Here is a 228,871-nt window from a genome sequence, read left to right as displayed (position 1 = left end):
GCTGCCCGTCTCGGCGTCAGCCGCGCCTCGGTGAAGCAGGCCATCGTGGTCCTGGAGGTGCAGGGCCTGGTGGAGGTCCGCCACGGCGGCGGGACCTACCTGGTCCGCGACACCCTCGACGCCGAACCGGTGGAGCAACTCGTGGAGCGGCGCCGCCGGTTGCCCGATGTGCTCGACGCCCGCGAGGCCCTGGAGACCAAGCTCGCCGAGCTGGCCGCCGAGCGCCGCACCGACGAGGACGTCGCCGCCATGGACTCCGCCCTCGTCCACATGCGGGACGAGATCCAGGCGGGCGGACACGGAATCGAGGGCGACCGGCTGTTCCACGCGGCGGTCACGGCCGCCGCGCACAGCGGCATCCTCGCCGAGTTCATGCGTTCCATCGCCGACCAGATCACCGAGAGCCGCCACGAGTCGCTGCGCCAGCCGAGCCGCCCCACCCGTTCGCTCACCCAGCACCGCGCGATCTTCGACGCGATCGTCGCCCGGCAGCCGGGCCGGGCGGCCGCCGCGATGCGCCGGCACGTGCAGACGGTGGCGAGGGTACGACTGCTGGACTGGGACCCGGAGGAGAACGACGAACAGGGCCTGTGACGGCGGTGGCGACGAACAGGGCTTCTGACGGCGGTGGTGACGAACAGGCGCTCTGAGGGCCGTGGTTCGGGCCGTGGTTAGGATCCGGTGCCATGACCGCGTCCAGCACCATGCCCCATGTTCCCCCTGTGAACGGGCGAGAGCCCACCATCCTCGCCACCTCCGGCGGTCACCGGGCCGGGGGCGGCCGGACCATGGTGACGTTCAACTCCCTTGTGCATCACGCGGTCGAGCTGTCGGGCGCCCACGGCCGCCGCCCCCGCGTCCTCTACGTCGGCACGGCCATAGGCGACGCGGAGCACTTCACGGCCCGTATGACCGAGGCCGCACGCGTGGCGGGCTTCGAGCTCACGCCCCTCCAGCTCTTCCCGATGCCCAACCTCGACGACGTCGAGGGCACCGTCCTCGACCAGGACGTCGTCTGGGTCATGGGCGGCTCGGTGGCGAACCTCCTCGCGGTCTGGCGGGTGCACGGCCTCGACGGCATCCTCCGCCGGGCCTGGCGCTCGGGCGTCGTCCTCAGCGGTGTCAGCGCGGGTTCGATCTGCTGGTTCCGGGGCGGCACCACGGACTCCTTCGGCCCCGAACTCCGCCCGGTCACCGACGCGTTGGGCTTCCTCCCCTACGGCAACGGCGTCCACTACGACACCGACGCGGGCCGCCGCCCCCTGGTCCACGAACTCGTCGCCAACGGCACGCTCCCCACCACCCACTGCACCGACGACGGAGTGGGTTTGGTCTACCGCGGCACCGAACTGGTCGAAGCGGTCACCGAAGTCCCCGGCAAGGGCGCGTACATCGTGACCCGCGACGGCGACACGGCCGTCGAGGAACGCGTCGAACCGCGCCGACTGCCGGATGTCTCCTAGCGTTCCGCGCCCGCCTCGCCACTGATCCCGTTCCTGGTTCCGTTCCTGGTTCCGTCCCCAGTCCCGTCTCCGACCTTGCCACTGGTCCCGCTACTGATCGCCACGAAGATAGCGGGTGACCATGGCCACCAGTTCGCTCTCGAACGACTCGACCGGGATGGTCCGCGGGCCGGCCATGAGCATGTGCGTGTTCATCTCCACTGTGGTCACGATCAGTTCGGCCGCGGTGTCGAGATCCCGCACGTGGACATCCGGGTGCCGGGCGAGGAGATCGCGCACCTGACCGACGCGCTTCTCTCCGTGCCGTTCGATCGTGTCGAGCACTTCCTGCGAGAACGACGCCTCCTCGATCATGATCCGCAGCAGCTGCGGATCGTCGCGGTGGTTGTCGATCGCGTCGCGGACCAGTGCCCGCACCGTCGCCTCCAGGCTTCCGGCGGACAGGTCGAGTTGGTCGGCCTGCGTCCATGTGCCGCGGTCGATGTGCCGCACCAGCAGCTCGGCCAGGATGGCGTCCTTGTTCGGGAAGTACTGGTACAGCGAGCCGATGGAGACGCGGGCGCGCTCGGCGATGCGGTTGGTGGTGCCGGCCGCGTAACCGTGCTCGGCGAAAACGTGAGCAGCGGCGGTGAGGATGCGGTCGCGGGTGAGCTCCGCGCGCACCTGGCGGGGCTTGCGACGTGCCTGAAGACGGCGGTCGGCCGACGTCATCCGGGGTCCTCCTCAAGGCGCGAAAAGCGAGTAGCCAAAGAGCTGAGCTATTGCTCACAATAGTGCCATGACCTGCAAAAACAAGGCCACGCCCGATGTGCGGGAGAACCTGCCGAGCGCCCTGCGCCGGCTGACGACGGTGGACGAGGTCGAGTCGACCGTCGGCCTCCCGGCGTCGGCGGTCATGCTCAAGCAGATCAGCGCCCTCGACGAGGGCTGCCGGACCGTCCTCGCCCGGTGTCCGATCGCGGCCTTCGGATACCGGGACGCCGACGGGACCAGCAGAACGACCTTCATCGGCGGCACACCGGGGTTCGTACGCGTCCACTCGCCCACGCGGATCTCGTTCTCTCTGCCCGAACCCGGCGACCCGCACGGTCCGGTCTCGTTGTTCTTCCTCCTGCCGGGCGTCGGGGAGATCCTGCGCGTCAACGGTTCGGTGGCCGCGCGGAAGGGCGCGGAGATGACCGTCGACATCGCGGAGGCGTACGTGCACTGCGCACAGGCCGTCCTCCGGTCCCGTCTGTGGCAGCCGCCGGCCCCGGCCGAGCCGTTCGCTTCTGCCGCTTCTGCCGCTTCTGCCGCCTCGGCCGCCGAGTTCGCGGGTGACGGACCCCTGCGCCGGCCCGGCGTCGCCGAGTTCCTGGCCGCGGCGCCCTTCCTCGCCCTGTCCACCTGGGACGGCTCCGGCGGGAGCGACACGAGTCCGCGCGGGGACCGGCAGGAGGTGGCGCGGATCCTGGACGGCCGCACGCTCGTCGTCCCGGACCGGAAGGGCAACAAGCGCGCCGACACGCTCCACAACCTGCTGAAGGACGACCGGCTCTCGTTCGCCGCGCTCGTCCCGGGGCGCACCGGTGTGCTGCATGTCCGCGGCCGCGGCGCGATCACCGACGATTCCGCGCTGCTGGAGACGATGGCGCTGCGCGGGATGCCCCCGCACCTGGCGCTGCTCATCGACGTCGAGCACGCCGAGGTGACCGGCAACGACGCCGTGGCGCGCTCGCGCCTGTGGACCCCCGGCGCGCACGTGGACCACGGCACGGTGCCGGATCTGATGGCGCTGGCGGGAGAACACCTCGCCGCCGGTTCGGCCGCCGCCGAGGGCGGGCCACCCGCGTTCCTGCTGAAGGCCGTCGGGGCCATCCCGGGGATGGCCCGCCTGCTGCGGCTGGTGATGAACCGTGCCTACCGTTCCGGGCTGCGGAAGGAGGGCTACGAGGACGTCGAACCCGGCGCGGGCGGGCGGCGCCGTGGCTTCTTCCCGCGCCGACGCCCTGCCGACGACGACGGAGGAACCGGGGCCGGAGCGACGGAGAGGCCGCTGCGGGAGGTGCGCATCGCCGAGGTGCGCAAGGAGACACCGAGCGCGGTCACCCTCGTACTGGAGGACCTCGTACCGGATGGTGCCGGCGCAGAGCCGCGACCTTTCGACTTCCGGCCCGGCCAGTTCTTCACGCTCGTCGCCGACATCGACGGCCGCCCGGTGCGGCGGGCCTACTCGGCCTCGTCGGCGCCCGGTTCGTCCCGGCTGGAGGTCACCGTCAAGCACGTCGAGGGCGGCCGGTTCTCCACCCACGTCCACCGGAGTCTGCGCCCCGGGGACCGCCTCGCGGTGCGCGGCCCGTCGGGGTCCTTCCACGCCGGGCCGCAACTCCCGGACGCCTCCGACACCCCGGACGCCTCCGACGCCCCGGACGAGATCGTGCTCGTCGCGGCGGGCAGCGGTGTGACGCCGATGATGAGCATGATCCGGACGCGGCTCGCCGTTCGGCCGGGCCGCGACCGGATCGCGCTGCTCTACAGCAGCCGCAGCGCGGACGAGATCATCTTCGCCGACGAACTGACCCGGCTGGCGAAGGACAATCCCGGCCGGCTGTCGGTCACCCACGTCCTGACCGGCCGGGACGGCCGGCTCGACGCGGACGGCGTACACCGTTGGGTCACCGGCCTCTCCCCGGCCCCGGGCGCCCACTACTACACCTGCGGTCCCGGGCCGCTGATGGACGCCGTCCAGGGTGTACTTGCCGGGCTCGGAGTCCCGGACGAACTGGTGCACCAGGAGCACTACACCAGCGGCGCGGCCACCCAGGCCGTGGCGGCGACGGCGCCGCAGGAGATGACCGTCGAGGAGGACGGGCGCCCCGTCGGCACGGTCGTGGTCGAGCCCGGCCAGACGCTGCTCGACGCCGGACTGGCCGCGGGGCTGCCGATGCCGTACTCCTGCACGGTCGGGAACTGCGGCGACTGCATGGTGCGGCTTCGCGGCGGAGAGGTCACGCAGAACGAGCCGAACTGCCTCACGCCACAGCAGAAGGCCGACGGGTACGTACTGACCTGCGTTGGCTGTCCACTGTCGAAGGTCACCCTCGACATCGCGGAACAGTGATCGCGGACCGGTGACCGCCGGCCGAGACCTCGTGAGGAACCTACTGGGATCCAGCGTCCACGAGGTCCGCCACCACACAACTCACGTTGTCCGGGCCGCCGGAGTCGTTCGCCGCCCTGACGAGGGCCTGGGCGGCCTCGGTCGGTGTGGAGGCCGCCGCGAGCGTGTCCCTGATGGTGGCTTCCGGTACGACGGCCGACAGCCCGTCCGAGCACAGCAGATAGCGGTCGCCGGCGAGGGCGTCGTGCAGGCGGACGTCGGGGGCAGGGGCGGGTGCGGGCCCGCCGCCCGTCAGCGCCTTCAGGAGCAGGGCGCGCTGGGGATGAGCGGTGGCCTCCTCCGGGGTCAGTCGGCCCTCGTCGAGCATCGACTGGACCATCGTGTGGTCGTGGGTGATCCGGAAGAGGCCGCCGTCACGGAGGAGATAGGCGCGGGAGTCGCCGATGTGGACCAGGGCCAGTTGGGAGCCCGTCCACACCATGGCGGTGAGGGTGGTGCCGATCTCGTTCGTCGGGCCCGCCACCTCCTGGACGGCCTGGGTGGCGCCTTGGACCGCGTCCTCCAGGAGGTTGAGGACGCTCCCGGCGGGGAGCGGCTCGTCGTCGAGGAACTTCAGGGCCTCGACGGCCGCGCTGCTCGCGGGCGCGCCCCCGGACCCGAAACCGTCGGCGACGGCCAGGACACGGGTGCCCGCGTACGCGGTGTCCTGGTTGGCGGGGCGTACGAGGCCGGTGTCGGACAGGGCGGAGTAGCGGAGTTCCAGCATGGTGGTGTCCTTACTCGGGTTGCCCGGGAAACTCGGGTCTGTTGGGTCGCTCGGGTCTCTCGGGACGGTTCGCGACAGGTGGTCGACGAGGAAGGCGGCCAGGTCACGGCGGGTCGCCGTCTCCGACTCGGTCCGCGCCCAGAACGCGCGGATCTCCCGCGCCGCTGCCGGGGGTTCCAGCGCACAGACCTCGCGGATCCCGGCCAGCGGCATGCCCAGCCGCCGCAGCCACGCCACCAGGCGTGCCTGCTCCAACTGCTCGGGCGCGTAGTAGCGGTACCCCGTCTCCGGGTCCACCCGCGCGGGACGCAGCAACTCCAGCTCGTCGTACAGCCGAAGTGCCTTCGGCGACAGCCGTGACGCCCTCGCGAACGCCCCGATCGTCAGCATCTCCATACGCGCACCCCCATGAGCAGCCGACCGGCCAGTGGGGCAGCCGGTCCGTCGTTCCTCGTCTCGCCACCGATGCTGTGGCCTCCCCAAAGGTGAAGGTCAAGCGGCCCGATCCGGTTCCCGGGTCGGTTGTTAGTCTGCGATCGGGATCACCGGAGCCGACGTACCCATGAGGAGCCCGCCGTGGCACGCACCGCCGCCCGCATCGCACTCGTCACCTGCCGGGAGGTCGCGGAGTCCGGGTACGACCGTGACCTGCCCGTTCTCTCGGACGCGGTGGAGCGGGCCGGGGCGGACGCCGCCGTCGTGTGCTGGGACGACCCCGATGTCGAGTGGGGCGGCTTCGACCTCGCCGTCATCCGCTCCACCTGGGACTACAGCTGGCGGGCCGCCGAGTTCGTGGCGTGGGCCGAGCGGTGCGGGGCGCTGACGGCCCTGGCGAACCCCGCGGCCGTCGTCCGCTGGAACACCGACAAGCGGTATCTCGGCGACCTCGCCGCCGCCGGGGTGCCAGTCGTCGACACCCGGTACCTCGCCCCCGGCGACCCGGCCGACCTGCCCGCCGACCGCGAGTACGTCGTCAAGCCCACCTCGGGGGCGGGCGCCCGGAACGCCGCCCGCTATACGCCCGAGGACCACGAGAGGGCCGTACGCCACCTGGAGTGGATGCACGCGGAAGGGCTGACCGCGATGGTGCAGCCGTACATGCGGAGCATCGACACGGTGGGCGAACGTGCCCTGCTGTTCTACGGCGGGCGCTTCCTGCACGCCATCCGCAAGGGCGCCGTCCTGGAACCCGGCACCGCCTACGACGCGGACAAGGTCCCGCACCCGGACCTCCGCCCGTGGGAGCCGAGTCCCGCCGAACTCGCCGTCGCGGAACGGGCGTTGGCCGCCGTCCCGGACGCTCCCGAACTGCTCTACGCCCGCGTGGACCTGGTGGACGGCGACGACGGGGCGCCCCGCGTCATGGAGCTGGAACTCGTCGAGCCCAATCTCTTCCTGTTCCTGCACGAGGCCTCGGTGCCGGTGGTCGCCGAGGCGATCGTCAAGGCTGCCACCGCCGGCTGACGGCCTCGCCGCTGCCAGGCCCACGGCTGTTGGCCTGCGTCTGTTTGCCCACGGCTGTTGGCCTACGGTTGTTGGCCTGAGCCTGTTGGTCCACGGTTGTTGGCCTGCGCCTGTTGGCCCGCGGCTGTAGGCCAACGTCTGTGGGTCCACGTCTGTTGGCCCGCGCCTGTGGGTCCACACCTGTAGGCCAACGGTTGTTGGCCTACAGGCGTGGCCCCATGCCCGTTGGCCCACAGCTGCAGCCCGGCCCCGGACGTCAGCCGCGCGCCCCCGTGAACGCCACCCGCTGAAGCAGCCCCCACGTGAACTCCGCCACGCAGTCGTGCGGTACGCCCGACGCGTCCGGTGCCGTGAAGGCCAGCCCCCACCGCGTCGGCGCCGACCCCTCCAGAGGCCGGGCGGGCGCGAAGGCGCGGGCCGCCTCGTCGACCGCGCAGGACCACGGGGTCAGGTCCTCCAAGGTGCGCAGCTCGGGGGAGGGGGCGCCCGGCGCGCGGACCAGCCACTCGTTCCAGGCCGCGCCGTTCGGGGCCACCAGTACCTCGAAGCGGAGGTCGGGCCAGAGAGGGACCGGCCACAGGAGCGCCTCGCACGGCAGGTCGCCGATCTGCCGGGGCGTCACCGACTCCGGTTCGCCCAGGATCGAGCGGTAGCGGGAGACCGCCCCCCGGCCCCGCGGCACATGCCGCATCGCCTGCCAATGCCGGTTGGCCTCGCGCATGTCCGCGATCGAGACGCCCAGCGCGTGGCGGGCGTCCTCCACGAGGTCCGGGTTGTGGTCGGCCATGCGGCGCAGCAGGACCAGCTGGAAGTCGAGCGGGGTGAACGGGCCGGCGGGCCTATCGGGTCGCTTGGCGGGAGGCATGCGTCCCATCGTGGCGTACGTGTCCCGCGCGGTGCGCGTCGCCCGGGGTGCGGCCCGTCGGGAGGAAGAGCACCGAGTTCACGTACCGGACGTACCCCGGGCTCCGGAAGGCCAGCACCCGCCGCAGTAGGCCCTGGGAGACCACATGCGAGGCATGGGCCTGGTGGGACTCCAGGTCGAAGGAGGCGAGGGGGAGCCAGGTGTCGTCGGGCAGGACCCAGCCCTTGTATCCGCGCTCGGCGAGGAACGACACGACGGGCCTGATCGGCTGGATGCGGGCCTCCAGCTCGATGAACAGGGCAGGGCGGTCCCGGGTGAGCAGGGTGGTCGCGCCGCGCAGCACCGCCAGTTCGTTGCCGTCCACGTCGATCTTGACGAAGCCGACGTCGTGGAGGTTCAGGCTGTCGAGGGTGAGACAGGGGACGTCCAGGGCGCGGGCGTGGATGTCCCGGCGGACGAGTGAGGAGACACCCCGGTCGCCCTGGTCGCCGGACGGCAGCCAGAGACGGGCCGTGCCCCGGCGGTCGCTCGCGGCGGCCCGTACCACCCGGACGTTCCCGGGCGTCGCGGCGGTCAGCAGCCGGGCCAGATGCGGGACAGGCTCGACCGTCACCACGCGGTGTGCCCGCTGCGACAGCCGGCGCGTCCAGGGGCCGTACCAGCCGCCGACGTCCACCGCCGTGCCGCAGCCGGGCGGGCAGAGATCGCCGAGCCGGGCGAGTTCGGGCTCGAAGCGCGGATAGACGAACCGGGCGGCGGCGGCGACCAGCCGCACCGGCACGAAGGGGGCCAGACGGGCTGCCAGGGTCATGGGGTCAACATCCGTTTCAGAAGGTTCTCGTGTTCGTCGTCCGTCACCTGCTCGCCGGAGGACGGGAGGAGCTGCGGGATGCCGTCCACGATCGGATAGCGGCGGCGAAGACGCGGGTTGTAGAGAGCGTCCTCAGTGCTCTCCGGACCCTCAGTACTCTCCGGGCCCTCCGTCTCCCTTTCGAGGAGATGCAGCGGCCCCTTGTCCAGCGGGCACGCCAGTATCTTCAGCAACGGGTCGTCGGGGTTCATCAGTGGTCAACTCCCTTGTGGGGGGCGGGGGTTGGGGCTCTTCCGGTGAATCGGGCTGGGTCGGTGGACCGTGCTGTGCCGACGGACCGGGCTGTGCAGGTGGACCAGGCTGGGCCGGCGGGTCGTGCTTGGGCATCGCCAGGAGTACGGAGACCGCCAGCGCCGTGCCGCCGATGCGCAGCGCCAGCCGCAGCGGGTCCTCGGGCAGCGACTCGCCGAACGCGAGCGTGCCGAGCACCGCGGTGAACAGGCAGGTCACCGTCGTGCAGACCGGCACGATCAGCGAGGCCCGGCAGCGCTGCAGCGCCGCCTGCGACATCACCAGGCCGAACACGCCGGTGAAGAGCAGGAGATAGGGGTACGGGGAGCGGAGCAGATCGACCACCGCACCGCCGAGGCCACTTGATGTCAGGTAGCTGGACACGCCCTTGATGGCCAGCGAGCTGACCCCGTACAACAGGCCCACCGCCACGCCGTATTCGACGCCTGTGGTCGGCATGCGGTGCCGGTGGCGGGCGCGGCGCTCGGCGGACGCGTACAGCCAGACGCCCAGCGCGAGCGACGGTACGCAGACGAGCAGGATCAGCGGGGCGGGGGCGCTGCGGCTGACCGTGTCGGAGCCCTCCTTGAGGGAGAGGACGACCATGAGCAGCGCGACGAGGATCGCCCCGATCGCGTACCGCTCGCGACCCGAGGTCTCCTCGCCGAGCAGCACCGAGGAGAGCAGCACGAGGATCACCAGGCCGGAGACGAAGATGCCCTGCGCGGCGGCGATCGGCAGCGTGCGGTAGACGACGAGCTGTGCGCCGAAGCCGGACGCCAGGGCGAGGGAGCCGCCGATCCACAGCGGACTGCCGAGGACCAGCCGCAGCAGCCGGGCGGGCTGCCGGACGGTCACCTGGGGCATCGCCGCCAACGCCCGCTTCTCCAGCACGAATCCGGTGCTGTAGAGCACGTTCGCGAGCAGGGCCGCGGCCACCCCCCACCACATGGTCTACGTCCTTCGCGCGTGCAGGAGCAGGATCGAGGACATCGACGGCACGGCACACGCCAGCCGGTCCAGCGGGCGCATGGGCCGTGGCACGCCGTGGAAGGGCGCGCCCCTCAGCCGTACGACCTCGAAGCCCGACGCGGTCACGAACTCCCGCAGCGCGCGGGCCGTGTAGAGCCGCAGATGGCCCACGACCTCCTTGCCGGGGCGGCCGTGGATGGCGCGCAGGCTCACCTCGGAGAAGACGGGCTGGACACCGGCGAGCAGCAGGGCGCGGTTGTACCAGGCGGCCAAGTTCGGTGTGGAGAGCATGAGATGACCTCCCGGGCGGAGGATCCGGTGGATCTCGTCGAGCGCCGCGTCCGGGTCCACGAGGTGTTCGACGACCTCGCTGAACAGGACGGCGTCGGCGGAGGCGGACCTGAACGGCAGCCCGCCGTCGGTGAGTTCGCCGCGTACCGCGTACGGCAGGTGTGCGTGGGCGCGTCTGAGGGCGTCCTGGGACCAGTCGACGCCGACGATGCGATGGCCGGCCAGGAGCGGAGCCGCTGTGGCGGCCGCGGAGCCGTCGCCGCAGCCGATGTCGAGGACCGTCCGCGCACCGGACGTGGCCGGGCCGAGCGCGGCCGCCAGCATCCGGGCCTGGCGCAGACTGCGGGGCGCGCCGGAGGCGACCGGCACGGCCGGGTCCTCGTAGAAGTCCCGCAGCCCGTGCGCAGGTTGGCCGCCGGACGGGCTGCGGGGCGGAGCCGTGGTCATGGGGCACTCTCCGTGGCGTGTTCCGTCGCGTGCAGGTAGTGCTCGAAGAGGTCGCGGAGATGGGAGCCGTCGCCGTGACTGAGGAGCGTGCGGGACCAGCGGAACGCCACGTGCAGTCGGCCCGCCGTGGACGCCGTCGTGACCGTCAGCCCGCGCGGCATCCGGGCCGGCGCCGAGAACCACACCGCGTGCGCGCGCCCCGCCCCCTCACCGAAGTCGAGGGCGTAGGGAATGCGGCCGATGTTGCTCAGCAGCGTGGTCGACGTCCAGGGCCCGGCGGCCCTCCGCAGCCCCCGGGTGAAAGCGGCCCGCCAGGCCACCGGGACCACCGGGGCCGTCAACAGAGCTGCCCCGTGGCCGAGTTGGGGCCGTGGCAGCGCCTTGAGCGCACGGGTGCGGTCCGCCGTGCGCCGCAGCAGGGCCGCCATGTCTGAGGCGTCCAACTCCTCAGGCGCGAAGGGGACTTCGACGAGCCGCGTGCCGTTGCCGATCGGCATGTCCGTGTCGCGGGTCCGGTCGTCCACCGGCATAGTGATGCGCAACGGGCGCGGCCGGGCGCCGTGTTCCCGGTTCCAGTGGGTGATCATCAGGGCGGTGGCCACCATGAGCTGGTCGTTCACGGTGTACGGGGAGCCCTTGGGCCGGCGCGGGACGCCGAACTCGGCGACGAGCATGCCGTTGCCGGGCGAGGGCTCGGGAGCGCCGTGCGCCACCCGCGCGGGCGGTGCCCAGCTGGAGGGCGCGTCGATGACGCCCGGCGCCTCGGCCGTCGTACGGGTCGGGGGCGCGGCGGGGGAGTTGTCCTTGCCGCCGTACAGCTCGGCGGCGGTGGCGAGGACCCGCAGACAGGCCGGACCGTCGAGGGCGGTGTGGTTGATCGTGACGAAGAGGACCGTGGCCGTGTCATCGGACTCCGGATCGCGGACGACTTCGAGGCGGATCGGCGGTGAGGCGGACAGCGGCGGGGCGTCCTGGAGCGCCCGGTCGCGGGCGTGTTTCAGGGCGTCCCGGTCCGGCGGCGGGAACAGCACGACCTCCACGTCCGCGTCCGGGGTGAGCTCCCACTCGTACCGCCGCCCGTACCAGGGGCGCCGCGCCTCGCGCATCAGGATGCGGGGATGGCGGTGCAGGGCCCCGGTGAACGCCCTCCGCAGCCGGTCCGGGTCGAGACGGCCCGGCAGATGCACCTCGATGTGGACGGTCTCCGGCTCCTCCTCCTGGAGGCAGTGCCGGGCGACCTCGTCCACCACGGGGAACGGGATGCGGGCGGGCGGCTTCACGGGGCCGTCCGTGCCGTCGCGTGCCGGGTGGTCCAGCGTGGTCATGTGTGTTCGCCTTCCCCCGTCTCCTCGGGTCGTGCCGGCCGCGGGTCCTCGGGCCGGGCCGACCTGGCGTCCTCGGGTCGGGCCGGCCTGGCGTCCTCGGGGTCCGCGGGACTCGCCCCTCCGGGCCGTTCCGGCCTCGGCTCCTCCGGCGGTGTCGCCCTGAACTTCGGCTTCCGGAAGCCGAACCGGGTGGTGGGCGGGTCGGGCTCCGGCTGCGCGGACCCCGGCCCGCGGGCGGAGATCGTCGGACCGGACGCCACGGTGGGGGCGGGCGGGGGCCCGGCCTCTCCGGAGGTGGGCCCGGCTCCTTGCTCCGGAGAGGCCGGACCGGGGGTCGGTGACGTGCCTGGGACCGTCGGCGCTCCGGACGAACCGGCCGCTCCGGACGAACTGGCCGCTCCGGACGAACCGGCCGCCCCGGCCGAACCTTCCGTCCCGGACACTCCGGGCATCCCGTGCCGTGCCTCGGGCGCCGGGGACGACTCGGACGCACCCGGCGCCGCACTCTCACCCCGCCGCCGCTGAGGCAGCGGCTCGGTCGGCGCTTCGGTCCCCGGCGCCGGTGGTGGCAGCGCACTGGCCCTGGGGGCGCCGGGATACCCCGGAGCGGCGGGAGTGCTTGTGCCGGGAGGAGTACTGGGAGGAGAGCTGGGGGGAATGCCGGGAGCTCCGGGATACCCGTGAGCGCCGGAAGCCCCGAAGGCCTGAGCCCCGCCGGGACCCTGGCCCCCGCCGGGTCCCCGAGCCCCGTACGACGCCTCCCCGACCGACACCAACCCGGCGAACAGGCCGATCAGCGCCAGCAGTTGGGCCGTGGGCCCGAATGCTCCCGCGCCCTCGGAGACCGGCTCCCCGGCCCCGGTCGCGGCGGCGATCCCCGCCCCCGCGAGCGCGAGGAACGCGATGGGCACCAGCAGGGCGTGCCGCCGCCACGCGAGCAGCGCCAGCAGGGGCACCAGCAGCGCGAAGAACCCGGCGATCACGATCCCGACCAGCGTGAGCGCGACCGTGCCCAGGATCAGACCGGGCGGCGGCGGCACCGGCGAGGGCTCGTCCGTGTTGGGCGAGTTCCGCCGGTAGAGCACGAGCCCCGCGAGCAGGAGCACCGCGACACCGCCGCCGATCAGCCCGGCCTCGTACAGCGTGGACGGCTCGTACGACAGCTTGACCGTGCCGCCCGCGCCCGCCGGGACCCGCCAGCCCTGCTGCCAGCCGTCGAGCCGCACCGGGTCGAGCTTCTCGCCGTTGAGCGTGGCCTTCCAGCCGTCGTTGAAGTTCTCGTACGTCGTCAGGTACGAGGCCGCGCCCGAGCCGACGCTCACCTCGCGGCGGTCGCCGAGCCAGTCCCGTATGCCGAGTTCACGGTCGAGCGCGGTGGGTGTGGTGAGCGTGCCGCGCGTCAGCGTGACGTCGGTGACGGCGAGCGGTCCCGCGTCGCCCGCCTCGACCCGGTGCGAACCCGAGCCGAGGGACAACTCCGCGTCGGCGCGCCCCTCCTGGCAGAGCGTCAGCTCGATCGGCCGCCGCTCGACGAGGTCCCGTACCGTGCCCTTCGCGCTGGTCTCGTACAGCTCGTCGTCGACGGCGAGCGTCGGGCCCTCTCCGCAGGGGACGTCGAAGGTACGTGTGCCGCGGGGCTGCGGGGTGCGGTACTGGTCCAGGGCCGGGATGTACGCCTCGGTGAGGCCGACCGGCAGTTGCAGGTCCTCGTCGGCGAGCGGGTTGTGGACGGTCATCGGGGCCGTCTCGGTGATGGTGATGTCGAGCCGGTCCGTGGTGATCGGATCGAAGCGGACGACACCGTTCTCGTCGACACCCGCGATCGTCGAGCCGTCCGGCGAGCTGATGTTGACCTCCGTCGGCCGGGTGGAGAGCCCGCCCGCCGGAGCCAGCACGATCTCGCCCACGGCCTGCTTGTCCGGCCAGCGCAGATGGATGGTCGGGCTGTCCCCGGCGATCCAGGCCGTGGACAGACTGCCGTCGGTGAGGTTGCGCGGCGAGAGCCCGGTGCCGAGCAGGGCCGTCGAGTCGGCGGTCGCGGTGATCCGGTTCCGCTGCTCGGGCGCGACCTTGTACAGCAGCGCGTCGAGCTCGTCGCTCGGCACGGGGACCGCGCTCGCCTTCACCTCGTACGTGCCCGCCGACTCCGAGGTCCAGCGGCGGTGCAGCCCGGCCTCCGTGCCCGTCGGCGAGAAGCCGCCCGGGTCGGTGGCGCGGTGCAGCGAGACGACCTCGGCGGCCGCGTCGGTGCGCTCGGCGTCCGTCGGGAGCCGCAGCATGCGGGTCACCTGGACGTCGGGAATGGTGATCTCGGAGAAGCCCGCGCCGGACAGGTCGGAGCGCCGGGCAGCCGAGTCGACGATGGTGATCTTCAGCCAACTCGTCGCCCCTTCAGGGGCCTTGATGCGCTGGCGCATGCCGTTGGCCTGGAGGGTGCTCGTCTCGGAGCCGCGCTCCGTCTCCACGCGCACCCGGGTCGGCGCCGACCGCACACTGTCCTGCGGCAGCGGGGTGACCCGGATCGAGTCGGGGATCTCCGTCTCGTCCGTGAAGCCGATCCGCAGCCACTGCCCGTCCGCCGAACCCGCCGCGCCCTCGGCCCACGCGGTGTTCGGATTGCCGTCGAAGGCGTTCACCGGGTCGTACTGCGGCAGATAGAACATCCAGTTCCCGCTCGACGACGCCGAAACCGAGCGTGCGCCGCGCAGTTCGGCCACCGTCTGGTGCCCGATGCCCTCGGTCGGCAGGATCTGGTGCGGCTTCTCACCGGCGTTCTGGAAGCTGCCGGAGTGATTGCGTTCGTTGCGGGTGTACGTGTACGAGGTGTTGGCGTTGACCAGGCCGAACCGTGTGTCGGCGCGCCGCAGTCCGTCGCCCACCACCTGCAACTCGGGTGCGCCGAGGCCGGGATGGTTGTCGCCGGTCAGCACGGCGGCCCGGTCGCGCATGGTCGGGTCGGCGGACAGCGGCAGCAGCGCCTCGGGCCCGCCGGAGACGACGGCCGTGTCGGCGACCGCCTTCAGCCCGGCCTGCCCGGGCCGCGGCACGTCCGCGCTCGCCGGCTCGTAGATCTCGACGGCCCGCTGCCGCGGGTACAACCCCTCTATCTGTATGGGGGTGTTCTCCGCGATGCGCCCGCCCGTCATCACCGGACCGAGCCCGGTCACCCGCCGGTAGCCCGACTCCTCCAGGGTCCGCTTGACGGTCGTGGTCGGTACGTAGCCGAGCTGGTCGGGGTCGAGATCGTTGCGCACGACGACGTAGTAGAGGCCGGCCCGGCTCAAGTAGTCGGCCAGGCCCGGGACTTCGCCGCCCGTCAGCAGGGACTGCTCGACCGCGTCCATCGCGCGCCGGTTGCCCGCGGTGCCGAACGGCACGTAGTCCCGCTGGGCCCAGCGGGAGTCGGCGAGCACGTCGAGGGGCTGGTCGATGGGCGAGCCCCAGGTGTAGATGCCGTGCGCGGTGGCGGGCACGACGAGGGCGCGCGAGTCCGGCGAGTACTTCTCCAGCCAGTCGGCCGTGGACTGCCAGTACTTGGGAAGCTGCTGGAACGAACCCGGTTGCAGGATCGACCCGTTGAGGTAGGGCCAGGCGAGACCGGGGAGTACGAGGACCGCCGCGACCAGGGCCACGTATCGACGGCCGCGGATCGGGCGGGCGCCGCGCGACTGCGAGGCGACGCCGACCAGGTGCATCAGGCCGAAGACGAGGGCGAGGGCCAGTCCCGTCTGGAACTTGTAGATGTTCCGGAAGGGTACGAGCCCGCCGTCCAGCCAGTCCTGGACGACCCCGTGGAAGGGCGCGCCGAACGAACCGCCGTACCCGGCAAGGGTGATGAGCGCGACCGACAGCACGGTCAGGACCAGCCAGCGCCGCTCGGGCAGGTCACGGCGGGCCAGCCCGGCGAGACCGAGCCCCGCCGCGAGCGCCGACGAGACGATCACGACCACCGACGCCGCGACCGTCCAGCCGGCCGGCAGCCAGGCCTCGCCGAAGTGCAGATACGCGACCCAGTTCCCGGCGCCGCGCAGGGCCTCCGTCGCCGCCATGGTGTCCGTCGTGGTCTGCGAACTCTCCACGTACGGAAGGAAGTTCTCGCCGTAGATGCCCAGCATGAGGAGTGGGACCACCCACCAGGCGGTCGCCAGGATCACGCCCGGGATCCACCAGGCGATCAGCTTGCGCTGCCGGGGGCCGCGTGGGCGGGAGAGGAGGTAGAGGCCGACTGGTAGCAGAGAGGCGAGAGTTGAGGCCGCGTTGACGCTACCCATGAAGGGGATGATCAGCGCCGAGCGGAGTGCGGCGACCCGGGCGCTGTGGCGCTCGTTCGTCAGAGGGAGTAGCACCCATGGGAGGAAGGCGCCGGGTAGTGCGGCGGCGGAAGTTGAGCCGACGACGATCGTGAACACCGGCCAGAGCGCGTAGGCGACCGCGCCGAGGAGTCGGGACGCGTGGCTGCCGATGTCCAGCCGTTCGGCGAGCCGCAGCGCGCCCCAGAAGGCGACCGCCACGATGAGTGACATCCACAGCCGCTCGGCCAGCCACACCGGGAGGTTGATCAGCTCGCACAGGCCGTAGTACGGCAGCATCGGGAAGGCGTAGCCGACGTACTGGTCCGCGATGCCGCCGAAGCCGCCCCGGTCGTGCCACAACTGGCCCAGGTCGGACAGGAACTGCCACGGGTCGAGCGCGACGCCGAGCTTCGTGTCGAAGGTCTGGCGGCCCGGGTCCACCGCGAGGAACAGCACGAACACCACGGCCCAGAACCCCAGCAGCCACCGCCGCGACCTCGGGCCCCGGGCAGGGCCGGGGTCGGGGGCGAGCGGACGGGTGCGCGCCGGGGGAGGGGCCTGGACCGTGCTGGTCATGGATACCGCCGGAGAATGAGGAGGAGGTTCCAGGTGGCGAACTCGCGCAGCCCCGGCGCCTTCGCGACGGCCTGGGCGAGGAACGGCCAGTAGCGGGAGCGCGCCGAGACGACCGTGACGTCGTCCCGGGCGCGCACCTGCCGCAGGGTGGGTCCGATGTGTACGGCGAAGAGGTTCTCGCCGAGGGTGTGCTTGGCGGGCCTGCCGGTACGACGGCTGTAGCGGGCGCGGGCCCGCTCGGCGCCCAGGTAGTGCCAGGGCGCCCACTCGTGACCGCCCCACGGGGACAGCCAGTTGGTGAACGACACGTAGATCAGGCCGCCGGGTTTCGTCACCCGCACCATCTCGCTGAGGAAGGTCTGCGGATCCGCCACGTGCTCCAGGACGTTGGAGGAGAAACTGACGTCCGCCACCTCGTCGGCGAGCGGCAGGAGGTATCCGTCCGCGACCACCGCGCCCTGTGGTGGTTTCGGGCCGAGTTCCCGCATGTCCGGCTCGAAGAGATAGCCGTGTGCGCCGCGCCGCCTGAACTCGTCCGTGAAGTAGCCGCCTCCGCCGCCGATGTCCACGACTGTTCGGCCCCTCACGGGGCCGTCGTATGCCTCCACCTGGTTCGCCGCGTCGCGTGCGAGCAGTGAGTAGCAGGCCTCTGGGTCGGCCTGCTCTTGGCGGAAGGCTCTGAAGAGGGCGAGGGAGCGGCGTAGGGATGGGTCCTTGAAGCCTGTGTTTGGGCTTGGGCTCGCGTCTGGGTTTGGGCTTGGGTGTGTGTTTGGGGTTGCGTTTGTTTCTTTCCCCCGGGCGGACGTCATGGCCAGTTCCTCACCGCCTCTGTTGCCACCGCTCTGAACTGGCGGACCGTGCGGTGCCAGCGGAACTGGGTGGCGCGGTCGCCTGCCGCCTTGCCCATGAGCGTGCGACGGTGAGTGGACAGGGCGAGGGTGCACCAGGCCGCCGCGAACGAGGACTCGCCGCGGGCCAGCAGGCCCGTCTCGCCGTCCACGATCGAGTCGCGCAGGCCGGGTACGTCGAAGGCGATGGCCGGGGTCTCGCGGGCCGCCGCCTCCGTCACCACCAGGCCCCAGCCCTCGACCGCCGACGGGTGCAGCAGCAGCCAGGCCGCGCAGAGCAGGCGGTGCTTCTCCGTTTCGGAGACATGGCCCCTGAACTCGACGCCCGGGCCTGCTAGTTGTTCGAGCCTTGCCCGTTCGGGGCCGTCGCCGACTATGACCAGTCGGCCGCCTGTGACCGGGCGGACCCGTTCCCACAGGCGGAGGAGCAGATCTATCCGCTTGTACTCGACCAGCCTGCCCATCGCCAGGAACAGCGGTTCCGGTGAGCGTTCGGTGGGCGGGCCCGGCTCCTCGACGCCGTTGTGCACGACCCGGATGCGTTCGCGCTCGACCCCGATCGCGCGCAGCGCGTGTGCCGTCGACGGGGAGACGGCGACCAGCAGGTTGTGGCGCTGTGCGCCGGCGAGGGCCCAGTGCTCGAGTCTTCGGCCGAGCCGGGCGGCGGGCGCCAGCGGCCCGTTGAACCGCATCCGCCACAGGTCGGTGTGCACGTGGTTGACCAGGCAGAGGGTCGGTCCGTGGTGCCACAGCGGGGCCAGGTACGGCATGCCGTTGCAGACCTCGACGAGGAGGTCGCAGTCGCCGATCTGGCGCTGGAACGCCGATCTGGCGCGCAGGTAGTGGCCCAGATCGCCGCCCGCCGACACGACACGGTAGTCGCGGTAGGCGGCGGGGCCGCCGCAGAGCAGGGTGACCTGGTGGCCGAGGTGGGTCAGGCCCTCGGCGAGTCTGTCGACGAGGAGTTCGGAGCCGCCCGCGGCTTCGTTGCCGAAGTCACGACGGGCGAGGAAAACGATTCGGCGCGGCTGTGGGGGGAGCGCCGGGGGTCGCTGCGCGGAGCGGGGGAAGGCGGCGCGCAACGACGAAGGCACGTGCTGGGGCATGGGTGCTCCAACTCGTCTCGGGGTGCGGAACCAGCGTGAGGGTGGGGGTGGGGGGTGAGGTGGGGCTCGGGGTGGTGGGGTTCGGTGGGGTGGGGTGTGCTGGGCGTGGGGTTCGGTGGTGGGCTCCCGGTGCGGGTTGGTTGTGGCTCGTGGTGCGGATCCGTTTTTTCGCGGTGCGGTGTGGGGTACGCGGGCCGTGCCGGTACGTCGAGCCCGCCGCACTCCGGGTGTACGGCTGTGGGTTTCGGAGGTGCTCCTCTTTTGGAGGAGCCCTACGCGGCGGGCTCGACGTACCGACCCGTCCCGCTCCCGTTCGTACTGCGACTGCGGGGCCGATCTGTGATGGGGATGTGGGCGGGCTGTGTTCGGGTGGGGTGGACAGTTTTCGCCCGCTGGTTCGATGCGGCTACTCACCGAAGTGATAATTTCGGGGCTTTATCCAGCTGACGTCTCATCACATTGTGAGCGGTTGCTGGGAGCTCTCGGACGTTTCGGGATGTGGACGCCCTCGTACGACCAAAACGACCCCCGCGAGTGTGAGGAGGAAGCCCGCCACACCCGTCCCGAGGGGCAACGTCTGGCCCACCATGCGCAGTTGGCCGCTGTCCTTGTCGGCCAGGTCGACCTGTTCCTTCTGGGTCTCGGGGGTGAAGGCGATTCGCTCGCTGTCGAGCAGGACCACGGCGTCCTTGTCGCCGCCGGGGGCCCGGAGCGTCTTGCGGGGGCCGATCGCCGCGTAGATGATCCGGCCCGTGCGCTGGTCGGCCACCAGCTCGATGCCGTGGTTGGCGTACCACTCCTCGGCGAGCACCTGACCGGCGTCCTTCTCGCCGACGATCGTGCCCGGGACCAGTCGGGTTCCGGTCTTGGTGGCGGGGACGGTTCCGGTGAAGCGGAGGCCCTCGTAACCCTGGATTTTTTTTGTGCCCTTGTACGCCAGCGTGACGGTTGAGCCGAGCGTGCTGTCCCACCAGATGTAGGAGCGTTTCTGCACGTCGAAGGGGAACTTCAGGTACGCCTCGCCCTCGTAGTACGGCTCCTCGTCGCAGCAGTGGACGGGCTTGTTCGTCTTGCGGTCGGTGACCCAGCGCTCCATGGTCCACTGCAGCGAGTCGTGGGGGTCGGCGGCGGGCAGCGACTTGGCGGTGTCCACGGAGGTGGACACGTCCCAGACGGCCCGGCCGCTCTTCTCGCTGTCGGCCACATCGCCGCGGACCTGGCGGGTGATGGTGATCTTCTTGTCGCGGACGGTCTCGATCTCGTCCGTGTCGAAATAGCTGCCCGTACCGGTGAAGACCGTCTTCGAGTCGATGTCGACGGGCGTGCGTTGAGCACGTGGCTCGACGTACCAGGCGAGCAGGGGGGCCAGGACGAGCAGGAACACGCCCAGACCCAGGATGACCAGTGAGAAGGGTGAGGTTGTACGGCGCATCCGGGCACTCCAGGGGCTCTTGGTGACACGGCACGGGCTGTGCCGGCACGGTGGTGGAGGGTGCACGTGCGGTATGGGGCGGGAACCGTAGGCGCACCCTTGACGAAGTGTCAATGCGTTGTCGAGACTGGGGCTCGCCGGACGGGCCCGGTGAAGATGGGGATGTGCCGTGCTCCGGAAGGGGCGCGGGGAGCTGCACGATCGGCCGTGAACGGCCCGCAGATTTCGGATGGCGCTCCCGGTGGAGCGCTCGGGTGGGACGACCTCCGACAGAGAGGCTGACCCGCGATGCCCAGACTGCTCGCCGCCCTGCTGACCGTGGCGGCCGCCGCCGTACTCGCCGTGGGCGCCGCCCTCGGTATCGTCGCCCTGCTCGACGCCACTCCCGAACAGCCGAACACGCCGCTCATCACCTATGAGACGGCCGGCCAGGAGCGCTGACCATGGCCCTACGCCGGGGACCCGTCACCGTGCGCTCGGCCTGGCACGACGTGCCGCGCCTCCAGGTGCGCCAGTTCGCGGCGCTCGCCATGGCCGAGGCGCCCGTACTCGCCGAGGAGATCCTTCAGGAAATACGTCATGAGTACCCTCATTTGCCCGTCGTGCTCGACGACTCCGGGGAGCCGATGGCGCTGGTCGGGATCCGGCGGGCCATCGAGGTGTTCGTCCAGCATCTGGAGACCGCCGAGGGGCGCCCGCGGGTCCACCCCGAGGTGTTCCAGGAGTTCGGCCGCGGCGAGGGTCTGCACGGCCGCAGCCTCGATTCGCTCCAGGCGATCTACCGGCTCGGTGTGCGGCTCGCCTGGCGCCGTTTCGCCGAGATCGGGACGCGTGTGGAGATTCCGCCGCCCGCGATGTACGAGCTGGTCGACGCCGGTTACGAGTATCTGGACGGGCTGGTCGACCAGTCCGTACGCGGATACGCCGAGGCCGCCGCCCGGCAGGCCGGAGAGCGGTTGCGTCTGCAGCGGCGGTTGATGGAGTTGCTGCTTGCCGAGCACCACCGGGGCGATCCGGCCGAGGCGCTCTCGGAGCGGGCCGCCCGGATCGGCTGGCCGCTGCCGGACAAGGTCGCGGTGGGGGTGCTGTTGCGGCCCGCCCGTGAGGCCGTTGCTCCCGCTGTCGGACAGGGTGTGCTGTTGGATATGGAGTACGAGCAGCCCCGGATGGTCGTGCCCGAGCCTGATGCCGCCGGGCGCCCCGAACTGTTGCACCGGGCGCTGACGGGGTGGGCGGGTGCCATCGGGCCGCCTGTCCCGCTGGCCGACGCGGCGAAGTCGTTGCGCTGGGCCGAGGCGGCGGTGCGGCTGATGGAGCGCGGGCTGCTGCCGCCGGGCGAGGTGCTGTACTGCACCGAGCACACGGAGGCGCTGGTCCTGCTGCAGCCCGAGGAGCTGATCGACGACCTGGCGCTGCGGTGTCTGGAGCCGCTCGCCCACTGCGGGCCCACGCACGGGCGGCGGCTCGCGGAGACCCTGTTGGCGTGGCTGGAGACGCGGGGCGGGGCTCCCGAGGTGGCCGCGCGCCTTGGGGTCCATCCCCAGACCGTGCGGTATCGCCTTCGGCAGATTCGGGAGCTTTGGGGGGACGAGGTCGATGACCCGGATCGGCGATTCGAGCTGGAACTGGTGCTTCGGGCTCAGCGGCTTCGGGGGGAACTGGGAGACCCCCGCGCCCGGCGTTGACCGATTTTTTCCCGCCCACCCACCCGTTTACTGCGTGCCCTCAGGTGGCCGCCCAGCCGTAACCGCTCGCCCACCCATTGTCGCAAGGCCATTGCCCGGCTGTAACTGGTGTGAGTAGCCTGTGTTCGCTATGCCGATCGTCTGTTGAAATTTCGAACACAAGGGAGGGGGCCAGTTGTGGGACGCCTCGTACCTGCCGTAACCAGGGCTCTCGACATACTCGAGCTTTTCCTCGACGGAGACGGCACGCTCTCCGCCCCCGACATCGTGCGCAAGCTCCAGTTGCCGCGCACCACGGTGCATGAACTGGTGACGACACTTGCCGCCCGTTCGTACATCACGCCCGTACCGGGTCAGCCGGGACGTTACCGGCTCGGGGTGCGCCCGTACCAGCTCGGCAGCCGTTATTCCGAGCAGCTCGACCTCGCCGCCGAGGGGCAGCAGGTCGCCCGGTCCGTCGCGGAGACCTGCGACGAGACCGTGCACGTGGCGATCCTGGAGGGCACGGACGTCATCTACATCGCCAAGGTCGACTCCACGCACGCCGTGCGCATGGTGTCCGCCGCGGGCCGCCGGCTGCCCGCCCACTGCACCTCCGTGGGCAAGATGCTGCTCGCCTCGCTGTCCGAACCCGAGCTGACCTCGCGGATCCCCGACGACGCCGACCTGGTCCGGATGACGCCGAACAGCATCACCGAGCCGGCCGCCCTGCGCGAGGCCCTCACCGAGATCCGCGCCCGCGGTATCGCGGTGGAGAGCCGTGAGTCGAACCCCGACGTCAGCTGTGTCGCCGCGCCGGTGCGCGACCGCACGGGCCAGGTAGTGGCCGCGCTCTCCATCTCCGTGCCGATGATCCGCTGGAGCGACGAGCGCCGTGCCGAGCTGGAGCAGCTCGCCGCGAAGGGCGCCGCCGAGCTGTCGGAGCGGCTCGGATACCGGAGCGTGGGATGACGTACGCGTACGAGGTGGCCGTCCAGGCGGAGGCGGCCCTCGGTGAAGGTCCCACCTGGGACGCCGGTGCTCAGCGGCTGATCTGGATCGACATCCTCGGGTCTCGGGTCTACACGTACGACCCGGTCTCAGGCCGTCACACGGTCATGGCGACCGAGCAGCATGTGGGGGCGGCGAAGCCGCGCGTGGGGGGCGGGCTGGTCGTCAACCTCCGTGACGGCGTGGGGCTCTACGGGCCCGGCGGGGAGTCCTCCAGCGGGTTGGGTGACTTTCGGTGGCTCCACCGGGAGGTCGTTCCCGGCCGTCGCGCCAACGACGCGGCGGTCGCGCCCGACGGCGCCCTGTGGGCGGGCACCATGCGCTACGACGAGGCACCGGGCGGCGGCACCCTCTCCCGTGTCGCCCCGGACGGCACGGTCGAGACGGTCCTCGACGACGTGGCGGTGAGCAACGGCACGGGCTGGAGCCCCGACGGCCGCCTCATGTACTACATCGACTCGCCGACCCGCCGGATCGACGTCTTCGACTTCGATGGCCAACGTGTCGGCGGCAGGCGCCGGTTGGCTGCCGTCGAGGAGGGCGACGGTTTCCCCGACGGCCTCACCGTCGACGCCGACGGCTGTGTCTGGGTCGCCCTGTGGGACGGCGGCGCGGTCCGCCGCTACACCCCGGACGGCAAGCTGGACCGGGTGGTGGAGCTGCCCGTGCCGCGCCCCACCGCCTGCGCGTTCGGCGGCGCAGACCTGACCGATCTGTACATCACGACAGCCCGTACGGGGCTGGAGGCGCCGCATCCGCTCGCCGGGTCCGTGCTCGTCGTCCCAGGCGCGGGCAAGGGCCTGCCCCAGCCCGCGTTCGCCGGCTGACCGCGCGGCCGACATCCCGCGGCCGGCATCCCGCGGCCGGCATCCCGTAGAGCAGCCGGGAAAGTATCCGGGAAAGCAGCCGTAGCCCCCGTCCGATCGTCGGACGGGGGCCGCTGTTTTTGTGCGAACCATTGACTAGTAAGCGCTTCCTATCTACGGTCCCGTTCGAAGTTGCGAGCGTCCATCGAAATCTCGAACAGTTAGGCAAGGTATGGGACGACCTGGCCTGAATCGCAGGCAGATCCTGGCGGGACTGAGCGGGCTGACGGTCGCGGGGAGTTTCGGATTCGCCGCGCTCGGCACGGGGGCGGACGCGCTCGCCTCCGGCGCTGACACCCGCGTCCGCTACTGGAACCTCTTCAGCGGCGGCGACGGATCCAACATGATCGCGATGCTGGACGCCTTCCGCGCGGCGAACCCCGGCATCGACGTGAAGGACTCCACCCTCCAGTGGGGGAGCCCCTTCTACACCAAGCTGGCCATGGCGGCGGCGGGCAACCGCGCGCCCGACCTCGGCGTCATGCACCTGGGCCGCGTCACCGGCTTCTCGCCGGGCCGGCTCCTGGACCCCTGGGACGCCGGCCTGCTCGCCAAGTACGGCGTGCGGGAAGCCGACTTCAACCCCGAGCTGTGGAAGCGCGCCGTCATCGACGGCACGCTCTACGCCCTCCCCCTCGACATCCACGTACAGCTCTGCTTCTACCGCAAGGACGTGCTGAAGAAGGCGGGCCTGCTCGGCGACGACGGCCGCATCGTGCCGGTCACCTCGGTCGACGAGTGGTTCGACGTGCTCAAGGAGGCCAGGAAGGCCACCAAGAAGGGCCTGCAGACCATCGGCATGTGGTCCAGCGACCAGAACTTCCAGTGGTGGTTCTTCGTCGCCTTCTACACCCAGCTCGGCGGTACGTGGTTCGACGACGCCAACGCCGAGGTCACCTTTGACACCGACAAGGCCACCCAGGTACTGGAGTTCCTGCGCCGGCACATCACCGACGGGTACGTGAACCCGGGCTTCGCGGGCGGTGCGGGCGCCGAACAGTTCGTCAACGGCGGCCCGTTCGTCTGGGAGGGCAACTGGTCGGTGCCGGTCTTCGACGGCGCGAAGATCGAGTACGGCGCGACCCCGCTGCCGCCCGTCTTCGGCCGACAGGCGACGCACGCCGAGTCGCACTCCTTCGTCCTGCCGCACCGGTCCGACCGCGGCGGAGCCGCCAACGAGGCCGCGCACCGGCTCGCCGCCTACATCGTCCGGCACGCCCAGCAGTGGGCGGGCGGCGGCCACATCCCCGCCTACACGCCCACCCTGTCCACGGACGCCTACAAGAAGCTGAACCCGCAGAGCGAGTACGTCTCGGCGATGGACCACCAGGCCACCGAGCCGAAGGTGTGGTTCGCCGGGTCCACCGGCATCCTGGCCCAGCGCGTCGGCCCGATCGTCGTCTCCTCGACGGTGGGCTCGGCGAAGCCGGACGCCGCCGCCCGCCGGATGAGGAGCACGCTCACCGAACTGCTCGCCATGAAGAACCCGATGGACGGCAGGACCGCCGCGCAGGGAGGTGCGGTCGCATGACGGCGACCAGTGCACAGACCGTCATCGCTCCGGCTCGTGCGAGGACCGCCGCGGCCGGCGCCACCGTCCGCCGCAGGCAGGGCTTCCAGCACGGCGCCTGGTTCGTCGCCCCGTTCCTCGTGCTGTTCGCGCTGTTCGTGATCTGGCCGCTGCTGCGCGGCCTCTACCTCAGCTTCACGGACGCCAACATCTCCGGCGACGCCACGAGCTTCATCGGCCTCGACAACTACCGCGAGGCCCTGGACGACCCGCTGGTGTGGGAATCGCTCGGCCACAGCGCGTACTTCACGCTCCTGGTCGTACCCTGCATCACGGTCCTGGCCTTCCTCCTCGCGATGCTCGCCCACCACATCGAACGCGGCAAGTGGCTCTGGCGACTGTGCTTCTTCGCCCCGTTCCTGCTGCCGTCCACCGTCGCCGCCAACCTGTGGCAGTGGCTGTTCAACCCCGGCACCGGAATGATCAACCACGTCTTCGGCATCGAGACGGCGTGGTTGACCGACAAGTCGTACGCCATGCTCGCCGTCGTCGTCTGCACCCTGTGGTGGACGGTCGGCTTCAGCTTCCTGCTCTACCTCGCCGCCCTCCAGGGCATCCCCGCGCACCTCTACGAGGCCGCCAGGCTGGACGGCGCCAACGCCTGGCACCGCATGGTCCACATCACCCTGCCGTTGCTGCGGAACATCACCGGCCTCGTTGTCGCCCTGCAGATCCTCGCCTCGCTCCAGGTCTTCGACCAGGCCGTGGTGATGATGGACTTCCTGCCCGGACCCGAGGGATCCACCAGGACGTTCGTGCAGTACACCCTCGAAGAGGGCTTCACCAGCTACCGCGTCGGCTACGCCTCGGCGATCTCCATCATCTTCTTCGTGATCATCGCGGCCGTCGCCCTCGCGCGGATGTGGCTGCTGCGCAACCGTGAGGAGGGCGACCGATGAGCACCGCCACACAGCTGCACGCCGAGGCACGGGCAGGCGATGGGACAGGGGCAGGCGACGGGGCACGGATACGCGCCAAGGCCCGCAGGCCCTGGACGCCCAGCCAGATCGTGCTCACCCTCCTCGGCGCCGCCGTCTCCGCGGTGTTCCTCGCGCCGCTCGTCTGGGCGCTGTTCACCTCCCTCAAGTCGGAGACCGAGGCGGTCGAGGTACCCCCGCACTGGCTGCCGAAGGTGTGGACGACCCAGGCGTGGTCGGCGATCTTCGAGACCGGCAACATCACCAACTGGTTCGTGAACTCGCTGGTCGTCTCGGTGTGCGTGACGGCCGTGGTGCTGAGCGTCAGCGCCCTCGCCGGATACGGCTTCGCCCGGACGGAGTTCCGCGGCAAGAACGCCCTGCTGGGCCTGGTCATGACCGGCCTGATGGTCTCGCCCGCGGTCCTCGGTGTCCCCCTCTTCACCACGGTCCAGCAGATGGGGATGGTCGACACCTACTGGGGCATGATCCTGCCGCAGTGCGCACCCGCCGCGATGGTCTACATCCTCTACAAGTTCTTCCAGGGCATCCCGCGCGAACTGGAGGAGGCAGCCTTCATCGACGGCGCGGGCCGCTGGCGGGTCTTCTTCACCATCGTGCTCCCGCTCTCCCGTCCCTCCCTGGCCGCGGTCGGCATCTTCACCTTCATCGCGTCCTGGAACAACTTCCTGTGGCCCTACATGGTGACCAACAACCCCGACCTGATGACCATGCCGAACGGCATAGCGACCGTCATGAATTCCTACGGCATCCAGTGGGCCCAGCTCATGGCCGGCGGCCTCATGGCGGGCCTGCCCCTGATCATCGTCTTCGTCTTCTTCCAACGCCAGATAGTGACGGGCGTGGCCCACACGGGCCTCGCGGGCCAGTGAACTCCCTTACATATTCCTCCAGTTGAGGCGCCCGAGCTGGAACGTCCCGGTCGGCCCCTCGCTTTTAGGGGCGCGGGGAACTGCGCGACCAGCCCCCACCCACCCGCACCCGCCAACGAAACAGGACCCACCCACCCCGAAAGGCGAACAAAGCAACCATGCAGGACAAGGCCCGCTTCACCCTCGACCCCGCCTTCACCATCGGCGCAGTCAACCCCCGCCTCTTCGGCTCGTTCGTAGAACACCTGGGTCGCTGCGTCTACACCGGCATCTTCGAGCCGGGCCACCCCGAGGCCGACGAAGCGGGCCTGCGGACGGACGTACTGGAACTCGTCCGCGAACTCGGCGTCACCGCCATCCGCTACCCCGGCGGCAACTTCGTCTCCGGCTACAAGTGGGAGGACTCGGTCGGCCCGGCCGAGGAGCGGCCCCGGCGGCTCGACCTCGCCTGGCGGTCGACGGAGTCCAACCGCTTCGGGCTCTCCGAGTACATCGCCTTCCTGAAGAAGATCGGCCCGCAGGCCGAGCCGATGATGGCGGTCAACCTCGGGACCAGGGGAGTGGCGGAGGCCCTGGAACTCCAGGAGTACGCCAACCACCCGGCCGGGACCGCCCTGTCCGAGCAGCGGATCGCGCACGGAGACAAGGACCCGTTCGGCATCAGGATGTGGTGCCTGGGGAACGAGATGGACGGTCCGTGGCAGACCGGCCACAAGACCGCCGAGGAGTACGGACGGGTCGCGGCCGAGACCGCCCGCGCGATGCGGCAGCTCGACCCCTCCGTCGAACTGGTCGCCTGCGGCTCCTCCAGCCAGTCCATGCCGACATTCGCCGCGTGGGAGGCGACGGTCCTGGCGGAGACGTACGACCTCGTCGACTACGTCTCCCTGCACGCCTATTACGAGCCTCAGGACGGTGACGTCGACTCCTTCCTGGCCTCCGCCGTGGACATGGAGTCGTTCATCGAGAACGTGGTCGCCACCTGCGACCACATCGGTGCGAAGCTCAAGTCGAAGAAGAAGATCAACCTCTCCTTCGACGAGTGGAACGTCTGGTACATCTCGGGGTGGCACGCGATCGAGAACACCGCCGAGCGGGACTGGGCGGAGGCCCCGCGCCTCCTTGAGGACAACTACAGCGTCATGGACGCGGTCGTCTTCGGCTCGCTCCTCATCGCGCTGCTGCGGCACGCGGACCGGGTGACCGTCGCCTGTCTGGCCCAGCTCGTCAACGTCATCGCGCCGATCATGACCGAGCCGGGCGGCCCGGCCTGGCGGCAGACGACGTTCTTCCCGTTCGCGCAGGCCTCGCGGTACGGGCGCGGGGAGGTCCTCGACGTACGGGTCGACTCGCCCACGTACGAGACGAGGAAGTACGGGGAGACCGACCTGCTGCACGCCACCGCCGTGCGCGCGGCGGACGGCTCGGTCACCGTCTTCGCGGTCAACCGCAGCCGGACGGAGGCGCTGCCGCTCGAAGTCGCCCTGAACGGGCTGGAGTTGACGTCGGTCGTCGAGCACAGCGTGCTCGCGGACGCGGATCCGGACGCCCGCAACACGCTCGCCGAGCCGGACCGGGTCGCTCCGCGGGCCGTGCGGGGGACCACGCTCCAGGACGGCACCCTGACCGCTGCCCTGGAGCCGCTGTCCTGGAACGTGATCCGGCTGGTCTGAGGGTCGGTCCGCCTGAAGGCTGTCTGCCCGCCGGCCGCTCGTCCGACGGTTTGTGGTGCCCCGGTCCCCTCCGGCCGGGGCACCTGTCCGTGGCACCCGTGAGGGTGTCTGTGCGGGGTGCTCATCTCCCGCTCAGACAATCCTCACCTTCGGCACCTACCGTCCCGTGGGTCCCTTCCACCTTTCGAGGGGACAACGCGACAAGACGGGACGGACACGATGCGCACGCTGGTACTGCTCGCCCTGGCGGGCCTCGGTGCCCAGCTGGTGGACGGCAGCCTCGGCATGGCCTACGGCGTGACCTCGACCACCCTGCTGCTCTCCATGGGCACCAACCCGGCCGCCGCCTCGGCCACCGTCCACCTCGCCGAGATCGGTACGACGCTGATGTCCGGCGCCTCGCACTGGCGGTTCGGGAACGTGGACTGGAAGGTCGTCGCCAAGATCGGCGTACCGGGGGCGGTCGGGGCCTTCCTCGGAGCGACCGTGCTGTCCGGGCTGTCCACCGGGACCGCCGAGCCGGTGATGTCGCTGATCCTGCTGGGGCTCGGGCTGTACGTGCTGTCCCGGTTCACGTTCCGCGGCCTGCCCAAGGGGAACCTCGGCAAGCCGCTGCGCAAACGGTTCCTGTCGCCGCTCGGTCTGGTCGCCGGGTTCCTGGACGCGACCGGGGGAGGCGGCTGGGGGCCGGTCGGTACGCCCGCGTTGCTGGCCGGTGGCCGGATGGAGCCGCGCAAGGTGATCGGGTCCATCGACACGAGCGAGTTCCTTGTGGCCGTGGCCGCGAGCCTCGGGTTTCTCTTCTCGCTCGGCTCCCAGGGGCTCAACTGGGGGTGGGTCGCCGCGTTTCTGCTCGGCGGGATGGTCGCGGCGCCGGTGGCGGCCTGGCTGGTGAGGTTGCTGCCTCCGCGGGTGCTGGGGTCCGCGGTGGGCGGGGTCATCGTCGTCACCAACGTGCGTACGTTGCTGAGGAGCGACTGGATCGCTGCGTCGGGGGTGGTCAGTGGGGTCGTCCATGGCTTGGTCTATGTGGTGTGGGCCGCTGCGTTGACGTACTCGATCCGGGCGCATCGGAGGGAGAAGGTGCTGGAGGGGGATGCGGGGGAGCGGCGGGCCGTGGCCGTGTAGGGGGAGGGGCCGCGGGTTGTTCGTGGGTGCGGGCCGGTGGGGGCTTGGCGCGCAGTTCCCCGCGCCCCTACGGGGCGTTCTCTTCGGGCGCGGCGAATGGTCTCCCCCGTGGACCATTCGCCGCCGCACCGGATGGTTGGGGCGTCGGTGCCGACTGCCCCTCCAGTGAGCACGTTAGGAGGCGGCGTGCTTCGGCGACCACCGTGCACGGTGGCCAGATTCGTCCGTGGGGTGTGCACGGTGCGCAGTCGTGACGCGCAGGGCGTGGACGAGGTCGTGGATGCCCGAACCGGTGGTCAGCAGATCGCGGTTGAGCAGGCGTTCGGCGGCGCGCAGATGGGTGCGGACCGTGTTGCGGCTCAGACCCACCTGGGCGGCTGTCCGCTGGGCGTCGGTGTTGGCGTCGATCCAGGCTTCCACGGTGCGGTACAGACCGCTGTGCCGGGTGTCGTGGAGGGGGCGGAGGAAGGACTCCGCCCAGGCGGTGGCGGGAGCGGTGCGCAGGAGTTCGCCGAGCGGTGGCGCGACCGGCTGGACGGCGTCGGTGGGATCGGGCTGGAGCGGGCCGAGGGACAGGGCCAGATCGAGCGTGGCACGGGTGCGTACCTCGTTCAGGTCGATGCCCAGGGCCTCCTCCGCCCGGCGGCAGTGGGCCGTGACGGTGGTGCGGCTGAGGTGCAGCAGACGGGCCACGCCGGACCGGGTGAACGTAACGGCCAGGCGGACGACGTCCACGGTGGGCTTGGGGGCGTCGTGCAGCGGCTCCAGGTAGGCGCGCGCCCAGGCGAGGGCCGCCCGGCGGGGCAGCACGTGCACCAGCGAGGGCCGTCCCCGGTAGGCGGCCAGCCGGTCGGGGGAGTTGCGGGCGACGGCGAGGGCGTGCACGGCCTCGCCGTAGGCCTCGCCCGTGGCGGCCAGCGGATGCGGTCTGCTGACGCCCAGCGCGTACCCGGGGTTCTCCCTGACCAGCCGGCGCAGCATCTCGCCCTGCTGGAAACGGCCGCCGAGTTCCGGGTCCTCGGCGACGGGGCAGATCAACTGCTCCTTGAACACCGGGCAGTTCACCATCAGCCCCGGGCCGTGGTAGCCCGACGAGTCCAGATAGGTCCTGGCCAGCCGGTCGCGGTCGGCGGGCGGGCAGTGCAGGAGATGGACCCGTACGCGCTCCGCGTTCAGCAGCGGCGGTACGTCACCCGTGGTCATCCGCCGTGCCAGGGTGACGTCCCCGGCGAGCAGGGCGGTCAGGACCGCGAACCGCAGTTGCGCCGCCTTCGCCTCGTATCCGCGTGAGCCGGCGTCGCCCTCGGACGCCCGTCCCAGCAGTTCGACGAGGCCACCGGCCTGCGACGCCAGCAGTACGGCCTCCCGGGGCAGCGGCGAGGCGCTGGCCGTCACCAGCACCGGACGGGGCTCGCGCGCGCCGAAGGCCTCCAGGCGCACCTCCAGCTCGCCGGCCTGCGTGGTGGCCGCGGCCAGCCGTCCGTGGGTCAGGCGGGCCACCTGGTCACGCAGTTCGTCGGTGAGCCGCCGGGGGAACCCGGCCGTCGCCGCCTCGACCGCGCCCTGGTGTCCGATCCACGCGACGTCGGCCCCGATCCGACGGCCGAGCCACCGCAGCACTTCGCCGGGGCTCCCGTGCCGCCGTACGAGCCGTAGCAGCTCGTCGAGACTCTCCGCCTGCCCCAGCGCCTCCACCGCTCAACTCACCTTCCCGCGCCACCGCGACGAACCTCCAATTCGGAACCATAAAGGCTGTTCCTGTCTCCCCGCCTCCGTCACGCCACCGCCGTCGGCGCGAGGGACCGCAGCTCGCCCAACGCCGCCGCGACGGCCGGGCGCTCGTGGCCGCCGGCGCGGGTGCAGGTGAGGAGTTTGCGGTGCGGGTCGCCGGTGCACCGGACGCGGGTGATGGGCAGGTGCGGGGTCAGATGGGCGAGCCGGGGGATGAGGGCGATCCCCAGACCGTGGGCGACGAGGTGGGCCATCACGTTCCAGTCCAGCGCGTGGTGGACGACGTCGGGGGTGAAGCCGGCCGCACCGCACGCCGAGAGCACGTGCACCCGGCAGGGGCTGTCCTGGACGGGCGCGATCCAGTCCTCGCGCGCCGCCTCCGCGAGGTCGACCCGGCGCAGCCCCGCCAGCCGGTGACGGTCGGGCACGACCAGGTCGAACGGGTCGTCCAGGAGCGGCTGCTGGTCGAAGCGGGCGTCGCCGAGCGGCGGGTTGCGCGGGGTCGCCTCGACGACCGCGAGATCGGTCTCGCCTTCGAAGAGCAGGTCGAAGCTCGACGGGACCTCCGCCTCCTGTATCCGTACGGAGAGCCGGGGGTGGCGGTCCCGCAGCCGGGCCGCCATCGGGGCGAGCAGCACCGAGATCGCCATCGGGAAGCCGCTCACCCGCAGCAGCCCGGCCGGATCGCCGTGGTCGGCCCGCAGATCCAGTTCGGCCCGGTCCCAGCGGGCCTGGATGGCGTCGGCGTGTGTGATCAGACTCCGCGCGGCCTGAGTGAGCCGTACGCCGCGGCCCTGGGGCTCCAGCAGATCGACGCCCAGCTCACGCGCGAGCTGGCGGACCTGCTGCGAGGCGGCGGACGTCGTGAGGTGCAGGGCGCGGGCGGCGGCGGTCACCGTGCCGTAGTGCTCGACGGCCCGCAGTACGTGCAGTCGGCGCAGATCAATCATGAAGGCCACGCTTCAAGGTGAGGTCCAGAAAGTCAACCTGGACGTACACGAAGGTCCCGTTACACGCTGGAGGTGTCGCGACGGTCCACCACCCGACCACCCGCACAAGGAGTTGCAGACAGATGACCAGCACCGCCCACCCTCATGACCGGCCCGCCGGCGACGCGTGCCCGTACTGCGGCTGGCCCGACCGTGCGGAGCCCTTCCAGGTGGTGTCCCGGCACGGCACCGCGGCGGGCCACACGGTGTGGACCCGCTGCGGGTGCGGTTCGCTTCAGATGCGGGTCGTGGATGCGTGTGGCATGAGGGTCGCCTCGCGCAGCCGGCCCGCGGCCGAGGGGGCCACCGGTGTCCGTTCCGGCGTGGTGTGAGCTGCGGGCCGGTGGGGGCGGGCCGCGCAGTTCCCCGCGCCCCTTGGGGGCGCGCGAAGCGGCGCCTTTCAGGGGCGCGGGGAACTGCGCGATCAGCCCCCACCGGCCCGCAGACGACCGACCCCCCTCGGCGCTCAGCCCGTCTCGACGCCCAGCGTCAGCGTGCCCGCGTAGCCGGACGTGGCCGAGCCGCCCAGCGCGGTGAGCGTCAGCAGGCCGGACGCGGCGCCTCCGTCGTCGTAGATGGAATCCTGCGCGAGGGTCGTCCGGGGCACCGTGTTGGCGGCGTACGCGGCGACCTCCGCCACGTCCTCGGTGATCCCCTCGTCGAAGAACAGCTGCCCGGTGTGCAGTTCCTGACCGCCCTCGAAGGAACCGTCGGAGGTCAGCGTGACGTCGGTGTGCACCTTCACATGGATGTGGATGCACCGCCCCCGGTACCAGCCGGGATAGACGCTGGTGATCCGGGCGACGCCGTCGGAGCCGGTCAGTACCCCGCCCCGCAGGAACGTCCCGTTGTCCGGCTCGTCGTGCCCGTTGCCACCGACGAACCCGGAGTACTCGCCGAGCGCGTCGCAGTGCCAGATCTCCACGAGCGCGTTGCCGAGCGGGGCACAGGTGTCGTCGTCGACGACGGTGAGCGTGAGTTTCAGTGGGACACCGGTCTTGTCCTCGCTGACATCGGCGCGGACGAGCTGTCCGTCGAGGTAGTAGGGGCCTTCGGTCATCTCCTTGGTGAGGGTGCAGACGGCCGCGGCGGCCACCGGGACCGCGGCGGCCGGGTCGGTGACCGAGGGGGCCTCGGGGGCCGTGGCTCCCACGGTCAGCGTGGCCGCGGTGGCGCCACCGGCGATGAGTACGGTTCGACGTCGGATCGATGTTTCTGTCATGGACATGGCACCGTAGAAACGGAATCTGTCGGGGTGCTGTGCGTTCGGCAAAGTGACGAGGCGTCAAGTCGCTTGTGAGACACCTGGGATGCCTGGGGTGCCGAAACATTTTCGACGTTTCCCGTGGCCCGAGGTGCTGTGCGAACCGTTGACGCGCAAGATGTTCGATTCTACTTTCCGGTTCGAAGTGATGACCGTCGTTCGAGTACTCGAACGAACCCTGCCCCCTCCCCACGCGCAGGAGGACCCACTCGTGAGCCGCATCCCCCACAGCACGCGCCGCCGCGGGACCCGCAGAACGACCCTGCTCGCCGTCCCCGCGGCGGTCCTGCTCGCCCTCGTCCCGGGCACCGCGTCCGCATACCCGAACCCGGGCACCGTCACCGGCTCGACCGTCGTCCACGACCCGACGATGATCCGCACCTCGTCGGGCCAGTACCTGCTGTACGCCACCGGCGGCGGCCTCGCCCACAAGACCTCGGCCAACCGGATCGCCTTCAGCGCGGGCGGGAACGCCTTCGGCACCAAGCCGGGCTGGTGGTCGTCGTACGCCACCGAGGCGTGGGCGCCCGACATCTCGTACCGCGGCGGCAAGTACCTGATGTACTACGCGGTTTCGACGTTCGGCTCGAACAAGTCGGCCATCGGGCTGGCCACTTCGCCGACCGGACTGCCCGGCTCGTGGAGCGACCAGGGGACCGTCTACACCTCCACCACCTCCAGCGACTACAACGCCATCGACCCGAACCTCTTCGTGAACGACGACGGCAAGTGGTGGCTGTCCTTCGGCAGTTGGTGGACCGGGCTCAAGATGATCCAGATCAACCCGTCGACCGGCAAGCAGCTCTCGTCGAACACGACGCGTTATTCGATCGCCTCCCGCCCTACCGGCACGAAGGCCGTCGAGGCGCCGTCGATCGTCAAACGGGGCGGCTACTACTACCTGTTCGCCTCGTACGACACCTGCTGTGCCGGCACCGGTTCCACGTACAAGGTCAAAGTGGGGCGGGCGACCAGTGTCACCGGGCCGTACTACGACAAGAGCGGCGTCGCGATGACGAACAACGGAGGGACGCCCGTGCTGGAGTCGCACGGGCGGTACATCGGGCCCGGCGGGCAGTCGATCCTGGCGGACTCGGACGGGGACCTGATCGTCTACCACTACTACGACGGCCAGGACAACGGCACGCCCAAGCTCGGGATCAACCTGCTGAACTGGAGCGGTGGGTGGCCTGTGGCCTATTGATCGGGCTCCGGCCCGCTTCTAGGGGCGCGGGGAACGGGCGGCTTCCAGGGGCGCGGGGAACTGCGCAACCTGTTGGCTTCAGGGGCGCGGCGCAATCTTTTAGGGGCGCGGGGAACTGCGCGACCAGCCCCCACTCACCCGCACCCAACGAACCACCCCATGTACGGGTAAGAGGTGCAGGCCCGCGGCTCCCCTCCGGGCGCGGGCCCGCACCCCCTGTGCCGGGGCCGGGAGGGTCCTGGACCTCCCGGCCGGCGAGGGCCCCGTTGCGGGATGCGGGGCCCCCGGGCAACCGGTCCGGTGGTCAGCCGACCCGGTCGACAGCGGCGGCCGGCCAGCCGGCGCCGTTCGGCGGCGTGTTCGGCCAGCCGGTGGCCTGCTGCGGCACGGGTTGGGGCACCGGCTGCGGCATGGCCTGGGGCTGCGGTTGCGGGAACCCCTGCGGCTGACCCTGAGCGTTCACGGCGGTCAGCCCTCCCGGCATGCCCGTCGTGCCACGGGTCTGGGCGGCCGTGAGCGGCTGCGGCTGCCCGGGGATCCCGTTCGCGGCGGCGGGGAACTGCTGGGGCTGTCCCATCATCGCGTTGGCCGCGGCGGCGAACTGCTGCGGCTGGCCGGCCATTCCGTTGGCGGAGGCCGTGAGCGGCTGCGGCTGGCCGGCCATTCCGTTCGCGGCGGCCGTGAGCGGCTGGGGCTGCCCGGCCATTCCGTTGGCCGCCGCGGCGATCCCCTGGTAGCCCTGCCCGCTGGTCGAACTGACGAGCCGGTCCACCGCCGCCGTACCCGAGCTGTAGCTGGTCCCTGTGCCCAGCTCGGGCACGGCGGCTCCCCTCCTGGTCCCGTAGAGCACCGACTCCAGGCCGGACACCAGGCGGCGTACATCCTCCTGGGGGCGCACCACGAGCCGCAGGAAGCGACTGGACGAGCCGATCTTGTTGCCGCACTCGCGGACCAGGACCCGGTGCTCGGTGAGCAGGCGGTCCCGGACCACGGTGCCTTCGGCGCCCACGGGGAGGCGCACGAAGAGGAAGTTGCCCTGCGAGGGGTAGACCGTGAGGCCGGGCAGCGTGGAGAGCTGACGCGCCATGTCGAGGCGGTCTCGGCGCACCATGTGCAGGCTTTCCACGTACTCGGCCCCGTAGTCCTTGAGCATGAAGACCACGGTCTCCGCGAAGGCGTTCAGGTTCCACTTCGGCAACATCGAGCGGATGCGGCCCGCCAGGCCCGGGTTGGCCACCATGTAGCCGAACCGCACACCGTGCAGACCGAAGTTCTTGCCGAGGCTGCGCAGCACGATGACGTTGGGGCGCATCACCGCCTCCTCGACGATGCTCGGCTCGTTCTCCGCGTCGGCGAACTCCAGGAACGACTCGTCGATGACGATCAGGTCGAGGTCGGCGAGCGCGTCACAGAAGGCCAGGACCGTCTGCTTGGGCAGAAAGCCTCCGTCGGGGTTGTTCGGGTTGCAGATGACGGCGGCGCGGGTGCCACGGGAGCGGATGAACTGGATGTACTGCGCCGGGTCGAGAGCGAAGCCGTTGCTCTCCTGGAGCGGGAACATGTCCACGCGCTTGCCGGTCTCCAGCGGCTGGTCGGTCCAGCGGCCGAAGGTGGGGACGGGAATGGCGAGCGACTCCCGGACCAGCAGGTGGTCGATCCAGGTGATCAGTTCCGTCGACCCGTTGCCCATCGCCACGCACTGCGGGGGAAGTTGCAGCAGGTTGCACAGCTCGGCGGTGATGGTGTCCGCGCTGCTCGGGTAGTACGTGATGATGTCGCGCAGCCGGTGGGTCAGCTCGTCCATCATCCTGGGCGAGGGAAAGTACGGATTGCACGGGATGCAGAAGTCCAGCGGACCCGCCTCCCCGCTCTCGCGTGCCAGCGCGGCCATCGAGGGGCTGTGCGCGCCGGTGCGGAACAGCGAGGTGACATTGTCGGCCATGGACCCTCCGTCCTTGAGGGGCGGCCCGAGCGGGGATACGCGGACCGCCCCTTAGTACGGGCGGCTGTGTGTCTCTGTTCAACGACTGTGAATCGATGTGGAAATTGTGAACCACCTGTGAAGGATGGTCACAAGTTGAACGAGTGGACGGTCGTCGAGCGGTACGTCTCGCCAGGCCTGAGCACGGTCGACGGGAACTCCGGGCGGTTCGGCGAGTCCGGGAAGTGCTGGGTCTCCAGGCACAGCGCGCTGCCAGGACCGTATGCCCGGCCGCCGGGGCCCACCAGGTCGCCGTCCAGGAAGTTGCCCGAGTAGAACTGCACACCGGGCTCGGTCGTCGCGATCCTCAGGGTGCGGCCGGAGACCGGTTCGCGGAGGGTCGCGAAGTGCTCGGGCCGCTCCGTGAGCCCCTTGTCGAGGACCAGGTTGTGGTCGAACCCCTTCGTGTGCAGGAGTTGTCGGTCGGTTCGGCCGAGATCCTCGCCGACGGTCTTCGGCGTACGGAAGTCGAAGGCGGTGCCCGTGACCTCGGCGAGTTCGCCGGTGGGGACGAGGCTCGCGTCGACCGGTGTGAAGCGGGACGCGGCGATCGTCAGTTCATGGTCGTGGACCGGGCCGCCGCTCTCGCCCGCGAGGTTCCAGTACACGTGGTTGGTGAGGTTGACGACCGTGGCCCGGTCGGTGGTGGCCTCGTAGTCGATCCGCCAGTCGCCGTCCCCGGTGAGCGTGTACGTGACCTTCGCCGTCAGTGTGCCGGGGTAGCCCATCTCGCCGTCGGGGCTGGTGCGGCGCAGGACCAGACCCACGTCCGGGCCGGAGGTGAACTCCTCCACGGCCCACACGTGTTTGTCGAAGCCGTGGGGCCCGCCGTGCAGGTTGTTCCCGCCGTTGTTGACCGGGAGTTGGTGGGTCTCGCCGTCGAGGGTGAACCTGCCGCCGGCGATGCGGTTGCCGTACCGGCCGATGACGGCGCCGAAGTACGGGCTGGACGCCTCGTACTCCTCGATCGTCCCGAGACCGAGCGACACGTTCGCGTACCGGCCGTGGCGGTCCGGGAGTTCCAGCGACTGGACGACTCCGCCGTACGAGAGGACCTTCAGCCGGGTGCCGCCGTTCTCCAGCGACCAGCGGTGGACCTTCGTGCCGTCGGCGAGCGTTCCGAAAAGTTCCTTCACGGCCGTCCTGTCCTCCAACTGTCTTCCAGGGCTTGCCTGCTGCCGCGGTGCGTAAAGAAGCCGTACACAGAGAAATGGGGCCCCGCGGGCGTGCGCCCGCGAGGCCCCACCGGCAACGCTACGAACCGACCTTGCGCTTGTTCCACACGTCGAAGCCGACCGCCGCGAGGAGCACCAGGCCCTTGATGACCTGCTGCCAGTCGCTGCCGACGCCGACGAGGTTCATGCCGTTGTTCAGAACACCGAGGACGACACCACCGATGATCGCGCCGAGGACCGTGCCCACGCCGCCGCTCATCGACGCGCCGCCGATGAACGAGGCGGCGATCGCCTCCAGTTCGAAGTTCAGACCGGCCTTGGGCGAGGCCGCGTTGAAGCGGGCCGCGAAGACCAGACCGGCCAGCGCCGCCAGCATGCCCATGTTGAGGAAGACCAGGAAGGTGACCTTCTTGTCCCGCACACCGGACAGCTTCGCCGCGGGCAGGTTGCCGCCGATCGCGTACACGTGGCGGCCGATGACGGCGTTGCGCATCACATAGCCGAAGCCGACGACGAGGACGCCGAGGATGATCAGGACGACCGGGGCGCCCTTGTAGCTGGCGAGCATCATCGTCACCGTGAGGACGGCGGCGACCAGGGCCACGATCTTCAGCAGGAAGAGCTTGGCGGGCGGCACCTCCAGCGCGAACTCCTGCTGGCGCCTGCGGTCACGGACCTCCTGGAGCACCACGAAGGCGATCACGGCGAAGCCGAGGAGCAGCGTGAGGTTGTGGTAGTTGGTGTCCGGGCCGACCTCGGGAAGGAAGCCGTTGGAGACCTTCTGCAGACCCTCGGGGAACGGGCCGACCGTCTGGCCCTCCAGGAAGATCTCCGTCAGACCGCGGAAGGTCAGCATGCCGGCGAGGGTGACGATGAAGGACGGTATGCCGAGGTACGCGATGAAGAACCCCTGCATGGCTCCCGCGGCGGCGCCCATGAGCAGGCACAGCACCACGGCCAGCGGCCAGGCGACGTCATGGTTGACCATCAGCACGGCACCCACCGCGCCCACGAAGGCCGTGAGCGAACCGACCGACAGGTCGATGTGGCCCGCGATGATGACGAGCATCATGCCGATCGCGAGGATCAGGATGTAGCTGTTCTGCAGCACCAGGTTGGAGACGTTGCGCGGCAGCAGCAGGTCGCCGTCGGTCCACACCGCGAACAGCACCACGATCAGACCGAGAGCGATCAGCATGCCGTACTGCCGCATGTTGCGGCGCATACCGTCGATCATCAGCTGCAGCAGGCCGTCGCCCCCGGTCGAGTCGCCCTTGCCGGCGGGCGCCGGCGCGGGGGACTTGGCGGTCACGTTCGTGCTCATCGCTCTTACCTCTTGTCCTTCGTCATCTGACGCATCAGCACTTCCTGCGTGGCCTCGGCCCGCGGGACCTCACCGGTCAGCCGTCCGGCGGCCATCGTGTAGATGCGGTCGCACATTCCGAGCAGTTCGGGCAGCTCGGAGGAGATGAAGACGACCGCCTTGCCCTCGGCGGCCAGTTTGTCGATGACCGTGTAGATCTCGAACTTGGCGCCCACGTCGATTCCGCGGGTCGGCTCGTCCAGGATCAGCACGTCCGGACCCGCGAAGATCCACTTGCTGAGGACGACTTTCTGCTGGTTGCCGCCCGACAGCTTGCCGACCGGCTCGAAGACGGTCGGAGCCTTGATGTTCATCGACTTGCGGAAGCCCTCGGCGACCTGCCGCTCCTGGTGCTCGTCGACCACACCGCCCTTGGAGACCTTGCCCAGCGAGCTGAGTGAGATGTTCCGGTTGATCGTGTCGATGAGGTTGAGGCCGTAGTGCTTGCGGTCCTCCGTCACGTACGCGATCCCGTGCTTGACCGCCTCGGGCACGGTCTTCGTACGGATCTCCGTGCCGTCCTTGAGGACGGTGCCGCTCGCGTACCGGCCGTAGGTGCGCCCGAACACGCTCATCGCGAGCTCGGTGCGCCCGGCGCCCATGAGTCCCGCGATGCCGACTATCTCGCCGCGGCGCACCTGGATCGACACGTCGTCGACCACCTTGCGCTGCTGGTCGATCGGGTGGTGGACGGTCCAGTTGCGGATCTCCAGCGCCGGTGCCGAGCCCACCTCCGTGTCGTGCGGGGTGCGGTCCGGGAAGCGGTGGTCGAGGTCGCGTCCGACCATGCCGCTGATGATGCGGTCCTCGGTGGTCTCGGCGGCCTTCACGTCGAGAGTCTCGATGGACCGCCCGTCGCGCAGGATCGTCACCGAGTCCGCGACCCGCTCGATCTCGTTCAGCTTGTGCGAAATGATGATCGAGGTGATGCCCTGTTCCTTCAGACCAAGGATCAGGTCCAGGAGCTTGCCGCTGTCCTCGTCGTTCAGAGCCGCTGTCGGCTCGTCGAGGATCAGCAGCTTCACCTTCTTCGACAGCGCCTTCGCGATCTCGACGAGCTGCTGCTTGCCCACGCCGATGTCGGCGACGCGGGTGTCCGGGTGCTCGTTGAGCCCGACCCTGCGCAGCAGTTCCGTCGCGTGCTTGAGCGTCTCGGTCCAGCTGATGAACCCGCGCGTGGCGTGCTCGTTGCCGAGAAAGATGTTCTCCGCGATGGAGAGATAGGGCACCAGGGCGAGCTCCTGATGGATGATCACGATGCCGTGCTGCTCGCTCGCCCGGATGTCCTTGAAAGAGCAGGCCTCTCCCTCGAAGAGGATCTCGCCCTCGTAACTGCCGTGCGGATGGACGCCGGAGAGGACCTTCATGAGGGTCGACTTTCCGGCGCCGTTCTCACCGCAGATGGCGTGGACCTCGCCCGGCCGGACGCTCAGGGAGACGTCCGAGAGCGCCTTGACGCCCGGAAAGGTCTTGACTATCGAGCGCATTTCCAGGACGGGTCCCGCCATGGTCGTGCCTTCCAATCCCTAGGGGGTGGCGGTTAGTTGACTGCGTCGGCCTTGATGAAGCCGGAGTCGATGACGACCTTCTGGTAGTTGCTCTTGTCGACGCTCACCGGGGTCAGCAGGTACGCGGGCACGACCTTCGAGCCGTTGTCGTACGACTTGGTGTCGTTGATCTCGGGCTTCTTGTCGTTGAGCACCGAGTCGACCATGTTCGCGGCGACCTTCGCGAGCTCACGGAGGTCCTTGAAGACGGTCGCCGTCTGCTCGCCGGCCTTGATCGACTTCAGTGAGGCGACCTCGGCGTCCTGTCCGGTGACGATCGGCAGCGGCTTGGCCTTGGAGCCGTAGTCGTCCGACTTCAGCGCCGACAGGATGCCGATGGAGATGCCGTCGTACGGCGAGAGCACCGCGTCGACCCGGTCCTTCTTGTATGCCGCGGTGAGCACGTCGTCCATGCGCTTCTGGGCGGTGCCGCCGTCCCAGCGCAGCGTGGTGACCTGGGTCAGCTTCGTCTGGCCCGACTTGACCACCAGCTGCTTCTTGTCGATGTACGGCTGAAGGATCTTCATCGCGCCGTCGAAGAAGTACCGCGTGTTGTTGTCGTCGTTGGAGCCCGCGAAGAGTTCGATGTTGAACGGGCCCTTCTTCGAGCCGTCCTTCAGACCGAGCTTCTCGACGATCTGGGTTCCCTGCAGCTCGCCGACCTTCTCGTTGTCGAACGACGCGTAGTAGTCGACGTTCGGCGAGTTGAGGATCAGGCGGTCGTAGGAGATGACCGGGATGTCGGCTTCCTTGGCCTGCTGGAGAACGTTGTTCAGCGACTTGTTGTCGATCGCCGCGATGATCAGGGCGGAGACGCCCTGCGTGATCATGTTCTCGATCTGCGAGACCTGGGTGTCCGGGTCGTCCTCGCCGTAGGCCAGCTTGGTCTTGTAGCCGGCCGCCTTGAGGTTCTTCTCCACGTTGGCGCCGTCGGCGATCCACCGCTCGGAGGACTTCGTCGGCATCGCGATGCCGACGGTGGAGCCCTTCGCGTCTCCCTTCGTGTCCTCACTGCCGCCGTCGCTGTCCTGCCCGCAGGCGGAGAGGGTGAGGGCCAGGGAGGCGGCCGCGGCTATGGCGGAAAGCGCTGCTTTGCGATTGCGCATGATCATCTTCCTTGATGTTTCTGACGGGGCTCGGTCTGGAGCTGTGAGGAGCCGGAGCGAGGAACGGACCGAGAGCAAGTGTGTGGGATTGTGTTCGGCCGCGTCGTCTTTTGTGAAGGGGGTGTGTTCGGAACGTTATGAGGGAATGTCAAACCGTTGGAGTTCGCCCGGCAGCCGGGAGCCGAGCGGCGCCATGTCGCCGTCCGCCCCGTGCCGCGCGAGCAGGTCCAGGGCGAGCCGGCCGCGCCGCACCCTTTCCCGGGCCGTGGACAGCGTCACGTCCCGCATGTGATGGCCGTACGGGTAGATCCCGGGAGCCTTGGACAGGCCGAACTTCAGGTACAGCGGGGCGCCGCGGCGGATCAGCTCGGCGACCTCGTACATGCGCACGTACCCGCCGAGATCGTCGGGGGCCTCGATGTACATGTCCATGGGGGCTGCACTGACCCGGCGGATCTCCGTCAGGTGGTCGAGCGTGAGATCGCTCGGCACGTTGATGGAGTCGCCGCCGAGTTGCTCGTACACGGCGTACGCGGCCGGGTTGACCGGGCCTATCAGTGCCGAGACCTTGAGCGTCGTGTCCGCCGGGATGATCCCGGCGACGCGGGCCCTGTGCAAGGTCCACAGCACGCCCTCGTCAGCCACGAGGAGGCACTTTACGCCCAACTCTGTTGCACGTAGGGCGTCTTCAAGACATCCTGCGACCGCATCGTGACCACGGGCGCGCAGACCGCCGCCCCGCGAGTCGGTACGGGTCGAGCCGCCGATGTCCCACGTGCCGCGCGGGCCCGTGAAGAGGCACAGCTCGATGTCGCGCTCCTCGGTGGCCTCGACCATCTCGGTGATCTCGGCGTCGGTCAGCATCCAGACGCCGCTGCCCTGGCTGATCCGGTGGATCGGCACATCGAGCCGCGAGGACTCCTTGAGGACCACGGCGAGCGCCTCCGGCCCCTCGCACGAGGGGATCTCGGTGCGCCAGCGGCCGCCCTCCGGGAAGGCGTGCGGCGAGGCGTCGGCGGGGGAGAGGGCGGGCGCGCCCAGGCCGAGCGCGGCGAGCGCCTGCTCACCGGGTCGACGGGCCGCCTTGGGAGAAGCGTCGGTCACGAGCTGTCCTTAGCTGGAGCTGGCTTTGGCGGAATTTGTGTTCGATGTGCCGGACGTGGTTCGTGGCGGTGGATGTACGCCGGTACGGAGCGTCAGGTCTCCGTACCGGCGTACGGATCGGGGGCGGCCGGTACCGCGGGCCCGGGGTCGGTCACGGGAAACCCGGGACAGACCCTATGGCCGCAGCAGCACCTTGCCGACCTTCGGGTCGCCGGACCCCACCAGCTCGATGGCGTGAGCGAACTCGTCCAACGGCAGCTCGTGCGTGACCAGCGGAAGGGGATCGAGGAGACCGGCACCGAAGACCCGCACCGTGTGCGCCCAGGCCTCCGGCGGCGCCCCGAACACGGTGTGCACCTCCAGCTGACGTACGACGAGATCGGTGGGGTCGAGGCCCTCGGCACCCGGAGCCGGGATCCCGGTGAGGACGAGCCGTCCGCCGCGCCTCAGCAGCGAGGCGGCGGTGGTCGCGGCGGTCGCCGACCCGGCCGTCTCGATCACCACGTCGAAGTCGTCGGGCAACTCCTGGTCCCGGGTGCGGAAGTCGGTCGCGCCGAACGTCTTCGAGAGTTCCTCGCGGTCCGGGCGGGTGCCGACCACGAGCAGCTCCGAGGGCGAACCCGCCTTCAGGAACTGCACGGCGAACATGCCGAGCGTCCCGGTTCCGACGACGGCCACCCGCTCGCCGGGCCGCGCGTTCGCCTTGAGCGCCGCCGCCGCGATGCAGGCCGCGGGCTCCAGCAGTGCCGCCGCCGTCAGATCGGCGTCCTCCGGCAGGACGTGCAGCAGCCGGGCGGGCAGCGTGAGCGTGGTGGCCATGGCGCCGGGCCGGGTGAAGCCCGTCTCCTCGTAGCCGGCCGTGCACAACGTTGTCTCGCCCTCGTGGCAACGGTCGCAGACCTGGCAGTTGCGGAAGCCCTCACCGACCACCTTGCGGCCCACCAGGCCCTCCGGGACCCCGGGACCGACCGCCTCGACCGTGCCGGACCACTCGTGCCCCGGCGTCAGCGGATAACGCACGTACCCCTCGGGCCGGTTGCCCTGGTACACCTCGCGGTCACTGCCGCAGATACCGCTCGCGTGAACCCGTACGAGCGCCTCTCCGGCGGCGGGCGCCACGGGCTCGTGGGGGGCCAGCCGATGCTCGCCGGGGGCCTCGATCACGACGGCCTGCGCGGGGGTGCTCATGACTGCTCCGTGGCGGTGAGACGGGTCGAGTCCATGGCGGTGCCGTGTGCCGGGGTTTCGAAGGGGTGGCCGGCACCCCTCCGGTCCGCCGCGACGGTGCACGACCACAGCTGCGCGTTGCGGCGGTGCCCGAGCGCTTCGCGGGAAGCGTGACGGTGAAGCCGCGAGAGGCTGCCCCTCGCCGTCGGCGCCGCCGCGGTGGAGCCGCACAGGACACAGCCGCGCGCTCGCCCGGGCGCGCGGTGGCCCCCTGGACCCCGACGGGCCTGCTCGGCCGTCCGCGGCCCGTGGTCCACCCCGGTGCCGGGCGCCGTCACTTGCCGCCGCCCTTCGGCTTGCGCTGCTCCCAGCCGTCCGCCCACAGGTCGAAGCGGGCCTGCTGCTGCGGGAACTCGGCCGCCGCGTCCGTGTCCAGCTCGACGCCGAGACCCGGCTCGTGCGACAGCTCGAAGTAGCCGTCGACGACCTGCGGGGCCCCCTTCACGACCTTCTTGATCTCCGCGTCCGCGAAGTCGTTGAAGTGCTCCAGGATCTTGAAGTTCGGGGAGGTGAAGCCGACTTGGAGCGAGGCGGCGGTGAGGACCGGGCCGCCCACGTTGTGCGGCGCCACGAGTACGTAGTGGGCCTCGGCGGTCGCCGCCAGCTTCCGGGTCTCCCAGATGCCGCCGAGGTGGCCGACATCCGGCTGGATGATGTCCACGGCCTGGCTCTCGAAGAGCTCACGGAACTCGATGCGGTCGTGGATGCGCTCACCGGTCGCGACCGGGATGTCGACCTTCGCCGCCACCTTCTCCAGCGCCTTCAGGTTCTCCGGCGGGACCGGCTCCTCCAGCCAGGCCGGCTTGAAGGGCGCCAGCTCGCGCGCGAGACGGATCGCCGTGGCAGGAGAGAAGCGGCCGTGCATCTCCAGCATCAGCTCGGCCTCGGGGCCGATGGCGTCCCGGACCGCCTCGATCAGCGAGACCGCGTACAGCGACTGCTCGTGGTCGAGCTCGAAGTGACCCGTCCCGAACGGGTCGATCTTCAGCGCCTTGTACCCGCGCGCGACGACCTCCTGAGCGGCCTTGTGGTACGCCTCCGGAGTGCGCTCCGTGGTGTACCAGCCGTTCGCGTACGCCTTCACCCGGTCGGTGACCTTGCCGCCCAGCAGCTGCCACACCGGTACGCCCAGGGCCTTGCCCTTGATGTCCCAGCACGCCATCTCGATCACGGCGATGCCGGACATCACGATCTCGCCGGCCCGCCCGTAGTCGCCGTACTTCATGCGACGCACGAGGTCCTCGACAGCGAAGGGGTCGGAACCGAGAATGTGATTGGCCTGCGCCTCCCGCAGATAGCCGATCAGCGCGTCGGTGTGCCCCAGCATGCGGGTCTCGCCGACTCCGGTGATGCCCTCGTCGGTGTGCACCTGGACATAGGTCAGGTTGCGCCACGGCGTCCCGACCACGTGTGTGCTGATTCCGGTGATGCGCACGGAAATTGCCCCTTGTGGCTCTATGGCTCTGTTCGAAATTTCGTCACACGTTCGAAATGCTGGCCAGACAGTAAGGATTCGGCGGCGGCAGTGTCAATGGGTCGAACGCACAACGGTTTCGACGCGATGGCACTGGAAGGCGGCGAATGGTCCGGCCTGTCCTCAACTCGCCCAACCGGAACGGGCAGTTCAGCACAGAACTTTCACAGCTGTGACTGTGAACGTGACCTGCGCGGAGTTTAGTCTTCCGGCGTCATGGACTACTGCCACCCGTGCCAAAGGCACCTCAATGGCGCCCTCGCTTGCCCGGGGTGCGGTACATCGGCCGAAGCGTGCCGGGAGTACGCGGCTTCCCTGGAGGACCGCGAGGGCGACGTCGACGAGCTCGACGACGACCCCGAGGGCGACGAGCCGGCGGGTGGACGTGGACGCAGGTCCCGGCGCCGGGGCGGTCGAGGGGTCCGCGCGAGCCGGCGCGACCGGCGTGCGGCGCTGCACCGGCGGCGGCGCAAGCGGTTGCTGCTCGTGGGGGCGGGGCTGTTGCTCGCGGCGGGCGGGCTCAGTCTGGCCGAGCTGGGTATAGAGGCCCCCTCCTCCGAGCCGAAGGCGGCCGCGGCGGACGAGGCGTCGTCCGGTTCCTCGGCCTCCGCGGACGGTTCGTCGTCGTCCGACGGGGATGGCTCCTCCGGTGGGGCGGGTGGGGAGTCCCCGGCCCCTTCGGCCTCCCCGTCGGCGTCGGAGTCGAAGAAGTCCAAGAAGGACAAGGACGACGAGGACGAGAAAGAATCGGCCACCCCGTCCCGCTCGACCGGCCCCAGGACCTCGACCCCCGCCCCGAACGAGACCACCCCGGGCGACACGACCCCCTCGGACCCTGGCACCCAGGCCCCGGCCCCCACGGCGGAGGACCCCACCCCGGACCCGACCCCCACGGAAACGTGCACCCGTTTCCTGTGGTGGTGCTCATAGCCTGCGGCTCCCTGAGGGCGGGGCCCGAGGTCGATCCGCCGCCGGGTGTGGGCCGCCGGGTGCGGGCCGGTGGGGGCTGGTCGCGCAGTTCCCCGCGCCCCTAAAAGAACCGGTGCCTTGGCCCGTTTGTCGTGTGACGGCCCGGTCTGGGTTGCTCGCGCAGTTCCCCGCGCCCCTAGAGGGCGCGGCTCGACCTGGGGCGCCCCTTCAGGGGCGCGAGGAACTGCGCGAGCAACCGAAGCGGACGGTCACGCGACAAACGGACCTGGTCTTTTAGGGGCGCGGGGAACGGCGCGAGCAACCGAAGTCGACGGTCGCGTGACAAACGGGCTGGGCCACCGGTTTTTAGGGGCGCGGGGAACTGCGCGACCAGCCCCCACCGGCCCGCGGTCTACGAACCGCCCGGTCCACCCACCCCGGCGGAGCCGTCCAGCATCCGCAGGAGCAACCCCCGCAAAGACACCCGCTCCTCCCGGGAGAGCCCCGCAAGCGGCTCCCGAGCAAACCGCAGGGAATCCCGCAGACTCCGGGCAACCCCCAACCCCTCCACCGTCACAGCGGCCAGCTTCACCCGCCGGTCCGCCGGATCGGGCCGCCGCTCGACCAGCCCCCGCGCCTCCAGCCGATCCACGATCCCGGTCACATTGGACGGCTCGCACTTCAGCTTCTGGGCCAGCCGCCGCATCGGCAACGGCTCCAGCGAGAGCAGACTCAACAGCCGGGCCTGCGCCCCGGTCAGCGCATGCTCCGCCGCCGCCTCCTCGTACTCCTCGTGGTAACGCGCAACCACCGTGCCGATCAGGTCGACGACCTCGACTGTCAGAGGGTCGATCCGGGGAGTCTTCTGCGTGGACATGCGCTCCAGGCTACCCCCGTTACTTGACATCATGAAATATTCAGGCGCATCATTGTTTCACGTACTGAAATATTTGCGACGTCAGAACCACTCAGAACCGCTCAGAGCCGCTGTCCCACGGAAAGGCGCCCTCCCATGACCGACACCCCCGTGCTCCCCGCCACCAGCCGCGAATGGCACCTCGTCAGCCGCCCCGTCGGCTGGCCCAAGCCCGAGGACTTCGCCCTGGTCGAGACCGAGGTGAAGCAGCCCGGCCCGGGCCAGCTCCTGGTGCGCAACGAGTACCTGTCCGTGGACCCGTACATGCGCGGCCGCATGAGCGCCGCGAAGTCGTACACCGCCCCCTTCGAGCTGGGCAAGGTCATGCAGGGCGGCGCCGTCGGCGAGGTCATCGCCTCGAACGCCGAGGGCTTCGCGGTCGGCGACCGCGTCCTGCACTTCTTCGGCTGGCGCGACCACGCCACGTTCGACGCCAAGAGCGCCGTCAAGGTCGACCCCGAGGCGGCGCCCCTGAGCACGTACCTCGGCGTCCTCGGCATGACCGGCCTCACCGCGTACGCGGGTCTGCTGCGCACCGCCTCCTTCAAGGAGGGCGACACCGTCTTCGTGTCCGGCGCGGCGGGAGCCGTGGGCAGCCAGGTCGGCCAGATCGCCAAGCTCAAGGGCGCCTCGCGCGTCATCGGCTCCGCCGGCTCCGACGAGAAGGTCAAGCTCCTGGTGGAGGAGTACGGCTTCGACGCCGCCTTCAACTACAAGAACGGCTCCGTGAGCCAGCAGCTGAGGGAGGCCGCCCCGGACGGCATCGACGTCTACTTCGACAACGTCGGCGGTGACCACCTGGAGGCCGCGATCGGCTCCCTCAACCTCCACGGCCGGATCGCGATCTGCGGGATGATCTCCGTCTACAACAACACGGAGCCCGCCCCCGGCCCGAAGAACCTCGCCCGCCTCATCGCGACCCGCGGCCGCATCGAGGGCCTCCTCGTCGGCGACCACTACGACCTGCAGCCGCAGTTCGTCCAGGAGGTCGGCCCCTGGGTCGCCTCCGGCGAGCTCAAGTACCGCGAGACGGTCGTCGAGGGCATCGAGAACAACCTGGAGGCGTTCCTCGGCGTCCTGCGCGGCGAGAACACCGGAAAGATGATCGTCAAGCTCTGACTCTGCCTCCGGGCTTCTGCTGAACTTCCGACATGCGGTAACTTCTTTCCGAAACTGTCGCGGGTCGTGGGCGCGAGTCGTGGCGGACCAAGGAGGAAGCCACCGCATGTCCATCCAGCAGACCGACGTCCTCTACACCGCCGTCGCCACCGCCGAGAACGGTCGCGACGGCCGCGTCGCGACCGATGACGGCAGGCTCGACGTCGTCGTCAACCCGCCCAAGGAAATGGGCGGCAGCGGCACCGGCACCAATCCGGAGCAGCTCTTCGCCGCCGGGTACAGCGCCTGCTTCCAGGGCGCCCTCGCCGTCGTCGCCCGCCAGGAGAAGGCCGACATCACCGGCTCGACCGTCACCGCGAAGGTGGGCATCGGCAAGAACGCCGACGGCTTCGGCCTCATGGTCGAGATCTCCGCCAAGATCCCGAACACGGACCCCACCACTGCCCGAGCCCTCCTGGCCAAGGCCCACCAGGTATGCCCCTACTCCAAGGCAACCAAGGGCAACATCACAGTCACCCTGACCTGACCACCGACCCTTGCGGGCAGCCTCGGCACCGGAGTCTTCAGGGGCGCGGGGAACGGCGCGAGCAACCGAAGCGGACGGTCACGCGACAAACGGACCTGGTCTTTTAGGGGCGCGGGGAACGGCGCGAGCAACCGAGGTCGACGGTCACCGACAAACAGGCCTGGGCACCGGTGCTTCTAGGGGCGCGGGGAACTGCGCGAGCAACCCAATCGGACGGTCACCCGACAACCGGCCCCGGCCACCGGCTTATTAGGGGCGCGGGGAACTGCGCGACCAGCCCCCACCACCCCGCACCCTCGACACAACCCCCGGTTCATGAGGGGCCGCTCAAGAAAGCGCCCCCTCATGAACCACCCGAACCAACCGCTGATTCTCCGGCGCGGCCCCACCGGGAAACGCACAACGCCGCCGCGTATACCCATACGCAAGCCCACTCCGCGGATCAGCGAACCCCTGCGATCCCCCCGCCCCACTGTGCCCGAACGCCCCGGCCCCCAAAAACGGATGCCACATGTCGGCCGTGGCCTGAAACCCGAGCCCGTACGACTTATGGACGCGGGCAACCAGGTCGTACCCGACCGAATGGATCTGCCCCACCTCGGCGACCGCGTCCGGCTTCAGCAGCGGCCCCCGCCCGTCGACCTCACTGATCGCCGCCGCATACATCCCGGCGAGCCCCCGCGCGGAGGCGACCCCGCCCGCCGAGGCGGAGCCAAGGGCGCGCACGGTACGGGAGTTGGGGAAGTCCATCAGCGGCTCGGCCCCCGGCACGTGCTCGTTGAACGCGATGGACGACAAGGTGTGCGGCCCCTTGGGCGTGGCGTCCAGCAGTGCCTGCTCCGGCGGAGTGGGCGCCATCGGCAGGACCGGGAGATACCGGTGCTCCTCCGACTCGGGAAGCCCCAGATAGAACCCGAGCCCGTACGGCGCACGGACCCGCTCCTCGTACAGCTCCTGGAGCGTACGACCCGTCGCACGCCGTACGACCTCACCCGTGAGCGCACCGATCACCAGCGCGTGATAGCCGAACGCCGAGCCAGGCCGCCAGAACGGCCGCTGGGTGGCGAGGCGTTCGGCCACCACCCGGTCGTCGGCCAGCTCCTCGACCGTGAAGCCCGCGTCCGCCCCGACCACGCCCGCCCGGTGCGCGAGCAGCTCCCGCAGGGTCACCGCGCCCTTGCCCTCGGCGGCGAACTCCGGCCAGTAGTGGGCCACTTCACGGTCGAGGTCCAGCGTCCCGTCCTGCACGAGCAGGGCGACCACCAGATGGGCCGCCCCCTTCGTGGAGGAGAAGACACCGAACAGCGTGTCGCCGTCCGTGTCCGCGCCGGTCCAGAGATCGACGACCCGCCGCCCCCGAACGTACGCGCTCAACTGGCCCGCGTAGTCCGGGCGTTCGGCGGCGACGACGGACGCGAACTCCTCGCGCACCGCCTCGAAGCCTTCGGCGACGGTGCCGTGGATCTCCTGTGTCATCCGTACTCTCCTCGTGTCACGATGCCCTGGGAACGTCCCTCAGGACACGGTCAGCAAAGCACGCGCGACCTGTGGGAACTGCCCCTTCGGGTGATCACGGAACAGCGGCTCGGTGCCGAACAGGACGGCATGCGGCCCGCTGACCACCGAGGCCCGGCCCGCGGCCTGCGCCGGACCGCCGCTGCCGTCCTCCAGGGCACGCCAGTGCCCGGACACCAGCGGGTTGCCGGCCGCGTACGACTGCTCCACACGGACCCCGGGGCCGAGGTCCGTGAACCACAGCGGCGCGTAGACGAAGCTGTGGTCCGGGGCGCCGGAGGTCACTCCGCCGTCCGAATTGACCACGCGCACCACGCCGTTGGCGTCACCGTTGTCCTCGACCGGCTCGACCGCGAGAAGCCCGGTGGCGGCGTTGAGGGCCGCTCCGGTGGCTCCGCGGCCGACGAGGCCCCTACGGTCCAGGAAGGCGTCCAGGGCGGCGCGTGCGGCCGTGTTGAGGCCCGCGTGGTTCAGACCGGCGGAGGCGAACAGCACGTCCGCCTTCGACCAGTCGAAGCCCGCGTTGAGGATCGCCGTGGAGACGGGGACGACGTCGAAGTTCATCTCGCGGAGCGCGAACAGCTCGCCCGGCGTGACGGCCGCGGCGACCCGTACCCGGTGGAGCGGGGTGGTGCCGGTCGTCTTCGTCGCGTCGAAGGCCACGTCGTACTTCTTCGCCAGGGCCACCGCCTTCGCACGGGCCGAGGCAGGCACGATCGCGCTGCCGTCGGCCGCCCGGCGCACCGAAACCCCGTCCGCGAGAAGGGAGTTGAGGGCCGCGATCTCACGCGCGTCGTCGAGCCGCAGCCGGAGCGTGCCGCGAGGCGCCACATAACCGACGTTCGCGGCCTCGTGGACCGCACGGTCCGGGACGGAGAGCTTCGACGAGGACGTCCGTACGGTGTCGACCGTCGCGCCCCACAGCCGGCCGAGGCTCCAGCCCGAGATGTCGTACATGACGGACACCTTGTCGCTGATGTCCCGCCCGTCCGCCAGCATCACATTGGCCATACCGCGCTTGGGCTGGCGCAGATCGACGACGTACGAGCCCTTCGCGTACGTCTTCCCACCGAGCCTGAAGTCCTTTGTCGCGCGCCGGACTTGGACGTCGTTGGCGAGCAGGTGGTCGACGAGCCGGGCCGCGGCGGGGGCCGAGCGCTGTGCCTTCGTGCCTGCCGGGATCACGTACGCGCGCGGGAAGTCGGTCGTGTAGACGTCCTCCGGGCCGATGCCCGGCACGCCCGGAACGGTCTCCGGCGACACCGGGACCTGCGCGGCGCCGGTGACGCTCCGCCGGAAGACCTCGATCTGGTCGGCGATGAGCGAAGTGCGGTGGGTTTGGGTGTAGTCGAGGCTCGCGCGCATCGCCGCACCCGCGATGGCCACGTTGATCGCCGAGCGGCGGCGCAGTTCGGCGACGGGCAGTTCGTCGTACTCGTCGTTGTTCACCGCCATCGGGAACTCGACCGTGTGTGCGGCGACCGTGCCGTGGAACGGCATGTACTGCGGGGTGAAGATCGGCGGCCAGTCGTCCCAGCCCTCCTCCTGGTCCCGGAACGGGATCTGGGCGGGCTCCACACCGTCCTTGGCGGGCGTATAGCCGAGGCCGTTGACGGCGGCCTCCATGCCCAGGGCGTTGGCGTAGGTGTTCTTCAGGAAGAGGTCGTACTCGTAGTTCTCGCCGTGCGGGGGAGTGGTGGGCTCGATGAGCGTGCCGTTCACGTACCCGTGCAGGTCGACCATGACGGCCGGCTGCTTGTCGATCGCGATCTGGCGCATCGCGCGGACCTCGGGCTGCGAGGCGGTCACGAAGTCACGGTTCAGGTCGAAGCCGTTGGCGTTGGCACGGGTGCCGGCGATCCGGCCGTCCGGGTTCGCGGTGATGTTGAAGTACACGCGGTTGCGAGCGAGGAGATCGGTGGTGGACCGGTCCTGGGCCGTGGCGAGTTTCTCGATGAGACCGAGGGCCGCATCCGTGCCCTCCCACTCGTTGCCGTGGATGTTGTTGTTGAAGAAGACGGGCGTCTTGTACGTGCGCTTGACCGACGGGTCCTTGGCGGCGGCCGAGGGCGCGTTCTCGATCAGTTCGCGCATACGCTCCTGGGCGCGGGCCTGGCGCGTGGACTCCGGCGCGGTGACGGTGACCAGGTAGAGACGGTGGCCGCCGGCCGAACGCCCCGCGACCTCCACGCTCACCCGGTCGCCGAGCCGCTGGAGGGCGTTCAGCTTCGGGGCGATGGCGTGGTACGGGGTGAGGCCGAGCTTGATGGACTTGTCGGCCGGGTTCTCCGGGTCCGGGGTGAGCACCTGCTCGCGGGGGTAGCCGCGGGTGCCTCCGGCGGTTCCGGTGCCGTCGGTGAGTTCGGTGACCGGGGCGGTGAGGGCGCGGTCGGTGGTGCTCTCCGGGGCTTTGGCGGCGGCCCGGTCGGAGGGATCGGAGAGGCTTGAGCCCTCGCGGACCGGGGGTGCGGGCTGGGATGCGGGCCGGGGCGTGGGGTCGGCGACGGCGCCGTTCGGGGTGAGCAGGAGCGCGGCCGCCGCGGTGGCGGTGGCCGTGGCGATCAGGGCGGGTCTCGGTAGACGCACGCGTACCTCCGCTGGAGTTGCTGTGGACATGCCTGGACATCGGTACGCGGAGGTCTACCTGTTCGACTCACGTGCAACAAGAGGGCGTTGGCGTCACGGGGGCCACGGGTTGTCGTGGATTGCGGCGGATTGCCGCGGATGGTGGGTCCGGGTGTTGGTGGAGCGGGCATGCTGTGGGTGAGGCGAGGAGAGTCCATGGCAACGATTCCGTCGCTCCCCAGCAGGGATGACGTGGCACGTATCGCGCGCAACACGACCGACATCACCGGGCAACTGCTCGACACGGCGGGGAACATCACGCGTATCGCGATCAACACCTTTGATCCGAGGGACGGTTCGGGGGCGGAGGTGCTGCGGGTGCTGCGGCAGACGACTGCCGAGTTGGCCGAGGCCAGCGCCTCGCCTGAAGCCCAGGAGGCCTTCTACCGGATCGTGGACACGTTGACGCGGCTGGGGACGAGTGGGGCGCCGCTCGCCGTGCATCCGGTCAGCGAGCCCGCGCAGGCGTTGCTCACGGCGCTCGGGGACAGTCTGCTGCCTGTCCTCGACGCGGTGGAGCCCGCGGTGGAGGAGGCCGCGGAGGCGCTGGGCGAACTGGTGGACGCGTCGTCGCCGCTGCTGCCCGCGGGGGCGGGGGTGGTGGCCGCTGTGCTCCTCGCGCTCGCGCCGTTGATCCGGGCCGCGGCGGATGTGCTGCGGGACTCGTCCCCCGAACTGCGGCGGATCGCCGACGCGTTGACCGCGGCGCTGGCTCCGCTGGTGCCGTTGCAGGTCGCTTTGGCCGAGCGGGCCGCGGCGGCGGGGGCGGGGGTTGTGCGGGCGGCTCTGCCGCCGCTGGCGGACCTCACGGAGGCGGCTGCCGCCGGCCTGAAGGCCGGGCGTCCCCTGCTCGTCGCGGGGGAGGAGTTCGTGGTGTCCGGCCTTGAGCGCCTTCAGCCGTTGTTGCTGGTGTCCGCGTCGCGGGTGGGGAGGGTGGCTCGGGCGGGGGCGGTGCGGGTTTCCGCGGCGGTGTCGCCTGCGGCGGAGCGGGGGGTTGTGGTGGCGGTCCATCCCGTGTGACTTCGTCTGCGGGTTCGTTGTGGCTGGTCGCGCAGTTCCCCGCGCCCCTGGGGTGGTTGGGGGTTTCGGCTCGTCGTCCGGGTGCGGGGCCGCGTCGGAATGTCCGCCCGCAGCGGAGGCCGCAACCCCCACTTCCAAGCCGACCGCCTCCCCATGTCCCCGTAAGCTGCGGCCACACATCCCGCCACGTCCCCTCCGGCCGGTGCCCCTTCAGGGGCGCGGGGAACGGCGCGAGCAACCGCGGCGGACGCGCAGGTGTCGAACTGGCCTGGGCACAGGTGCTTTTAGGGGCGCGGGGAACGGCGCGAGTAACCACGACGGACCGGCACGTGTCGAACTGGCCTGGGCACGGGTGCTTTTAGGGGCGCGGGGAACGGCGCGAGCAACCACGACGGACCGGCACGTGTCGAACTGGCCTGGGCACGGGTGCTTTTAGGGGCGCGGGGAACGGCGCGAGCAACCACGATGGACCCGCACACGGCGAACCGGCCCAGGCACCGGTGTCTTTAGGGGCGCGGGGAACTGCGCGACAAGCCGCAGCGGGCCCGCAGGCACCCGGACCACCCGGCGGAGCCCCCGGTATGGTGCAGGTATGCATGATCTTGGCGTGGGGTTCGGCTACTTGGTGCGGGGACAGCGATGGGTGACCCGCCACGGAAAGCAGTTCGGCTTCGGACTGATCCCGGGCCTCATCACCCTCGTCCTGTACGCCGCCGCCCTCACCGCCCTGGCCCTCTGGGGCACGGACTTCACCGCCTGGGCCACCCCCTTCGCCGACGACTGGTCGAGCCCCTGGCTCGGCCTCTTCCGCGGATTCCTGACAGCCGTCCTCTTCGCCCTCGCCCTCCTCCTCTCCGTGATCACGTTCACCGCCGTGACGCTCCTCCTCGGCCAGCCCTTCTACGAGAACCTCTCGGAGAAGGTGGACCGGGACGTCTCCCCGGACGGCACGGCCCCCGAATCGGGCCTGCCCCTGTGGCGCGAGCTACTGATCTCCGCACGGGACAGCCTCCGGGTCGTGGCCAGGGCCCTGGTGTGGGGCGTGCTGCTGTTCGCGCTCGGATTCGTCCCCTTCGTCGGGCAGACGGTCGTCCCGGTGATCGGATTCTTCGTCACCGGCTTCTTCCTCACCGAGGAACTGACGGCGGTCGCCCTGCAACGCCGCGGCGTCGTACTCAGCGACCGCCTCACCATGCTCCGCTCCCGCAAGAGGCTGATCTGGGGCTTCGGCACCCCGCTGGCCCTCGCCTTCCTCGTCCCCTTCGTCGCCGTCTTCCTGATGCCCGGCGCGGTCGCGGGCGCCACCTTGATGGCCCGCGGTCTGAGGGGCGAGGAGACCCGCGAGGAAGGGGACGAGGGAGAGGACGAGGGCGAGCAGGTCGGGCGCCTCAGTCGGTGACGTCCGCCGCCACCTTCAGGATCGACCGGACCTGGGCGATGATGTCCAGCCGGTTCTGGATGAACTGCGGGTCGGTGACCGTCCCGCTCGCCGGATCCGTGTTGCCCGTCCCGAACTGCAGGACCGGCGTGTGGACATGACCGCCGGGGAGCGAGGCGGTGAGGCCCAGCCGGTCCCGCAGCAGCGTCGCGCGGTACGCGATCTCGTTGGAGAGGTAGTCGCCGCCGCCGCCCGCGCGGGCGGTCGAGCCGGGTGTCGGTCCTTGGGGGCGTACGACGGGAGTGGTGCCGCCCGCCGGGATCTCGGTCACCGACGTGTTGTCGTACACGGGGAAGCGGCCCGTGCTCGCGGCCACGATGTCCTTGTACGGCAAGGTCGTCGACGTCCACTGCGGCTGCGAGGCCGGGTCGGTCACCGGGATCGTCTCGGTGCGGGAGAGGTTCTCGTTGTCCCCGAAGCCGCCCCGCCAGGCCCCGTTGGTGCGTTCGACGTCGAACCGGCCCACCCGGCCCTGGCTGACCGTCGTGAACAGGTCGACGCGGGGGAGATGCGGGCGCAGGGTGCGTTCCACCGTGCCGTCGGCGAAGTCCTGCCAGCGGACCGGGAAGACTGCGGTCTCGACGCGGGCCGGGCCGTCCGCCGTCTCGATCACCGTGCCGTCGAGCGCGAGGGCCGTGGCTCCCGACGGGTTGGAGATCCGGATGTCCCGGTCCAGCGTGAACGGGTCGAAGCCGGTCACCAGGATGCGCTTGACGCCCTTGGAGTGTGGGTATCGGATGGTGTCCTGCCCGCGGGAGGTGCGCTCGAGTGAGGCGAGCAGGCGCGTCCGTTGGGCTTCGGTGAGGCCGAACTGCGGCTCCCACTGGCGTACTTCACGGGTCATGCCGAGCCGCGCCCAGTACAGCGGGCGGTCGTCGTCCCGGCTCAGGTCGCCGCCCGCCGGGCCCCGGCCCTGCGCGCGGTCCACCGCCCGCTGCCACAGCCGCGCGCCCTGCCGTTCGACCACACGCTCGGCCTGCGCGTACGAACGGGCCTTGCCCAGTGCTCGTACGAACTCCGGTGTCACCGTGGCGAATCCGGAGCGGGCCAGGATCTCCTGGGGTGCCGCCTTGTCGAGTCGCCGCTCCTCCACGGTGGGCGCGGCGGCGGGGTCCTCCGCCGCGTGGGCGGGCGGGGCCGCGAGGCCGGTCAGCAGGGCCAGGCCGAGGGCGCCGAGCTGAACACGTATGTGCGTCAAGGTAGTTCAGGTCCTTCCGTCGCGAGTGGGGGCCGTCGTCGGATGGCCGCAGTATGCGTGACGGACGGGGCGTGCGCCATGCCGCGTGACCGGAGGGGCGCGCGAGTCAGGTGCGAGGTCCGGGAATCTTCGCCGCCGCCTCGCGCAAGGCGGTCAGAAAAGCCCGCGTGGACGGCTCCTGGTGGCTGTCCCGGACCGTCGCCGCGTACACCGCCCGGGTCGGAGCCTCCTCGTCGCGGACCGGGAGGAGGACGATGTCGGGGCGTACGGACTCGGCGGCGAGCGCCGGGATCAGGGTCACCCCGAGGCCGGCGGCCACGTACCCCTGCTTGGCCGTCCACTCGGCGACGACATGTGCCACGCGCGGGCGGAAACCGTGCCGCAGAGCCATGTCGAGGAGGGTGCCCTCGGGGCGGGAGCTGCCGGATATCCAGTCTGCGTCGGCGAGTTGGGACAGCTCGACGGAGGGGAGGCCCGCCAGTGGGTGGGCGGCGGGGACGGCCACGTACAGGGACTCGTCGAGGAGGTGGTGCAGTTCGTGGGCTTCCAGCGGGGCGCGGCCCGTCGTGGAGACGACCGCGAGGTCGAGGTCGCCGGTGGTGAGGCGGTCGAGGAGGGCCGGTGTCAGTCCCTCCTCGCGGGTGAGCCGGACCCCCGGGTGCCGGGCACGGAAGGCGGCGATGGCGCGGGGCACGAGCGCCGCGTCGGCCGTCGCGAACGCGCCGACCCGCAGTCTTCCGCTCGATGCCTCGCGCAGTGACGCCAACTCCCGTCCGGCGTCCCGCAGTCGGGCGGTGACGGCCTCGGCGTGCGGTACCAGCGACCGCCCCGCCCCCGTCAGCCGCACCCCTCGCGGCAGCCGGTCGAAGAGCGGGGTCCCGCCAAGGGCCGCCTCCAGCGAGGCGACCTGCCGCGACACCGCCGACTGCGTCCAGCCGAGCACCCGCCCGGCCACCGTGAACGACCCGTGCCGGGCCACCTCCAGGAACACACGCAGCCATACGGTCGAGAGGTCGGGTATGTCGTCCGGGCCGCCGGTTCCCACCCCCACGGCTCCGCCGACCAGGGCGTCTGCATCACGTTCGGCATGCGGTATCTGCATGGCAGTCATGCTAGACATTCGCTTGTCGCATCGGCTGCCCCTGCCTAGCGTCGAGGGCACGTGCAAGAGGACACGTGAAAGAGGAGACGTGCACGAAGGACGCCGAAGGAACACGTGAAGATGCAGATATCGCTCGACAACCCGCCCTCCGCCCCACAGCCCGCCAACGCCTACTACTCCCAGGTCGCCCGGGTCGAACTCGACGGCGGGGGAGTGATGTTGTACCTCTCCGGACAGGTCGCCGACGGGGACACCCTGGCCGAACAGTCCCGCGGAGTCTTCGAGGCCATCGACGCCCTGCTCAAGGCGCACGGAGCCACCCTCGCCGACGTCATCAACATCCGTACGTATCTGACGGACATCGGCAGGCTCCACGAATACGGCGCCGTACGACGGGAGTTCCTCACCGGGACCGCCCCCACCAGCATGACCTTCGAGGCGTCCCGGCTGTTCAAGCCGGAGGCCCTCGTCGAGGTGGAGGTCGTCGCCGCCGTCAGCCCCCGCTGACCCCGGGGCCGGAGGGAGCGGAGCCGGGACCAGGACCCTCGCCCAGCAGCGTGAGGAAGTCCCGGAACGCCGCGGGCATGTCCACCGACTCCGGCGCGAGCAGCCACTGGTACTGCAGCCCGTCCATCACCGCGACGAGCAGGGGAGCGGCCCGCTCCGGCGTGAGCCCGCTGGGCAGCCGCTCCCCGTACTCGGCCCGCAGCACCTGCGCCATGTTCGCGCGCACCACCTCGTACCGCTCGGTGAAGAACTCGCGGGCCGGGTGCCCCTCCGTGACGCTCTCGCCGAGCAGCGCCGAGAAGGTCTGCACGATCCCGGGCCGCATCGCGTTGTACTCGACCAACTGGCCCAGCAGATCGAGCCGCAGCCCGGTGCCGGGCATCGCGTCCCACTGGTCGCGCTCCGCCATCACGGCGACGAGCAGCGCCTCCTTGGTGGGGAAGTGGTGCAGCAGCCCCTGCTGGGTGAGCCCCACCCGCTCCGCGACGGCGGCCAGGCTCGCGCCCCGGTAACCGCGCTCGGCGATCACCTCCAGCGTCGACCGGAGGATCTCCGCACGCCGCTCCACGCTCCTGGCCGACCGGGGGGCCTTGCTCGTCATGACGTCACCGTACGACATGGGCTCACCCCCAGGGTCGCCAAAAGTAACGTACAGGTAACTAAACCTACCGATCTACAGGTATCGCGTGCAGGATGAAGGGACGGTACGGACTTCGACGAGGAGGCACCGCCATGGCGGGAGCGCAGGGAACCCGGTCCACCCCGGCCGACCAGGCACGCGAGGCCGTGGTCGAGACCGCGCTCGCGAAACTCGACCTGGACGCGAAGGCGCGGCTGCTCGCCGGACAGGACATGTGGTCCCTGCCCGCCCTGCCGGAGATCGGCCTGAAATCGCTGGTCATGTCCGACGGGCCGATCGGTGTACGGGGCGTCCGCTGGACCGCCGACGACCCGTCCATCGCCCTGCCGTCCCCGACCGCGCTCGCCGCCACCTGGGACCCCGCCCTGGCCCGCCGCGCCGGCACCCTCCTCGCTCAGGAGGCCCGCCGCAAGGGCGTCCACGTCCTGCTCGCCCCCACGGTCAACCTGCACCGATCCCCGCTCGGCGGCCGCCACTTCGAGGCGTACAGCGAGGACCCGTACCTCACCGGGCGGATCGGCACCGGGTACGTGACCGGTGTGCAGGAGGGCGGCGTCGGCACCACCGTCAAGCACTTCGTCGCCAACGACGCCGAGACCGACCGCTTCACCGTGAACAACGTCGTCTCCGAACGCGCCCTGCGCGAGCTCTACCTGGCCCCCTTCGAGGCGATCGTCGAGAACGCCCACCCCTGGGGCATCATGACCGCCTACAACTCGGTCAACGGCACGACGATGACCGAACACCGTTACCTGGTGAATGAAGTCCTGCGCGGCGAGTGGGGCTTCGACGGCTTCAACGTCTCCGACTGGATGGCCGCCCGTTCCACCGTCGACGCCGTCGAGGGCGGCCTGGACGTCGCGATGCCGGGCCCGACCACCGTGTACGGCGAGAAGCTCGCCGCCGCCGTCCGCGCCGGAGAGGTGGCGGAGGCCAAGGTCGACGAGGCCGTGCGCAACGTCCTGCGCCTGGCCGCGCGCGTCGGCATCCTGGACGGCGCCGAGCCGGCGGTCACCGAACTCCCCGCGGACATCGACGGCGAGGCCCTGGCCCGCGAGATCGCCCGCCGCGGCTTCGTGCTCGTACGCAACGAAGGTGCTCTCCCGATCCCCGAGGGGCGGTCGGTCGCCCTCATCGGCGCCGCCGCCCGCGACGCCCGCGTCCTCGGCGGCGGCTCCGCCGTCGTCTTCCCGGCCCACGTCGTCTCCCCGCTCGACGGCCTCACCGCCGCCCTGCCCGAGGGAGCGCTGACATACGCGGTCGGCGCCGACCCGAACGAGGAACTGGCCGTCGCCGACAAGGGGTTCGAGCTGCGCGCGGTCTGCCGCGACTCCGCCGGCACCGTCGTCGGCACGGGCTCGGCGCCGAGCGGCCACCTCCAGTGGATGGGCGACGACCTGCCCGAAGGCGTCACCCACGACAACCTCCACACCGTCGAACTGACCGGCACCTTCACCCCGCGCGAGAGCGGCCGGCACACCTTCGGGATCAAGGGGCTCGGCGCCTTCACGCTCACGGTCGACGGCACGACGTACTTCGACGACGTCCAACGGACCGAGAAGGACGACCCGTTCGTGACGTTCTTCGGCGCCCCCGTCGAGCGTGCCACGGTGGACCTGACCGCCGGTGACACCTACGAGGTCTCACTGAGCCACGTGGTCTCCGTTCCCGAGCACGTGCCCATGAAGGTCGTCGCCTTCACGCTCACCCACCAGGAGCCGCAGCGCGATCCCGACGAACTGATCGCCGAGGCCGTCGAGGCCGCCCGCGCCGCCGACACGGCGGTCGTCGTGGTCGCCACGACGGAACGCGTCGAGTCCGAGGGCTTCGACCGCAAGGACCTCCGACTCCCCGGCCGCCAGGACGAGTTGGTCCACGCGGTGGCCGCCGCCAACCCCAACACCGTCGTGGTCGTCAACTCCGGCTCCCCGGTGGAACTCCCGTGGCGCGACGACGTGTCCGCCGTACTCCTCAGCTGGTTCCCGGGCCAGGAGGGCGGCGCCGCCCTCGCCGACGTCCTCACCGGCACCCACGAGCCCGGCGGCCGCCTCCCCACCACCTGGGGCACCCTGGAGGCCGCGCCGGTCACCCGGGTAACCCCCACCGACGGCGAACTCCCGTACACCGAGGACGTGTTCATCGGCTACCGGGCCTGGGAGAAGGAGGGCAGCACCCCGACGTACCCCTTCGGCCACGGCCTCGGCTACACGGACTGGACCTACGACGAGATCAAGGTGACGGGCAGGACGGTCACCGTCCGCATCACCAACGCCGGCACCCGCAAGGGCCGCGAGACCGTCCAGATCTACCTGGCCCCCACCGAGCCCGACACCACCCGCCCGCCCCGCCGACTGGCGGGCTTCGCGACGGCAGAGGCGCTCCCGGGCGAAACAGCCACCGTCACCATCGAACTCCCGGCCCGAGCCTTCGAGATCTGGGACGAGGAGACCGACGCCTGGACACCGGTGAAGGGTTCATACGAGATCGAGGCGTCGCACTCGTTCGCCGACCGCAGGCTGAGGGCGGCGGCCGAATACTGATGCCGGTGCCGGAGGGGCGGGGTCAGCCCGCCCCGCCGTCGAGCAGCCAGTTGTAGCGCAGCCGCAGCGCCCGCTCGGTGCTGGCCGCCACAGTCACGAGCCCGACCACCGCGTTGGCCGATGCCGGCAGATCAATGGGCGAGGTGAAGGTCCCGACGTACTGGGCGAGGCCCTGCGGGTCCCGGGTGAGCTGTTCGGCGAGTTGAAGGAGCAGGAGAGCCAGGCCGATGACCACCACGATCAGCGAGAGGAAACCGATACCGCGGCTCAGTGCGGGGTGCGATCGGTCAAGGCGCATGCGGCGTCCCTCGGCGGAGGCGGCGTCCGGGACGAGCTGGAACTCGGCCCCCTCGGAGGTGACGTAGTGGCAGCGCTTGAGCCCGAAGTTGCTCGCCCTTACTTCGACGTTGCCGCCCTGGACGGGGAAGACGGCAGGGACTCTGGACTCGGCGTGATGCCTGCCATCGAGGTACAGGTGTGCCTTGACGTAGCCGTCCGACTGCTTCTGATGCCTGACGTCGACGGCGTAGTCCAGCTGCCGGCCGGCGTCGTTCGTCAGCCGAAGATGGAACAGCGCACGGGAAAGCATCTGCCACCAGCGGAAACGCTTCAGCGCTCGCCCGTCCCCGGGCTTGACCCGCTGTACGGCCCGACGGTGCCGCCACTCCTTGAACATGTCGCCCGCTCCCGCTACTTGCCCGGCTCCGCCGCGCAGGCGAGGTCCTGCGAGGGGCGCTGCCCGGTGGTCAGGAAGGACGTCACCGCGTCGTTCGCGCACGTGTTGAGGCCGAACGGATAGACACCGTGCCCGCCCTGGTCGGCCGTCACCATCGTGGCCCGCTTCCCGAGCGCCTTCCGCAGCTTCTTGGCGTCGGCCAGCGGCGTCCCCGGGTCGCGCTCGTTCTGCACCATGAGCACGTTCGACGGGCCCCGGTCGCCGATGCGCACCGGCTTCTCGATCGGCTCCGGCCAGAACGCGCACGGTCCGATGTTCGCCGCGGACCCGCCCAGCATCGGGTACTTCTCCCGGTCGACCGCGACCATCCGCTGGTACTCCTCGACCGTCTCCGGCCAGTTCGAATCGCCGCAGATCACATTGAATCGGGCGGACATGAGGTTCTCCAGATTCGGTATCGCCGGCGGGGTGCCGGGCGGCAGCGGCAGATCCTTGTCGAGCGCCTGCCACATCTCGGCCACCGAGGGCATGGCCGCATCGGTGTAGAGGAGGTCGAAGGTGTACCCGCGGAACAGCGTCGCGTCGATGCCCCGGACCGGCTTCTCCTCCAACCGCTTCGCGAGCTCGAAGTACTTCGCTTTCACCTGCTCCGGTGTGGTGCCCAGACCGTACTCGGGGCGCGCTGCCGCGAACGCCGCGAAGTCCGGGAACCGGTCCTCCAGTCCACGGGCGAGCGACCGCGTGGCCGTGACGTCGTAGCCACCGGGGCCCAGGTTGCTGTCGAGCACGATCCGGTCGCTGCGCCCCGGGAACAGCGTCGTGTACACCGAACCGAGGTAGGTGCCGTAGGACCCACCGAGGTACGAGACCTTCGGCTCGCCCAGTGCCTCCCGGATGCGGTCCATGTCGCGGGCGGCGTTCGCGGTGGTGGTGTGCGGCAGCATCGAGGCCGTCTTCGAGGTGGCGCACTGCTTGGCGATGGTCCGCGCGCTCTTCGCCGCCCGCGTGACATCGGCCGCGGTGTGCGCGTACGGCGGCAGGTTGCCGCGGCTCTGCTGTTCCGGGGTCAGGTCACAGGTCACCGGCGTGCTGCGGCCGGTGCCGCGCGGGTCGAAGCCGATCAGGTCGTAGGAGTCCAGCACCTTCTGCGGCAGCTTTGAGGCGAGAGCGAACGGGTAGCCGAGTCCTGAGATGCCGGGGCCGCCTGGATTGGTCAGCAGCACGCCGCGGCGCTGCGAGGGCTTCTCGCTCGCCAGCCGGGAGATGGCGATCTCTATCTGCCTGCCGTCGGGATCGCGGTAGTCCAGCGGGACTTCGAGGATCGAGCACTCCAGACGGGATGAAGGGGCCGGTGAAGGGGCCTTTGACGGGGCCGGTGAAGCGGCCTTCTTCTCCGAGCACGAGCCCCATTCCACGGCGTCCGACGTCGTCGCCACCGACTCTTCCGGAAGCGCGGTCAACGTCACCGCGGTCGCCGCCACCGCGGTGCCGGCGAGTGCGAGGGACAAGGTTTTCTTACGCATCTGAATGTCCTCCTGAGGGGCGCACGGGGTGCACGGGGGCGCCGAAACGGGCGGGTTCGGGACAGCCCGGCTCCGCCGCCGGCCGTTCCTGCGGACCAGCACGTCGATCTGGGCGAGTTGTGTGTGGGAGGGAGAGAGGGAGCGGCCGGGCCGAGCGCGTGGACCGCTGGGGCTCAGTCGCGGATTCCCCCGGGTTTTCCGGCCCGCTCGGTGGTTGGTTCCTTGTGGGTGTGTGCCCAGGCACCGGACACCGTTGCGACAACCGCGATGAGTCCGAGGAGGATCATCTGGCCGGTGAGGCCGCCGGGAACCCCGTTGAGGATGCCCCACAGCGGCTCGGAGCCCTGGTTGAGCAAAGCGCGGATCATCGCTTGGGCGGACAGGGCTGTGATCACCATCCCGACCGCCTCAAGGGCCGTACAGCCGCCCTTGCGCAGCGCGTTTCCTCGTCTGGTTGTCGGTTGTCTCGGCACATGAACGACTCTGTCCGTGCGGAGCGGCAGACACATCGGCCCGGCGGCTCGCATCGCCTTCGACCGAAGGCGGGGCGGTGATTCGACTCAGGTCGGGGGCGCCTCGTCCCGCGGTCCGACTCACCGGCCGCACGGTGTCGCGACAATGGCCGGGTGAACACGGACGTAGCGCCACGGCTCGGGTGGTGGCAGCAGACATGGCGGCTGGGTGCGGCCGCGGCAGTGGGGGTACCGCTCTGGCTCTCCATCGGTGCGTTGCTGCGGGGGCAGACGGGCGAAACGGGCTCATGGTTCGTCATCGGTGATCCGCTGGTGGCAATCGGCTGCCTGACGGCGCTTCTGTGGCGGCGCCGGTTCCCGCTCGCCGTCGCCATGACCGTCGTGATCGCCTCGACCGCGTCGGCACTCGCTTCAGGTGCCGCGTTCCTTGCGCTGGTCTCGATCTCCACGCGTCGCCGTCCGGTGGAGATCGGGGTCGTCGCTCTAGCCCTGGTGACCGCGTCACAGTTCGCCGACGGGCTCTACCCGGTCCAGAGCTCGCCCGGCTTGTTTTGGTACCAGCTCGCGTTCCCGGCACTGATCGCGGGCATCGCGGTGGCCATGGGCATGGCCATCGGGGCGCGGCGCGTCGAAGTGCGGTCCTTGCTGGACCGGGCGGAGAGCGCGGAACGTGAACAGACCGCACGAGCGGCGCAGGCACGGGCCCTGGAACGGAACCGGATCGCCCGCGAGATGCACGACGTGCTCGCGCACCGGATCTCCCTGGTCGCCATGCAGGCCGGAGTGCTGGACCACCGCGGCGACCTCACCGCCGAGGAGAACCGCGTGCTGGTCCGCGGTATCGCCGACGGCTCCCATCAGGCCCTGGAGGAACTACGGGATGTCCTCGGTGTGCTCCGCGCCGACCCGGGCCGCCCGGAACCACCCCAGCCCTCCCTCGACCGCATCCCCGAACTGGTGGCCGACGCCCGCGCCTCCGGACTGGACGTCACCCTCACCACCACCGTGGCGGGAACACCGTCCGATGCCGTCGGACGCACCTGCTACCGGATCGTCCAGGAAGGACTGACCAACGCCGCCAAACACGCCCCAGGCGCACACGTACACATCACCCTCGAAGGAACGGCAGGCGACAACCTCGACGTCAGCGTCCACAACTCCCCGGCCACCACGGCAACCGCACAACCACCGACATCGGGATTCGGTCTGCTCGGCCTCACCGAACGCGTCACCATCGCCGGCGGAAGACTCGACCACCGCCCCACACCCGACAACGGATACGTCCTCACCGCGCGGCTACCCTGGCCGAACCCCACACACGAAAAGAGAGCTTGAGTGGATACCGAGCGGGAGGCGGTGCGCGTCGTCATCGTCGACGACGACCAGCTGGTGCGGATGGCACTGCGGCTCGTCATCGACGGCGAACCGGACCTGACCGTCGTCGCGGAAGCGGCCGACGGGGACGCCGCGATCACCGTGGTGGACGAGCAGCGGCCGGACGTCGTCCTGATGGACGTGCGGATGCCCGGCCGTGACGGTCTCAGCGCGACCCGGGAACTCCTCACCCGATCGCCGCCGCCGCGGGTGCTCATGCTGACCACCTTCGACTCCGACGATCTGGTACTCGGCGCGCTGCACGCCGGAGCACTCGGGTTCGTCCTCAAGGACACCCAACCGGCGCGGATTCTCGACGCGGTGCGGACCGTCGCGGACGGCGACTCCGTGCTGTCCCCGGCGGCCGCGGCACGGGTGATCGCCGCGGCCACCAGCCCGCAGTCCTCCTACGCTCGCGACTCATCCCGCGAAGCCGCACGGAAACGGCTGTCCACACTGACCGAACGAGAACTCGAGACCGCTCGGGCCGTCGCGGACGGACTGGGCAACCCGGAGATCGCCGAGCGGCTGTACATCAGCGTCGCGACCGTCAAGGCGCACGTGGGCAACCTGTTCACCAAGCTGGCGGTCGACAACCGAGTGCAGATCGCGCTCCTGGTCCGTGACGCTGAGGAATGACCGGCCCGGCGCGGAGGGCGGCCGACGCTGCTCCGAGGGGGCGGGCCGCGGAGCCGCTCAGAACCGCGGCGCCCCCACCCCTCACGCCGGAGGGGTACGTGACGTCACAGCCGCGTACGCCATCTCCGCGAGCCGGGCCTGCCCGTTCTTGCTGGGATGGAACCAGTCCCAGTGACTCAACTGCTTCGTACCGAACCGGTACTCGAACACCGCCCCACCGTCGAACCGGCACCGGTCGTCCTTCGCGCACACCTCCCGCAGCACCGAGTTGTACGCCTCCACCCGGTCCTGCACGGTGTCCCGCCGCAAGGTCGCAGCCGAGTCCAACGCGTCGGCGTCACCCAGCATCGACGGGCAGATACCGAGTTTCCAGATCTGCTTGCTCAGCTGGTTGGTCCGCCCCTCCGACCACAACCGCTTCAGATCGGGCACGCTGGACACGTACACCTGCGTCTTCGGCAGCGCCTCCCGCAGTGTGGTCAGCGCGTCCTGGAACTGGGTGCGGAAGTCCTCCACCGAGGTCATCGCGGAGACCGACGAGCGGCAGGCGTCGTTCGCGCCGGCCATGACCGTGACCAGCTCGGGCTTCTTCGTCGCGGCCTGGGCCATCTGGCCGGGCAGATCGGCCATGCGGGAGCCGGTCTGCGCGTAGTTCCAGCTGCGCTCGGCGGCACCGGCCGTGCCGAGGAGCCGTACCGCGAGGCTGTTCACCTTCGTGTCGGTGCCGGTCGCCCACGAGACCTCGGGGCAGTCGGTGAGCACCGAGCAGGCGTCGAAACCACGGGTGATGGAGTCGCCGACCGCGGCCAGCGAATCCGGGCTGCTGTCCCAGGCGGGAGTGGGTTTGGGGGACGGTTTCGCGGCCCGTGCGGAGGTGCCGGTGGGGCCTGGGGAGTTGCCGCCGCTCGCGTCGCATCCGGCCAGTCCCGCCACGCCCAGCAGAGCCGCCGCCGCGGCCGCGGCGACGCCTCGTGAACGGTGACCACGCTTCCGCATCCCCAGTTCCCCTCGTTCGTCGCGCAACTGCGGCCCGCCCAGGAGCGTCCACCAGAGTGGCTGTGTTTTCCCGGGGGACGTGTGGTCCATACGCGGCCGCGCCGCGGGCCGGACCCCCGGCCGGGTGCCCGCCACGCGTCCCGCCGGGTGAAACCTCCGTGTTTCCGGGCGCTGGGACCGACGGTACGTCACACTCCTTGCGCCGCCGCACGGTAGCCTCGCCACGTGGCTGCCCAGCCACTGACGTTCCGCCAAAGTACAAGATGCCCGCTCTGTCCGGAGGTCCCAGTGACGACACGTGGAGTTCTCTACGTGCACTCCGCGCCGCGTGCGCTGTGCCCGCACGTCGAATGGGCAGTCGCGGGTGTGCTCGGCACGCGAGTCAGCCTCGACTGGATCCGGCAGCCCGCGTCCCCCGGCACCTGGAGATCGGAGTTCTCCTGGAAGGGCGAGGTCGGCACGGCCTCCAAGCTCGCCTCGGCGCTGCGCGGCTGGCAGATGCTGCGCTTCGAGGTCACCGCCGAACCGTGCGCCACCGCCGAGGGGGAGCGCTACAGCTGCACCCCTGAGCTGGGCATCTTCCACGCGGTGACCGGCATCCACGGCGACATCCTGATCCCCGAGGACCGCCTGCGCGCCGCCCTGGTCCGCTCCCAGCAGGGCGAAACGCAACTGGAGTCCGAACTCACCAAGCTCCTCGGCAAGCCCTGGGACGACGAACTGGAGCCCTTCCGCTACGCAGGCGAGGGCGCTCCGGTCCGCTGGCTCCATCAGGTGGTCTGAGCCCCGTAAGGGGCGCGGGGCTGTGACATTTGCGGCTCCGCCGCGTGGGCGCGACAAGCCCCCACCGTCCCGCGGCCGACACTCAACGAACGACAAGTGGCCCGGGTTCCTCAAAGAGGAGCCCGGGCCACTCACCGTAAGCACAAATACGGCTGAAATCAGACCGTACGGAACGCCAGAACCACGTTGTGCCCGCCAAAGCCGAACGAGTCGTTCAGCGCGGCGATCCGCCCCTCGACGGGCAGCTTCCGCGCCTCACCACGAACGATGTCGGCGGTGGCCTCGGCCTCGGGGTCGAGGTTGTTGACGTTGATGGTCGGCGGCGCGACCCGGTGGTACAGCGCGAGCACCGTGGCGACGGACTCGACACCACCCGCACCACCCAGCAGATGCCCGGTCATGGACTTCGTACCGGAGACCGCGAAGTGGTCGGTGTCGTCGCCGAAGACCTTGCGCAGCGCCTTCAGCTCGGCCACGTCACCCGCCGGTGTGGAGGTCGCGTGCGCGTTGACGTGCACGATCTCCGCCGGGTTCAGGTCCGTGTTGTCCAGCAGGTTCTGCAGGGCGTGGGCGATGCCCCGCCCCTCGGGCTCCGGCTGCACGATGTCGTGGCCGTCGGCCGAGATGCCCTGGCCGACCGCCTCCGCGTACACGCGGGCGCCGCGCTTGGCGGCGTGCTCGGCCGACTCCAGGACGATGACGCCCGCGCCCTCGCCGAGGACGAAGCCGTCCCGGCCGAGGTCGTAGGGACGCGAGGCGCCCTGCGGGTCGTCGTTGTTCTTGGACATCGCCATCATGTTGCCGAAGGCGGCGATGGGCAGCGGGTGGATCGCCGCCTCCGTACCACCGGCGACGACGACGTCGGCGCGGCCGGTGCGGATCATCTCGATGGCGTAGCCGATGGCCTCGGCGCCCGACGCGCAGGCGGAGACCGGGGTGTGCACACCGGCGCGCGCGCCGACGAGCAGACCCACGTTGGCCGAGGGGCCGTTCGGCATCAGCATGGGGACGGTGTGCGGGGAGACGCGGCGTACGCCCTTCTCCTTGAGCACGTCGTACTGGTCGAGCAGGGTCGTGACACCACCGATGCCGGAGGCGATGACCGCGCCGAGACGGTCGGGGTCGACCGCTCCCGCCGCGGCAGCGGCTGATGTCTCGGTCTCGCCCGCCTTGCCGGCGAAGCCGGCGTCCGCCCAGGCCTCCTTGGCCGCGATCAGCGCGAACTGCGCCGAGCGGTCGAGGCGGCGGGCCTGCGGGCGCGGAATGACCTCGCCCGGCTCCACGGCGATCTGCGCCGCGATACGGACCGCCTGGTCGGCGGCCCAGTCCTGCTCCAGAGGGCGGACACCGGAACGTCCGGCGACCAGGCCCTCCCAGGTAGAGGCTGCGTCGCCACCCAGCGGTGTGGTTGCGCCGATACCGGTGACGACCACGGTGCGATTGGTCGGGCTCACGGGAATTCTTTCTCCAACGGATACGAGGATTCAGCGGCGCCACCGCCGGGTGGCGGGGCTAAGCGGGTCCGGTGCTGTCCGGTGTGGTTCGGCAGTGCCCCGAAGGGGCGCGGGGAACTGCGCGACCAGCCACAACGGACCCGCGGGCGAAGCAGTGCACTCTCAGCGGAGCGCTCAGCCCTGGTGCTTGAGGATGTACTCGGTCGCGTCGCCGACCGTCTTGAGGTTCTTGACGTCGTCGTCCGGGATCTTGACGTCGAAGCGCTCTTCGGCGGCGACGACGACCTCGACCATGGACAGCGAGTCGACGTCCAGGTCGTCGGTGAAGGACTTCTCCAGCTGGACGTCCTCGACCGGGATGCCGGCGATCTCGTTCACGATGTCGGCGAGACCGGCGACGATCTCTTCCTGAGTGGCGGCCATGTCAGGCGCTCCTTCTTGTGTATCCAGAGGGTGTGGCGGTACTCCCGCCCGGAAGGATCCGGGCGGTGTGCCTAGGGGAGGGTAACGACCGTCGCGGCGTACACGAGACCCGCCCCGAAGCCGATGACGAGCGCGGTGTCGCCGCTCTTCGCCTCGCCGGTCGCCAGGAGCCGCTCCATCGCGAGCGGGATCGAGGCGGCCGAGGTGTTACCGGTGGTGCGCACGTCACGGGCGACCGTGACGTGTTCCGGCAGCTTGAGAGTCTTCACCATCGAGTCGATGATCCGCTCGTTGGCCTGGTGGGGAATGAAGACGTCCAAGTCGTCCGCAGTGAGTCCGGCGGCGTCCAGCGCCTCCTTGGCGACCTTCGCCATCTCGAACACGGCCCAGCGGAACACCGCCTGGCCTTCCTGCGTGATCGCGGGGAACTTGACCTCGCCCTTGGAGTCCAGGGGCAGTTGGGACACGTCGCCGATCCGGAAACGGTCCCAGGGGATGGTCTGCTTGATCGTGTGGGACTTGTCGCCCTCGGAACCCCAGACCGTGGGGCCGATGTGCGGCTCCTGGGAGGGGCCGACGACGACCGCGCCCGCGCCGTCACCGAACAGGAAGGCCGTCGCGCGGTCCTCCAGGTCGGTCAGGTCGGAGAGCCGCTCGACGCCGATGACAAGTACGTACTCGGCGGAACCTTCGACGACCATGCCCTTGGCCAGGGTCAGTCCGTAGCCGAAGCCGGCGCAGCCCGCCGAGATGTCGAAGGCCGCGGCCTTCGCCGTGCCGAGCCTGTCGGCGATCTCCGTGGCGACGGCCGGGGTCTGGCTGAAGTGCGAGACGGTCGAGACGACGACGGCGCCGATCTGCTCGGCGCTGATCCCGGCGTCGGCGATGGCCTTGCCGGACGCCTCGATCGACATGGCGGCGACGGTCTCCTCGTCGTTCGCCCAGTGCCGGGTCTCGATGCCGGAGCGCGAGCGGATCCACTCGTCGGACGAGTCGATCGTTTCGAGGATCACCTCGTTCGGCACGACACGGACCGGGCGGTAGCCGCCGACCCCGAGGATGCGCGCGTACGGGGCGCCCTTGCTGGGCTTGATCTTCGACATGCTCTGTCGGCTCCTTACGCGCTCAGGCGGAGGCGTGCTCGGCGATGAGCTCGCGAGCCGCGTCGAGGTCGTCGGGTGTCTTCAGCGCCAGCGTCTTCACGCCGGGCAGCGCGCGCTTGGCGAGACCGGTCAGGGTGCCGCCGGGGCACACCTCCAGGAGCGCGGTCACGCCCAGTTCCTTGAAGGTCTCCATGCACAGGTCCCAGCGGACCGGGTTGGCGACCTGGCCGACCAGCCGGGCCAGGACCTCCGAGCCGGCGGTGACGGCCTGCCCGTCCTTGTTCGACACGTACGTGACCGTCGGGTCGGCGGGCGACAGCTCGGCCGCGGCGCGGGCGAGGGTGTCGACCGCCGGGGCCATGTGGTGCGTGTGGAACGCGCCCGCGACCTTGAGGGCCACCACGCGGCGTACGCCCTCGGGCTTGTCGGCCTCCAGGGCGGCCAGCTCCTCCAGCGTGCCGGCGGCCACGACCTGGCCCGCGCCGTTCACGTTCGCCGGGGTCAGGCCGAGCTTCTCCAGGTGCGGGATCGTCACTTCCGGGTCGCCGCCGAGCAGCGCCGACATTCCGGTGGCGGTGGCGGCGGTCGCCTCCGCCATGGCCAGTCCGCGGACGCGGACGAGGCGGACGGCCTCCTCGTCGGGGAGCACCCCGGCGAGCGCGGCGGCGGTCAGCTCGCCGACGCTGTGTCCGGCGACGGCGCCGACCTTGAGCGGCAGCTGGGCCGGGTCGTCGAAGAGGGTGTACGCGGAGGTCAGCCCGGCCGCGACCAGGAGCGGCTGCGCCACCGCGGTGTCACGGATCTCCTCCGCGTCCCCCTCGGTGCCGTAGCGGATCAGGTCGAGCTCCACGGCGTCGGACCACGCCTCAAGGGCACCGCGGACACCGGGGAGGTCGAGCCAGGGAGTCAGGAAGCCGGGCGTCTGGGCGCCCTGGCCGGGAGCGACGAGTACGAGCACTCTCACACTCTCTCTTGTGGACGGGCACGGCCGCCCGTGGGGACAGGGACGAAGAACAGGAGGGGGAATTGTAGGTCCCCGACAAAAGCCTAGAGCTGGGGATCTCCATCGGCCAGACGCCCCAGGATCAGCGCGATCCGCAGCGTGAACGCCGAACGTACATCCGAAGGCGACCAGCCGGTGACGTCAGTCACACGTCGAAGCCGGTAGCGCACGGTGTTGGGATGCACGAAGAGCATCCGGGCCGCCCCTTCGAGACTGCTCGCCTGTTCGAGATAGACGCTCAGCGTCTCCAGGAGAGCGGACCCGGCCTCCTCCAGTGGTCTGTAGATCTCCTCCACCAACTGTTCACGGGCAGAGGGATCCGAGGCGATCGCGCGCTCCGGCAGCAGATCGTCCGCCAGAACCGGCCGCGGGGCGTCCTGCCAGGCGAAACACGCCTTGAGGCCGGCGGCCGCCGCCTGCGCGGAGCGGGTCGCGGCGAGCAGGTCGGGCACGACGGGCCCGGCCACCACGGGGCCCGCGGCATACGGCCCGATCAGGGACTTGGCGACACCGAGCGGATTGTCGCTGCCACCCGCGATGACGACCAGCCGGTCCCCGAGCACCCCGGTCAGCACCTGCAGCTTGGCGTGCCGGGCGGCCCGCCGGATGGCCTCGACGGTCAGCTCGCTGTCACCGTCGGGCGCCGTGCCCAGCACCACGCACACATGCTCGGGAGAGTTCCAGCCGAGCGCCGCGGCCCGGGACACCGCGCCCTCGTCCGCCTCGCCGGAGAGGACGGCGTTCACGACCAGGGACTCCAGCCGGGCGTCCCAGGCTCCGCGCGCCTCGGCGGCCTGCGCGTACACCTGGGCGGTCGCGAAGGCGATCTCCCGCGCGTACACGAGCAGTGCCTCGCGGAGCACGGACTCGTCGCCGGGAGCGGCGACCTCGTCGATGGCGCTCTCCATGACCTCGATCGTCGTCCGCACCATCTCGACCGTCTGGCGCAGGGTGATCGCCCTGGTCAGCTCGCGCGGCGCGGTGCCGAAGACGTCCGTGGAGATCGCCTGGGGAGCGTCCGGATGCCGGAACCACTCCTTGAACGCGGCGATACCCGCCTGGGCGACGAGGCCGATCCACGACCGGTTCTCCGGGGACATCGCCCGGTACCACGGCAGCGTCTCGTCCATGCGCGCGATCGCCTGGGCCGCGAGACTGCCGGACGACTTCTCCAGCCGCTTCAGGGTCGCGGCGTGCGCATGGGCGGCGCGGGCAGCGCGTTCGGTGTTGCTGGATTCGGGTTCGGGCACGGGACAAGACTGCCTTATCAGGACGGGAGTATGCGGCGGAGGGTCTCGGACGGCTCGTCCGACGGGTCTACGGTGGGTCCGTGATGGACGTACGGCGCGCCGACGAGCGCTACCGCGGAGGCGACCCGGCGGCCGGGATCGAGTCCCTGCACGCCTTCTCCTTCGGCCCGCACTACGACCCGGACAACCTCCGCTTCGGCGCGGTCATCGCCTGCAACGAGGAGCGCCTGGCACCCGGCGCCGGCTTCGACGAGCACCCGCACAGCCACACCGAGATCGTCACCTGGGTCGTCGAGGGCGAGCTGACCCACCGCGACACGACCGGCCACGAGTCGGTCGTACGCCCCGGTGACGTGCAGCGCCTCAGCTCGGCGGGCGGCGTCCGCCACATCGAACGCAACGACGGCGACACACCACTGCTCTTCGTCCAGATGTGGCTCGCCCCGCTGGAGCCGGGCGGCGACCCCGCGTACGAGGTCGTCCACGGCATCGCCGACTCCACCCCGTACGCCGTCCCGGAGGCGGCCGCGATGCTCCACGTCCGCCGCCTCGCGCCGGGGGAGCGCACCGCCGTCCCCGACGCGCCGTTCGTGTACGCCCATGTCGTACGCGGCGAAGTCCTGCTGGACAGCTGGGTGTTGAGCCCCGGTGACGCGGCCCGCATCACGGACGCGAAGGACCTGGAGGCGGTCGCCCGGGACGGGGCGGAGCTGCTGTTCTGGGAGATGGCGTAGGGAGCCTTACGGGGCGCTGGAGAGTTCGGCGAGCACCGCGTCCGTGAAGGCGGGCCACACCTCGACGGCCCACGGCCCGAACGCCCGGTCCGTCAGCGCCACGCAGGCGGCTCCCGCGACGGGGTCGATCCACAGGAACGTACCGGACTGGCCGAAGTGCCCGAAGGTCCGGGGCGAGGACGAACCGCCCGTCCAGTGGGGCGACTTGGAGTCCCGGATCTCGAAGCCGAGGCCCCAGTCGTTGGGGTTCTGGTGCCCGTATCCCGGCAGGACACCCTTGGTCCCCGGGTACTGCACGGTCATCGCCTCGGCGACGGTCCGAGGGTCGAGCAGCCGCGGGGCCTGCACCTCGGCGGCGAACCGCACCAGATCGTCGACGGTCGAGACACCGTCCTTCGCGGGCGAGCCGTCGAGGGCCGTCGACGTCATCCCGAGCGGTTCGAGCACCGCCTGCTTCAGATACTCACCGAAGGGAATCTCCGTCGCCTTCGCGATGTGATCCCCCAGCTGCTCGAACCCGGCGTTGGAGTACAGCCGCCGCAGCCCCGGCGCCGCCGTCACCCGGTGCTCGTCGAAGGCCAGCCCACTGGTGTGCGCGAGCAGATGCCGCACGGTGGACCCCTCGGGTCCGGCGGGCTCATCCAGTTCGACGGCCCCTTCCTCGTACGCGACAAGGGCGGCGTACGCGGCGAGGGGCTTCGTCACAGAGGCGAGCGTGAACCGCTGAGTGACGGGCCCACGGCTGCCGAGCACTGTGCCATCCGCCCGTACGACGGCAGCGGCAACGGTAGGAACGGGCCACTTCTCGATGAGGGCGAGACTCTCCAAAGACATGCACAAGAGCCTACGACCAGGGTGATGAGCGGGGTTCGGGCAGCACCCCGTCTTTTAGGGGCGCGGGGAACTGCGCGACAAGCCCCCACCGGGCCCGCACTCAAAACCGAAGCCGCATCAAAGGATCAGGCGTCCGCACAAACCCCATCGACGCATACAGCGGCGCAGCCTCCGCCGAAGCGGTCAGATCGATCTGACCGACCCCCTCCTCCCGGAACCACACCACCAACGCCTCCATGCACGCCCGCGCATACCCCCGCCGCCGCACCTCGGGATCGGTCGCCACACTGAACACGTAACCGATCCGCCCGTGCGGATTCCCGGCCCGCCCGATCCGGTACTCCACCGTCCCCGCGACCAGCGCCCCCAGCGTCCCCACCCGCTCGGGGTGATCGACGACGAACGCGGCGAAACCCCCGTCGGGATCGGCCAGCCGCCCCCGTACGGTGGCCAGGGACTCGGCATGCCAGTCAGCGGACGTATCCGCACCTGGCTGGGAGTCGATCATCACCTGCCGCAGTCGGAGCAGTTCCTCGGCGTCCTCGGGCACGGCACGACGTACAAGGCTCATGATCGGCACGGTAGCCACGGGCCCCGGCCGATGTCGTCGGAATTTCACCGGAATCCGCTTGCTTGGAGTGCACTCCAAGGTTTTAGCGTTGAGGTCATGACGGTGATGGAGACCACGGACACCAGGAACAACACCTGTGCCGGCCTGCCGCACGCGGCCCGGCGTCCGGACGGCGAGGACCAGTACACGATCAGCGAGGTCGTCGCCTTCACCGGCCTGACGGCGCACACCCTCCGCTGGTACGAGCGGATCGGGCTGATGCCCCACATCGACCGCTCGCACACCGGCCAGCGCCGCTACAGCAACCGCGACCTCGACTGGCTCGACCTCGTGGGCAAGCTGCGGCTGACCGGGATGCCGGTCGCCGGGATGGTGCGGTACGCGGAGATGGTGCGTGAGGGCGACCACACGTACGCCGACCGCTTCGAGCTGCTCGAAGCCACCCGTCGGGACGTACAGGCGCGGATCGCCGAGCTCCAGGACACCCTCGCGGTGCTCGACCGGAAGATCAATTTCTATGCGGACGCCGGGCGGGCCCTGGCGTCGGAGAGGTCCCGATGACGGACAGCAGGATCGCGAAGGCGCAGCTCGGTACGGGCGGCCCCGAGGTCGGAGTGCAGGGCCTCGGCTGCATGGGCATGAGTTTCGCGTACGGCCCGACGGACGCCGAGGAGGCCCGGGCCACGCTGGAGCGCGCGCTGGAACTCGGCGTGACGCTCTACGACACGGCGGACGCGTACGGCCAGGGGGAGAACGAGGAGTTCCTGTCGCCGTTCTTCCGGGCGCACCGCGACGAGGTCGTCATAGCGACCAAGTTCGCCTTGGCGATTCCGCCGGACGAGCCGACGAAGCGGATCATCCGCAACGACCCGCCGTACATCCGGCAGGCCGTGGAGGCGAGCCTCAAGCGGCTGGGTGTCGATGTGATCGACCTCTACTACATGCACCGCCGTGACGTGAACGTCCCCATCGAGGAGACCGTCGGCGCCATGGCCGAGCTGGTCCGCGAGGGCAAGGTCAAGCAGCTCGGCCTCAGCGAGGTCACGGGCGGCGAACTCCGGGCCGCGCAGGCGGTGCACCCGATCGCGGCCGTCCAGTCGGAGTGGTCGCTGTTCAGCAGGGACATCGAGGCGGGTGTGGTCCCGGCGGCCCGGGAACTGGGCGTGACGCTGGTCCCGTACTCGCCGCTCGGCCGGGGCTTCCTCACCGGCTCCTTCACGAACGCCGACACGGAACTGACCGCCGACGACTTCCGCCGCCAGCAGCCCCGCTTCACCGGTGACAACGCGGCGGCGAACGCGGCCCTCCTGGAGCCGATCCGGGCGGTGGCGAAGGCCCACGACGCCTCCGTGGGCCAGATCGCCCTGGCCTGGGTCCACCAGCAGGCGTCCGTCCACGACCTCCCCGTGATCCCCATCCCGGGCACCCGCAGGCGCACCCGGATCGAGGAGAACACGGCGGCAACCCGCATCGTCCTGAGCGAGGACGACCTGGCCACCCTGAACGCCATCGCCGCCCAGGTATCAGGCACCCGCTACGCGGACATGACGTTCGTGTCGGCGGGCAGGGAGTAGCGAGCCCGTGAGGGGGTTCGCCCCTTCAGGGGCGCGGGGAACTGCGCGACCAGCCACAACGGCCCGCAGCCAACGAACGGCCCCGCAGCCCCTCCCCCCGCCCCCCCTCACACCTCAAAGCTCGGCCAACAACTCGGCCTTCTTCATCGAGAACTCCTCATCCGTGACGAGCCCAGCCTCATAAAGCTCGCCAAGATGCCGGATCCGGTCGGCGATGTCGGCCGGATCCCGCCGAGCCCCCGCCCCGCCCGCGGTCCCGGCCCCCGGACTCTCGGGCAGGGGGGCCGAAGCCCCACCGGTCCGAACCGCCGCAAGCACCGCCGCGGCGAACGGCAACGACTCGTGCACCGGCCCGTACCCCAGCCCGAAGACAACGGCGGCCGGATCCTGATCCGCCTGAGCCGGCTGCGAAATCCCCGAGTCACGGCGCAGCAGCCGCAGATGCCCCTCGAAGACCTCGGGCGAGCGCCACTCGACACCACACAGGTCGGACACGGCGAAACCCTGGTCGCCGGCCTTCCACTTGGCGGAGGACGCCCCCGTCCAGAACCACCGGAAGTGGACGGTCTTCCCGTCGAAGGACGCCTTTCCGTCGTACGCCTTGAACTGCAGCGGCGTCTCGGGCGGTTGCACCAGATAGCGCTCGGCGGGCCCCGGGTCGTTGGTCGCGAGCATCGCCCGCAGTTCGTCCGCGTAGTACTCGGCGAGCGTCTCCCGCTCGGCGGGCAGCACAAGCCGATAGGGGTCGGACCCCTCCTTGAGCTGTCCCGCCGCCGCCTCCATGAGCGGATCCGCTCCCGGTCTCGGCTCGGCGCGCAGGACGACCGTCCCGCGCTTGCCGGGCGTCAGCGTCACCGCCGCGATCGCGTCGAGCGGGATGCGGCGCTCACCGAGCGCCTGGAACAGCTTCGGCGTGCGAATCCCCCGTTCGAAGCGGATGAGCACGGAGTCGGACTCGAACTCCCAGGCGGCATGAAATCCGGCCAGTACGTCACCCATGCGGGCCATCGTATGCGGCATGCGCTTCGTAGTCCCCTCCCTGAGCAGACCGCACTTTCTTCGTTCTCTACGCGCGTCCGACTTCAGCCGTGTCGGACAAACCCTCCCGGCACACGTCATCCTCGTGGGCGCAGCGCACCGCGCGGTACGCGCCAATCCCGATCTCGGCGAAGTTCCGCAGGCTGTCGGTGCCGGGCACGAAGTACCCCGTGTGTCCCCGGGCGCCCCGGGCCGACAGCACGCGCGCGCCGAAGTCCGAGGACATCGGATCGGCCCCGTGACCGAGCCCGCCGACCTCCAGATGCGGTACGTCCTCGATCCAGTCGTCGGAGTCCCGTACGGCCCACACCCGGGCTGAGGTGCGCAGCTGCGCGGCCTTCTCGACCCGCATACCGGGGCTGCCCGCCACCGCTATGTCGGAGACCCGCGAGGGCAGCGAGTGCGCGGCGACACCGCAGACGACCGAGCCGTAGCTGTGGCAGTACAGGGCCACGCCGGAGCGTCCGGGCAGGGCACGGACCAGGGCGTTGAGCCGGACCGCGCCCTCCTCGGCGCGGATCCCGGTGGCCGCGTCCATGCCGAGTCCGCTGGGCGCCGTGTAGTCGGCCCAGGCGATGACGGCCGTACGTGTCTCCGGGCTCGCGGCCCGCTCGGCGCTGTGCAGGGACTTGGCCATGCCGACGGGCGCCGAGTACGTCTTGTTGGTGCGCTGGAAGGTCAGGAGGTTGGTGTCGACGCCGGGCACGACGACCGAGACCCGCTCGGCCCTGTCCAGGTCTCCGAAGACCTCCGCGACCCGGCCGGAGCCCATCGGGTCGAAGGCGAGGATGCGGCGCTCCCCGCTCATCAGGTCCTCGTACCGGTGCATCCGGCGGCCGGCCTCGTACTGTCCGGTCGGCGAGAGCCGGTCGTCGTCCATGCGTTTGAGCTCGACCTTGCGTGCCTGGCCGAGGGCGATCTGGTTGGCGCGGTACCGGAGCTGTACCGGCGCCCCGTTCATGTTGCCGACCGCCAGCGGATAGCGGGTGGCGAGCCGGGCCCGCTGCCGCGCGTCGAGCGAGGCGAAGAAGTGGGCCAGCCTGGCGGGCGTCGTGTCGTCCGGGTCGGGCAGCCGGTGCCCGCCTATGTGACCGCGTTCCCAGGCGGACAGCGACGCCGCGAGCGGGGTGGTCGCGCCCCGGTGGTTGCGCACAGCTGTCCAGCCGGTGGTCCCGAGCATCACGAACACCACGGCCAGCGCGAGCAACATGCGCCAGACGTTGAGTTGGGGGGTGGAGTCGAAGGAAGTCACTGAAAGGACACACTAGGAGAACGAGAGTGTCTCGCGTTAACCGAGTGAGGCGGATCACGTTTCATGAGGGGTAATTGGGTAAAACCGGGCATCGATTGAGTCGATCCGTCACCCTGCGTAGGTGCCCGACGGGCCTTGCCGTCAGCGGAGTCCGACCCTGCGTGCGACCGCCGTCACTCAGTGTCCGTACGGTCGTCCCCGCCGCCCGTACGCCAGTTCTCCGCCAACGCGGGCCCCACCTGGTCGAGATACGAGGCGGTCAGCTCACGCATCGCCGCCACGCTGAAGTCCTCACCCGCGCCCCAGAGCCGGCCCGTCAGCCGCATCACCCCGCCGAAAACGGCCATGACCAGGCGCGGCCGCGGGTCGGTGTCCACATCGAGGCCCTCACGCTCAGCGATCACTCGCGCGAGTTCCTCCTCCAGTCCCTCCTGGCGGCGCAGGTGGGCGGCGAGCAGCGCGGGCGTCGACTCGATCAACTGGAAGGCGCGCATGTGCAGTTCGAGCGGGATGACGGCCTCGATGGCCTCGCCGATGGTGTCCCAGCTGGCCATGACGGCCTGGCGCAGCGCGTCCAGCGGGGCCTCGTGGGCGGGACGCCCGCGCACCGCCGCGACGAAATGCGACTCGGCCATCTCCTGGACGGCGAAGGCGGCGTCCTCCTTGCCCGCGAAGTACCGGAAGAACGTGCGCTGCGAGACGTCGACGGCCTCGACGATCTCGTCGACGGTCGTCCGCTCGTACCCCTGGGTCGTGAACAGTTCCAGGGCGGCCCGCACCAGGGCGTCCCGGGTGCGCTGTTTCTTGAGCTCGCGCAGTCCCGGCCGTGACGCCGTGTCCATGGAACCTCTTCTCGTTTGCCGTGGCCGCGTCTGTTCCGTCCCTCCGGCGCGCCGCAGGTGTCCGTTCCGCCCAGCTCAGACTATCCGTGAGTGACGTGACAGTTACCGACTTGTGAATTGGTTTGTCAACTGTCAGTGGCTGTCATTAGCCTCGGTGCATGACTAGTCAGACCACCGTCGACACGACCGGCCCGGCCGACAAGGCTCCGCCCGCCGCCTCCGGTCCGACCCCGGGCAAGGGGCTGCGCGGCCACCCTTGGTACACCCTGTTCACCGTGGCCGTGGGCGTGATGATGGTGGCCCTGGACGGCACCATCGTGGCCATCGCCAACCCGGCCATCCAGAAGGACCTGAACGCCAGCTTCGCGGACGTTCAGTGGATCACCAACGGCTACTTCCTCGCGCTCGCCGTCACGCTGATCACGGCGGGCAAGCTCGGTGACCGGTTCGGCCACCGGCAGACGTTCCTGATAGGCGTGGTCGGCTTCGCGGCCGCCTCGGGTGCCATCGGCCTCTCCGACAGCATCGCCTTCGTGGTCGTCTTCCGAGTGCTCCAGGGCCTGTTCGGCGCACTGCTGATGCCGGCCGCGCTCGGTCTGCTGCGCGCCACCTTCCCGGCCGAGAAGCTGAACATGGCGATCGGCATCTGGGGCATGGTCATCGGCGCCTCCACCGCGGGCGGCCCGATCCTCGGCGGTGTCCTCGTCGAGCACGTCAGTTGGCAGTCCGTCTTCTTCATCAACGTGCCGGTCGGCATCATCGCGGTCGTCCTCGGCGTGGTGATCCTCACCGACCACCGCGCGGAGAACGCGCCGCGCTCGTTCGACCTCCCCGGTATCGGCCTGCTGTCCGGCGCCATGTTCTGCCTGGTCTGGGCGCTCATCAAGGCCCCGGAGTGGGGCTGGGGCGACGCCATGACGTGGTCGTTCCTGGCCATCTCCGTGCTCGGCTTCGCACTGTTCGCGTTCTGGGAGAACCGGGTCGCCGAGCCGCTCATCCCGCTCGGACTCTTCCGTTCCGTGGCACTGTCGGCCGGTGTGGTCCTGATGGTGCTCATGGCGATCGCCTTCATGGGCGGCCTGTTCTTCGTCACCTTCTACCTGCAGAACGTGCACGGGATGAGCCCGATCGACGCGGGCCTGCACCTGCTGCCGCTCACCGGCATGATGATCGTCGGCTCGCCCCTGGCCGGCGCGATGATCACCAAGACGGGACCGCGCATCCCGCTCGCGGGCGGCATGGCGCTCACGGCCATCGCCATGTTCGGTGTGTCGACGCTGGAGACGGACACGAGCAGCGGGCTCATGTCGATCTGGTTCGCGCTCCTCGGTCTCGGCCTCGCGCCGGTCATGGTCGGCGCCACGGAGGTCATCGTGGGCAACGCGCCGATGGAGCTCTCCGGTGTCGCCGGCGGTCTCCAGCAGGCCGCGATGCAGATCGGCGGCAGCCTCGGTACGGCGGTCCTGGGTGCCGTGATGGCCTCCAAGGTCGACGGCGACCTCGCGGGCAACTGGGCGGGCGCGGGCCTTCCGCAGCTCACCCCGGTCCAGCTCGACCAGGCCAAGGAGGCGGTCCAGGTCGGCGCCGCGCCGGTGGCACCGGGCACGCCGCCCGAGTTGGCCGAGAAGATCACGGGCGTCGCGCACGACACGTTCATCTCCGGCATGAGCCTGGCGAGCCTCGTCGCGGCCGGCGTCGCCTTCGTGGCCATCTTCGTCGCGTTCCTCACCAAGCGGGGTGCCAACGCGGAGGCGGGCGCGGGAGTCGGACACATCTAGTCCGCTCTTTGTCCGTCCCTGTCGGCCATCTCCGGCCCGGCCCCGCCGAGTTCACTCGGCGGGGCTTTCGCCTATCAGGGTGACGCCATTCCGTATGACTTTCATATCGGCCGTGCCGCAGGTCAGAGTGCTCTCAACTGATCCGTACGAAACGGGCAGTTCGGTGAGGCCGGGGCGCGCTGCCGGAGGGGGGCAGCGCGCCGCGGAACCGGTGGGAGAAAAAGTACGGGTCTGAACCGAACGGACCGGGGTACCCGACTTCCGAGCCCGAACCGGCCGGCATTCGGCCGGCTCAGAGGTCCAGGGAGTTGATGATGGCGGGCTTCGGTCACACCACGCGCAAACACCCTCGCTCACGTCGCCGTACGGGGTCACGGAGCGGGCCGGACCGCGCGACGCTCGGAATCATCGGAGTCATCTGCGCGGTCGCCGGGTTCTTCGTGCTGGGGATCATCCTCGGCCCACTGGCGATCGCCTGCGGATGGCTGGCCATGGGACGCCGCTGGAACGGCGCCCGCCCACTGCCGGCGCTGATCGCACTGGTACTGGGCGCGATCGACACGATCCTGGCGATCGTCTGGATGGCCGGTATGGCAGGCCCCGGCAACGGGATGTTCTAGCCGGCAGCATTGAAATGGTCCCCCGTGTCCCCTTTTCAGGGACGTGGGGGACCGTGCTGTGGATGGTCGTCGGGTGCGGGTCGTGTGTGGCTGGTCGCGCAGTTCCCCGCGCCCCTAAAAACATGCAGTTGCCGACAGCCGCATGCTTTTAGTCTTTAGGGGCGCGGGGAACTGCGCGACCAGCCCCCACCCACCCGCACCCGACGAACAACCGCAAACCGCAAACCGCACACCGCTCAGCGCAACTGCTCCTCCGCAACGGCAGAGCGCGTGTCGGACAACGCGGCAACCTGCGCCCGCAGGGCCCGTACCTCCTCCGCCAGCGCCTCGATCGCCGCCGTCTGCCGCCGCTCCTCCACATCGTCCGACTCGAACCGCGATATGAACCACGCGGCGATATTGGCGGTCACGACACCGAGAAGCGCGATCCCGGACAGCATCAGCCCGACCGCTATCATCCGCCCGAGCCCGGTGGTCGGAGCGTGATCGCCGTACCCCACGGTCGTCATCGTGGTGAACGACCACCACACCGCGTCACCCAGCGTCCTGATGTTGCCCTCGGGCGACTCGCGTTCGACGGACAGCACGGCGAGCGAGCCGAACATCAGCAACGCCACCACCGCACCCACCACATACGTGGTCAGCCGTATCTGTGGCGCCATCCGGGCCCGCTGCCCGACGAGCAGCAACGTGGAGACGAGCCGCAGCAGCCGGATCGGCTGGATGAGCGGCAACAGCACCGCGCACAGATCGAGCCAGTGCGTACGGACGAACTCCCGCCGTCGGTCGGTGAGAGCGAGCCGTACGAGATAGTCCAGGGCGAACAGCCCCCAGACCGCCCACTCCACCACGGTGCACCAGTCGGTCACCTCCCGACCGGCCTCGGGCCACACGATCGGCACGGCATAGGCAACGGCAAACGCCACCGCGAGCCCCAACAGGGGCCGCTGAGTGCGCTGCTCCCAACGGTCCTGTGCCGATTGCTGCTTCATGCCCGCATAGTAGAAAACGTGAAGGGGTGGTGTGACCCGTGGCCACACCACCCCTACCGGCGCTGTGCTGGACGCCCGGTCAGGAGCGCCCCTTCAGGGGTGCGGGGAACTGCGCGACAAGCCCCCACGCACCCGCAGACAACCACACAGCCTAGGCATCGCCACCCGCGGCACCAGGATCCGCAGAAGCCACATCCAGCAACTGATACCGATCGATCGCCTGCTTGAGCACGGACCGGTCAACCTTGCCCTCACGCGCAAGCTCCGTCAGCACCCCCACCACGATCGACTGCGCGTCGATGTGGAAGAACCGCCGAGCGGCCCCCCGGGTATCGGCGAAGCCGAACCCATCGGCACCGAGGGACTGGTAGGTCCCCGGCACCCAGCGAGCGATCTGGTCCGGAACCGACCGCATCCAGTCGGAGACAGCCACGAACGGACCCTCGGCCCCGCTCAACTTCCGCGTCACGTAAGGAACCCGCTGCTCCTCCTCGGGGTGCAGCAGATTGTGCCGCTCCACCTCGACGGCCTCGCGCCGCAGCTCGTTCCAGGAGGTCGCCGACCAGACGTCGGCCCGTACGTTCCAGTCCTCGGCGAGCATCCGCTGGGCCTCGACGGCCCACGGCACGGCGACACCGGACGCCATGATCTGCGCCGGGATGGAGCCCGAAGTGCCCTCCGCGAAGCGGTGGATGCCCTTCAGGATGCCGTCGACGTCCACGCCCTCCGGCTCGGCGGGGTGCTGGATCGGCTCGTTGTAGACGGTGAGGTAGTAGAAGACGTCCTCGCCGTGCGGGTGCTCGTCGGACGAGCCGTACATCCGCCGCAGCCCGTCCTGCACGATGTGCGCGATCTCGAACCCGTAGGCCGGGTCGTACGCGACACACCCCGGGTTCGTCGAGGCGAGCAACTGCGAGTGCCCGTCCGCGTGCTGCAGACCTTCACCGGTCAGAGTCGTGCGGCCCGCGGTCGCGCCCAGGACGAAACCGCGCGACAACTGGTCGGCCATCTGCCAGAACTGGTCGCCGGTGCGCTGGAAACCGAACATCGAGTAGAAGACGTACACCGGGATGAGCGGCTCGCCGTGCGTGGCGTACGCCGAGCCGGCCGCGATCAGCGAGGCCGTACAGCCCGCCTCGGAGATGCCGTCGTGCAGCATCTGCCCGGTCGGCGACTCCTTGTACGCGAGGAGCAGGTCGCGGTCCACGGCCTCGTACTGCTGGCCGAGCGGGTTGTAGATCTTCGCGCTCGGGAAGAACGAGTCCATGCCGAACGTGCGGTACTCGTCGGGTGCGATCAGCACGAACCGCTTGCCGATCTCCTTGTCCCGCATGAGGTCCTTGAGTAGCCGTACGAACGCCATGGTCGTGGCGATCGACTGCTGACCCGAACCCTTCTTCACACTCGCGTACGTCTTGTCCTCGGGCAGTGCGAGCGGCTTCGACCGCACGACGCGCGTCGGGACGTACCCGCCGAGCCCCTTGCGGCGGTCGTGCATGTACTGGATCTCCTCCGAGTTCCGGCCCGGGTGGTAGTACGGCGGCGCGCCGGACTCCAGCTCCTGGTCGGAGATCGGCAGGTGCAGCCGGTCGCGGAAGCCCTTGAGGTCGGCGACCGTCAGCTTCTTCATCTGGTGCGTGGCGTTGCGGCCCTCGAAGTTCGGGCCGAGCGTCCAGCCCTTGACCGTCTGCGCGAGGATCACGGTCGGCTGGCCGCTGTGCGCCTTGGCCGCCGCGTAGGCCGCGTAGACCTTCTTGTGGTCGTGACCGCCGCGGCCCAGGTGCAGGATCTGGTCGTCGGTCATGTTCTCGACCATCGCCCGCAGCCGGTGGTCGTGACCGAAGAAGTGCTCGCGGATGTACGAGCCGGTCTCGGTGGCGTACGTCTGGAACTGTCCGTCGGGGGTGGTGTTCAGCTGGTTGACGAGCACGCCGTCGCGGTCCTGCGCGAGCAGCGGGTCCCAACTGCGGTCCCAGACCAGCTTGATGACGTTCCAGCCGGCGCCGCGGAACTGCGACTCCAGCTCCTGGATGATCTTTCCGTTGCCGCGTACAGGACCGTCGAGCCGCTGGAGGTTGCAGTTGACGACGAAGGTGAGGTTGTCCAGGCCCTCGCGCGCCGCGATGGACAGCTGGCCGAGCGACTCGGGCTCGTCCATCTCGCCGTCACCGAGAAACGCCCAAACGTGGGACTTGGAGGTGTCCGCGATACCGCGCGCCTCCATGTAGCGGTTCATCCGCGCCTGGAAGATCGCGCCGAGCGGACCGAGGCCCATCGAGACCGTCGGGAACTCCCAGAAGTCCGGCATCGACCGCGGGTGCGGGTACGACGACAGGCCGTTGGGCGCCTTGGACTTCTCCTGGCGGAAGGCGTCGAGCTGCTGCTCGCTCAGCCGGTCCAGCATGAACGCGCGGGCGTAGATGCCGGGGGAGGCGTGCCCCTGGAAGAAGATCTGGTCGCCGCCGTCGCCCTCGTCCTTGCCGCGGAAGAAGTGGTTGAAGCCCACGTCGTAGAGGGAGGCGGAGGACGCGAAGGTGGCGATGTGACCGCCTACGCCGATACCGGGGCGCTGGGCCCTGGACACCATCACGGCCGCGTTCCAGCGGGTCGCGTTCAGGATCTTGCGCTCGATCTCCTCGTTGCCGGGGAAGAACGGCTCGTCCTTGGTGGCGATGGTGTTGACGTAGTCCGTGCTGCGCATCTCCGGCACGGCCACGCGCTTCTCGCGGGCCCGTTCGATCAGCCGCAGCATGAGATAGCGGGCCCGCTCCCGGCCCCGCTGGTCGACGGCGGCGTCGAGGGAGTCGAGCCACTCCTGGGTCTCTTCTGGATCGAAGTCAGGGACCTGACTCGGAAGGCCGCCAATGATGATCGGGTTGCGATCGGGTCCGGAAGCCACGCTGTTCCTTCGCTCTCAGGGGGCCGCTTTTTCTCGGTTTTTCTCGGTTTTTTCTTGGGGGGTCTCTCTGGTTACCTGGGTCTCTGCACCGTTCCCCATCGTGTACCTCGGGGGCGGAAACGTCATCTCTACCGAGAGGTAACCGAGACGTTCGCCCCGTCCCCCCAAGGGCGGGTACGGCAAATCGCAACGATACGCCCGACCCGTGACGCGTACCGCAAAGCCTTTCGAGTCCCGTACCCTCGTAGGGTTCGTAAATCCACAAATGGGGCAGATTGGTGTGGTGTGCGTCACCAATGGCCAGGATTCCCTGCCTGGAGTTGCGGCGACACGGTCGGGATCGTCACCGTTTCGGCGGTCCCGACGGCCGGGTACTTGCGCGATCCGCCCCGCCCGTGTGGACTACGGCCAATGCTTCGCGCACGCGCGTGGCTTGAACTTCCCCAAGCTCCAGGCTTCGCCCGAGCAGGGGGAGACCCCATTACCGAACATGATCAGGAGGCAACCCGTGAGCGCGACCGCGGACCACGCGGAGGAGCGGACGAGCCTGGCCACCAGGCTGGGATTCCAGCCCGAGCAGGTGGTCCAGGAGATCGGCTTCGACGACGACGTCGACCAGGAGCTCCGCGAGGCCATTGAAGAAGTCATCGGCAGCGAGCTCATGGACGAGGAGTACGACGACGTCGCCGACGCCGTAGTGCTCTGGTTCCGTGACGACGACGGCGACCTGACGGACGCGCTGGTGGATGCCACCACGTACGTCGAAGAGGGCGGCGCCGTCCTGCTGCTGACGCCGAAGACCGGCCGAGACGGGTATGTGGAGCCCAGCGACATCGCGGAAGCCGCGACGACCGCGGGTCTGTCCCAGACCAAGAGCATCAGCGTGGGGAAGGACTGGAGCGGGACCCGGCTGGCTACGCCGAAGGCGGCCAAGTCAAAGCGGTGACGCTCCGCTGAGTTGGGCGGGGGTTCAGGGGTTGGCACCCCTGGGCCCCCGTTTTTCGGCTTCCGGCCGGGGGTTTCGTCGTCGGCCTGCGGCTGCGGCTGCGGCTGCGGCTGCGGCTGCGGCTGTGAGGGTGCGGGTGCGCTGTGGCTGGTCGCGCAGTTCCCCGCGCCCCTTGGTATTTCAGCCTCTCCGGCGTTTGAGGAGCGGGGGTTCGGGGGCTGGCCCCCGAAAGGGACGGGAACGGGTAGGGGCGGCGGGGGCGAAAAGGGGTCTCTGCGTAGGGTGGGTGCCCCGAACGGCCCCATGGACCCCACGGAAGGGAAGCAGGACATGACCATCGAGGTCGGCGACAAGGCCCCGGACTTCGAGCTGAAGGACAACCACGGCGCCACCGTGAAGCTCTCCGACTTCCGCGGTGCGAAGAACGTCGTGCTGCTCTTCTACCCCTTCGCCTTCACCGGCGTCTGCACGGGCGAACTGTGCGCCCTGCGCGACAACCTGCCGCAGTTCTCCGACCGCGACACCCAGCTGCTCGCCGTCTCCAACGACTCCATCCACACCCTGCGCGTCTTCGCCGAGCAGGAGGGCCTGGAGTACCCGCTGCTGTCCGACTTCTGGCCGCACGGCGAGGTCTCGCGCGCGTACGGGGTCTTCGCCGAGGACAAGGGCTGCGCGGTGCGCGGCACCTTCGTCATCGACAAGGAGGGCATCGTCCGCTGGACCGTCGTCAACGCCCTGCCGGACGCCCGTGACCTGAACGAGTACGTGACGGCGCTCGACAGCCTGTGATCCCGAGGCGATTCCCACGCGATCCCGGCATGATCCCGGCTCCGTGACCGGCCTGTGATGCCGACACTCTGGGATTCTTCACGCCCAGGGCCTGCGGCGGTGGGGAACCCCTCACTAGGATCGACACGTTGATCCGATACCAACGCACTACGGGGCGCACCGCCCCTGGACACCAATGGGAGGACTCGTGGGAGTCAGCCTCAGCAAGGGCGGCAACGTATCGCTGTCGAAGGAGGCCCCGGGACTGACCGCGGTCATCATCGGTCTGGGGTGGGACATCCGCACCACCACCGGTACCGACTTCGACCTGGACGCCAGCGCCATCCTGACGAACGCGGAGGGCAAGGTCAGCAGTGACGCCAACTTCGTGTTCTTCAACAACCTGAAGAGCCCCGACGGCTCGGTCGAGCACACCGGTGACAACACCACCGGTGAGGGCGAGGGCGACGACGAGCAGATCAAGGTCAACCTCGCCGGCGTCCCGGCCGACATCGAGAAGATCGTCTTCCCGGTCTCGATCTACGACGCCGAGAACCGCCAGCAGTCGTTCGGCCAGGTGCGCAACGCGTTCATCCGCGTCGTGAACCAGGCGGGCGAGGCGGAGATCGCCCGGTACGACCTTTCCGAGGACGCCTCCACGGAGACCGCGATGGTCTTCGGCGAGCTGTACCGCCACGGCGCGGAGTGGAAGTTCCGTGCCATCGGTCAGGGGTATGCCTCAGGTCTGCGCGGCATCGCGCAGGACTTCGGCGTCAACGTCTGAGCCACCTCGGGGTCGTCGTCCGGCCCCGAACAGCTTCAATCCGCTTCACCCTTTTCCGTCCGGCGTCGCACACTCCTAGTGCGGCGCCGGACGTGCTCGACAACCCAATGGCTTGACCGGGGAGGACAAGGATCATGGGCGTCACGCTCGCCAAGGGGGGCAATGTCTCCCTCTCCAAGGCCGCACCGAACCTCACGCAGGTGATGATCGGGCTCGGCTGGGACGCGCGCTCGACCACCGGAGCAGACTTCGACCTCGATGCCAGCGCACTGCTGTGCAACTCGGGGCGGGTGCTCGGTGACGAGTGGTTCATCTTCTACAACCAGCTCAAGAGCCCGGACGGCTCGGTCGAGCACACCGGGGACAACCTCACGGGTGAGGGCGACGGCGACGACGAGTCCCTCCTGATCGACCTCTCCAAGGTGCCCGCCAACGTCGACAAGATCGTCTTCCCGGTCTCGATCCATGACGCCGACAACCGCGGCCAGACCTTCGGTCAGGTCAGCAACGCCTTCATCCGGGTCGTCAACCAGGCCGACGGCCAGGAGCTGGCCCGCTACGACCTCTCCGAGGACGCCTCCACGGAGACCGCGATGATCTTCGGCGAGGTCTACCGCTACGGCGCGGAGTGGAAGTTCCGCGCGGTGGGACAGGGGTACGCGTCCGGACTGCGGGGCATCGCCCTGGACTTCGGGGTCAACGTCTCGTAGGGCCGCCGGGTCCGGGGAAGGTGCCCCCGGTGGCCGAAGGAGAGGCCGTCGCCCGCCGGCACCGAAAGCAGTGTGGCGGGCGGGGCCGAAGGCGCGTCACTGGCGTCCGCACCCTCTGGACCTGCGACTCTCCTGGTGGGGTGGCCCGGCCCTCTCGTCCGAGGGGTCGTCCCTCTAGACTTTGTGGTCAATGTTTCGTAAAGCCGGGTACGGCGGGGGGAAACCCCCTCCGGACTTCGTCCGGGGGTAGCCCCCCATACTCACGATTGGGTAGCCAGTGGTTCTGAAAACCTTCGGCTGGTCGTTCGCGGTCACCGCGCTCGGCTTGGTCGCAGCGGTGCTGATCGACGGATGGACCGCGTTCGGGATCGTGCTGATCCTGTCCATCCTCGAGATCTCGCTGTCCTTCGACAACGCTGTGGTCAACGCCGGAATCCTGAAGAAGATGAGTGCCTTCTGGCAGAAGATCTTCCTCACCGTCGGCATCCTGATCGCCGTCTTCGGAATGCGGCTCGTCTTCCCGGTCGTGATCGTCGCGATCAGCGCCTCGCTCGGCCCCATCGAGGCGGTCGACCTGGCACTCAACGACGCCGACCGCTACCAGGAACTGGTCACCGACGCCCACCCGTCGATCGCCGCCTTCGGTGGCATGTTCCTGTTGATGATCTTCCTCGACTTCATCTTCGAGGACCGTGACATCAAGTGGCTCGGCTGGCTGGAGCGCCCGCTGGCCAAGCTCGGCAAGGTCGACATGCTGTCGGCCTGCATCGCCCTGATCGTCCTGCTGATCACCGCGCTGTACCTCGCCCCGAAGGCCCACCTGCACGCCGGGTCCGCCGACAAGGCGGAGACGGTCCTGCTCTCCGGCATCGCCGGCCTCATCACCTACCTCGTGGTCGGCGGGCTCTCCGGCTTCTTCGAGAACCGTCTCGAAGAGGCGGAGGAGCGCGAGCACGAGGAAGAGGAGGAGGCCAAGCGCAGCGGCAAGCAGGTCTCCGCGGGGGCACTCGTCGGCAAGGCCGCCTTCTTCATGTTCCTGTACCTGGAGGTCCTGGACGCGTCGTTCTCCTTCGACGGCGTCATCGGCGCCTTCGCCATCACGAACGACATCATCCTGATGGCCCTCGGCCTCGGCATCGGCGCCATGTACGTCCGGTCGCTCACGGTCTACCTGGTCCGCCAGGGCACCCTCGACGACTACGTCTACCTGGAGCACGGCGCGCACTACGCGATCGGCGCCCTCGCCGGCATCCTGCTCATCACGATCCGCTTCGAGGTCAACGAGATCGTCACCGGCCTCATCGGTGTCGTCCTCATCGCCTGGTCCTTCTGGTCCTCCGTGCGCCGCAACCGAGCGATCGCGGCCGCAGAGGGAAAAGCTGAGGCCTCGGACGACAAGGCTGAGATCTCGTCCGGGGTGTGACACCGCTCCGAGTGAGGAACGCTCTGTGAGGGGCGGCCGTCGAGGGAATCCTCGCGGCCGCCCCGGCGCATTCATCGAGGTGAACAGGGAAGCGTGGGGGCGGGAATGAGCTTCTGGGAAGGCTTGTGGCGCGGCCGGTCGACGGAGTTCGACTCGGGCAGCGCGGCGACCAACGCCATAGAACTGACCAAACGGAACCAGACCATCTCGCTCACCAAACAGGGCGCCGCCACCGGCAACCTCCGCATCAACCTGTCCTGGCGGATGCGCACCTCCGACATCGGCGGTTCCCAGCGGGACAGCCTGCTGCGCCACCCCTTCAAGGCCTTCAAGCCGGACGTGGTGCAGGCGCACACCCAGAGCATGGTCAACGTCGACCTGGACCTGGGCTGCATGTACGAGCTGGCGGACGGCACCAAGGGAGTCGTCCAGCCACTGGGCGGCTTCCTGGGCGAGCTCAACGGCGCGCCGTACGTGAAACTCAGCGGTGACGACCGCTTCGGCTCCGGCTCGGGCGAGACGATCTTCGTCAACCTCGACCACCGCGAGCAGATAAAGCGGCTCCTGGTCTTCGTCTACATCTACGACCAGACCCCCGCCTTCGACCGTACGCACGCCATCGTGACGCTCTACCCGAGCAACGGCCCCCGGATCGAGATCGGCCTCGACGAGCGGCACTCGCAGGCCAGGTCCTGCGCGGTGGTCATGATCGAGAACGTCAAGAACGAGCTGGTGGTGCGTCGCGAGGTGAAGTTCGTGTACGGGTTCCAGGCGGAGCTGGACCGGCTGTATGGGTGGGGGCTCCAGTGGGGTCGCGGCTACAAGACGAAAGCCGACCGCTGACCACGCGCTGCCGCTGGGCTTGGCGGGGGCGCCTCAGGGTTCGGGGGGTTCGGTTCGGTGGCGGCTGCGGGGCGTACGTGGCTTGTCGCGCAGTTCCCCGCGCCCCTTCGGGCGCCTCGGGGTGGCCCCTAGCGGCCGATGAACTGCGGGCCCTGCGGGGGCAGCCTGAAGTCCGGGTCGGGGAGGGGGGCCACCGGCTGGGGGTAGCCGTAGCCGGAGTGGGCGGTCGCCGGGGCCGGCTGGGACGGGGCCGTCTGCGGGTAGCCGTAGGCGGGCTGGCTGGTGGGCTGTGGGTAGCCGTACGCGGGCTGCGCGGCGGGCGGCTGCTGCCGGGTGGGCTCCGGGCCCGCCGCGGCCGGTGGATAGCCGTACGAAGGCTGCTGCGGCATCGGGGGCAGCTGCGTGGGCTGCTCCGGCGGGAGCGGCTGGGCGCCGGCGGGCGGGCCGGGCAGGGCGGACGCCGACTGGTCCGCGCCCTCGGACTCGTCCACCGAGATGCCGTAGTCCGAGGCCAGCCCCTGCAGCCCGTTCGTGTAGCCCTCGCCGAGCGCCCGGAACTTCCAGCCCTCGCCGCGCCGGTACAGCTCGCCGCAGACCAGCGCGGTCTCCTCGCCGGTCTGTGGCTTGATGTCGAAGTACGCCACCGGCTCGGCGTCCCCGAGAACGGCGTCGTACAGCAGGATCCGCAGGGCGCTGACCCGGTCGAAGGTGACGCCGTCGGCCGAAGCGACAAGGAGAATTCGGCCCACTCCATTGTCAACGCCGACGAGATCCGACTGAATCGTGTCGGTGAGTCCCTCGGCGAGACCCTCGTTGACCCGTTTCTTGCCGAGTCGCCAGACCTTGCCCGAGGGATGCCGGGGCTGGTTGTAGAAAACGAAGTCCTCGTCGGACCGCACACGACCGTCGAGGCCGAGGAGCAGCGCGGAGGCATCCACGTCCGGGACACCCCGTCCCGGCGTCCAGCGCAGCACGGCGCGCACCGCAGTGGCGTCCAGCGGGACGTTCGACCCCTTCAGCATCGCGTGCGTCATGCGGTCATCCTGCCTTCTCGGTCCTGGTCACGACAACGCGGGGGTTGACTTCCCGACCGGCCCGATCCGCGAACGGGAGACACAATGGTGTTTGCCTGCGTTACCTGAATTTCATGCCCGGTGGGAACCCTTGACATGGATCTCTACGTACTATTACCGGCCACATATCGTCAGGCCGCCTAGCCGCCCCGGGGGAGACTCATGCGTCATTTCGGGCACATCGCCCCTGAGGTGCGGGAACGCCTCTTCCACCAGGAGCCGTGCGTCTTCACCGCGGACTCCCCGGCCAGAGTGCTGGCCGTGGCTCTCGGAGCCACCCTCTACAGCCCTGCCACCAGGCCGAAGCTGGCCGACGACATCGTGAAGCAGACCGGCCGCGGTGTCGTCTCGATGGTGCTGTGCCTGGAGGACTCGATCGACGACGCGGAGGTACCGGAGGCCGAGGCGAACCTGGTCCGGCAATTCGCCGACCTGGCCGAACGCTGCCCGGAGACCGAGCTTCCGCTGCTGTTCGTGCGGGTCAGAGCCCCCGAGCAGATCCCCGACCTGGTCCGGCGGCTCGGCGAATCCGTCCGCCTGTTGTCCGGATTCGTACTGCCGAAGTTCACCGAGGAGCGGGGGATCCCGTTCCTGGAGGCGCTCACCGCGGCCGAGGCCGCGAGCGGACGACGGCTGTTCGCGATGCCGGTCCTCGAATCGCCCGATCTGCTGTACCGCGAGTCGCGGGCGGAGACCCTCGCCGGGATCTTCCGGGCCGTCGACAAGTACCGAGACCGCGTGCTCGCGCTGCGGCTCGGCGTCACCGACTTCTGCTCCGCGTACGGACTGCGCAGGGCGCCCGACATGACGGCGTACGACGTGCAGATCGTCGCGTCCGTGATCGCGGACGTGGTGAACGTGCTCGGCAGGGCCGACGGCACCGGATTCACGGTGACCGGGCCCGTGTGGGAGTACTTCAGGGTCCAGGAGCGCATGTTCAAGCCACAGCTGCGGCGCAGCCCCTTCACCCCGGAGGCCGAGGACCTGCGCGCCCTGCTGATCGAGCACGACATGGACGGTCTGCTGCGGGAGATCTCCCTCGACCGGGCCAACGGACTGCAGGGCAAGACCTGCATCCACCCCTCGCACGTCCTGCCCGTGCACGCGCTGTCCGTCGTCAGCCACGAGGAGTTCAGCGACGCCCAGGACATCCTGCGGCCCGAGCGGGGCGGCGGGGGCGTGCTGCGGTCCGCGTACACGAACAAGATGAACGAAGTGAAGCCGCACCGCGCCTGGGCGGAGCGCACCCTCCAGCGTGCCGAGGTCTTCGGCGTCGCGAACGAGGACATCGGCTTCGTGGAACTGCTCGCCGCGGGGATCCCCGGCTGACGCCCCCATCACGCCCTCATCACACCACTTACGCTCACTGACACCCGCCGACACCGCCGACACCCAAGGAATCCATGAACAACGCTGTGAACGACGGGGGCGGGGCAGGGGTCTGGTCGGCGACCGGATTCCGCCCCGGGACCAAGGCCGGGGCCGGCGCGGGCCCCGCCGCCGGGGGCCCGTCCGGTACGCCGGGCGGAGCCGACGGTGACGTCTGGTCCGGATGCTGGGTCGCCGAGCGGCTCGGCGTCGAACTCGTCGGGGACGAGGGGCTCGGCGAGCTGCTCGGACTCGCGCTGCGGCGCAACCCCAAGCGGGCCCATCTGCTCGTGTCGCACGTGCTCGGCAAGCACATACCCCAGTCGCCAGCCGTGGTGTACGGGTACGGATTCGCGCTCGGGCTCCGCGTGCGCGACCTGCTCGGCGAGGACGAGGCGCGCCGGGCCGTCGTCCTCGGGTACGCCGAGACGGCCACGGGGCTCGGACACTCCGTCGCGGACGGTGTGGGCCTCGCCCCCTGCCTGCACTCGACCCGGCGCCCGGTCGAGGGCGTCGCGACGGCGGGCGGCTTCGAGGAGTCCCACTCGCACGCCACCTCGCACCTGCTACTCCCGGAGAACCCCGGCCTGCTGGCCGGCGACGGCCCGCTGGTCCTCGTCGACGACGAGTTCTCCACCGGCAACACCATCCTCAACACCATCCGTGACCTGCACGAACGCTATCCGCGCGACCGGTACGTCATCGTCGCCCTGGTCGACATGCGCTCGGCCGTGGACCTCGGACGTCTGGACGACCTCGCCCGCGAGATCGGCGCCCGCGTGGACCTCGTGACGGCCGCCTCCGGCGCCGTACGGCTCCCCGAGGGGGTCCTGGAGAAGGGGCAGGCGCTGGTCGCACGGTACGAGGCCGGGGCGGAGGCCTCCTTCTCGGAGGCCCAGGGTGAGGTTCAGCCCGCCCGGCCGGCCCTCCGTGTCGAGCTGGGCTGGCCCGAGGGGATACCCGACGGCGGGCGGCACGGCTTCACGCCCGAGCACCGCGTACGCCTGGAGGCCGCCCTGCCCGCCATGGCGGCCCGTATCGCCGAAGCGCTTCCGTCCGGCACCCGCCGCGTCCTCGTCCTCGGCTTCGAGGAACTGATGTACGCGCCGCTGCGGCTCGGCGTCGCCCTGGAGAAGCTGACCGACGCGGAGGTCCGCTACTCCACGACCACCCGCTCCCCGGTGCTCGCCGTCGACGACCCCGGCTACGCGATCCGCACCCGGCTCGTCTTCCCCGCCCACGACAACCCCGCCGACGGCCCTGGCGAGCGCTACGCCTACAACGTCGCGGGCGCCGGCTTCGACGCCGTCGTCGCCGTGGTCGACTCCACCGCCGACACGCCCGAACTGCACGCTCCCGACGGCCTGTTGGCGCGGCTCGCCGCGCACACGCCGAGCGTGCTGCTCGCCGTCGTCCCCTCGTACGCACCAGCACGGCCGTCCACCGTGTCGCCCGCCCAGTCGCCCACTGAAAGGCCATCCATGCTGCCCGAGCCCCTCCGTGGCCCCGAGTTCTCCTCGTACGCACCTGACGAGGTCGGCTGGCTGCTGCGGGATCTCTCGGACACCCGGCTGGAGGCGCCGACGGAGGAGCGTGAGGAGGCCATCCAGAGCGGTGGCGCCCACTACGCGGAGTCGCTCCCGGTGGAGTACCAGCCGAGCGACGCGTACCAGGAGCTGTTCCACAGCGCGCTCACCGCCTCGGCCACCCGCATCGCCCAGGCCGTCGGCGTCGTCACGGAGACCGTGCTCGCGGAGCGGTCGCCGCGCCCCGGCGGTGTTGTCCTCGTATCGCTCGCCCGCGCCGGCACCCCCGTCGGCGTCCTGATGCGCCGCTGGGCCCAGCACCGGCACGGCCTCGACCTCGCGCACTACGCCGTCTCCATCGTGCGCGGCCGCGGCATCGACGCCAACGCGCTGCGCTGGCTGGCCGCCCACCACGACCCGGCCGACATCGTCTTCGTGGACGGCTGGACCGGCAAGGGCGCCATCACCCGCGAACTCGCCCAGGCCGTCGAGGAGTTCGAGGCCTCCGACGGCATCACCGGCTTCGACCCGGAGATAGCGGTCCTCGCCGACCCCGGCTCCTGCGTACGCACCTACGGCACCCGCGAGGACTTCCTCATCCCCTCCGCCTGCCTCAACTCCACGGTCTCCGGCCTCATTTCGCGTACGGTCCTCCGCGCCGACCTGGTCGGGGAGCACGACTACCACGGGGCGAAGTTCTACCGCGAGCTTGCCGCCTCGGACGTCTCCGTTGCCTTCCTGGACGCCGTCTCCGACCGCTTCGGCTCGGTCGACGAAGCGGTCGACGCCCAGGTCAAGGAGCTTCTGTCCACCGACCGCAGCCCAACTTGGGAGGGCTGGGCGGCAGTCGAGCGGATCAGCGAGGAGTACGGCATCCACGACGTGAACCTCGTCAAGCCCGGTGTCGGCGAGGCGACCCGCGTGCTGCTGCGCCGCGTCCCCTGGAAGATCCTCGCCCGGGCAGGAGCGGGCGCCGACCTCGACCACGTACGTCTGCTCGCCGAGCAGCGGGGCGTACCCGTCGAGGAGGTGGCCGAACTCCCGTACACCTGCGTCGGGTTGATCCACCCCAAGTACACCCGCGGTGCGACCGGCGCCGACGGCAAGGCGGTGACGGTCTGATGACGAACGCCTCCCCGAAGACGAACGCCTCCCCGATCACGAACGCCGATCCGATGACGAACTCCGGTTCCCTGCCCACCTCTTCGCCCCGGGTGCTGGTCGCCAGCGATCTCGACCGCACGCTCATCTACTCCTCGGCCGCGCTGGCGCTGACCATGCCCGACGCGCGGGCGCCCCGGCTGCTCAGCGTCGAGGTGCACGAGAGCAAGCCGCTGTCCTACATGACGGAGACCGCGGCGGGCCTGCTCGCCGAACTGGGCGACGTGGCCGACTTCGTACCGACCACCACCCGCACCCGCAAGCAGTACCAGCGCATCCAACTCCCGGGCCCCGCACCGAAGTACGCGATCTGCGCCAACGGCGGCCACCTGCTCGTGGACGGAGTGACGGACCCCGGGTGGCACGCCTCGGTGACCGAACGCCTCGCCCGCGAGTGTGCCCCGCTCGACGAAGTGCGGGAGTACATGGAGGCCACCTCCGACCCGGCCTGGGTACGCAAGCACCGCCTCGCCGAGGACCTCTTCGTGTACCTCGTCGTCGAGCGCGAACTGCTCCCCGAGGACTGGGTGAAGGAGCTGGCCGTCTGGGCGGAGAACCGCGGTTGGACGGTCTCCCTCCAGGGCCGCAAGATCTACGCCGTACCGAAGCCGCTCACCAAGAGCGCCGCCATGCGGGAGGTCGCCCGCCGCACGGGAGCGACCCTCACCCTCGCGGCCGGGGACTCCCTCCTGGACGCCGACCTCCTCCTGGCCGCGGACCGAGGCTGGCGCCCCGGTCACGGCGAACTGGCCGATGTCGGGTGGACGGCTCCCGGCATCACCGCCCTTCCGGAACGGGGTGTCGCGGCGGGGGAGCGGATCCTGCGGGAGTTCCTGCGGGAGGCTCGGTAGAGGTTGCCTGAGCGGTGGCCGTGCTGGAGGGCTCAGGCGGCCGCCTTCTCCCGCTCTTCGATCTCCTCCTCCGCGCGGCGCCGCCCGCCCGGGCCCGGCCTGAACAGCCGTAGGCCCGCGAAGAGAAGTACCGCGAGGACCGCCCCTACCAGCACGACCTTCGAGTACGTCGACACATAGCCGGTGACCTCCGACCACTTCTCGCCGAGCAGATAGCCGGCGAGGACGAACACGGTGTTCCAGATCGCGCTGCCCAGCGTGGTCAGGCCGAGGAACACGGACAGGCGCATACGCTCGACGCCCGCGGGCACGGAAATCAGGCTGCGGAAGACGGGGATCATCCGGCCGAAGAACACGGCCTTGGTGCCGTGGCGGGAGAACCACGCCTCGGTCTTCTCGATGTCCGAGACCTTCACCAGCGGCAGCCGGGCCGCGATCGACACCGTACGGTCACGGCCGAGCAGCGCCCCCACGCCGTACAGCGCGAGCGCGCCCATGACGGAGCCGGCCGTCGTCCACAGCAGTGCCGCGAACAGGTTCATCTGCCCGGTGCTCGCCGCGAACCCCGCGAGCGGCAGGATGACCTCGCTCGGCAGGGGCGGAAAGAGGTTCTCCAGGGCGACCGCGATGCCCGCGCCAGGTGCCCCGAGCGTGTCCATGAGGCTGTTGACCCATTGCGGGGCACTGCTGTCCGCCGCGGCGGCTGCGATGGCTGTCATGCCCTCACGCTAGGAAACCGAAGCTGAAGAGAGCCTGAGGACGACCGCGGGGATCCGAGTCGTGCTCTTGAGGAGTCCCGGCCTCGGAGAGACCTGGTCCCGGGCGGGGTCAGCCGCAGCAGCCCCCACCGCAGCAACCGCCGCCACCCCCGCCACCCGCGCTGGGGCGAGGTGCGGGCGCCGAGGCCGAGCCGCCGACCGCGACCGTCGACAGCAGCTTCACCGTGTCGTCGTGGCCGGCCGGGCAGGCCGCGGGCGCGGACGACTCGGCCATCGGACGGCTCTTCTCGAAGGTGTCTCCGCAGGTCCGGCAGCGGTACTCGTAGCGAGGCATGGGCACAGGTTAGCGGGTGCTCGGCCCGTCTCCCACGGGCCCGGCTCCGGCCCCCGGGAGAGCGGGGTCACCCTTGGCTCCGGGCAGGGCCCTGGCCCCGACCCCCGCCCTCAGCCGCTGTTCGCGGGCGGCCTGCTCGGGGTGGCGGGACCGCCAGTACGGGTTGTCGTGCGGCAGGGCCGAGCCGACACGTCCGTACATCCCGAAGAACATCAGCATCACTCCGACCACAAAGCTGAACAGCACGTTCTGGATGCGGAAGGCGAGGAAGTTGAAGCCCGTGTCGAGGAGGGCGAGGTTCACGAAGCCGCTGAGGATGAAGAGGACACCGAGGATCATGTTGAGCGTCGAGGCGACGTTGCCGCCGATCACCATGCCCACGAAGAGCAGCAGTCCGACGCAGATCGACAGCACGCTCAGCGCGCCGTTGGTGTTCAGCCCGGCGACTGTGTCCCCGCCCGTGTCGAAGAAGCCGACCTTGTCGATCAGCCCCAGGATGCCGAAGGCGAGCAGTACGAGACCCATCAGCCCCGCGCCGACCCGGTAGAACTTGCTGAGACGGTGATCGACCGGCAGATGCTCATCGAGCCTGATCCGCCGCCTCGGCGCCGTACGAAGCACGTGCGTGGCCATATCCGCCTCCTCGGGTGCGAGCGGAGGCCGTACCTATCCTCAGCATCCGCCTGGGACGGCCGGATCGCCACACTTTGAGCGGGACTGGAAGGCGCCGGGCCGGCGGGAGCGCCCTTCAGGGGCGCGGGGAACTGCGCGCCCAGCCCCCACCGGCGTGCACGTGCGATTCACGCCCCACCGGCGTGCACGTGTGATTCAGCGCCCCCCAGCGGAGCGCTCACGCTCCGCCCCCACGCTCCTCACGAATCTGCGAAACCACCCGAGCCACCGTCGCCCGCACGGCCTCCAGCTCGGTCAGGAAATGCCAGTAGTCGGGGTGCCGCCCCTCCAACGTCCCGATCGCCCGCTCCAGCCGGGCCACCGACTCGTCGAGGGGCCGCGCGTGCTGCGGGTCGGGCGTATTCCGCCCGGACATGGCCAGCCGCTGGGCGTCCCGGATCGCGAACCGTGTGCGGTCGATCTCCCGCTGGGGGTCCTTCGATACCTCGTTCAGCCGCCGCAACCGGTCGCCGGCCGCGGACACGGCCTCGTCGGTCGTGTTCAGCAGCGCCCGGACCGTGGACAGCAGCGAGGTGGCGTCCGCCCAGCGCTGCTCGTCCCGCGCGGTCCGCGCCTCCGCGAGCTTCCGCTCGGCCTGCCGGACGGTCTCCGCGGACTGGTCGGGCACGTGCTGCAGGTCCTGCCAGCAGGATGCGGAGAACCGCCGCCGCAGCTCGCTCAGCACGGGATCAACCTGCCCGGACCGCGTGGTGAGCGCCTGCGCGCGCGTACGCAGCGAGACGAGGCGACGGTCGATCTCGGCGGCCCGCTCCGGCAGCCGCTGGGCCTCCGCGCGGACCGCCTCGGCGTCCCGCGCGACCCGGTCGGCCCGCTCCAGCGTCTCCGGTACGCCGTGTTGCCCCGCGCCCTGGTTCAGCTTGGTCAGCTCCGGGGCGAGGGCGGCGAGCCGGGCGGCGAGGTCGTCGGCCTTGAACTCTGTTCCCCGTACGGCGTCGAGTGCGTTCGACGCGGCGAGCAGGGACTGGCGGGCGCGCTCGACGGCCGGGGCGAGGCGGGCCAGCTGCGTCTCGGCCTTGCCGAGGAGCGGGCCGAGCCCCTGCTCGAAACGGTCCAGCTCCTGCTTGACCCGCGCCAGCTCGTCCTTGGCCTTCGTCAGCTCGGTGCGCGCGTGGGCGGCGACGGAGGCCTCGAGGTCGTCACGGTCGAGGTCGTGGGCGTCGACAGCGCCGATGTACGTACGACTGGCCTCGTCGATGCGGCGGCCGAGGGCGTCGAAGTCGGAGACCGCGCGCCGGGCGGCGGGGGAGTCGTCGACGGCCGTGATCGTCTCGATCGAGATCCGCAGATCGCGCTGCGCGGTGTCGAGCTCGTAGAACGCGGCCGCCGCGGCGTCCTTCGCCGCCTGGGCCTCGGCCCGCTGGCTCTCGGAGCGCCCGCCGAACCATCGCCGGGTGCCGCCGCCGGCGAACGCCGCGGGCAGCGCGAGCGCGAGCAGCGGGAGCGGAAGAAGCACCAGGGCCAGCAGGTCACGGCCAGCACCGCGCGCCCCCGTGGGCCCGAACCCGGCACGGGGGCGAGGAACTTGCTGTGCGCATGGCACAAACGGTGTGTACGGCTGCGAAGGTGTCGCCGTCACTTCCCTCTCCCGTGCTGTCATCCGTCCTGCCCCGTGTCATTCTCCCACCAGGTAAGGACGAACACACGGGCCGGTTAGTTCGCGGTACGCACGGTGACTTTCCCGTCCTTGGTGTGGGCGGACACCACATGGGAGCTGCCCTCGTCACGGGGTACGGACACCTCCACGGCACCGTCGTCGGTCCCGGTGGTGACGCGGTACGTGGCGTCGTCCGGCAGCCCGATGGTCAGGGAACCGTCGTCGCCGCGCGCCGAGACCCGGTCCGGTACGGCGGTGAGGTCGAGCCGCACCGACCCGTCCCGCGTGTTCACGTCCACCCGCCGCGAGTCGACGCCGGTCGCCTCGACCGAGCCGTCGTCGGTACGCAGAGTGAGCGCCCCGGCGACGTCCTCGACCCGTACGGATCCGTCCTTCGTGTGGATGTCCAGCGAGTCCTTGAAACCGTCGGCCTTCACGCTGCCGTCGTCGTCCCTCACGACGACCGCCACGTCCCGCGGCACCTCGATGCGGTGCTTGGCCGAGCAGTCGGCGACCACACCCGAGCAGTGCATACGGAGCTTGAGCGTGTCGTCCTTCATCACCCAGGTCACCCGGGGGTCCCCACCGATCGCGACCCGCCCCTCGAACCAGCGCGTCACCTGCACCTTGTCGACGTCCGCAGCGACCAGTTCGAGCGCGGAGTCGTCGGAATCGACGGTCAGCGTCCGCCCACTGAGCTCGAACGACCGCTTCTCCGGTTCCTTGTCGTCCCCGGCACTGGCCCCACACCCGGTGACGAACACACCGACGACCACGGCCCCCACACCGACGGCGACGAGGAAACGCCGCGGCCTGCGGCCCACGCCCCGCCTGCCGCCCACAGACTCAACACTCCTACTCGAAGACGGCTTCCTCGAAGGACGCTGAAAACCACTCATGACAGGACTCCCCCACATTCGAACGCCCTCGGCCCCACGATGTGACCCGGACGTTCTTCGACCGTACGGATCGGGGGCTCACGGGGGGATGCGGGCCGCTCCCGGGTTGGGGGTGGGGTAAACCCCCGCATGGGGGCCGGGGAGGGGCGCCGGCTCAGGGACTCCGGGACTGGAGTCTGCCCCGGCACGGACCGGCTTCTGCCCCGGTAACGGGTTTGCGGGGCACCGCCCCGGGCAATGTAGGCTGTCGACTCGTCCCGGGCGCGTAGCTCAGTGGTAGAGCGCCGCCCTTACAAGGCGGATGTCGGCGGTTCGAAACCGTCCGCGCCCACAGGGGTTAAGTAGCAGGTCAGAGGCCTTCCGGGAAGATCTCCGGAAGGCCTCTCCTGTGATCAGAGTCCACAAAAAGTCCACAACCCCCAGCGATCTTGCACTTTCGATCACTCGAATGGGTGAATGAAGTGCTGGTACACGCCACTTAGAGTTCCCGGCAGGACGAGGACGGCGCAGCTCCCCGATGCGCGCCAGGCACAGGCTCGTCGTCACCTGCGGTGTCCGGGCGGGGAGGCCCGGCTCGCAGGCGACGACCCCCGCCGAGAGGATCGGCGGGGGTCGTCTGCGGCAAACGTAGACCGCCCCACCCCGGCGAGGGGGTGGGGCGGCTTGCTCTGACCGAGTCAGAGCGCTGGATGACGCATCGCGGCGGACACAGGTACACCGCACGCATCATCCTGCCCGCAACCGGTCGAACCGGAGCGGACGTTCGGGCCGGGGGTGGCATGTGCCTGGAGCACGGGCCCCCAGCTTGCTTAGGCGGCCACCGCGGCTTCAACGCGGCACGGCGGGGACCACACAGACGAGTCCGGCGATCGCTCACGTTTGCGGTGGCATATCAATGATCACATAAAGCCTGGTGGCACCAGGCTGACATATGTTCGCGCAGGTCAGAGCGTTTGTCGAGTGCCCAGCGACCTGACCGAAGCCCCATGGCTCCACGACCGGCAGCGCATCGGCAGGGCCATCCGCGACGCGCGCATGACCCACAACCTCACCCAAGAGGCCGTCTTCCTCGCCGTCCCGATGAACCGCAGCTACTACCAGGACATCGAGGCCGACGATGGCAACCCGTCGCTCGACACCCTGTTGGCGATCGCCTCCGCCATCGGCGTGCCCCTCGCTGACCTCGTGAGGTGACGGGCGGCCGCCCCACTCAGGGGTGTAGGGCGGCCGCTCTTCTCGCGGCCGGCTGCGGACCGGCCGGCGGCGAGAGCTTCAGGTGCGCGTGCCGATCGCGAGGGTGTCGCAGCCGGACAGTTGGACCGTTGCCCGCAGGACGATTGCCAAGCGCCGGTCGTCGAGCTCCAGCACGCGGGCGAGACTCGTCTGGTGCGGGCCTGCGATCGACAGCACGAGGTCGAGGAACGCGCGCTCGCCCTCGTTGAGACCCAGGGTGTACAGGCGCTTCCCGAACCGCTCCCAGTCGCAGCCCATCCGGCCCTCAGGGGTCTTCACGACCAACGCGATACGGACGAGATCCCGCCTCAGGATGATTTCCTCATCGACGAGCGCGCGCACGGCAGCCTTGTGACGCGGGTTGGCGGCCGAAGCCAGCAGCAGTGCCCCGAGCGATGGCGCGTCCTCCTCGTCGATGGTGTGAACGTCGGTCTCTTTGGTCGTCGTCATCCGAATGCCTCCGCATAGGGTCGAAACCCGCCCGGGCCGAACGCCGCGCCGAGCAGGGTGGGATCGGTCAACCGGCCGGACCCGTCGGGGCGCTCCATCCACACGCGGCCTCGTACCGGGAACAGCGCAGGCGGGCACCTCAGTACCCAGCCGGCCGGGTACACGGTCAGCTGGCGGACGTCGTCGAGTTCGTCTCCGAGATCGGGCGGCAGGAGCCACCAGGCCGTCGACTGGGTGACGTCCGCGAGGACCGGTCCGACGCAGTGGTGGCCGATGCGCTTCACCGCGTCCATCGACCCGGCGAGCGGCGCCTCGGCGACCCGCCAGTGGGTACCGGTCGGGATCGGTGCGAGGTCGTCCGCGCCCCACGCTTCCTGTGCGAGGGCGGGGTGTTCGGCGCAGGAGAGGAGCCATTCCTGTCCTGCCTGCCGGAGCGAGAGGGCGGGCTGTGTGGCCATGACCAGCACGCTAGGCAACACGATTGCGCCATCAGTGATCGATTGCGCGCGATTGCGCACGCGGCTCCACGGCTTGCCGCGGATTGCTCACGTGAGGTCGAGAGCCGCCCTTGCCCGGGCGATCAGATGGCGGGCCCGGGTGTCGTAGGCGGCAGACTCTGAGAGCCACTCCCACGCCCGCTCGTACAGGGCGATGGAGTCCGCATCGTCGAGCCACATCTCCGTGCTGATCGTCTCGACGATCACGAGGCGGCGGTCATAGATCCAGAAGCTGTGCGACGGGGCGCGCCGCAGTGGCGTCGCCAGAGGGAGGACTCCGAGTTCCACCGTGTCCAGGCCGATCACCGAGGACAGCCGGTCCAGTTGCCCGGCCAGCACGTCAGGCGGGCACGTCTGCACGTACAGCGCTGCCTCCCACACGAGGAACCGGAAGCGCCGGCCCGGCTCGTACAAGGCTTCCTGCCGTCGGACACGAGAACGCACCGCATCCTCTGTGTCCCGAGGGCTCTCCCTGAACTCGGCGGCGCCCTTGAAGACGTACCGCGCGTACTCGGCCGTCTGCAACAGCCCCGGGACCCGAGCCACGTCCAGGGCACGGATCTCCCTGGTGGCCGCAGTCTCCGAGATCGCGATCTCCTGCCGGGCCTGGTGCCCCGCCGAGAGCGTCCGCCGCCACGACCGGTACTTCTGCTCCATCCCAGACACTCGGCCGCGCAGCTCGGCCGCCACCTCCGGCCGACCAACGCCCTCGGCCCACGCCGTCACATCCGTGAGGGTCGGGCTCTGCTTGCCGGTCTGCAACCGTGAGACCTTCGACGGCTGCCAACCGAGCAGAGCCGCCAACTCCTTGCCCTCGATGCCGGCCTCGACGCGCAGCTCACGCAGCCTCGCGCCGAGGGCCTCTCTGGCGGTCTGGTAGTCGGTCGTCACACGGTGGAACGTACCCCGCGCTGGAACTCTTCGGTACGCACGGCGTAGTGCCAGGCAGCATCCCGAGCCTGGCAGGCGGCGAGGACCTCGGCCGGGTCCTCCGTGACGTACACGCCGAGCGTCGCGTTGTCCTCGTCGAAAGCGAATCGAGCGATGATCCGGGAGTCGAACAGCCAGAAGTCGTAGTCCGGCAGCCGCAGTTCCTGCGCCTGTGTGCGCGTGAGATGACGGATGTCTTCCCCCGCAGCGACGTTGCCGAGACCCGTCGCGAGGAGGAATCGCTGCCCGTCGGTCGGCGGCTCGTCGACGATCCGGACGCGCTCGAACCGCCTGCCCGCTTCTGTCTGTGCGCGGACGTTGACATGCCACGGGCTGTCAGGGTTGAAGCTGAACGATTCCCCGTTCTCGAACCGCGGCCAGTTGGCGCTACTGCGGTCGGACGCGTAGTCGCTGCGGGTCTCCAACCGCCAGGCCGTGTGGCGGAACTCTCGGAACAGGTGAGAGATCGAGGAGAACGGTTGAAGCTGGGAGGCCTGCTCTGCCGGGGCGTAGCGGCTGAGCAGGCTACCGCGGCACGCGGACGAAGGTCTCCGACTCCTTGACGTCCCGCAGCTGGACGAGGTGCTGGGGGTCGGTTTCGCGCTCGCCCTGGACAAGGATCTCGTCGGTGCCTTCGACCTCGTACAGGGTGGGGCAGTCGCCTTCCTCGCTGGTCGTTCCAAGGAACCTGAGCGTCACAGTGCCCTCCATCTAAGGTGGTTGGAGATCCAGGATGCGACGTGTCGAGCGACTTCGCTGGAGGATTGCCGCCGATTGCCAAGACGGGCGCGTGATTGATGATTGCGCGCAATTGGGCATGACGAAAGGCCCCCTCCCGACCCCGAAGGGCCGAGAGGGGGCACAACCGACTCAGCGGGCCAACAGCCCGAACAACGCAATGCCCGTACCAGCCACGCCGGTCAGAGCGGCAACCGTCGGCAACGGCCACCGAGCACGCTCCAGCGTGGAGACACGAGGCTCAATGTCGGTCGTCTTCGGAGAACTCTCCAAAGCCCGGAGGCGGTTCTCGTGGTCGTTGAGCTGCACGGCCTGGCCCGTCAGGGCCTCCAGCTTCGAATCGACCCGTGTCACGGCGTCGTGCAGGGACCTCATCTCCTGATACATCTGCGCAGAGCTGGTGTAGACGTCGGGGTCCGGCGTCCCCATCAAACTCCCTTGGCCAGCGACGCCGAGTTCGTCACGTCCCGCCACCGCGCGACGAGGCCCTTGGCCAGGGCGAGGACCGCGCCGACTCCGCCGGCCCCTGCGGCGTACCACATCGAGCCGTCGAGCGGCTGTGTGACGACGATGCCCGCGATGCCCGCCTGGAGGAACGTCGTGAGGACGCGCTCCAGGAGGTCTCGGCTGTAGGTGCCCGCGGTCTTCACCACGGTCTCGGTCGAAGGAAAGGTGCTCATGGGTCAGTCCTTTACGTCGAAGCCGCGGCGCTTGCCGAGCTTGGTGAGTGAGGCCTTGTCGGGCAGCCCGTCGGCGTCCTTGCCGCGCCAGCCACAGCGCATCTGCCACAGGCCATAGGCGGCCTGGGGCGCGGTGCCGAAGTGGCCGTCGGCGAGGGACTTCGCGAGGAGGCCCTCCTTCACGAGGGCGTCCTCGACGACCTTCACGCCCGCGTACGAGACTGGTGTGCCCTTCTTCGGCGGATCGGCCTTCGCCGCGGCGAGCAGCAGCGACAGGTCGACCACAGGGCGGCCGGCGCCGGGCTTCGGCTCCACGGGCTTCCCGCCCGGCCGCGGTGCGCCCTTACAAGGCGGATGTCGGCGGTTCGAAACCGTCCGTGCCCACCAGGCCCAGGACATGAACGAGGCCCAGGTCGACCGGTGTGAATCCGGGGACCTGGGCCTTGATCTTTCTCGGCGGTCTTTCGGTGCTGCACCACTTGCGTGCCAGAAGGATCGTGCGGCAGTCGCTTCACCTTCCTGACCTGACCGCCGGTGCTGGCGGGGCGCTGATGGTCAGCTCGGCTCGCATGGAAGAAGCTACGACGGCGAGTGCTGTATCCCTGTGCAGCTGACATCCGCTACTGACATCAACGTCAGCGGGCGACCGCAGACAGTGACGCGCGAGCACGACCATCCTCACTGGCAGTAACCTCGCTCACCAGCACCTTCGCCGCCGTTATGAGAATGGGCCGATGTCGCACCCTGTGGATCCGGAACGTGGCCGAAGCGAAGGGTGCGGGCTGGATTGTTGACTCCAACCCTGATACATGACTTTGTCATGACCATGAGGGCAATTGAACTGCACAGCATAAATCGTTGGGAGGCGTCCTTCCTGCGTGAGGAGGTGGACGGCTACTTCACCCACGGTATCGAGTGCACGCCGGGCGCGACGGTACTCGACGTGGGCGCCAACATCGGTGTGTTCTCGGCCGCCGTCTATGAACGGCTGGACGGGGACGTGCGGATCTACGCCTTCGAGCCGATGCCGCCACTCCACGCGACACTCGAACGCAATGCTCGCGAGTTCTTCAACGGACGTCTGACCGCGCTCCCTTACGGCCTGGCGTCCCGTGACGACGAACTCGATTTCAGCTACATTCCGGCCGCCACGATCTTCTCGTCCTCCTCGCGGGACCAGGGGAACATCGAGGATGAGCGGCGCCGGGTCACCGCCAGCGTCGTCGAAATGATCCGCCAGGGCGGTCTGGGACCGGTCATGCGCCGCGTACCCGCCCCCGTCCTCACTCTTCTCATCAGCCGCAAGCTGCGGGTGCTGCGGCGGCTTGAGACACACCGGGTGAAGGTCAGGCCCCTGTCATCGGTGCTCGACGAGCAGGGCATCGACCACATCGACCTGCTCAAGGTCGATGTGGAAGGCGCCGAACTCGAGGTACTCAGAGGCATCGAGGAACGGCATTGGCCGCTGGTCCGCCAGGCCGTCGTCGAGGTGGAGGGCTGGCAGCGGAACCGCGACACGGTCTGCGAGGTCCTCCTCACACACGGCTTCACGGTCAATACCGAGCAGGACTCGGTGCAGCGGGCCGGCGACATCGGCATGGTGTTCGCGGTCAGGTCCTGACCACGCGCAGCACCCGGCACTCAAGGCGGTAAGGGACCGCGGAATCCATCCATTCCCGGGCGATCCAGAGTAGTACCGGCTCACGGCATGCTGTGCGTCCCCGACGATGCATGTCCTGCTCCGCACCACGGATGACGCGATCAAGGTGACCATCTACGAGTTCTCCGACATCGCCGTCAGCCCTGACTGTCCGGACTCCGACGGCACCGTGATGTGGCAGTCGACCTATCCATGTCCGGCGTTCGCTCACGCTGCCCGTAGGCAGTACGCGCGGCTGTCTCAGTTTCCGTCTCGTTCAGCCCCGTTCACGGCCGTTCAGACGGGACCAGAACCAGGGTGGTCCTCACAGAACAACCGCCCATGAACCCAAGCGAACGCCCCCGCGCACCCCAACTCCACACCACCACAGTTGGAAAGCGGGCACCTTCGAGTCCGACCAGAGCACGAGCGGCTGGCGTGGCTCCTACTTGCTGTCAGCGCTTGGCTCTCGTGCCGAGGCCACGTAGAGAACGACGTCGGTTGCGCCTTGGGGGAACCAATCGACCTCAGATACCTTCCATCGGTTGTGGCCACCTGCGCCACCTTGAGTCCAAACGCCGTCTCCAACTCGGGGGGCGGCCTTCATCTCGAAGGTGTCATCGAGCCCACCCGGGTAAATCAGACGCACACTTAGCATGCGCAACCCCCTGACGTCTCTACGCGGTCGGTGTGGCGCTCGATACTCGCGATGAGCTTCCTCAGGCCACCTTGCGCCCGCGTGCGCGGATTTGATAGGGGCGCCTTGACGCACCAGGGGGCTTGCGTCGCCGGATTGGCTCCGAGCGCAGCAACTCGCACCACGAGCGCACCAGATCGGGCGGGGAGCCGCGGGGAGTCACGGTGAAGGAGATCGAGTCCAACGAGGGCGTGGGCCGGACATTTGCTCAGCTCACCGCGCCAACAGGCCTCAAAGTGCCCCAGCTTCCCAAGGTGAGAGTTCACGGTCAGCCATCACGGCTCGCTCTGGTCAACGGCGTGGGCAGGCATCCGCCCTCGCCCGAACGAGCCTCGGTTGCTTCGGGACGAACTGGCCCTGGGCCCAAATTCCGCCAACCCTGCCAGTGAAGTACCGGGTCAGGGACCTGATCCGCTCGATCTGGCGAGCGCCTGCGTGGCTCCCGGGGCTAGTTTGGGGCCTGAGTTGGGAAACCGGCCTGCTCACCACAGGCTGTCACTACTCGCCGACGGGCTCCCGTCGTGTCATCCGCCCCATTCAAACTCTGCCAGCTCGTCCTCGTCCAGGTAGTCCCATCGACGCCGGTAGAAGGCCCTGGCGACACGCGACTCCAACCACTCGTCGTAGTCCTCGTCCTGGCGTAGCTGCCCGGTCCTTCGCTTGATTCTTTCGTCCCGATCGCGACGTTCAAGGAACGCCATCACGGCAGGATCGCCCTCTGGGCACACACACCCACCAGACCAAACCAGCTCGGGGGATCTTCTGACCACAAGGCGGTGCAACGCGAGACGCCAGCCCGAGGAGGCAGCTTCGGTGACATCGAGGGCGATCAGGAGAGCCCTTAGCTGTTCCGAGGTGGGCAAGACCCGGCCACCCAAGATCAACTGGCACGTCGATCGTGGCACTCGGTGGCCGTGAGCAGCGGTCGCTCGTTCGATCTCACGCAGAGAAGGCTGGCCTGCCCGCGCGCGAAGCCGCGCTAGGCCCTCACCAAGAGCTTCCGTCGTACGGATCTGACGGAGGCGGCGTCCATGGCCAGTCCGAAGTGGACGCGCCTGCTCGATGGCCGCAGCCTTCCAGAGCTGTCGGGCGCGTCGGACACGACGCTGACGTGCGTTTTGGTCGGCGGGGTCACCGGCTGTACGAGCGTAGGCTTCCACAGCCTGAAGCCGGGGAAGCCGAGCACCGGAAACTGCTTGACTAAGCGTCGACGCCCCGCAGTAGTACGGCTTGAGCCCTGTACGCCTCGCCATCTCACGGTAAGTGACGCAGCTGGTCGCCTTGAGCTCACGCAGGTATTCCACTAGCTCCCGGAGCCGGGGCCCCGCACTGGCGTCGATGTTCAGGACGGGCCGGCCCACGGTTACAGGCCCTGGTCTGCCCCGCTATCACCAGAGCGAAGACCGACCAGCAACTCGGCCATGGCCGCGGCCAGTACTGCGAGGGCGCCGGGGTCCACACCTTCAAGCCCAGCGTGAGCAGCCAGCACTAGCACGAGTACTACGACCACAACCACCACTGGCGTTGTAACCCACCGCCCATCGGTGTAGCCGGTGAAACAGAAGGTGAATGTCGCGAATGCTCCAGTATGCGAAGTAGAACTGGACATGATGCGGCTCCATATGTGAGGTCAAGGACCAACGGTTCAACTGTGCTATGGGCACAGGGACTTGGGGCCATATATCGGCCTCCGTTGATGCCTCGATCGTCTCAACCTCACGGGCTCCGAAGCTACTTACTGGGTCGGACCGCGCTGCGGACGCCTGCACCCGACTAACCAGGCTGATCCGCTCCCTTCCTGGTCAGCCTCCTTCTCAAGAATTTTTGATCCGATCCTGTCCAGCACCTTCAGGATGAGGGTGTGAAGCCGGCAGACCGGTCGAGGCGGAAGGCGGAGCCGGGAGCCGTCGAAGCCCAACCTCGCGCAAGGCGAGCCGAGCGGACGCAGCAACAGCGGACGGTAGTACGGGCTCTGCCTCGCGGCCGATCCAGTTGCTCGGATGGGGCAGGTCGGTGGTGACCACGAGCGTCATGCCCGGGGCGTCCGTATGGTCAACCGCGAACATGCACGGCGACTAGGACAGGCCCTGGAAGTACGTCGCTCCCACGCAGCCGCCAGCGGTAGACCGTGCCGTCCACAACGATCCGTCGCCACCCCCGACGGACCCAGAGCCATGAAACCCCCTCCAGCAGCGATGATGCCATCGAGCCCGGCCCAGTCCCCGTCTCATTCAGCACCGTCCACGACCGTTCAGGCGGGACCGGAGACCGGGGCGGAGCACACGGTCGGCCGCCCATGAACGCAGGTGAACGGCCTTGGCCGAGTCGGCCATGACCACCAACACAGTTGGAAAGCGTGTTGGTAGGCAGGTCAGGTTTCCTCGTCGCTCGGGTACGTCCATGGCCTGATCTCCCACGGTGTCTGACTATTCGACCGTTCTGCGATGTGTCCCAGCGGCATGCTGGCCAGGTCTGCGATTGACGAGTCTTGGGCAAGGACGTGGTCAATGTGCGTCACGATCGAGGCGCCGTCGGCATTCGGATCGTGGATGCTGTCGCATAGGAGCCAGTCATCCTCATCGTCATGGATCACCATCAGAGCTGGGAAATCACCCTCGGCAACTGTGCGTTGGACGATCGCCAGCAACTCCGAGGGGAAGGCACCGGTGGGGAACGGCCAGGTCATATCCGGTTGCATTGATCCCATAGCCGCATCCTCGTCTACGGCCGGAGTTCCGTCGTACGTTGGGGCCGCGGCTCCGTGCGCCGAGGGGATGGTTGAGCGCAGCCTCCACGGGAGCCCGCACCACAACCGCACCAGATCGAGCGGGGACCAGCGGGGAACCACGGTGAAAGCGGTGGAGCACGAGTAGACCGCGACCCTGTACTTCGCCCAGGTCAGCACGTCGACGGGCCGCAGGGGCCCGCAGCTTCCCAAGCTGAAAGCGCGACCGTGTTTGTCTCGCCGCGGCCTCCTCGCACGTAGGCAACTCGCCGAGCACGGCGGCCGGCACCAGGTCGCGAGGGACGTAGATACGGGCCAGGCTGTGCGGCGACTCCCGCTCACGGCTGAGGCAGAGAAACTCGGTCAGTGGACTGCTGGTCGGCGCTTTCAGCAGAGTCGTCAGACGCCCGCGCGTTCGGATCTTGGTGGTGCGGACGGTGACGCGGAGATGTGCCTCAGACGCGGCCCGGGTGTCCAGCGTGCCCCGTCCGCCGGCGTACGTGATTTTGCGGCGAGGTGGGCGAACGAAGTTCCCCTTGCCGTGGATCTTTTCGACGAGGCCTTCCCTTTGAAGCACTGCGAGAGCACTCCGCAGCGTCGGCGTGCGCACCATGTAGTGGGCGGCTAGTGCTCTGACCGGGAGGGTTCGCCGGGTTGCGAGGAGGGCGGATGACGTGCGGCGACTTCCGACGACGGAGTTCCGCCCCATAGGATCTTGAGCCCAGGCATGGATGTCGGAGGGCGACGATGGAACAGCCGCGGATACGCCTCGGCAGCGATGATGTGTGGCTGGAACTGGCTCGGACCGGTGGGGACAGTTGGCAGGTCACCGCAGACTGGAGCTCCTGCCTGACGGCTGACTTCACCGCAGATCTCAGCGCTGCGGAGGCTATGGACTTCGCAGCGCGGATGCTCTCTCACCTGCATACTCCGTCGGGTGTCCGCTTTTCGGCGGCGGTGACTCCGGGCCGTAACAATCCGCTGACGTTGAACGCGGAGCCAGGCGGGGACGGTTTCGCCTTCTTCGTGCGCCTGACCCCCAACGGCGACGACACCGTCTGTCACTTGCAGATGGAGATCGATCCGATCGCCACGTCGGAACTTCGTGAAGCATTCCATGCACTGCACGCGGCGCTGGTGGTGTGACGGCCCGGAGTGTTTTGGTCGGGCCGCGGTCGTGAGTGGGCGTCCGCCCCAGCGGATGCCTTTCCCGCTTCGGGTGCGGGCGCGTTTTTTGCGTTCGGCGGCCAGGACGTCGCGGTGGCGGGCGTTGGCGTTGCGCCAGCGCAGGTACGCGTGGAGGGCGCGGGTCTGGACGGTGTGGTTGGGGTGGTGGGAGTTGGCGATGGTGAACTGTCTCAGCGGTCCGAAGTGCGCCTCGATCGGGTTCGCCCACGAGGCGTGGGTCGGGGTGAAGCACGACGCGACCTTGTGCTTCTTCGCCCAGCGGCGGATGTCGGTGCCCTTGTGGGTGGTCAGGTTGTCCGTGATCACGTAGATCGGGGCGCCGTCGGGCCGGTCGGCGCGGATCGGCTTCAGCGCGGCCGGCGTGTTCCCGGCGCCCTTCTTGCGGCGGTTGACGCCCCGCAGGCGGTCGTCACCGACGGAGTGGCAGCCGTGGAAGTATCGGACTCCGTGGGCGCGGTGCTAGGTGGCGGGCAGCCGGTCGGGACGTCGTTGTTCGGCCCGGCCCGAGCCCGCGGTGGGGCGGATGCCGAGCGGTCCGAACTCGTCGAAGGCGAAGACGCGGTCCGGGAAGCGGTCCAGGACGTGCTCGATGCGGTCGAGTTTGGCGTCGCGGTCCGGGCCGGGTGATTCCTTCCACGTCTTGGTGCGCTGGAAGGTGACACCGCGGCGGGCGAGCAGGCCGCGTAACGCCTCGCGGCAGTTGCGGATGATCCGGCCGTGGACTTTTCGCAGGTAGGCGACGAGTTTGCGCAGTGACCAGCGGGTGAAGGGCTGGCCGAGCCTGGTGGGGCGGGTGGTGGCCGTCTGGATGACGAAGTCCTCGTCGCCAGGGCTGAGTTGGCGGGGAATGCCTCCCGCCCACCGAGAGGCGAGGCAGGCCAGGCCGACCTCGTTGACGCGGTGGATCACATCCCGGACGGTGTCTTCGTCGGCCTGCACCAGCTGGGCGATCACCGGCACCGGGTTCCCGCCGGCCGAGGCCAGCAGCATCGTCGCCCGCCGATGTCGCACCGAACTCGTGCTGCCCCGGCGCACGATCTGCTGCAGCCGGTGCCCCTCCTGGTCGGTCAGTCCGCGCACACGGACAGGCTCAGCCACCGCGCCTCCAACGGTCGGAACAGACATCACCGCACATCCAACCGCCACGACCGCCAACCCGGCGAGCGAACCTGCGCGTTCGCAGCACTGGCGGTGGCAATTCAGGCCTCGCGGCGTTCCCGCTGTGCGTCCGTTCCAACAGGCTCGTGTGGCGCGGGCGTTGACCCCGTCCTCGTGCGCCAGCACAATGAGCGCGCGCTCTTGAGAGCGCTCTCAAGGTGGGGGCTTGCCGTGCGTTCGCCCGTGGTTTTGCCCGCGCATTCGGTCCGTATGTCCCAGGGAGAGTCATGGTCGGCAGGCAAGGTCCGGTGGTTGGTCGTCGTTCGGTGCTTGGTGTTGGACTCGGTGTCGGTGCTGCGGTGTTCGGTGCGGGTGGGGCCGGGGCGGCGCATGCCGCTGGGGGTGGCGTGGGGTCCGCTCGGCGGCGTGGGCTTGGGTTTTTGGGTGCTGCCATGGATGGCTATCCGGAGCATGGGAGTGTTCGGCTGGCGCAGAGTTACAGCGATCAGGCGGGGCTCTTCAGTACGGCGTTCACGTATGACAACGCTTTGGCGGTTCTGGCGCAGTTGGCAGGCCGTACCGCCGGTGGGCTGGGCAGAGCCGTGGTGCTCGGGGACGCGTTGCTTTACGCCCAGGAACATGACCCGGTGTACGACGACGGCAGGTTGCGGCAGGCCTACAACGTCGGGCCGTACACCTTCTTCGACGGGTCGCTGCAGCCGGACGGGTTCGTGCGGGCCGACGGCACTGCCAATGTGGGTACGCAGTTCGGGTTCACGGGGACGGCCGTGGGTGACATGGCCTGGGCCGGGATCGCGTTGAGCGCCCTCGCTCGGCGGACCGGGGCCCGTCGTTTTCTTGAGGGGGCTGTGCGGATCGGTGCGTGGATCGAGCGGGTCGGGCGTACCGACGAACCCCTCGGGGGTTACAAGTTCGGGGTCAACGGGGCGAACGAGAAGCTGCCCTTCACCTCCACCGAGCACAACACCGATCTGGTCTGCCTGTTCGGTCGGCTCGCTCTGCTCACCGGTGACCGGGTGTGGCGGGGGCGGCGTGCGCGGGCCGAGGCCTTCGTCGAGAAGATGTGGGAGCCGGCCGGGGGCTTCTTCTACACCGGCACCAATGACGGTGTGACGGTCAACAAGTCCCCGATCCCCGAGGACACCCAGACCTGGACCCATCTCGCCCTCGGCTCCCGCTCGTACTCCCGGTCCTTGGATTGGGCTGCGGTCCAGCTGGCCGTGGTCGATCACGCCGAGCGGCGGAACAGTACGGTGCCCGCGGGGCGGACGTACGAAGGGGTCACCTTCAGCTCCGCCAGTCTGGTGGCGAACGAGGATGCCCCGATCGCCGAGTTCCAGCCCAAGCCCGACCGCAACGGGGTGTGGTTCGAGGGGACCGCTCATCTCGCGCTGGCTCTGCGGGAACGGGGCAGGGACCGGGGCAGGGCCGGTGATGAGACGCGTGCCCGTCGGCTGGTCGCCAGTATTGAGCGGGCCCAGGATCTGCTCGGGGCTGGGCAGACCGTGGGCGGTCGTGCGCTTCCCGAACGTTCCGGTGTCGTCTCGGCGAGCAGCCCGCTCGACACCGGGTTCGGCTTCGGCTACTACCCGTATCGGCACGTGGGGGCCACCGCTTGGTACCTGTTGGCGGCCACGCGCACGAATCCGTTGCGGGCCTGAGCGGTAGGGCCCAGACGGTAGGGCTTGGATGGTAGGACCTGGACGGTAGGGCCGGTCGCGCGTCTCAGGGGGCGGAGCGGCCCTCCGTCTCTGCCTCCCGTACGTGTGTCTCCGTCTCCCGTGCGTGCTTGAGCGACATCCGGGCGTCCACCTTCTCCGCGGCCGCGACCTCCGCCCAGAAACGGTGGCAGGTCACGAAGACCGTGAGTTCGCGCTCGCGCTCGCGGAGTTTCTCCACCTCGGCCTGTTCGTCGGCCGTCCAGCCGGGGGAGGCGGGGCGCTCCACCTTGCGCCAGCCGTGGTCGTCGCTGAAGCCGTCCAGGGGCTCGACCGACCAGGGGAGCCGCTTCAGGAGGGCCAGAAGCTCGGCCCGGACCTGATGCAGCTCCTCCTGACCGGCCAGGAGGTCACTCGGGAAGTCGTAGGTCGTAGCCACGCCACAATGCTACGCCTGTTCGAATTTGGGATGCGAGTTCCTTGGGGGACTTCACACGAATGTGTCGCGGCGGCGGCCCACGCCACGGCCGCGGTGCCCTGTCGGGCCCCTGGCGTTGTCCGACCCCCGTCCTAGGGTGGCCACCATGGACAGCGCAGAGACATCGCAGGTGAGGCTGCACGCGTGGGCGGAAGGCGACTTCTGGCTTCTCCAGAGGGCCAACAGCCCTGAGATGACAGAGCACTTGGGCGGTCCGGAGACCGAGGAGAAGCTCGTCGACCGGCACCGGCGTTACGTCGGTCTGGGGCCGGGGTGCATGTACCGGGTCACGTCGGCCGGCACCGGCGACACCGTGGGCTCGATCGGCTTCTGGGAGCGGGAGTGGCGGGGCGGGACGGTGTGGGAGACCGGGTGGGGGGTCCTGCCCGAGTTCCAGGGGCGCGGTTTTGCTGCGGCGGCGGCCCGCGCGGTCGTTGAGGAGGCGAGGGCGGCCGGAGAGCACCGGTACCTGCACGCGTTTCCGAGCGTGGATCACCACGCGTCGAACGCGGTCTGCCGCAACGCCGGATTCGAACTGCTCGGTACGGCCGAGTTCGAGTACCCGAAAGGCCACTGGATCACGTCGAACGACTGGCGGGTGGACCTCGGCGAAGGCTGAGGGGCCCCGAGAGGTCCGACGGGCAGGCCTGATGGCGGGGAGGCCCGGCGCGGGGTTCGGTGCGGGGTCCGGCGCCCATGGCCGTTTTCGCCGCGATTCGGCGGGAAGCGTCGGCGATCGGTGGAGGCGCCGCCGTTCCCGGGCGCGATGTCAGTGCCGCGCGCGAGACTGGACGTATGTGCCGCAGCATCAAGACTCTCCGACCGCCCGTCCTGCCCGAAGAGGCCACGGACGAGGACATCCGCGCCGCCGCGCTCCAGTACGTCCGCAAGGTCTCCGGCTTCCGCGCCCCGGCCGCGCACAACCGCGAGGTCTTCGACCGCGCGGTCGACGCGATCGCCGAGGCCACGGCCGAGCTGCTGGACGGCCTGGAGATACGAGGGCAGACGGCCGCCACCAGCCGCCAGGCCGACAGCCGCCGTGCCGACAGCCGCCAGGTCGGCTGACCCGCCGACCGACCGACCCGCTGACCAGCGCCCGCCGAACCCGCTCCGAGGCGCGCGCAGCTACTGGCGTACCTGGCCGCTGGTGCGCTCAGCCGCTGGTGCGGGCGGCCAGCGGTGCGGCCAGCCGGTGCGGCCAGTCACTGGCGCGCCCGCCTGAGGACGCGTACGCCCAGGCCACCCAGGCTCACGCCGTGCAGGCTCACGCCACGCCCGCCTCAGGCGCCCGGGCCCGCCTCGGGCATCTGCACGTCAACCTGCACCGGTACCGACACGGGTACCGACACCGGTACCGACACGGGCACGGATACGGATACCGGAACGGCAACAGCTACCGCTGACGGTCGTCGCATCAGGAACGCCGCCCCCGCGCCCGCCCCGAACAGCGCCACCAGCGAAACGCCGGTGGCGAGCCAGGTCGCGCCCAGCCACTGGCCGCCGAAGTAGCCGAGGCCGACGCTGTACGCGGCCCAGGCGAGCCCCGCGAGGATCGACCACGGCAGGAATTCGCGGACGCGGCGGTGCGCGGCGCCCGCGCCGAGCGAGACGACCGAGCGGCCGGCGGGCGCGAAGCGGGCCAGGACGACCAGGGCGCCACCGCCACGCGCGAGCGCCGCGCCGAGACGTTCCTGCGCGCCCCTCAGACGGCGGGAGCGGGCGATCGCGCGGTCCAGGCGCTCCCCGCCGCGCCAGGCCAGCCGGTACGCGACCAGGTCACCGAGGACCGAGGCGGTCGCGGCGCAGAGGGTCAGCGCGAGGAGGTCCGGCACATGCGCGGTCGGGATGTCCGGCACGTGCACGGCCGCCGCGCCGGTACCGGCCGCGGCCGCCGTCGCCGCCGTGATGACGAGGACGCCGCTCGGCAGTACCGGCAGAAAGACGTCGAACAGGACCGACACAGCCACCACGGCATAGATCCATTGGCTGTAGATCCAAGGGCTGCCGGACAGCGACCCCACACTCTCAAGCACCCGAACTCCCCTGTGTCTCCCCCGTAGGCCCGAACCGTGCCGTGATTGCCGCGATGTCGCGGGGGAGCGGCAGGAGCGGCCTGTGACAGCCATACAGCGTACGCCTCGGGTCCGACTGGAGGTCCACAGGGGGCACGTGTGTTCGCCACAACATGTTCACCCGGCTGCCGCTTCCCGGCGGGCGGACCGGCGCCGTGTCCCGTACCAACGGAAAGGGGCGACCAACGGTGTGAGGAGCGGAACCGGCGATGGTGTCAGGAATAGCGGCAGTACGAGCACGTCGGACAGGTCGGACCGGCCACCCGCAGCTTCACCCGGGTGGGACAGGCCGGACAGAGCGAACAGAGCGAACAGGGCGAATGCGTCGGGCAGGAAGAACGGGAGCGGTCGGTCTTCTCGTCGTGGCCATGGCGTCGGCCGCGCTCGCGACCGGCGCGGGCGGTGCCCACGGTGCGAACGCCGACGGCGGCACGGTCCAGCCGGGCGGCGGTACTGGCGGCGGTACGGGCGGCACCGGCGGCAAGCACGGCTACTCGATGCGGACGGACGCCCGTTTCGCCCCGCCCGGCGCCTTCGTCCCGTCGGCGGCCGTCACGTACGACATGAGGCTCGTGCCCGCCGGCTCGTGGATCGAGGTGAGTCAGCGCAGTGCGGAGCGCGGCGCCACGACGGTGAAGTTGCGGGTGACCGGGCTGAAGGCGGGGCACGAGTACGGCGTGCATGTGCACCGGAAGCCGTGCGGCGCCGATCCGGCCGCCGCGGGTGGGCACTACCAGCACCGGCCGTCCACGGACCCCGCCAGTGTGAACCCCGACAACGAGGTCTGGCTCGACTTCACGGCCGACTCGCGTGGGGCGGGTGCGGCGAGTGCGCGGCACGACTGGAACTTCCGGTTCGGGGAGGCCGCGTCCGTTGTGCTGCACGGTGAACAGGGCGGCGCGGGCGTGCGGTTGGCCTGCTTCACGGTGCCGTTCGGCTGGGCGTGAGCGCTCCGCCGGGGGTCAGTGAGTCGCCTGCGCGTGCGTTGTGGCTGGTCGCGCGGTTCCCCGCGCCCCTTTGGGGCGCGGCCGGGAACGCCCGCCCCCCAAGAGGCAGGGGCGGGCATTGCCGTCAGGCCGTGACGGGCTCCGAGGAGCGCTTCCCGTCCGAGGACGCGGATGAGGACGAGCGGCCCTTGAACAGTCGGTCCAGGCCGAACGCGCCCGAGCCGGTGAAGACCAGCAGGAGCATCGACCAGGAGTACATGGCCGCGCCCTCGCCGTTGTTCCTGATCGGCCAGAGGTGCTCGGGCTGGTGGACCTTGAAGTACGCGTAGGCCATCGCGCCCGACGCGATGAACGCCGCGATACGGGTGCCGAGGCCGAGCAGGACCAGGGTGCCGCCGACGAGCTCGATGACGGCCGCGTACCAGTTGGGCCAGGCGCCGGTCTCGACGGTGGAGCCCTTGCCGTCCAGGCCGCCGAGTACGCCGAGGAGCGAGACAGCGCCGTGGCAGGCGAAGAGCAGGCCGATGACTATGCGGAACAGGCCGATGGCGTACGGCTGGGCGCTGTTGAGGCGTCCGGTCATGTGGGGGAACTCCTTCGGTCTGAATCCGGTCCCGGAACGGGGCCGGAGTGGGGGACGGAACCGAGTGAGTGCTCCACGTTAGGTCGGCCTAATCAATGCTTGCAAGTTCAACTTTTGGCCATGCTTGTGGGTGTGCTGTGGGTTCCGGATCCGCCTCGCGGCCTTGTCCCGCCTGGCCCGCGGCCGTCCGCAGAACCGCCCGCGCCACCGCGTCGGCGTCCGACAGCGTGACCGAGTCCACACCGGGCCGGGCCCCGGCGGCGGTCACCCAGTGCACACCCTCCGTAGGCACTCCGATCGCGAACCGCCTTGCGTGCGCGCGTCCCTGACGGTCGATCAGACGGTAGGGGCGCTGTGTTACGTCCAGCCCTCCGGTTTCGTAACCGTCCACCGTGTGCGGGCGGCACTGGCCCGTCTTCAGGAGCCGGGCGAGGAGTTCGTCGGCCGTCCGCCGGAGGTCCGGCTCGGGCAGCCGTGCCTCGACGAGCGTCGTCGCCGTCACGGTCGAGCCGGGCACGTCGGGGGAGTGTGCCACCCAGGCCCCGTCCTCGGCCCGCACCTCCAGCCGCGGGCCGAGCACCTCCAGGACGCCCGCCTCGATCAGCGCGGTCATCTCCTCTATGCGGCGCCGGGGCGGGCCGATCGACAGGAACGCGTTGAGCGGTGTGTACCAGCGGTCCAGGTGCTCCCGGCGCGAGGTTCCGCCGAGCCCGCCGTGGTCGACGATCTGCCGCAACTCGTTGCGCAGGTCGCGCAGTACGTCGAGAGCCGCCTTGAGAGGACCGTCGACGTTGCCGAGCGCGGCCTGCGCGGCGTCCTCGCGGAGGTGGTCCAGCAGCCACTCCCGGAAGTCGCCGGGACCGGCGAAGACCCGACCGCCGTACGGCCGTGAAATCCGGTCCCAGGACCAGCGGTCGGCCTCCGCGATCCCGAACTCGCCCAGGACCAGGGCCTCTTGGGGGTCACGGTGGGGGACCGCGAGGAAGCGCTCACGGAAGCCACGTATGAGAGGGGCGTCGGGCTCCAACAACCCCTCGTAGTAGACGGTTTCGACCTCCTTCGCCACCAACGGCCATATCTCCGTGAGGAAGTCCGGCGCCTCGCCCGAGTCCGCGCGTTTACGGAAGCGGGAGATGACGTCCGGGGTGAGGACGAGGGGTACGTGACGCCCGTACGGGCCCTTCGCGTTGTCGCCGCGGGCCTGGTACGGGATGCCGCGGCGGGAGCCGGCCCGCAGGTGCGGCTCACGGCCCGAGGGGAGGTAGCGCAGGCCGGCCGGCGTGCTCCGGAAACGGCCGCCGCGGGCCGTCGTCAACAGCGCCATGTGGTCGAAGAAGTTGAGGCCCAGACCGCGCAGGAGGACGGTCTCGCCGGGGGCGACGGCGGACAGGTCGAGGTCCGCCGGGTTGGCGGGCGGGACATGACGCAGGCCGTGGTGGTCGGCGTACGCGGCCAGGCGCTGCTGTGCCCGGTCGGCCACGGCCGGCAGATGGCCCTGGGCCAGGACCACGGCGGACAGGTCGGGGATGGAGCGGCCGTTGTCGAGTACGAGGATCTGGTGGCCGTCGGCCGTCTCGTCGAGGCGGGTCGCGCGCGCCCGGTGCGTCAGGACCCGGAGTGCGGGCGGTGCCCCGCGGACCACCTCGCCGAACACCCACTCCAGGTACTGCCCGTACTGGGCGCGGGTCGGATAGTCGTCCGGGCCCAGCTCGCCGTCGGCCCAGGTGTGCAGGCTCGGGCCGGGGCGTATCGGGCCCGAGCAGTCCACGCTCTCGTCGGTGAAGAGAGTGACCTGCGAGGCCACGGTGTTCATCAGCAGCTCGGCCGGCTGGGCGGTGCGCCAGACCCGGCCGGGGCCCGGCGGCGACGGGTCGACGACATGGACCGTCAGACGCGTGCCGGGCGCGAGAAGCTCGGGCGCGGAGGCGCAGAGGCGTTCCAGGACGCTGGTGCCGCGGGGGCCCGCGCCGACGAGCGCGACGGACACGGCGGACGCGGCCCGCCCTCTCCCGGATTTCGCGGTCTCCGCCGGTTCCGGGCTCTCCGCCGATTCTGTGGCCTCCGCCGGGTCCGTGGTCCGTGCCGGGTCCGTCGGCTCCGCGGTCGCTGCAGACAAAGGTGTGACTCCCGGACAGGGTGGGGCGCTGGGGCGCTGGGCAGAGCACACCGTCCGCCGGAAGCGGACGGTCCGCATCATCATGCCGTCGCGTGCCACGGGAGCCGAGCCCTGGAACGGATCAACCGGGCCGGTTGTGGGATGCGTCACGAGCACCACGGGCACCAAGCGTGTGCATCACGGGCAACGCGACAGCACTTGGGCAACGTGGGCAACGTGCGCAAGAAACGTATGCAATCGGGGAATTGCGGGACGTGGCCGATGGTCGATGGACGGTCGTCGTGAGCCTCCCCGCCACGGTCGCGTGAAGAGCGCTTGCGCGTGGGGGAGTTGTGACTCTCCGTGTCCGTGTGTCAGCTGAGTTCGGATTCGACGATGGTCCGCAGCCGGGCCGCGCCGCCCCGTTCCGGCCGCGCCTGGTCGAGCCGCAGGCGTGCCGAACGGCCGCGCAGGGTCAGTGTCATGAGCTGGTTGCCGAACCAGGGGCCGCCGGTTTTCCGCCAGTCGACGGGTGGACGCTCGAGTCTGCCGTGCCGGGCGAACCGCCTGCCGATCGCGCGACCGACCCCGCTCCAGCCGAAACGGAAGCCGATTCTTATCGAGAGCGGGATGGAGTTGTGCACGGGGGAGCAGGTCAGCTGAAGCACCCGGGCGTCGGGTCCGGGCAGGCCCTCCCGCCAGACCGGCTCGGCGATGTACGCGTGGTGCACGTCCCCGGAGAGCACGCACACCGTCGCCGGTGCCTGCGGTCCCGAGCCGGCCTCGGCGATCAGGTCCGCCAGCGAGTCGAACGACGACGGGAACGCCGCCCAGTGCTCCAGGTCGGCCGCCCGCCGCAGGTTCTCCCCGAACCGGGCCCAGCGCTCACCCCGTTCGCCCCGGCACAGCGCGGCGTTCCAGCCCTCCGCGTCGTGCACGAGGTTGGGGAGCAGCCAGGGCAGGGAGGTGCCGATGAGGAGATGGTCGTACGAACCCGGCTCCTCCAGCACCTGCTCGCGCAGCCACGCTTCCTGGGCCGGGTCGAGCATCGAGCGGTTCTTCTCGTCCAGGACGCGGGCCGCGCGGGAGTCGACCATCAGGAGCCGGGTGCGGCCGAAGTCGCGGCGGTAGCTCCAGCGGACCGAGGCCGGGTCGGTGTCGGCCCGCGCGGCGAAGGTGCGCAGGGCGTCCGTGCCGTCGGGGGTGGCGCGGACCTCCGCGTACAGGGGGTCCTCGGCGAGGCGTTCGGGCGGGAGGTTGCCGAGGTGCTGGTGGACCCAGTACGACATCAGGCCGCTCAGGATCCGCTCGCGCCACCAGGGTGTGGCCCGCATGTCGGCGACCCAGGCCTCGCTGGTGTTCCAGTCGTCGATGACGTCGTGGTCGTCGAAGATCATGCAGCTGGGCACGGTGGAGAGCAGCCAGCGGATCTCGGGGTCGAGCCACGATTCGTAGTAGAGGTGCGTGTACTCCTCGTAGTCCGCGACCTCGGCGCCCGGCGGTTCGTTCAGCCCGCGGCGGGCGTCCAGCCAGCGGCGGGTGGCGTTCGAGACCTCGTCCGCGTACACCTGGTCGCCCAACAGCAGCAGGACGTCCGGGCGTTCGCTCTCCGGGTCCGCGGCGATGCGGGCCGCGAGGGTGTCCAGGGCGTCCGGGCCTCCCGGGTCCTCCTCGCCGGCGGCCGGGGCGGCCCAGCGGCAGGAGCCGAAGGAGACCCGTACGGTGTCGTGGTCGTCCACCGGGGTGTGGATGGCCGAGGGCGGGAAGCGGGAGTCGGGGAGCGGCCAGACCTGTACCCCGTCGAGCAGTACCTCGTACGAGGATGTCGTGCCCGGGGTCAGTCCGGTGACCGGGATCAGGGCGTAGTGGTGGCCCGCGATCTGGAAGGTGCGGGACTCACCGCCCGCGCCGTCCGGGCAGCGCACCTCGGCGGTGCACGGGCGGCTCGCCTCGACCCAGATGGTCGCGGACGAGCCGTCGACGTACCTCAGCAGTGGACCCAGGCGCAGTCCCGCCACGCGATCACTCTCCTCCGTCGCCCCGTACGGTACGGAACGACGGAGGTGAGCGGGGAGGTTCCGTGCATGGTGCAGTTGATCAGGTGCCGATCGGCCGGCAGTCTGCTGGGTTCTGCTGCCGGTCGTCCGTGGATCGGCTGTGGATCGGTTGGTGATCAGCAGCCGCTGAGGACCGAGCTGAGCTTGCTCTTCTCCGCCGAGTCGACGGACAGGTCGTAGTAGTACTTCACCTGGACCCAGGCGCGTACGTAGGTGCAGGCGTAGGCGGTGCGGGACGGCATCCACTCGGCCGGGTCCTGGTCGCTCTTCGACTGGTTCACGTTGTCCGTGACGGCGATGAGCTGCGGGCGGGTGAGGTCGTTGGCGAAGGCCTGGCGGGTGGACGCGGACCAGCTGTCGGCGCCGGAGTCCCAGGCCTCGGCCAGCGGGACGAGGTGGTCGATGTCGAGGTCGGAGGCGGCGGTCCAGGTCGCGCCGTCGTAGACGGAGTACCAGCTGCCGCTGGTGGCCGCGCAGGCGGAGCTGGTGACGACGTTCGTGCCGTCGCGCTTCAGGACCGTCTCACGGGTGTTGCACGTGCCACTGATGGTGATCCAGTGGTTGAAGAGATCGCGGTCGTAGCCGGTGCGGTCCTCGGTCGCCACGGTGAGCGAGGCGAGGTAGGTGCGGGCGGTGGCGGCGCTGACCGGGGTGGGCAGTGCGGCGGAGGCGGTCGGGCCGTTGAAAAGCCCGACCATGGCTATCAATCCGGCGAAGGCGGCCACTAGACTCAGCCGTCGACGCGCGTAGATCTTCGGCATGCGAACTCCCTTGGGGTGGGGGGAAGTTGACCTGCGAGTGACTGAATGCTCGCGGGGGCCGGTTTCCGGGAGATGTGCGTCAGGTGAGAAGTTAATGACGTGGGCATGACACAACAAGGGGCCGGGCGGGACTTTCGGGTTTCGGTCGGCCCTCTTGTCGTGGGTTCGTGTGGAATGGGGTCTCTGGGGTGGTAGCGGGATCGGGTCCTTGTTTTGTACCGTGGAGAAACAAAGTGGCTCCCGTCCGCACTCCCTGACCGGCGGGCGGGGCCGCCTTGTCCCCCCCCGGGGGCCACGGAATGGCCCGCTCGGGACCCTCTTCCACGCTTTGGAGCATGCCGATGACGGCGTCAACCGTGCTGACCGCCCGTGCCCTGCTGCTGGACATGGACGGCACCCTCGTGAACTCGGACGCCGTCGTCGAGCGTGTGTGGCGCCGCTGGGCCGACCGGCACGGGCTCGACGGGGACGAGGTCATGAAGGTCGTCCACGGGCGGCAGGGGTACGCGTCGATGGCCGTGCTGCTGCCCGGCCGGCCGATGGAGCAGAACTACGCCGACAACGCCCGGATGCTCGCCGAGGAGACGGCGGACATGGACGGGGTTGTCGCGGTTCCGGGGGCCGCGGAGTTTCTTGCCTCGTTGCGGGGGGTGGTGGCGCATGCGCTCGTCACGTCCGCGGATGTGGCGTTGTCCACCGCGCGGATGGGGGCGGCGGGGCTTTCGCTGCCGGAGGTTCGGGTCACGGCCGAGTCCGTGGGGGCGAGCAAGCCGGATCCTGAGGGGTTCTTGAAGGGGGCGGCGGAGTTGGGGGTCGCGCCTGAGGAGTGTGTGGTGTTCGAGGACTCGGGGGCGGGGATCGCGGCGGGGCGCTCCGCGGGGATGCGGGTGGTCGGGGTTGGGCCGCGGGCCGGGTTTCATGGGGCGGATGTTGTGGTGCGGGATCTTCGACAGGTGGCTGTCGAGGGGGTGGGGGGTGGGGTGGTTCGGCTGCGGGTGGGGTGACCCTGGGGTCGGAGTTGTGGGCCGTGGGTTGTCGGGTGTGGGTTGTGTTGGGCTGGGGTTGTTGCGCAGTTCCCCGCGCCCCTGGGGAGGGGTGGGCTGGGGTTTGGTGTTGGGTGCGGGCCGGTGGGGGGTGCTCGCGCAGTTCCCCGCGCCCCTTGAGGGGGCTGAGGGGTGACGTTTGTGCGGCTGGGTGGGGGCTTGTCGCGCAGTTCCCCGCGCCCCTAAAAGCCCGGGGTTCGGCTGTTTGAAGGGGCTGTCCGGTCGCTGATGGAAGCCCGGGGGGCGGCCGTTTGAAAGGACGGCGTCCGGTGCCTTCGCTGCCCGGAGCCCGGAGCCCGGAGCCCGGAGCCCGGAGCCCGGAGCCCGGAGCCCGCCGCCTGGAGCCAGCCGGCCGAGGCCCGCCCCCGCCGCCCGGAACGTAGAGCCCGGCCCGTTCGAGTGGCAAGCAAGGCCTGGTGCCTTCAAGGTTCAAGGCTCAGCCCGGTCAAGGCTCAAGGCCCGGGGGCTGGGCCCCGGCCTACGGTTCCGTTGTTTCTGATTCCAGGCGGGTGCGGGTTTCTTTGTCGTAGGTGCCTGTGTCTTCGTTGTCGATGCCTCGGGTTAGTTGGTAGTTGCGGACGGCGTTTTCGGTTTTGTTGTCGTAGTCGCCGTCGGGGTTGCCCGTGAAGAGGGCCACCTGTTGGAGGCGTTGCTGGAGTTCGGTCACCTCGGGGCCCTCGTCGCCGCGGCGGAGGGTTACCGGTTCGACCTTCTCCGGTGGGGTGGAGGGCTGGGTGGTCGTGGGGGTGGGGGCGGCCGTCGAGGAGGGGGCGCGGGTCGTGGCGGTTGGGCGGGGCGGGGCGGCTGACGCCGTCGACCTCGTCGGTGACGGTGTGGCGCTCGCGCTGCTCGACTCCGTCGGTGAGGACGACGGCGACGGGCTGGGCGACTCGGAGACCGACGGTGACGGCTCGTCCAGGGTCGCGTCCGGCACGCTCGCGCGTATGTCGTCCGGGGCCGCGCTCTCCCTCGACGGCGTGTCGTACGAGAACAGTCCGCTCGCGAACCCGGCCGCCGCGACCACCGCCGCGGTGGCGCCGGCGCCGACGAGGGCGAAGCGGCGGCGTCGGCCGGTGCTCTCCGATGCGGGTTCCGCGGCGGGGGCCAGCTGGTGGGCCTCCTCGAAGAGGCTCGTGCCAGGGGCGGTGGAGCGGGGGAGTGCCGTCGCGCGGGGCAGCTGGGCGGTGGCGGCGGCGTCGGCAGGCTCCCTCTCGTGTGCCTCGTGTGCCTCGTGTGCCTCGTGCGGTGCGTGCGTCTCGTGCGGCGCGCTCGTGGGCGGCGGCTCGGACGGCGCGCCGTGGGCGTACCCGTACTCGTGCTCGTACCCCTGCGTGTGCCCCTTGTCGGTGCCGTCAGTCGCAGGAACGGCGTCGGTCGGCGGCGTCGACCCCGGTGTCGCCGGGTCCAGGTCCACGTACGGGCGGATGCGCAGCGGGTCGAAGTCCTCTGCCGCCGCGGTCTCCGCGGAGCGGGTCTCCAGAAGGGCGTCCGCCGCCCGGCGGGCGCAGTCGCACGTGGGGGAGCCCTCCGACCCCCAGGGCGCCCCGCATTCCGGGCATATGTGACCGTTCCGGTCGTTCACGTGTGGGTTCCTCCCCGTACGAACTCCAGCGATTATGCAGACCCCCTCCACACAATCTCCCGGTTACCCCCGGAATCCCGGACTCCGTAGCGGATTCAACAGGCCATAACCGGTCACACCGACCAGGATGGAAGAGGAAACGGGACTCTCGTGGCCGGGAGGTCTTCATGGCCGAGGACGCGCACGGTGCGAACGACACGAACAGCGTGAATGGCATGAACGGCATGAACGGCATGAACGGCATGAACGGCATGAACGGCATGAACGCACCGAAGGCGGCCCGCCCCACCCGGGACCATTCGCGCGGTGCCACCGCCGGTCAGGAGCATCCGAAGGGCGGCGTCCTCGTCTCGATCGGGGCCCTGCTGCTCGGGCTGCTCCTCGCGGCCCTCGACCAGACGATCGTCTCGACCGCACTGCCGACCATCGTCAGCGACCTGGGTGGCCTCGATCACCTGTCGTGGGTCGTCACCGCGTATCTGCTCGCCTCCACGGCCGCCACCCCGCTCTGGGGCAAGCTCGGTGACCAGTACGGACGCAAGAAACTGTTCCAGACCGCCATCGTGATCTTCCTGATCGGCTCCGCGCTCTGCGGGATGGCGCAGAACATGCCCCAGCTGATCGCCTTCCGCGCCCTCCAGGGCCTCGGCGGCGGCGGGCTCATCGTGCTGTCGATGGCCATCGTCGGTGACATCGTCTCGCCCCGCGAACGGGGCAAGTACCAGGGCCTGTTCGGGGCGGTCTTCGGCGCGAGCAGCGTGCTCGGCCCGCTGCTGGGCGGGCTGTTCACCCAGTACCTGAGCTGGCGCTGGGTCTTCTACATCAACCTCCCCGTCGGCATCGTCGCGCTCGCCGTCATCGCGACCGTCCTGCGCATCCCGGTCCGCGCCCAGAAGCACACGATCGACTACCTCGGTACGTTCCTGATCGCGGCCGTCGCCACCTGCCTGGTCCTCGTCGCCTCGCTCGGCGGCAGCACCTGGGGCTGGGGCTCGCCGCAGATCATCGGCCTCGCGGTGCTGGGTGCCGTCCTCGCCGTGGCGTTCGTGGCCGTCGAGCGACGGGCCGCCGAACCCGTACTGCCCCTGAAGCTCTTCCGGATCCGCACCTTCACCCTCGCCGCCGTGATCAGCTTCATCGTCGGCTTCGCGATGTTCGGCGCGATGACGTACCTCCCGACGTTCCTCCAGGTCGTCCAGGGCGTCTCGCCCACCATGTCGGGCGTGCACATGCTGCCGATGGTGGCCGGACTGCTCGTCTCCTCGACCGTCTCCGGGCAGATCGTCAGCCGCACGGGCCGCTGGAAGGTGTTCCCCATCGCCGGTACGGGTGTCACCGCGCTCGGTCTGCTGCTCCTGCACCAGCTCGACGAGAACAGCTCCGCGGCCGAGATGAGCTCGTACCTCCTCGTGTTCGGCCTGGGACTCGGCCTGGTCATGCAGGTCCTCGTGCTGATCGTGCAGAACTCCGTCTCGTACGGGGATCTCGGCGTCGCCACCTCCGGCGCCACCTTCTTCCGGTCCATCGGCGCCTCGTTCGGCGTCGCGATCTTCGGCACGGTCTTCGCGAGCCGGCTGGGCAGCGAACTGACCTCCGCGCTCCGCGGGCAGGACCTCCCGCCGAGCCTCGGCGTGGACGCGCTGAAGTCCGACCCGAAGATCATCGCCGACCTCCCGGTCACACTCCGGCCACCCGTCGTGGAGGCGTACTCCACGTCCATCACGGACGTCTTCCTGTACGCGGCCCCGGTCGCCCTCGCCGGCTTCGCGCTCGCCTGGTTCCTGCGCGAGGACAGGCTGCGGGCCTCGGTGACGGCGCCCGACGCCACCCAGACGCTGGCCAGCAACCCCGTGGAGCGCTCCTCGTACGACGAGGTGTGCCGCGCGCTGTCCGTGCTCGGCACCCGCGAGGGGCGGCGCGAGATCTACCAGAAGATCACCGCCCGCGCCGGGTACGACCTGCTGCCCGCCACGAGCTGGCTCCTGTTGCGGATCAGGCGCTACGGCTGGGCCGAGCCCGCCGTCCTCGCCGAGCGCAGCGCGGTGCCCCTGCACGTCGTCATCGCGGCCGCCCGCCAGGTCGAGGAGCGGCAGCTCGCCGTACGGGAGGGCATCGACCTCGTCCTGACCGACCGGGGCCGCGAGGCCGCCGAGAAGCTGTCCAAGGCCCGCGAGGAGTCCCTCGCCGAACTCCTGGGCGACTGGTGGGGCCCGGACAGGCCCACCGACCTGGTCCGGCTCGTGGAGGAGCTGAACGCCGAGATGTGCGGCTCCAACGAGGAACGCCCCCACAACGGAACCGTCCCGAAGCCGGCCGGCCGGGCGTGGCTCACGAAGTGAACCGAGCCCCTCAGACGGTGAGTTGCTTGGCGAACCAGTGCTCGGCGTACGCGTGGTCGTTGTACGCCTCGGTCTCCGCGTAGCCGTGCCGGGCGTACAGCGCCCGCGCCTCCACCAGGTCGCCCCGGGTGTCGAGGACCAGCCGCCCGGCCCCGAGCGCACGGGCCGCCGCCTCGGCCGCCCCGAGAAGAACGGCACCGCCGCCCCTGCCCCGCAGCTCGTCGCGTACGAAGACACGCTTGAGTTCGCCCGTCGTCGCGTCCCGGAGCCGTACGCCCGCCATGCCCGCCGCCTCGCCCTCGTGCCGCGCGATCAGCAACACCCCACCCGGCGGGGCGAATTCGGCCCCGCTCTCGGCGGCGATCTCGCGCTCCAGCTCGGCGGGGTCGGTGTCGTGCCCGCGGTGCAGCCGGTACCAGCGGTCGCTGACCTCCGTGTAGTACGCCCGCCAGAGGGCGACCGCGGCCGGTGAGTCGAAGGGCTCGGGGGCGACGGTCCAGGGCCCCGGCGCACCGGGCGTACGTGTCTTCATGGCGGGCATTGTCACGAGGACCCGTACGCCGTCCGCAAGCGAATTACCGTCGGCTCAGCCGGTCGCCCGCTTCAGCCGGTGGCCCGCTTCAGGGCCCGCAGGTGGATGTGGGTGACCTCGGGGGAGTCGACGACCGAGGCCTTCTCCCACTCGATCTGGTCCGTGCCCAGGTCGTCGAAGAGCCGGGTGCCGGCGCAGCCGAGGACCGGGACGACGTGGAGGAGGAGTTCGTCGAGGAGGCCGGCGCGGATGAACTGCTGGACCAGGTTCGCGCCGCCCGCCAGGGAGACGTCCTTCTCGCCCGCCGCCTCACGGGCCAGGGCGAGCGCGTGCTCGGGGCCCTCGGTGACGAAGGTGTAGCTCGTGCCGCCCTCCTTCACCACGGTCTCGCGGGGGTGGTGGGTGACGACGTACACCGGCATGTGGAAGGGCGGCTCGTCGCCCCAGGGCACCTCGCCGCTGACGAACATGCCGTGGCCCATGACCACCGCGCCCGACCGGGCGACCCACTCGGCCACGACGTCGTTGTCCCGGCCCTCCGTCCCGCCCTTCTGCCCCTGCATCTCGCGGAACGCGCGCAGTCCGTACACCCAGCGGTGCAGACGTTCGCCGCCGATGCCGAGCGGGTGCTCGGCCCCCGCGTCGGGGCCGGTGATGTATCCGTCGAGCGACATTCCGATCCGTGCGACGACCTTGCTCATGATGTTCTCCTCGGTATCAGGAGGCGCCCCTGTGCCGCCCCTCACTCGTGCTCTCACCCATGCGTCGAACGAGGGCCGCCGTATTCGACACGCTGCCGCACGGAAGTCACGAGCGCAGTTTGGGGAGCGTCGTCCGGGCAACCCGGCTGGGGAAGCGGCCCACTGGGCCCAGAACCCGGAAGGCATTCCATGTCCACAGGCGTGATCATCCTTCTGATCGTGGTCGCGGTGGCTCTCGTGGCCGCCGTGGTCGCCCGGTCCGTGGCGGCCCGCGGGGCGGGCGGCGGGCGAGGTCTGAAGCGGCGCTTCGGGCCCGAGTACGACCGGGCCGTCGCCCGGCACGACGGCGACTCCAAGGCCGCCGAGCACGAGCTCGAAGAGCGGGTGAAGCGGCACGGATCGCTGCGCGAGCAGCCGCTGGAGCCCGCGGCGCGGGAGCGGTACATGGTCCGCTGGACCGCGGTCCAGGAGCAGTTCGTCGATTCGCCGCGCGACGCCGTCGTCGAGGCGGACCGGCTGATCGCCGAGGTGGCCGGCGCCCGCGGGTTCCCGGACGGCGGCCGTTACGACGAGCAGCTCGACGCGCTCTCCGTGCACCACGCGCACCACGTCCACGGCTACCGGCGCGTCCACCGGGCCGCGCACGCACCCACGGCCGGCTCCGGCGCGGGCCCCGCGGCCGGTACGGAGGAACTGCGCGAGGCCCTGGTCGAGGCCCGCGCGCTCTTCCAGGACCTGACGGCCCCGGCCCGCGGGGAGGGGAAGGCGCTGTCCCCGGGCAAGACCGAGCCCCGGGGGAAAACCGAGCCCCGGGGGAAGACCGAGGAAGCCCCTGCGGCCACCCGAACGGACACCGACACGGACAGCTCCCGCGGCCGCCTGCACGCGCCGTGGGCACTCAACAGGCGCCATGTGAAGGGGAGTTGAGAGCCATGCCGGACGACAACACCACGGCCGCACCCCCGCCCCCGCCGGAACGGCGCAACGACAGTCCGACGTCCGCCGAGCGACCGACCTCCGCGGACAGTCCGGCGTCCGCGGACAGTCCGACGTCCGCGGACCGACCGGCGTCCGCAGACCGGCCGACGTCCGCAGACCGGCGGATGTCTCCCGACAGGCCGACGTCTGCCGACCGGACCGAGGCACCTGACGGGACCGGAGCACCCGACAGGGCCGAGCATGCCGGCCGGACCGGGATACTCGGCCGGATCGCGGCTGCGGGCCGGACCGAGCCTGCGGGCCGGGCCGAGGGTGCCGGGAGGGCCGAGGGTGCCGGGCGGGCCGAGACACCGGACCGGACCGAGGCTGCCGGCCGGACCGGGATATTTGGCCGGATCGCGGCTGCGGGCCGGACCGAGCCTGCGGGCCGGGCCGAGTCTGCGGGCCGGGCCGAGTCTGCCGGCCGGGCCGAGGGCGCCGGGCGGGCCGAGCCTGCCGGGCGGGCCGAGGGTGCCGGGAGGGCCGAGGGTGCCGGGAGGGCCGAGACACCCGACCGGGCCGAGACACCCGACCGTGCCGAGACACCCGACCGTGCCGAGACACCCGACCGAACCGAGGCTGCCGGCCGGACCGGGATATTTGGCCGGACCGAGGCATCCGACCGGACCGAGGCTCCCGGTCGTACCGGGACACCCGACCGAACCGAGGCCGCGGACCGGAGGGAGGCCAGGGAGGCCGTCGACCAGGCCGAGGCCCCCGAACGGATCCCCGCTCCGGGCAGGGCCCCCGCCTCCGACACCGGCTCAGCCACACCCGCCCCATCAGGGGCGCGGGGAACTGCGCGCTCAGCCCAAGACGACCTGCACAAGACCACGGAGGGAAGTCCAAGGGCTCCTGAAGGCACCCCTGTCCCAGGCAACCCGGCCGCCACCCAGGCCAAGTCGCCCCCCGGAACCGCCGGAGGCGCCGGACGCGCCGGCGGACGCCTGATGTCCCCCGACGCGGGCGACAAGTGGAGCCGCCAGCTGCAACACGCGGTGGCCGGCTTCATAGACGGCCCGCGCGGCTCGGTGGAGGAGGCCGACAAGATCCTCCAAGAGGTCGCGGCACGGTTCACCGACGCCGTGACCGAGCGCCGCCGCACACTCCGTACGTCCTGGCAGACCACCGGCGAGGACAAGGCCGACACCGAACAACTCCGCCTGGCCCTACGGGACTACCGGGAACTGGCGGAACGGCTCCTGCGGCTCTGAACCCACAAGCCTCAGCGAACCACCGTCCCCCTCCCCCTCCCACGAACTCCCGTACGCCATAGGCGACTTGCGCAGCGAGGCCCTGCCCCGGGCCATGTGTCGGGGCAGGGCCTCACCCGTGCCCCAAGAGGGCGGCGCGGTCTCGACGAGGACGCGGACGGGCTCAGCCGGGCCGACCCGCGTGCCACTCGCGGACGATCTCCTCGACGTCGTACGGCTTGAGGCCCAGCGGCGGGCCGGGCGGCGGCTTGAACATCATCTCGCGGATCTTCTTGTTGATCTCCGTGATGATCCGCCGTACCGCCGACTCCGACGGGGCCTTCGCGGCCGCCTCAAGGGCGTCCTCGGCTTCCTTGCGGAGGGCCAGCGTCGGCGGCAGTACGGTCAGGCCCTCGCGGATCATCTTCTGCTTGATCCACCACAGTTCGTCGTACGACGTGTCGGGACCGCTCGTCAGCGGCTTGCCCATGCCGGGGAGATCGGCGAACTCCCCACGGGCCTCCGCATCGCGGATCTGCTTGTCGACCCAGGACTCGAAGCTGACACCAGGAGGCTTGCGCTCGGTCATGCGTCCATTGTGCCGGAAGGTGTGCGAACCGTGCCGAGCGATGTGCGACCGCCCCGAGCGGTGTGGGACTGCACCGGACGGTCCGGGGCCGGGCGAATTATCATTCGGCGGCGACACCTCGCCGGGGCGTCAACCGCGTCCTGGCGCGGGACAATTGGAACGCGGGAACGCGCGGGAACGAAGGAGCACACGTGCTCGAACTCACCATGGCCACGGTGTCCGGTACGGAAGCCGGCGCGACGGCCGGTATGCAGATGGCCGACGCGCCGAGCGAGCCGGGTGCCGTGCTGCGGGTGGGGCGGGACCGGGGCGTGTGCCGCCTCGCGACGCCCGACGACTGGCTGTTCGTCTCGCGGGTGCACCTGGAGTTCCTGTGCGGGCCCGAGGGGAGCTGGCAGGTGACCTGGCTCCGGGGCTCGCACGACGACCCCTCGTCCGAGGTGCGGTTCACCCTGGTCGGCGGGGCCGCCCCGCAGATCCTGCCGTACGGCGGGACGGCCAAGCTGCCCCTCGGCGGTTCCGGTGAACTGATCATCTACGACCGCACGGGGCCCCGCAGCGTCAACGTGGGCTTCTACCACGAGGCCTGACCCTCGAAGGGCGAGAGCTCGCAGCGGTCAGCGACTCGCAGCGGTCAGGGATGGGACAGGGGGCGGCCCCGGAGGGGCTACGGCAGTACGCGCGCCAGCGCGAAGCCGTCGTAGCCCTTCGAGCCCACTGTCTGGATCGCCGTGGCGGTCAGTTTCGGGTGGGTGGCGAACAGGTCGAGGGCCTCGCGGGTACCCCGTACGCTCGGGTCGTCGCTGGTGGGGTCGGTGACGGCGCCGCCGCGGACGACGTTGTCGAGGATGATCAGGCTGCCGGGCCGGGTGAGCTTGACGGCCCACTCCACATAGCGCGGGTTGTTGACCTTGTCCGCGTCGATGAAGACCAGGTCGAAGGGGGCCGTGTCCCCGTCGCCCTCGTCGGCCAGTTTCGCCAGGGAGTCGAGTGCCGGGCCCACCCGGACCTCGGTGATCTTGTCCAGGCCGGCCCGGGCGAGGTTGCGGCGGGCCACCTCGGCGTGTTGTTCGCTGTACTCCAGCGTGATCAGCCGGCCGTCCTGCGGAAGGGCGCGGGCCAGCCAGATGGTGCTGTAGCCGCCGAGCGTGCCGATCTCCAGGATGCGGGTCGCGCCCTGGATCACGGCGAGGAGATGCAGCAGCTTGCCCTGCGGCGGGGCGACGTTGATGTGGGGCAGTCCGGCGGCGTCGCTGTCCTTCAGAGCGTCGGTCAGGGCGTCGTCCGGCGGGGCGAGGAGGCCGGTGAAGTAGTCGTCCACGTCGTGCCAGTGCTGCGGCTCGGTCATACGGGTATACCTTTCGTCTGTCTAGTTAGGTGCGCTAACTAGTTCTGTCGCCGAATATAGCCGGTTACCGGCAGGTTGGGTGGTTGTATTCCCCTCGCGGCGACTCGCGGAGGTCTCGCGGCGACTTGCGAGGGAGCCACACCGGCCGTACAACACCTCCATCCGGACAAAAGACTGAAGGACGTCAGGTGAAGAGGGGGTTGCCTGCGTCTCACGGCGGGGGGAGTGCGAGCCTCTTAGGATTCGAACAGGAAACAGACGCACCCAGACCCATGGGACACCGGGGACGAACGGGGCGGGAGGGCCGACGGCGCGTGGCGAATGTTGAGCACGGTGGGCGACCAGGGGATGCCTTCGGGGCGGCGGCGCCCGGAGCGGCGAAGGCACGGCTGGGACTGGTCCGCGCGGGCCTCTGGCTGATCGCCGCGGTCCTGGCCGTACGGCAGGTCGCCGTCGTCCTGAGCACGCCGAAGGGCGAACGCCTGACGGACCTGGAGACCTGGGTCGGCCCCAACGGCGTGCTCCATGTGAAGGGTTCGCTGTACGACTCGACCCAGTTCACGGGCACTCCGTTCGCCGGGCTCGTCCTCAAGCCCCTCACCCGTTCGGCCGAACAGGCCCTCGGCTGGGGCTGGACCTTCGGCACCCTGCTGCTGGTCGCGGCCCTCGGCCTGGTCGCCGCCCGCGCCCTGCCACAGCCAGTGAGCCGCCGTACGGCACTACTCGCCGCGCCGGTCGCGATCAGCCTGCTGATGCTGTCGCTGCCCGTGCGCAACACGCTGTACCTCGGCCAGACCAGCATCATTCCCGTTCTCCTCGTGCTCCTCGGCTGCTTCGCCGTGCGCGGGGAACGGGCGAGCGGGGTGCTGATCGGGCTCGCGGCGGCCCTCCAGCCGACCGTGCTCCTCTTCGCGCCGCTCCTGTGGTTCACCGGCCGTCGCCGGGCCGCCGCCTCCACCGGGATCACCTTCGCCGCGGGCACCGCGCTCGCCTGGGCGGCGATGCCGCACGACTCGTACACGTACTGGGTCCACCACCTGGCCGGAGTCGGGCTCGGGCGGCCCGCCGACGACCTCGCCAACCAGTCGCTGCACGGCGCACTGCTGCGGCTCGGCCTCGAAGGGCCGCTGGAGATCGGGCTGTTCCTGGCGCTGGGCGCGGCCGTCGCCGTCCTGGGCCTGCGCCGCGCCGTGCGGTACGCCCGGGACGGGCAGTTGCTGCTCGCGGTCGCGGTCACCGGCTGTGTCGCCGTCGCCGTGTCGCCCACGACCTGGCAGCACCAGCTGCTGTGGGTGCTGCTCGCGCTGGTCGGCCGGGTCGGCAAGAAGGCCGGCGACCGGTACGTATGGCCCGTCGCCGTCATCCTGGTGATGACGCTCCCGGCGAAGATGATGCTGCCGAACATGCCGGCCCTCTATCCGCTGCGTGACAACGTAGTCCTGCTCGCCGCCCTCGCCGCCGCCACCGCGGTTCCGTTTCTGTCCCGTACGTCGGAGTACTACCGGTCGCCCATCCCGACCGAGTACGCGAGACCGGTGCCCACCCGATGGAAGCACGTACCCCTGCTGCCGTTCCTGCGCCGGGTCCTCACCCGCCCGAACCTGCTGCTCGAACTGCTGCTGATCCGCGTCGGCTACTCCGCGTACCAGCAGGTCAGGCTCGCGGCGACCGGCGGCACCAACACGGGGGGCCGGGCCACCGCCGAGGAGCACGGCGAGCAGATCCACGCGATCGAGAAGTTCCTGCAGATCGACGTCGAGCGCTGGGTCAACCACGCGGTGGTGGACGTCCCCTGGCTGCAGAGCTTCTTCGACTTCTACTACACGTCGTTCCACTTCGTGGTGCCGCTGAGCGTCCTCGGCGTCCTCTACGTCCGCCGTCCCGCCGAGTACCGCTGGGCCCGCGCGGCGCTCGGCTTCGCCACGCTGTTCGCGCTCGTCGGCTTCTGGCTCTACCCGCTGGCCCCGCCGCGGCTGATGCCCGGCCTCGGCTTCATCGACACCGTGCACGGTGTGCAGGACTTCTCCCAGCCGGACTACGGGACGCTGACCGCGCTCACCAACCAGTACGCGGCGATGCCCTCGCTGCACTTCGGCTGGTCGCTGTGGTGCGGGCTCGTCATCGCGATCCTCGCCCCCAAGTGGTGGATGAAGGCCCTCGGCCTGCTGCACCCGCTGTTCACGGTCTCCGCGATCGTGGCGACCGCCAACCACTGGGTCCTGGACGCGGTGGGCGGCGCGGCCGTCGTCGGCGCGGGCTTCGCGCTGACCTACCTCCTCCAGGGACCGCGCCCGCGAACGCTCGCAAAACCGGCGGCGGAGGGGGCGGGGACCGAGGAGGTCAGCATCGCGGAGCCGGTCCCGGCGAAGGGCCGTACCCCGAACTGATCCGGTACTCGCCCGGCTCGGTCACCGTCAGACGCGTGAACTCGCCCGCCTTCTCCAGGCAGCCGCCCTCGGCGTACAGCCAGGGCGAGAAGGCGACGCGCACGGTCACCGAGCCGGCTCGCGGGACGTGCACGAGGACCTGGGCGCTGTCGGCCCGCACGACGGTGGCGGGCTTCGACACCAGCGGCACCGCCCCGCGCACGCGGTAGACCCGCCAGTTCACGTCCCGCCACACCGGCTCCAGCCACTCGGTGCCCCGCGCGACCAGGCGCGCCTCGTCCTCCGCGAAGCCGTCCGGCTTACCCGAGGGCAGCACTACGAAGCCGACCGCCCACCGGTCCAGCCAGGCGCGGTACGTCGTCTCCGAGAACGTCCCGTCGTAGAAGAGCCGGCCCCGCTCCATGTCCAGCTGCCGGTTCCAGCCGCGCGCCAGATTCACGTGCGGGGCAAGCGCGGTGGCCTCGCGGTGGTTGCGGGCCGGGACCACCTCGACGCGCGTACGGTCGGCGCCGAGCCGGTCCAGGGCCTCTACGACGCTGGTGGTGTCGTGGGCCCAGGCCGGTACCGCCGTCGACACCTGCAGATCGTCGACGGTCTTCTTGCCCACCCAGCCCACGGAGAAGACGAGGGCCATGGCGAGCGCTACCCGTTTCTGTTTGGTGCGTCTGCGGGGCACCCCGGCCGGTGCCGAGGTGGCCGGCACCGCCAGCAGCGCGGCCAACAGGGCGGCGGGCGCGAACAGTTCCGCGAGCCGTTCCACGTTCGTGCCGACCGGCGAGGGGACCAGATACGTGAGGACCGTCCCGGCCGCGTACACGACGGCGCCCCAGCGCAGGACCCGCCAGCCGCGCGGTGCGAGGGTCAGTACGACGAGGCCGATCACGACGGGCGGCCAGATCCGGGCCGCCGGCATCAACTGCTCGCCGGTGAACGGGAACAGCAGGGTGGTCGTGCCCACCACCACGACCGGCGGGACGATCAGCGCCGCGGCCCGCACCCGGTCCCGCCCGAGCGCGTAGCCGGCACCCGCCACGACCAGGAACAGTCCGGCCACCGGGCTCGCCATGGCCGCCAGCGCCGCGTACGCCACCGCGAGCGGCAGGCGGCGCTCCCGGGTCAGCAGCACACAGGCCGCCAGCCCGAGCGCGACCCCGAGGGCGAAGGTCGTCCGCCCCGACGCGACGTTGCACCACAGCGCGAGCGACGCGAGCAGCGCCGGGCCGAGCGGCCGGCGGATCCCCGTACGGACGATGAGGACCGAGGCCAGCCAGGCGGCGAGGAACCCCGACGCGACGGTGACGGTCCGCACGCCGAAGGCGGCCATCAAGTAGGGCGAGATCAGGCTGTAGTTGGCGGTGTGCATCCCGCCGTACCAGAACAGGCTGTACGCCGAACCGCCGTGCCGGGACGCGAAGTCGGCCCAGGCCTCCTGCGCCGCGAGATCACCGCCGCCGGTGGCCAGGAACAGCCACCACACCACGTACAGCGGCACGGTCGGCAGGGTGGCGAGGAGGGGAACGCGGATCCGCCTCCAAACCGGGCGGAGGTCCCGCTTCCGGGAGGCGGCCGCGCCCTCCGGCCGGACGAGGGAGAGTTCGGCTGGGACCACGGCTCGGCTTTTCCGTTCGAAGTCTTCGAAGGTGTGAATTGGCTGTGCCATCCGTGAAGACGCGTAACGGACCGGAAACGTTCACCTGTTTTGGGGTGTGGGGCAGCCCTTTGGGGCCCGGGGGAGGCAGGGGCGGGGCGTAGGGGGGATGCCCCTGCCTCCCGCGTAGCGGGTCACCGGCGGCTCAACCGGCGCTGACCTGCAGTTCCTTGACGCCGTTGATCCAGGCCGAGCGGAGCCGGCGAGGGTCGCCGACCAGTCGGAGGTCGGGCATGGCGTCGGCGACCGCGTTGAAGATCAGGTCGATCTCCAGCGTGGCCAGCGACTTGCCGAGGCAGAAGTGCGGGCCGCCGCCCCCGAAGCCGAGGTGCGGGTTCGGGTCGCGGGTGATGTCGAAGACCTCCGGTGAGTCGAAGACGGCCGGGTCGTTGTTGGCGGACGAGTAGAAGATGCCGACGCGGTCGCCCTTCCTGATCTGCTTGCCGCCCAGTTCGGTGTCCTGGGTCGCCGTGCGCTGGAAGGAGACGACCGGTGTGGCCCAGCGGACGATCTCCTCGGCGGCGGTCGCCGGGCGCTCCCGCTTGTAGAGGTCCCACTGGTCGGCGTGGGTGAGGAAGGCGTGCATGCCGTGGGTGATGGCGTTGCGGGTCGTCTCGTTGCCCGCGACGGCCAGCATGAGTACGAAGAAGCCGAACTCGTCCGAGCCGAGGTTGCCCTCGTCCTCGGCGGCGACCAGCGTGGTCACGATGTCCTTGGCCGGGCACTGCTTGCGGTCGGCGGACATGTTCATCGCGTAGGCGAGGATCTCCGTGGCCGACTCCTGGCCGACCTCCTCGGTGATCGCGTACTCCGGGTCGTCGTACGCGATCATCTTGTTGGACCAGTCGAAGATCTTGGCCCGGTCCTCCTGCGGGATGCCGATCAGCTCGGCTATCGCCTGGAGGGGCAGTTCGCAGGCGACCTCGGTCACGAAGTCGAAGGAACCGCCGGGGCCCGCGTTCGAGAGCGCGGTCTCCACGATCCGGCCCGCGCGGCCGCGCAGGTTCTCCTCCAGCGCGCGGATGGCGCGCGGGGTGAAGCCGCGCTGGACGATCTGGCGGACCCGGGTGTGCTCGGGCGGGTCCATGTTCAGCAGGATCAGCCGCTGGGCGTCGATCGCGTCGCGCTCCATGTGCTCGTTGAAGCGGATGATCGCGGTGTTGAGGGCGGAGGAGAACAACTCGGGGTGCGTGGATACGTACTTGACGTCGGCGTGCCGGGTGACGGCCCAGTAGCCCTCGTCCCGGAAGCCGGCGAGATTGGGCGGCTGGGCGATCCAGTGGACCGGTTCGGTCCGACGCAGCTCGGCGAACTCCGGGAAGGGCACGCGGTGGTGCAGCAGGTCGGGATCGGTGAGATCGAACCCGTCGGGCAGCGCTGGACAGGGCATCGGCAACTCCAGGTCGTGCGACGGTCGGGTTCTGACGGTCCATCAGGTACCGGGAATTGCCGTGAAGGTAGTAACGGGTTCTACAAGTGGCAAGAGGCGCGACGACCCGAATTGCGTGCGGAAGTCGTGCAGATCGCGACTTCGGGAGCTGCACGACCCTTGCGGTGACGGACGCGGGGTCAGCAGACTGCAGACAGAACTAGAACGCGTACTAGTTCAGCGTGGCGGGTGGGCCGGGACGCCCGCGCCGCGCGGGTGACCCGAGGAGAGGAACTCCCCATGGCCGCGGAACCCGTGATCGTAGAAGCCGTCCGCACCCCCATCGGCAGGCGCGGCGGCGCGCTCGCCAACCTCCACCCCGCCTACCTGCTGGGCGAGACCTACCGAGAACTCCTCGGCCGTACGGGTATCCACGCGGACTGCGTCGAGCAGGTCGTCGGCGGAGCGGTCACCCACGCCGGCGAGCAGTCCGGCAACCCCGCCCGTACGGCGTGGCTCGCGATGGGCCTGCCGTACGAGACGGCGGCGACGACCGTGAACGCGCAGTGCGGATCCTCGCAGCAGGCCTCCCACATGGTCGCCAACATGGTCGCGGCGGGCGTCATCGACGTCGGGATCAGCTGTGGCGTCGAGGTCATGTCCCGAGTGCCGCTCGGGGCCGCCTCCAAGCACGGCCCGGGGAAGCCGACCCCGGACGAGTGGAACGTCGACCTGCCGAACCAGTTCGAGGCGGCCGAGCGGATCGCTCGTCACCGGGGGCTGACTCGCGAGAACGTCGACTCGCTGGGGCTGATCTCACAGGAGCGGGCCGCGGCGGCGTGGGCCGAGGAGCGCTTCAAGCGGGAGACGTTCGCCGTGCAGGTGCCGACGACGGAGGACGAGCAGCGCGCCGGGCAGGGCATGTGGCGGCTGGTCGACCGTGACGAAGGGCTGCGCGACACGTCCATGGAGGCGTTGGCCGGCCTGAAGCCGGTGATGCCGACGGCGGTCCACACGGCGGGCAACTCGTCGCAGATCTCCGACGGTGCGTCTGCCCTGATGTGGGCGTCCAAGCGGATGGCCCGGGCGCTGAAGCTGCGCCCGCGCGCGCGGATCGTGGCTCAGGCCCTGGTCGGCTCCGACCCGCACTTCCATCTGGACGGCCCGATCGACGCCACGAAGGCGGTCCTCGGGAAGGCCGGGATGTCGCTCAAGGACATCGACGTCATCGAGGTCAACGAGGCGTTCGCGTCCGTGGTGTTGAGCTGGGCCCAGGTCTTCGAACAGGACCTGGAGAAGGTGAACGTGAATGGCGGCGCCATCGCGCTCGGGCACCCTGTGGGGGCCACAGGGGCACGCCTGATCACGACCGCCTTGCACGAACTGGAGCGCCGGGACAAGGAGTTCGCGCTCATCACGATGTGCGCGGGTGGGGCGCTGGCGACCGGGACGATCATTCAGCGCTTGTAGCGGCCCAGTTGAGGAACGTGGTGAAGGTGTCGGGGTCGAGGGTGAGCATCGGCCCCGCCGGGTTCTTCGAGTCGCGGATGGCGATGGTGGTGGGGGCGGGTATGTCGGCGACTTCGACGCAGTCGCCGCCTGTATCTCCGCTGTAGCTCGACTTACGCCACTGGGTGTCCGTCGGACGTGAGTTGCTTTCCATAGCGTCCCTCCACCACGTGCCGGATCAGCGCTGCCGAGTCCTTCACCGACAGGGCCGCAGCCTGCAGATGATCGTAACGGAGCGATCGAGAGTCGACTGCGTCAGGATTGGCGGTCGCGTGCCCCGTCTCGTAGTCCTCGCTATAGACGATGGTTGGATCGCTCGCAAAGTGGAAGACGTTGAAGGCACCCATCAGCCCGGCATGGACCCCCGCCTCGTAGGGCAGCACCTGGATGTTCACGCGCGGGTGCCGCTCATAGGACAACAGCCTCAACAGTTGCTCTCGCATGACCTCCCTTCCGCCGATCTTCTGGTAGAGCACGGCCTCGCCGAGCACCGCCCAGAACGCTGGCGGGTTGTCCTTACCGAGGATGCGCTGTCGCGCGATTCGCGCGGCGGTCCGGTTGTCCACGTCGCTGTCGTTCATGGCGCCGAGCACCGCACGGGCGTAGGCCTTCGTCTGCAACAGGCCGTGTACCAGTTGAGGCTGGAAGATGTAGATCGCCTTCGCGTGAGTCTCCAACTCCGCCACCTGTTGGAACCAAGCCGGGAGTTGGCTGCGCATGACCAGTGAGACGAGGCGTGACAGCAACCCGTCCGTCCCCAGTGCTGCATCCGCCCGCTCGCTGAACTCCGGCGTCGGGACCTTCCGTGCGGTCTCGATCTGGCCGACCAGGGAACCGGTGTAGTTGATGACGTCCCCGAGCTGCTTCTGCGTCAGTCCGGCGGCCTCTCGGTGCCGTCGCAGCTCGAACCCGTAGTAGTCGAGTGGCGATGCGCCCGGATCGAGAACGTTGATGTGGGTCACGTACGGACCTCTCTCGCACGATGTGCAACTCGGCCCACCAGCGGACCAGTTGTATCCGTTCTGTAGCCGAGGGTAGTCAAGTGAGGTCAGCCTTGTGGGGTGAACTACATCATTCCCCCCACCCTCGCGGGCCCCCGCACCACCCAGTACCGCATGCGCCTCACCGTCGGCGAGCACTCGCCGCAGTACGTCCGCCGCATCGTCCGGTCATACCTGCGCGAGTGGGAGATGGCCGAGCTGACCGATGCCGTGGAACTGGGTGTGACCGAGCTGCTCGCCAACGTCGTACGCCATGTCCCGGACCGGCGCTGTGAGTTCCTGCTGCTGAGGCAGGTGGCGGGGGTTCGGGTGGAGGTCATGGACGGATGCCCCCGCCTGCCGTCCATTCCGGCCGAGTTGTCGCTGGAGGCGGAGGGCGGTCGCGGGCTCGTACTGCTCGACGCGGTGGCCGACAAGTGGGGTGTGGAGCCTGCGGTCGCGGGTGGGAAGACGGTGTGGTTCGAGTGTTGGGGAGAGGGAGCGGGAGAGGTAGAGGGAAGAGCGGCTTCGCGAGGTGTTGGTGTGGGCGGCCGGACCGGCCTCACTCCTTCCCCGAAGCCATGACCGCCAGTACCGCCACCACTCCCGCCGCGACCAGCAGCGGAAGGGCCAGGCCGTGGTTCAGTACCAGCCACGCGCCGAGCAGGGCGCCCGCGAACATCGCGGCCACCAAGGCCCCGCGTCGCAGGGAGTGGTGGCCGCTGCCGCCCGCGGCGGGGGAGTCGCCCGCGAGGCCGGTCAGGGTCATCGTCACGACGGTGGTGGTCGTGAGGGCGGGTACGCCCAGCTTGCGTACCGTCGCGTTGCGCAGGCCCATCGCGAAGGCCGTCACCGCGATGACGGCGTACACCGTGGCGCCGGAGTCGGGTGAGGCGAAGGCGATCACCGCGGCCGCGCCCACCAGCAGCGCCTCGGCGGCCAGTGAGAGACGGGTCCAGGTCCGGCGGGAACGTTCGCCGAGCCGGAGCGCGATCCGCCCGCCCGCCACCGCGCCCACGAGGAAGGTGGCCAGTGACGTCAGCGTGTGGGACACCGAGAAGCCCGGGGCTCCGGCGGCGGCGAAGCCCAGGACCACGATGTTGCCGGTCATGTTCGCCGTGAAGACGTGCTCAAGGCCGAGATAGCTCACCGCGTCGATCAGCCCGCTGACCACGGTCAGGGCCAGCAGGACGACGACCAGCCGCAGGCCGCGTGCCTCGGGATCGGGGCCGGGGCCGGGGTCTGTGCCGGGGGCCCGCTTGGCCTCGGGGCCGCCCGTCTCCTCTGTCTCTTCGGCGCTCATGAGGGCCTCCGGTCGGCGCGGATGGGCTCAGTGCTCGCAAGTTCACCACGGGCGGCCGTCGAGATTCCGGATGTGCCCCGCCGGAACATGGCGAAGGCGGCGGCCCCGGGGATCGGGGGCCGCCGCCTTCGCGTACGGGGGTGCTGCTGGGCCGGTCAGTACCAGCCGTTGGCCTGCCAGAAGTTCCAGGCGCCGGTCGGGCTGCCGTAGCGGTCGTTCATGTAGTCGAGGCCCCACTTGATCTGGGTCTTCGGGTTCGTCTTCCAGTCGGAACCGGCGGAGGCCATCTTCGAGGCCGGCAGGGCCTGGACCAGGCCGTAGGCGCCGGAGGAGGCGTTGGTGGCGGTGACGTTCCAGCCGCTCTCGTGCTCGACGATCTTGCTGAACGCCTTGTACTGCGAGTCGTTCGGGATCATCTTCTGCGCGATCGCCTTGGCCGAGGTGGAGGAGGCCTTCGAGGGGGCCGCGGCCTGAGCGGGGCCCGCCGCGAACACCATGCCGGCGGTGGCAGCGGCCACGGCGGCACCGGTGAGGGCCTTCTTCGGAGTGGCGATGCGGCGGATGCGGGTGGAGATGGACACAGAGAACCTTTTCCTTCGGGGACATGGCGGTCGCTCGTACGCCGTGACCCGTAAGGCCTTGGCATGCGTTGGCGCCGAGGCCCAGGGGGGCTCGTCGGCGCCTTGCGACTCATCCAGAGAAACAGGCTCGGAGGGCGTCCGCAATGACCCCTTTTGCTAGTTGTGGTCGTATCCGCCGCAAAAGGTCCTTCTGTGACGTGGCTCTCAATCCGCAGGTCAGAGGCGGTAAAGGCGTGGGCATGACAGAAGGATTGATCTACGGCCGCGCTTCGTAAGTGACCTAGGTCCTGTGGGCCGCCTCACGGTGGGTGTAACCCGCAGTGGTTGAAGCGTCTACGGTGTGCGGCCGGACGGTGTGACGGGCGCCGCACCACGTGGGTCCTCGAAGGTGACCGAGGTCTCGAAGGCGGCCCTCCGCGTGGCCCGTCGGAGCGCTTTGAGGACGGTCGCGCCGAGCGTGAGGGTCAGTACGACGGTCACGACGGCCCGGCCCAGGTCCCAGCCGAGCGAGGTGGCCAGACAGTACGCGACGAAACGGGCCAGGTTGGCGTCCACGTCGTCGTGCGGGTCGAAGGCGACGTTCGACGACAGCGCGTCCATGAAGGGCCAGCCGGCCAGGTTCATGACCGTGCCGTACGCGAAGGCCGCGAGGAACCCGTACGGGGCGAGCATCGACAGCTCGCCCCGGCCGCGCAGCCGGTCCGGGCCCGGCAGCAGGCCCGCGCCCATCGTGAACCAGCCCATCGACAGCATCTGGAACGGCATCCACGGCCCGACCCCGCCCGTGAGCAGCGCCGACGCGAACATCGTGACCGCCCCGAGTACGAATCCGAAACCCGGCCCGAGGACCCTCCCGCTCAGCACCATCAGGAAGAACATCGGCTCGATGCCGGCGGTTCCGGCTCCGATCGGCCGCAGCGCGGCCCCCGTGGCGGCGAGCACACCGAGCATGGCCACGGCCTTGGGGCCGAGCCCCGACTCGGAGATCGTCGCCCCGACGCCCCCGACCAGCAGCACCAGCAGCCCCGCGAAGAGCCAGGGCGCGTCCTTGGCGTGGGCACTCACCTGGGACGTGGGCCCGCTGAAGAACGGCCAGGTCAGCGCCGCCAGACCGACGAGGCTCACGAGGAGGAGGGCGGCGAGGGAGCGGGGGCCCAGGCGGATGGGGCGGGCTTGGGGTTGGGGGAGGGGGAGGGGTTCGGGGAGGGGTTCGGGGATGAGGAGAGACTCGGGGTGAGGCTCGGGGCGGGGGTGCGGTTCGGGGCGGGGGTGCGGCTTCTCGTTCATGAGTCCGGCTCCTTCTCCCCTTCGGTCGCGCGGAGCGCCTCGCGCACCTGCGGGACCGTGAGCCACTTCTGTGGGGCGAGGATCTTGGTGACCTGTGGAGCGAAGGACGGGGAGGCTACGACGACCTCGGCCGTCGGGCCGTCCGCCACGGGTTCGCCGTCGGCGAGGATGACGACCCGGTGGGAGAGTTCGGCGGCCAGCTCGACGTCGTGGGTGGCCAGCACGATGGCGTGGCCCTCGGCCGCCAGCCCCCGCAGGACGGTGACCAGCCGGGACTTCGCCGCATAGTCGAGGCCTCGGGTCGGCTCGTCGAGCAGGAGCAGGGGCGGGCGGGCCGTCAGGACTACCGCCAGGGCGAGGGCGAGCCGCTGGCCCTCCGAGAGGTCCCGCGGATGCGTGTCGTCCGCGATGCCCGGGAGCAGCTCGGACACCAGGGTCCGGCAGGTGCCCGGTTCCGCCCCCGCGTCGGAGTCCGCGGCCGTGCACTCCCCGGCCACCGTGTCGGCGTACAGCAGGTCGCGGGGCTCCTGCGGTACGAGGCCGACGTGGCGGATGAGTTCACGGGGTGCCGTGCGGTGGGGCTCGACACCGCCCACCCGCACGGATCCCGACGCCGGTGCGACCAGGCCGACGAGGGCGGAGAGCAGCGTGGACTTGCCGGCGCCGTTGCGGCCCATGAGGGCGACGGTCTCGCCCGGGTCGACGGTGAGCGTGACGGAGTGGAGGACCTCGGTGCGGCTTCGGCGGACGGAGAGGTTCTCAACTGTCGCTGAGTGGTGGGGAGTTGTGGGTGTGGTGGGTCTGGGGGGTGTGGTTGTGGGTGCGGGTTCGGGGGTGCGCTTGCGGAACAGGCGGGGGCGCGGGCGGGGGTGACGGGTGGGCGTCGGGGTGCTTTCCGTCGGGAGCAGGGGTGCCGTGTTCGCGTACGTGCTCGCTGCTTCGTACGTGGTGTTCTCCAGCCGCTCCCGCAGTGCGCCGGCCCTTCGCCGGGCGTCCCGCACCGTCAGCGGCAGGGGTGACCAACCCGCGAGCCTGCCCAGCGCCACCACCGGCGGGTACACCGGGGAGACGGCCATGACCTCGGACGGTGTGCCCAGCACGAGAGGGGCGCCGGGGGTGGGGAGGAGGGCGACCTGGTCGGCGTACTGGATGACGCGTTCCAGGCGGTGCTCTGCCATGAGGACCGTCGTGCCGAGGTCGTGGACGAGGCGCTGGAGGACGGCGAGTACCTCCTCCGCGGCGGCCGGGTCGAGGGCCGAGGTCGGTTCGTCGAGGACCAGGACCTTGGGGTGCGGGGTGAGGACCGAGCCGATCGCCACGCGCTGCTGCTGGCCGCCGGAGAGCGTGGCGATGGGGCGGTCGCGGAGGTCGGCGAGGCCGAGCAGGTCGAGGGTCTCCTCTACGCGGCGGCGCATCACGTCGGGGGCGAGGCCCAACGACTCCATTCCGTACGCGAGTTCGTCCTCGACCGTGTCCGTCACGAAGTGCGACAGCGGATCCTGGCCCACCGTGCCGACCACGTCCGCGAGTTCGCGCGGCTTGTGGGTACGGGTGTCGCGGCCCGCCACCGTCACACGACCGCGCAGGGTGCCGCCCGTGAAGTGCGGGACCAGTCCGTTCACCGCGCCGAGCACCGTCGACTTGCCGACCCCGGACGGCCCGACCAGCAGCATCAACTCGCCCTCGGGGACGGTGAGTTCGATGCCCTGGACGGTCGGCCCTGCCGCTCCGTCGTATGTCACGGAGACATTCTCGAAGCGGATCATGAGGGTTCCTCGCGGGCAGTCTTGGGGTCGGTGGTTTTGGGGTCGGTGTTCTTGGGTGCGGGTGCGGGTGCGGGGGCGATGAAGGCGGGGAGCAGGCCGAGCAGGATCGCTGCCGCAGGCCACAGGGGGAGTGTCGGTGCGGTCAGCGGGACGACACCGGGGTGCAGGGCCTCGGAGTTGGACGGGGCGTAGGAGGCGTAGAGGATCAGCAGCGTTGCGACCGCCGCGCCGGACGCGGCGACCAGCCATGCGCGTACGCCCCACGCGTCCGGCCGGTAGCGCGTACGCAGTGAGCGGCGGCCGCCGAGCCACAGACCGGCCAGGGCCGCGGCGAGTCCGGTGAGCAGTACGGGCAGGCCGTAGCTGCCGCCTTCCGCGGTGAGCAGGCCGTACGTTCCGGCGCAGACGCCGACCAGGCCGCCCAGTGTGAGTGCGGCGGTGGTGCGGCGGACGGTGCGTGGTACGTCCGCCGTGCGGCCGTAGCCGCGGGCGTCCATCGCCGCCGCGAGGGAGACGGACCGCTCCAACGCGCCCTCCAGGACCGGGAGTCCGACCTGGAGCAGGCCGCGCAGACCCTTGTCCGGGCGGCCTCGGAGGCGCCGGGCGGCGCGCAGGCGTTGGACGTCCGCGATCAGGTTCGGGGCGAAGGTGAGGGCCACCACTACGGCAACTCCCGCCTCGTACAAGGCTCCTGGGAGGGATTTGAGGAGGCGGGCCGGGTTCGCCAGGGCGTTCGCCGCGCCTACGCAGATGAGGAGGGTGGCGAGTTTCAGGCCGTCGTAGAGGGCGAAGACGAGGCCTTCGGCGGTGACTCGGCCTCCGATGCGGATGCCCTCCGCCCAGGCCGGGAGGGGGAGTTCGGGGAGGGTGAGGAGGGTGTGGGTGCCGGGGATGGGGGAGCCGAGGATTACCGCGAACGCGAGGCGGATGAGCAGGACGGCCAGGGCGAGTTTCACGAAGGCGGCGTAGGAGTGGGCCCAGGGGGCCTCTGTGCGGCGGGCGGCCACGACGTAGCCGGCTACGCCGATCAGGAGGGCCAGGAGGAGGGGGTTCGTGGTGCGGGATGCGGCCGTTCCTAGGCTCAGGGCCCAGAGCCACCAGGCACCGGGGTGGATTGCGTTGGTTCTGGTTGCTTGTGGGGCGGTGAGTCTGTGTTGGACTTTTCTGGAAAGGGCGCCCGGTGCCATGGGCTGTGCCCACCCGTTCCGCCCTGCGGAACGCCTGCCCACAGAGGTGGCAGCGGTAGCTGGGGCGGCGGCGGGCGTAGGCCCGGGAGTGTCTCCGGTGCCGCGCCTCCGGTACTCGTCGTCGTTGCTGGCGGTCATTGCACAGGCCCGTCAGTCGCGGCGGCGGCGGGCTTGCCATACCGCCGCCGAGCCCAGGGCCGCCACCGCGGCGATTCCGGCCAACAGGCCCACCGAGGGGCCGCCGTCCCCGTTGCCGGGCTTGCTCTCCGCCTCCTCGCCGGGCGACGTCGAAGTCTTCGGGCGGTCGGCCGCGACCGGTTCTCCGCAGCCCGTGGTCGGGTAGCCCGCGATGGCGCAGAGCAGGGCGTTGGTGTCGTAGCGGAGGGGTTTGGCGACGGCGGCGAGGGCGTCGGCGGTCGTGGCGTCGTCGTCGACGCGGGCGCAGGCCGTGCGGGGGCGGGGCGGGGTCGAGCCGGACGGGGCGTCCGCGGCCGTGCCGAAGTCGAGGACGAGGCCGACCCGCTTGGACCCCTCCCGTGCGGGCGTCTTCGCGCAGATCGTCGCGAAGTCGGCCGCCCCGCGCGGCTTCGCCGAGTCCTTCGAGTCCTCGCTCACCGAGAAACGGAACCCCTGGACATCACCGTCCGAGGGCCGTGCGGTCGACGGCCCCTGGGTCGCGTACACCCACGTATCGGCCGGGACGGTCGTATCGGCTGTATCGGTCGTATCGGCCGTATCGGCGGTGGAGTCCCGGTCCCAGAAGGACCAGTAGCGGTAGCCGACCGCCTGGGCCTGCCCCGCCGTGCCGAGGACGGCGAGCAGGAGACACAGGACCGGCAGAACCAGGCGGCGGCAGGTCACGGCTGCTGCTTCTTGTTACGGCCGCTGAGGAGGAAGCCGATTCCGATGCCGCCGACCAGGCCGACCCCGATGATCCACCAGAGGCTGACCCCGCCGTCGTCCTCGTCCGAGGTGTCCGCCTCGTCGTTCTTGCCGTCCGCCGGGGCGGTGGAGGCGTCGGAGGAAGTCGCCGCGGGGCCGGTCGCGCCGAGCTGCTTCACGAGGTCGGCGCCGCCGAAGGCGCGCGGGTCCGTGCCGGTGGCGTTCGCCGCGAAGATCAGCTGCGCGTACGCCGCCGGGCCGCTCTTCGCCGCCCAGGTACCGGAGTTCTTCTCCAGCCAGGCCAGCGGCTTCCCGGTGTCGGCCGTGCGGCCCGCGGCGGCGAGCGCGACGACCGTGTCGGCGGTGTTGCCGTAGTCGGGCTGGTCCTCGGCACCGGGGAGGGAGGACTTCAGATAGCCGTTCTTGGCGACCGCGCCCGCGAGGTACAGGGCACCGTTGGCAGCCGCGTCCTCGATCGTGAAGGAGTCGCCGCCCGCGCACTGGGACGCCTTCGGGGACGCCTTGTCGGCGCCGTCCTCGTCGGGATCGGCGTCCAGGCCCTCGCCGAGCGCGCCCAGCACCCCGGCCGCCGTGGCGTCCGCGTTCGCCGCGAGCTTGCCCTTCTTGTCCGGCTGGAAGGCGAAGGCGCCGCCGCCGGTCTCGTCGCAGGGGACGGAGAGGCCGAGCAGGGCGTCGTACGGCGTCCGGTCGTCCTTCGAGGGCACGTCCTTCGGGTCGGTGTCCCCGGCGTCCAGGGCCCCGATCACGACGGACGTCGAGTTGGTGTCGCTGGGCGTGCCGGGGAAGTAGCCCCAGCCGCCGTCCTTGTTCTGCACGGACTTCAGCCACTTCACGGCCGCGCCCGTCACGGCGTCGCTCGCGTCGAGGGCCTCCAGGGCCTGCAGCGCGGCGGCCGTGCTGTTCGTGTCGACCTTGGTCTTGGCGTCGCACTTGGCGCTCGGGTCGGGGCGGTACGCCGCGAAGGCCCCGCTCTCGCACTGCTGCCCGACGAGCCAGTCGACGGACTTCTTCGCGGGCTTCACCTCCACCGTGTCCTGGGCGAGCAGCGCGAGCGACTGCCGCCAGACGCCGTCGTAGGTGGGGTCGGTGCTGCCGTACAGGGCGGAGGGGAACGCCTGGGACGGGGTCGCGCCGGGCGACTCGTCGGCGAGGGCGGCCGGCGCGAACGCCGTACCGATCACGGCGGTAGCGGCCAGTACCGCTGCGCTGCGGCGGACAAACATGATCGGCGGATGCCTCTCCCGGTCAGGGAGCCGGGCAGCCTGGAATCCAAGGCGGCTCGGCTCCGTATGCCTCGACGGTGCCGGTCACCGGCGGTCCCGGTGACGCGAGCCGGTCACGTCCGTACGGGGCAGTCCGGCTCACCGCCCCTGATCGGCTGATCCATTGATCCACTGAATCCATTGGTCCAGTGATCCAGTGATCGACCGATCGGCCGGGCGGCACACGGTTGCGGGTCAGCGCCGGATTTGCACCGGCTTCCCCCCGTAACGACTGTGATGACGACCCGCTCACTGTACCGGCCCGTAGCAAGACCCTGAGGGGCGGCTGTTGGGGGTCGCCTGTGGGCCTGTCTGTGAGGCCGGGCGGCGGCTCCGGGTAGCTTCTGCCCATGGGGATACCTGCGGGGGCCGGCCGCCTGCTCGGTTCGGGGCGCACGGCGGATGTCTACGCGCTCGACGATCACGACGGCTACGACGGTCTCGGCGATGGTTCCGGGGGCGGGGCGTGGGTGCTGCGCCGCTACCGGGACGGCTATGGGGACGCGCCGGCCGAGGCGGCCGTCATGGAGCACGTACGGGGTCACGGCTATCCCGTGCCGCGCGTGCGGGCTGCGGACGCGCGCACCGACCTCGTGATGGAGCGGCTGTACGGGCCGACCGTGGTCGAGGCGCTGGCCGTCGGCCAACTCGCGGCCGGGGAGGCAGGGTTGGCGCTCGCCCGGCTCCTGCGCGACCTGCACGCGATCCCGGCCCGCCGTTCCACCGACCCCGCCGTACGCGTCCTGCACCTGGATCTGCACCCGGAGAACGTCCTCCTGACCCCGGCCGGCCCCATGGTGATCGACTGGGCCAACACCGACGAGGGTCCGCCCGGCCGCGACTGGAGCATGTCCGCCGTGATCGTGGCCCAGGTGGCCGTCGACGACGATCCCCGCGCCCTCCTGGCCGAGGAGATGCTGTCCGCCCTGCTGACCGGCTGCCCCGACCCGGCACTCCTGACGGGCCCGGACGGCGGTCTCGGCTGGGCCACACGGCAACGGGCCGCCAACCCGACGATGAGCCCGCACGAGGTCGAACTCCTGGGTGAGGCAGGGGAGTTGATCCGCAGACTGCTGGCCTAGGAGGGCCGTGGGGCGTCCGGTTGTGCGGCTGGTCTACATCGACCCCACCCCGCCGATCACCGACAAACGCCTGCGCCGCCGCTGAAGCCAGCTCGCCTCCCTACCCGCAGGCGCAAGCGGACCCCGCTTTCCTGTGGGGGTGCGGGCTAAAGCTATTGACGAGACGGACCGTATCGTCTAGCTTATTGTTCATCGGTCGGCAGCCGGTGCTTCCGCTGTCAGCCGCACGACCCTGTTCACCGAGCAAAGGACCGCACTTGCACTGTGCTTCCGTCGACACCACCGTCACCACCGTCACTGCTTCTCCTCTCACCGCGTCTCTCGCCACGTCCCAGATCGCTCTCGCCGAGGTGACCAAGCGCTACGGCGACCGCGTGGTGCTGGACCGTGTGTCCCTCACTGTCCGGCCGGGTGAGAAGGTCGGGATCGTCGGGGACAACGGCTCCGGGAAGTCCACGCTCCTGCGGCTGCTGGCAGGGCAGGAGCCGGTCGACAACGGCAGCCTGACCGTCGTCGCGCCGGGCGGGATCGGCCACCTTCGCCAGACCCTCGACCTGCCCGGTTCGGCGCGCGTGGGCGATGCTGTGGACCACGTACTGGGCGAACTACGCGCCCTGGAGCACCGTATTCGGGTCGCCGAGGCCGCACTGGGCACGGCCGGCACCGCCGAGTTGGACCGCTACGCGGCACTGGTGGCCGAGTTCGACGCGCGGGGCGGGCACAGCGCGGATCGCCGGGTCGAGGTGACCCTGCGACGGCTCGGCGAGCACGCGCCACTGGACCGGGAGCGTGCGCTGAACACCCTCTCCGGAGGGCAGCGCTCCCGGCTCGCGCTCGCCGCGACCCTGGCCTCGGCCCCCGAACTGCTGCTGCTCGACGAGCCGACCAACGACCTGGACGACGAGGCCGTGGCCTGGCTCGAAGGACATCTGCGCCGTCATCGGGGCACGGTCGTCGTGGCAACGCACGACCGGGCGTTCCTGGAACGCGTCACCGACACCATCCTGGAAGTGGACCCCGACCGGCGCACGGTACGGCGCTACGGCAATGGATACGCCGGCTTTCTCACCGCCAAGGCGGCGGCCCGGGCCCGGTGGGCGTGGGACTACGAGCAATGGCGCAACGAGGTCGCCCGACAGGAACACCTCGCCGACTCCGGTATCGGGATGCTGGCCGAGATCCCCCGCAAGGCGCCGGCGGCGTTCAGCGGCGCCGGAGCTTTTCGGGCCCGCTCGCGGGCCCATGGCGCACAGAGCCGCATCCGCAACGCACGCGAACGGTTGCAACGGCTGACCGAGCACCCCGTAGCGCCACCTCCGCAGCCACTGCGGTTCACGGGCCGCGTCGAAGGCGCGCCGGTCGCCGAGGAAGCGTCAACGGCCGCGCACCTGGAAGGGGTTCTGGTCGAAGGGAGGTTGTACGTTCCGTCCCTGACGCTCACCCCGGGTGACCGACTCCTCGTCACCGGCCCCAACGGCGCCGGCAAGAGCACCCTTCTCCAGTTGCTGGCAGGGGAGTTGACGCCCGACGCCGGTGTCGTACGCCGACCGCGCCGGGTCGGATTCCTACGTCAGCAGAGCGCGCCCGACGACGCCTTCGACGCCCGTACGCTGCTTGCGGCATTCGCGGCCGACAGGGCGGGGCACCCCGACGAGCACGCCGACGCACTCCTCGCGCTCGGCCTGTTCCACGCCGCCGACCTCACCGTCCCCGTACGGAACCTGTCCGTCGGGCAGCGCCGCAAGCTCGAACTGGCCCGGCTCGTCACGGCCGGTCCACTCGATCTGCTTCTGCTCGACGAGCCGACGAACCACCTGGCCCCCGCCCTGGTGGAGGAGATCGAGGCGGCCCTCGCCCACTACACCGGCACGCTGGTCGTGGTGACGCACGACCGGCTCCTGCGCGAACGCTTCCACGGGCCGCGACTGGAACTGCCCATGGCCGCCGAGAAGACGCGCCGGAACTGACGGCGTCGAACCGTGAACCGCCCGCCGGACGCGACCTGGGCGTCCGGCGGGGCGTCCGGCGGGGCGGTTCACACCGCCACGTACGTCACCGGATCGCTCCCCGGTACCGCCTCCGCGTGGCCCAGTTTCACCAGGCGGCGCAGATGGGCCTCCGCCTCCGAGACGGCGATGTTCCTCGATCCGTAGGGGATGTCGTCCCACGGGCGGTTCCACTCCATACGGACGGCGAGCTGCCAGGAGGTGAGCGGGGTGACGAGGAGGGAGCGCAGGTCGGTGAGGCGGGACTCGTGGTGGTCGAGCAACTCCCTTACGCGGGACGGCGCGTCGGTGAACGCGTGCAGGTGGGCCGGGAGGACCTCGGCCGGTTCGAGGCGGCCGATCCGTTCCAGGGAGTCGAGGTAGTCGCCGAGCGGGTCGGCGACGGTCTCGTCGTCCGGGTCCTCGTACAGGCCGATGTGCGGGGTGATCCTCGGCAGCAGGTGGTCGCCGGAGAACAGACGTCCGTGGCCCGGGAGTTGGGCCGGGTGGGCCTCCTCGAGGTGGAGGCAGACATGGCCGGGGGTGTGGCCCGGCGTCCAGATCGCGCGGAGCCGGCGGCCGGCGAGGTCGAGGAGTTCGCCGGGGACGATCTCGCGGTCGGGGAGCGCGGGGGAGGCGCCGGGGAACATCCGGGAGCGGGCGGCGCGCATCGGCGCCACGTGCTCCTCGGGCGCACCCGAGGCGGTCAACTTGTCCGCCATGTACGTGAACCAGCGCCCGGGCTTCGTCCCGCGCGTCCGCCGTACGATCGAGATGTCGGCGGCGTGCATCGCGATCCAGGCGCCGGACGCCTCCCGCACCTTGCCCGACAGGCCGTGGTGGTCCGGGTGGTGATGGGTGATCACCACTCCGTGGACCTCCCCGGCCGATGTTCCGCAGGCCGTCAGCCCCTCGGCGAGCGTGTCCCAGGACGCCGGGTCGTCCCAGCCCGTGTCGATCAGCACCGGCCCGCGGTCGGTGTCCACGACATACACGAGCGTCGTTCCGAGTGGATTGTCCGGGATGGGAACCTCGACGGATCGTACGCCGCCGCCGTGATCGGTCACCTGTGCCATGGGTTCCCCTGTCGCCGACTCCCGGTCACTATAACTAGAACCGGTTCCAATGGGAGCCCAAGTCACTTACCGGGTCGGCGTGATGGACCGCGATGGATCACGATCGATCGCGGGAGCGGTGAAGTGGTGTGAGGTCCGTGGACTCCTCCAACTGGAACTGGTATCAGTTCCAGTGTTGTCGTTTCTGATGCACCGTCAGGAATGCACGTCAGAAGACGTCCCGCGGAGAGGCAGTCGGCCATGACCGAGCTCGTGGAACACGGACAGCTGTTCATCGGCGGGGAGTTGGCCGCTCCCCTGGGCCAGGACGTGATCGAGGTGGTCTCCCCGCACACCGAGGAGGTCATCGGCCGGGTGCCGCACGCCTCGCGGGCGGACGTCGACCGGGCCGTCGCGGTCGCGCGGACCGCGTTCGACGAGGGGCCCTGGCCGCGGATGTCCCTCGACGAGCGCATCGAGGTCGTCAACCGCATCAAGGACGGGATCGCCGTACGCCACGAGGAGATCGCCCGCGTCATCTCCTCCGAGAACGGCTCCCCGTACTACTGGAGCGTCCTCGCGCAGGCCCTCGGCGCGATGATGGTGTGGGACGCGGCGATCACGGTCGCGCGGGACTTCACCTACGAGGAGACGCGCGACGGAGTGCTCGGGAAGATCCTCGTGCGGCGCGAGCCGGTCGGGGTCGTCGCGGCCGTCGCCCCCTGGAACGTCCCGCAGTTCGTGGCGGCGGCCAAGCTCGCGCCCGCGCTGCTGACCGGCTGCACGGTCGTGCTCAAGCCCTCGCCCGAGTCGCCGCTCGACGCGTACATACTCGGCGAGATCGCGAAGGACGCCGGGCTGCCGGAGGGAGTTCTGTCGATCCTGCCCGCGGACCGCGAGGTGAGCGAGTATCTCGTCGGGCATCCCGGGGTCGACAAGGTCTCCTTCACCGGGTCGGTGGCCGCCGGCCGGCGCGTCATGGAGGTCGCCTCACGCAATCTCACGCGCGTGACACTGGAGTTGGGCGGGAAGTCGGCGGCGGTGGTCCTGCCGGACGCGGACATCGAGACCTCCGTGCCGGGCATCGTCTCGGCGGCCTGGATGAACAACGGCCAGGCGTGCGTCGCGCAGACCCGCATCCTGCTGCCGCGTTCGCGCTACGACGAGTTCGCGGAGGCGTTCGCGGCGGCGGCGAACGCGCTCGTGGTCGGCGACCCGCTGGACCCGGCGACCCAGGTGGGCCCGCTGGTCGCGCGGCGGCAGCAGCAGCGCAACCTCGACTACATCCGCATCGGCCAGGAGGAGGGCGCCAAGATCCTCACGGGTGGCGGGCGTCCGCCCGGTCTCGACCGCGGCTGGTATGTCGAGCCGACGCTCTTCGGTGACGTCGACAACTCCATGCGGATCGCTCGCGAGGAGATCTTCGGCCCTGTGATCTGCCTCCTCCCGTACGGTGACGAGGCCGAGGCGGTCAAGATCGCCAACGACTCCGACTACGGCCTGAGCGGCAGCGTCTGGACGGCCGACGTGGCCCGCGGAATCGACGTGGCCCGCCAGGTCCGTACCGGCACGTACTCCGTCAACACCTTCAGCCTCGACATGCTCGGACCCTTCGGCGGCTACAAGAACTCCGGCCTGGGGCGGGAGTTCGGGCCCGAGGGCTACGGCGAGTTCCTGGAGCACAAGATGATCCACCTGCCCGCGGGCTGGGAGGCCTGACCGATGGGCGACCGCTGGCACGTCGAGGTCGACCGCTCCCTCTGCATCGGCTCGGCCCAGTGCACCCACCTCGCCCCCACCGCCTTCCACCTCGACTCCGCCATGCAGTCCCACCCCGCGGAACCGGAATCCGACGCCAACGAGAAGGTCCTGGAGGCGGCGGAGGGGTGTCCGGTGGAGGCGATCGTGATCACCCTGCTGGGGAGCGGGGAGGCGGTGTTTCCTCCGGAGGAGTGAGGGCCGGTGGAGGGGTGCGCGTGTGCGGCTGGTCGGCGAGGGCTGAGCGTGCCCCCGCGGCGGAGCCGCCCATCGATACAGCCCCGCGCCCCTATTGGGGGCGGGGGATCGGCGGCCGGATCGGTTGCGGGGGTGGGTTCCGCGGGGGTCGGCGGGACGGGTGGGCGGTGGGGCGCACAGGAGGCGCTGGGCCCTGCCGCCAAGAGGCGATGGCGCGGGCTGTGTCCCGGAAGCCGGCTTCCTTGGGGCATGGCTGTTGGTGCGGCTGCTCCGACGTGTGGTGTCAGCCGGTTCGGCGTGGCTTTTTCTGGGTGGCCGAGGGGGGCGTCCCGGACGGGGTGCGGGCCTCCGGGAACGCCGTACGACGCGCGTCAGCCATGATGACATCGTGCGCGTAGGCGCCCGTCGTCATGCCGTGGGAGGCGGCGCTTGCCTCCACTTGAGCCATCTCTTGGTCGGTGAATTCCACCGTGATCACGGGCATGCGGTCACGCTAGCCCTTCCGGCCGGCCTGTCGACGGCATCGGTCAATCATCCGTTGACGTCAGGTCGATCAGCCTGCACACCGTCTCGATGTCGATCTTGACCTGGGCGATGGAGGCGCGGCCCGAGAGCCAGGTGATGAGGGCCGAGTGCCAGGTGTGTTCGATGACTCGGACCGCGGAGAGCTGGGCGGGGGTCGGGTCGTCGAGGCCCATCGCGTCGAGGATGATCACCGTGGTCTGGCGGGAGACCTGGTCGACCTCCGGGCTGACGCTGCGGTCGGCGAACGTCAGGGCGCGGACCATCGCGTCGGCGAGATGCGGCTCGCGCTGGAGGGCGCGGAAGGCGCGCATCAGCGTCTCCGCCACCCGCTCCGCCGCCGTGTCACCCGCCGGCGGCTTCTTGCGGAGCGTCCCGTGCATGTGCGCCAGCTGGTCCTGCATCGTCGCGACCAGCAGGTGCACCTTGGACGGGAAGTAGCGGTAGAGCGTGCCCAGGGCCACCTGGGACGACTCCGCGACCTCCCGCATCTGCACGGCGTCGAACCCGCCCCGGCTCGCCAGCTGCGCGCTCGCGTGCAGGATGCGCCGCCGCCGCGCCTCCTGGCGCTCGGTGAGCGGGGGAGTGACCGGCTGCGCGGCCCGAACCGCCGGCTGCGCGGCCTTCGCCGAGGTCTTGGCTTCCGCAGGCATGGATCCCGTTCCGTGACGTTCGTAGACGTTCGTACAAGATTCGTAGAACAGAGGGCTCGATGGGGACGAGTGGGCGACAGCAGAGTAGAGCCCGGCCGTGGCGTGAATCACCTGATCCACCGCTCACAGGAGAGCTACCTGCCGGTAGATTCTGTGCTCCCTGAACGATCAAGTCTGAAACTTGTTCTAGATTACCGTCCCGAAGTAATCTCGCGGGAACGTGCTGGAAGAAGGGGGCCGAGAGTGACCCATGAGGCCATGGAGGCAGGCCTCCACGCGGGCTCGGCCGCCGACGCCGACCGACCGCTGCGCATCGCGCTCCTCACCTATAAAGGGAACCCGTTCTGCGGCGGCCAGGGCGTCTACGTACGGCACCTCTCGCGCGAGCTGGCCCGCCTCGGCCACCAGGTCGAGGTCATCGGCTCCCAGCCCTACCCCGTGCTCGACGAGGGCGAGGGCGGAGCACGGGGCCCGGGCGGGCTCTCCCTCACCGAACTGCCCAGCCTCGACCTGTACCGCCACCCGGATCCCTTCCGGACGCCGAAGCGTAACGAGTACCGCGACTGGGTCGACGCGCTCGAGGTCGGCACGATGTGGACCGGCGGCTTCCCGGAACCGCTGACGTTCTCCCTGCGGGCCCGCCGCCATCTCCGCGCCCGCCGCGGCGACTTCGACGTCGTGCACGACAACCAGACCCTGGGTTACGGGCTGTTGGGGGACGTCGGCGCCCCGCTGGTCACCACCATCCACCACCCCATCACCGTGGACCGGCAGTTGGAGCTGGACGCCGCGGAGGGCCGCCGCCGCCGGATGTCCGTACGCCGCTGGTACGCGTTCACGCGCATGCAGAAGCGCGTCGCACGCCGGCTCCCCTCCGTCCTCACCGTCTCCGGCACGTCCCGCCAGGAGATCGTCGACCACCTCGGCGTACGCGACGACCGCATCCACGTCGTCCACATCGGCGCCGACACCGACCTCTTCTCGCCGGATCCGTCCGTGCCGCAGGTGCCGGGCCGGATCGTCACCACGTCCAGCGCGGACGTCCCCCTCAAGGGCCTCGTCTTCCTCGTGGAGGCGCTCGCCAAGGTCCGTACGGAGCATCCCGCCGCCCACCTCGTCGTCGTCGGCAAGCGTGCCGAGGACGGGCCGGTCGCCCAGCTCATCGAGCGGTACGGCCTCGAAGGCTCCGTCGAGTTCGTGAAGGGCATCTCGGACGCGGAACTCGTCGACCTCGTACGGTCCGCCGAGGTCGCCTGCGTGCCTTCCCTCTACGAGGGCTTCTCGCTGCCCGCCGCCGAGGCGATGGCCACCGGTACGCCGCTCGTGGCCACGACCGGCGGGGCCATCCCCGAGGTCACCGGCCCCGACGGCGAGACCTGCCTGGCCGTCGGGCCCGGCGACGCGGGGGCGCTGGCCGCTGGGCTGAGCAGGCTGTTGGGTGACCCCCGGTTGCGTGAACGACTCGGCTCGGCCGGACGGGAGCGCGTCCTCCGCCACTTCACCTGGGCCAAGGCCGCGGAGGGCACGGTAGCCCGCTACCGTGAGGCGATCGCGAGCGGTGACCGCTCCGCGGCGGGACCCCAAAGCCGCTCCGCGACCGGACCCCAAAGCCGCTCCGCGGCAAGCACTGACCGCTCCGAGGCCCGGCCACAAAGCCGCTCCGCGGCAAGCGTTGACCGCTCCGCGCCCCAGCATCCCGGCCGCTCCGCGGCCTCACAGAATGCGGACCCGGCGCCCGCCACGCCTGCGCACGCGGTGCCCGCCACGCCTGCGCACGCGGTGCCCGCCGCGCCTGCGCACGTGGTGCCCACCACACCTGCACACGCGGCGCCAGCCGCGCCCGCACACCCGGTGCCCGCCACGCCCGTACACGCGGCGCCAGCCACGCCAGCGCACCCGGTGCCCACCACACCTGCACACGCGGTGCCCGCCGCGCCCGCACACCCGGTGCCCGCCACGCCCGTGGACGCGGCGCCGGCCGCCTCGTTGGGCGTGGTGGCCGCGGCGCCCGCGAACCGGCCCCCCGCCACCGCCCCCGTGAACATGGCCGCCTCCGGGGCCACCCCCGTGGACACCCCTCACCGTGAAAGCAGGACCACGTGCTGACCGTCGACTTCTCCCGGTTTCCGCTTGCTCCGGGGGACCGTGTGCTGGATCTCGGGTGCGGGGCGGGACGCCATGCCTTCGAGTGCTACCGGCGCGGCGCGCACGTCGTCGCGCTGGACCAGAACGGGGAGGAGATCCGCGAGGTCGCCAGGTGGTTCGCCGCGATGAAGGAGGCGGGGGAGGTGCCGGAGGGCGCGACCGCCACCGCCATGGAGGGTGACGCGCTCCAACTCCCCTTCCCCGACGAGTCGTTCGACGTCGTCATCATCTCCGAGGTGATGGAGCACATCCCGGACGACAAGGGCGTACTCGCCGAGATGGTCCGCGTGCTCAAGCCCGGCGGGCGGATAGCCGTCACCGTCCCGCGCTACGGGCCCGAGAAGGTCTGCTGGACGCTCTCGGACGCGTACCACGAGGTCGAGGGCGGCCACATCCGCATCTACAGGGCGGACGAGCTGCTCGGCAAGATCCGCGAGGCCGGCCTGCGGCCGTACGGCACGCATCACGCCCACGCGCTGCACAGCCCCTACTGGTGGCTGAAGTGCGCGTTCGGTGTCGACAACGACAAGGCGCTGCCGGTGCGGGCGTACCACAAGCTCCTCGTCTGGGACATCATGAAGAAACCTCTCGCCACCCGGGTCGCCGAACAGGCGCTGAACCCGCTGATCGGCAAGAGCTTCGTGGCGTACGCGACCAAGCCCCACCTGCCCGTCGACGCCGCCACCGTGGCCCCCTCTGACGCTGCCACGGTGGACTCTTCCGACGCCGCCACGGTGAACTCCTCCGACGCTGCCACGGTGGACCCTTCGTGACGACACCGCGCACGGAGCACCTCGTACTGACCGGAGTGCTCACCGCGGAACAGGCCGCGCAGACCGTCCGGGGCATCCTGGCCGTGCAGCGCGCGGACGGCGCCATACCGTGGTTCCGCGGACACCACCTCGACCCCTGGGACCACACCGAGGCCGCCATGGCCCTGGACGCGGCCGGCGAGCACGAGGCCGCGGGCCGGGCGTACGACTGGCTGGCCCGGCACCAGAACCAGGACGGTTCCTGGTACGCGGCCTACGCCGACGGAGACGCCGCCGATGTCACCGACCACGGCCGCGAGACCAACTTCTGCGCGTACGTCGCCGTCGGCGTGTGGCACCACTACCTCGCGACCGGCGACGACACGTTCCTGGACCGGATGTGGCCGACGGTCTTCGCGGCCGTGGAGTTCGTCCTCGAACTGCAGCAGCCCGGCGGGCAGATCGGCTGGAAGCGCGAGGACGACGGGACGCCCGTCAACGACGCGCTGCTGACCGGGAGTTCGTCCGTCCACCACGCACTGCGCTGCGCGCTCGCCATCGCCGAGGAGCGCGAAGAGCCGCAGCCCGACTGGGAGTTGGCGGTGGGCGCGCTGCGCCACGCGATACGCCGACACCCGGAGCGGTTCCTCGACAAGGACCGCTACTCCATGGACTGGTACTACCCGGTGCTCGGTGGCGCGCTGACGGGCGCCGAGGCGAAGGACCGCATAGAGGGAGGCTGGGACCGCTTCGTGGTTCCGGGGCTCGGCGTGCGGTGCGTCGTCCCCAACCCGTGGGTGACGGGCGGGGAGTCGGCCGAACTCGCCCTGGCGCTCTGGGCCGTGGGCGAGTCCGACCGGGCCCTGGAGATCCTCCAGTCGATCCAGCATCTGCGGGACCCGGGAACCGGCCTGTACTGGACGGGCTATGTCTTCGACGCCCAGGCCGTCTGGCCGGAGGAGCTGACCTCCTGGACGGCCGGTTCCCTGCTCCTCGCCGTGGCCGCCCTCGGCGGTGACGAGGCGACGTGCGCGGTCTTCAGCGGCGACCGCCTGCCGACGGGCCTGGACCCTGACTGCTGTCAGTAGGGGCCGGGCACCTGCTCAGTACGTACGCACACCTGCTCAGTACGTACGTCAGTGACGGTGGGCGCGGTTGGCGATCGCGTGCCCCACGAAGAGGTACACCACGGCCGCGAGTCCGTACCCTGCGACGACCCGTGCCCACTGCTCGTCTAAGGTGAACAGGTCGTGCGACCAGCCGGCGAGCCAGCGTGCCGCGTCATGGATGAACTGGACGAAGTCATTGCCCTGGTTGGCGTCCAGCAGGTACATCAGAATCCAGAGGCCAAGGATGAGGGCCATGATGTCGGCGACGACCGCTATGACCGTGCCGGCCTGGTTGGCACCGTTGCTGCGATATCGAGAGGACATGCTCTGCGAGTTGCCCTTGAATCCTGGATGAAACCCGTTGCGAGCGGCCGGGTTGGAATCCGTCGAGGTCAAGGTGGTGACGAAGGGCGGCGACAGGCTCTCCCTGTGATGGTTCGTCAGCGATTAGCCTTGGTTCCAACTGCCGTTCGTCGTGAGGTGGTTCGGCGGTAAGCGCAGTCACCGACGATCCTGCCCCACGCTAGAGGGAGACGCCGGTGTCCGCGAACAGATCCGTGTCAGAGGAACCCCGTCTGGTCGTCAACAGACCCGAGCGCAGTCGCCTGCGCCGCACACTCGCTCTCACACTCCCGGTCCCCGTGGTCGGCCTGGTCCTGCTCCTGGCCTACGGCCACCTGCTGATGCCGCTCGACCGGGTCGTCACGATCGAGGCCAAGATGGCCTCCAAAAGGGACTTCTTCGAGGATCCCGACGTCCGGCGCATCCTGATGGAGCACGGGTTCCGCGTCCACATCACGAACATGGGCTCCCGCGACATCGCCAACCAGGACGTCGAGGGATACGACGTGGTGTTCCCCTCCGGGCAGCCCGCCGCGGACCTCATCACCAAAAGGCGTGCGGAGGCGGGCAACCCGGTCCTCACCTACCGGCCGTTCGTCAGCCCGATCGTGCTGGGCACCTACCGGGCGTACGCCGAGACGCTGAAGGACGCGGGGGTCGCGGAGCCCCAGCGGAACGGCAGCGTCGGCGGCAAGCCGCTCTACTACACCCTCAACATGTGGAAGTTCCTGAAGCTGACCGACGACGGCAAACGCTGGAAGAACCTGGACATCCACAACCATGGGGTGGAGAACGGCAACAAGATCCTCGCCCAGACCTCGAACATCTGCCAGGCCAACTCCGGCGGCACATATCTCGGCCTCGTCGCCTTCGTGCGACACGGGAACGACGCTCCGAACGGCATGGACGAGGCGCAGAAACTCGCCGAGGAGATCAAGCCGCTGCTCGTCGAACAGGGCCTGCCCGCCTCCGAGATGGCCGAGACGTACATGTCTCCGAACGGCAAGAGCATCTCGCCCATCGCGGTCTTCTACGAGCACCAGTACCTGGCCCACCAGATCCGCCACCAGAAGGCGAAGGGCCGCCCCGACACCGACCGCGTCCTCCTCTACCCGGACACCCGCTTCGTCACCGAGCCCCAGCTGGTCGCCCTCACCAAGGACGGCGAGCGGCTCGGCGAACTGGTCACGAAGAACCACGAACTCCAGGCGCGTGCCGTGGAGTTGGGCTTCAGACCGCGGGACGCCACCGCGGACGAGATGAGCGACCAGCTGGCGAAGTTCCTGACCGACCGCCGGATCCAGGCGCCCGTCACCTCCGCCGACGACACCAAGGCGGTCCTCCCCAGCCTGCCCGTCCTGGAGCGGATGATCCAGATCGTCGGAGACTGCCCGGAGCCGCGGAAGGACCCCAAGTGAGACGCGGGCGGTGGGCCCTGGCCCTGTGCCTCACGCTCACCCTGACCGGCACCGTCACCGCCTGCTCCGGGGACGACGACGAGAAGACCACCCTCCGTGTCCTCGCCGGCCCCGACCTCGCCGTACTGGAGCCGCTCCTCGACGAGTTGAGGGACGAGACCGGAGTCGAGCTCGACATGGACTACCGGGCCGACGCGGACACCGGCGAGGACCTGGTCCCGAGCACCGGAAAGGGCGGCGGACACGACCTGGCCTGGCTCTCCACCGACCGCTCCTTCCGGCTGCGCCACAAGGACACCGCCCAGCGGCTGCTGCGTACGCCGACCATGCTCTCGCCGGTCGTCGTCGGCCTGCGACCGGACGTCGCACGCGAGCTGCGCGCCAAGTCACCCGGCGGCAAACCCAGTTGGGCCGACATCGCCGACGCCGCCGCCACCGGGACCGTACGCTTCGGGATGGCCGACCCCCGGCAGACGGGCACAGGCCTGGCCGCGCTCGTCGGTGTCGCGACCGCCGCGGCCGGCACCGGCGGCGCCCTGCGCGAGAAGGACGTGTCCTGCGACCGGCTGCGCGGCTTCCGCTCCGGCCAGAAGCTCACCGCCGACTCCACCCGCGACCTGCTCGACGACTTCGTCGACCACCCGGGCACGGCCAACGCCCTCATCACCTACGAGTCCGATCTGCTCGCCCTCAACTCCGGAGGCCGGCTGAAGGAGAAGCTGGAGATCGTCCGCCCCGAGGACGGCATGGTCCTCGCCGACTTCCCCCTGCTGCTCCTCGACCCGGACGACAAGGACCGGCGGGCGGCGTACGACAAGGTCGTGGAGTGGTTCCAGCGGGACTCCGTACAGGAGAAGATCATGCGGACGGCCCTGCGGCGGCCGGTGAGCCCGTCCGTCCGGCGGGACGGACAACTGCGCGCCCCCGTCGGTAACGCGCTCTACTTCCCCGACCAACCGGGCGTCGTGGACCGGCTGTTGGACGACTACGGCGATCCCCGCCGACGAGTCCCCGACCAGGTGATCTTCCTGCTCGACTTCTCCGGTTCCATGCGCGGCGAGCGCATGGCGGCCCTGCGCGAGGCCTTCGCCGACCTCAGTGGCGCGGACTCCTCGGCGACGGGCAAGTTCGCACGCTTCTACCAGGGCGAGCGGCTGACCGTCGTACGGTTCGGCGGCCGTGTGCTGGAGGAGAGGACCGTCACCGTCGACGGGCGGAAGGACCTGACGACTCTCGCCGACGTCGTCGCGCGCGGCGGCTACGGCGACGCGACCGCCGTCTGGACCGCCCTCGACCACGGCTACCGCACGGCCTCGACCGTGGTGGCCGACGACCCCGAACGGGCCGTGTCCATCGTCCTGATGACGGACGGCGAGAACAACTCCGGTATCGCGTACGAGGAGTTCGTACGCCGCTACGAGGCGCGGGCGGCAGAGACCCGCGCCGCGGTCCACACCTACCCCGTGCACTTCGGAGAGGCCGACGCGGGCGCACTGCGGCGCGCGGCCACGAAGACGGGCGGGCGCATGGTGGAAGCGCAGGGCTCATCCCTTTCCGAGGCGTTCAAGGAGATCCGTGGCTGTCGTTGACGCGCAGTGGTGGGGTGTGTGGTGGCCCTGGATGACGGTGTGGCTGGTCACCGCGGCCGGTCTGGTGACGCTCGGTGCCGTGCTGGCGCGGCACGTCCGGGAGCGAAGACGGCGGGCGCTCGGGCAGCGGTCCGCGTACAGCATCTGCTTCTACCTCGACGAGAAGGCGGTGATGGACCTCTACCGGATCGGCAACTACAGCGCGGCGCTTGAGCAGGCGGTCGAGCACCGGACCAACGTCAACACCAGCCTGGGCCTCTGGAGCAGGCTGCTGCCGTGGACGGTCAAGGCCAACCGGGACATCAGCCAGGAGAAGTTCAGCAGCTACGTCCAGAAGAGCGAGCCGATCTCCGTGATCGGGATGCTCATGGACGCCTTCGAGCGCGCCGACGTCATCGTCCACGCCGACCTGCGCTCCGGGGACGTCACCCCGAACCGCGCCCTCGCCGAGGCCCTCGGCCCCGAGGCCGGCCGCGGCGGCCTCGCGCTCAGCGACATCGAGGAGTTCGTCTCGGTCCGCGGCCGCTTCCTGGTGGAGTCGGAGTCCACCGAGGAGATCGTGCTGCGCGCCCCCTACGGCGATCCCGGCCGGCCCGCCCACGTCCGCGTCACCTGCGCCGCCGGCGGTCTGCGCGGCGAACGGATCAACGACGGGACCTTCCAGGCACGTTGCCTCGGCAAGATGACCGGCTGGCGCTCGGACAGCCGCGAGGTCACGCTGGAGGCGATCGCCATATTCCGCTGACGGCGGGGAGTTGCCGCCCCTTCTGGACGCGCTACGAGTTGAGCTCCGCCAGCGTGCGCAGGGTGAGCCGGTCCGGTGACAGCACCAGCAGGTCCGTCACCGGGCCCTTCCTCCACAACTCCAGCCGCTCCGCGATCCGTTCGCGCGGGCCGACCAGCGAGATCTCGTCGGCGAAGGCGTCCGGCACGGCGAGTACGGCCTCCTCGCGACGGCCCGCCAGGAACAGCTCCTGGATACGGCGGGCCTCCTCCTCGAAGCCCATCCGCGCCATCAGGTCGGCGTGGAAGTTGCGCGCCGCGTGCCCCATGCCACCGATGTAGAAGCCGAGCATCGCCTTCACGGGCAGCAGCCCCTCGGCGACGTCGTCACAGACCTTCGCCCGGGCCATGGGCGCGACGAGGAAGCCCTCGGAAGCCGCGTCGAGAGAGGCCTCGTACACATCGGTCCTGAACGGCGACCAGTACAGCGGCAGCCAGCCGTCCGCGATCCGAGTGGTCTGCGCGATGTTCTTCGGCCCCTCGGCGCCCAGCAGGATGGGCAGTTCGGCACGCAGCGGATGCGTGATCGGCTTGAGCGCCTTGCCGAGTCCCGTCCCGTCCTCGCCCCGGTACGGATGCGAGTGGAACCGCCCGTCCAGCTCCACGGGCCCCTCGCGCCTGAGGACTTGGCGTACGACGTCGACGTACTCCCGGGTCGCGGTGAGCGGCGACCTGGGGAACGGACGCCCGTACCAGCCCTCGACGACCTGCGGACCCGACAGGCCGAGGCCGAGCATCATGCGCCCGCCCGAGAGATGGTCGAGCGTGAGCGCGTGCATCGCGGTCGTGGTGGGGGAGCGGGCGGCCATCTGGGCGATCGCCGTACCCAGCTTGATCCTTGAGGTCTGCGCGGCGATCCAGGTGAGCGGTGTGAAGACGTCGGAGCCCCAGGACTCGGCGGTCCACACGGAGTCGTAACCGAGCCGCTCCGCCTCCTGGGCGAGAGGCACATGGTCCGCCGAGGGGCCGCGTCCCCAGTAGCCGAGAGCGAGTCCGAGCCGCATGCGCACCACTCCTGACGGTCCGTCAGATGCCGGATATCCCCGGCGACTGTACGCCGAACGGCCCCCCACCCGGAAGAGCGCCGAAGAGCTCGTGAGGGTGGAGGGCCGTGGTGGAACCCGGCGGCGCCGTGTGTCAGCCGCGCTGGATCCCGGACGTGTCCTGCAGAACACCACGGCGGCCGTCCTGCGTCTGCGCCACCAGGCTCGGGCCGCGCTGCTCGACGGCCAGGTACCAGGTGCCCGGCGCCAGTTCGGCGATCGGCGTCGGCGAACCGTCCTCCGCGAACAGCGGACGCGGCACCGGCACGGCGAACCAGAACGGCGAGAACTCCCCGGCGGGCGGCTGCGCCTGCGGGGCCTGCGCCTGCTGCGGCTGGGGCTGCGTGCCGAACGGCTGACCGGGCTGACCCTGCTGCGGCTGACCGCCGTAGGGCTGGCCGGGCTGCGGGGCACCGGCGCCCGGGTAGCCGTAACCACCCTGCGGCTGACCGCCGTACGGCTGCGGGGCGGCCGGCTTGGGGGCGGGGAGGAGGGGGCCCTTGAGGGCCGGCACGAGGGGAGTCGCGACCGCGGCACCGGCGAGGGCCAGGGTGGCGATGAGGGCGAGGATCAGGCCGGTGCCTGCGTCAGCCCCGCTGTCCCCCGCGTTGGGGCCGATATTGTTCGCGCCGCCAGCCGGGTCGAAGACGTTGGCGAGCGCGCTCCAGGCGGCGAACACCGTGAAGGCGATGCCGAATGCGCCGAGGTCGAGGCCGGCGACCTTCGGTACCTGCGGCAGACCCCGGGCGACGACGACCAGCGCGGCGCCGATGATGCCAGCGAGGACAACACTCATCAGGACGGGTCCGCTCTCCCAGGCATTCGGGATGGCGTAGTTGTCGGGAGCCCCGTCGATCGAGTAAATGTCGAGGAACGACGCGATCAACAGCAGAACCGCTGCTCCGATCACCACGCCGTCGCCTCGAGTGAGGGAGCGGATGTTCACTTCAGGTCCTTCGTCAGTCGTCTCGTCATCGGTGGAGGCGTCGCTGTCACCATGTCGCCGTAAGGCCGCGGTGTGAAGCGCGGGGGTGGCCCCTCGTCGTAAGGACGACACTATCGTCAGTCCCACAGGGGTGTCCGCACCGATGTGTGCGCTGATCACTACCCATGCAGGAAACTCACGATTTCCTCAGAGATTCCTTGCGTCGCCTACTGCCTCCACGCGCTGCTGGTCAGCTGTGCGGCGCCCTTGCTGTCGCGCATGTTGCCGCACCCGAGGGGAGTTTGCCGCGGTTCTGACCGGGGTCGATGGCGGCGACCTTGCCCTTCACGTCACCGGACGACTGAAGAGCTACCGCAACCTGCAGGTGATTGACATGGTTCGCTATGACGTTGGCCGTCGAGTTGGCGGCTCAAGGCATGGCAATGTCCCGGCGGCTTCAAGACGCATGTCTCAATTGAGTAACGAATGCTTGATTGAAGGCCTTACGGCGCAAAGGTAGCGAGTAAGTTGAGATTGTCATGTTTATGCCATGTGGTTGGGGGTTGTGTGAAGCTTACGAAGCGTGTTGCCTCGCTATTGGCGGCTGGTGCGCTGCTGGGGGGTTCCCTCGTGGGTGTCAATGCCACGAGCGCCAGTGCCCAGCCTTTCCGCTGCACTGTCCCGTTTCTCGATAACACCTCCAGTGGAGTGTTCCGCCTCGATAAAACACTCGTAAAGAAGAAGGGGCCTTACTCCGACTGTGACGACGGTCTTTTCATACGGGAAGGGCAGAAATTCTACCTGTGGTGCTATGTCACGAACACGTATGGAAATATGTGGTACTACGGGCGGGAGGAAGGTATCGACGACATGGGTTGGATATATATAGGGAATGTTACCTATTTGTCGGGAACGGTGAGGAAATGCCCCGGGACCTAATTCCTGGTCTGCGGTGGTGGAGGCCCTTGAGGGCATTGTTTAGGCGCCGGTTCTGGACACCTATCTCCATGTCGTCTGGTAGCGCTGTGAGGGCGCCCGGGTCAGGCTTGGGTCGCAGCCGTTGAAGGCGTTGTTCGAGCAGGTCGCTGGGCCGGTGGCGACCGAGGCCACTCCTGGTGCGTGGTACCGGAGTTGGCGTCTGATGGCAGTCGACGGGACAACGTTCGACGTGCCGGACAGTGCCGAGAACGGCGCGCGGTTCGGGCGGGCGAAGACCCATCGGGGCGAGCGGTCGGCGTTTCCGCAGGTACGGGTGGTGGCACTGGCCGAGTGCTGCACGCATGCGATCACCCACGCGACCCTGGGCCCGTTCACCACCGCCGAGTCGGTCCTGGCGCATGAGCTGTTTCCCGCCCTGGACCCGGGCGATCTGTTGATGGCCGACCGCGGGTTCGCCGGACTGGCGCAGTGGCGGGCCGCCTTGGCCGGCGGCGCGGACCTGCTGTGGCGGATCAAGTCCACTGCCGTGCTGCCGGTGCGGCGGGAGCTTCCCGACGGCTCATACCTGTCGGACATCGTCGCCGCCAAAGACCACCGCAAGCGCACCGATCCGAGTGTGGTGCGGGTCATCGAGTACACCCTGGACGATCCCGGTCGCCCGGTACAGCCGACGCCGTACCGGCTGATTACCACCATCCTCGACCCCGAGGCAGCACCAGCCATGGAGCTGGCGGCCCTGTATAGCCAGCGGTGGGAGATCGAGACCGCTCTGGATGAACTCAAGACCCATCAGCGTGGTCCCGCCGAGGTCTTGCGGTCCCGCTCGCCGGACGGTGTCGAGCAGGAAGTCTGGGCCCATCTGCTGGTCCACCATGCAATCCGCCAGCTCATGCACATCGCCGCCGAGGGCGTCGACATGGACCCAGACAGGCTCTCCTTCACCCGCACCCTCCGCCTCGCCCGACGTCAGGTCACCGCGCAGGCGGCCTTTTCCCCTGACCGCTTGGCCGTATCCCTCGCCGAGGGACTGCGCGAGATAGCCCGCCACCTACTGTCGCCTCGCCGTAGACGTTCCAACTCTCGCGTCGTCAAACGCAAAATGTCGAACTTCGGCGTCAAACGCCTCGACCACCGCAACTGGCCCCGGCCCACCCGTGACCCAGCCGAAGCCGTGACCATCGCACCCCACTACAAGACGGCCCCGATCAACCCACCCGTCAAAGTGCCACACGTCTGGGACCACGACTAAGTCACTGGTATCGAGGCTAATGGCCAGACGTGGAACGCGACTCTGCAAGTGTGGCGTACCGAGTTCGGCCATACCCCCCAGCAGGAGACGACACTATCGTCAGGCCCACAGGGGTGTCCGCACGTATATGTGCGCTGGTCACTACCCGTGCAGGAAACTCACGATTCCCTCAGAGATTCCTTGCGCCGCCTTCTGCCTCCACGCGCTGCTCGTCAGCTGTGCGGCGTCCTTGCTGTCGCGCATGTTGCCGCACTCGATGAAGACCTTCGGAACCGTTGACAGATTGAGACCGCCGAGGTCCTTGCGGACGTCGAGGCCGGTGCCGCCGCCGATGTAGTTCGAGGGGGCGCTGCCCGTGACGCGCAGGAAGCTGCCCGCGACGCGCTCGCCGAGTTCGCGGGACGAGGCCACGATCGGCCGGGTGTCGGCCGCGCCGGAGTGCACCGAGCCGGGCAGGATCACGTGGAAACCGCGGTTGCCGGCGCCCGCGCCGTCCGCGTGGATCGACACCACGGCGTCGGCGCCGGCCTTGTTCCCGATCTCGGCCCGCTCGTCGACGCACGGGCCCCAGGGGCGGTCGCCGTCCTGCGTGAACTTCACGGTGGCGCCCTCCTTCTCCAGGACGGTGCGCATACGACGGGCGACGTCGAGGGTGAACTTCGCCTCGGTGTAACCGTCGTTGGTCGCCGTACCGGTCGTGTCGCACTCCTTCGAGTTCGTCCCGATGTTCACCTGCTGGTTGATCTCGGACGTGTGCTGGAAGTTGCCGGGGTTGTGACCGGGGTCGATGACGACGACCTTGCCCTTGAGGGAGCCGGAGGCGGCGGGGGCCGAGGCGGAGGGCGAGCCGCCGGGCTTCTCGCTCGCGCCTGTCCCGCCGGAGTTGCCGGGCCGCTCCTTGCCGTCGTCCGAGGCGCCCGGCGTGGCGGGCCTGCCCCACGAGGAGGACGAGGGCGACGCCTGCGCGTCCCCGCCGGAGTCCCCCACCGTCTGCCACACCAGCCAGCCCACCAGCGCGCCCGGCACGAGCGCGGCGACGGCCACGGTCAGGGGGCCGCGCAGGGGGTGGCGCGGGGGACGGGGAGGTTCGAAGTCAGGACCTACGTACGACACGCCTGCCACCTTACGGGCAGCCCCCGGGGTCCGCAGGTTTCCCTGGGCCACGCCGGTGACGGTGTCGACGACCAAGCCTGTGACGGCGTCGACGACCAAGTCCGTGACGGTGTCGACGACCACGCCGAGCGGGCCGGAGCGCCCCTGATCGAGGGCTCCGGCCCGCCTGTGCCGCGTACGGCCGTTCTGCCTGATGCCTACGTGTCCGCCCGATGCCTACGTGTCTGAGATGTCGAGCTTGTTCACCTTGATGCGCGAGGTGTCGTGCTCCCAGACGACGAAGAACTTGCCGGGCGCGTACTCGTCGGCCATCGGGTACCTGTCCCAGCCGGCACCGTCGCCGGTGGTTTCGGCGGCGCCGTCGGCGAAGAACTTGGCGGCTCGCCAGGAGTTGCCGGGGGTCTTCACCTTGTAGTTCAGCGTCAGCTTGTCGTCGGCGGTGTTGTAGATGGTCAGGTACCGGCCGGTGCTGTCCTTGGTGAAGTAGACCTTGGAGTCGTACCCGGGCACGTTGGTGTCCAGGGCGAAGGGGGTCCAGGACTTGCCGCCGTTGGTGCTGGTGGCCGTCAGCGCGTACTTCTTCGTTCCGCCGGAGGGAGGGGTGTTGCGCGCGACCATGAGCAGTGTGTCCGGCTTGTCCTGCGAGACGACGAGCTGCGGTTCGCCGGCCAGATAGCCCTCCGCGTTGGCCGGTGCGGGAGTGCCTGCCGTCCAGGTCACCAGGTCCTTGGAGTACAGGGCCCCGTTCTTCCTGCCCGACGCCCAGTACGGCATGACGTGCGTTCCGTCGGCCAGTTGGACCGGACGTCCGGCGAGCGCGAGGTTCCCCAGGCCGGGTCCGGTGTCGTCGGTGGTGTCCAGGTCGAGCGGCATGTTGACGGTGAAGTCCTGCCAGGTGTGACCTTCGTCGGTGCTGCGCTTGGCGACGACGGCGTTGATCGGCAGGCCGTTGTTGCTCTCGGCGGCGGAGGTCCGGCCGAGGTACGCGAAGATCTCGTTGTCCGCCTGGTACAGGACGACGTAGTGCCAGGCGTACTCGCTCGTCTCCTGCGCCAGGGTCTGCGGACGGCTCCAGTGCGCGCCGCCGTCGGTGGTGTAGGAGTACCGGATGTACCCCCGGTCGACGACGCGCGCGCCGGGCTTGCTGATCACCGCGGCGGTGGTGCCCTCCCGCCAGGCGACGACCGCGTTGTTCGCGCTGGTGCTGATGATGTCGGGGGTGCGGGTGCCGTCGCCCTCGGTCACCGCGTTCCGGTAGACCGTCACCTCGCCCGTGACTCCCTCGGCGGACGCGCTGCCGGGGGCGACGAGGAGGGCCCCGAGGACGGCGGCGACGAGGGCGAGGAGTGTCGCCAGGAGTACCGGCCGCGGCCGACGCGCGGCCGGCTGTTCCGCTACCAGAGCCATTGCTGGTCCACGCTCTCTTCCGAGCAGCCCCACTGTGCGGGCTCGGTTCCGTTGGCCGTTTCGCTGTTGAGGAAGGCCAGGCAGAGGTTGCTGTTGGCGTTCCGGAGCCGGTCGGTCTTGTCGTGGGTCCAGACCTGGTCCTGGTTGTCGGTGCACTGCCACTGGATGGCCTTGGCGCGCGGCTCCGTGCTCGAACCCCCGATGGCGAGGCACTTGCCGGTCGCCTGGTTACGCACCCGGTAGCCGTTCGTCACGGGTTCGAGCGTCCAGTACTGGCTCGCGCTGGTACTGCAGTTCCACTGGATCAGCGGGGCCTTGTCCGGATCGGAGTTGGGGACGGCGAGGCACTTTCCGGTGGCCTGGTTGTAGAGCCGGGCATACACCGGGGTTTCGGCGGCAGCGGCCGCAACCGTGGTCCCGGCCGCCTCGGCGCTCTCGGCCGCCGACGCCGTGCCGGTCAGCGAGGACCCCGTCAGCACCGGCGCGCTCAGCAGGGCGACGGCCGCCGCGGCGACGGCTCGTCTTCGCATCCTGGTCGTTCCTGGCACTCCGCTCCGCATCAACCGCTCATCTCTTTCTTCTCTTTATGCTCATTTTTCATCTTCTTTGTACTTTTTTCCGCGTACTTGAAAAGGAGGGGCGCCCTCCCCCGTGGGACGCCCCTCCTGAGGCTGCGCAGCCTTCCCCGCACCAGAATGTGTGTCACTCCTGGGGCTGTCGTTAGGTGTGAGTCCACAGATCCTGCGCTCTGCGTCTACTCGGGCGGGGAGAGCGCCTGGAGCCGGTACTCCTTGGGCGTGAGCCCGTACGCGGTGCGGAAGGCGCGGGTGAAGTCGGAGGCGCGCGGGAGACCCCAGCGGGCGGCGACGGTGTGGATCGGGACGGCGCGCAGCGCGGGGTTCGCCAGGTCGCGCCGGACACCCTCCAGCCGCAGACGGCGGATCCAGGCCGCGACCGTCTCGCCCCCGCCGCCCTCGTCTCCGCCCGGCGTCCGTTCCTGGAAGAGCCGGTGCAGATAGCTGACGGAGATGTGATGCGCGGCGGCGATCAGGGGCGGCGTGAGTTCCGGGTCGTGCAGGTTCTGCCGGATGAACGCCCGTATGTGCGCGGTCATGGCCCGGTGCCGGGTCTCCGGCGGCAGGGCGTCATCCGCCTCGAGCACCTGGGCGAACCAGGCCGACAGGAGATCGATCAGGACCCTGCCCAGGCGCGGTGCGTCGGGCGGCTGGAGGGAGTCGGCCTGCCGGTCGAGGCCGATGAGGAACTCCGTCAGCAGCGAGCCGGTCCCCTCCCGTCCCGACAGCCGCCGGCCCAGCAGTTCCCGGACCCGGTCCGGCGGCAGGGGCAGCAGGGCCTTGGGAAAGTCCACGGCCACGCCCGTGACCAGGCGGCGGTCCCCGTCGTGCGGCGGTCGCACGTCGTAGGGCTCCGAGGTGTCGGTCACCCACAGGTCGCGTGCCTTGTACACGTCGGTCAGCCCGATGTGATCGAGCCCCAGCTCACCGCCGAGCACCAGTGACAGGTGGTACATCTCGGGGTCGGACTGTCGCACCAGCTTCTCGGTCCGCCGGAACCTCGTCGGTACCACCGACACCGGCCACACCATCGCGGGCCCCAGCTCCAGCAGGCGCTGTTCCGCCCAGAACTCGTCGGCGTGGTCACTGGTGATGTCGCTCGGCGCGATCGCCCGGTGGACCAGCTCACGCCAGTAGTCGAACCTGTGCTCCGCAGGCACGTCCTCGCTCCGGAACACCGTCCCGATCATCCCGCCCCGTTTCTTCCCGGCGGCCGGGCGCGCTGCCGCCCGATTCCGCCCGTGCGGAGGGTACTTCAATCTTCATACGGTGAATTCGGGTGCCTCGGGAAGGTGCCTCGGGAAGCCGACTCGGGCCGTGAAGCCGACTCGGGCCGTGCCGGTCCTGCCGTCAGATCCCCGTGCCCGTCCGCCGCAGTACCCGCAGTGAATCCGTCGCCGAGATCTCCGTGAACGCGCCCGACTCCAGCGCCCGCAGATACACGCGGTACGGAGCCTGCCCTGTGAACTCGTCCACCGGGTCCGGGAACACGTCGTGGATGAGCAGCAGCCCGCCCTCGGCGACATGGGGCGCCCAGCCCTCGTAGTCGCCGGTCGCGTGTTCGTCGGTGTGGCCGCCGTCGATGAAGACGAGGCCGAGAGGGGAGTTCCAGAAGGCGGCGATCTGCGGTGAGCGTCCGACGACGGCGACCACGTGGTCCTCCAGGCCCGCCCGGTGGAGCGTACGGCGAAAGGTCGGGAGCGTGTCCATGACGCCGAGTTCCGGGTCGACCGTCGCCGGGTCGTGGTACTCCCAGCCCGGCTGCTGCTCCTCGCTGCCGCGGTGGTGGTCGACGGTGACCGCCGTGACACCGGCCTCACGCGCCGCACCGGCCAGCAGAACCGTCGAACGCCCGCAGTACGTACCGACCTCCAACAGCGGCAGCCCCAGCCGCCCCGCCTCGACAGCGGCCCCGTACAACGCGAGCCCTTCGCCCACGGGCATGAACCCCTTGGCCCCCTCGAAGGCAGCGAGAATCTCCGGCTTGGGCGCGGCGGGCATGGGATTCCTCCAGGTCGTACGGGTGTCCGGGCGCCCCATGGTGGCAGGGCAGGGGCACAGCCCCGTCCTCAGGGGCTCCGGAGACGAGGCCCCGCCCCCTCAGGGGCTCGGGAGACGGGGCCCCGCCCCCTCAGGGGCGCGGGGAACTGCGCGACCGGCCCCCACTGACCCGCAGACGAACTACGACGCCCCCAGCGGAACACCCACGCCGGGCAGCGAGAGATCCAGCTCGACCGCCCGGTCATCCCCCGCATGCGTGGCCGACGAGGCCAGCGGCCCGTGGCCCGGAGCCTTCGCGGCCAGCACATACGCACCCTCGGAGGGCACGGCGAGCGCATAGCCGCCGTCCTCCGCGGAGAGCGTGGCACCCGCCTGCCTCCCGCGCCGGTCGATCAGCGTGACCTTGGCCCGGGCGACCGGAACACCGTCGGCGGTGAGGACGCGGCCACGGAAACCGGCCCCGGCGGCCCCGTCGGCATTGGGCACCTCGGGGGCGTCCTCGCTGGACGCCACCAGATGCGGCTTCGCCGCCTGCGCCACCGCCCGTCGCCCCGGCAGGAACGCCGCGAACGCCAGCCCCAGCAGCACCGCACCCGTGGCGATCAGGAAGGACACCCGGAAGCCCTGCATCGTGGGGACGGCCACGCCACCCACCTGGTCCGCCGTGTTCGCCAGGACCATGCCGATCACGGCACTCGACACGGACGTACCGATCGAGCGCATCAACGTGTTGAGGCCGTTCGCCGCACCGGTCTCCGAGGCGGGTACGGCACCGATGATCAGCGCGGGCAGCGAGGAGTACGCGAGGCCGATGCCCGCGCCCAGGACGACGGCGATGACGATGGTCTGCCAGGCGGCGCTCATCAGGCCGAGGCCGGCTCCGTATCCGACCGCGATGATCAGCATGCCGATCATCAGGGTGACCTTGGGGCCGTACTTGGCGGAGATACGGGCGTACACCGGCGCCGTGAACATCATCGTCAGGCCGAGCGGCGCCACGCACAGACCCGCGACGACCATGGACTGGCCGAGGCCGTAACCGGTCGACGTGGGCAGCTGGAGGAGCTGGGGCAGGACGAGCGAGACGGCGTAGAAGGCGACGCCGACCATGATCGAGGCGAGGTTGGTGAAGAGCACCGCGCGGCGGGCCGTGGTGCGCAGGTCGACCAGCGGAGCCTTCACGCGCAGCTCCATCAGGCCCCAGAGGAAGAGGACGACGGCCGCCGAGCCGAACAGGGCGAGCGTGGTGCCGGACGTCCAGCCCCAGTCGCTGCCCTTGGTGATCGGCAGGAGGAAGAGGACGAGACCGGCGGAGAGGCCGAGCGCGCCCCAGACGTCGAAGGTGCCCTCGGCGCGCATCGGGGATTCCGGTACGAAGACGAGGGTGAGCAGGATGGAGAGGGTGCCGAGGCCCGCGGAGCCGAAGAACAGCGCGTGCCAGTCGGCGTGCTGTGCGACCAGTGCGGCGACCGGCAGGGCCAGACCGCCGCCGACGCCGATCGAGGAGCTCATCAGGGCCATCGCCGAGCCGAGCTTCTCGCGTGGCAGCCCGTCGCGCATCAGGCCGATGCCGAGCGGGATGGCCCCCATCGCGAAGCCCTGAAGGGCACGGCCGACGATCATCACGAGCAGTTCACTGGTGAAGCCGGCTGTCAGCGAGCCCACGACCATCACGGCCAGGCTCGCGATCAGCATGCGCCGCTTGCCGTACAGGTCGCCGAGGCGCCCCATGATCGGTGTGGCCACGGCACCCGCGAGCAGGGTCGAGGTCATCACCCAGGTGGCGTTGCTCGGCGAGGTGCCCAGCAGCTCGGGCAGGTCCTTGATGACCGGCACGAGCAGGGTCTGCATCACCGCGACAACGATGCCCGCGAAGGCCAGCACCGGAACGATTCCGCCGCCGCTGGTCCTTCGCGTGCGCGGTTCCGTCGTTGTCCGGGTCATTACGTGCTGCCTCCAGAGGCGAGAGCGGGGTAGGTGCACGGTGAACCCCGTGTGCCCGGGCAACTATTCCGTTGCTTCGAGCCGCTAACGAATTCTTGACCTTCTCATTGCATGGAGAAGTGGATCGGCCCGTATCTGACCTTCCGTCAGATTGGAACGTGTTCTAGTCTGCGCCGCATGGGGATCGGGATCACGCGGGAACAGCGGGACCTGGCCGAGGCCGTACGCGGCTGGATCGCCCGGACGGTGCCACCCGAGGAAACGCGCAAGCTGCTCGACGCACCCGGCGGCCAGGGCGGACGCCCCGCCCACTGGGACGCGCTCGCCGCCCAGGGATTCATCGGGGTGCACCTCCCGGAGGAGTGCGGAGGCGGCGGCGGGACGGTGCTCGACCTCGCCGTCGTACTGGAGGAGGCCGCGCGGGCGGCGCTGCCGGGCCCGTACGCCGCGAACGCGCTCGCCTCGCTCGTGCTCGCGAGGGCGGGCGCCGCGGCCGGGGAGCTGGTACGGGCCGTGGCCGGGGGCGAGCGGATCGGGGCGGTCGCCCTCGACGCCGGGACCCTGACCGCCGTATCCGACGCGGACGGGTACGGGTACGTGCTCGACGGGACGGCCCCGCCCGTACTGTCCGGCGGCGACGCGGACCTGCTGATCCTGGCGGCGTCGGTGCCCGCGTCTGTCCCGCCGTCGCAGTCGGTGCCGTTGTCGTCGGCGTCGGCGTCGGTGCCGTTGTCGGTCTCGGCTACGGCTTCGGGGCCGGGTGGGCGCACGCTGTGGCTGGCCGTGGACGCCTCGCAGCTCGCCGTCCGTGTCCACGAGAGCGCCGACCCGACGAGGGCGACCGCGGAGGTCGTGGCCACGGCGGTACGGGTCCCGGCGGACCGCGTCCTCGACGTCGACTCGGCGCTCGTGCGGGACCTGGCAGCAGCCGTGTTCGCCGCCGACGCGTGCGGGACCGCCGGGTGGGCGCTGGAGACCGCGGCCTCGTACGCGAAGGTGCGGGAGCAGTTCGGGCGGCCCATCGGCCAGTTCCAGGGGATCAAGCACCTGTGCGCCGACATGCTGGTCCGCGTAGAAAGGGCCGGCGCGCTGGCGTGGGACGCGGCCCGGGCCGTACAAGAGCCCGACGACGTACGGGAGTTGGTGACCGCTCTTGCCGCGGGTGTCGCGCTCGACGCGGCCCTCACGTGCGCCAAGGACTGCGTACAGGTGCTCGGCGGCATCGGCTTCACCTGGGAACACGACGCGCATCTCTACCTCCGACGGGCCCTGGTGGCACGGCAGTTGCTCGGTGGCGGGCATCTCCTGCGGGCGGTCGGGGCGGCGGAGAACGGGGCGAGACGCGAGCTTCGTACGGAGCTTCCGGAGGCGGAGGCCGCGCGGCACCGGGAGGCGGCCCGCGCCGTCATCGCACGCGTACGCGGCCTCGAACCGGCAGCCGTACGGAGGGAGTTGGCGCCCACCGGGTACACCGCACCCCACCTGCCCTCGCCGTACGGACTCGGTGCCGGGCCCGTCCAGCAGCTCGCCGTGCAGGAGGAGATGGTCGCCGCGGGAGTGCGCGTCGGTGACCTGGGGATCGCCACCTGGGTCGTACCGTCGCTCATCGCCTACGGGACCCCGGAACAGCAGGAGCGGTATCTGCTGCCGACGCTGTGCGGGGACGTGCTGTGGTGCCAGCTCTTCTCGGAGCCCGGGGCCGGATCCGACCTCGCCTCGCTCCGCACCCGCGCCGAGCGGACCGCAGACGGGCGCTGGCGCGTCAACGGGCAGAAGGTGTGGACGAGTTCGGCCCGTTGGGCGGACTACGGGATCCTCCTCGCCCGGACGAACCCGGACGCGCCCAAGCACAAGGGGCTCACGTACTTCGTCGTCGACATGAAGGAGACGGACGGCATCGAGATCCGTCCGCTGAAGGAGATCACCGGCGAATCGCTGTTCAACGAGGTCTACTTCGACGACGTGGTGCTGCCCGCCGACTCCGTGGTCGGTTCGGTCGACGACGGCTGGCGGGTCGCGCGCAACACCCTCGGCAACGAACGCGTCCACATGGCCGACCAGTTGACCTTCGGTACCGGCCTCGAAGCGATCGTCGCCCGCTCCGCCGGCCTCGACGACACCGTACGGGTCCGGGTCGGGGCCCTGATCGCGGAGGCACACGCGCTGGGCTGCATCGGACTCCGTACGACCATGCGGCAGGTCTCGGGCGTGGACCCGGGCGCCGGCGCCTCCGTACGCAAGCTCGTCCAGACCGCGCACCAGCAGAAGGTCGCCGAGCTGGCACTCGAACTCCTCGGTCCGGCCGGTGCGTTGCGCGAGGGAGCCGGAGAACGGGCCGTGCACGGATTCCTGCTCAGCCGGTGTCTGACCATCGCCGGCGGGACGACGCAGGTGCAGCTGAACGTGGTCGCGGAGCGCATCCTCGGCCTGCCGAGGGACCAGCGAGCGGAAGAGCGAGCGGAAGACCGGGGAGAGTCATGAAGGCATACGTCGTCGGTGTGGGCATGACCAGGTTCGAGAAGCCGGAGACCCGGGACTGGCAGTACTGGGACATGGTCCGCGAGGCGGGCACCAACGCCCTTGCGGACGCCGGGATTTCGTACGACGCCGTGGAGCAGGTGCCCGTCGGCTACTGCTTCCAGGCCTCCACGGCCGGGCAGCGGGCCGTGTACGAACTCGGCCTGAGCGGAGTGCCCGTCTACAACGTGAACAACAACTGCGCGACCGGCTCGACCGCACTGATGCTAGCCCGGCAGTTCGTGGAGGGCGGCGCGAGCGACTGCGTACTTGCAGTGGGGTTCGAGAAGATGGCGCGGGGTGCGCTGGGAGGCGGGGCCGACGGGGGTGACTTCAAGACGTCACCTGTGGCGCGTCACTACGCGGTGATGGCGGCGCGGCACGGCTTCGAGATGACGCCGCCCACCGCCCAGATCTTCGGCGATGCGGCGCGCGAGCACATGGAGAAGTACGGCACGACGGAGGCGCAGCTCGCGGCCGTGGGGGCCAAGAACCACCGGCACTCGGCGAACAATCCCTACGCGCAGTTCCAGGACGTCTACTCGGTCGACGAGATCCTCGCCGCCCGTACGGTCCACGCGCCGCTGACCAAACTGCAGTGCTCGCCCACCTCGGACGGGGCCGCCGCGGCCGTCGTCGTGTCGGAACGGTTCGTGGAGCGGCACGGGCTGGGGGAGCGGGCCGTGGAGATCGTCGCGCAGGCGATGACCACGGACACGGAGGAGTCGTTCGCGTCCGGGTCGTGCATCGACGTCGTCGGGCAGCCGATGTCGCGGGCCGCCGCCCGGCAGGTGTACGAGCGGGCCGGGCTCGGCATCGAGGACGTCGACGTCGTGGAACTCCACGACTGCTTCTCCGTCAACGAACTCCTGACGTACGAGGCGCTCGGCATGTGCGAGGCGGGGCAGTCCGGGAAGCTCGTGGAGTCGGGCGCGACGACGTACGGCGGACGCTGGGTGGTGAACCCCTCGGGCGGACTCATCTCCAAGGGGCACCCCCTGGGAGCCACCGGCATCGCCCAAGTCGCCGAACTGGTCTGGCAGTTGAGGGGCGAGGCGGCGGCCCGGCAGGTGACGGGAGCCCGCGTCGGCCTCGCGCACAACATCGGGCTCGGGGGCGCGGCGGTGGTGACCCTGCTGAGGCGGGGCTAGCGGGCGAGAGAGAGCTGCCTGGGTCCTAGGTCCTGCGGCGGACGGTCCGTCCAGCGAAATTCCGATGTACGGGGCACCGGCCCGCTGCGAGCATGACACCCATGCCCACGCTCAGAACCGCCGCAGAGATACCCGTGTCCGGTCGTTCCGCGCCTCCCACCTGGGTGGTGGTCGCACTCGCGTGCGCGGGACAGTTTCTCGTCGTCCTCGATGTGTCCGTGGTCAATACGGCGTTGCCGTCGATGCGCGCCGATCTGGGGCTGAGCGCCCCGGGGCTCCAGTGGGTCGTCAACGCGTACACGATCGCCTTCGCCGGATTCATGCTGCTCGGCGGGCGGGCCGGGGACCTGTACGGCCGCAAGCGGATGTTCCTGATCGGGCTCGCGCTGTTCACGCTGGCCTCGCTCGCGGGCGGGCTCGCCCAGGAGGGCTGGCAGCTGCTGGCCGCGCGGGCCGTGCAGGGTCTCGGGGCGGCGGTGCTCGCGCCCTCGACGCTGACGATCCTGACGTCGGCCGTGCCCGAGGGCGCGGCACGCGCGCGGGCCATCGCGACCTGGACCGCCGTCGGCGGGGGCGGCGGCGCGGCGGGCGGGCTCGTCGGCGGGGTCCTGGTCGACGGGCTTTCGTGGCGGTGGGTCCTGCTCATCAACGTGCCCATCGGCGCGGTGGTCCTGGCCGGCGCCCTGCTCTGGCTCGTCGAGAGCCGGGCCGGCGACGGACGCCGGATCGACCTGCCGGGAGCGCTGCTGGTGACGGCCGGCCTCGCGACCCTCGCGTACGGGATCGTGCAGACCGAGGCCGAGGGGTGGACCTCGGCCGCGACCCTGGTGCCGCTGGCCGCCGGGGCCGCCCTGATCGGGCTGTTCCTGCTCGTCGAGGCGCGGACGAAGGCGCCCCTGATGCCGCTGAAGCTGTTCCGCCTGAGGTCCGTGTCCTCGGCGAACGTGGCGATGTTCCTGTGCGGCGCGGCGATGTTCTGCATGTGGTTCTTCATGACGCTGTACGCGCAGAACGTGCTCGGCTACTCGCCGCTGGACGCCGGACTCGCGCTCGTGCCCAGCTCGCTCGCGGTGATCCTCGGCTCGAAGCTGGCGCCGCGGCTGATGCCCGTTGTGGGAGCGCGGAATGTCGCCGTGCTCGGGGCGGTGGTGGCGGCCGCCGGGTTCGGCTGGCAGTCCACGATGACCGCCGACGGCGCGTACCTCACCGCGATCATGTTCCCCGGGATCCTGATGATGCTCGGCGCCGGACTGTCCGCGACGCCTCTCGCCGCGCTGGCCACGTCGGGGGCGGAGCCCGGGGAGGCCGGGCTGGTGTCGGGGCTGATCAACACCTCCCGCACGATGGGGGGTTCTCTCGGGCTGTCCGTGATGGCGACGATCGCCGCGGCGCGGACCGGGGGCGGGGGGTCGCCGGAGGCCCTGACGGAGGGGTATGCGCTGGTGTTCCGCACGGGTGGGGGTGTGTTGCTCGTGGGGGTGGTGCTGATGTTGGTGTGGCTTCCGCGGGGGGTTGTGGGGCGGGGCTGAGATCCGCTGCGGGTGCGTGGGGGCTGGTCGCGCAGTTCCCCGCGCCCCTAAGGACAAAAGCCGGGGCTGCGCCCGGCCTTTGTCCTTGGGGGGCGGTAGCCCTTGCCTTTAAGGGGCGCGGGGAACTGCGCGATCAGCCACGACGCACCCGCAGACAACGAACCACCTACAACCACCCCTGCTGGCGAGCCTCCCGCATGGCCTCCATGCGATTCCGCGTCGCCGTCTTACCAATCGCCGACGAAAGGTAGTTGCGGACGGTCGACTCGGACAGGTGGAGCTTCGACGCGATGTCGGCGACCGTCGCACCGTCCACCGACGCCTTCAGCACATCGCACTCACGCGCAGTGAGCGGGTTCGGCCCGGCACTCAGCGCGGCCGCCGCGAGCGCGGGATCGATGACCGTCTCACCGGTCAGTACCCGGCGGATCGCCTCGGCCAGCTCCTCCACGGGCCCGTCCTTGACGAGGAACCCCGCGGCGCCCGCCTCCATGGCCCGCCGCAGATAGCCCGGCCGGCCGAAAGTCGTGAGGATCAGCACCCGGCAGTCGGGCGCCTCGTCCCGGAGCAGCGCGGCGGCGTCCAGGCCGCTGATGCCGGGCAGTTCGATGTCCAGCAGTGCCACGTCCGGCCGCGACTCCAGGGCCGCGCCGACGATCGCGTCCCCCGTCCCGACCTGCGCGACCACCTCGATGTCCGCCTCCAGTCCGAGGAGGAGGGCGAGGGCGCCCCGCATCATCCCCTGGTCCTCGGCGAGCAGGACTCGGATGGACTTGGCGGGCCGGTGGTCCCGGGGCATCTCGTTCACGGCCCAAGAGTAGGGCTCCGCCGGGGTGCGTTGTTCGGCTGCGGGCCCGGTGGGGGCTGGTCGCGCAGTTCCCCGCGCCCCTTAAAGGCAAGGGCTACCGCCCCCCAAAGACGAAAGGCGTGGGCGCAGCCCCGGCTTTTGTCTTCAGGGGCGCGGGGAACTGCGCGACCAGCCACAACGAATCCGCAGCCGACCAACACACCCCGGCGGAGCCGACCCGCACCTACCGAGCAGCCTCCACCGGCTCCGCCATCCTCGCCGGCTCCGCCGGATCCACCGGCAGCTCCGCCACCACCGTGAACCCGTTCCGCACACCAGGCCCCGCCTCCAACGACCCCCCGGCCGCCGCAAGCCGCTCGGTCAGCCCCTTCAGACCGGTGCCGCCGATACCCGTACAGCCGATACCCCTACCGCCGACACCCGTACCGCCCATGCCGGGCACGGACGATTCCGGCGCCCCCGGCCCTCCCGGCGGCGTCACCCCACGACCGTCGTCCGTGACCCGCAGTCGAACATGCTCCGCCGAACCGTCCACCGTGATCTCACAGCGCCCCGCGCCACTGTGGCGCACCACGTTGGTGACCGCCTCGCGGACGACCCAGCCGAGCAGGACCTCGGTCTGGGCGGCGAGCGGCGGTCCGGACTGGCGGACGGCCGGTTCGATACCGGCGGCCCGCAGGGCCGATCCCGCCCGGTCGAGATCCGCCGCGAGGCTGCCCTCGCGGTAGCCGGTGACGGCCTCGCGGATCTCCGTGAGGGCCTGACGGCCCACCGACTCGATGTCGGAGACCTGCACCAGGGCCGCGTCCATGTCGCGGGGCGCGAGCCGACGGGCCGCCTCCGACTTCACGACGATGACGGAGAGCGTGTGGCCGAGGAGGTCGTGCAGGTCGCGGGAGAAGCGGAGACGTTCCTTCTCGACGGCTTGGCGGGCCAACTCCTCGCGGGCGGCGCGCAGTTCACGTACGGCGTCGGACAGGGAGAGGATCGCCGCGGTCACCATGGTGGACAGGAACGTGCCGTACGCGACGTTCACCGCGCCCCAGCCGTCCCGCAGCCCGGCCACGACACCGGCGAGCGCGCTCAGCCCGAGGCCGGTCCTGCCGAGCCACCGGCCCCGGACGATCGCGCCCGCGGCAAGGCCCAGCAGCGGGAAGAAGAGCAGCCAGCTGCCGCCGTACAGGCCGCCGAGGAGACAGGTCACGATGCCCAGCGCGAGCAGCGCGCCCCGGGTGGAGCGGGCCTCCCGGGCCTCCTTGGTGAAGGCCCGGAACACCACATGGATGTAGAGGGAGTTGAAGACGAGGAGGCCGATACCGCCGATCCACGGGTTCGGGGTCTTGCCCTGGAAGAGGTTGGAGAAGGCGCCCATGCCCATGAGCAGCCAGGGGAGGAGCGCGAACCCGCTGGGCGGCGGGCCCAGATGCTCCGGCAGCTTCCCGGTCTTCCGTACGGCCTTCTGGTCGGCGACGAACGCGTCCCGGTCGGCCTTCCAGTCCGTCCGCTTCTCCTGCCACGCGGACATCTGGCAGATGGTCCTTCGCATCCAGGACATGTCTCCAGCCCCCGTTCAGACGGTCCGCGAGGTCCTGCGGTACGAGACCACAGCGTACGAGCCGAAGGCCAGCAGCCAACCGGTCAGCACCAGCACCGCCCCGAGGGCGGGCGCGTGCCCGTCGGCGACCGACGTGCCGAGCTGCGCGAACCGGTTCGTGGGTGTGTAGGAGGACAGCGACCGCAGCCACCCCGGGAAGAGGCTCAGCGGGAACCACAATCCGCCGACCACCGCGAGCGTCAGGTTGCAGACCATGTTCATCACGCCCGTGGCCTGCGCGGTCAGCCGGTAGCCGTTGCCGAGGCCGAGCAGGGTGAAGGGGATCGAGCCGAGCCACAGCAGCAGCGCGATCACCGCCCACTTCCAGGCGTCGAGCCGTACGCCGTTGACCAGGCCGCCCGCCACGAGGACCGCGACGATCGCGGGCAGCACCGTCACCGCACCCGTGAGCGCCCGGCCCATCACGACCTGACGCGGGCTCATCGGCGTGATCCGCAGCTGCCGCAGCCAGCCGATGCTCCGGTCCTCGGCGACCCCGCCGCCGGTGTTCAGGGCCGAGCCCATCGCGCCGTACGCGGCCATGCCGATCATGGAGGCGGTCTTCCATGTGTCGTCCTCGCCGTCGCCGAGGTTCGTGAACAGCAGGTACATCACCACCGGCATCACGACACCGCCGATCACGAAGCCGGTGTCACGCAGCGTCCGGCGCACTTCGAGCCGCAGATAGTCGAGCATCACACCGTCTCCAGGAAGGTACGGGCCGGGGCCGTGACAGGGGCGTCGGAGGAGGTCAGGGCCAGGAACGCGTCGTCCAGCGAGGCCGGTGCGACCTCCAGGCCGCGTATCGCGCCGCGCTCGGCGAGCGCGATCACCGTCGCGTCCGAGTCGTCGGTCCGCAGCCGCGCCCGGCCCCCGCGCACCTCCACGGAGACCACACCGGGCAGGGCCGCGAGCCCCTCCGTCCCGGCGCCGGCGAGGTCGAAGGCTACGAGGCTGCCGCCCGCGGCCCGCTTCAGCTGCTCGGCGGTTCCGTCGGCGACGATCCGGCCGTGGTCGATGACGATGATCCGGTCGGCGTTGGTGTCCGCCTCCTCCAGGTAGTGGGTGGAGAAGAGGACGGTGTGACCGCGCCGCGTGAACGCCCGCATCGAGTCCCAGAAGGCGTACCGCGCCTCCACGTCCAGCGCCGCGGTCGGCTCGTCGAGCACGATCAGCGCGGGGTTCCCGACGAGCGCGACCGCGAACCGCACCCGCTGCGTCTGGCCCCCGGAGAGCCGGTCCACGCGCCGCCCGGCCAGCTCGGCGATGCCCGCCAGCTCCAGCGCCTCGGCGACGGGCATCGGCGCGGGATACGTACCGGCCACGAACCCGACCAGTTCGCCCACCGTCACCCGTGGCACCGGCCGGCTGTCCTGGAGCATCGCGCCCACGCGCCCCGCCCGCACGGCCTCCTCCGGGGCGCCGCCGAAGAGGCGTACGACGCCCTCGTCCGGCTCGTTCAGGCCCAGCAGGAGCGAGATCGTGCTGGACTTGCCGGCGCCGTTGCGGCCCAGCAGCGCGACCGTCTCGCCGCGCGCGATCTCCAGATCGACACCGTCCACGGCCCGTACCGCACCGAAGGCCTTGACCGCCCCCGCGAAGGAAACTGCCTGGTCCGCGGCCCCGCGCGTCGAGGTGCCCGCCGCCGTCTCCGTCGTGCCCGCCATCGTCCCCGTCCCCGTCTCCGTCCCCGTCTTCGTCATGGGTACGACGCTACGAATCCGGGGGCCGGCGGGGCAGATGCGCAATGTACGGACTCGGGCAGGACAAAAGTCACTGCCGCTGTCACTGCCGTGTCCGTGACACCCATCTGACATGCCGTCAGGAGTCTTCACATGTGCCGGGCCCTGAGCTATACAGGTGGTCGCCGGACTGGAACGCGTTCTAGAACAGGCGGGTTCCTCGGCTCAGTGTCGACCTCGGTGCGGCCGACGGTGCGGACGGCCGCACCGAGGTCTTCCCCGCCAGCAGTCAGGAGCCCCATGCCCATCGACGTTGCCCAGGCCCTCGCGGCCGAGCCCCGGTCCGCCGGGATCGCCTGGGGTCACAAGGACGTCCAGCTCTACCACCTCGGCCTCGGCGCCGGCGCGAACCCCGACAAGGACAGCCCCGCGACGGACCCCGACGAGCTGCGCTACACCCTGGAGTCCCGGCTGCACGTGCTGCCGAGCTTCGCCACCGTCGCGGGCGCCGGCTCCCCGGGCGTGATCAACAGCCTTTCCATGCCGGGCATCGACGTCAACCTCGCGCACGTCCTGCACGGCGGCCAGACCGTCACGCTGCACCGCCCGATCCCCGTCGAGGGCCGGGCGACCGCCACCGGACGGATCGCGGCCGTCTACGACAAGGGCAAGGCCGCCATCCTCGTCATGCGCACCGAAGTCGCCGACGACGAGGGCCCGTTGTGGACCAACGACGCCCAGATCTTCGTACGCGGCGAAGGGGGCTTCGGCGGCGACCGCGGCCCCTCGGGCCGCCCGGAACCGCCAACAGGCGATCCGGACAGAACAGTTGAGCGTGCGATCCGCGAGGACCAGGCACTCCTGTACCGGCTCTCCGGCGACTGGAACCCGCTGCACGCCGACCCCGAGTTCGCCAAGCTCGCCGGCTTCGACCGGCCGATCCTGCACGGGCTGTGCACGTACGGGATGACGCTGAAGGCCGTCGTGGACACGGCACTCGGCGGCGACGTCGGCCGGGTCCGCTCCTACGCCACGCGCTTCGCCGGGGTCGTGTACCCGGGCGAGACCCTGCGCATCCGCATGTGGCAGGGGGACGGCACGGTCCGCGTGACGGTGGGCGCGGCCGACCGGGACGACGCACCGGTCCTCGCCGACACCGTCGTCGAGCACAGCTGAGGGACCAGGGACTTGAGGGACTAGGGACCTACGTACGTTTCCGAGGGGAGCCGCACCATGCGCGCAGCCGTACTGCACGAGATAGGCCAGGACAAGCTGGAGATACTCGACGACGTCGAGGCGACGGGCTTCGGCCCCGGCCGGGTCAGGATCCGGGTGCGGGCCACCGGCCTGTGCCACTCGGACCTCTCCGCGATGGCCGGGGTGCTGCCGCAGCCCGCGCCGTTCGTCCCCGGCCACGAAGGGGCGGGCGAGATACTGGAGGTGGGCGAGGGCGTCACCAACGTCAAGCCCGGCGACCGGGTCGTCGTCTGCTGGCTGCCCGCCTGCGGCGCCTGTCCCGCCTGCAAGCGCGGCCAGACCGAGCTGTGTCTCGCCGGGTTCATGAACGCGGGCACGCCCAACTTCAAGCGCCCCGGCGGCGATGTGTTCGGCTTCGCGGGCACCGGGACCTTCACCGAGGAGGTCGTCGTCGACGCGGGCTGCGCCGTGCCGATCCCGGACGACGTGCCCTTCGACATCGCCGCACTCATCGGCTGCGGCGTCACCACCGGACTCGGCGCCGCCCTCAACACCGCCGACGTGGAAGCCGGTTCGTCGGTCGCCGTCATCGGCTGCGGAGGCGTCGGCATCTCCGCGATCCAGGGTGCCCGGCTCAAGGGCGCCGCCGAGATCGTCGCCGTCGACCCGGTCGCCTCCCGCCGCGAGGCCGCGCTGAAGTTCGGCGCCACCAGGGCCGTATCGCCCGACGAACTCCCCGACGCCAAGCAGACGGTGACCGCGGGCGAGGGCTTCGACTATGTCTTCGAGGTCGTCGGCCGCTCCGCCACCGCCCGCACCGCGTACGAGAACACCCGCCGAGGCGGCACGCTGGTCGTCGTCGGCGCGGGCGCCATGGACGACCACCTCCAGCTCAACATGTTCGAGCTGTTCTTCGACGAGAAGCGGATCCTGCCGTCCATGTACGGCGGCGGGGACGTCCTGCGGTCGTACGAGCGGACCATCGCGCTGTGGCGCGCCGGACGCATCGACCTGGAGGGGCTGATCACCCACCGGGTGCCGCTGAGCGACATCAACGAGGCGCTCGACCAGATGCGTACGGGCGTGGCGCTGCGTACGTGCATCGAGATCTGACGCCCTGATTTCGACCATTCAACCTCTCGATCTTCTGACCGCTCGATCTCTTGAGTGCTCGATCTTCTGGCTGCCGTCGGCTGAAGGGACCTTGATGTCACTGCCACTTGAGGGCCGGTCCGCGATCGTCACGGGTGCGGGCCGCGGCCTGGGCCGGGCGGAGGCGCTGGAGCTCGCCCGGCTCGGCGCCGCCGTCGTCGTCAACGACTTCGGGCAGCCAGGCCGGGACGGCTCCGGGGACGCGTCCGCCACACCCGCCGAGGAGGTCGCCGCCGGGATCCGGGCGGCGGGCGGCCGTGCCGTCGCGCACACCGGGGACGTGGCCGACCATCAACAGGCCCGGGAACTGGTCGAGTTGGCGGTCGCCGAGTTCGGGCAGCTGGACATCCTCGTCAACAACGCGGGCATCCTGCGCGACCGGATGGTCTTCTCGATGTCCGAGGACGAGTGGGACTCGGTGATCCGGGTCCATCTGAAGGGACACTTCAACACCACCCACTTCGCCGCCGCGCACTGGCGGGCCCGGTCCAAGGCGGCGGACGCGCCGGTGTACGGGCGGATCGTGAACACCTCCTCGGAGGCGTTCCTCGCGGGCTCCGCGGGACAGCCCAACTACGCGGCCGCGAAAGGCGGAATCGTCGGGCTCACCACTTCGACGGCACTGGCGCTCGCGAAGTACGGCGTCACGGCGAACGTCATCTGCCCGCGCGCCCGGACCCGGATGACGGCGGACGTCTTCGCGGGCTTCCAGGAACCGGGGGGCGACGGGTCCGAGGAACGGCTCGACCCCCTCGCACCCGAGCATGTCGCCCCGCTCGTCGGCTACTTGGCCTCGCCCGCGGCCGCACACGTCAACGGCCAGCTTCTCGTCGTGCACGGCGGGATGGTCGCGATCGTCGAACGGCCGCGCGTGGCCGCCAAGTTCGACACCAAGCAGGACGCCTTCACGTACGACGAACTCGACGCGCTGCTCACACCGCACTACACGGACCGGCCGGCGGGGGAGACGTTCGCGGCGGCGGAGGTGCTGGGACTCAAGCACGAGTGACCGGTTGTGGCGCCGCTCGCACGGAAAGGCCCCGCCCGACGAGTGTCGGGCGGGGCCGTGTGACGCTCCGGACCTGAGGTCGTCAGGCCCCCGTGTCGCCGTGCTCGGCGGGCTTACGGTGCCGGCCGCGAGGGGTCGCCTCGCCCTCCTGCGCGGAGACGGGCCCCCGGTGCCGGCCGTGGCCACCGTCGTCTGCTGCCTGGGCCACCGTCGCCCGCGGGTCGGTGGCCGTCGTCTCCATGGTGTTCGTGTCGCTCATGTGGAAATTCACCCCGTGTCAACAAGATCCTTCGGTACAGCGCGGGCGAGTCTAACGGGCGGGTGTGACAGTGCTGAGGGGTGGTTGGGGCTACTCGGTGGTCACTTTGAGAGGGGTGGAAGGGGGCGTCGTTTCGGTGCCCGCCCGGAGAGCACGGAGAGCGCGGAGGGCCGGCGGGCACTCGGTACTCACCTGCTCGACTTGGAGTGGGTTCACCGGGAGTGGAGTCGGGGGCGGGGGAGAGGGAGGGGCTGGGGCTGGCGTCGCGGGCGGGGTTGGCCGGGCTCCGGAAGGAGGGCCTTGCGGGGTGACCGGTTGAACCACCGGCTGAAACGCCGCCTGAATCGCAGGCCGCATCTCCGGCTGGGCTGATGCCCGGTCCGCCGCCTGGTCCGCCGTCTGGTGCGCCGCCCGGTCCGACGGCTGAACTGTCCTCGGAACTGCTGGGCGAATGCTTTCAGCGGGAGCCCTGCCGGTCCCCTCGGCGGGCAGGGGGCCGGAGCCCTCGGCGGGCACGGGGCCGGAGCCCTCCGGGCCGATCGGGGTGAGGAGAAGGGTGCTTTCCGTGTCCGCCGGGAGCATGCACAGGGGGTTTCCGGCGGCTGCGTCACTGACGCCCTCGACGGGTACACGGCCCGTGCCCTCGCCGCTCGCGCGGTTCGTGTGCTCCGCGCCCGGGTGACCGGTGACCGCACCGGGTACGGGGCTCGCACTCTCGGCGGTCGCACGGCTCGTGTGCTCGGCGGCCGAGTTACCCGTGCCGCCCGCGTCCACCTGTCCTGTGCCGTCGACGGCGGTCCAGCCCGTATCCGGTTGCCCCGTGCTCTCGACGGCAGTCCAGCCCGCGCCTTCCGACGCCACCTGCCCCGTGCCGTCGACGGCGGTCCAGCCCGTACCCGGCTGCCCCGTGCTCTCGACGGCAGTCCAGTCCGTGCCCTCCGCACCCACCTGCCCCGTGCCCTCGACCGCGGTCCAGCCCGCGCCCTCCCTGCGGACCGGCTCCGGGGATAGGCCGGCGACCCAGCCTGTGCCGCCCGCCGCGCCAACCGACCCCGCACCAGGGCCGGTTGACCGTCCCGCTCCCGGTCCTGCCGCCTGTGCCAACCGGCGGCCCGCGATCGCGTTCGCCATCAGGCGTCCCGTCAGCGGCGCCTGTTGGAGTGGTACCGGGCGGGCTGTCGCGGGCTCCGGGGGACCCGTGACCGACGGCCCCCGTGACGCGTCCCCCCGCGCCTCAGCCGTACGGTCCGGATCCCCCGGGCCCCCGTCCCCCGCCCCCGTGGGTGCTGCCACCCGTGTCACGCCGCACGGCACCGCCCCCGTCGCGTACGGCAGATGGAGCACCCCGTCCCTGGTCCACTGACCCGAGCCCGCCAACCAGCCATTGGGCGCGGGCAGTTGATGGAGATGCCGCTCGGCGGGACGCCACATGCCGAGCCAGCTGCCGGAAGGGCCGCCGATCCGCAGGGCGACCGCGCAGCTCTCCGGCGTCAGCACCTGCCCCGGCTGGATCGCGAACGGAGCGACCGCGCGGCCGGGCAGCTGCAGGTGCTCCGGGAAGCGCACCGGGAGTGTGCTCCCCAACACGCCCCAGCCGAGCCGCTCCTGGCCCGGAGACGGCGCGTCCGAGCGGATCAGGAGCAGCCCGCTGTCGGCGTCCGCGAGGAGCAGCCGGTCGTTGCTCTGCTCGGAGATCTGCAACAGCGGCGACACTTCACCCCCGCGCTCCAGATCGACCACGACCGTCTTGGTCCGGCCGTCCAACTGCCGGTCCAGCGCGAGGAGTCGGTCCCCGCCGCCCAGCCACACCCCGCCCGAGCAGCGGCCCGGTACCTCCGCGAGATGCTCGGGCCCGAAGGCACCGCCCGCGACCAGCCACACGGCCGTCGAACCCCGGCCAACGGCAAGGGCGTACGCACGGGTGCCGGCCGGAGCGGGCGGCAGCAGCCGCAACTCCGTGCCCACGTCCGGGCATTCCACCGCGCCGAGCAGTACCTCACCCGTCCCCGGGCCCGTCGGATACAGCAGCGAGAACGTGTGCCGTCCGTCGACGAGGCGGTGGATGAGCACCCGCCCGTCCGCCATCGGCAGCACCTCCGTGCCGGGCTCCTCCGGCTGGTTGCCGGGCAGGGGCACGGCGTACGGCTCGGGGCCGTCCAGTGTCCAGCGCTCCGGGAACCAGGAGTCGCCGCTGCGGGCCAGACGGGCCGCGTACGACCCGTCGACGGTGATCACGCACCCTGCTCGCGCGGCCCATTCGTTCTCGTTCACCGCCGCGGACGATGGGGTTCCCCCCTGCTCGAGCGAAGTCGAGACCTCGGGGGAGGCACAGGCCGTCATCGTTCGGTCACCTCCGGCCACGAAACCTAGTTTTCGCACGCACAGGCGTGGGACCGGCAGGTGACCGCTTCACACATAAGAGTGGCCCGTTTCTGATTCGCCTGAGGGAACGGGGGCGGGTGTGCTGAGCGGGGGTGGGGCGGTTTATGGTTAGGGCTGCCTAAGTGGCGCCTGAGGGCTGCCTGGGGGGTTCCTGAGTTCCCCGCCGTGCCTTCGTGGGCTACCTGAGGCCGGGCGCTACCTGAGGCCGGGCGCTTCCTGGGGCCGGGCGCAACCTGGGGCCGGGCCCCACGCCGGCCTCGACCTCGGGCGCCCGATCCCGACCCGAACCTGACCATGAACCACCGGAGTGTGTGCCTGATGTCCCTACGACGCCGCGGTTCCGCCGCCGTCGCCCTCGCCGTGGCGGCCGCTCTCTCACTCGCCGCCTGCGGTTCGGGCGACTCGGACTCGGGTTCCGGCTCCGGAAAGTCCGACAACGGCGCCGGCAGCAAGTCCGTCGCCACCGGCGGCGAGGACTTCGCGAAGGCGGCCGAGGAGACGGCCAGGATGGGGACCACGGCCAAGGCCGGCGAGTTCCCTCGCACGATCAAGCACGCGATGGGCGAGACCGAGCTGAAGGCCGAGCCCAAGCGCGTGGTCGTCCTCGACGTCGGCGAGCTCGACAACGTCGTCTCCCTCGGTGTGAAGCCCGTCGGCTGGGCGCCCACCGAGGGCTCGGACGGGATCCCCTCGTACCTGAAGCAGGACGCGGGCAGCCCGAAGGACATCGGCACGATCAACGCCCTCAACCTGGAGGCGATCGCGGGCCTGAAGCCCGACCTGATCCTCGGCAGCGAGCTGCGCGCCGCCAAGCTCTACCCGCAGCTCTCCAAGATCGCCCCCACCGTGTTCTCCATCCGTCCGGGCTTCACCTGGAAGGAGAACCACCTCCTCAACGCGGCCGCGCTCGACAGGACCGCCGAGGCGAAGACGCAGCTCGCGGCGTACGAGAAGAAGGCCAAGGCCCTCGGCGACGAACTCGGTCCCGACAAGCCGACCGTCACCATGCTCCGCTACCTGCCGGGCATGATCCGCCTCTACGCGAAGGCGTCCTTCATCGGCACGATCCTTGAGGACGTGGGCATTCCGCGCCCCAAGAACCAGCAGATCAACGACCTCGCGGCGGAGATCAGCCCGGAGAGGATCGACGACGCCGACGCCGACTGGATCTTCACCGGCGTCTACGGCGACGCCAAGAAGACCGACCGCGCCACCGCCGAGTCGAACCCCCTCTGGAAGAAGCTCGGCGCGGTCGAGGACGGCCACGCCAAGGACGTACCCGACGAGACCTGGTACCTCGGCCTCGGCGTCACCGCGGCCGGCGAGGTCCTCGACGACCTCAAGGGCTTCCTCGCCAAGTAGCGCAACAAGGGCTTCCTCGCCAGGTAGCGCAATCAGCGGGGGCGGGGCGGGGCGGGACGGAGGGTCGGACGGACCGCCGGTCAGCCGCCCGCAGCGGGGTCGCCCGGTCACAGCTGGTCAAGTAGCCCGCGACCGGTGGGGCACGGACACAAGGCAGGTAGCCTTTTGTTCGTGCCCCGTCTGTCTGAAGTCATCGCCGCGCTCGACGCTCTCTGGCCCCCCGCGAGCGCGGAGGACTGGGACGCGGTCGGGACGGTCTGCGGAGACCCCGACCAGGAGGTCTCCCGCGTACTCTTCGCCGTCGACCCGGTCCAGGAGATCGTGGACGAGGCGGTGAAGCTGGACGCCGACCTGCTGGTCACCCACCACCCGCTCTATCTGCGCGGTACGACGACGGTCGCGGCCTCGAACTTCAAGGGCCGCGTCGTGCACACCCTCATCAAGAACGACATCGCGCTGCACGTCGCCCACACCAACGCCGACCGCGCCGACCCGGGCGTGAGCGACGCCCTCGCCGGGGCCCTGGACCTCCGCGTCGTACGCCCCCTCGTGCCGGACCCCACCGATGCCGACGGCCGCCGGGGCCTCGGCCGGGTCTGCGAGCTGGACCATCCGCTGACCGTCCGCGAGTTCGCCGCCCGCGCCGCCGAACGGCTGCCCGCCACCGCGCAGGGCATCCGCGTCGCGGGCGACCCCGAGGCGCTGGTGCGGACCGTCGCGGTCAGCGGCGGCTCCGGCGACAGCCTCTTCGCCGACGTACGCGCCGCCGGCGTGGACGCCTTCCTCACCGCGGACCTGCGCCACCACCCGGCGGCAGAGTTCATTGCGGCTCACGCCGACAGTCCCCTCGCGCTGCTCGACGCGGCGCACTGGGCCACCGAGTGGCCCTGGTGCGAGCTGGCCGCCGCCCAGCTCGACGAGATCTCCGACCGTCACGGCTGGGACCTGCGGGTCCATGTCTCGAAGACGGTCACCGACCCGTGGAACTCCCACTCCCCTTCACCTGGAGCCCCCAACTGAACGCCGCGCCCGCCGACCAGATCCGACTTCTCGACGTCCAGTCCCTCGACGCCCGCCTGCAGCAGCTCGCGCACAAGCGGAGGTCGCTGCCCGAGCACGCCGAGATCGAGTCGCTGACCAAGGACCTCACGCAGCTGCGGGACCTGCTCGTCGCCTCGCAGACCGAGGAGAGCGACTGCTCCCGCGAGCAGACCAAGGCGGAGCAGGACGTCGACCAGGTGCGCCAGCGCGCCTCCCGCGACCAGCAGCGCCTCGACTCCGGCGCCGTCACGTCCCCCAAGGACCTGGAGAACCTCCAGCGCGAGATCGCCTCCCTCGCCAAGCGCCAGGGTGACCTGGAGGACGTCGTCCTGGAGATCATGGAGCGCCGCGAGTCCGCGCAGGAGCGGGTCGCCGAACTGACCGAGCGGGTCTCGTCCGTCCAGTCGAAGATCGACGACGCGACGGCCCGCCGGGACGCCGCGCAGGAGTCCCTCGACGGCGAGGCCGCGACGGCCACGAAGGAGCGCGAGGTCATCGCGGGCTCGATCCCCGCCGACCTCCTGAAGCTCTACGACAAGCTCCGCGAGCAGCAGGGCGGCGTCGGCGCGGCCCGCCTCTACCAGCGCCGCTGCGAGGGCTGCCGCCTGGAGCTCAACATCACCGAGGTGAACGACGTGAAGGCGGCCTCTCCGGACACGGTCCTGCGCTGCGAGAACTGCCGCCGCATCCTGATCCGCACGTCGGAGTCGGGTCTGTAGGTCTGTATGTCTGTAGTCCGTGGATCGGTGGTCGGTGGATCGGTGGAGCGGTAAGGAGCTTCCGGCTTGCGCGAGTCGACCGTCGAGACGGACGGGGGTCCCCGGGGAAACCCGGGGCCCACGGGTTACGGGCCCGTAGTGACCGATGCGACGACGGGGGAGACGCTGTCGGCGCGGGGCCCGGTGGCGTCCTTCAAGGGGCGCGGGGAACTGCGCGACCAGCCACAACCGGCCCGCGGCGGGACGACTCCTGCCGGTACGACCGACGCGGGGTCCCCGCTGTTGGCGCAGGGTCCGGTGGCGTCCTTCAAGGGGCGCGGGGAACTGCGCGACCAGCCACGACCGGCCCGCGGCCAGACAACTCCCGTCGCCACCCCCGACACCAACGACACCCGAGCCGCACCCCCAGACCTCGGCACCCCCACCACCCTCGTGCTGCTCCGGCACGGCGAGACCCCCCTGACCCCCCAGAAGCGGTTCTCGGGAAGCGGCGGCAGCGACCCCGCACTGTCGGACACGGGCCGCCACCAGGCCGACCGCGTCGCGACCGCCCTGGCCGACCGCGGGACCGTACAGGAAGTCATCTCGTCCCCCCTCGCCCGCTGCCGCGAAACCGCAGAGATCGTCGCCGCCCGGCTCCGACTGGACGTACGGATCGAGGACGGGCTCCGCGAGACGGACTTCGGCGCATGGGAGGGGCTGACGTTCGCCGAGGTCCACGAGCGGTACCCGGACGACATGGGCGCCTGGCTGAGTTCTCCGGACGCCGAACCCACCGGCGGCGGCGAGAGTTTCGAGGCGGTGGCCCACCGGGTGGCCGCGGCCCGCGACAAGCTGCTCGCGGCGCACACCGGCCGCACCGTACTTCTCGTCTCCCACGTCACGCCCATCAAGACCCTGGTACGGCTGGCCCTGGGCGCCCCGCCGGAAGCCCTGTTCAGGATGGAACTGTCGGCGGCGTCGCTGTCGGTGGTGGCGTATTACGCGGACGGCAACGCGAGCGTACGGCTGCTCAACGACACGTCACCGCTGCGCTGAGCTGAGCGGGTTGGGCTTGGGGTGGGCTAGGGGTGGGCTCGGGTGGTGACTTGACTGCGGGCAGTGGGGGCTGATCGCGCAGTTCCCCGCGCCCCTTAAAGGCACTCAGCGTGAGGCCTGCCCCATCCGTGCGGCCTCCCTCGCCAGGCTCTCCACCCGCGCCCAGTCCCCGGCCGCGACCGCGTCCGGCGGGAGCATCCAACTCCCGCCCACGCAAAGGACGTTGGGCAGGGCCAAGTACTCCGGTGCGACAGCCGGGCCGATGCCCCCGGTCGGGCAGAAGCGGGCCTGGGGGAGCGGCCCCGCCAGGGACTTGAGGTACGCCGTGCCACCGGCCGCCTGGGCCGGGAAGAACTTCATGTCGCTCACGCCCCGCTCCAGCAGCGCCACGACCTCCGACGTCGTGGACACCCCCGGCAGGAACGGCACCCCGGACGCCTTCATGGCATCGAGCAGTACGTTCGTCCAGCCCGGGCTCACCAGGAAGCGCGCCCCGGCGGCCACCGACTGCGCCACCTGGTCCGGCGAGATGACCGTGCCCGCCCCGACCACCGCCTCCGGGACCCCGTCGGCGATCGCCCGGATCGCGTCGAGCGCGACCGGCGTCCGCAGCGTCACCTCGATGGCGGGCAGCCCGCCCGCGACGAGCGCGCGGGCCAGCGGCACGGCGTCCGCGACGTCGTCGACGACGACCACGGGGACGACGGGCGCCAGTTCGAGCACGGACGAGGACAGCGGTGACGAAGGCAGGGGCGAAACCATGCGCTCATCCTGCCCGCGCCAATCAGCATGCGCAAAGCATGTTGCGCATGCTGCAACGGATGGCTCGCGCGCTCGTCGCGGGCGGGCTGCCCGCTCAGTGAATCTCGTCCACCAGCACGTCCAGCATCCAAGCCCGCCCCGCCCCCGCAGGAGCCGCGGCCTCCACCACGTACCCGAGATCCCGCAGCGCCTCCACCAGCTCAGCGGGCCCCGAAGGCACGGCACCGGACTGCATGAGGCTGCGGACGATGCGGCCCTTGGTCGCCTTGTTGAAGTGGCTGACGACCTTCCGGGTCGGCGCGTGCAGCACCCGTACGCTCGCCGTGCGCCCCGCGACCTCGCCCTTCGGCTTCCACGCGGCCGCGTACGCGGAGGACCGCAGGTCGAGCACGAGGCCGTTCCCGGCCGCCTCGGGCAGCACGGAGGCCATCGGCGCCCGCCAGTGCGCGCCCAGCGCGCCAAGCCCCGGCAGCTTCACACCCATCGAGCAGCGGTACGAGGGAATCCGGTCCGTCACCCGGACCGCACCCCACAGCCCCGAGAAGACGAGCAGCGAGCGCGAAGCCCGCCGCTTGGCCCCCGTGTCGAGCGAGGCCAGGTCGAGGGCGTCGTACAACACCCCCGTGTAGATCTCCCCGGCGGGCCGCGCCCCCGCGGTCCGCAGCTCCGTGTTCTTGGCGACCTCGCCGCGCAGGCCCTCGCTCAGCCCGAGCACCTCGCGGGCCTTCTCCTCGTCGCCCACGCAGAGTTCGACGAGTTCCTCGAACACCGCCTGCCGCGCCTCGGCGAGCCCCGGCAACGACAGCGACTCCGGCTTCAACGGCGCGCCCCGCCCGGAGGGAGCCTTTCCTTCGGACGGCGGCAGCAGCACAAGCACGGCGGTTCTCCCTGGGGCGTTCGGTAAGGCGTTTCGGTGCGTGACGTTCAATACGTGACGTTCGGTACGTGACGTTCGGTACGTGACGTTCGGTACGTGAGCGGGGTACGCGCAAGCCTACGGGGTGCCGCCCGCCCCACCCCGCCATACGCTCGCCCTATGCCCCGCCGCCAGATTCGTGTGACCGGCGCAGCCGAGGCGCCCCTGCGGGCCGCGCTGCGCGCACTGCGCACCGAACTCGACATACCCGTGGCGTTCCGGCCGGAGGCCCTCGCCGAGGCGGAACGGGCCGCCCGTGAACCCACGCTGCCGGCGTACGACGCGACGGACATCCCCCTCTTCACCATCGACCCGCCGACGTCCACCGACCTCGACCAGGCGATGCACCTGTCCCGCCGCCCGGACGGCTACCGCGTGCGGTACGCCATCGCCGACGTCGCCGCCTTCGTCGTACCCGGCGGTCTCCTGGACGCGGAGGCACACCGCAGGGTCACGACCCTCTACTTCCCGGACGGGAAGATCCCCCTCCACCCGCCGCTGCTGAGCGAGGGCGCCGCGAGCCTGCTCCCGGACCAGACCTGCCCGGCCGTCCTGTGGACCATCGACCTGGACGCGGACGGCCGTCCCACGTCCACCGACGTCCGCCGCGCCCTCGTCCGCAGCCGCGCCAAGCTCGACTACGAGTCCGTCCAGAAGCAACTCGACGCGGGCACTGCCGAGGAGCCTCTGGCCCTGCTCAAGGACATCGGACTCCTCCGCGAACAACAGGAAGTGGCCCGCGGCGGCATCTCCCTGAACGTCCCCGAGCAGGAGATCGTCGAGCGCGACGGCACGTACGAACTCGCCTACCGCGCCCCGCTTCCCGCCGACGGCTGGAACGCGCAGATCTCCCTCCTCACGGGCATGGCCGCGGCCGAGCTGATGCTGACGTACGGCACGGGCGTGCTGCGCACACTCCCGGCAGCGCCGGATGGCGCGGTCGGCCGATTGCGGCGTACCGCCCGGGCACTGCGCATCGACTGGCCGCACCACGTCTCGTACGCCGAGCTGATCCGTTCCCTCGACCCGCACCTGCCCCACCACGCGGCCTTCCTCCAGGAGTGCACGACGCTGCTGCGCGGCGCGGGCTACACGGTCTTCCGGGGCGGCGTCACCCCGGACCTCACCACCCACGCCGCCGTGGCCGCGCCCTACACCCACTGCACGGCGCCGCTGCGCCGCCTGGTCGACCGGTACGCCTCGGAACTGTGCCTGGCGGCGGCAGCCGGGGAGGAACCGCCGCAGTGGGTGCTCGCCGCCCTCGACGACCTGCCGAAGCGGATGGCCGAGGGCACCCGCCGCGCGGGTACGGTCGAGCGCGAGTGCGTCGACATCGTCGAGGCGGCGCTGCTCAAGGACCGCGTCGGCGAACTCTTCGACGGCACCGTCGTGGACGTACAGGAACGCGAACCCACCGTGGGAACCGTCCAGTTGGAGTCCCCCGCCGTCGTCGCCCGTATCAAGAGCGAGGAAGCGGCGGGGGCGCTGCCGCTGGGGGAGCGGCTGCGGGTACGGCTCACACAGGCCGAACCGGGCTCGTCGAAGGTGCTGTTCGCTCCCGCGTGAGTTCCAGAGCTGTGCGTATCTCCCGTACCAGCGCCTCGGGTTCGTCGGCGTGGAAGCGGATCAGGGTTACGTCCTTGGGGCGTCCGAGGAAGGTGAAGTGCCGTACGGGGGAGGAGAGTTCGAGTGTGATCGTGGTCTGCGCGCCGATGGCCAGGTCGAGCCGGCCGTCGCGCTTCTCGTGCGTGGTGACCAACTCGCGGCGCACGGAGGCGATCGCGGCGAGCGGGACGCGCACGTCGACGTGGACGGCGCGGCGGATACGCAGGAAGGCCTCGTTCTCGTCCCCCGTGTCGTCGAGCACATGCGGGCGGGTCACGGACGCCGCGTGCATGCCGACGATCAGCAGCAGTGTGTAGACGTCGAGCGCGAACACGACCCGGTGGACGGCGGGATGGTTCCGCAGGAGCACCGCCATGCAGGCGCTTTCGAGGACGGACACGAACCCGAAGCCGAACATCATCGCGCCCTGGCCGCGCCCGTACGAGAAGGCCCGCCCGCGCCCGATGCCGTGCGGCCGCCGGGCCACCCACCGGGCGATGCTCGCCAGCAGCCGCACCTCGTGGGCGACGAGATGCCGCACGGTCCGAAGGGTCCGCACGGCGCCGGTCGCCGGCACACCGCTGGCCGGCACACCGCCCGCCGTCGTCACCGTGTCCGCCGCCGCGCTCATCGCGCACGCTCCACGAGCAGTTCGATCGTCCGGCGGACCGCCGCGGCCTGCGCGGGGGCGAAGTCGTCGAGAAAGGCGCGGAAGAAGCTGCCGGTGCCGGTCATGTCGGTTCCCTCCAGGTCGAGTTGGCCGAGGCCCATGCCTTCCAGGGCCTCGTCGGGCAGGCAGTCGGCGAGGGCACGGGCGGCCTCCTCGACGCGCGGGTCGGACCGGTCGACGTCGACGAGCGCGTCGAGCAGGGCGTACGCCTCGTGCGTCCGCTCCAGGGCGCCGGGCACGTCCGCGGTGGCACGCAGCGCGGACAGCAGCTGCTCACGGTCCTCGGGGGCCGCGACCGATTCGAGGAAGGCGATCATCTCGCGGTCCTTCGCAGCCATCGCCGGTTCCGGGTTCCGGGTCAACTCGCTGAAGATCGCGGCAAGTTCGGGAGACACGGGCCCTTCGGCGGTCAGTCCGCTCCCGTCCAGCAGGGCGCGCAGCCGCAGCCGCCGCTCCCGGATCGCCGCCTCCTGGCGCGCCAGGTCGTCGTCGAGCTCCGCGAGCACCTCGGCGAGATCGCGCCCCGCGTCGTCCGCGAGGGCGTCCCGCACTTCGGCGAGACCGAGCCCCAGCTCGGTCAGCCGTTTGATCCGGGCGAGCATGACAGCGTGGCGCAGGCCGTAGTCGCGGTAGCCGTTGGAGCGCCGCTCGGGTTCGGGCAGCAGCCCGAGGTGGTGGTAGTGCCGGACGGTCCGCGTCGTGACGCCGACGGTCGCGGCGAGTTCTCCGATCCGCATGCCCCCAGTAGAAACGTTGACGTTGCGGCAGGGTCAAGCGGCGGCTTTCCCGGCGGGTCGGGGAACACCCATTGACAGCTAACACTGTTAGCCGTACGGTCGGTCGTGGCTAACGACGTTAGCCAGATGTCCCGTGGTCGTCCCGCCGCACACCCCGACCGCCCAGCCGCAGGAGGCAGCAATGAGCACGGTAGCCACGAGCACGATCACCGGGCCCGGCACAGCCAGCACAGCTGGCACAGCCGACACTGCGGACGCCGACGGCGCGGACGCCGACACTGCGGACGCCGATCGCACGGCCTTCGCCCCCCGAGGCCGCCGCGTCCTCCCGGTCGTCCGCCGCATCGCCTGGCTGCTGAACGCGCTCTTCTGGTCGGCCTTCGCCGCGCTCGAAGCCGTGAACCACGGCTGGCTCGCGGGGCTGCTGGCCGTCGTGTTCTTCGCGGCGCCCGACCTGACGTTCCTGGTCGGCATCGGCGACGCGCGCGGAATGGCGAAGGGCCGCCTCCAGCCCCGCGCGGTCCCGTACTACAACACCGCCCACCGGGCGCTCGTCCCGCTCGCCCTCATGACGCTCTACGCCCTCGGACCGGTCACCTGGGCCCCGGCCTTCGCGGCCCTGTGCGGCTGGCTCGCCCACATCTCGTACGATCGCGCCTTCGGCTACGGCCTGCGGACGAAGGAGGGCTTCCAGCGTGACTGACGGGCAGGGCAACCGAGGCGCCGACGGGCGGGGCGCCCGAGGTGCCGACCGGCAGGGTTCCCAGGACGGTGACGGGCAAGGCGCCCAAGTTGGTGACCGGCCGGCCGGCCAGGGCGGTGACCGGCGGGGCGCTGAGTCCGGTGACCGGCCGGGCTCCCAGGGTGGTGGACCCGGTGGGCTCTCCCCGCGGGCCCGTTCGATCGTGGCGGCGGCCCGGGCGCTCCTGGAGGAGTCCGGCCCCGCGGCGCTGACCATGCGGGCCCTCGCCGACCACCTGGGCATCAAGGCCCCGTCCCTCTACAAGCACTTCCCCGACAAGTCGGCCGTCGAGGTCGAGCTGATCGCGCAGATGCTCGCCGAGTCCGCGGCTGCGCTGGAGGCTGCCGAGACCCAGGCCCCCGGTTCGATCCCGGCCCTGGCCGAGGCGTATCGCGCGTACGCCCTCGAACACCCCCACCTCTACTGCCTGGCCACCGAGCGCCCCCTGCCCCGCGCCTTCCTCCCGCCCGGCCTGGAGGACCGCGCCGCCGCGCCCCTGGTCCGGGCCTGCGGCGGCGACATGGACCTGGCCCGGGCCACCTGGGCGTTCGCCCACGGGATGGTGATCCTGGAGATCCACGGCCGATTTCCGGACGACGCGGACCTGGCCGGGGCATGGAAGAGGGGCACGCGGGCGTTGCATCCGTGAGGAGGTGGGGCGCCATGGGGGCACGGGGTGATGGTGAGCGGGTGGGTGGGCTTCGCCGGCCGGTCAGGTACGGGCAGACGGTTGAGCCGGGACGGCCAGGTGTGCCAGGGCGGGTGATTCCGGGCAGACGTATGTGCCTGGACTGCCAGGCGGATCCGGCCGGACATCTGGGCCTGACCGGACATCTGGGCCTGACCGGACACCTGGGCCTGACCGGACGGCCAAGCGCGGACCGACGGGTGGCCGTGAGTAGACGTCTGGCCGCGAGCCGGTGGCTGGGAGTGAGCCGGTGAGTGGGCGTGAGCCGGTGAGTGGGCGTGAGCCCGTGGCCGGCCGCGAGCAGGCCGTCTGGACCCGGGCGACTCTCGGCCGGAGCGGCCGTCCGCTCGACCTCCTGACCGCCCGCTTCAACCGTCACCGCTACGCGCCGCACGCCCACGAGGAGTTCACCATCGGCGTCTGCGTCGGCGGCTCCGAGATCATCGACTACCGAGGCGGCCGGATCGAGCCGGGCCCCGGCTCGATAGTCGTCCTCGCCCCCGGCGAGATGCACACCGGCGGCCCCGCGGCATCCGACGGCTACGCCTACCGCGCCCTGTACGCCGAGATCCCCCTGCTCACCGAGGGCACGTACGACATCCCGCACTTCCGCGACCCCCTCCTCGACGACCCCGAACTGGCCGCGGCCCTACGCATCGCACACACCGAACTGAGCGCCTGCCCGGACCCGTTGGAGGCGGAGTCCCGCGTCCCATGGCTGCTCACAGCCCTGGCCCGCCGCCACTCGACGGCCCGCCCGGTGTGCGACAGGATCCCGGGCGCGGACCGCATAGCCGAGACGGTCCGCACCCGCCTGGCAGACGAACTGCTCTCCCCGCCATCCCTCTCCGCCCTGGCCGCGGACCTGGACCTGTCCCGCTACCAACTGCTCCGAGCCTTCCGTACGAGCACGGGGATGCCCCCGTACGCCTGGCTGGCCCAGCACCGAGTGAACCGAGCCCGCTGCCTACTGGAGAAGGGCCACCGCCCCGCCGAGACGGCGGCACTGGTCGGCTTCGCGGACCAGGCACACCTGACGCGCTGGTTCCGCCGGGTACTGGGCGTGACCCCGGCGGCGTACCGCAACAGCGTTCAAGACTCCCGCCGCTGACCCGGCCGAGACTGCCCGCATGACTGCACGCGGCTGGTTTCTCTTCTCCCTGATGGGAGTGCTCTGGGGCATCCCCTACCTGATGATCAAAGTGGCGGTGGACGGTGGCATGTCCGCGTCCATGGTGGTATTCGCACGCTGCGCGCTGGGCGCGGCACTGCTACTCCCCTTCGCAATCAGCCAGGGAAACCTGGTGGGAGTCGTACGAGCGCACTGGCGCCCCATGCTGGCCTTCGCCTGCATAGAGATCATCGGCCCCTGGTGGACCCTGACCGACGCGGAACGCCACCTCTCCAGCTCGACGGCGGGCCTGCTGATCGCGGGCGTACCGATAGTGGGCATCGTCCTGGCCCGCTACTTCGGCGACACGGAACGCCTGGGCGCCCGCCGCATGGTCGGCCTCGGGCTGGGCCTGGCCGGCGTGGCGGTCCTGACGGCCCCACACCTGACAGGCGGAAACGCCCGCGCCCTGACGGAGATGCTGGTGACGGTGGTGGGCTACGCAACAGCCCCGCTGATCATGGCCCGCTACCTGAAACCGGTGCCGACCCTGCAACTGATAGCCCCGTGCCTGCTCCTGGCGGCGCTGGTGTACGCCCCGGCAGCGGCACTGACACGACCGTCGTCGCTCCCGTCCCCCTCAGTCCTGGCATCCCTCTCCGGCCTGGGAGTGATCTGCACGGCACTGGCCTTCGTGGTCTTCCTGGAACTGATCAGGGAGGCGGGCCCGACGCGGGCGGTGGTCTTCACGTACGTCAACCCGGCGGTGGCGGTGACGGCGGGAGTGCTGTTCCTGGACGAGGAGCTGACGGCGGGGGTGGTAGCGGCGTTCACGCTGATCCTCCTGGGCTCGTTCCTGGCGACGGCGGCTCCGGCCGCTCGCGTTCCGGCCGGGGCCACGGGCCCGGTACCATGGTCGACACGGCAGACGAGCCGGGCGGACGGCCGCGTGGAGTCCCCTTCGGGGGCGCTTCCCGAGGAACGTCCGGGCTCCAAAGGGCAGGGTGGTGGCTAACGGCCACCCGGGGTGACCCGCGGGACAGTGCCACAGAAAGCAGACCGCCAGGGACCTCGGTCCCAGGTAAGGGTGAAACGGTGGTGTAAGAGACCACCAGCGCCTGAGGCGACTCAGGCGGCTAGGTAAACCCCACCCGGAGCAAGGTCAAGAGGAGCCGCCTCTTCGCAAGAAGGACGGCTCTGCGCGGACGTTCGAGGGCTGCCCGCCCGAGTCCGCGGGTAGACCGCACGAGGCCGGCGGCAACGCCGGCCCTAGATGGATGGCCGTCTCCCCGGCCGCCGCGAGGCAGCCGGGCGACAGAACCCGGCGTACAGCCCGACTCGTCTGCCGCTCGTACTCTGAACTCAGAGGAACCCGGGTCGGGCGATTTCGATGACGAGGGTCAGATAGGGCCAGCCCATTTCGACGAGAGCGCGCTAACGCTCGTGATCCAGTTCCTTGCCCGTGATCAGCATGCTGTGGTGGCTGCCGTCGGGTGCGACGAGGACAGGCTGCAGAGTGACCGTGATGCGATGAGTCTGCGTTGTGGAGGTGGACATGTCGGCGTTCGCCTCCACGACCCAGAACCTCACCTTGCCGCTCCCGCCGCGGGAGCGGTCGACTGCGACGGTCGCCTCGATCTCCACCGGACCCAGTTCGAAGCGCACTGGGCCCAGGTCCGGGTCGGAAAGGGCGGAGTTGAGCTGGATTCTCAACTCCCTTATGAAGTCGCCTAGTTCGATCACAACGGCTCTCCCGTGCAGCCAGATGGGTTGTGATGTTACGAGAAAAGTGCAGATAGGTCACCAGCGCAGTGGCATTGCTTCAGAGCGCGATCAGGGTTTCGAAAGATGCACCGACCCCGCCGCGAGGCCCCGGCCTCTCGCGGCGTAGAGGGGGCGGACGCGGGGTAAGAGGCCTCGTGTGGGCGAACACGAGGGGAGTCCAACAGGGCTGGAGATCAGCCGAGTGGCCGAGGTGATCACAGGACGTACGCTCGGCATGCCCGGTCGGCGAGGCTCAGGCTACCGAGTGTCCGACCATTACGTCCTTACCTCGGCACATGTCGTGGGACCGCCCGTGGCCGGGCTCCGAGTCCGTTTCGATGCGGACCGCCCTGCCGAGTGGACGGTCCAGGCTCGTGTCGCCTTCGCTTCGGCCCGGGCGGACCTGGCCCTGCTGGAACTCACGGACCTGCCCCCTGAGGCGCCGTCAGCCCTATTGCCGCCTCGATTTCTCGCCGTCCCGGACGGTGATGTGACGTTGCGGGTGTCCACCGTCGGTTTCCCTCTTTTCAAGATCCGGCAGACCGCTGTCCGACCCGATCGCGCCGAGTCCGGGCCCTCGGGCCGGTACCGCGACTCCTGTCACGTCGACGGCAAAGTCTCTGTCCTCTCCAACCGCCGCGAGGGGAGCCTGGAGGTCGCAGTACCACCGCCCGCCGAGGAGGTGGGACCGGACCGCTCTCCCTGGGAGGGCATGTCCGGTGCGGCCGTCTGGTGCGAGGATGCGGTCATCGGTGTGATCGCCGTGCATCACCGGGCGGACGGCCTGAACCGACTTGCCGCGGTGCGGGTGGCACGGTGGTACGAGGTCCTGGGGGAGGCCGAGTTGGAAGTGCTGGTCAGGCATGCAGGTCTGCCGCCGGAACTCCCGGTCTCCGCGGGCCCTCCGGCTTCTGCTCCTTGCTCGCTGCTGCCCCTCTTGAACCCGGCCGAACTCTGGCAACTCACCGATGCGATTGCCGAGCTTCCCTCGCTCCGCCGACTCAACGGGCTGGACGCTGTACTGGAGGAGACCGATCCTCGTCTTGTCGGCCAGCGTCCTCGCGACGGAAACCTGCGCTCCGAGGTTCACGGACTGCTGCGTACGTGCCGGAGATATCCCGGCACGTTCGGTCCGGTGGTCGATGCTCTACGGAACTGGGAACAGGACTCGGAGGAGGTCCGTCGAGTCGAGCGCATTCTGCGCCAACTGACCGTCAAATACCGATGATGTGATGCGGTGACTGACCGGTACGCAGGGTTTCGGCACGACCTGTGCTGGGTCATCATGGGAGGGAACGCCGGATGAGTCAACGGCCTGTAACAGGAGGGGACTTGGCAGCCGTGGAGCGGGCTACGCCTGCCACTGGTCCCGGGATCCTGGACCTCTCGGGTATATCGCTCGAGGAACTGCGCTCCATGGACGGCCCAGATCTGACTGAGTCGCTCAAGCGTCTGATGAGCGACGTCGACGACCCGTATTCGGTCAGGGCCGGGGGCAGCAATCCGTCCCGTTCGGTGTGACTCAGGGGGAGTCGTGGGTGCTGACGGCGGCGTAGACCGAGACCGTCCGGCCTTCCACAGTTTTTCCCTGGAGGACCTTCCAGCACTTGTTCATGACGGCGACCGTGGTAGGTCCGTCAGCGAGTTACGGAAGGCCGAACGCAGCCGCCGTCTGCTCTTGCTGCGAGCCTTCCTCGACCGGGCCGGTGTGAGCGCCGGAGGAGGAGAGGGGGCGCCCGTAGCCGAAGCGTGGCGCTTGCTGGAGCGCGCTCAGCGCGCGGTGCCCGAGGTCGTGGAGGAGATCCTGATGTCTCCGGGAACGGGCATATGGCTGTCCTCGGCCCTGCGGCGCCTGCGGGACAGCTCTTCGGGGCAACTTCCGCTGTGGGCCGTCACCGGGCATCTTTCCGTCCTGGCCGTCGCCGCGGCGACCCGCGCTCGGCTTTCGTTCTCTCTGGGAGTCCCGGCCTTCCGGGGGACCGTTGCCTTTCCCGGCCTGGGCTGTGCGACGTTCCCGGCCGAGGAACCCTGGGCTACGGCACATGCCACGGGACGTAACGGTTCTCTGCGCGTGGTCGCCGCCGGCACCGAGGTTCGGGCGGAGCCCGACTGGCAGCGCTCCGAGCCCGGCTGGCTACCGATCCGTCGGCTGGTCCTCGATGCGCGGCAGTCCGCTCTCCGCCTCGTGGTGGAGGAACACGATCCCTATCGGGCCTTCGTCGGTCCCCGTGCACCACGCACCCTGACAAGCGGTGAGGAACACGTCTGGCGTTCCTCGCTGACCGAGGCATGGGGCATGCTCGTTCGCGACGAGCCGGTCGTGGCGGAGGAAATGCGGTCCGGTGCTCTCGTTTCCCTGGCGCCTGCAGAACCAAGAGAGAGATTTCGGCCATTCAGTAGTTCGGCCGGCGAAGCCTTCGGCGGGGTCAGCGCTTCACTGCCGGACAGTCCTTCCCAGCTGGCCGCCACCCTGGTGCATGAGTTCCAGCACATCAAGCTCGGGGCCTTGATCCACCTCGAACCGTTGCTGCGCAGGGCCCAAATGCCGAATGAGCGAAAGGAGTTGCTCTACGCGCCGTGGCGCGACGACCCCCGGCCACTGGAGGGGCTTCTGCAAGGAATCTATGCCTTCTTTGGAGTAACGCGGTTCTGGCGTGCTCATCGCCGGAGCTCAGGTGCAGCACCCTCACCGCTGGCCGACTTCGAGTTCGCCCTCTGCCGGGAACAGGTGTGGTCGACGCTGAACAGTGTCTGGCGGCACCCACGGCTGAATCCGGTGGGACGTCGCCTCTTGGACACTCTGGGCGAGCATTGTGCGCTCTGGGTGGCCGAAGAGGTGCCGGACAAGGAGTTGCGGTTGACTCGTGAGGCGAGGGCAAGTCATCACGCCATGTGGCGTGCGCATCATCTGAGACCGTCACGGCAGGCTGTTGACGAGGCCGTTCGTGCGTGGACGCGAGGGGACAGGTATCCGCCCGTTCTCCTTGAAGCTCCTCCTCGTTCGGTGGCCGACACCGGCGCGGACGGTCTGGACACGGCTGCTGTCCTTGCCCGGCACCGCATCACCGATCCAGAGGGAGCCTGGATCCATCAAGCCGAGAAGCAGGTCAGTGGGGCAGGGCGGGCAGATGTGCTTCTGACCCTCGGCGAGCGGTCGGCTGCTCGCCGCATCCTGGTGGAGCAACTGCTTGCCGAGAGACCTTCGGCGGGTGTTTGGGCCCTTCTGGGGCGGGCCCTGGTGGATGACCCCGGACAGGGTGCGGCCTCCAGGCTTCTGCTGCGGTTTCCCGAGCGTGCCAGGGCGGTCCAGGAAGCCCTGAGGGCCGCCGACATGGAGCAGGCCGATCCCGTCCGGCTGGCTGCCTGGCTGGCCGGCGGCGCGGACACGGGTTGAACTCGACGCTCACACAGGAGGCACGAACGGGATGAGAGACAGCTGCCGTTCGTGCCCTTGTCCGACGTCTTCCGTGTCTGGCGTCTTCTGTTCCGCGCTACAGAGGCAGAGGGTCGATGTCGCAGTTCGCCCGGATGCCCTCCCGGAACTCCACGGCAGCAGGGTGGGGAGCCGCACCGCCCTGCCCGGCGGGTGATGTTTTGAGCACCCGCTCCAGGCGGTCCCCTGTGTCCCTGCGCAAGGCTGTGCCCTCCTCTTCCAGGCCGAGAGACACCAGATCCTTGGCGAGATTCCCGGCGCAGGCGAGCGTGGTCGGGTGGTCTGGGCCGAAGGTCTCCACGCACCTCGTGAGCGTCTCCCGCCCCCTGTTCACTGCTTCCTGGTGATCCCCCAGTGCCGCCAGGTCACTGGCAAGATTGATGGCGGTCACCAGGGTGAAAGGGTGGAGTGGACCGACCGTGTCCACGAGTGCGTCCAGTGCTGTCTCGTCCAGACGGCGTGCTTCCGCCGGGCGCCCCAGCAGGCGTTCGGAGACTGCCAGGCCGACGTCCGCGGACATGGTGTAGGGATGCCGCTCGTGGAAGACGGCCCGGTAGCCGGCACAGGCCTGGAGGCCCCTGGCGTGGGCCGCGCCCAGGTCACCGTTCTGGCGCAGGGCGATGGCGAGTGACAGCGCGCTTGCCAGGGAACGGGGGTGGGTCTCTCCGTAGCGGCGGGTGAATCCTTCATGGGCCTCAAGGGCGAACTCCAGGGCGCGTGCGTGATCTCCCGCTTTGCGGCAGGCGATGCCCAGTTCGCGCACCATGTCGGTCGTACCGGGGTTGTCGCTGCCGAAGAGCTCGCGGGACGCCGCCAGGGCGCTTTCCTGGAGTTGGAGTGCGCCGATGTACTCCCCGATCTCCCTGACATCGATGGCGATCGAGTTCTCAGTGATGAGACTGCGCTGTTCGTCGCGGCCGAACACGCGCAGCTTGAGCGCCCACGTCCTGCGGTCCAGGTCGCGCGCCTCCAGGAAAGCGCCGGTGAGACGAAGACCCACACCGAGGTTGTGCGCGATGTTCAGGGTTACGGGGTCGTCCTCGCCGAAGGCGCGCACCGCCCGCTCGTGGGCGACTCGGCCCAGGTCCACTCCGTCCTGGAAGCGGCCCTCGGCTCGGCGTACGACCGCTTCCGTGTCGATCGCGTCGAGGGCGCTTTCGCTGTCGGGGTCGGCGACGCGATCGTAGACCCGGCGGACGTGCTCGACCAGGTCGGAGGCCTCTCGGTACCGGCCGACCGTCCAGTACATCCAGGTCAGCCACTGGCCCATCAGCAGTGTCTGGTGGTCCTCCTCTCCGAAGAGCTCCAGCCAGGTCTTCCAGGCGGACTCGGAGAAGTCGACGGCGACGTCGTGATCTCCCCAGTGGTAGAGGTACTTGGCGACGTTGATCACAAGGTCGCGGGTCCACGACTGGTTCGACCGAAGGGCGTCCGAGGCCATCACATGTGTGTAGAGCTCAGCGTATCGATCCCAGCTCGTCGGATCGGTTGGCGCCTGGGGGTCGGCTGTCGCCATCAGGGAGTGGGCGCTCTCGCGCATGCGGTTTTGCTCCTGTGGGTTCATGCGGTTGATCAAAACGTGCTGCACCAACCTGTGCATCTCGATCGAGTTCGTGCGGTGGTCGATACGGGCTAGCGAGTAGCGGTTGATCTCCCGAATTGCTCGTGCGAGCTTCATTGGGTCACTCAGCGTGGCGTCGAGCTCACGGAAGGGGCTGTCACTCTCGCGGCGAGACAGAATTTTCCTGGAGATCGGGTCCGGCGCGAAGTAGGAACACAGCTGGAGCAGACGGAGCGCGGCCGGACTGCGGGTCTCCAGATGGTCGAGGGAGACGTTCCAGGCCGCGGCGACGGGCAGCTGGTAGTCCGGTGGCGGGGCGGTCTCCAGCAGTTCGTTCTTCTTGCTCTCGAACAGTCGCAGATACTCGGATGCCGGCATGCCGGTCTCGGCCCGCCAGGCCGCGGCCTGCACGAGTGCGAGCGGAAGGTCGCCCAGCGCCTCGGCCAGGGCTTCAGCCTCCTCGTCCTCAAGGATCGGCCCTGAGCCACGGAGCAGCTCCTTGCTCTCTTCCCGGGCGAACACGTCCACCTCGAGAGAGCCGCCCATCAGGCCCCAGCGCCGATTCCGGGACGTCACGAGGATCGTGCCCGTGCCGCCGGTCGGGAAGTACGGGCGTACCTGCTCGGGGCTGTCCGCGTTGTCGAAGATCAGCATCCACCGGGAGTACGGGCGCCCCTCGCGCAGTGCTTCTCGCACCGCAGGCCCGGCCACGTTGATCTCCGAGGAGCTGGTCAGCCCAAGCCTCCTGGCGAGTTCCACCAGGGACTGGCCGATCTGCCCCGGCCGCTCTGACGGGATCCACCAGACGATGTCATATTCGAACTGGTGTCGGTAGGCGTACTCGATCGCCAGCTGGGTTTTCCCGACGCCGCCCATGCCGTGGATCGCCTCGGGCAGGACCGTCGTCGTGCCCTCACCCAGCCGTTGGTCTAGCAGGTTGAGGAGTTCGGTCCGGCCGGTGAAGTTCTGGTTGCGCGGGGGCAGGCTCCAAACGCGTGGCTGTGCGGTCCGTACTCCTTCCTCTGGGCGCTGGGGTGTGATCGACATACGCGATGCTCCTTCGTCTTCTGCGGAGGGAGGGGACGGGGCGTCGTCGGACACGGCGGTGGGCAGGTCGGCGAGGCGAACGGCATGCCGCTGATGGTGCCATTCCAGGGCATTTCGTAGAATCCCGGCGCGCTGAAGGAACGACACGGCCACCAATGCCTCCAGTTCCACACGGAGGAATTCGGCGTTGCGGGACGTGACCGTGGGAATGGCCGGGTCGTGCAGTGACGCGGAGGGCGGTGGCAGCAGGGACGCGCTCGCCGGCACCGCAGCCAGCACTTCTCGTACCTCGCGCAGTGTCCCGAGGGTCGTGCTTCGCCGGCCCAGGGCGAGGAGCTGCTCGCGCGCGCCCGGAAGGAACTCGTACACCACGGCTTCTGGGGTGTCGTCGCGGACTCCTGTGGTGCGGACCAGGCTGCTCAGGAAGAGTTCGGAGGCATGGACCGGCCCGGCACCGGGTGTGGAGTGGATCAGACTGCGGACGACGGGCAGGCTCAGCGGTGCGGCGGCAAGGCGGGTGGCAAGGCGAAATGCGGTGGGGGAGGCGGCGGCGCGGAAGGCGGAGACCCGGTCGGCCGCGGACGGTGGGCCGGGGGGACCGGGAAACTCGGCCGCGCCGGGAAAGGCCCGGGCGGAATCCGGTCGGGCCTTCCAGCGGTGGGCCAGTACCACCGGCATGTCCAGCCAGTGTGGTTCGCTCTCGGCCAGCAGGGCGGACAGGGCCCGCGCCCCATGATGGACGAGGGAAAGAACGGGGACGACGACCGGCAGGTTTTCCTCCCCCGCGTCCTCCGCGGCCTCTTCCCATGACCCCACATCGGCCTCGGTCCCGCGCAGCTCGGGCGGCAGCTCCCGTCGGCGCCACTCCCAGGAGCTGTTGGCACCCCACGGCGTAGGCGCCTTCACCTGAACGTGGGACACGTCGAGACCGGTGCGGAACCACTGATGAGGGGGGAGTACGTCGATCACGGTCACCGGCCAGGCGAGCCCCCACTCGCGCAGCAGGGGCTGCACGGCACCCAGGTGCCAACCGGCCGCCAGACCGTCAGTGATCAGCAGAACCACCCGCCGGGTACCGGCCTGTGCCGTTCCCAGCTCCGGGTCGGTTCGCACGCGGGACGGCGTCGTCTCGTCCGTGCCGGACAGGTGGACAACCCGCACATGCGCGAAGCTCTCGCCGAGGATTCCGGGCAGCTCCTGGATCACCTGGTCGTACACACGCATGCTCACGTGGGAATCGACGACCAGGATCGCCTCCGTCGGTACCGAACCGTCCTTCGGATGCGGAGCGTTCCACAGAGACGCCGAGTCCATCCCGGCCCTTAAATGCTCGCACCGAGCATCGTCACTGGGCATGGGCACTCGCAGAGGCTTGGTGGTTGTGTCGTTGCGGCGACGGGGAAACGTCCACGCCGACGTATGCGACAACCACCCCGTACAAAGGGAAGCTTACCTGCGACATGGGCGCGTGGTGACGTGCTCTGATCGACGTACTTGGCATCACGGAATGCGGCCTCCTCTCCCCCGTCCTTCGGTGACTTCTCATCCGGTGTTGCTCGATCCGCCCCCTGGCACCGAGGGCCCGGGCAGCCGTTCAGGGTCGTCCAGTAACAGGGCCAAGTGGCGTCCCACATGGCCGTTCCAGCTCTCGGGTCCGAGCGCCAGCGCCTCGTTCCGCCACCGCCGGGTGCGTTCCAGGAGTCCAGCCAGACCTCCGTCCTGGACGATGTCCGCGGCGGCCTCACGAAACGCCATACCCGAGCCGCTCCTGTCCCACAGCAGGGCGGGGATACCGGCCCGCAGTGCCGCGACGAACTCCTGCCGAGCATCCGACGAGTCATCGCAGGGTGGCTCGCTGAGGACCATGCACACGATCTGCTCGTCCTCCTTGAGTTCGCGTTCCAGATGGAAGGCGGACTGTTCCGGCTGGCTCCAGTACGAGCGGCTGTCGGCCGGTCTGTCCTTCAACTGACGCCAACGGTTGTTCCAGGGCCGATGCCAGGCACCCCTGCGTAGGCGATCAAAACTGCGCAGAACGATCGTGTAGTCCATGACCAGGGGGGTGGGGACGGGCCCGTCGGGTTCCTTGGTCCACCACTCGACCGGCTCGCCGAGTAATTCCCACGGCAGGATGTACTCGATCACCACGGGCTGGCGCAGATCCGACCAGCGTTCCTCGGCCTGTTCGATGAGACGGTCCACCGCGCCGGGCAGTTGAGCCCGTTGAAGACTGACGGTCTCGCCCGGGATCGGATGCCAGCCGTCGGCGTCGGACTGCCGCCAGTGGGACAGGTAGTAGTTGCCTGGGTCCACGCCGTCCGGCTCGAACTGGATGAGCAGGTATGCCGGGTGGAGGGACGGATCGCCGGGAGTCTCGTAGTCGCCCTGCAGGCAGTTGGTCATCTCATCGGCCAACTCCCTGAGTTGGGACTGCTTCCGGTTCCACCGCCGGATCTCTTCCGCTTCCTTGGTACGCCCCTCCTTGACCAGATGTCCGGCGGCGAGGGAGAGGAAGGCCATGGAAGGAGGGAGTTCGTCGGGCGCCGCGTTGTCCCCGGCCAGGTGCAGGAACACCTCCCAACCGGTATCGCACCAGGACTCCAGTTCCTGGGTACGGGCGTGACTGGCGCGGCGGGCGAGTGTGGTCAGCAGAGAAGCGGAGCGGATGCTGTGAAGGACGGGCCGCAGGGCGTGCAGGTCGGCGTCCTGGAAGAAGGCCACAGCCTCCCACTCGTCCACCAGACGCCGTAACGCGAGGACGGTCTCCGACTCCTGCTCGGCGTAGCTCAGACAACGGGCCAGTGTCTGCAGCCCTTCGTCGGCGGCCGCGCAGGACTTGACCAGTTGACGCAGCCACAGCGAAAGCGGTCCGTCCTGCCGAGGATCGACCTCCACCCTTGCCCGCGGCCCCAGTTCCGCAGTGAGATCCTGGACCACCATGTCCGCGCCGGCCTGGCGGCGCATGGTCTCCGACCTCGTGAGTATGCGGGTGATATCGGCAATGAGCTCATTGCGCACGCGTGCGGCGCTGCGCTCCTCCACCTCGCGACCTCCCCCCGGCTGTCATCGAGTGCGATCCCATTCCCGCTGATCCGGACAGCCTACGACTAGCCTTCCCTGCCGTCATCGGCGTGAAGAGTCGTAAGAGAGAATGGAGTTGATGACAGCCGCGGGTGCCCCACGGGTTTGGTCAACCAACGGTGCGCCTCCCGGCGGGCGATGACCAGCGGCGACCGCCCGGCAGCGGAACTTCCCGCAGTCGCCGCCCAGTTGGGTGATGTCGCCGACATGCTCCGTGTTCACAGCCTGCGCTGTGACGCAGCCGCGGCCGTATTCCGGCCAGGCTTGCGCATCCACCCGGTGAAACCGTTCCTGTGGTCACAGACGCTGAGCAGGCAGCGAGTCGTAGCGGAACTCGATGCCGCACAGCAGCACGGTCTGGCCGGGGGAGCAGATGATCTCGCGTTCCGGACGGTCGGCCGTGCGGCAGCGCAGGCGGATCGGTGGTTGTTGGCGCAGTGGGCCAGGAACGCTCTTGATCCTGACCGTGCCGGTGCTCTCCAACAGGGACGAGAGGTCCGCCGTGACCTCACGGCGTCCCTGGAGCGGGATCTGCAGCGGATGGCGGGCGTCGACCGCTTCGGCGGACACCGTTCCCCGGACCGGACGGTACCGGCGCAGCAGCCAGATGCCGCACGGGATCAGGACCACCACGACGATCCCCAATAGGGCGGCCCACAGCAGTGGGTCGGCGGTCGTCTGTGCCGTTCCCTCGACGGACAGGGTCTCGCCGCCCGGGCCGTCCGCGAGATCGACCCGTTTGCCTGCGTAATGTTCGGCGGCCGCCGCCAGTGGCGTACTCACCCTGCCTGTGACGGAGAGGTGCCATGTCTCGGTCTCGGGGCCGCCTTTCCAGTCCTTGCGGTGTACGCCGGTGGAACGCAGCGAGAGGTCGATGTCCCGGGACGCGCCCGGCCGCAGTTCCACCGAACGGGGCAGGTCGGCGGCGAGAGCCACGCCCTGGGGCAGACCGTCGATCCTGAGGTCGGTCAGACGTACGGGCAGCGCCTTCGTGGTTGCCGTGAGCCTTACGCGTATGTCTGATCCCGCGGTCACCGGCCGGCCCTTGCGGGTGCCGGGCCAGGAGACGCGGATCCCCTTGCCCTTGTCGCCGGCGACGGACAGGGCGGCCTGCCGCAGGCGGGTGTCGTCCTGCGCCTCCTTCATGGCCGCGCCGGTCCCGGACCCCGACTTGTCGAGCATCCGGTAGCTGGGGAAGACCTTGGCGAGGACGGTCTCGACGTCGGTGCCGGGGGCCAGCGGGATGCCGTAGCCCGTCAGGTTCCGGTCCGCCGGGAGGCCGGAGGCCTGTCTGCGCAGCGCGGACCAGCCGTTCGCCTTGAAGTCGCGGTATCGGCGATCGTCAGGCGCGTGCAACTCGGCGTCGGACAGCAGCAGTACGCCGCATGCGTCGGTGTCGGTGCGCTGAAGCCCGTCCAGGGCCTGCTCGAAGGCGCGCCCGAAGTTGGAGGCGGTGCCGTCCGGGCTCGGGGGCAGGGCTTCGCCGAGTCCTGCGAGCGCCTCGTCCCGGGACACCATCTCGCAGGCGCGGGCGCCCTCGCCGAATGGGATCACGCAGACGCGGTCCTTCGTGTGGAGCGATTTCAGGAACGTCGGGAGCACCGCGCGGACCTTGTCGTAGGCGCCGTTGTCCGCCATGGACTGCGAGGTGTCGACGACCACCGCATAGCTCGCTCCCCGGTGGCCGACGACCGTGTCCAGGAAGGACTCCAGGTCGCCGGAGTCGGCTGCCCGCGCGGGCGCACCGGTGCCCAGAGCCGTCAGCAGCGCAAGGGAACCCGTGGTCAGCACGGCTGTCAGGGAGCGGCGGAGTGTTCCGAGCCCGTTGTTGCTCATCATTGGCTGATTCCTTTGTTCCGCTTCCTGTGCCTGCGCGGCCTGCCCGAGGACAGGTTGAGAAAGGACAGCAGCCGTACCCTGCGCAGTTCACGTACGCGTGACCGCTGCTGTCTGAGGTCCCGCTTCGCCTGTTTGAGGATCGTTCTGGCTCGCCATCCGCCGCCGCCGTGGCCGGCTGCCCGGCCGGCCACTATCAGGCGGCGGATGTCCTGCAGCACCTCCGTGGTGGCGAGGGCGCCGCACTGATGCTCGGTGCGCAGCGCGAGCTCAAGGTGGTCGAAGAGTGCCGTGCGGTCCTCGTTCAGCGCCTTCTCCCACCAGAGACCCGCCTGTTCCAGGGCAAAGCGACCGTCCTGGGTGTCCAGCCGGAGGACGAAAGGAGCCCACCTCGTCGCGATGTCGCGGGCCGGATTGGACCGGCGGACGGCCACGGCGAATTCCTCCAGCGGGGTGTACTGGTCCTGCGTCCGCTCACCCCGCCGCGGGATGTCGCCGGTGCCCGGGGAGGGGTTTCCCCCGAGGCGGACGACGGGTCCGCGTCCGGAGTCCTCGTCGGACCAGGCCATCGCCCCGCTGGTCACCGGTGCGGCCGCCGGGCGACGATCCGGACCGGTCCGGTGCGCCGTCTGGCGCTGCTGTGGGTGTGCCCGGACGACCTGCTGCTCCACCCGGTGCCGGGTCTCGGCGGCACGGGCGGCTTCCGCGGCTGCCCGCTCATGCCAGAACCGGTTCCGGGCGGCGACGCGCTTGCGCAGCGCCGCCACGGCCCCCTGGTCCGGTGCCATGTCGAGGACCGCCAGCACGATCGTCTCCCCCTCCTTGTCCCAGGGGTCGGCGAGCACGGGCTCGGCCAGCGCGCTCAGCAGTACGTGCAGAAAGGGCTCCAGCCTTCTGTCCCGCAGCAGGAAGTCCAGACTCTCCGCGTAGGCGACGCAGGCCTCCTCGCGCCACTGCGGGCCGACTGCCGGGAGCCCGACGACGCAGCGCAGGACGTCGGCCCACGCTCTGCAGTCCTGCCAGACGTCAGCGTCGGCGCGCAGGACCGTCACGAGCGCCTGCGCACCCGGCTCTCCCGCCTCGTCCGGCGGAGACGGGTTCCGCGACGCTCCACGGTTCCGGAAGGGGAGGGTGAACGTCCCTCCGTCCCGGCCGTTCTCCTCGGCCCGTCCGTTGCCCCGCGATGCGACGGCCAGCGTGCACAGTGGCACCCACAGGACGCGAACGGTGTCGGCAGTCCAGTCCGCGCGCTCCGCACGGATGGTGGCGGAGAGCACATGGAGGGAGTCCTCGGGAGTCGGACGCGGTTCGAGGAGGGCAGCGTGCGTCTCCGCGCCGGGCAACAGGACCGACCACGCGCGGAGCCAGGCCGGGGCGTCGTGGTTGCTCACCGCGAGCGCTTCCAGCCATTGGCGCAGCCTGACCGAGGTGGTCGACTCCTTCCCGAGGAGGCCCAGAGTGAGCCGGCGTTCTCCCCACAGCACCTGCGCGGCGGCGAAACCGTCCCCGACCACCCTGGCCGGTCCCAGGACGCACAGGAAGTCGACCACGAACGGCAGTCGTTGATCCGCGTCGGGCCCCTCGCTGCCGGACAGCAGCCGCAGGACCTCGGCCTCTTTGCCGCAGTCCTCCACCATCTGCCACAGACGGCTCAGCCGTTCACGGCAGGAGGAGCTGTCCGTGCCTGCGGTGGCACCGCTCAGGGCCACGCTCAGCAGGTCCTGTGCCACGCACGTGGACACCAGCGTCCCGTTGTCCTCCTCCACCCACAGCCGTCGCAGCGCGTCGTCCGCCGTCCGGTCGCTCTCCTCGACCACGTAGGCGATGCCGCGCCGGACGAGCCGCTGTACGTCGGCGGAGTCCGGATCGGTGCCGTCCGTCAGGCTGTTGAGGCCCTCGGCGATCATGTGGACCGACTCGTGGCCGGTCTCCACCGCGTTCACCGCCGCCTGGAAGGGATCCAGCTGATCGAGGCAGCGCAGGACGCCGGTGTGATCGGACAGGGCGAGGGGATCGGCGTGGGACAGCAGACTGTCGACGACCGTTCCGAATCCCCGGTCCTCGATCAGATGGGTCAGCCGCCGCCGGTACTGGTCGGGCCGGCCCTCGGCGACCTGCGGGAGGGCCCCCAGGCGCACGGGACGGCAGGCGGGGGTGTGCCCCGGACCGAAGGCCAGGTGCGTGGGCGGATTGTCGCCGCCGTCCAGGCAGCTGCCCACGGCAAGCCGGCCGCGAACCCCGTACGGCAGGAAGCCGACGACCGCGTCGAACACGGCCAGCCGGGTCCGGGTGTCGAGCGCGCCGCCGCCGGTGATCACGACGGGGCCGCCTTCCAGGAGGAGCGCTGCCACGGCGGCGGCCCACCGCGCGGCCGCCGTGCGCCGCAGGTCCGTCTCCGCCTCGGGGGAGATGCCGGGAATGTGGTCGGCGATGCGGTCCAGACCGGTCAGTAGTCCGTGGCCGGACAGCATGCGCACCTGCAGCGGGATGCTGTCGTTGCGCTCCGGCGGCAGCGGAACGTCGGACACGGCGTCCCACAGGGTCACGTACCCCACGCGGTGCTGCACCAGTTCGGGCGAGTTCAGCAGGAAGTAGCGGGTCGGTGTGACCTCTCGGTTCGCGCCGTCCCGCAGTGGTGAGGGCTCCATCACCGAGATGCCGGTCCACTGGCCCTCGTCGAAGAGGAGGCCGACCATGGAGACCCACGGCAGCTGGTCGTGCGAGGCCCTCGCGGAGGGCGGATTGCCGAGCCCCGCGGCGGTGATGTACTGGGCGAAGAAGTCGCGGCGTTCAGCCCCTCCGGCGCAGCGCAGCACGTCGTACTCGTCGAGTGAGCCGGGCTCCTTGCTGTACCAGGCCCACGGCGCCCTGACCGTGAACACGTCGTTCATGGGCGTCCCCCGTCCCGCATGCCGAGCAGCAGAGCCACGAGCGGGTCCATGACGTTGTACGGGCTGAGCGGCCCCACGATGCGGTAGTTCCCGTCGACCACGTTGACGTTCCCGAACCGCTTGAGGTCGATCGAGCCGCCCGGCATGGTGCCGAATCCGATCGCGGAGGTGGTGAAGTAGTGGATGCGCGCCGGATGGAAGTTGGCGCGCAGGGTCTGCCCGACCAGCCGCATGGTGCTGCCGTGCAGGTCGTCGGCCAGCCAGTCGAAGAAGCCGGCCGGGTCGGACACCACGGGTACGCCGTTGCGGCCGAGGTCGGTCCAGCCGCCGCGCCGTGCCCGGTCGAAGACCTCCGGATCGTCGAACTTCGTGAGGCAGACCGCGATGTGGTGGGGCAGGTAGGGCCCGTCCAGCCGGTCCTCCTCCATGCAGATGCGGGTGATCCGGGTCAGCGTCCCGTTGAGGTAGGCGAACGAGTCGCTGTCCTGGGCCTCCCTCAGCGGATCGAAGAGGTAGACCAGCCCCTGGGCCCGGGCCAGGTGCTCGACGCTCCGGGTGGCGATGGCACCGCCCCGGAGGTCCTCGTACGCGCCGCCGGGCACGTCCAGGACGCTCAGGTCGAACTCCATGCGGGGCGAGGGGCGGGCGCGCCAGAGTCTGCGCCGGCCGAAGGCGGTGCGGCTGATGTCCCCCCGGAACCGCCAGGCGTAGGAGCGGATCTGCTGGGTCGCCGGCGGGAAGATCCGGTCGATGGCCAACTGCCGGGCGGTCTCCACCAGGAAGGCCTCCGACGCGTCGTCGGACGGCACCACCTGCCACCGGCCGAACGGTCCGGCCGGGTCGAGCGCCGCGAGGCGCAGGGCGCCCAGGAACGTGGTCTTGCCGGAGGCAGGGGAACCCCACACACCGATGCGGGTGGCGGTGTCCTGCGGCCGGGCGGAGGCCGGATCGCCGGGCGGGACCGGCACTGGGTCCCGGCCGGCGTCCTCGGTCGGCGTGGGGGAGGCTTCGACCGGCCAGAGAGGTTCCGCGTCGTCGCTCCCGACGGTCTCCGGGAAGGGGTCCGGCGGCATGAGGGCCGGTGGGAAACGGGTCTCGTCCGGCTCGTCTTCAGTCATCGTGCTCACTGTCCTTCCGGCTGAGTGCGTGCCGCCGAGGGGCCGAAGCCGTGCGGCACGGCGGGACGTGGGCCGCCCGGGTCGGTCAGCAGCCCGGGCGCCTCGGCGGGGTGGCCCAGGGCGCTGCTGACGCACAGGGCAACGTCTTCCGGGGTGTGGGTCCCGAGGGTGAAGAGGTGGTCGCGGCCCAGGTCGCGCCAGGCCTTCTGCAGTCGTTCGAGGGTCTTGGGGCGCCACTGTCCGGTGCTGTCGGCGGCCGGGTCGCGTACGCCGACGACGGTCAGGCCGGGGCAGGACACCGACCGCAGACGGCGCAGGGACGCCTCGTAGTCGCGCCCGTCGGGGCAGGGCAGGCTGAGGTCGGCCTGTTGGCGTGTCGGGTGGGGCGGCCGGCGGGCCAGCACGATCAGCACGTGCCGGGCGTCGTCCCGCCAGTGCGGCCAATGGGCCGCGGCGTGCAGGGCGTCCTCCAGCGGGGCGGCGTAGTCGTGCCGTACGGGGCGTGCGGGAAACCGGCGGACGGCCTCGGCGGCGGCCCTCGCGGAGCCGGGTCCCCAGGGGCGGAGCACCGTGAGGGCCGACTCGGCGCGCACCGGCATGAAGGTGTGGTCCTCGTAACCGATGAGCCCGACGCTCAGGCCCCTCGCGGCCACCGGGGACTCGTCGGCCCGGCCCGGCCGCAGGGCGACGTCGATCTGCTGGAGCAGCGTGCGCAGGAAGCGGGCGCGACGCTCGAACTCGCGGCGGTCGCCGCCGAGTTCGAACAGGAGGAGCAGATCCGCGGCTCCGGAGCGGGGCAGGGCCGGGTCGGCCGGCTGCGGCAGTGTGCGCCCGTATCGGTCATCGGCGAGCAGTTCCGGTCCGGCGAAGCGCAGTTGGCCGTCCCGGTCGAGTGCGACGGTGACGGTGGTGCGACCGCCGGGCCGTACCCGGGTCCGCCCGGTGCGAAGCACCGGCCAGTCCTCGGTGCGGGCTCCCCGTGTCGTGACCAGCGGCAGGGCGTACACCCCGGAGGTCTGACCGGGGTCCGCCAACAGCTCGACGGAGGACAGCAGTTCGCCTTCCTGCGGCAGGGCGGTGCCGCAGGGGAAGAAGATGCGGGCCGAGGTCCTCTCCTGGTCGGGACCGGCCTGGTCGGGGCGGGTGAGCAGGGCGTAGCCGTGGCGCAGCGGCACCTGATGGCAGGCCTTCGCCACGATGTCGTCCAGGCCGCGGACATCGGAGGCGTCCAGCAGCACCCGGGCGGCCGCGGGTGTCCGGGCCGCCAGCGCCCTGGCCACCTGGTCGGGCCAGCGCCAGCCGACCGCTTGGCAGACGAGGACGAGCGGCACCATGCGGCCCTGGGCGCGTGCGGCGCGCAGAGCCGCGAGCGCGGTGTGCAGGGCGCGGTCGATGACGGGTTGCCAGGCCCGGTCGGTGGCCCGGGGCACGCCCCGGACCCCGTACGGAGGTGCCGTGCCGATGCCTCCCGCAAGCACGAAGGCGCGTTCCGCCGCGGAGGCCGGCAGCCAGGGTGCGGCCTCGGGCCAGCTCGTGCCACCGCCGCCGGGACCGTGGGCCCAGCCGGTTCCGTGCTCGTCCCGCCCCAGCTCCCGTACGGTCAGGCCGGTCGCGGAGATGCCGAGGACACAGACGGCGTCGCACTCACCGGCCGCGAGCGAGGTGAGGACGGACACAGCCCCCGCGAGACTGCCGCGGGACATGTCCCGGCCCTCTTTCGAGTCGGCGGCCTGGGCGCTGGGGGCCGGCCCCCGGGACGGTGCGCGCCGGGCCAGGGACCGTAGCCGGACGTCGACGGCGCCGCCCGACGGCCTGCTGGGTGTCCGGCCGCTCGTCGCCAGGTGCCGGGAGGCGAGAACGGCGGCGGCGATGTCCCAGGACCAGCAGGCGGCGAGCTCCTCGTCCCGCGCCTCGGGCCCGGCGGTCGAGTCCGGTTCCCAGCCGCAGGTGCCGCAGCGCCCGGGTTCGGCGCTCGACCAGCAGACGGGGCAGAGCCCGGGTTCTGCGGCGGCCGGGCCTCCGGTGTCCGCGGACGGTGGCGTGAAGAGTTCGGACCCGTCTCTGCGGACGCTCGTCACGGGCGGCGCCCAAGGGCCTGGCCATGGCCGTCGGATACGGGTATCGGGCGCTGGTCCGCCCTTGTGGCGCTGTGCACGGTTTCCCCCTCGGACCGGCGTCCTCCCGGGCGCACCGCGGCGATGAACTCCCGGTGAAGGAGTGGCGGCTGAGGACGCGTCAGCGATCGTAGCGGGTTTGCCCCACTGTCCGATGAAAAGAAAGAATCTTTCACTATTTTTCCTATTAACACATGTATCTCAGTTCATTTGGGACAAGGAGCCGCTCAGGACCTCGTCGGGACCGCTGCAGTGCCCAGCGTCAACCGGCGCACCGCGCCGTCGAGTCCGACCGCGATCAGGCCGCCCTCGACCGGATGCAGACCAGAGGCTGCGGGCAGCTCCCAGTGCCGTTCCTCACGGCCGTCGGCCATGGCCAGCAGGCGGATTCCGTCCTGGTCGGCGACGCACACCGCCGAGCCGTCCGCGAGGACGTCCAGGGCCCGCGGGTGCCGGCCGTCGGCGACCGCCGTCCACAGCGGTCGGCCGTCCGCGGCATCCAGGGCTGTCACGGTGCCCTCCACGGTGGCGACCGCGACTGTCCCGTCACACCCGACGGCGGGAAGATGCACGGTGCCGCCCACCGGAGTGGTCCACAGGCACTGGCCCGTGCCCCGGCTCAGGGCCTCGACCCGTCCGTCGGCCGTCGCCACGACCAGGGTGTCACCGAGCGGCGTCGCGCCCGCCGGGCAGGCCGCGTTCAGGTCCGCGCCCCACACCCGGCTTCCGTCGTCCATGCGCAGGCTCAGCACCGAGCCCCGGTCGGTGCAGCAGACCACCGTCGCGCCGGTCACCAGGGGCCGCCCCGTCACCGCTCCGACGTCCTCCACGGCCCAACGGCGGTTCCCGGTCCCGAGGTCGAGCACCTGCACACCCGTGCCCTCGGCCACGAAGAGCCGCTCGGACACGCCGTGGAGGGCACCGGACCAGCCCACCGCGTGCACCGCGGCCGCGAACCGGTGCCGTGCGTGCGTGAGGCCGCCGGGCGTCAGACGGACGTGGTGCGCAGCTCCGTCGGCGGTACCCAGGACCACCGCGTCGCCCGCCGGGACCATGCCGCCCCGCACCGGCGCTCCGAGGTCCAGGCGAAACAGCGGCCGCCCGCTGCGGTAGTCCACCCAGTAGAGGATCCCGGCCGTCGTGACCGTGAGGACCACGCCCCCCCACAGCCGGGGCGGCTCGCGGATCCAGTCGTGGCAGTGCCATACCCACCGCTCACCCGCGGCGGAGGTCGCAGCCGACCTGGCGGGGCCGTGCCCCAGTCGGCGCGTGGGCTGTTCCCGCCCGCCCGCGTCCTCCCGGTCCAGCAGGTCGGCCCGCGGCCCGACGACGGAACGCAGTTCGTCCCGGTGCCGTTCGAAGACCCGCAGCGCGGCGGGGGGATAGGGGATACGAGCCATGTCCGCCGCCGCGGCCAGGACGGCTCCCACCTTGTCCATCGAAGGGCGGTCGGTGTCGGTGAACTGAAGGCAAGTGGTGATGAGTTCACGCAGGGTGCCCTCGCGCAGCCCGCTGATGTCCGGTGGCTCGGTGAGTGCGCGCAACCGGATGTCGAACTGGTTGCGGCCGCTGTAGGGCGGATGGCCGGTGGCGGCGAACAGCAGGGTCGCGGCGAAGGCGAACACGTCGGCGGGCCCCTGAGCGCGGCCGAGCCCGCTCGCCTGTTCGGGCGCGGCGTACTGAAAACTGCCCATGGCGTCCGCGGTGACGGTCAGACTGGGGTCGGCGGCGAGCCGTACGAGGCTGAAGTCGATGATCCAGGGGTGCGTCCTGGTGACCAGCACGTTGCTGGGCTTGAGGTCCCGGTGGTAGAGCCCGGCGCCGTGCAGATCGGCCAGGGTGCGGGCGAGCCCGTGGCCCAGAGCGAGCACGGTGTCCTCGGGCAGTGGGCCGGCCTCGTCGACCAGCCGTTGCAGGGAGGGGCCCGGGATGTAGCGCGTGGCCAGCCAGGGTCGGCGGGCCGCCGGATCGGCGTCCAGCAGCTCGGGTATGCCCTCGCCGCCCGCACGGTCGACCGCCTCGATCTCGCTGCGGAACCGGGGCCGGAGCCGCTCCGACTCGGCGACGTCGGTGCGGATGAGCTTGATCGCCGCGAGCCGGCCCACCGCCGAGTCCTCCTGCCCGAGGAACACCTCGCCGAACCCGCCCGCACCGATACGGGACAGCAGCGCGAACCGCCCGAGGCGTCTGGGGTCGTCACTTCTCAGCTCTTCCATCGGTAGCCCTCCAGATGCACGTCGGCAGAGGTCCGCGTCCGGCGCCGTGTGCCGTCGCTGCCGGGGAACGACGCGGGGGCGGTCCGCTCCGCCAGCGCGCGCAGCAGGCCGATGGTGCCGAACTCGTTGCGCAGTATCCGCAGTTGGGCCAGATGGGCGCGTGCCCTCTCGGAGGCGGGCTCGGGAGGTACGCCCTCGCGGACCTGGAGCCGCCACGGTGAGGACGCCCGCGTGTAGCAGATCCACGGAGTGGTGGCCGTGGCGTCAGGGGCCCATGTCGAGGCGGTCAGCGCCGCCCGGTAGCCGAAGGGCAGCAGGGAGGCGACGGCGTCGATGGTGCCGATCCGGGTGAGGGCGAACCGGTCCCCTGGGGCGGCCAGGGCCAGCGGCATCTCCAGCGCGACCGCCGCGGTGGCCGCGACCCAGTCGAAGCCGAGCTCGTCCACCAGCCGCGCGGTCCGCTCCACATGGTCGGTCTCCACCGTGAGGAGAACGGAGGCCGGACTCCCCGCCGGCTCCGGCGGCAGCCGCACCGGCCGCACCGCGTTCCACAGGGACACAAGCCCCGTCCGGTGCCGGGCCACGTGCTCGTAGGGCACCAGGAAGCAGCGCGTGGTGGCGGAGCGCCGGCCTGAGGAGTCCCAGGTCGCCTCCACCAGGCTGTTCCAGTCCGTCACGGACACGGTCACCCACCGAACGCCCGAAACCGCTGCCGCGGAATCGCACACCCCGAACGAGATCCACGGCAGCGTCTCGCCCGGCCGTCCCGTGACAGACCACGGCGGTGGGGTGCCGAACAGCGTGTCGCGTACGACGCGTTCGAACCAGGCCGTAGCCGAGGGACCGTCGCTGCAGACCAGGACGCGGTAGTCGCTGCTGTCGGCCTGCGGTTTCGACAGCACGGCCCAGCGGGCACGCAGGGTGAGGGAAGAGTCCATGTCAGATGTCTCCCGACGCCCGCCCGAGGGCGATCAGCGGCTCCAGCACGTTCAGCGGCCGGGCCGGGCCCCGCAGCACTCTCAGACCGTGTTCGTCGTACGTCTGGTTCGAGCAGTCGTCCAGGTTCAACACCCCGTCGCGGGTGCGGTGGAACCCGATCGCCGACACCGCGTACCACGACACCCGTCGCGGCAGGAAGTGCCCGCGCACCAGGGTCCGGGCCCGGCCCACGTCGGCCGAACGGCGGCCCAGCCAGGCGATGTAGCCCTCGGCATCGGCATCCGGCACGCACGGGTCGCCCTGCGAGTTCTGGCCGACCCAGTTGCCGCGCCGGGCGTCCTGGAAGACGGCGGGCTCGTCGAACTTCGTGACACAGAAGGCGACATGGTGGGGCAGACGCCCCTTCACCAGCCGCCCGCTCTCGTGGAACTCCTGGGTCAGCCGCTCCAGATGGGGGACGAGGAACTCGGCCTGAGGGACGCTGCCCACGGGGTCGAGCAGGATCACCAGATGGCCGGCCCGACCCAGGTGTGCATCGAGCGTCTGGTTGCGGCCGTAGTTCTCCCGCCGGTACTCGCCGCCGCCGACGTCGCAGAAGTCCAGCGCGAAGTCGACCCGTTCCGTGCGCCGCCTGCGCGGCACCTCGGCGCGGAAGACGTACGAGAACGCCGTCGGCCCCATCGTCGCCTCGGGGAAGCGGCGCACCACCGCCAGGGCGTTCGTCTGCTGGACCAGGAAGTGTTCCGCCTGCTCGCTCTCGGCGATGACGTTCCAGCGGCCCAGCCGCGGCCGGGCCGCCGTGGCCGCGAGCGAGGCCGCCGCCAGGAAGGTGGTCTTGCCGCTGTTCGCCGTACCCAGGACGGCGATCGTACGTCTTGGCTGCCGCGCCGCCTCCTCCCGGTGCGGCGGTTTCCCGGACGGCTCCGGGGTCTTCGCGGGGGCGGTCGGGACGGCCGCCGGAAAGGGCGGCGGGAACACGGGAGATGCGACGGCCGTCGGCGGTGCGGTAGCCGACTCCGATGTCGGCGGAGCCGCCGGAGAGGCGCTGGAGGGGCCGGGGACACCGGACGGGCCGGCGGCGTCGGGGAGCCCGGCGACGGCCGCCTCGATACGGCGCACCGCGTCGCCGTAGGCGGGCCCGAGCCCTCTCAGGATCCGTGCCGCGATCTCCGCGAACGGACGCATCTCCAGGTCGATCTGGCCGACGAGCCGGGCGTCGCGCGGCGAGGCCAGCAGCGCGGGGAAGGCGAGCGGGGTGCGGCCCATCATCGTGGACACGTATGCGGAGACCGTCTGGAACGTCTTCACCGCCTCGACCCGGTCCATGCTCTCGAGCAGGGTCTGACGCGTGTCCCCGACGAACTCGTACGCGGGCTCCTCCTCATCGGTCCCGGTGCCGTCCCGTACGGGACTGGGACGCAGCAGTCCGCTGAAGAACACCTCGGCCAGCGGCGCCGGATCGTAGGGCTCCCTGCGCCATTGGCCGGTGACCATGTGGGTGAGCCACATGGTGGGCAGGTTCAGCGGCACCACGGCGAGGCTGCGCAGCAGCCGCCGGGCCCGCGGGGTGGCGGTGGCGTCGAAGTCGTCGAGCAACTCGTCCTCGTCGACCGGGTGTTCCGCACCGGCCCCCCGCGTGGGTGCGGGAGCGCCGGGCCCGGGTGCGGGCCCGGGCGCCACCACCCAGGCGGGCGCGGACACCGCCCGGGTACGGGCTCCCGCGACCAACGAGGCCCAGCGGTTGAGTGCGTCGGGTGTGAGCGGCACGACAGGGACGGCGTGGGGGGGGGCCGGGGGGGGGGGGCCGCCCCCCCCCCCCGGCGCCCCCCCCGCCCCCCCCCCCGGGGGGGGCCCCCGGGGCGGCCGGCCCCCACCCCCCCCCCCCCCCCCCCCCCCCCCGGGGGCCCCCGGGGGGGGGGGGGGGGGGGGGGGGGGGCCCCGGGGGTTGGGGGGGGGTTGGGGGTGGGGGGGGGGGGTGGGGTTCGGGGAGGGGTTCGGGGATGAGGAGAGACTCGGGGTGAGGCTCGGGGCGGGGGTGCGGTTCGGGGCGGGGGTGCGGCTTCTC

The 228,871-nt window shown here is 70.4% G+C and carries 196 protein-coding genes, 2 tRNA genes, 1 other RNA gene, 4 pseudogenes and 1 riboswitch (1 of these 204 cut by a window edge); of the genes and pseudogenes, 86 read left to right on the top strand and 117 right to left on the bottom strand.

Translation table 11 applies throughout. The features are described from left to right. Both ACIBEI_RS16830 and ACIBEI_RS16825 read left to right on the top strand, forming a co-directional pair. A protein-coding gene (locus ACIBEI_RS16830; protein WP_398889344.1) for a FadR/GntR family transcriptional regulator crosses the window boundary here: on the top strand, positions 1-594 show its 3' portion. 129 nt of this gene lie to the left of the window's left edge; 594 of the gene's 723 nt are visible here — the last part of the coding sequence; its start codon lies off the left edge, out of view; its stop codon occupies positions 592-594. 92 nt (positions 595-686) lie between these two features. After that, the gene (locus tag ACIBEI_RS16825; RefSeq protein WP_398889342.1) at positions 687-1,463 is read left to right on the top strand and encodes a Type 1 glutamine amidotransferase-like domain-containing protein; all 777 of its coding nucleotides are present in this window, start codon (positions 687-689) and stop codon (positions 1,461-1,463) included. A gap of 90 nt (positions 1,464-1,553) precedes the next feature. Here ACIBEI_RS16825 and ACIBEI_RS16820 read toward each other — a convergent pair whose 3' ends face one another. Continuing rightward, positions 1,554-2,174 (bottom strand): TetR/AcrR family transcriptional regulator, encoded by a 621-nt coding sequence (locus ACIBEI_RS16820; protein WP_398889340.1) that lies wholly within the window; start codon positions 2,172-2,174, stop codon positions 1,554-1,556. Between the two features lie 67 nt (positions 2,175-2,241). On the opposite strand from ACIBEI_RS16820, the gene ACIBEI_RS16815 reads away from it, so the two are divergent. Next, positions 2,242-4,563, top strand: coding sequence for a 2Fe-2S iron-sulfur cluster-binding protein (locus ACIBEI_RS16815; RefSeq protein WP_398889338.1), 2,322 nt, complete (start codon positions 2,242-2,244; stop codon positions 4,561-4,563). Between the two features lie 40 nt (positions 4,564-4,603). On the opposite strand, the gene ACIBEI_RS16810 is transcribed toward ACIBEI_RS16815, so the two are convergent. Further along, on the bottom strand, positions 4,604-5,725 hold the full coding sequence (locus tag ACIBEI_RS16810) for a MerR family transcriptional regulator (protein ID WP_398889336.1): 1,122 nt from the start codon (positions 5,723-5,725) through the stop codon (positions 4,604-4,606). A gap of 180 nt (positions 5,726-5,905) precedes the next feature. Between ACIBEI_RS16810 and ACIBEI_RS16805 the strand changes: the two genes are divergently transcribed. Then, a complete protein-coding gene (locus tag ACIBEI_RS16805) occupies positions 5,906-6,793 on the top strand; it encodes a RimK family alpha-L-glutamate ligase (protein WP_398889334.1) in 888 nt (295 codons plus the stop codon). A 256-nt stretch (positions 6,794-7,049) separates the two neighbouring features. Here the strand turns inward: ACIBEI_RS16805 and ACIBEI_RS16800 are convergent, their stop codons facing one another. From ACIBEI_RS16800 to ACIBEI_RS16755, 10 genes are all read right to left on the bottom strand, one after another. After that, entirely contained in the window at positions 7,050-7,667 is a 618-nt protein-coding gene (locus ACIBEI_RS16800) for a hypothetical protein (RefSeq protein ID WP_398889332.1), read from the bottom strand. Continuing rightward, positions 7,633-8,469: an FkbM family methyltransferase gene (locus ACIBEI_RS16795; protein ID WP_189838017.1), complete on the bottom strand. Its 837-nt coding sequence runs from the start codon at positions 8,467-8,469 to the stop codon at positions 7,633-7,635. The genes ACIBEI_RS16800 and ACIBEI_RS16795 overlap by 35 nt, the downstream gene beginning before the upstream one ends. Further along, a complete protein-coding gene (locus ACIBEI_RS16790) occupies positions 8,466-8,720 on the bottom strand; it encodes a Trm112 family protein (protein WP_362074652.1) in 255 nt (84 codons plus the stop codon). Before ACIBEI_RS16790 ends, ACIBEI_RS16795 begins: the two co-directional genes overlap by 4 nt. Continuing rightward, the gene (locus ACIBEI_RS16785; protein WP_398889329.1) at positions 8,620-9,711 is read right to left on the bottom strand and encodes a hypothetical protein; all 1,092 of its coding nucleotides are present in this window, start codon (positions 9,709-9,711) and stop codon (positions 8,620-8,622) included. Before ACIBEI_RS16785 ends, ACIBEI_RS16790 begins: the two co-directional genes overlap by 101 nt. A 3-nt stretch (positions 9,712-9,714) precedes the next feature. Then, positions 9,715-10,470, bottom strand: coding sequence for a methyltransferase domain-containing protein (locus ACIBEI_RS16780; protein ID WP_398889327.1), 756 nt, complete (start codon positions 10,468-10,470; stop codon positions 9,715-9,717). Continuing rightward, on the bottom strand, positions 10,467-11,795 hold the full coding sequence (locus ACIBEI_RS16775; protein ID WP_398889325.1) for a condensation protein: 1,329 nt from the start codon (positions 11,793-11,795) through the stop codon (positions 10,467-10,469). Before ACIBEI_RS16775 ends, ACIBEI_RS16780 begins: the two co-directional genes overlap by 4 nt. Further along, on the bottom strand, positions 11,792-16,663 hold the full coding sequence (locus tag ACIBEI_RS16770) for an alpha-(1->3)-arabinofuranosyltransferase family protein (protein ID WP_398889323.1): 4,872 nt from the start codon (positions 16,661-16,663) through the stop codon (positions 11,792-11,794). Before ACIBEI_RS16770 ends, ACIBEI_RS16775 begins: the two co-directional genes overlap by 4 nt. Beyond that, positions 16,660-17,472, bottom strand: a complete 813-nt coding sequence (locus tag ACIBEI_RS16765; protein WP_398889321.1) for a class I SAM-dependent methyltransferase — start codon at positions 17,470-17,472, stop codon at positions 16,660-16,662. Before ACIBEI_RS16765 ends, ACIBEI_RS16770 begins: the two co-directional genes overlap by 4 nt. Further along, entirely contained in the window at positions 17,469-18,617 is a 1,149-nt protein-coding gene (locus ACIBEI_RS16760) for a glycosyltransferase family 4 protein (protein ID WP_398889319.1), read from the bottom strand. Before ACIBEI_RS16760 ends, ACIBEI_RS16765 begins: the two co-directional genes overlap by 4 nt. 454 nt (positions 18,618-19,071) lie before the next feature. Next, positions 19,072-20,049 carry a DUF3068 domain-containing protein gene (locus tag ACIBEI_RS16755; RefSeq protein WP_398889317.1) on the bottom strand — a complete coding sequence of 326 codons (978 nt, stop codon included), beginning with the start codon at positions 20,047-20,049 and terminating at the stop codon, positions 19,072-19,074. A 288-nt stretch (positions 20,050-20,337) separates the two neighbouring features. On the opposite strand from ACIBEI_RS16755, the gene ACIBEI_RS16750 reads away from it, so the two are divergent. The 9 genes from ACIBEI_RS16750 to ACIBEI_RS16710 all read left to right on the top strand — a co-directional run bounded on the left by ACIBEI_RS16750 (position 20,338) and on the right by ACIBEI_RS16710 (position 29,771). Continuing rightward, positions 20,338-20,490 (top strand): hypothetical protein, encoded by a 153-nt coding sequence (locus ACIBEI_RS16750; RefSeq protein ID WP_169801995.1) that lies wholly within the window; start codon positions 20,338-20,340, stop codon positions 20,488-20,490. Between the two features lie 2 nt (positions 20,491-20,492). After that, the gene (locus ACIBEI_RS16745; RefSeq protein ID WP_200398344.1) at positions 20,493-21,734 is read left to right on the top strand and encodes a CdaR family transcriptional regulator; all 1,242 of its coding nucleotides are present in this window, start codon (positions 20,493-20,495) and stop codon (positions 21,732-21,734) included. A gap of 177 nt (positions 21,735-21,911) precedes the next feature. Beyond that, positions 21,912-22,685 carry an IclR family transcriptional regulator gene (locus tag ACIBEI_RS16740; protein WP_269651402.1) on the top strand — a complete coding sequence of 258 codons (774 nt, stop codon included), beginning with the start codon at positions 21,912-21,914 and terminating at the stop codon, positions 22,683-22,685. Beyond that, positions 22,682-23,551: an SMP-30/gluconolactonase/LRE family protein gene (locus ACIBEI_RS16735; protein ID WP_398889314.1), complete on the top strand. Its 870-nt coding sequence runs from the start codon at positions 22,682-22,684 to the stop codon at positions 23,549-23,551. The genes ACIBEI_RS16740 and ACIBEI_RS16735 overlap by 4 nt, the downstream gene beginning before the upstream one ends. A gap of 211 nt (positions 23,552-23,762) precedes the next feature. Then, a complete protein-coding gene (locus ACIBEI_RS16730) occupies positions 23,763-25,121 on the top strand; it encodes an extracellular solute-binding protein (protein WP_398889313.1) in 1,359 nt (452 codons plus the stop codon). After that, a complete protein-coding gene (locus ACIBEI_RS16725) occupies positions 25,118-26,059 on the top strand; it encodes a carbohydrate ABC transporter permease (RefSeq protein WP_398889311.1) in 942 nt (313 codons plus the stop codon). The genes ACIBEI_RS16730 and ACIBEI_RS16725 overlap by 4 nt, the downstream gene beginning before the upstream one ends. Next, entirely contained in the window at positions 26,056-26,970 is a 915-nt protein-coding gene (locus ACIBEI_RS16720) for a carbohydrate ABC transporter permease (RefSeq protein ID WP_398889309.1), read from the top strand. The genes ACIBEI_RS16725 and ACIBEI_RS16720 overlap by 4 nt, the downstream gene beginning before the upstream one ends. Positions 26,971-27,128: 158 nt before the next feature. Then, on the top strand, positions 27,129-28,643 hold the full coding sequence (locus ACIBEI_RS16715) for an alpha-N-arabinofuranosidase (RefSeq protein WP_398889307.1): 1,515 nt from the start codon (positions 27,129-27,131) through the stop codon (positions 28,641-28,643). A 219-nt stretch (positions 28,644-28,862) separates the two neighbouring features. Next, positions 28,863-29,771, top strand: a complete 909-nt coding sequence (locus ACIBEI_RS16710; RefSeq protein ID WP_398889305.1) for a sulfite exporter TauE/SafE family protein — start codon at positions 28,863-28,865, stop codon at positions 29,769-29,771. A 174-nt stretch (positions 29,772-29,945) separates the two neighbouring features. On the opposite strand, the gene ACIBEI_RS16705 is transcribed toward ACIBEI_RS16710, so the two are convergent. After that, a complete protein-coding gene (locus tag ACIBEI_RS16705) occupies positions 29,946-31,466 on the bottom strand; it encodes a helix-turn-helix domain-containing protein (protein ID WP_398889303.1) in 1,521 nt (506 codons plus the stop codon). A gap of 80 nt (positions 31,467-31,546) precedes the next feature. Then, positions 31,547-32,452 carry a LysR family transcriptional regulator gene (locus ACIBEI_RS16700; protein ID WP_398889301.1) on the bottom strand — a complete coding sequence of 302 codons (906 nt, stop codon included), beginning with the start codon at positions 32,450-32,452 and terminating at the stop codon, positions 31,547-31,549. Positions 32,453-32,574: 122 nt separating this feature from the next. On the opposite strand from ACIBEI_RS16700, the gene ACIBEI_RS16695 reads away from it, so the two are divergent. Then, positions 32,575-32,823: a hypothetical protein gene (locus tag ACIBEI_RS16695; RefSeq protein ID WP_398889299.1), complete on the top strand. Its 249-nt coding sequence runs from the start codon at positions 32,575-32,577 to the stop codon at positions 32,821-32,823. Between the two features lie 134 nt (positions 32,824-32,957). Here ACIBEI_RS16695 and ACIBEI_RS16690 read toward each other — a convergent pair whose 3' ends face one another. Beyond that, positions 32,958-33,719, bottom strand: coding sequence for an intradiol ring-cleavage dioxygenase (locus tag ACIBEI_RS16690; protein ID WP_398889297.1), 762 nt, complete (start codon positions 33,717-33,719; stop codon positions 32,958-32,960). Between the two features lie 247 nt (positions 33,720-33,966). On the opposite strand from ACIBEI_RS16690, the gene ACIBEI_RS16685 reads away from it, so the two are divergent. Next, on the top strand, positions 33,967-34,959 hold the full coding sequence (locus ACIBEI_RS16685; RefSeq protein WP_398889295.1) for an arabinan endo-1,5-alpha-L-arabinosidase: 993 nt from the start codon (positions 33,967-33,969) through the stop codon (positions 34,957-34,959). A 304-nt stretch (positions 34,960-35,263) separates the two neighbouring features. Here ACIBEI_RS16685 and ACIBEI_RS16680 read toward each other — a convergent pair whose 3' ends face one another. The 8 genes from ACIBEI_RS16680 to ACIBEI_RS16645 form a co-directional block, all read right to left on the bottom strand. After that, the gene (locus ACIBEI_RS16680) at positions 35,264-36,901 is read right to left on the bottom strand and encodes a pyridoxal phosphate-dependent aminotransferase (protein WP_398889293.1); all 1,638 of its coding nucleotides are present in this window, start codon (positions 36,899-36,901) and stop codon (positions 35,264-35,266) included. Positions 36,902-37,029: 128 nt separating this feature from the next. Then, entirely contained in the window at positions 37,030-38,094 is a 1,065-nt protein-coding gene (locus ACIBEI_RS16675) for an aldose epimerase family protein (RefSeq protein WP_398889291.1), read from the bottom strand. A gap of 100 nt (positions 38,095-38,194) precedes the next feature. Then, positions 38,195-39,439, bottom strand: a complete 1,245-nt coding sequence (mmsB, locus tag ACIBEI_RS16670; protein WP_398889289.1) for a multiple monosaccharide ABC transporter permease — start codon at positions 39,437-39,439, stop codon at positions 38,195-38,197. A 5-nt stretch (positions 39,440-39,444) separates the two neighbouring features. After that, the gene (gene mmsA / locus ACIBEI_RS16665; RefSeq protein WP_398889287.1) at positions 39,445-40,986 is read right to left on the bottom strand and encodes a multiple monosaccharide ABC transporter ATP-binding protein; all 1,542 of its coding nucleotides are present in this window, start codon (positions 40,984-40,986) and stop codon (positions 39,445-39,447) included. 32 nt (positions 40,987-41,018) lie between these two features. Beyond that, positions 41,019-42,131 (bottom strand): multiple monosaccharide ABC transporter substrate-binding protein, encoded by a 1,113-nt coding sequence (gene chvE, locus ACIBEI_RS16660; protein ID WP_398889285.1) that lies wholly within the window; start codon positions 42,129-42,131, stop codon positions 41,019-41,021. Positions 42,132-42,266: 135 nt separating this feature from the next. Continuing rightward, on the bottom strand, positions 42,267-43,235 hold the full coding sequence (locus tag ACIBEI_RS16655) for a hypothetical protein (protein ID WP_398889283.1): 969 nt from the start codon (positions 43,233-43,235) through the stop codon (positions 42,267-42,269). 174 nt (positions 43,236-43,409) lie between these two features. After that, complete coding sequence (locus ACIBEI_RS16650; RefSeq protein WP_398889281.1) at positions 43,410-44,423, bottom strand: zinc-binding dehydrogenase; 1,014 nt, start codon at positions 44,421-44,423, stop codon at positions 43,410-43,412. 313 nt (positions 44,424-44,736) lie between these two features. Beyond that, positions 44,737-45,897, bottom strand: a complete 1,161-nt coding sequence (locus tag ACIBEI_RS16645) for a mandelate racemase/muconate lactonizing enzyme family protein (protein WP_398889279.1) — start codon at positions 45,895-45,897, stop codon at positions 44,737-44,739. A gap of 255 nt (positions 45,898-46,152) precedes the next feature. Between ACIBEI_RS16645 and ACIBEI_RS16640 the strand changes: the two genes are divergently transcribed. Next, the gene (locus ACIBEI_RS16640) at positions 46,153-46,866 is read left to right on the top strand and encodes a hypothetical protein (protein WP_398889277.1); all 714 of its coding nucleotides are present in this window, start codon (positions 46,153-46,155) and stop codon (positions 46,864-46,866) included. A gap of 391 nt (positions 46,867-47,257) precedes the next feature. Here the strand turns inward: ACIBEI_RS16640 and ACIBEI_RS16635 are convergent, their stop codons facing one another. Beyond that, on the bottom strand, positions 47,258-47,722 hold the full coding sequence (locus ACIBEI_RS16635; protein ID WP_398889275.1) for a MarR family winged helix-turn-helix transcriptional regulator: 465 nt from the start codon (positions 47,720-47,722) through the stop codon (positions 47,258-47,260). Positions 47,723-47,857: 135 nt separating this feature from the next. Between ACIBEI_RS16635 and ACIBEI_RS16630 the strand changes: the two genes are divergently transcribed. Next, positions 47,858-48,880: an NADP-dependent oxidoreductase gene (locus ACIBEI_RS16630; RefSeq protein WP_398889273.1), complete on the top strand. Its 1,023-nt coding sequence runs from the start codon at positions 47,858-47,860 to the stop codon at positions 48,878-48,880. 106 nt (positions 48,881-48,986) lie between these two features. Further along, the gene (locus ACIBEI_RS16625; protein ID WP_398889271.1) at positions 48,987-49,406 is read left to right on the top strand and encodes an organic hydroperoxide resistance protein; all 420 of its coding nucleotides are present in this window, start codon (positions 48,987-48,989) and stop codon (positions 49,404-49,406) included. Between the two features lie 327 nt (positions 49,407-49,733). On the opposite strand, the gene ACIBEI_RS16620 is transcribed toward ACIBEI_RS16625, so the two are convergent. Together ACIBEI_RS16620 and ACIBEI_RS16615 are read right to left on the bottom strand one after the other, a co-directional pair. Continuing rightward, positions 49,734-50,882, bottom strand: a complete 1,149-nt coding sequence (locus ACIBEI_RS16620; protein ID WP_398889269.1) for a serine hydrolase domain-containing protein — start codon at positions 50,880-50,882, stop codon at positions 49,734-49,736. Positions 50,883-50,921: 39 nt separating this feature from the next. After that, a complete protein-coding gene (locus tag ACIBEI_RS16615) occupies positions 50,922-53,507 on the bottom strand; it encodes a M14 family zinc carboxypeptidase (RefSeq protein ID WP_398889267.1) in 2,586 nt (861 codons plus the stop codon). A 195-nt stretch (positions 53,508-53,702) separates the two neighbouring features. Between ACIBEI_RS16615 and ACIBEI_RS16610 the strand changes: the two genes are divergently transcribed. Beyond that, complete coding sequence (locus ACIBEI_RS16610) at positions 53,703-54,566, top strand: hypothetical protein (protein WP_398889265.1); 864 nt, start codon at positions 53,703-53,705, stop codon at positions 54,564-54,566. A 592-nt stretch (positions 54,567-55,158) separates the two neighbouring features. Further along, positions 55,159-55,965 (top strand): EI24 domain-containing protein, encoded by an 807-nt coding sequence (locus ACIBEI_RS16605; protein WP_398889263.1) that lies wholly within the window; start codon positions 55,159-55,161, stop codon positions 55,963-55,965. Here ACIBEI_RS16605 and ACIBEI_RS16600 read toward each other — a convergent pair. After that, positions 55,955-57,202, bottom strand: a complete 1,248-nt coding sequence (locus ACIBEI_RS16600; RefSeq protein WP_398889261.1) for a pyroglutamyl peptidase — start codon at positions 57,200-57,202, stop codon at positions 55,955-55,957. The genes ACIBEI_RS16605 and ACIBEI_RS16600 overlap by 11 nt on opposite strands. A gap of 106 nt (positions 57,203-57,308) precedes the next feature. Continuing rightward, a complete protein-coding gene (locus ACIBEI_RS16595; protein ID WP_398889259.1) occupies positions 57,309-58,313 on the bottom strand; it encodes a LysR family transcriptional regulator in 1,005 nt (334 codons plus the stop codon). Between the two features lie 111 nt (positions 58,314-58,424). On the opposite strand from ACIBEI_RS16595, the gene ACIBEI_RS16590 reads away from it, so the two are divergent. Continuing rightward, the gene (locus ACIBEI_RS16590) at positions 58,425-58,811 is read left to right on the top strand and encodes a RidA family protein (protein ID WP_398889601.1); all 387 of its coding nucleotides are present in this window, start codon (positions 58,425-58,427) and stop codon (positions 58,809-58,811) included. On the opposite strand, the gene ACIBEI_RS16585 is transcribed toward ACIBEI_RS16590, so the two are convergent. Beyond that, positions 58,798-59,430: a TetR/AcrR family transcriptional regulator gene (locus tag ACIBEI_RS16585; protein WP_398889257.1), complete on the bottom strand. Its 633-nt coding sequence runs from the start codon at positions 59,428-59,430 to the stop codon at positions 58,798-58,800. The genes ACIBEI_RS16590 and ACIBEI_RS16585 overlap by 14 nt on opposite strands. Before the next feature lie 113 nt (positions 59,431-59,543). On the opposite strand from ACIBEI_RS16585, the gene ACIBEI_RS16580 reads away from it, so the two are divergent. After that, positions 59,544-61,991, top strand: coding sequence for a glycoside hydrolase family 3 protein (locus tag ACIBEI_RS16580; protein WP_398889255.1), 2,448 nt, complete (start codon positions 59,544-59,546; stop codon positions 61,989-61,991). Positions 61,992-62,013: 22 nt separating this feature from the next. On the opposite strand, the gene ACIBEI_RS16575 is transcribed toward ACIBEI_RS16580, so the two are convergent. The 3 genes from ACIBEI_RS16575 to ACIBEI_RS16565 form a co-directional block, all read right to left on the bottom strand. Next, positions 62,014-62,667: a hypothetical protein gene (locus tag ACIBEI_RS16575; protein WP_398889253.1), complete on the bottom strand. Its 654-nt coding sequence runs from the start codon at positions 62,665-62,667 to the stop codon at positions 62,014-62,016. Positions 62,668-62,681: 14 nt separating this feature from the next. After that, on the bottom strand, positions 62,682-64,190 hold the full coding sequence (locus ACIBEI_RS16570; protein ID WP_398889251.1) for an alpha/beta hydrolase: 1,509 nt from the start codon (positions 64,188-64,190) through the stop codon (positions 62,682-62,684). Between the two features lie 173 nt (positions 64,191-64,363). Further along, entirely contained in the window at positions 64,364-64,663 is a 300-nt protein-coding gene (locus ACIBEI_RS16565) for a hypothetical protein (RefSeq protein WP_398889249.1), read from the bottom strand. Positions 64,664-64,816: 153 nt separating this feature from the next. On the opposite strand from ACIBEI_RS16565, the gene ACIBEI_RS16560 reads away from it, so the two are divergent. Further along, complete coding sequence (locus ACIBEI_RS16560; RefSeq protein WP_398889247.1) at positions 64,817-65,998, top strand: sensor histidine kinase; 1,182 nt, start codon at positions 64,817-64,819, stop codon at positions 65,996-65,998. Next, on the top strand, positions 65,999-66,676 hold the full coding sequence (locus ACIBEI_RS16555; protein WP_398889245.1) for a response regulator: 678 nt from the start codon (positions 65,999-66,001) through the stop codon (positions 66,674-66,676). It begins immediately after the preceding gene. An 81-nt stretch (positions 66,677-66,757) separates the two neighbouring features. Here the strand turns inward: ACIBEI_RS16555 and ACIBEI_RS16550 are convergent, their stop codons facing one another. Continuing rightward, entirely contained in the window at positions 66,758-67,672 is a 915-nt protein-coding gene (locus tag ACIBEI_RS16550; protein ID WP_398889243.1) for an SGNH/GDSL hydrolase family protein, read from the bottom strand. Between the two features lie 288 nt (positions 67,673-67,960). On the opposite strand from ACIBEI_RS16550, the gene ACIBEI_RS16545 reads away from it, so the two are divergent. Continuing rightward, positions 67,961-68,455: a DUF3145 domain-containing protein gene (locus ACIBEI_RS16545; RefSeq protein WP_055611750.1), complete on the top strand. Its 495-nt coding sequence runs from the start codon at positions 67,961-67,963 to the stop codon at positions 68,453-68,455. 158 nt (positions 68,456-68,613) lie between these two features. On the opposite strand, the gene ACIBEI_RS16540 is transcribed toward ACIBEI_RS16545, so the two are convergent. The 5 genes from ACIBEI_RS16540 to fasR form a co-directional block, all read right to left on the bottom strand. Next, positions 68,614-69,909, bottom strand: a complete 1,296-nt coding sequence (locus ACIBEI_RS16540; protein ID WP_398889242.1) for a beta-ketoacyl-[acyl-carrier-protein] synthase family protein — start codon at positions 69,907-69,909, stop codon at positions 68,614-68,616. Positions 69,910-70,083: 174 nt separating this feature from the next. Then, positions 70,084-70,332 (bottom strand): acyl carrier protein, encoded by a 249-nt coding sequence (locus ACIBEI_RS16535; RefSeq protein ID WP_055611752.1) that lies wholly within the window; start codon positions 70,330-70,332, stop codon positions 70,084-70,086. 71 nt (positions 70,333-70,403) lie between these two features. Beyond that, the gene (locus ACIBEI_RS16530) at positions 70,404-71,435 is read right to left on the bottom strand and encodes a ketoacyl-ACP synthase III (RefSeq protein ID WP_398889240.1); all 1,032 of its coding nucleotides are present in this window, start codon (positions 71,433-71,435) and stop codon (positions 70,404-70,406) included. A 22-nt stretch (positions 71,436-71,457) separates the two neighbouring features. After that, positions 71,458-72,393 (bottom strand): ACP S-malonyltransferase, encoded by a 936-nt coding sequence (locus ACIBEI_RS16525; protein ID WP_398889238.1) that lies wholly within the window; start codon positions 72,391-72,393, stop codon positions 71,458-71,460. An 89-nt stretch (positions 72,394-72,482) separates the two neighbouring features. After that, on the bottom strand, positions 72,483-73,688 hold the full coding sequence (fasR, locus tag ACIBEI_RS16520; RefSeq protein WP_189838055.1) for a fatty acid biosynthesis transcriptional regulator FasR: 1,206 nt from the start codon (positions 73,686-73,688) through the stop codon (positions 72,483-72,485). An 80-nt stretch (positions 73,689-73,768) separates the two neighbouring features. Here fasR and ACIBEI_RS16515 point away from each other — a divergent pair, with 80 nt between their 5' ends. Then, complete coding sequence (locus ACIBEI_RS16515; RefSeq protein ID WP_359722777.1) at positions 73,769-74,422, top strand: pirin family protein; 654 nt, start codon at positions 73,769-73,771, stop codon at positions 74,420-74,422. A 6-nt stretch (positions 74,423-74,428) separates the two neighbouring features. Here ACIBEI_RS16515 and ACIBEI_RS16510 read toward each other — a convergent pair whose 3' ends face one another. Beyond that, positions 74,429-75,256 carry a serine hydrolase domain-containing protein gene (locus ACIBEI_RS16510; RefSeq protein ID WP_398889236.1) on the bottom strand — a complete coding sequence of 276 codons (828 nt, stop codon included), beginning with the start codon at positions 75,254-75,256 and terminating at the stop codon, positions 74,429-74,431. Positions 75,257-75,356: 100 nt separating this feature from the next. Beyond that, positions 75,357-75,827, bottom strand: a complete 471-nt coding sequence (locus ACIBEI_RS16505; RefSeq protein WP_398889234.1) for a GNAT family N-acetyltransferase — start codon at positions 75,825-75,827, stop codon at positions 75,357-75,359. Between the two features lie 96 nt (positions 75,828-75,923). Between ACIBEI_RS16505 and ACIBEI_RS16500 the strand changes: the two genes are divergently transcribed. Both ACIBEI_RS16500 and ACIBEI_RS16495 read left to right on the top strand, forming a co-directional pair. After that, the gene (locus tag ACIBEI_RS16500; RefSeq protein WP_398889233.1) at positions 75,924-76,388 is read left to right on the top strand and encodes a MerR family transcriptional regulator; all 465 of its coding nucleotides are present in this window, start codon (positions 75,924-75,926) and stop codon (positions 76,386-76,388) included. Continuing rightward, positions 76,385-77,401: an aldo/keto reductase gene (locus ACIBEI_RS16495; protein WP_398889231.1), complete on the top strand. Its 1,017-nt coding sequence runs from the start codon at positions 76,385-76,387 to the stop codon at positions 77,399-77,401. The genes ACIBEI_RS16500 and ACIBEI_RS16495 overlap by 4 nt, the downstream gene beginning before the upstream one ends. Before the next feature lie 114 nt (positions 77,402-77,515). Here ACIBEI_RS16495 and ACIBEI_RS16490 read toward each other — a convergent pair whose 3' ends face one another. The 3 genes from ACIBEI_RS16490 to ACIBEI_RS16480 all read right to left on the bottom strand — a co-directional run bounded on the left by ACIBEI_RS16490 (position 77,516) and on the right by ACIBEI_RS16480 (position 80,533). Further along, positions 77,516-78,409, bottom strand: coding sequence for a DUF4429 domain-containing protein (locus tag ACIBEI_RS16490; RefSeq protein WP_398889599.1), 894 nt, complete (start codon positions 78,407-78,409; stop codon positions 77,516-77,518). Between the two features lie 58 nt (positions 78,410-78,467). Continuing rightward, positions 78,468-79,691 carry an alpha/beta hydrolase gene (locus tag ACIBEI_RS16485; RefSeq protein ID WP_398889229.1) on the bottom strand — a complete coding sequence of 408 codons (1,224 nt, stop codon included), beginning with the start codon at positions 79,689-79,691 and terminating at the stop codon, positions 78,468-78,470. Positions 79,692-79,864: 173 nt separating this feature from the next. Beyond that, positions 79,865-80,533 carry a TetR family transcriptional regulator gene (locus ACIBEI_RS16480; RefSeq protein WP_398889227.1) on the bottom strand — a complete coding sequence of 223 codons (669 nt, stop codon included), beginning with the start codon at positions 80,531-80,533 and terminating at the stop codon, positions 79,865-79,867. A 158-nt stretch (positions 80,534-80,691) separates the two neighbouring features. Between ACIBEI_RS16480 and ACIBEI_RS16475 the strand changes: the two genes are divergently transcribed. Together ACIBEI_RS16475 and ACIBEI_RS16470 are read left to right on the top strand one after the other, a co-directional pair. After that, positions 80,692-82,311 (top strand): MFS transporter, encoded by a 1,620-nt coding sequence (locus tag ACIBEI_RS16475; protein ID WP_398889225.1) that lies wholly within the window; start codon positions 80,692-80,694, stop codon positions 82,309-82,311. Positions 82,312-82,622: 311 nt separating this feature from the next. After that, on the top strand, positions 82,623-82,931 hold the full coding sequence (locus ACIBEI_RS16470; protein ID WP_398889223.1) for a small hydrophobic protein: 309 nt from the start codon (positions 82,623-82,625) through the stop codon (positions 82,929-82,931). A 236-nt stretch (positions 82,932-83,167) separates the two neighbouring features. Here the strand turns inward: ACIBEI_RS16470 and ACIBEI_RS16465 are convergent, their stop codons facing one another. After that, positions 83,168-83,923 (bottom strand): potassium channel family protein, encoded by a 756-nt coding sequence (locus ACIBEI_RS16465; RefSeq protein ID WP_398889221.1) that lies wholly within the window; start codon positions 83,921-83,923, stop codon positions 83,168-83,170. Between the two features lie 151 nt (positions 83,924-84,074). Next, positions 84,075-86,822, bottom strand: coding sequence for a pyruvate dehydrogenase (acetyl-transferring), homodimeric type (gene aceE, locus ACIBEI_RS16460; protein WP_398889219.1), 2,748 nt, complete (start codon positions 86,820-86,822; stop codon positions 84,075-84,077). Between the two features lie 508 nt (positions 86,823-87,330). Between aceE and ACIBEI_RS16455 the strand changes: the two genes are divergently transcribed. The 6 genes from ACIBEI_RS16455 to ACIBEI_RS16430 all read left to right on the top strand — a co-directional run bounded on the left by ACIBEI_RS16455 (position 87,331) and on the right by ACIBEI_RS16430 (position 92,296). Next, a complete protein-coding gene (locus ACIBEI_RS16455; protein WP_055611766.1) occupies positions 87,331-87,768 on the top strand; it encodes a DUF3052 domain-containing protein in 438 nt (145 codons plus the stop codon). Positions 87,769-88,098: 330 nt separating this feature from the next. Then, positions 88,099-88,557, top strand: a complete 459-nt coding sequence (locus ACIBEI_RS16450) for a peroxiredoxin (RefSeq protein WP_189838067.1) — start codon at positions 88,099-88,101, stop codon at positions 88,555-88,557. A gap of 187 nt (positions 88,558-88,744) precedes the next feature. Continuing rightward, a complete protein-coding gene (locus tag ACIBEI_RS16445; protein ID WP_055617911.1) occupies positions 88,745-89,320 on the top strand; it encodes a TerD family protein in 576 nt (191 codons plus the stop codon). Positions 89,321-89,454: 134 nt separating this feature from the next. Beyond that, complete coding sequence (locus ACIBEI_RS16440; protein WP_055617906.1) at positions 89,455-90,030, top strand: TerD family protein; 576 nt, start codon at positions 89,455-89,457, stop codon at positions 90,028-90,030. A 277-nt stretch (positions 90,031-90,307) separates the two neighbouring features. Beyond that, on the top strand, positions 90,308-91,453 hold the full coding sequence (locus tag ACIBEI_RS16435; RefSeq protein WP_398889215.1) for a DUF475 domain-containing protein: 1,146 nt from the start codon (positions 90,308-90,310) through the stop codon (positions 91,451-91,453). Positions 91,454-91,558: 105 nt separating this feature from the next. Further along, positions 91,559-92,296 carry a Tellurium resistance gene (locus tag ACIBEI_RS16430; protein ID WP_398889213.1) on the top strand — a complete coding sequence of 246 codons (738 nt, stop codon included), beginning with the start codon at positions 91,559-91,561 and terminating at the stop codon, positions 92,294-92,296. A gap of 128 nt (positions 92,297-92,424) precedes the next feature. Here ACIBEI_RS16430 and ACIBEI_RS16425 read toward each other — a convergent pair whose 3' ends face one another. After that, on the bottom strand, positions 92,425-93,330 hold the full coding sequence (locus ACIBEI_RS16425; protein WP_398889211.1) for a TerD family protein: 906 nt from the start codon (positions 93,328-93,330) through the stop codon (positions 92,425-92,427). A gap of 201 nt (positions 93,331-93,531) precedes the next feature. Here ACIBEI_RS16425 and ACIBEI_RS16420 point away from each other — a divergent pair, with 201 nt between their 5' ends. The 3 genes from ACIBEI_RS16420 (at position 93,532) to ACIBEI_RS16410 (ending at position 98,275) form a co-directional block, all read left to right on the top strand. Further along, positions 93,532-94,698, top strand: a complete 1,167-nt coding sequence (locus ACIBEI_RS16420) for an HpcH/HpaI aldolase/citrate lyase family protein (RefSeq protein ID WP_398889209.1) — start codon at positions 93,532-93,534, stop codon at positions 94,696-94,698. 74 nt (positions 94,699-94,772) lie between these two features. Beyond that, positions 94,773-97,385, top strand: a complete 2,613-nt coding sequence (locus ACIBEI_RS16415; RefSeq protein WP_398889207.1) for a phosphoribosyltransferase — start codon at positions 94,773-94,775, stop codon at positions 97,383-97,385. 53 nt (positions 97,386-97,438) lie between these two features. Continuing rightward, positions 97,439-98,275 (top strand): HAD family hydrolase, encoded by an 837-nt coding sequence (locus ACIBEI_RS16410; RefSeq protein ID WP_398889597.1) that lies wholly within the window; start codon positions 97,439-97,441, stop codon positions 98,273-98,275. Positions 98,276-98,307: 32 nt separating this feature from the next. On the opposite strand, the gene ACIBEI_RS16405 is transcribed toward ACIBEI_RS16410, so the two are convergent. The 5 genes from ACIBEI_RS16405 to ACIBEI_RS16385 form a co-directional block, all read right to left on the bottom strand. Beyond that, positions 98,308-98,994, bottom strand: coding sequence for a DedA family protein (locus tag ACIBEI_RS16405; RefSeq protein WP_398889205.1), 687 nt, complete (start codon positions 98,992-98,994; stop codon positions 98,308-98,310). 109 nt (positions 98,995-99,103) lie between these two features. Next, positions 99,104-99,328 carry a zinc ribbon domain-containing protein gene (locus ACIBEI_RS16400; RefSeq protein ID WP_055616513.1) on the bottom strand — a complete coding sequence of 75 codons (225 nt, stop codon included), beginning with the start codon at positions 99,326-99,328 and terminating at the stop codon, positions 99,104-99,106. A 9-nt stretch (positions 99,329-99,337) separates the two neighbouring features. Next, the gene (locus tag ACIBEI_RS16395) at positions 99,338-99,961 is read right to left on the bottom strand and encodes a DUF4383 domain-containing protein (RefSeq protein WP_398889203.1); all 624 of its coding nucleotides are present in this window, start codon (positions 99,959-99,961) and stop codon (positions 99,338-99,340) included. A 217-nt stretch (positions 99,962-100,178) separates the two neighbouring features. Further along, entirely contained in the window at positions 100,179-101,597 is a 1,419-nt protein-coding gene (locus tag ACIBEI_RS16390) for a hypothetical protein (RefSeq protein WP_398889201.1), read from the bottom strand. Positions 101,598-101,671: 74 nt separating this feature from the next. Next, positions 101,672-102,457, bottom strand: coding sequence for a DUF4097 family beta strand repeat-containing protein (locus ACIBEI_RS16385; protein WP_398889199.1), 786 nt, complete (start codon positions 102,455-102,457; stop codon positions 101,672-101,674). Between the two features lie 316 nt (positions 102,458-102,773). Here ACIBEI_RS16385 and ACIBEI_RS16380 point away from each other — a divergent pair. Together ACIBEI_RS16380 and ACIBEI_RS16375 are read left to right on the top strand one after the other, a co-directional pair. After that, positions 102,774-102,845 (top strand) — tRNA-Val (locus ACIBEI_RS16380). 629 nt (positions 102,846-103,474) lie between these two features. Next, a complete protein-coding gene (locus ACIBEI_RS16375; RefSeq protein ID WP_398889197.1) occupies positions 103,475-103,708 on the top strand; it encodes a helix-turn-helix domain-containing protein in 234 nt (77 codons plus the stop codon). A 78-nt stretch (positions 103,709-103,786) separates the two neighbouring features. Here ACIBEI_RS16375 and ACIBEI_RS16370 read toward each other — a convergent pair whose 3' ends face one another. The 8 genes from ACIBEI_RS16370 to ACIBEI_RS16335 form a co-directional block, all read right to left on the bottom strand. Next, positions 103,787-104,197, bottom strand: coding sequence for a hypothetical protein (locus tag ACIBEI_RS16370; protein ID WP_398889195.1), 411 nt, complete (start codon positions 104,195-104,197; stop codon positions 103,787-103,789). Next, complete coding sequence (locus ACIBEI_RS16365) at positions 104,194-104,655, bottom strand: hypothetical protein (protein ID WP_398889193.1); 462 nt, start codon at positions 104,653-104,655, stop codon at positions 104,194-104,196. The genes ACIBEI_RS16370 and ACIBEI_RS16365 overlap by 4 nt, the downstream gene beginning before the upstream one ends. A gap of 87 nt (positions 104,656-104,742) precedes the next feature. Then, positions 104,743-105,585, bottom strand: a complete 843-nt coding sequence (locus ACIBEI_RS16360) for a helix-turn-helix domain-containing protein (RefSeq protein ID WP_398889191.1) — start codon at positions 105,583-105,585, stop codon at positions 104,743-104,745. After that, the gene (locus tag ACIBEI_RS16355; protein WP_398889189.1) at positions 105,582-106,049 is read right to left on the bottom strand and encodes a DUF6879 family protein; all 468 of its coding nucleotides are present in this window, start codon (positions 106,047-106,049) and stop codon (positions 105,582-105,584) included. The genes ACIBEI_RS16360 and ACIBEI_RS16355 overlap by 4 nt, the downstream gene beginning before the upstream one ends. A 100-nt stretch (positions 106,050-106,149) precedes the next feature. Next, positions 106,150-106,323 (bottom strand): hypothetical protein, encoded by a 174-nt coding sequence (locus ACIBEI_RS16350; protein ID WP_398889187.1) that lies wholly within the window; start codon positions 106,321-106,323, stop codon positions 106,150-106,152. Between the two features lie 171 nt (positions 106,324-106,494). After that, positions 106,495-106,791, bottom strand: a complete 297-nt coding sequence (locus ACIBEI_RS16345) for a hypothetical protein (RefSeq protein ID WP_398889186.1) — start codon at positions 106,789-106,791, stop codon at positions 106,495-106,497. Continuing rightward, positions 106,791-107,042, bottom strand: a complete 252-nt coding sequence (locus tag ACIBEI_RS16340; RefSeq protein ID WP_398889184.1) for a hypothetical protein — start codon at positions 107,040-107,042, stop codon at positions 106,791-106,793. The genes ACIBEI_RS16345 and ACIBEI_RS16340 overlap by 1 nt, the downstream gene beginning before the upstream one ends. Positions 107,043-107,045: 3 nt before the next feature. Next, positions 107,046-107,357 (bottom strand): hypothetical protein, encoded by a 312-nt coding sequence (locus ACIBEI_RS16335; RefSeq protein ID WP_398889182.1) that lies wholly within the window; start codon positions 107,355-107,357, stop codon positions 107,046-107,048. Here ACIBEI_RS16335 and ACIBEI_RS16330 point away from each other — a divergent pair. Then, positions 107,358-107,429 (top strand) — tRNA-Val (locus ACIBEI_RS16330). A 433-nt stretch (positions 107,430-107,862) separates the two neighbouring features. Beyond that, positions 107,863-108,663, top strand: coding sequence for an FkbM family methyltransferase (locus ACIBEI_RS16325; RefSeq protein WP_398889180.1), 801 nt, complete (start codon positions 107,863-107,865; stop codon positions 108,661-108,663). Between the two features lie 1,239 nt (positions 108,664-109,902). Here the strand turns inward: ACIBEI_RS16325 and ACIBEI_RS16320 are convergent. From ACIBEI_RS16320 to ACIBEI_RS16310, 3 genes and pseudogenes are all read right to left on the bottom strand, one after another. Continuing rightward, positions 109,903-110,682 carry a helix-turn-helix domain-containing protein gene (locus ACIBEI_RS16320; protein ID WP_398889178.1) on the bottom strand — a complete coding sequence of 260 codons (780 nt, stop codon included), beginning with the start codon at positions 110,680-110,682 and terminating at the stop codon, positions 109,903-109,905. Between the two features lie 1,067 nt (positions 110,683-111,749). Then, on the bottom strand, positions 111,750-112,085 hold the full coding sequence (locus ACIBEI_RS16315; RefSeq protein ID WP_398889625.1) for a hypothetical protein: 336 nt from the start codon (positions 112,083-112,085) through the stop codon (positions 111,750-111,752). 253 nt (positions 112,086-112,338) lie between these two features. Beyond that, positions 112,339-112,812, bottom strand: a pseudogene (locus ACIBEI_RS16310) (GntR family transcriptional regulator); the annotation flags it as partial. A gap of 38 nt (positions 112,813-112,850) precedes the next feature. Here ACIBEI_RS16310 and ACIBEI_RS16305 point away from each other — a divergent pair. Next, the gene (locus ACIBEI_RS16305; protein WP_398889623.1) at positions 112,851-113,249 is read left to right on the top strand and encodes a hypothetical protein; all 399 of its coding nucleotides are present in this window, start codon (positions 112,851-112,853) and stop codon (positions 113,247-113,249) included. A 21-nt stretch (positions 113,250-113,270) separates the two neighbouring features. Here the strand turns inward: ACIBEI_RS16305 and ACIBEI_RS16300 are convergent. Continuing rightward, positions 113,271-114,389, bottom strand: a pseudogene (locus ACIBEI_RS16300) (IS630 family transposase); the annotation flags it as partial. A 287-nt stretch (positions 114,390-114,676) separates the two neighbouring features. Here ACIBEI_RS16300 and ACIBEI_RS16295 point away from each other — a divergent pair. Continuing rightward, positions 114,677-116,071 carry a Tat pathway signal sequence domain protein gene (locus ACIBEI_RS16295; protein ID WP_398889176.1) on the top strand — a complete coding sequence of 465 codons (1,395 nt, stop codon included), beginning with the start codon at positions 114,677-114,679 and terminating at the stop codon, positions 116,069-116,071. A gap of 64 nt (positions 116,072-116,135) precedes the next feature. On the opposite strand, the gene ACIBEI_RS16290 is transcribed toward ACIBEI_RS16295, so the two are convergent. Next, positions 116,136-116,507, bottom strand: a complete 372-nt coding sequence (locus tag ACIBEI_RS16290) for a hypothetical protein (protein WP_398889174.1) — start codon at positions 116,505-116,507, stop codon at positions 116,136-116,138. A gap of 145 nt (positions 116,508-116,652) precedes the next feature. Between ACIBEI_RS16290 and ACIBEI_RS16285 the strand changes: the two genes are divergently transcribed. Next, positions 116,653-117,165 carry a GNAT family N-acetyltransferase gene (locus ACIBEI_RS16285; protein WP_398889172.1) on the top strand — a complete coding sequence of 171 codons (513 nt, stop codon included), beginning with the start codon at positions 116,653-116,655 and terminating at the stop codon, positions 117,163-117,165. 176 nt (positions 117,166-117,341) lie between these two features. Further along, a complete protein-coding gene (locus ACIBEI_RS16280; protein WP_398889170.1) occupies positions 117,342-117,611 on the top strand; it encodes a DUF2277 domain-containing protein in 270 nt (89 codons plus the stop codon). A gap of 215 nt (positions 117,612-117,826) precedes the next feature. Here the strand turns inward: ACIBEI_RS16280 and ACIBEI_RS16275 are convergent, their stop codons facing one another. Then, positions 117,827-118,579 carry a DedA family protein gene (locus ACIBEI_RS16275; protein WP_398889168.1) on the bottom strand — a complete coding sequence of 251 codons (753 nt, stop codon included), beginning with the start codon at positions 118,577-118,579 and terminating at the stop codon, positions 117,827-117,829. 407 nt (positions 118,580-118,986) lie between these two features. Here ACIBEI_RS16275 and ACIBEI_RS16270 point away from each other — a divergent pair, with 407 nt between their 5' ends. Then, positions 118,987-119,565: a superoxide dismutase family protein gene (locus ACIBEI_RS16270; RefSeq protein ID WP_398889166.1), complete on the top strand. Its 579-nt coding sequence runs from the start codon at positions 118,987-118,989 to the stop codon at positions 119,563-119,565. 124 nt (positions 119,566-119,689) lie between these two features. Here the strand turns inward: ACIBEI_RS16270 and ACIBEI_RS16265 are convergent, their stop codons facing one another. The 4 genes from ACIBEI_RS16265 to ACIBEI_RS16250 all read right to left on the bottom strand — a co-directional run bounded on the left by ACIBEI_RS16265 (position 119,690) and on the right by ACIBEI_RS16250 (position 125,061). Next, positions 119,690-120,148 carry a DoxX family protein gene (locus ACIBEI_RS16265; RefSeq protein ID WP_398889164.1) on the bottom strand — a complete coding sequence of 153 codons (459 nt, stop codon included), beginning with the start codon at positions 120,146-120,148 and terminating at the stop codon, positions 119,690-119,692. An 88-nt stretch (positions 120,149-120,236) separates the two neighbouring features. Beyond that, positions 120,237-122,135 carry an FAD/NAD(P)-binding protein gene (locus ACIBEI_RS16260; RefSeq protein WP_398889595.1) on the bottom strand — a complete coding sequence of 633 codons (1,899 nt, stop codon included), beginning with the start codon at positions 122,133-122,135 and terminating at the stop codon, positions 120,237-120,239. Positions 122,136-122,617: 482 nt separating this feature from the next. After that, positions 122,618-124,261, bottom strand: coding sequence for an alkaline phosphatase D family protein (locus ACIBEI_RS16255; protein WP_398889162.1), 1,644 nt, complete (start codon positions 124,259-124,261; stop codon positions 122,618-122,620). Between the two features lie 155 nt (positions 124,262-124,416). Next, positions 124,417-125,061 (bottom strand): HNH endonuclease family protein, encoded by a 645-nt coding sequence (locus tag ACIBEI_RS16250; protein WP_189838102.1) that lies wholly within the window; start codon positions 125,059-125,061, stop codon positions 124,417-124,419. Between the two features lie 335 nt (positions 125,062-125,396). On the opposite strand from ACIBEI_RS16250, the gene ACIBEI_RS16245 reads away from it, so the two are divergent. Continuing rightward, entirely contained in the window at positions 125,397-126,065 is a 669-nt protein-coding gene (locus ACIBEI_RS16245; RefSeq protein WP_398889159.1) for an HAD family hydrolase, read from the top strand. Between the two features lie 517 nt (positions 126,066-126,582). On the opposite strand, the gene ACIBEI_RS16240 is transcribed toward ACIBEI_RS16245, so the two are convergent. Beyond that, positions 126,583-127,686, bottom strand: coding sequence for a peptidoglycan-binding protein (locus ACIBEI_RS16240; RefSeq protein WP_398889157.1), 1,104 nt, complete (start codon positions 127,684-127,686; stop codon positions 126,583-126,585). Positions 127,687-127,937: 251 nt separating this feature from the next. Between ACIBEI_RS16240 and ACIBEI_RS16235 the strand changes: the two genes are divergently transcribed. Continuing rightward, positions 127,938-130,025: a DHA2 family efflux MFS transporter permease subunit gene (locus ACIBEI_RS16235; RefSeq protein WP_398889593.1), complete on the top strand. Its 2,088-nt coding sequence runs from the start codon at positions 127,938-127,940 to the stop codon at positions 130,023-130,025. A gap of 10 nt (positions 130,026-130,035) precedes the next feature. Here ACIBEI_RS16235 and ACIBEI_RS16230 read toward each other — a convergent pair whose 3' ends face one another. Together ACIBEI_RS16230 and ACIBEI_RS16225 are read right to left on the bottom strand one after the other, a co-directional pair. Then, complete coding sequence (locus tag ACIBEI_RS16230) at positions 130,036-130,557, bottom strand: GNAT family N-acetyltransferase (RefSeq protein ID WP_398889155.1); 522 nt, start codon at positions 130,555-130,557, stop codon at positions 130,036-130,038. A 71-nt stretch (positions 130,558-130,628) separates the two neighbouring features. Continuing rightward, positions 130,629-131,258, bottom strand: coding sequence for a dihydrofolate reductase family protein (locus ACIBEI_RS16225; RefSeq protein ID WP_398889153.1), 630 nt, complete (start codon positions 131,256-131,258; stop codon positions 130,629-130,631). A 189-nt stretch (positions 131,259-131,447) separates the two neighbouring features. Between ACIBEI_RS16225 and ACIBEI_RS16220 the strand changes: the two genes are divergently transcribed. Next, positions 131,448-132,185, top strand: coding sequence for a hypothetical protein (locus tag ACIBEI_RS16220; RefSeq protein WP_398889151.1), 738 nt, complete (start codon positions 131,448-131,450; stop codon positions 132,183-132,185). Positions 132,186-132,190: 5 nt separating this feature from the next. Then, positions 132,191-133,450: a hypothetical protein gene (locus ACIBEI_RS16215; protein ID WP_398889150.1), complete on the top strand. Its 1,260-nt coding sequence runs from the start codon at positions 132,191-132,193 to the stop codon at positions 133,448-133,450. A gap of 163 nt (positions 133,451-133,613) precedes the next feature. Here ACIBEI_RS16215 and ACIBEI_RS16210 read toward each other — a convergent pair whose 3' ends face one another. After that, positions 133,614-134,018, bottom strand: coding sequence for a DUF1992 domain-containing protein (locus ACIBEI_RS16210; protein WP_398889148.1), 405 nt, complete (start codon positions 134,016-134,018; stop codon positions 133,614-133,616). A gap of 191 nt (positions 134,019-134,209) precedes the next feature. Between ACIBEI_RS16210 and ACIBEI_RS16205 the strand changes: the two genes are divergently transcribed. Continuing rightward, complete coding sequence (locus ACIBEI_RS16205; protein WP_189838110.1) at positions 134,210-134,608, top strand: hypothetical protein; 399 nt, start codon at positions 134,210-134,212, stop codon at positions 134,606-134,608. 77 nt (positions 134,609-134,685) lie between these two features. Here the strand turns inward: ACIBEI_RS16205 and ACIBEI_RS16200 are convergent, their stop codons facing one another. Beyond that, entirely contained in the window at positions 134,686-135,366 is a 681-nt protein-coding gene (locus ACIBEI_RS16200) for an O-methyltransferase (RefSeq protein ID WP_398889146.1), read from the bottom strand. Between the two features lie 314 nt (positions 135,367-135,680). On the opposite strand from ACIBEI_RS16200, the gene ACIBEI_RS16195 reads away from it, so the two are divergent. Next, on the top strand, positions 135,681-137,753 hold the full coding sequence (locus ACIBEI_RS16195; protein WP_398889144.1) for a bifunctional glycosyltransferase 87/phosphatase PAP2 family protein: 2,073 nt from the start codon (positions 135,681-135,683) through the stop codon (positions 137,751-137,753). Here the strand turns inward: ACIBEI_RS16195 and ACIBEI_RS16190 are convergent. After that, on the bottom strand, positions 137,707-139,362 hold the full coding sequence (locus ACIBEI_RS16190) for a hypothetical protein (RefSeq protein WP_398889142.1): 1,656 nt from the start codon (positions 139,360-139,362) through the stop codon (positions 137,707-137,709). The two genes, ACIBEI_RS16195 and ACIBEI_RS16190, sit on opposite strands and share 47 nt — an antisense overlap. 184 nt (positions 139,363-139,546) lie before the next feature. After that, entirely contained in the window at positions 139,547-140,791 is a 1,245-nt protein-coding gene (locus ACIBEI_RS16185) for a cytochrome P450 (protein ID WP_398889140.1), read from the bottom strand. Positions 140,792-141,070: 279 nt separating this feature from the next. Here ACIBEI_RS16185 and ACIBEI_RS16180 point away from each other — a divergent pair, with 279 nt between their 5' ends. Continuing rightward, complete coding sequence (locus tag ACIBEI_RS16180) at positions 141,071-142,240, top strand: steroid 3-ketoacyl-CoA thiolase (protein WP_383936336.1); 1,170 nt, start codon at positions 141,071-141,073, stop codon at positions 142,238-142,240. Here the strand turns inward: ACIBEI_RS16180 and ACIBEI_RS16175 are convergent. Next, positions 142,224-142,433: a DUF397 domain-containing protein gene (locus ACIBEI_RS16175; RefSeq protein ID WP_398889138.1), complete on the bottom strand. Its 210-nt coding sequence runs from the start codon at positions 142,431-142,433 to the stop codon at positions 142,224-142,226. The two genes, ACIBEI_RS16180 and ACIBEI_RS16175, sit on opposite strands and share 17 nt — an antisense overlap. Then, positions 142,393-143,241 (bottom strand): helix-turn-helix domain-containing protein, encoded by an 849-nt coding sequence (locus tag ACIBEI_RS16170; RefSeq protein WP_398889136.1) that lies wholly within the window; start codon positions 143,239-143,241, stop codon positions 142,393-142,395. The genes ACIBEI_RS16175 and ACIBEI_RS16170 overlap by 41 nt, the downstream gene beginning before the upstream one ends. Before the next feature lie 153 nt (positions 143,242-143,394). Here ACIBEI_RS16170 and ACIBEI_RS16165 point away from each other — a divergent pair, with 153 nt between their 5' ends. Continuing rightward, on the top strand, positions 143,395-143,844 hold the full coding sequence (locus ACIBEI_RS16165; RefSeq protein ID WP_398889590.1) for an ATP-binding protein: 450 nt from the start codon (positions 143,395-143,397) through the stop codon (positions 143,842-143,844). Here ACIBEI_RS16165 and ACIBEI_RS16160 read toward each other — a convergent pair. The 7 genes from ACIBEI_RS16160 to ACIBEI_RS16130 form a co-directional block, all read right to left on the bottom strand. Further along, entirely contained in the window at positions 143,822-144,562 is a 741-nt protein-coding gene (locus ACIBEI_RS16160; protein ID WP_398889134.1) for a YoaK family protein, read from the bottom strand. The genes ACIBEI_RS16165 and ACIBEI_RS16160 overlap by 23 nt on opposite strands. 155 nt (positions 144,563-144,717) lie before the next feature. Then, entirely contained in the window at positions 144,718-145,143 is a 426-nt protein-coding gene (locus ACIBEI_RS16155) for a transglycosylase SLT domain-containing protein (protein WP_398889132.1), read from the bottom strand. Positions 145,144-145,476: 333 nt separating this feature from the next. Then, complete coding sequence (locus ACIBEI_RS16150) at positions 145,477-146,430, bottom strand: ECF transporter S component (RefSeq protein WP_398889130.1); 954 nt, start codon at positions 146,428-146,430, stop codon at positions 145,477-145,479. After that, positions 146,427-148,196: an ABC transporter ATP-binding protein gene (locus tag ACIBEI_RS16145; protein WP_398889128.1), complete on the bottom strand. Its 1,770-nt coding sequence runs from the start codon at positions 148,194-148,196 to the stop codon at positions 146,427-146,429. The genes ACIBEI_RS16150 and ACIBEI_RS16145 overlap by 4 nt, the downstream gene beginning before the upstream one ends. Further along, the gene (locus ACIBEI_RS16140; protein ID WP_398889126.1) at positions 148,193-149,383 is read right to left on the bottom strand and encodes an energy-coupling factor transporter transmembrane component T; all 1,191 of its coding nucleotides are present in this window, start codon (positions 149,381-149,383) and stop codon (positions 148,193-148,195) included. Before ACIBEI_RS16140 ends, ACIBEI_RS16145 begins: the two co-directional genes overlap by 4 nt. A gap of 150 nt (positions 149,384-149,533) precedes the next feature. Beyond that, positions 149,534-150,244, bottom strand: a complete 711-nt coding sequence (locus tag ACIBEI_RS16135; RefSeq protein ID WP_398889124.1) for an SCO2322 family protein — start codon at positions 150,242-150,244, stop codon at positions 149,534-149,536. Then, entirely contained in the window at positions 150,241-151,509 is a 1,269-nt protein-coding gene (locus tag ACIBEI_RS16130) for a prenyltransferase/squalene oxidase repeat-containing protein (RefSeq protein WP_398889122.1), read from the bottom strand. The genes ACIBEI_RS16135 and ACIBEI_RS16130 overlap by 4 nt, the downstream gene beginning before the upstream one ends. A gap of 107 nt (positions 151,510-151,616) precedes the next feature. Continuing rightward, a riboswitch (cobalamin riboswitch) is annotated at positions 151,617-151,813 on the bottom strand. A gap of 85 nt (positions 151,814-151,898) precedes the next feature. Here ACIBEI_RS16130 and ACIBEI_RS16125 point away from each other — a divergent pair. Together ACIBEI_RS16125 and abc-f are read left to right on the top strand one after the other, a co-directional pair. Then, complete coding sequence (locus ACIBEI_RS16125) at positions 151,899-152,630, top strand: phosphotransferase (RefSeq protein ID WP_398889120.1); 732 nt, start codon at positions 151,899-151,901, stop codon at positions 152,628-152,630. A 335-nt stretch (positions 152,631-152,965) separates the two neighbouring features. After that, the gene (gene abc-f / locus ACIBEI_RS16120) at positions 152,966-154,597 is read left to right on the top strand and encodes a ribosomal protection-like ABC-F family protein (RefSeq protein WP_398889588.1); all 1,632 of its coding nucleotides are present in this window, start codon (positions 152,966-152,968) and stop codon (positions 154,595-154,597) included. Between the two features lie 68 nt (positions 154,598-154,665). Here the strand turns inward: abc-f and ACIBEI_RS16115 are convergent, their stop codons facing one another. Continuing rightward, entirely contained in the window at positions 154,666-155,691 is a 1,026-nt protein-coding gene (locus ACIBEI_RS16115; RefSeq protein WP_398889118.1) for an MBL fold metallo-hydrolase, read from the bottom strand. A gap of 240 nt (positions 155,692-155,931) precedes the next feature. Between ACIBEI_RS16115 and ACIBEI_RS16110 the strand changes: the two genes are divergently transcribed. Further along, positions 155,932-157,389 carry an aldehyde dehydrogenase gene (locus ACIBEI_RS16110; RefSeq protein WP_398889116.1) on the top strand — a complete coding sequence of 486 codons (1,458 nt, stop codon included), beginning with the start codon at positions 155,932-155,934 and terminating at the stop codon, positions 157,387-157,389. A gap of 3 nt (positions 157,390-157,392) precedes the next feature. Further along, a complete protein-coding gene (locus ACIBEI_RS16105; RefSeq protein ID WP_398889114.1) occupies positions 157,393-157,626 on the top strand; it encodes a ferredoxin in 234 nt (77 codons plus the stop codon). A gap of 283 nt (positions 157,627-157,909) precedes the next feature. Here the strand turns inward: ACIBEI_RS16105 and ACIBEI_RS16100 are convergent, their stop codons facing one another. Both ACIBEI_RS16100 and ACIBEI_RS16095 read right to left on the bottom strand, forming a co-directional pair. After that, positions 157,910-158,110 carry a hypothetical protein gene (locus tag ACIBEI_RS16100; RefSeq protein ID WP_398889112.1) on the bottom strand — a complete coding sequence of 67 codons (201 nt, stop codon included), beginning with the start codon at positions 158,108-158,110 and terminating at the stop codon, positions 157,910-157,912. A 43-nt stretch (positions 158,111-158,153) separates the two neighbouring features. After that, positions 158,154-158,801 carry a TetR family transcriptional regulator gene (locus tag ACIBEI_RS16095; RefSeq protein WP_055612251.1) on the bottom strand — a complete coding sequence of 216 codons (648 nt, stop codon included), beginning with the start codon at positions 158,799-158,801 and terminating at the stop codon, positions 158,154-158,156. A 243-nt stretch (positions 158,802-159,044) separates the two neighbouring features. Between ACIBEI_RS16095 and ACIBEI_RS16090 the strand changes: the two genes are divergently transcribed. From ACIBEI_RS16090 to ACIBEI_RS16080, 3 genes are read left to right on the top strand one after another with little or no spacing between them, the layout of a single operon-like run. Next, complete coding sequence (locus tag ACIBEI_RS16090) at positions 159,045-160,907, top strand: glycosyltransferase family 4 protein (RefSeq protein WP_398889110.1); 1,863 nt, start codon at positions 159,045-159,047, stop codon at positions 160,905-160,907. Further along, the gene (locus ACIBEI_RS16085; RefSeq protein WP_398889108.1) at positions 160,901-161,719 is read left to right on the top strand and encodes a class I SAM-dependent methyltransferase; all 819 of its coding nucleotides are present in this window, start codon (positions 160,901-160,903) and stop codon (positions 161,717-161,719) included. Before ACIBEI_RS16090 ends, ACIBEI_RS16085 begins: the two co-directional genes overlap by 7 nt. Next, positions 161,716-162,786, top strand: coding sequence for a prenyltransferase (locus ACIBEI_RS16080; protein ID WP_398889106.1), 1,071 nt, complete (start codon positions 161,716-161,718; stop codon positions 162,784-162,786). Before ACIBEI_RS16085 ends, ACIBEI_RS16080 begins: the two co-directional genes overlap by 4 nt. Positions 162,787-162,834: 48 nt before the next feature. Here ACIBEI_RS16080 and ACIBEI_RS16075 read toward each other — a convergent pair whose 3' ends face one another. After that, on the bottom strand, positions 162,835-163,131 hold the full coding sequence (locus tag ACIBEI_RS16075; protein WP_398889104.1) for a hypothetical protein: 297 nt from the start codon (positions 163,129-163,131) through the stop codon (positions 162,835-162,837). 215 nt (positions 163,132-163,346) lie between these two features. Between ACIBEI_RS16075 and ACIBEI_RS16070 the strand changes: the two genes are divergently transcribed. Genes ACIBEI_RS16070 through ACIBEI_RS16060 form a run of 3 tightly spaced genes read left to right on the top strand, consistent with a single transcriptional unit; the run spans position 163,347 to position 166,901 of the window. After that, positions 163,347-164,567 (top strand): hypothetical protein, encoded by a 1,221-nt coding sequence (locus ACIBEI_RS16070; protein ID WP_398889103.1) that lies wholly within the window; start codon positions 163,347-163,349, stop codon positions 164,565-164,567. Then, positions 164,564-166,156 (top strand): VWA domain-containing protein, encoded by a 1,593-nt coding sequence (locus ACIBEI_RS16065; protein WP_398889101.1) that lies wholly within the window; start codon positions 164,564-164,566, stop codon positions 166,154-166,156. Before ACIBEI_RS16070 ends, ACIBEI_RS16065 begins: the two co-directional genes overlap by 4 nt. Continuing rightward, positions 166,143-166,901, top strand: coding sequence for a hypothetical protein (locus ACIBEI_RS16060; RefSeq protein WP_398889099.1), 759 nt, complete (start codon positions 166,143-166,145; stop codon positions 166,899-166,901). Before ACIBEI_RS16065 ends, ACIBEI_RS16060 begins: the two co-directional genes overlap by 14 nt. A gap of 31 nt (positions 166,902-166,932) precedes the next feature. Here ACIBEI_RS16060 and ACIBEI_RS16055 read toward each other — a convergent pair whose 3' ends face one another. After that, on the bottom strand, positions 166,933-167,943 hold the full coding sequence (locus ACIBEI_RS16055) for an LLM class F420-dependent oxidoreductase (protein WP_398889097.1): 1,011 nt from the start codon (positions 167,941-167,943) through the stop codon (positions 166,933-166,935). Positions 167,944-168,076: 133 nt separating this feature from the next. Continuing rightward, on the bottom strand, positions 168,077-168,928 hold the full coding sequence (locus ACIBEI_RS16050) for a hypothetical protein (RefSeq protein ID WP_398889095.1): 852 nt from the start codon (positions 168,926-168,928) through the stop codon (positions 168,077-168,079). Between the two features lie 1,072 nt (positions 168,929-170,000). On the opposite strand from ACIBEI_RS16050, the gene ACIBEI_RS16045 reads away from it, so the two are divergent. After that, positions 170,001-171,095 carry an IS4 family transposase gene (locus ACIBEI_RS16045; RefSeq protein ID WP_398889093.1) on the top strand — a complete coding sequence of 365 codons (1,095 nt, stop codon included), beginning with the start codon at positions 170,001-170,003 and terminating at the stop codon, positions 171,093-171,095. A 141-nt stretch (positions 171,096-171,236) separates the two neighbouring features. Here ACIBEI_RS16045 and ACIBEI_RS16040 read toward each other — a convergent pair whose 3' ends face one another. The 6 genes from ACIBEI_RS16040 to ACIBEI_RS16015 all read right to left on the bottom strand — a co-directional run bounded on the left by ACIBEI_RS16040 (position 171,237) and on the right by ACIBEI_RS16015 (position 178,135). Then, the gene (locus ACIBEI_RS16040) at positions 171,237-172,208 is read right to left on the bottom strand and encodes an N-acetylmuramoyl-L-alanine amidase (RefSeq protein ID WP_398889586.1); all 972 of its coding nucleotides are present in this window, start codon (positions 172,206-172,208) and stop codon (positions 171,237-171,239) included. A 216-nt stretch (positions 172,209-172,424) separates the two neighbouring features. Continuing rightward, positions 172,425-173,615: a sialidase family protein gene (locus ACIBEI_RS16035; RefSeq protein WP_398889091.1), complete on the bottom strand. Its 1,191-nt coding sequence runs from the start codon at positions 173,613-173,615 to the stop codon at positions 172,425-172,427. Continuing rightward, positions 173,603-174,145 carry an RICIN domain-containing protein gene (locus ACIBEI_RS16030; protein WP_398889089.1) on the bottom strand — a complete coding sequence of 181 codons (543 nt, stop codon included), beginning with the start codon at positions 174,143-174,145 and terminating at the stop codon, positions 173,603-173,605. Before ACIBEI_RS16030 ends, ACIBEI_RS16035 begins: the two co-directional genes overlap by 13 nt. A gap of 224 nt (positions 174,146-174,369) precedes the next feature. Further along, complete coding sequence (locus tag ACIBEI_RS16025; protein WP_398889087.1) at positions 174,370-175,380, bottom strand: helix-turn-helix domain-containing protein; 1,011 nt, start codon at positions 175,378-175,380, stop codon at positions 174,370-174,372. Between the two features lie 160 nt (positions 175,381-175,540). After that, a complete protein-coding gene (locus tag ACIBEI_RS16020) occupies positions 175,541-176,191 on the bottom strand; it encodes a class I SAM-dependent methyltransferase (protein ID WP_398889584.1) in 651 nt (216 codons plus the stop codon). Positions 176,192-176,371: 180 nt separating this feature from the next. Beyond that, a complete protein-coding gene (locus ACIBEI_RS16015) occupies positions 176,372-178,135 on the bottom strand; it encodes an MFS transporter (RefSeq protein WP_398889085.1) in 1,764 nt (587 codons plus the stop codon). A gap of 177 nt (positions 178,136-178,312) precedes the next feature. On the opposite strand from ACIBEI_RS16015, the gene ACIBEI_RS16010 reads away from it, so the two are divergent. The 3 genes from ACIBEI_RS16010 (at position 178,313) to ACIBEI_RS16000 (ending at position 183,332) form a co-directional block, all read left to right on the top strand. Continuing rightward, positions 178,313-180,616 (top strand): acyl-CoA dehydrogenase, encoded by a 2,304-nt coding sequence (locus ACIBEI_RS16010; RefSeq protein ID WP_398889083.1) that lies wholly within the window; start codon positions 178,313-178,315, stop codon positions 180,614-180,616. Beyond that, on the top strand, positions 180,613-181,803 hold the full coding sequence (locus tag ACIBEI_RS16005) for a lipid-transfer protein (protein WP_398889081.1): 1,191 nt from the start codon (positions 180,613-180,615) through the stop codon (positions 181,801-181,803). Before ACIBEI_RS16010 ends, ACIBEI_RS16005 begins: the two co-directional genes overlap by 4 nt. A gap of 101 nt (positions 181,804-181,904) precedes the next feature. Continuing rightward, complete coding sequence (locus ACIBEI_RS16000) at positions 181,905-183,332, top strand: DHA2 family efflux MFS transporter permease subunit (RefSeq protein ID WP_398889079.1); 1,428 nt, start codon at positions 181,905-181,907, stop codon at positions 183,330-183,332. Between the two features lie 166 nt (positions 183,333-183,498). Here ACIBEI_RS16000 and ACIBEI_RS15995 read toward each other — a convergent pair whose 3' ends face one another. From ACIBEI_RS15995 to ACIBEI_RS15980, 4 genes are all read right to left on the bottom strand, one after another. Further along, positions 183,499-184,131: a response regulator gene (locus ACIBEI_RS15995; RefSeq protein ID WP_398889582.1), complete on the bottom strand. Its 633-nt coding sequence runs from the start codon at positions 184,129-184,131 to the stop codon at positions 183,499-183,501. A 232-nt stretch (positions 184,132-184,363) separates the two neighbouring features. Then, a complete protein-coding gene (locus tag ACIBEI_RS15990; RefSeq protein ID WP_398889077.1) occupies positions 184,364-185,695 on the bottom strand; it encodes a sensor histidine kinase in 1,332 nt (443 codons plus the stop codon). 15 nt (positions 185,696-185,710) lie between these two features. Beyond that, on the bottom strand, positions 185,711-186,430 hold the full coding sequence (locus ACIBEI_RS15985; protein ID WP_398889075.1) for an ABC transporter permease: 720 nt from the start codon (positions 186,428-186,430) through the stop codon (positions 185,711-185,713). After that, positions 186,430-187,401 carry an ABC transporter ATP-binding protein gene (locus ACIBEI_RS15980; RefSeq protein ID WP_398889580.1) on the bottom strand — a complete coding sequence of 324 codons (972 nt, stop codon included), beginning with the start codon at positions 187,399-187,401 and terminating at the stop codon, positions 186,430-186,432. Before ACIBEI_RS15980 ends, ACIBEI_RS15985 begins: the two co-directional genes overlap by 1 nt. A gap of 315 nt (positions 187,402-187,716) precedes the next feature. Between ACIBEI_RS15980 and ACIBEI_RS15975 the strand changes: the two genes are divergently transcribed. The 3 genes from ACIBEI_RS15975 to ACIBEI_RS15965 all read left to right on the top strand — a co-directional run bounded on the left by ACIBEI_RS15975 (position 187,717) and on the right by ACIBEI_RS15965 (position 190,774). Beyond that, positions 187,717-188,592, top strand: coding sequence for a MaoC/PaaZ C-terminal domain-containing protein (locus ACIBEI_RS15975; RefSeq protein WP_364193006.1), 876 nt, complete (start codon positions 187,717-187,719; stop codon positions 188,590-188,592). 57 nt (positions 188,593-188,649) lie between these two features. Then, complete coding sequence (locus tag ACIBEI_RS15970) at positions 188,650-189,726, top strand: Zn-dependent alcohol dehydrogenase (protein ID WP_364193004.1); 1,077 nt, start codon at positions 188,650-188,652, stop codon at positions 189,724-189,726. 94 nt (positions 189,727-189,820) lie between these two features. After that, complete coding sequence (locus ACIBEI_RS15965) at positions 189,821-190,774, top strand: 3-oxoacyl-ACP reductase (protein ID WP_398889072.1); 954 nt, start codon at positions 189,821-189,823, stop codon at positions 190,772-190,774. A gap of 82 nt (positions 190,775-190,856) precedes the next feature. Here the strand turns inward: ACIBEI_RS15965 and ACIBEI_RS15960 are convergent, their stop codons facing one another. Beyond that, complete coding sequence (locus ACIBEI_RS15960) at positions 190,857-191,033, bottom strand: hypothetical protein (RefSeq protein ID WP_361058719.1); 177 nt, start codon at positions 191,031-191,033, stop codon at positions 190,857-190,859. Between the two features lie 1,125 nt (positions 191,034-192,158). Then, positions 192,159-193,373 (bottom strand): annotated as a pseudogene (locus ACIBEI_RS15955) (hypothetical protein); the annotation flags it as partial. 360 nt (positions 193,374-193,733) lie between these two features. On the opposite strand from ACIBEI_RS15955, the gene ACIBEI_RS15950 reads away from it, so the two are divergent. The 4 genes from ACIBEI_RS15950 (at position 193,734) to ACIBEI_RS15935 (ending at position 197,575) form a co-directional block, all read left to right on the top strand. Continuing rightward, positions 193,734-194,777: an ABC transporter substrate-binding protein gene (locus ACIBEI_RS15950; RefSeq protein WP_398889070.1), complete on the top strand. Its 1,044-nt coding sequence runs from the start codon at positions 193,734-193,736 to the stop codon at positions 194,775-194,777. Between the two features lie 171 nt (positions 194,778-194,948). Further along, entirely contained in the window at positions 194,949-195,797 is an 849-nt protein-coding gene (locus tag ACIBEI_RS15945; RefSeq protein ID WP_398889068.1) for a Nif3-like dinuclear metal center hexameric protein, read from the top strand. After that, positions 195,794-196,537, top strand: a complete 744-nt coding sequence (locus tag ACIBEI_RS15940; RefSeq protein WP_398889578.1) for a zinc ribbon domain-containing protein — start codon at positions 195,794-195,796, stop codon at positions 196,535-196,537. Before ACIBEI_RS15945 ends, ACIBEI_RS15940 begins: the two co-directional genes overlap by 4 nt. A 66-nt stretch (positions 196,538-196,603) precedes the next feature. After that, on the top strand, positions 196,604-197,575 hold the full coding sequence (locus ACIBEI_RS15935) for a bifunctional RNase H/acid phosphatase (RefSeq protein WP_398889066.1): 972 nt from the start codon (positions 196,604-196,606) through the stop codon (positions 197,573-197,575). Between the two features lie 105 nt (positions 197,576-197,680). Here the strand turns inward: ACIBEI_RS15935 and eda are convergent, their stop codons facing one another. Both eda and yaaA read right to left on the bottom strand, forming a co-directional pair. Then, the gene (gene eda / locus ACIBEI_RS15930; protein ID WP_398889064.1) at positions 197,681-198,337 is read right to left on the bottom strand and encodes a bifunctional 4-hydroxy-2-oxoglutarate aldolase/2-dehydro-3-deoxy-phosphogluconate aldolase; all 657 of its coding nucleotides are present in this window, start codon (positions 198,335-198,337) and stop codon (positions 197,681-197,683) included. Positions 198,338-198,431: 94 nt separating this feature from the next. Next, a complete protein-coding gene (gene yaaA, locus ACIBEI_RS15925; protein ID WP_398889062.1) occupies positions 198,432-199,214 on the bottom strand; it encodes a peroxide stress protein YaaA in 783 nt (260 codons plus the stop codon). 159 nt (positions 199,215-199,373) lie between these two features. On the opposite strand from yaaA, the gene ACIBEI_RS15920 reads away from it, so the two are divergent. Continuing rightward, entirely contained in the window at positions 199,374-200,819 is a 1,446-nt protein-coding gene (locus ACIBEI_RS15920; RefSeq protein WP_398889060.1) for an RNB domain-containing ribonuclease, read from the top strand. Here ACIBEI_RS15920 and ACIBEI_RS15915 read toward each other — a convergent pair. Both ACIBEI_RS15915 and ACIBEI_RS15910 read right to left on the bottom strand, forming a co-directional pair. Beyond that, complete coding sequence (locus tag ACIBEI_RS15915; protein WP_398889058.1) at positions 200,770-201,489, bottom strand: hypothetical protein; 720 nt, start codon at positions 201,487-201,489, stop codon at positions 200,770-200,772. The genes ACIBEI_RS15920 and ACIBEI_RS15915 overlap by 50 nt on opposite strands. Beyond that, positions 201,486-202,265, bottom strand: a complete 780-nt coding sequence (locus tag ACIBEI_RS15910) for a MerR family transcriptional regulator (protein WP_398889056.1) — start codon at positions 202,263-202,265, stop codon at positions 201,486-201,488. Before ACIBEI_RS15910 ends, ACIBEI_RS15915 begins: the two co-directional genes overlap by 4 nt. Before the next feature lie 181 nt (positions 202,266-202,446). Between ACIBEI_RS15910 and ACIBEI_RS15905 the strand changes: the two genes are divergently transcribed. The 5 genes and pseudogenes from ACIBEI_RS15905 to rnpB all read left to right on the top strand — a co-directional run bounded on the left by ACIBEI_RS15905 (position 202,447) and on the right by rnpB (position 206,151). Then, positions 202,447-202,968 (top strand): DUF4260 family protein, encoded by a 522-nt coding sequence (locus ACIBEI_RS15905; protein WP_398889054.1) that lies wholly within the window; start codon positions 202,447-202,449, stop codon positions 202,966-202,968. 199 nt (positions 202,969-203,167) lie between these two features. Continuing rightward, entirely contained in the window at positions 203,168-203,656 is a 489-nt protein-coding gene (locus tag ACIBEI_RS15900; protein WP_398889576.1) for a TetR/AcrR family transcriptional regulator, read from the top strand. Between the two features lie 289 nt (positions 203,657-203,945). Beyond that, positions 203,946-204,806, top strand: coding sequence for an AraC family transcriptional regulator (locus tag ACIBEI_RS15895; RefSeq protein ID WP_398889052.1), 861 nt, complete (start codon positions 203,946-203,948; stop codon positions 204,804-204,806). Between the two features lie 19 nt (positions 204,807-204,825). Further along, a pseudogene (locus ACIBEI_RS15890) lies at positions 204,826-205,608 on the top strand (DMT family transporter); the annotation flags it as partial. Between the two features lie 127 nt (positions 205,609-205,735). Beyond that, an RNA gene (rnpB, locus tag ACIBEI_RS15885) (RNase P RNA component class A) lies at positions 205,736-206,151 on the top strand. An 89-nt stretch (positions 206,152-206,240) separates the two neighbouring features. On the opposite strand, the gene ACIBEI_RS15880 is transcribed toward rnpB, so the two are convergent. Further along, positions 206,241-206,549, bottom strand: a complete 309-nt coding sequence (locus ACIBEI_RS15880; RefSeq protein ID WP_398889050.1) for a trypco2 family protein — start codon at positions 206,547-206,549, stop codon at positions 206,241-206,243. Between the two features lie 256 nt (positions 206,550-206,805). On the opposite strand from ACIBEI_RS15880, the gene ACIBEI_RS15875 reads away from it, so the two are divergent. From ACIBEI_RS15875 to ACIBEI_RS15865, 3 genes are all read left to right on the top strand, one after another. Then, positions 206,806-207,798 carry a trypsin-like peptidase domain-containing protein gene (locus ACIBEI_RS15875; protein ID WP_398889048.1) on the top strand — a complete coding sequence of 331 codons (993 nt, stop codon included), beginning with the start codon at positions 206,806-206,808 and terminating at the stop codon, positions 207,796-207,798. A gap of 104 nt (positions 207,799-207,902) precedes the next feature. After that, a complete protein-coding gene (locus ACIBEI_RS15870; protein ID WP_398889046.1) occupies positions 207,903-208,091 on the top strand; it encodes a hypothetical protein in 189 nt (62 codons plus the stop codon). Between the two features lie 271 nt (positions 208,092-208,362). Then, entirely contained in the window at positions 208,363-209,964 is a 1,602-nt protein-coding gene (locus ACIBEI_RS15865) for an HEXXH motif domain-containing protein (protein WP_398889045.1), read from the top strand. A gap of 97 nt (positions 209,965-210,061) precedes the next feature. On the opposite strand, the gene fxsT is transcribed toward ACIBEI_RS15865, so the two are convergent. The 9 genes from fxsT to ACIBEI_RS15820 all read right to left on the bottom strand — a co-directional run bounded on the left by fxsT (position 210,062) and on the right by ACIBEI_RS15820 (position 228,573). Continuing rightward, positions 210,062-213,925 (bottom strand): FxSxx-COOH system tetratricopeptide repeat protein, encoded by a 3,864-nt coding sequence (gene fxsT / locus ACIBEI_RS15860; protein ID WP_398889043.1) that lies wholly within the window; start codon positions 213,923-213,925, stop codon positions 210,062-210,064. Between the two features lie 228 nt (positions 213,926-214,153). After that, the gene (locus ACIBEI_RS15855; RefSeq protein ID WP_398889574.1) at positions 214,154-215,629 is read right to left on the bottom strand and encodes a hypothetical protein; all 1,476 of its coding nucleotides are present in this window, start codon (positions 215,627-215,629) and stop codon (positions 214,154-214,156) included. 360 nt (positions 215,630-215,989) lie between these two features. Beyond that, a complete protein-coding gene (locus ACIBEI_RS15850; RefSeq protein ID WP_398889041.1) occupies positions 215,990-217,531 on the bottom strand; it encodes a VWA domain-containing protein in 1,542 nt (513 codons plus the stop codon). Further along, positions 217,528-220,419: a hypothetical protein gene (locus tag ACIBEI_RS15845; protein WP_398889039.1), complete on the bottom strand. Its 2,892-nt coding sequence runs from the start codon at positions 220,417-220,419 to the stop codon at positions 217,528-217,530. Before ACIBEI_RS15845 ends, ACIBEI_RS15850 begins: the two co-directional genes overlap by 4 nt. Continuing rightward, entirely contained in the window at positions 220,416-221,537 is a 1,122-nt protein-coding gene (locus ACIBEI_RS15840) for a hypothetical protein (protein ID WP_398889037.1), read from the bottom strand. Before ACIBEI_RS15840 ends, ACIBEI_RS15845 begins: the two co-directional genes overlap by 4 nt. Positions 221,538-221,542: 5 nt before the next feature. Continuing rightward, a complete protein-coding gene (locus ACIBEI_RS15835) occupies positions 221,543-223,615 on the bottom strand; it encodes a hypothetical protein (protein ID WP_398889035.1) in 2,073 nt (690 codons plus the stop codon). 263 nt (positions 223,616-223,878) lie between these two features. Further along, positions 223,879-225,867 carry a PQQ-binding-like beta-propeller repeat protein gene (locus ACIBEI_RS15830; protein ID WP_398889033.1) on the bottom strand — a complete coding sequence of 663 codons (1,989 nt, stop codon included), beginning with the start codon at positions 225,865-225,867 and terminating at the stop codon, positions 223,879-223,881. Next, entirely contained in the window at positions 225,855-226,805 is a 951-nt protein-coding gene (locus ACIBEI_RS15825; RefSeq protein WP_398889032.1) for a hypothetical protein, read from the bottom strand. The genes ACIBEI_RS15830 and ACIBEI_RS15825 overlap by 13 nt, the downstream gene beginning before the upstream one ends. Before the next feature lies 1 nt (position 226,806). Continuing rightward, positions 226,807-228,573: a hypothetical protein gene (locus tag ACIBEI_RS15820; RefSeq protein WP_398889030.1), complete on the bottom strand. Its 1,767-nt coding sequence runs from the start codon at positions 228,571-228,573 to the stop codon at positions 226,807-226,809. Between the last annotated feature and the right edge of the window lie 298 nt (positions 228,574-228,871).

Source organism: Streptomyces sp. NPDC050988, from assembly GCF_044456225.1.
In the GTDB taxonomy this organism is placed as follows: Bacteria; Actinomycetota; Actinomycetes; order Streptomycetales; family Streptomycetaceae; genus Streptomyces.
This window is presented reverse-complemented; position numbering and strand designations above follow the sequence as displayed.

Excerpts from the sequence above, each read along its gene's own strand:
- ACIBEI_RS16030 (WP_398889089.1), bottom strand. The coding sequence starts at position 174,145 with ATGCGAAGACGAGCCGTCGCCGCGGCGGCCGTCGCCCTGCTGAGCGCG.
- ACIBEI_RS16725 (WP_398889311.1), top strand. The coding sequence starts at position 25,118 with ATGACGGCGACCAGTGCACAGACCGTCATCGCTCCGGCTCGTGCGAGG.
- ACIBEI_RS16690 (WP_398889297.1), bottom strand. The coding sequence starts at position 33,719 with ATGTCCATGACAGAAACATCGATCCGACGTCGAACCGTACTCATCGCC.
- ACIBEI_RS16530 (WP_398889240.1), bottom strand. The coding sequence starts at position 71,435 with ATGTCGAAGATCAAGCCCAGCAAGGGCGCCCCGTACGCGCGCATCCTC.
- ACIBEI_RS16425 (WP_398889211.1), bottom strand. The coding sequence starts at position 93,330 with ATGACGCACGCGATGCTGAAGGGGTCGAACGTCCCGCTGGACGCCACT.
- ACIBEI_RS16630 (WP_398889273.1), top strand. The coding sequence starts at position 47,858 with ATGACCGACACCCCCGTGCTCCCCGCCACCAGCCGCGAATGGCACCTC.
- ACIBEI_RS15905 (WP_398889054.1), top strand. The coding sequence starts at position 202,447 with ATGAGCACGGTAGCCACGAGCACGATCACCGGGCCCGGCACAGCCAGC.
- ACIBEI_RS16720 (WP_398889309.1), top strand. The coding sequence starts at position 26,056 with ATGAGCACCGCCACACAGCTGCACGCCGAGGCACGGGCAGGCGATGGG.
- ACIBEI_RS16770 (WP_398889323.1), bottom strand. The coding sequence starts at position 16,663 with ATGACCAGCACGGTCCAGGCCCCTCCCCCGGCGCGCACCCGTCCGCTC.
- ACIBEI_RS16450 (WP_189838067.1), top strand. The coding sequence starts at position 88,099 with ATGACCATCGAGGTCGGCGACAAGGCCCCGGACTTCGAGCTGAAGGAC.
- ACIBEI_RS16500 (WP_398889233.1), top strand. The coding sequence starts at position 75,924 with ATGACGGTGATGGAGACCACGGACACCAGGAACAACACCTGTGCCGGC.
- ACIBEI_RS16650 (WP_398889281.1), bottom strand. The coding sequence starts at position 44,423 with ATGAGCACCCCCGCGCAGGCCGTCGTGATCGAGGCCCCCGGCGAGCAT.
- ACIBEI_RS16270 (WP_398889166.1), top strand. The coding sequence starts at position 118,987 with ATGGCGTCGGCCGCGCTCGCGACCGGCGCGGGCGGTGCCCACGGTGCG.
- ACIBEI_RS16315 (WP_398889625.1), bottom strand. The coding sequence starts at position 112,085 with ATGGGATCAATGCAACCGGATATGACCTGGCCGTTCCCCACCGGTGCC.
- ACIBEI_RS16145 (WP_398889128.1), bottom strand. The coding sequence starts at position 148,196 with ATGATCCGCTTCGAGAATGTCTCCGTGACATACGACGGAGCGGCAGGG.
- ACIBEI_RS16815 (WP_398889338.1), top strand. The coding sequence starts at position 2,242 with ATGACCTGCAAAAACAAGGCCACGCCCGATGTGCGGGAGAACCTGCCG.
- ACIBEI_RS15995 (WP_398889582.1), bottom strand. The coding sequence starts at position 184,131 with ATGCCCCGGGACCACCGGCCCGCCAAGTCCATCCGAGTCCTGCTCGCC.
- ACIBEI_RS16775 (WP_398889325.1), bottom strand. The coding sequence starts at position 11,795 with ATGACCACGCTGGACCACCCGGCACGCGACGGCACGGACGGCCCCGTG.
- ACIBEI_RS16765 (WP_398889321.1), bottom strand. The coding sequence starts at position 17,472 with ATGACGTCCGCCCGGGGGAAAGAAACAAACGCAACCCCAAACACACAC.
- eda (WP_398889064.1), bottom strand. The coding sequence starts at position 198,337 with ATGGTTTCGCCCCTGCCTTCGTCACCGCTGTCCTCGTCCGTGCTCGAA.
- ACIBEI_RS16400 (WP_055616513.1), bottom strand. The coding sequence starts at position 99,328 with ATGCCTCGCTACGAGTACCGCTGCCGGACCTGCGGAGACACCTTCGAG.
- ACIBEI_RS16020 (WP_398889584.1), bottom strand. The coding sequence starts at position 176,191 with ATGCCCGCCGCGCCCAAGCCGGAGATTCTCGCTGCCTTCGAGGGGGCC.
- ACIBEI_RS16760 (WP_398889319.1), bottom strand. The coding sequence starts at position 18,617 with ATGCCCCAGCACGTGCCTTCGTCGTTGCGCGCCGCCTTCCCCCGCTCC.
- mmsA (WP_398889287.1), bottom strand. The coding sequence starts at position 40,986 with ATGGCGGGACCCGTCCTGGAAATGCGCTCGATAGTCAAGACCTTTCCG.
- ACIBEI_RS16570 (WP_398889251.1), bottom strand. The coding sequence starts at position 64,190 with ATGCGTAAGAAAACCTTGTCCCTCGCACTCGCCGGCACCGCGGTGGCG.
- ACIBEI_RS16505 (WP_398889234.1), bottom strand. The coding sequence starts at position 75,827 with ATGAGCCTTGTACGTCGTGCCGTGCCCGAGGACGCCGAGGAACTGCTC.
- ACIBEI_RS16800 (WP_398889332.1), bottom strand. The coding sequence starts at position 7,667 with ATGGGACGCATGCCTCCCGCCAAGCGACCCGATAGGCCCGCCGGCCCG.
- ACIBEI_RS16245 (WP_398889159.1), top strand. The coding sequence starts at position 125,397 with ATGCCGATGACGGCGTCAACCGTGCTGACCGCCCGTGCCCTGCTGCTG.
- ACIBEI_RS16695 (WP_398889299.1), top strand. The coding sequence starts at position 32,575 with ATGACCAGCACCGCCCACCCTCATGACCGGCCCGCCGGCGACGCGTGC.
- ACIBEI_RS16595 (WP_398889259.1), bottom strand. The coding sequence starts at position 58,313 with ATGACTGCCATGCAGATACCGCATGCCGAACGTGATGCAGACGCCCTG.
- ACIBEI_RS15950 (WP_398889070.1), top strand. The coding sequence starts at position 193,734 with ATGTCCCTACGACGCCGCGGTTCCGCCGCCGTCGCCCTCGCCGTGGCG.
- ACIBEI_RS16265 (WP_398889164.1), bottom strand. The coding sequence starts at position 120,148 with ATGACCGGACGCCTCAACAGCGCCCAGCCGTACGCCATCGGCCTGTTC.
- ACIBEI_RS16035 (WP_398889091.1), bottom strand. The coding sequence starts at position 173,615 with ATGGCTCTGGTAGCGGAACAGCCGGCCGCGCGTCGGCCGCGGCCGGTA.
- ACIBEI_RS16750 (WP_169801995.1), top strand. The coding sequence starts at position 20,338 with ATGCCCAGACTGCTCGCCGCCCTGCTGACCGTGGCGGCCGCCGCCGTA.
- ACIBEI_RS16820 (WP_398889340.1), bottom strand. The coding sequence starts at position 2,174 with ATGACGTCGGCCGACCGCCGTCTTCAGGCACGTCGCAAGCCCCGCCAG.
- ACIBEI_RS16585 (WP_398889257.1), bottom strand. The coding sequence starts at position 59,430 with ATGTCGTACGGTGACGTCATGACGAGCAAGGCCCCCCGGTCGGCCAGG.
- ACIBEI_RS16005 (WP_398889081.1), top strand. The coding sequence starts at position 180,613 with ATGAAGGCATACGTCGTCGGTGTGGGCATGACCAGGTTCGAGAAGCCG.
- ACIBEI_RS16015 (WP_398889085.1), bottom strand. The coding sequence starts at position 178,135 with ATGACCCGGACAACGACGGAACCGCGCACGCGAAGGACCAGCGGCGGC.
- ACIBEI_RS16475 (WP_398889225.1), top strand. The coding sequence starts at position 80,692 with ATGACTAGTCAGACCACCGTCGACACGACCGGCCCGGCCGACAAGGCT.
- ACIBEI_RS16710 (WP_398889305.1), top strand. The coding sequence starts at position 28,863 with ATGCGCACGCTGGTACTGCTCGCCCTGGCGGGCCTCGGTGCCCAGCTG.
- ACIBEI_RS16550 (WP_398889243.1), bottom strand. The coding sequence starts at position 67,672 with ATGCGGAAGCGTGGTCACCGTTCACGAGGCGTCGCCGCGGCCGCGGCG.
- ACIBEI_RS16110 (WP_398889116.1), top strand. The coding sequence starts at position 155,932 with ATGACCGAGCTCGTGGAACACGGACAGCTGTTCATCGGCGGGGAGTTG.
- ACIBEI_RS16150 (WP_398889130.1), bottom strand. The coding sequence starts at position 146,430 with ATGAACGAGAAGCCGCACCCCCGCCCCGAACCGCACCCCCGCCCCGAG.
- ACIBEI_RS16340 (WP_398889184.1), bottom strand. The coding sequence starts at position 107,042 with ATGAGCACCTTTCCTTCGACCGAGACCGTGGTGAAGACCGCGGGCACC.
- mmsB (WP_398889289.1), bottom strand. The coding sequence starts at position 39,439 with ATGAGCACGAACGTGACCGCCAAGTCCCCCGCGCCGGCGCCCGCCGGC.
- ACIBEI_RS16785 (WP_398889329.1), bottom strand. The coding sequence starts at position 9,711 with ATGTGGTGGGGGGTGGCCGCGGCCCTGCTCGCGAACGTGCTCTACAGC.
- ACIBEI_RS16295 (WP_398889176.1), top strand. The coding sequence starts at position 114,677 with ATGGTCGGCAGGCAAGGTCCGGTGGTTGGTCGTCGTTCGGTGCTTGGT.
- ACIBEI_RS16100 (WP_398889112.1), bottom strand. The coding sequence starts at position 158,110 with ATGCCCGTGATCACGGTGGAATTCACCGACCAAGAGATGGCTCAAGTG.
- ACIBEI_RS16635 (WP_398889275.1), bottom strand. The coding sequence starts at position 47,722 with ATGTCCACGCAGAAGACTCCCCGGATCGACCCTCTGACAGTCGAGGTC.
- ACIBEI_RS16175 (WP_398889138.1), bottom strand. The coding sequence starts at position 142,433 with ATGGAAAGCAACTCACGTCCGACGGACACCCAGTGGCGTAAGTCGAGC.
- ACIBEI_RS16115 (WP_398889118.1), bottom strand. The coding sequence starts at position 155,691 with ATGGCACAGGTGACCGATCACGGCGGCGGCGTACGATCCGTCGAGGTT.
- ACIBEI_RS16095 (WP_055612251.1), bottom strand. The coding sequence starts at position 158,801 with ATGCCTGCGGAAGCCAAGACCTCGGCGAAGGCCGCGCAGCCGGCGGTT.
- ACIBEI_RS15960 (WP_361058719.1), bottom strand. The coding sequence starts at position 191,033 with ATGAGCGACACGAACACCATGGAGACGACGGCCACCGACCCGCGGGCG.
- ACIBEI_RS15985 (WP_398889075.1), bottom strand. The coding sequence starts at position 186,430 with ATGCTCGACTATCTGCGGCTCGAAGTGCGCCGGACGCTGCGTGACACC.
- ACIBEI_RS15980 (WP_398889580.1), bottom strand. The coding sequence starts at position 187,401 with ATGGCGGGCACGACGGAGACGGCGGCGGGCACCTCGACGCGCGGGGCC.
- ACIBEI_RS16140 (WP_398889126.1), bottom strand. The coding sequence starts at position 149,383 with ATGGCACCGGGCGCCCTTTCCAGAAAAGTCCAACACAGACTCACCGCC.
- ACIBEI_RS16220 (WP_398889151.1), top strand. The coding sequence starts at position 131,448 with ATGTCCACAGGCGTGATCATCCTTCTGATCGTGGTCGCGGTGGCTCTC.
- ACIBEI_RS16075 (WP_398889104.1), bottom strand. The coding sequence starts at position 163,131 with ATGTCCTCTCGATATCGCAGCAACGGTGCCAACCAGGCCGGCACGGTC.
- ACIBEI_RS16105 (WP_398889114.1), top strand. The coding sequence starts at position 157,393 with ATGGGCGACCGCTGGCACGTCGAGGTCGACCGCTCCCTCTGCATCGGC.
- ACIBEI_RS16125 (WP_398889120.1), top strand. The coding sequence starts at position 151,899 with ATGGGGATACCTGCGGGGGCCGGCCGCCTGCTCGGTTCGGGGCGCACG.
- ACIBEI_RS16715 (WP_398889307.1), top strand. The coding sequence starts at position 27,129 with ATGCAGGACAAGGCCCGCTTCACCCTCGACCCCGCCTTCACCATCGGC.
- ACIBEI_RS16430 (WP_398889213.1), top strand. The coding sequence starts at position 91,559 with ATGAGCTTCTGGGAAGGCTTGTGGCGCGGCCGGTCGACGGAGTTCGAC.
- ACIBEI_RS16235 (WP_398889593.1), top strand. The coding sequence starts at position 127,938 with ATGAACGGCATGAACGCACCGAAGGCGGCCCGCCCCACCCGGGACCAT.
- ACIBEI_RS16285 (WP_398889172.1), top strand. The coding sequence starts at position 116,653 with ATGGACAGCGCAGAGACATCGCAGGTGAGGCTGCACGCGTGGGCGGAA.
- ACIBEI_RS16160 (WP_398889134.1), bottom strand. The coding sequence starts at position 144,562 with ATGAGCGCCGAAGAGACAGAGGAGACGGGCGGCCCCGAGGCCAAGCGG.
- ACIBEI_RS15845 (WP_398889039.1), bottom strand. The coding sequence starts at position 220,419 with ATGAACGACGTGTTCACGGTCAGGGCGCCGTGGGCCTGGTACAGCAAG.
- ACIBEI_RS16790 (WP_362074652.1), bottom strand. The coding sequence starts at position 8,720 with ATGAACCCCGACGACCCGTTGCTGAAGATACTGGCGTGCCCGCTGGAC.
- ACIBEI_RS16590 (WP_398889601.1), top strand. The coding sequence starts at position 58,425 with ATGCAGATATCGCTCGACAACCCGCCCTCCGCCCCACAGCCCGCCAAC.
- ACIBEI_RS16410 (WP_398889597.1), top strand. The coding sequence starts at position 97,439 with ATGACGAACTCCGGTTCCCTGCCCACCTCTTCGCCCCGGGTGCTGGTC.
- ACIBEI_RS16325 (WP_398889180.1), top strand. The coding sequence starts at position 107,863 with ATGACCATGAGGGCAATTGAACTGCACAGCATAAATCGTTGGGAGGCG.
- ACIBEI_RS16575 (WP_398889253.1), bottom strand. The coding sequence starts at position 62,667 with ATGTTCAAGGAGTGGCGGCACCGTCGGGCCGTACAGCGGGTCAAGCCC.
- ACIBEI_RS16495 (WP_398889231.1), top strand. The coding sequence starts at position 76,385 with ATGACGGACAGCAGGATCGCGAAGGCGCAGCTCGGTACGGGCGGCCCC.
- ACIBEI_RS16440 (WP_055617906.1), top strand. The coding sequence starts at position 89,455 with ATGGGCGTCACGCTCGCCAAGGGGGGCAATGTCTCCCTCTCCAAGGCC.
- ACIBEI_RS16480 (WP_398889227.1), bottom strand. The coding sequence starts at position 80,533 with ATGGACACGGCGTCACGGCCGGGACTGCGCGAGCTCAAGAAACAGCGC.
- ACIBEI_RS15920 (WP_398889060.1), top strand. The coding sequence starts at position 199,374 with ATGCCCCGCCGCCAGATTCGTGTGACCGGCGCAGCCGAGGCGCCCCTG.
- ACIBEI_RS16165 (WP_398889590.1), top strand. The coding sequence starts at position 143,395 with ATGCGCCTCACCGTCGGCGAGCACTCGCCGCAGTACGTCCGCCGCATC.
- ACIBEI_RS16825 (WP_398889342.1), top strand. The coding sequence starts at position 687 with ATGACCGCGTCCAGCACCATGCCCCATGTTCCCCCTGTGAACGGGCGA.
- ACIBEI_RS16470 (WP_398889223.1), top strand. The coding sequence starts at position 82,623 with ATGATGGCGGGCTTCGGTCACACCACGCGCAAACACCCTCGCTCACGT.
- ACIBEI_RS16640 (WP_398889277.1), top strand. The coding sequence starts at position 46,153 with ATGGACTACTGCCACCCGTGCCAAAGGCACCTCAATGGCGCCCTCGCT.
- ACIBEI_RS15915 (WP_398889058.1), bottom strand. The coding sequence starts at position 201,489 with ATGAGCGCGGCGGCGGACACGGTGACGACGGCGGGCGGTGTGCCGGCC.
- ACIBEI_RS16580 (WP_398889255.1), top strand. The coding sequence starts at position 59,544 with ATGGCGGGAGCGCAGGGAACCCGGTCCACCCCGGCCGACCAGGCACGC.
- ACIBEI_RS16490 (WP_398889599.1), bottom strand. The coding sequence starts at position 78,409 with ATGGCCCGCATGGGTGACGTACTGGCCGGATTTCATGCCGCCTGGGAG.
- ACIBEI_RS15850 (WP_398889041.1), bottom strand. The coding sequence starts at position 217,531 with ATGATGAGCAACAACGGGCTCGGAACACTCCGCCGCTCCCTGACAGCC.
- ACIBEI_RS15970 (WP_364193004.1), top strand. The coding sequence starts at position 188,650 with ATGCGCGCAGCCGTACTGCACGAGATAGGCCAGGACAAGCTGGAGATA.
- ACIBEI_RS16210 (WP_398889148.1), bottom strand. The coding sequence starts at position 134,018 with ATGACCGAGCGCAAGCCTCCTGGTGTCAGCTTCGAGTCCTGGGTCGAC.
- ACIBEI_RS16305 (WP_398889623.1), top strand. The coding sequence starts at position 112,851 with ATGGAACAGCCGCGGATACGCCTCGGCAGCGATGATGTGTGGCTGGAA.
- ACIBEI_RS16700 (WP_398889301.1), bottom strand. The coding sequence starts at position 32,452 with ATGATTGATCTGCGCCGACTGCACGTACTGCGGGCCGTCGAGCACTAC.
- ACIBEI_RS16795 (WP_189838017.1), bottom strand. The coding sequence starts at position 8,469 with ATGACCCTGGCAGCCCGTCTGGCCCCCTTCGTGCCGGTGCGGCTGGTC.
- ACIBEI_RS16810 (WP_398889336.1), bottom strand. The coding sequence starts at position 5,725 with ATGGAGATGCTGACGATCGGGGCGTTCGCGAGGGCGTCACGGCTGTCG.
- ACIBEI_RS16780 (WP_398889327.1), bottom strand. The coding sequence starts at position 10,470 with ATGACCACGGCTCCGCCCCGCAGCCCGTCCGGCGGCCAACCTGCGCAC.
- ACIBEI_RS16000 (WP_398889079.1), top strand. The coding sequence starts at position 181,905 with ATGCCCACGCTCAGAACCGCCGCAGAGATACCCGTGTCCGGTCGTTCC.
- ACIBEI_RS16745 (WP_200398344.1), top strand. The coding sequence starts at position 20,493 with ATGGCCCTACGCCGGGGACCCGTCACCGTGCGCTCGGCCTGGCACGAC.
- ACIBEI_RS16680 (WP_398889293.1), bottom strand. The coding sequence starts at position 36,901 with ATGGCCGACAATGTCACCTCGCTGTTCCGCACCGGCGCGCACAGCCCC.
- ACIBEI_RS16625 (WP_398889271.1), top strand. The coding sequence starts at position 48,987 with ATGTCCATCCAGCAGACCGACGTCCTCTACACCGCCGTCGCCACCGCC.
- ACIBEI_RS16230 (WP_398889155.1), bottom strand. The coding sequence starts at position 130,557 with ATGAAGACACGTACGCCCGGTGCGCCGGGGCCCTGGACCGTCGCCCCC.
- ACIBEI_RS16620 (WP_398889269.1), bottom strand. The coding sequence starts at position 50,882 with ATGACACAGGAGATCCACGGCACCGTCGCCGAAGGCTTCGAGGCGGTG.
- ACIBEI_RS15975 (WP_364193006.1), top strand. The coding sequence starts at position 187,717 with ATGCCCATCGACGTTGCCCAGGCCCTCGCGGCCGAGCCCCGGTCCGCC.
- ACIBEI_RS16610 (WP_398889265.1), top strand. The coding sequence starts at position 53,703 with ATGGCAACGATTCCGTCGCTCCCCAGCAGGGATGACGTGGCACGTATC.
- ACIBEI_RS16010 (WP_398889083.1), top strand. The coding sequence starts at position 178,313 with ATGGGGATCGGGATCACGCGGGAACAGCGGGACCTGGCCGAGGCCGTA.
- ACIBEI_RS15965 (WP_398889072.1), top strand. The coding sequence starts at position 189,821 with ATGTCACTGCCACTTGAGGGCCGGTCCGCGATCGTCACGGGTGCGGGC.
- ACIBEI_RS16215 (WP_398889150.1), top strand. The coding sequence starts at position 132,191 with ATGCCGGACGACAACACCACGGCCGCACCCCCGCCCCCGCCGGAACGG.
- ACIBEI_RS16280 (WP_398889170.1), top strand. The coding sequence starts at position 117,342 with ATGTGCCGCAGCATCAAGACTCTCCGACCGCCCGTCCTGCCCGAAGAG.
- ACIBEI_RS16225 (WP_398889153.1), bottom strand. The coding sequence starts at position 131,258 with ATGAGCAAGGTCGTCGCACGGATCGGAATGTCGCTCGACGGATACATC.
- ACIBEI_RS15830 (WP_398889033.1), bottom strand. The coding sequence starts at position 225,867 with ATGGAAGAGCTGAGAAGTGACGACCCCAGACGCCTCGGGCGGTTCGCG.
- ACIBEI_RS16535 (WP_055611752.1), bottom strand. The coding sequence starts at position 70,332 with ATGGCCGCCACTCAGGAAGAGATCGTCGCCGGTCTCGCCGACATCGTG.
- ACIBEI_RS16415 (WP_398889207.1), top strand. The coding sequence starts at position 94,773 with ATGAACAACGCTGTGAACGACGGGGGCGGGGCAGGGGTCTGGTCGGCG.
- ACIBEI_RS15875 (WP_398889048.1), top strand. The coding sequence starts at position 206,806 with ATGCCCGGTCGGCGAGGCTCAGGCTACCGAGTGTCCGACCATTACGTC.
- ACIBEI_RS16420 (WP_398889209.1), top strand. The coding sequence starts at position 93,532 with ATGCGTCATTTCGGGCACATCGCCCCTGAGGTGCGGGAACGCCTCTTC.
- ACIBEI_RS16025 (WP_398889087.1), bottom strand. The coding sequence starts at position 175,380 with ATGATCGGGACGGTGTTCCGGAGCGAGGACGTGCCTGCGGAGCACAGG.
- ACIBEI_RS16130 (WP_398889122.1), bottom strand. The coding sequence starts at position 151,509 with ATGTTTGTCCGCCGCAGCGCAGCGGTACTGGCCGCTACCGCCGTGATC.
- ACIBEI_RS16365 (WP_398889193.1), bottom strand. The coding sequence starts at position 104,655 with ATGGCCACACAGCCCGCCCTCTCGCTCCGGCAGGCAGGACAGGAATGG.
- ACIBEI_RS16345 (WP_398889186.1), bottom strand. The coding sequence starts at position 106,791 with ATGGGGACGCCGGACCCCGACGTCTACACCAGCTCTGCGCAGATGTAT.
- ACIBEI_RS16200 (WP_398889146.1), bottom strand. The coding sequence starts at position 135,366 with ATGACCGAGCCGCAGCACTGGCACGACGTGGACGACTACTTCACCGGC.
- ACIBEI_RS15990 (WP_398889077.1), bottom strand. The coding sequence starts at position 185,695 with ATGTCCTGGATGCGAAGGACCATCTGCCAGATGTCCGCGTGGCAGGAG.
- ACIBEI_RS16510 (WP_398889236.1), bottom strand. The coding sequence starts at position 75,256 with ATGTCTTTGGAGAGTCTCGCCCTCATCGAGAAGTGGCCCGTTCCTACC.
- ACIBEI_RS15825 (WP_398889032.1), bottom strand. The coding sequence starts at position 226,805 with ATGGACTCTTCCCTCACCCTGCGTGCCCGCTGGGCCGTGCTGTCGAAA.
- chvE (WP_398889285.1), bottom strand. The coding sequence starts at position 42,131 with ATGCGCAATCGCAAAGCAGCGCTTTCCGCCATAGCCGCGGCCGCCTCC.
- ACIBEI_RS16055 (WP_398889097.1), bottom strand. The coding sequence starts at position 167,943 with ATGCGGCTCGGACTCGCTCTCGGCTACTGGGGACGCGGCCCCTCGGCG.
- ACIBEI_RS16185 (WP_398889140.1), bottom strand. The coding sequence starts at position 140,791 with ATGCCCTGTCCAGCGCTGCCCGACGGGTTCGATCTCACCGATCCCGAC.
- ACIBEI_RS16465 (WP_398889221.1), bottom strand. The coding sequence starts at position 83,923 with ATGAAGCAGCAATCGGCACAGGACCGTTGGGAGCAGCGCACTCAGCGG.
- fxsT (WP_398889043.1), bottom strand. The coding sequence starts at position 213,925 with ATGGACTCGGCGTCTCTGTGGAACGCTCCGCATCCGAAGGACGGTTCG.
- ACIBEI_RS16755 (WP_398889317.1), bottom strand. The coding sequence starts at position 20,049 with ATGCGCCGTACAACCTCACCCTTCTCACTGGTCATCCTGGGTCTGGGC.
- ACIBEI_RS15910 (WP_398889056.1), bottom strand. The coding sequence starts at position 202,265 with ATGCGGATCGGAGAACTCGCCGCGACCGTCGGCGTCACGACGCGGACC.
- ACIBEI_RS16605 (WP_398889263.1), top strand. The coding sequence starts at position 55,159 with ATGCATGATCTTGGCGTGGGGTTCGGCTACTTGGTGCGGGGACAGCGA.
- ACIBEI_RS16730 (WP_398889313.1), top strand. The coding sequence starts at position 23,763 with ATGGGACGACCTGGCCTGAATCGCAGGCAGATCCTGGCGGGACTGAGC.
- ACIBEI_RS15840 (WP_398889037.1), bottom strand. The coding sequence starts at position 221,537 with ATGACTGAAGACGAGCCGGACGAGACCCGTTTCCCACCGGCCCTCATG.
- ACIBEI_RS16250 (WP_189838102.1), bottom strand. The coding sequence starts at position 125,061 with ATGCCGAAGATCTACGCGCGTCGACGGCTGAGTCTAGTGGCCGCCTTC.
- ACIBEI_RS16405 (WP_398889205.1), bottom strand. The coding sequence starts at position 98,994 with ATGACAGCCATCGCAGCCGCCGCGGCGGACAGCAGTGCCCCGCAATGG.
- ACIBEI_RS16735 (WP_398889314.1), top strand. The coding sequence starts at position 22,682 with ATGACGTACGCGTACGAGGTGGCCGTCCAGGCGGAGGCGGCCCTCGGT.
- ACIBEI_RS16180 (WP_383936336.1), top strand. The coding sequence starts at position 141,071 with ATGGCCGCGGAACCCGTGATCGTAGAAGCCGTCCGCACCCCCATCGGC.
- ACIBEI_RS16370 (WP_398889195.1), bottom strand. The coding sequence starts at position 104,197 with ATGACGACGACCAAAGAGACCGACGTTCACACCATCGACGAGGAGGAC.
- ACIBEI_RS16395 (WP_398889203.1), bottom strand. The coding sequence starts at position 99,961 with ATGGCCACGCACGTGCTTCGTACGGCGCCGAGGCGGCGGATCAGGCTC.